This window comes from Streptomyces sp. NPDC052301 (assembly GCF_044593395.1).
Classification (GTDB): Bacteria; Actinomycetota; Actinomycetes; order Streptomycetales; family Streptomycetaceae; genus Streptomyces.
This window is the reverse complement of the sequence record NZ_JBIUBE010000003.1, coordinates 1-230,686: the sequence shown is the minus strand read 5'-3', so window position 1 is coordinate 230,686 and position 230,686 is coordinate 1. Positions and strand designations below refer to the sequence as shown.

Genomic DNA, 230,686 nt, shown 5'->3' with positions numbered 1-230,686 from the left:
TGGTCCTCGGCATCGGCGTGCGTCCGCAGACCGGTCTCGCCAGGGCCGCCGGCCTCCCCCTCGGCGCTCACGGCGGCCTGCTCACCGACCTCGCGATGCGGGTGCGCGGCCACGAGAACATCTGGGCGGGCGGTGACTGCGTGGAGGTGCTGAACCTGGTCTCGGGCCAGGAGCAGTACATCCCGCTCGGCACCCACGCCAACAAGCACGGCCAGGTCATCGGCACCAACGTCGGCGGTGGCTATGCCACTTTCCCGGGCGTCGTCGGCACGGCGGTCAGCAAGGTCTGCGACCTGGAGATCGCCCGCACCGGCCTGCGCGAGAAGGACGCCGACCGGGTGGGCCTGCAGTACGAGACGGTCACCATCGAGTCGACGAGCCGCGCCGGCTACTACCCGGGCGCCTCCCCCATGACGGTCAAGATGCTCGCCGAGCGCCGCACGGGCCGGCTGCTCGGCGTCCAGATCGTCGGAAGGGAGGGCGCGGGCAAGAGGGTCGACATCGCGGCGGTGGCCCTGACCGCGCAGCTGACGGTGGAACAGATGACGGCCCTGGACCTGGGCTACGCCCCGCCGTTCTCCCCGGTGTGGGACCCGGTCCTGGTGGCGGCGAGGAAGGCCACGGCGAAGGTACGCGCCTCCTAGGGGGCGACGATGCGCCTCTGTCCCGCGTAGCGTCCCACAGCCCTAGGCCGACCCGCTGATCCGCGGCAGGGTGGACACGGCCGCCGGCTGCTCTCCGGCGGGCTTCGCGTGCGTGGCGGAGGGGCGGGTGGACCGCAGCCGGTAGCTGACGGCCTCGTCCAGCGTCACGGGCCGCTGCATCTGCCCGGCGAGCCGCCCGGCCTCCTGGCCGAGCCGGGCCACGTCCTCCCAGGGCAGCCGTACCACCAGGGACAGCTCGGCCTCGCCATCGGGCAGAGCATGCATCGGAGGGGTCACTCGTTCGCTCATCGCCTGTCCTCACGTCGGTTGAGAAGAGATACGCACACCCGCGCGGCGGCGTTCACCGATTCGCGCGCCCCGTCGCGGGCACTACTCCTGTGTGGTCATCCCCGTCCATGACGTGAATCCGGTGCGCCGCACCCCCTGGGTGACGTACGCGCTCATCGCCGCCAACGTCCTCGTCTTCCTCACCACGCCCGGCATAGCCGGGTCCGTGGCCGGCGGCAGCGAGCTTGCGCAGTTGTGCCATCTGCATGCCTTCATGGACCACTACGCGGCGGTCCCCCGGGAGCTGATACACCATCAGCTGCCGCGCGTGGTCCCCACGGGCGAGACGGGGTTCGGCCCGCACGGCCCGGGCTGCGTGGTCGGCCCGCCCGGCTATGACAAGTCACCGGCACTGTCGGTCTTCACGGCGATGTTCCTGCACGGCAGCTGGCTGCACCTGCTGGGAAACATGCTCTTCCTGCTGATCTTCGGCAACAACGTCGAGGACCGGATGGGCCACATCCGCTACTTCCTCTTCTACGTCGTCTGCGGCTACGCGGCCGGCTACGGCTTCGCGCTCCTCAACGACTCCTCCGGCGAGCCGCTGATCGGGGCGTCCGGTGCCATCGCCGGCGTGCTCGGGGCCTATCTGGTGCTGTACCCCAGGGCACGGGTGTGGGTCCTCGTGCCGTTCCTGATCTTCCTGCCGCTGCGGCTGCCCGCCTGGCTGGTGCTGGGCTTCTGGTTCGTGCTGCAGGCGGTGTACTCCTCCGGGCACGCCGTCTCCGGCGCCGGAACCGTGGCCTACGCGGCCCATGTGGTCGGCTTCTTGGTGGGCATGCTGCTGGCCTGGCCGCTCAAGCCCGGCACGCCGGCCCCGCCGGAGCCGCCCGGCCTGCTGTTCGGCAGGCGGGCGCGGCCCCACTACAGCTGGTGACTCAGCGCGCGGTGCGGGTGTGGACGTACTCCACGAGCCGGGTCAGCGCGTCCGGGTCGGTGTTCGGCATGACACCGTGGCCGAGGTTGAAGACGTGGCCCTCCAGACCGGCGGCCGCCCGAAGCACCTCGCCGGCCTTGGCCTCGACGGTGTCCTTGTCGGTGAACAGGACGGTCGGGTCGAGGTTGCCCTGGAGCGCCTTGCCGGGGCCGACGCGGCGCACGGCCTCGTCCAGCGGGACACGCCAGTCGACGCCGACGACGTCCGCGCCGGCCTCGCCCATGAGCTTCAGCAGCTCACCGGTGCCGACGCCGAAGTGGATGCGCGGGACGCCGTACCCGGCGACGGCCTCGAAGACCTTCGCCGAGGCGGGCATGACCGAGCGCCGGTAGTCGGCGGGGGCCAGCGCGCCGACCCAGGAGTCGAAGAGCTGGACGGCGCTCGCGCCCGCCTCGATCTGGACCTTCAGGAAGGCGGCCGTGATGTCGGCGAGGCGGTCCAGCAGGTCGGCCCACAGCTCGGGGTCGCCGTACATCATCGCCTTGGCGTTCTCGTACGTGCGGGACGGGCCGCCCTCGACCAGGTAGCTCGCGAGGGTGAATGGCGCTCCCGCGAATCCGATCAGCGGGGTGCCGCCCAGCTCGCGGGTGAGCAGGCCGATGGCCTCCGTGACGTACGGGACGTCCTCGGGGGTGAGGTCGCGCAGCCGGGCCAGGTCGGCGCGGGTGCGGATCGGCTGCTCGACGACCGGGCCGACGCCGGGCTTGATGTCGAGGTCGAGGCCGATGGCCTTGAGCGGGACGACGATGTCGCTGAAGTAGATCGCCGCGTCGACGTCGTGCCGGCGCACCGGCTGCAGCGTGATCTCGGTGACCAGCTCGGGACGCATGCAGGACTCGAGCATCGGAACGCCCTCGCGGACCTTGCGGTACTCGGGCAGGGAGCGGCCGGCCTGGCGCATGAACCACACGGGGGTGTGCGGCACGGCCTCACGCCGGCACGCCTTGAGGAAAGCGCTGTCGTACGTCGCTGTCGGCTGCTTGCCCGAGGGGCTTCCGTTGGCACTCACGACGGCAAGTCTCGCACGGCCCGTAGCGGAGAAGTGCCGCAGCCCTCAGGGGGTGTCTTGCCCTGCGCGAGCGCCCCGTTCCCCTTACTCTTCCCCGCATGGCTGCGGCTCAGGGACGACTGTCGGACGGCGCTGACGGAATGGACGACGCGAAGGACACCGCGCGGGGGCGGGGGGGCAGTGCGCTGCCGCCGGCGTTCCGGTCCGCGGTCGACGCGCTGCGGACCGCGCGGTTGCGGCCGCAGGTGGAGGTGGAGCCGACGCCGGCCCCGCAGCGGCTCGCCCCGCACGCGTACGCCCTGGAGGCCGTGGTGGTCGACGGCGATCAGGAGCTGGCCGACGGGCGGCTGGTGCTGCTGCACGACCCGGCCGGGCACGAGGCCTGGCACGGCACGTTCCGGCTGGTGACGCTGGTGCGCGCGGAGCTGGAGCCGGAGATGGCGGCCGATCCGCTGCTGCCCGAGGTGTGCTGGTCGTGGCTGACCGGGGCGCTGCAGGCGCGCGGGCTCGGCTACGGCGAGCCGAGCGGGACGATCACACGCGCGGGCTCGCACTACTTCGGCGGCCTGGCCGACCGGCCGCCCGCCTCGCAGATCGAGATCAGGGCCTCCTGGACGCCCCGCGAGGGGCTCGGCGGAGTGCCGGACACGGCCGCCCACCTGCTCTCCTGGTGCGATCTGCTGGCCCAGGTCGCGGGGCTGCCGCCGGCCGGCCCGGGGGACCCCTCGGTGGTGACGCTGCCGCAGCGCAGGGATCCGCAGTCCCGGTGACGTGACCACCGGTTCCGCCGGCTTAATCCTTCCGCACGCCTTGTTGACCATCTCTTTGTCGATACGGCCACTTTCCGCACTCGAATCGCATCCGCTCGAACCGGCTCGATCTTCGGATGATCGATCGCGTGTCCGAATTGCACAGATTGTTACTCACTAGATCGTGATCATTCTCTAAAGGCGGACGAGTTTGCTGCCGAAGACGACTGTGACCTTGAAAGCACGGTTCGTCCCGGCTTCATCCCCACAAGCCGGCCCCGTCCCCCCACCCAGGAGGCCTGGTGTCCGTTCTCCTCGAGCAACCCGCAAGCCTGGTCGCCTACCGCCCGAACAAGCCGACCGCCATGGTGGTCGTGGCCGACCCGCGCGTCCGCTCCACCGTCACCCGTCATCTGTGGGCGCTCGGCGTGCGCGATGTCATCGAGGCCTCGTCCATCGCGGAGGCTCGTCCCCGCATCGGCAACCCCCGCGACATCTGCGTCGCCGACGTCCACCTGCCCGACGGCTCCGGCCTGACCCTGCTGTCCGAGACCCGCGCCGCGGGCTGGCCCAACGGCCTCGCCCTCTCCGCCGCCGACGACATCGGCGCGGTCCGCAACGCCCTGGCCGGAGGGGTCAAGGGCTACGTCGTCACCGGCACCCGGACCAACATCGGGCTCCCCACCCGACCCGGCGCCACTCCCCTCGGCGCCGCCGCCCGGATGCACCGCCGCCCCCCGGGTGCCCCGAGCCACCCGGGCGGCTACCGGGAGCTGTCCGGACGCGAGGTCGAGGTGCTGCGACTGGTCGCGGAGGGCCAGTCGAACAAGGCGATCGGCGTCTCGATGGGCCTGTCCGCCCTCACCGTCAAGAGCCACCTCGCCCGCATCGCCCGCAAGCTCGGCACGGGCGACCGGGCCGGCATGGTGGCCGTGGCGCTGCGCACGGGCATCATCCACTGAGCCGACCCGGAGAGACGCAGGTTCACTCATGTGAACCGCACGTTTCACCGGGCTGACTGGTTTACGACCCTCCGGCGCCCGTGGGCGGAACGTTCCGTCGACGGGCGCCGTCCACACACCGATACCCTTGACAGGTGACCGACGCCCAAGACACCGCAGCAGACAGCGCCCTGCGCACCACCGGAGGCACCCCTCCGGACGACGCCGGATCTTCTGTGACGGGGACGCCGGTTCCGCTCCTGGAGCCCCGCGAGGGCATTCCACCCGTGATCGCGGACGAGGCCGCCCTCGCCGAGATGGTCGCCGCCTTCGCCGCGGGCTCCGGCCCGGTCGCCGTGGACGCCGAGCGCGCCTCCGGCTACCGCTACGGCCAGCGCGCCTACCTGGTCCAGCTGCGCCGCGAGGGCGCCGGCACGGCGCTGATCGACCCCGTCGCCTGCCCCGACCTGTCCGGGCTCGGCGAGGCGCTGTCCGGCGTCGAGTGGGTGCTGCACGCGGCCACCCAGGACCTGCCCTGCCTGCGCGAGATAGGCATGATCCCGACGCGCCTGTTCGACACCGAGCTGGCCGGCCGGCTCGCCGGGTTCCCCCGGGTGGGCCTCGGCGCCATGGTCGAGAACGTCCTCGGCTTCGTCCTGGAGAAGGGCCACTCCGCGGTCGACTGGTCCACCCGCCCGCTGCCCGAGCCGTGGCTGCGCTACGCCGCCCTGGACGTCGAGCTCCTCGTCGACCTGCGGGACGCCCTGGAGAAGGAGCTGGACCGGCAGGGCAAGCTGGAGTGGGCCCTGCAGGAGTTCGACGCGATCGCGGCCGCACCGCCCGCCGAACCGCGGAAGGACCCCTGGCGCCGGACGTCCGGGATGCACAAGGTGCGGCGGCGCCGGCAGCTGGCCGTCGTGCGGGAGCTGTGGCAGACGCGGGACCGGATCGCCCAGCGCCGGGACGTGTCACCGGGCAAGGTGCTGAGCGACGCGGCCATCGTCGAGGCCGCGCTCGCGCTTCCGGGCAACGTGCACGCGCTGGCCGCGCTGAACGGCTTCGGCCATCGGGCGGGGCGGCGGCAGCTGGAGCAGTGGCAGGCCGCGGTCGACCGGGCGAAGGCGCTGTCCGAGAGTGCGCTGCCGCAGCCGGGGCAGCCGGTGACCGGGCCTCCGCCGCCGCGCGCCTGGGCCGACAAGGACCCCGCCGCGGCGGCTCGGCTGTCCGCGGCCCGGGCGGGAGTGACGGCTCTCGCCGAGGAGCTCGCCATGCCGCAGGAGAACGTGGTGTCCCCGGACACGGTCCGGCGCATCTGCTGGGAGCCGCCGAAGGTGGTCGACGCCGGGTCCGTGGGGGTCGCGCTCGCGGGGTACGGGGCCCGGCCGTGGCAGGTCGAGCTGGTGACGCCGGTCCTGGTCTCGGCGCTGTCGGCGAAGGGTGCCTAGCCGCCGCAGGGCTTGATCCCGTACGGCGGCGGCGGGTCGTCCCGGGCTGCTCGCGCCCACCCGGGCACGCCGCAGGCCGGTCGCGGCCCCGCTCCCCCGAGGGGCGCTGCCCGCATGTCCGGCCCTCCGGATCAAGCCATACCCCGGGCGGGACGCGGCTCCGCCGGTGTGATGTTCGCCGCTCCCCCGGGCAGGACTGTGCAGCTACGTTACTCATAAGTAGCATGGGCCTGAGCGCGCGCTCAGCGCTTGCGCGTCGCAGCTGTGCCATCCCGCACCCTGGAGGAGAGCCATCGTGCCTCGTACCGTCAGGGACGTCGTCTTCGTCGACGGCGTCCGCACCCCGTTCGGCAAGGCGGGCCCGAAGGGCATCTACCACGAGACCCGCGCCGACGACCTCGTCGTGAAGGCGATCCGGGAGCTGCTGCGCCGCAACCCCGGTCTGGACCCGAAGAAGATCGACGAGGTCGCCATCGCGGCCACCACGCAGATCGGTGACCAGGGTCTGACCCTGGGCCGCACGGCGGGCATCCTCGCGGGCCTGCCGCAGTCCGTCCCCGGCTACTCCATCGACCGCATGTGCGCCGGCGCCCTGACCGCCGTGACGACCACCGCCGGTTCGATCGCCTTCGGTGCCTACGACGCCGTCATCGCCGGTGGCGTCGAGCACATGGGCCGGCACCCGATGGGCGAGGGCGTGGACCCGAACCCGCGTTTCGTCTCCGAGAAGCTGGTCGACGAGTCCGCCCTGTTCATGGGCATGACCGCGGAGAACCTGCACGACCGCTACCCGCAGATCACCAAGCTGCGCGCGGACGAGTACGCGGTGCGCTCGCAGGAGAAGGCCGCCAAGGCGTACGCCGACGGCAAGATCCAGCAGGACCTGGTGCCGATCTCGGTGCGCCGCACCAACCCCGAGGCCGGCGAGACCGGCTGGGGCCTGGTCACGGCCGACGAGCCGATGCGCCCGGGGACCACCCTGGAGAACCTCTCCGGCCTGAAGACGCCGTTCCGTGTGCACGGCCGGGTCACCGCAGGCAACGCGGCCGGTCTGAACGACGGCGCCACCGCGTCGATCATCGCGAGCGAGGACTTCGCCCGCGAGAACGGCCTGCCGGTCAAGATGCGCCTGGTCTCCTACGCCTTCGCGGGCGTCGAGCCGGAGGTCATGGGCTACGGCCCGATCCCGGCGACGGAGAAGGCCCTCGCCAAGGCGGGCCTGTCCATCTCCGACATCGGCCTGTTCGAGATCAACGAGGCCTTCGCCGTCCAGGTCCTCGCCCTCCTCGACCACTACGGCATCGCGGACGACGACGAGCGCGTCAACCAGTACGGCGGCGCCATCGCCTTCGGTCACCCGCTGGCCTCCTCCGGCGTCCGTCTGATGACGCAGCTGGCCCGCCAGTTCGAGGAGCAGCCGCACGTCCGCTACGGCCTGACCACCATGTGCGTCGGCTTCGGCATGGGCGCGACGGTCATCTGGGAGAACCCGCACTTCGAGGGGGACAAGTGAGCACCACCGCAGAGCTTCTGAAGGGCGCGGCCGAGCTGTTCCCGGACGAGGTCGTGACGTCCGCGCACGTACGCCACCTCGACCTGCCGTTCGGCGCCGGGCGCTTCGCGCTCATCACGCTGGACAACGGCTTCGACCACACCAAGCCGACCACCTTCGGTCCGGCCTCGCTGGCGAACCTCAACACCGCGATCGACCAGGTCGAGGCGGAGGCCGCGGCCGGTGACATCGTCGGCGTCGGCATCACCGGCAAGCCGTTCATCTTCGCGGTCGGGGCCGACCTCAAGGGCGTCGAGCTGCTGAAGAAGCACGAGGACGCGCTCGCCATCGGCAAGGGCGGCCACGAGGTCTTCAAGCGCCTCGCGGGCCTCGCGGTCCCGACCTTCGCGTACTACAACGGCGCGGCCATGGGCGGCGGCGTCGAGGTCGGCCTGCACTGCTCCTACCGGACCGTCTCCGAGGCGATCCCGGCGTTCTCCCTCCCCGAGGTCTTCCTGGGCCTGGTCCCGGGCTGGGGTGGCTGCGTGCTGCTGCCGAACCTGATCGGCGCCGACAAGGCCGTCTCGGTCATCATCGAGAACAGCCTCAACCAGAACAAGCAGCTCAAGGGCCGGCAGGTCTTCGACCTCGGCATCGCCGACGCCATCTTCGAGGGCGCCGACTTCCTGGAGCAGTCGCTCGTCTGGACGGCGAACGTCCTCAAGGGCGACATCGAGGTCGAGCGCCCGGTGATCGACCGCGGCGAGGGCTGGGACCAGGCCGTCGCCAAGGGCCGCTTCATCGCGGACTCCAAGGTGCACGGCGCGGCCCCGGCCGCCTACCGCGCCCTCGACATCATCGCCGCCGCCAAGAACGGCGACCTGCAGCAGGGGTACGACGCCGAGGACCAGGCCCTCGCCGACCTGATCATGGGCGGCGAACTGCGCGCCGGCATCTACGCGTTCAACCTGGTGCAGAAGCGCGGCAAGCGCCCGGCCGGCGCCCCGGACAAGAACCTGGCGCGCCCGGTCACCAAGGTCGGCGTCGTCGGCGCCGGTCTGATGGCCAGCCAGCTCGCCCTGCTCTTCCTGCGCCGCCTCGAGGTGCCGGTCGTGCTGACCGACATCGACCAGGAGCGGGTCGACAAGGGTGTGGGTTACGTCCACGCCGAGATCGACAAGCTGCTCGGCAAGGGCCGCATCAACCAGGACAAGGCCAACCGCCTCAAGGCGCTGGTGAGCGGTGTCCTGGACAAGGCCGAGGGCTTCGCGGACGCGGACTTCGTCATCGAGGCCGTCTTCGAGGAGATCGGTGTCAAGCAGCAGGTGTTCGCGGAGGTCGAGGCCGTCGCCCCGGCGCACGCGATCCTCGCGACCAACACCTCCTCGCTGTCGGTGTCGGAGATGGCGTCGAAGCTGAAGCACCCCGAGCGGGTCGTCGGCTTCCACTTCTTCAACCCGGTCGCGATCCTGCCGCTGCTGGAGATCGTCCGCGGTGAGAAGACGGACGACGCCTCGCTGGCCACCGCGTTCGCCGTGGCCAAGAAGCTGAAGAAGACCGCGGTCCTCACCAAGGACGCCCCGGCGTTCGTCGTGAACCGCATCCTGACCCGCTTCATGGGCGAGATCCAGAACGTCATCGACGAGGGCACCCCGGTCGAGGTCGCCGAGAAGGCGATCGAGCCGCTCGGTCTGCCGATGTCCCCGCTGGTGCTGCTGGAGCTGGTCGGCCCGGCGATCGGCCTGCACGTCTCGGAGACCCTCAACCGGGCCTTCCCGGACCGCTTCACGGTCTCCCCGAACCTCGCGGCCGTCGTCAAGGCGGGCAAGCGCGGTTTCTACGTCTACGACAGCGGCAAGCCGGAGCTGGACCCCGAGGTCGCGGCGCTGCTCGAGCAGGGCGACGTCGTCCTGACCGAGGAGCAGGTCCGGACACGTGTCCTCGACGCGGTGGCCCAGGAGATCGGTCTGATGCTCGACGAGGGTGTCGTCGCCGAGGCCCAGGACATCGACCTGTGCCTGATCACGGGCGCCGGCTGGCCCTTCCACCTGGGCGGCATCACGCCGTACCTGGACCGCGAGGGTGTCTCGGAGCGCGTGAACGGCAAGAAGTTCCTGGCTCCTGGCGTGGCGTCGGTTCCGGCGTAACGGTCGTACGGATGTGAGAGAGGGCCTCCGCCTGCGGGCGGAGGCCCTCTGCCGTCTCAGCGCCAGGGCCCCAGCGGGCTGCCCACCGCCGGCGCGAGCTGGCGGCGGACGTGCAGTTGCCCGTCCGTACCGATGACCGCGACGGCCACGGCGCCTGCCGCGTCGTACGCCATCGCCGGGGCGTGGGCGAACATCCCGCCCGACTCGTGCCAGTGGGTGCCGGAGACGTTCTTGTCCCGATCGGGCAGGGAGACGACGAGTCGCCCGCGGCTGCCGCGGTGGGCCAGGAAGGCCTCGCGGGCGCCGCGTTCGGGCGCCCACAGCGCGGCGACCGCGCCCGTGCCGCCGTGGCCGCCGAGCCCGGCGCCGGATCCCGGCCAGCGGCCGTCGGCGTGCTGGCGGTACGCCATGACCTGCTGGGTGCCGGCCTCCCGGAAGTACAGGCAGGTACGGCCGTCACCCGAGTCGACGGCGGTGATCCCGCCGGTCGCCGGTCGGCCCGTCTGCAGCGTCTCGTCCAGGAGGAAGGGCCCGCCGGGTTCGGCCTGGTGCCAGCGCCAGACCGAGTTCTTGCCGGGCACGTACAGCTCCACGGTGCCGTGGGCGGTGGTCAGGGCGGTGCCCGCGTCCTGGACGTAGCGGCCGCCGAGGTTCTCCCAGGGCCCCCAGCTGCCGTCGGTGTCGCGCCGGCGCAGGCTGATGCCCTGGTCGAAGTTGCGGACGAAGACGTACAGCCGGCCGGCCGCGTCGACCGCGGCGGACGGCACACCCGCCTCCCGCTGCCGGCGTCCGTCACCGTGCGCCCAGTCGGGGTTCTCCAGGGACTGCCATCCGCTGAAGCCGTTGCCCCCGAGGTCCTGGACCGTGTGTACGACGTCCACGGTCACCCCGCTGCCGACGATGTTCTGGCGGCGCAGGCCCACGAGTTCGGCCGGACCTCCGGGCAGCCCGGTGACGGCGAGGGTCGGGGCGATCCAGCCGTCGCCGAGGACGAAGGGGCCCTTCCACTCGCCGCCGGCCGGGGCGGTCTCCGTCCAGAACGCGAGCCGGCCGGCCAGTACCCCGAAGGCGTTGAGCCGCCCGCCCGGCCCCAGGCGCAGCCAGTCGGTGGTGGGCGAGTAGCGGTAGGCGACGCTGTTCATGTGGGTGCTGCGGAACGGGTTCGGCCCCAGTTGCCGGTCGCCGCAGGTCTGGCAGGTGCCGTGCGGGCAGACGGCCGGGGCGTCCAGACCGCTGTACGTCGCGAGGTACTCGGCCTTCTCCGTGATCGCCGTCGAGTCGAGGTTGTGGCCCCAGAAGCGGTTGGCGTAGGCGCGGTAGTGCTCGACGACCGGGTTGTGACCGGCCTTCCGGTGCCGGGTGAGGGCGGCCAGCGCGAACTGTGCCGTGGTGGTGTGGTCGACGTGGTCGGAGCAGACGAACTCGCTCTGGCCGCCGTCGTGTTCCGGGTCGGGGTCCAGGGTGCGCACCGCGGTGGGCCGGACATGGCCCAGGAGGGCGGTCAGTGCGGCGATCACCTGTTCGCGGGTGATGTGCTGGACCTCGCCGACGGTGCAGCCGTGCACCGGGAGCGTGGCCTGGGTGCGCAGGGCGCCCTCCCACAGGTCGTGGAGCCGGGTGCGGGTGCCGCGCTCGGTGGGGGCGCCCATGTGCAGCTGCAGGAAGTACAGGCACACGGAGTCCCGCCCGGCCAGGGTGAACCGCTCCGCGGCGAACCCCGGGACCAGGTCCACGGGTTCGCGCTGCCAGGGGTGGTCACGGTTCCCGGTGGCCATCCGGGCGTACGCGGAGCGCAGCCCGCAGCCGCGCTCGGTGCTGTAGCGGGCGAAGTCGGGAGGAGCGGCACGGCGTTGGGGTTCGCCGGTGTCGACGTTGACGCCGTCGCCCTCCCCCGCGGTGAGGATCACGGTCGTGATCCGGTCGCCGTCCTGCAGGGAACGCGCCAGGTCGGGGTTCATGAAGTACAGGTCGTCGTCCTGGTGGGCGACGATGTGCAGGATCGAACGGGTGGACGTGGTCATCGGGCCTCCTCGGGCGTCGCGTCCGCACAGGTCGCCGGGGTGGTGCGCCTCATCGGTCCACCACGTTCATCGCCATGGCGCCCGACGCCGAGCAGTAGGGCCGCACCCACACCGGACGGGCCGGGTGGACCACGGCGTACGGGGAGGCCTCGTCGCCCACCAGCGGGACCGAGGGGTAGACGTAGGCCCCCTTGACGTCGGGGAAGTCCTCCAGCAGATGGCAGACGCGCACCTTGCGGCGGTCGAACGGGTCGGGCTGCAGCCACCAGTCCCAGTCCTCCCAGCGTTCGAGGCGGTGGTCGACGACCTGGCGCAGCGGTGCCTCGGCACGGAACGACTGGCGGCCGAGGATCTGGACGGGCACGGAGAAGTTCCGCCCGTGCCGGCCGCGGCGGCTGACGACGAACAGGGCGCCCGGCTCGATCCGGCGCCCCCCGGACAGCACCCCGCGCAGCGTGATCATGCCGTCGCCCGCCTCGACGCCGGTGCACTCCACGTGTTCCTCGCGCAGCACCGTGCGCAGCATCAGCCGGCCGTTCGGCTGTGCGTAGGGCAGGTTCCAGGCGATCGAGGCGGCCGGGGGGCGGGCGACGAGGCGGGCGCGGGCGTCGATGAGGGCTCGGGTGTCGCGGACGCCGGCCTTCATGTGCACGGGCGAGGACTTGGGGGCGCTCATGGTCACCTGCCAGCGTCCGTCGCCGAGGTCGTCGAGGGCCGTCGGGGTGAGGACGGCGGTGTAGCGGGTTCCGCCGTTGTCCAGGCCGGAACGGGAGGTGCGCAGCGGGACGTCGGGGCGGCGGTCGCCGTCGGCGGGCTGGTGGCGCAGCACGAACTGCCAGCGGCGGCGGCCCTCGGCGGGCCCGTCGGCACAGAAGTGCAGGCAGCCGGCGTCGGCGGCGGTGACGTCCACGGTGGCCGCGCCGAGCGCGGCCGGGGGCACGGTGAGCCGGTCGGCTCCCGCCTTGCGCGGGCCGGCGGGGGCTCGGTAGCCGCGCTCGGCGGCGGCGCGGCGGCGGGCGGCGTCCTCGAACAGCTCGAGGTAGCGGTCGGCCACGGCGGCCGGATCGTAGCGGGCCGCGTTGCGCAGGGCCGCGGCGCCCATGGTGCGACGCAGCGGTTCGTCGGCCATGAGGCGGCGCAGGCCCCAGGCGATCCCCTCGACCTCGCCGTTGGGCACGAGGAAGCCGTCCTCGCCGTCGGTCAGGATCTCCCGGGGGCCGACGGGACAGTCGGTGGAGACCACCGGCAGGCCGCAGCGCATCGCTTCGACCAGCGTCATGCCGAACGACTCGGCGCTGGAGGTGACGGCCGCGACGGAGCCCTTGGCCCACTCGGACTCGATCGGCGAGAAGCCGCCCATGAGCAGGGCCCGCCCGGTCAGGCCGAGTTCGGTGACCAGGCCCCGCAGCTTGCCGGCCTCGCCGCCGTCGCCGTAGATGCGCAGCTGCCAGTCGGGGAACTCCTCGGCCAGCTGGGCGAAGGCGCGGATCAGCAGGTCGTACCGCTTGATGTGGTGCATGCGGCCCGCGCTGACGACGACCTTGCGCGAGCAGTCGGAGGGCTCGACGGACGGCTCGGGCACGCTGTTGGGGATGCCGACCACGGGGATGCCGGGGATCGGGGTGTGCTCCGTGAACGAGCGGGCGTCCGCCCCGGTGACCGTCGTGATCGCGTCGAGCCGCGGGTAGACCCGGGCCATCTCCGCGCGCACCGCCGGTGGGATGGCCAGGTGCGTCATGTGCTCCTGGGCGACGCGCAGGGCGCCGTCGCGGGTGTGGGCGGCGACGAAGAGGTTGAGGCTGGGCCGGGTGCCGACCACCACGTCGGCGGAGGTCCTCTGCAGTTCGCGGATGATGCGCCCGTCGGTGAACCTGCTGTACTGCGCGAAGAACTCCTCCTGGCGCGGCACCACTTCGCTGGGTTCGTCACTGCCCGCGGCGCCGCGGTCGGCGGAGCCGGGGCGCAGGTCGACGAGGGCGCGGACGGTGACGCGCGGGGAGATCTCGAACTTGGTGGCGGTGGTCCGCCGGAAGACCGAGACGATCTCCACGTCGTGCCGGACGCAGAGCGCCTCGGCGAGGTTGATGACGGTGCGGTTGGTGCCGCCGATGCCGTAGATGTTGTTGATCAGGAAGGAGATCTTCACCGGACCTCGCCCTCCTTGCACTCGAAGGGACTCGGCACCGGGTAGTAGCTGCGCAGGAACGTGTTCAGCATCTGTGTCTGCCGCTCGACGTCATGGCCGTCGGACAGGGTGTCGTTGATGCAGAACGCCTGCCGGTCGCGGCGGGCCAGCAGGATGCCGAGCCGGCGCTGGATCTCCGGCTTGGCGAGGTCGAGGTAGGCGAAGGTGATGTTCGAGGGCACGGCGCGGCCGGTGAAGTAGGCGTAGTAGTGGTAGAGCGAGGACGGGATGGAGATGTCGCCGGCGCTGCGGAACCTGCTGCGCGAGGTGTTGCGGTGCTCCTCGGCGAACTCGCGCTCGATCTCGTGCAGCACGCTGCGCCGCAGCGCGTAGGGTGCGTGCCGCAGCTTCTGCACGATGGCGCTGCCGAAGTGCTCCTGGAGCAGGCGCCGGTTGTTCTTGCCGGCCGCGTCGACCGGGCGGTCCACGGGGCTGAGGTCCCACCGGGGCACCTGTGACGGGGAGAAGAAGGTGCGCGTCATGCCGTTGGACAGGAAGAAGTCCTGCGGGGTGACGGGGCTGCCCAGGAACATGTCGTCGTTGAAGTACAGGAAGTGCTCGGACAGGCCTTTGATGTGGTGCAGGCGACTCTCGATGGCGTGCGAGTTGAAGGTGGGCAGCGCGGACGGGTCGTCGAAGATCTCCGAGTGGTCGACCACGGTGAGGCGCGGGTGGCCGTCGTTGAGCCAGGACGGACGCTGATGGTCGGTCACCAGATAGACGTGGCGCACCCAGGGGGCGTTCTGCTCCAGCGCGCGCAGGGAATAGCGCAGCTCGTCACGGCTGATGTAGCGGGCGGGGTTGGCGGACTCGGTGTGGTAACCGCCCTCGCCGTAGCCGCCGCGCCGCCGCTGCCACGCGGGATCGCTGCCGTCGACCCAGGTGTAGACGACGTCCACCGGGAAGCGCACGTCCTCGGGCAGGGCGTCCGCGCAGGGCCGGATGGTGCGCACCGAGCGGGTGCGCCGGGTGTGCAGGGCGGCGAAGCCGGTGAGCCGGCTGACCGGGACGGTCACCCGGGGTTCGTCGAGGGCGACGTCGTCGGTGACGCGGTTGGGGCGGGGCGCGACCAGGCGTCCGTCCTCGTGCTGCCAGAACTCCACGTCGCAGCCGTGCTCCAGGCCCAGGACCAGGGAGCCCGCCGGGTCGCTCCACACCATGCCGACCCGCACGACGCTCGCCTGGCCGGCCAGGCGCCGGCCGCCGCGCGAGCCGGCCAGCACGGTGCCGCCCTGCGCGCTCTCGCCGTGGCAGGCTCGCAGGTAGACGGGGCTGCGCTCGGCGCAGCGGGCCAGCACCCGGCCGACCCGGTCGCGGTCGGCCTCGGCGACGGCCAGACAGGAGCGGAAGTCGGAGGCACCGCGCACCGCGAAGTAGTCGACACCGGCCTCCTCCAGGGCGGTGACGACGAGTTCCAGGTTGGCCTCGCGCAGGCCGAGCGGTGACACGGTCGGCCGGACGAGGGCGATCCGGGCGCCGTGCCCGGCGAGCGCGGCGAGCCCTTCGCCTGCCCGGAACAGGTGCGGCCAGCGGCGGCGGGCCCGGGCGCCGCGGAACAGGCGGGCGCCCAGGGTGACGGTGTGCAGCCGGCGCAGCAGCTGCTTCAGCGCCATGCGCAGCCGCGCCGGGACCCGGCGTGCGATGCGGCGTCTGAGGCCCGCGGGGACCAGGGTGCGGTACGCCCCGACCGCGGCGGATGCCTCGGGGTTGCCCATGCTCACGGCCGGATGCCCGCCTCGTCGTCGTGGTGGTCCCGCTCCAGGGGGCTCGGGACGGGGAAGTATCGGTGCAGGAACCGCACGGCGGCCTTGGTGCCGCCGCGCTCCCGCGCCTCCTCGGTACCGAGACCGAAGAGCTGGATCTGCTGGGTGTCGCGGCGGACCAGAAGGCGTTCCAGGTGGTTGCCGATGCCGGGCAGTGCCGCGTGCAGCGCCACCGAGGCCTCGCCGGAGGGGTCGGCGAGGCCGGCGGTGTGCCCGACGTGGTGGACCACACCGTCCAGCGGATGCGTGCCGGGTACACCGGTCAGCCGCTGGACGTCGTCGAGGGGCAGCGGTGCGCCACCGGACTCCATGAGCCGGGCCAGGGTCTCGGCGCGGTGCGGCTGCGGGCCGTGCGCGTACCCGTGGGCTGCGACGCGACCGGTGGCCGCGTACGCGGTGCGGGTCCACGGCGCGAAGGACTCCTGGGCGTTCCAGGGGCCGCGCCGGGGGCGGGTCGCGCCGTTCGGGGTGAAGTAGTCGAAGGCACGGACCGGCCGGCCGAACAGGGCTCCGGGCCGCAGCAGCAGGAACTGCTCGGCGAGGTCGGGCAGTTGGTGCAGGTACCACTCGGATCCCGGCCGGGCCCGCACCACGGTGAGCCGGTCGTCGGCCGCCAGCCAGGCCGGCGGCTCCGCCTCCGCGACCACATGGACGGCGTCCACCCAGGGGGCGTACTGGTGCAGGGAGCGCAGCCCGGCCCGCAGCAGCTCCTCCCCCCACGCGGTGGGGTGCTGCCACAGCAGGACCGCGTCCACCGGGAAGGTGATCTCCTCGAGCCGGGGTACGTCGAAGCTCTCCAGGGTGATCGTCGGCTCCATGTCGCCGTCGATGTCGCAGTAGCCGGACAGCCGATCGAGTCCGATCTCGACGCCGGGCGCGTCGCTGGGCACCGCGCGCTGGACCCGGTTGGGGCGCGGGCCGATCAGCCGCTCGGCGGGCAGGTCGGTGTTGGCGGTCCAGAACTCGATCTCGATGCCCTGCTCCTCGCCGACCCAGAGGTTCTCGGTGGGCTCGGTGCGCAGCCAGACCAGACGGATGACCCGGGACTTGCCGTAGTGCTTCCACGCCTTCACATGGCTGCCGGGCAGGTCCCCGGTGTCGTTCTTGGCGGGTGAGACGGAGACGACGTAGCCGGTGTGCTCCTCCAGCAGCGCGCGCAGGACCCGGCGGACCGCGCCCTTGTCCTGCTGGTCCACGGCCAGGCAGATCCGGCGGTCGTCGAGACCCGGGACGGCGAACCAGGGGATGTCGGCGGTGTCCAGGGCCTGGGTGACCAGGTCGTGGTCGAGCCGGCGGGCCAGGTCGACGGTGAGGCCGGTGTGCACATGTCCGACCCTGCCGTCGGGCGCGTGGGTGCGGCGCTCGGAGTGACCGAGCTGCGCCCTGCGCACCCGGCGCAGTGCCCTGCGGTGCAGCCGTGCCTCACGGCGGCTCAGGGTCCGGGCGAGCTGCCGCTTGACCTTGCGCCGCACGCCGGCGGGCACCGTGGTCGAGGCGGCGGAGCGCACCGGCTGCGGGACGAGGCGTTTGTAGACGTTGGCCGCGGAGCTCATGGACGTCGGGTCCGGCACGTCATGAACTCCTTTTCATCGCTCGTACGGACTGGGGGTGGGGAAGTAGGACGTGAGGAAGCCGTCCAGCAGCTCCTGTTGCGCCTCGATGTCCTCCGGTGTCGAGAAGGCGTCGTTGAGGCAGAAGGAGTCCTGGTCCCGGCCGTCGAGCAGCCGCTGCAGCCGGTCCGCCAGGTCCGGCACCGCCAGTTGGAGGTAGGTGAAGGGCATCGAGCCCGGTTGGGCCCGGCCGGTCAGCGCCGCGTAGTAGAGCGCGAAGGACGAGGTCGGCGACAGGTCGGTCATCGCCCGGAACCGGCTGGCCGCCGTACGCGCCCAGGCCTGCGGGAAGTCCCGCTCGGCCTCGTCCATCGCCGAGCGGCGCAGCGCGTACGGAATGTGCTCCATCGGCTGGGTGATCACCTTGCCGAAACGTTCCAGCAGCAGGGCGCGGTTGTTCTTGCACGCCGCGTCGACCGGGGTGTCCGTCTCCATGACCGGGCCCTGCGGGATGCGGTTGCGCGAGGGGAAGTAGCGGGCCGTGCCGCTCGGCGTGAAGAAGGCGTGCGGAGCCACCGGCCGGCCGATGAACATGTCGTCGTTGAAGTACAGGAAGTGCTCGGCCAGACCCTCGATGTGGTGCAGCTGCGACTCGATCGCGTGCGAGTTGAACACGGGCAGCACCGACCGGTCGCGGAAGATCTCGCGGTGGGTGGCGATCCGGATGCCGGGCACGTCCTCGCGCAGCCAGGCCGGGACCTGGTCGTCGGTGACGATGTGGATCGTGCGGATCCACGGCGCGAACAGGTGCAGCGAGCGCACCGAGTAGCGCAGTTCGTCACGGCTGATGAAACGGGCGTCGCTCGCGGACTCCGCGTGGTAGACCTCGCCCTTCGCCTGCGCCTTGCGCTGCTGCCAGGCGGGGTCGTTGCCGTCGACCCAGGTGTAGACGGCGTCGACGGGGAAGGCGATGTCGTCCGCGCAGTTCACCAGGAACTCGGGACGCGTGGGCAGCGCGGGCGCGAGGTGCCGCGGGGTCCAGTCCGAGACGAACCGGCTGAACAGCCTGGCGGAGCCGAGGACGTTCCCGCCGTCGGCGGCGACGGCCCAGGTGGCACGGTTGGCGCGGGGCGCGAGCAGGTACGTGCCCTGCCGCTGCCAGAACTCGATGGCGCAGCCGTACTCGTGCCCGAGGAGCAGGTGCCGGTCCGGGTCGGTCCGGTACCAGCTGATCTGCAGGACACGCGCGTCGGCGACGTCACGCCAGGCCCTGGGATCACGGGAGGAGACGGGCTTGGCCGGCCGGGGCGCGTCCGGGTCGATCACGCTGAGGTGGCCGGGGAACTGGCCCATCCCGCGGAACACCACGGCGAGCACACGGTCCCGGTCCTCCTCTGCCACGGCGACGACCGTGCCGTGGTCGGAGGTGCCGCGGACGGCGAAGTGGCCGACGCCCGCCGTGGCGAGCAGCGCGGTGAGCGCGGACCGGTTGGCCTCGCGGGCGGCAAGCGGTGTCAGTGCCGGCTCGACGTAGACGTCGCCGTGCTCGGGGGTCAGCGTCGTGGTGCCGGCCTCGGCGGCTGACTGCCGCACGGCATGTCCCCCTGGAGCGGGGCCCGCTGCACCCGCCGTCCGCCCGAGAGCATGATCGGAGAGAGCCGTCACGTCGCTCGCCCCCCACGGGCCGACGCACGCACCGGCACAGTCACCCCTCCCTCTCCTCACCCGGCCAGGCCAGGGGTGAGCACTCGTGGTCGCCCGCCCTCTCGCCCCCCGGCTCGAATGCGCGACCACGTCAGCGCGACGGCACGAAGCCGCCGCACGTTCACACCGAATATTTAACCTTCACAGGACACGCACATCATCAGCAAGCGATTGCACAGCTGTCAACATCCGTCGAAATGACAGAAACACATACAACCCTTACGCCACCCTGAACGTCTGATGACCGGTGGATGACTGTCCACCGCCGCAGACGGGCCCGGTCTCTCCCCCCACTCGTGCCCTGAGCTCCTGAGGAACCACGGCATCGAGCCGGGACGAGAGAGGAACCGAGGCCATGACGCACGCCCAGACGGAGACGGGCGCCCGGGGATCGCGGCGGGCGCCGGCGAGCCGCCGGGCCAAGCCGCCCCGCAGACGCCGTCGCGTGGGGCGCTGGATCGCGCTGAGTCTCGTCCTGCTCGTCCTGGCAGCGGGCGGGGCCGGCTACTGGCTCTACAGCGATCTCAACGGCAACATCAAGGGCGTCGACCTCGACCGGGCGATCGGCGACGACCGGCCGGAGAAGCTGCCCACCTCGGGGCAGAACCTCCTGGTCCTCGGTTCCGACTCGCGGTCCGGCGCCAACGCCTCGCTCGGCACCGGCAACGTCTCCGGTGCCCGCTCCGACACCGCGCTGGTGATCCACATACCGGAGGGCCGCAGCAAGGCCGTCGCCGTGAGCATCCCGCGCGACACCCTGGTGACCCGGCCCGAGTGCACCACCAAGGACGGCTCTGCCCTTCCCTCCGCGAAGCGTGTGATGTTCAACTCCGTCTACTCGCTCGCCGGTCCGGCCTGTGTGGTCAAGACCGTCGAGCAGATGTCCGGGGTGCGGATGGACCACTTCCTGGAGATCGACTTCGCGGGCTTCAAGGGACTGGTGGACGCCATCGGCGGCGTCACCGTCACCGTCGACCAGGACATCCACGACAGGTCCAGCGGCCTGGACCTGACCGCCGGCACCCACGAGCTCGACGGCACGCAGGCCCTGCAGTTCGTCCGCACCCGGCACGGCATCGGCGACGGCAGCGACCTCGGACGCATCGGGCTGCAGCAGCAGTTCCTGATCGCCCTGCTGAGCGAGATCAAGAAGCAGGACCTGCTCGGCAGCCCCACCAAGGCCTACCGGATCGCCGACAAGCTCACCGCGTCGCTCACCACCGACTCGGGCCTCGCCTCGCTGACCCGACTCGCCGACTTCGGGCGCAGCCTGAACGGCATCGATCCGTCCACCATGGAGACGATCATGCTGCCCGTGCGGTACGACACCCAGGACCCGAACCGTGTCGTCGCCGCCCAGCCCCAGGCCGGCCGGTTGTGGCAGGCGCTGCGCAAGGACCAGCGGATCCCCGCGTCGGCGAAGAAGTCGCCCGCCACGGGGGGTTCGGCGTCCTGACCGCGGGCGCGGATCAGACGCGGACCGACGGGGACAGGGCCAGACCGGGCCCGCCGGCCTGACGGGCGATGTGCAGCGCCCCGTCCGGCGCGATCACGGCGAGGACGATCCGGCCGTACGCGTCCAGGGCGAGCGCCGGGGCGCCGATGCCGTGCTCGCCGGTCGGCGACCACCACAGGCCCGCCTGCTCGTTCTCGGCGCCGCACGCGGCGAGCACGACCTGCCCGTCCATGTCCCGGTGCGCCAGCACCGTGCAGTCGTACCCGTCGAGCCCCGCGCGCAGCAGGGCGACGGGGTCCCCGGCCGGCGCTCCGCCGAGGGGGATCACCCAGCCGCCGGGACGGTGGGCGAGAAGCTGCCCGCTGTCCGGGTCGGCCCAGTAGTAGGTGGCCCGGTCCGGCGCCGTCTCCAGCGCCGCCACCGTGCCCGCGGCCACCCGGACCGGGATGTCGGGCTCCTGCCGGAAGTCGCCGTCGGGTTCGGACTGCCGCCACCACATGACATTCCGCTCGCCGCTCGCCAGCACCTCGATGCGCCCGGAGGCGTGGCCGACGGCCACCAGGCCGTCCTGCACCCGGCTGCCCTTGAGGTCCTGCCAGGGCTCCCACTTTCCGGTGGCCCCCTCCCGGCGCAGCATCACCCCGCGGCCCGCGTTGCGAGCGAAGACGTGCACGCGTCCCGAGGAGCTGACCGCGGCGACCGGGACGCCGAAGCGGGCGGCCTTCTCCCGGTCCTGGTGGGGATTGCCCAGCGAGCGCCACTCGGTCACCGGGCGGCCGGTCTGGTACTGGATGGCGTGCACGACGTCGACGGCGGGCGGGCCGTCGCCCTTGCGGACCTCGCGCCGGCCGAGGAAGTGGACGTAGGAGTCGGCGCCCTGGGTCACCGAGACGTGGGTCAGGTCCGGCACGGGGAAGAAGTCGGGGGCCGTCCAGTGCGGGCCGCCCGGCCGGGTCTCGGTCCAGCGCAGCAGGCCGGCGCGGGTGCGGGCGTAGGCGGTCAGCCTGCCGTCCTTGCCGAGCGTGAGCCAGCGGCCCGCCACGGTCGCCTCGGCCGCCTGCCGCTGCGTCGTCCCCGCGTGTGCGACGACATGGTCGGCCGTTCTGCGCCGGGCGGCGCCGCGCCCGGATCCGGTCCGCATGACGTGACCCGCCCCTTCCCTGCGCCCGGCGCGAGTGAATCCCGAACACCTGTTGCACGGGGAGGCCGAGCGCGCCCCATCATAGGTCGAACGTTCGACGAACACGGTGTGACGACCGTGTGCCCGTCCGGTGCACGGGCCGGGCGGGGGGCGACCCTCAGAGCTGCCGCCACGCCTCCATCGCCAGCCCCGGCTCGTCCTTCCGCCGGGTGAGGAGGAGTTGGCCCGTGGACGGCGACGACGTCGCCGCGACCACCCGGTCGTCCTCGTCCATCGCGAGCGACACCAGCGCGTCCACCGGCAGCCGCGGACCCGACTCCGTCCACCAGGCCCCCGCCGACTCCAGCTCGGTGGGGTACGCGGCGAAGGCCACCCGGCCGCTCGCCGAGCGCTGGGCCAGCAGCGTGCAGTCGTGGCCGTCGAGGTAGCAGCGGACGGCGGAGACCGGGCCGGGGCCCGCAGACGGCAGGAGGGCGGCCGGCTTGCTGCCGGGACGCCAGGCACGCAGCTCGCCCGAGTCGTCGGTGTAGAAGACGGTCGTGCTGTCCGGGGAGGTGGCCAGGGCGCGCAGGGTGCCGGGGCGGACCGCGGTCTCCAGGGTCTCCCGCAGGACCGGCTGGGCGCCGGGCTCCTCCTGGCACCAGTACAGGAGGGCGCCGGGGGCCGCCGCGTACAGCTCGACCGTGCCGGACTCCCCCGTCACCGCCGCGAGTCCGTCCTGGACCTGACTGCCCTTCAGGTCCCGCCAGGGGTCCCAGCCGCCCTTCTCCTTCTGTGCGAGCAGGCTCACTCCGCCGCCGTTGTTGCGGACGAAGACATGGGCGCGGCCGTGCGCGTCCACGGCCACGGCGGGCGTGCCGGTCCGGTCGCCCTTCTTGTTCGGATGGCCGACCGGGTTCCAGTCCAGCGCCGCGAGCCGCGGACGGAAGTGGGTGGAGTGCACCAGGCCCGACTCGCCCTTCGTCGTGGGCCGCCAGGAGACCAGGTGCGCGTAGCTGTCGGCACCCTGGCCGACGGCGAGGACGGGGTGGAGCCTCTGGTCGCCGCCCACGGTGCGCGGGTCGGTCCAGGGGCCGTCCGGCGCGCGCTCCGCCCGGCACAGGACGGCGTCGCCCGACAGCTGGTAGACACTGAGCCGGCCGTCGCGGCCGCGCAGGAGCCAGTCGCCGTTCACCGGTTCACTCTAAGCCGGTGCGCAGGGGCGCCGGAAGCCGCCCCTCATCGTCCCCGTGGGACCCTTGCCCCATGGACGAGCCCCTCGGCACCCCGGACGCGGACGGCCCCCTGCTGGTGATCGTCGACGGCGCGAACGTCGTCGGGTCACGGCCCGACGGCTGGTGGCGGGACCGCAGGGGTGCCGCGGTGCGGCTGCGGGACCGGCTGGCCGCCGAGGGACTGCCGGGGCACGACGGTGAGGTGGAGGTCGTGCTCGTCGTCGAGGGGGCGGCCCGCGGGGTGGGGTCCGTGCCCGGGGTACGGGTGGAGTCGGCACCCGGGAGCGGGGACGACCGGATCGTGGAGCTGACCGCCGAGCACCCCGGCCGGGCCCGCCTGGTGGTCACGGCCGATCGTGAACTGCGGCGCCGGGTGACCGCTCTGGGTGCGGAGGCGGCCGGCCCCCGGACCGTCCTCGGCTAGGGGCCTCGCCTCCCCCTCCCCCTGCTCACGGGCCGGCCTGGTTCCGGCCGTGCGACGCACGGGCATAGAGCACGGCCCCGTCCACCCTCCCCACCTCCTCGTACCGCGCCTGAAGCAGCCGGCGCAGGGCGGGGAGGCGGTCGGGGGCGTACGGCTTGCCGCGGGAGTCGTCGACGACCAGGACCGGGGCATGGGCGTCCAGTTCCCGCCGGAAGACCGGCCAGGCACCGGCGACGGCGTACTTCTCCCCGACCTGCGGGCCGTCCCGGCCGCCGCTGTAGTTGGTGAGCAGGCCCGCCGTGAGGTAGCGGGTGGCGGGGGTGCGGTCGGCCAGCCAGTACGTCTCGGGGTGTATGCCCCAGACGAGGACACGGTCGGCGGGGCCGGTGCGGTCGGCGAGGGCGGCGGCGAGGCGTTGGGCGTGGGCGAGTTCGGGGCGCGGGGCCAACAGGCCCCAGGCGAGGAAGAGGGCGCAGCAGCAGGCCGAGGTGAGCACGGCCGTCAGCGGCCGTTCCCCGGGCAGGACCTGCAGCGCGGCCGTGGCCAGCAGGGCCAGTGACGGGGTGAGTTGCAGGTAGTAGTGGCCGAAGAAGTGGAAGCCGGCGGTCACGGCGGCGGCCGAGGAGACCAGCCACAGCCACAGGTCCGGCGCGCCGGCGCGGGTGAGCCGCAGGGCCCGTACGACCGGTGGCAGCAGCCCCGCCGAGGCGCCGGCGAGGATCGCGGTGTTGGTCAGCGCCCGCACCAGGACGTGGAGTTCGGAGCCGGCGAAGGAGGCGTACGCGCTGGAGCCGGTCACCGTCCAGAAGAGGAATCCGGCCGGGTCCGTCAGCGAAGCCGCCGCGAGCACCGGCAGGACGCATCCGGCGGCGAGCCGGAGCGCGCCCGCGCGGGGGGTGCCCTGCCGGTGCAGCAGCCAGACCACCGGCAGCAGCACGGCGCCGCCGGTCTGCTTGGTGAGGCAGGCGGCGGCGACCGCGGCCCCGGCCGTGCCCCACCGGCCGCGGTCCGCGCACCACACTGCGGCGGCCGTGCAGGGCAGTATGAAGACCTCGAAGGTGGCGGCCTGCGCGTCCTCGGGGTTGAGCCCGACCGAGACCAGCAGATACAGCACCCCGGCCGTGCGGCCCGCCGTGTCGCCCCAGCGGCGCCGGGCGAGCGAGGCCAGCAGGGCCGCGGTGAGCAGCTGGGCGAGGACCGCCAGCACCCGAAGGGGGGTGAGCGAACCGGAGCCGCAGAGCGCGAAGGCGGCCTCGTACAGCCAGGGCAGCAGTGGCGGCTTGCGGTCCACGACGGTCTCGTACAGCTGTCCGCCCTGGGCGAGCAGCCGCGCCTGTACGGCGAGATAGCCCTCGTCGGGGTTCCACAGCGGCCGGCCGAACGACGGGATCCTGGTGGTGCAGGCCAGCAGCGCCAGCAGGGGCAGCAGCCGCGCCCAGTACGCCGTCCGGGTGACGGTCCTGGTGACTACGGTCCGTGCGGGGACGAGGGGGGCGGCGAGCATGGGCAGCACGCTATCCGGCCCCGCCGTTCCGGTCGAAACGGGACATACGAGGCCGGGTGTCGGAGAGAGCGGTTACGGATTGTTGTCCGTGGTCTGCCGGGCGACCTGCCGGCCCGGGGCGAGCCGGCTGTGCGTACGGCCGTAGAGGAAGTAGACGACGAAGCCGATGACCATCCAGACGGCGAACCGGAGCCAGGTCTCGGCGGGCAGGTTGAGCATCAGCCAGAGCGTGGCGCACACGGACACGATCGGGACGAACGGGACCCAGGGGGTGCGGAAGGCACGGGGCAGGTCGGGGCGGGTCCGGCGCAGGATGATCACGCTGATCGCGACGACGACGAACGCGAACAGCGTGCCGATGTTCACCAGCTCGGCGAGTTCGCTCAGGCTGGTGAAACCGGCCACGATCGCGATGACCACGCCGAGCAGGATGGTCGGCCGGTGCGGGGTCTTGAAGCGCGGATGGACGCGGGAGAAGAACCGCGGCAGCAGTCCGTCGCGGCTCATCGCGAAGAACACACGGGTCTGGCCTAGCAGCAGGATCAGGCACACGGTGGTCAGGCCGACGGCGGCGCCGAAGCTGATGATGCCCGCGAACCAGGGGTGCCCCACGGCCTTGAAGGCGTCGGCGAGCGGGGCCTCGATGGACAGCCGGGTGTACTTCTGCATGCCGGTGACGACGACGGAGACGGCGACGTAGAGCACGGTGCAGATGAGGAGCGAGCCGAGGATGCCGCGGGGCATGTCCCGCTGCGGGTTGCGGGTCTCCTCGGCGGCGGTGGCCACGATGTCGAAGCCGATGAACGCGAAGAACACCACCGACGCGGCCGTGAAGATGCCCATCACACCGAAGTCGGCGGGGGCCCAGCCGAACATCAGCTGGATGAGCGGGGCCTTGAGGTTGCCGCCCGCATGGACCGGCTGGGCGTGCGGGATGAACGGCTTGTAGTTGTCGCCCGAGACGAAGAAGGCACCGGCGATGATCACGATGAGGACGACGGCCACCTTGATGGCGACCACGACCTGGGTGATCCGCGCGGACAGCTTCATGCCGAGGACGAGGATGCCGGTGAGGACCAGCACCAGGGCGGCGGCGAGGATGTCGAAGCCGAAGCCGTGGGCGCCGTCCCGGCCGGCCAGATAGCCCGGCAGGTGCCAGCCGGCGTTGTCCAGCAGCGAGCGGATGTAGCCGGACCAGCCGACCGCCACCACCGCCGTACCGAGCGCGAACTCCAGGACCAGGTCCCAGCCGATGATCCAGGCGGGCAGTTCGCCCAGCGAGGCGTAGCTGAAGGTGTACGCCGAACCGGCGACGGGGACCGTCGAGGCGAACTCGGCGTAGCAGAGGGCGGCGAGCGCGCAGACCACGCCGGCCACCACGAACGCCAGCGCCGTGGCCGGGCCCGCGTTGTTCTTCGCCACCTGTCCGGTGAGGACGAAGATGCCCGTGCCGATGATGACGCCCACGCCGAAGACGGTCAGGTCCAGGGCGGAGAGGGACTTCTTGAGCGAATGCTCCGGTTCCTCGGTGTCCTGGATCGACTGCTCGACGTTCTTCGTCCGGAAGAGCGCGCTGCTCACGTGCCTGCCTCCCACGCTTGTGAGACCTCGATATGGCTCAACATGATCGAGAGGGTCGGGATGCGTATGCCCCGGCACAGGCAGGTAAACGCAGACGGGCCGGTTCCGCCACCGCAGAACGTGGCGACACCGGCCCGTGGGGGCGCGTGGCGGGTCAGTCGCGCGCGGCCTCCACCGAGTCCACCTCGGCGGCCGTACGATCGAACCGGCCGTCCAGCCTGGAGACCAGTCCGGTGACCTGACGGGCGATGTCCGGGGCGGTCAGGCCGATCTCGGCCAGAACCTCGCCGCGCGAGGCGTGGTCGAGGAACCGCGGCGGGATGCCGAAGTCGCGCAGCGGCACGTCCACACCCGCGTCCCGCAGGGCCTGCGCGATCGCGGAGCCGACACCGCCGACCCGGCTGTTGTCCTCGACGGTGACGACGACCCGGTGACGCTCCGCCAGCGGTGCCATGGCCTCGTCGACGGGCTTGACCCAGCGCGGGTCGACGACGGTGGTGGAGATGCCCTGCTTCTCGAGCAGGCCGGCGACCTCCAGGCACATCGGGGCGAGGGCGCCCACGGAGACCAGCAGCACGTCCGGCCTGTCGGTGCCCGGCTCGCGCAGCACGTCCATGCCGCCGACGCGGCCCACCGCCGGTACGGCGGGGCCGACGGCGCCCTTGGAGAAGCGCACCACGGTCGGCGCGTCCTCGACGGCGACGGCCTCGCGCAGCTGCGCCCGCACCTGCTCGGCGTCGCGCGGGGCGGCCAGCCGGAGCCCCGGGACGACCTGCAGGATCGACATGTCCCACATGCCGTTGTGCGAGGCGCCGTCCGTTCCGGTGACGCCGGCCCGGTCCAGGACGAAGGTGACGCCGCACTTGTGCAGGGCCACGTCCATCAGGACCTGGTCGAAGGCGCGGTTGAGGAAGGTGGCGTAGACGGCGAAGACCGGGTGCACCCCGGCGTGGGCCAGACCGGCCGCCGAGACGGCGCCGTGCTGCTCGGCGATCCCGACGTCGTAGATCCGGTCCGGGAAGGTCTCCGCGAACTTCTTCAGGCCGACGGGCTGCAGCATCGCCGCCGTGATGGCCACGATGTCCTCGCGCTCCTTGCCGAGCTCGACCATCTCGTCGCCGAAGACGGAGGTCCAGTCGGCACCCGAGGCCTTGACCGGCAGACCCGTGTCGGGGTGGATGGGCCCGATGCCGTGGAAGCGGTCGGCCTCGTCCTGCAGCGCGGGCTGGTAGCCGCGGCCCTTCTCGGTCAGGCAGTGCACGATCACCGGGCCGCCGAACCGCTTGGCCCGGGCCAGCGCCGACTCCAGCGCCTCGATGTCGTGGCCGTCGATCGGGCCGACGTACTTCAGGCCGAGGTCCTCGAACATGCCCTGCGGGGCGATGAAGTCCTTCAGCCCCTTCTTGGCGCCGTGCAGGGTCTCGTACAGCGGCTTGCCGACGACCGGGGTGCGGTCGAGGATGTCCTTGGTCCGGGCGAGGAAGCGCTCGTAGCCGTCGGTCGTGCGCAGGGTGGCCAGGTGGTTGGCGAGGCCGCCGATGGTCGGGGCGTAGGAGCGCTCGTTGTCGTTGACGACGATGACGAGCGGGCGGTCCTTGGCCTCGGCGATGTTGTTCAGCGCCTCCCAGGCCATACCGCCGGTCAGCGCGCCGTCGCCGATGACGGCGACGACGTGGCTGTCCCGCTTCTTCAGCTGGTTGGCCTTGGCGATGCCGTCGGCCCAGCCGAGCACCGTGGAGGCGTGGCTGTTCTCGATGACGTCGTGCTCGGACTCGGCCTGCGAGGGGTAGCCGGACAGGCCGCCCTTCATCTTCAGCCTGGAGAAGTCCTGCCGGCCGGTGAGCAGCTTGTGCACGTAGGACTGGTGGCCGGTGTCCCACAGCACCTTGTCCCTGGGGGACTCGAAGACCCGGTGCAGGGCGATGGTGAGCTCGACGACGCCCAGGTTGGGGCCGAGGTGGCCGCCGGTCTTGGAGACGGCGTCGACGAGGAAGGTCCGGATCTCCTCCGCCAGCTGGTCCAGCTCCTCCGGGGTGAGCCGGTCCAGATCGCGCGGTCCCCTGATGCGGGTCAGCAGCGGCACCCGTGCCTCCTTGCAATAGAGCTGATCGAGCTTTCGCCGGGCTCGCCCGAGTCTAATGTTCATGGTTTGCCGCACACGACAGCGCCCGGCACGTTTCGGGTGCCGGGCGCTGTCGTCCAGTCGTCGGCGCTAGGCGCGACCAGCGCTCTTCTGGGTCTTGCGGGTCACCGCGTCGATGACCACTGTGGCGAGCAGAACACCACCGGTGATCATGTACTGCACCGGCGAGGCGATGCCCTGCAGCGCGAGGCCGTACTGGATCGAGACGATCACCAGCACACCGAGGAGCGCGTTCCAGGTGCGGCCACGGCCGCCGAAGAGGGACGTGCCACCGATCACGGCCGCCGCGATCGCGTTCATCAGCAGGTCACCGCCACCGGCGCCCTGGTTGGCGGACGCGATCTTGGAGGCGATGAACAGACCGCCGATCGCCGCGAACGTGCCGGAGATGGCGAACACCGAGATCCGGACCATGTCCACGTTGATACCGGCACGGCGGGACGCCTCGACGCTGCCGCCGAGCGCGAAGACCTTGCGGCCGTAGGAGGTGCGGCGCAGCGCGAAGTCCGTGATGAACAGCACGGCGACGAAGACCACGACGGCCAGCGGCAGGCCCTTGTACTGGTTGAAGACGGCCGCGGCGGCGAAGGCCACGACGGCCAGCAGCACGGTGCGCAGGATCGTCTCGCTCAGCGGGCGGGACGGCACACCGGCGGCCTCGCGGCGCCTGTTGCCGAAGAAGGAGCTGAGGAAGAACAGCACCGTCACCGCGATGGCGAGGCCGTAGGCGGCGGCCACGTCGGAGAAGTAGTAGCTGGTCAGCTTGGCGACGAGACCGTTGTCGTTCAGGTTGATCGTGCCGTTGTCGCCCAGGATCTTGAGCATGAGGCCGTTCCAGAACAGCAGACCGGCCAGGGTCACCGCGAACGCCGGCACGCCGATCTTCGCGAAGAAGAAGCCCTGCACCGCGCCCGCCACCGTTCCGGTGAGGATCGACAGCACCAGGGCCAGGATCTCGTTCATGCCGTGGGTGACGTTCAGCACCGCGAAGGTGGCGCCCGCGACACCGGAGAGCGAACCGACCGACAGGTCGATCTCGCCGAGCAGCAGGACGAACACGATGCCGACGGCGATCATGCCCGTGCCGACCATGGCGACGGAGATGTCGGAGAGGTTGCCCGCGGTGAGGAAGTTGGAGTTCAGGCTCTGGAAGATGATCCAGATGATCGCCAGGCCGATGACGACCGGGATGGACCCGAGGTCGCCGGCCTTCATCTTGCGCTTGAACTCGGTGACGTAGCCCGCGAGGCCCTGCTCGCGCACCAGCAGACGGGGGTCGACGGCGACGTCGGAGCCGCGTGCCGCCTCGGGGTTCTCCACGGGGATGTCCTCGGGGGGCGTGGAGGTCTTGTCGATGCTCACTTCTTGATCTCCCCATTGCTGCGCGCCGCACGACGGGTCACGGCGTTGTCCGTGGCGCCGGTGATGGCGGAGATGATCTCTTCCTGCGAGGTCGACTTGACCTCGAAGACGCCGTTGTTCTTACCCAGACGCAGCACGGCCACCTTGTCGGCGACGGCCTTGACGTCGGCCATGTTGTGGCTGATGAGGATCACGGCGTGCCCGCGCTCCCGCAGCCGTTCCACCAGGTCGAGGACCTGGGCGGTCTGCTCGACGCCGAGCGCGGCGGTGGGCTCGTCGAGGATGACCAGCTTGGGCTCGCCGAGCATGGAGCGGGCGATGGCCACGACCTGGCGCTGACCGCCGGAGAGCGAGGCGATCGGGATGCGGACGCTGGGGATGCGGATGGAGAGCTGGTCCAGCAGCTCACGCGAGCGCCGCTCCATCTCGACCTCGTCGAGTACACCGCGGCGGCGGATCTCCCGGCCGAGGAAGAGGTTGCCGACGACGTCGATGTTGTCGCACAGCGCGAGGTCCTGGTACACCGTCGCGATGCCCAGGTTCTGGGCGTCGTGCGGCTTGTTGACCTGGACGGCCTTGCCGTCCCATTCGATGACGCCCTCATCGATGGGGTGCACGCCGGCGATCGTCTTGACCAGCGTGGACTTTCCGGCACCGTTGTCGCCCACCAGGGCGACCACCTCACCGGCGTGGACCTCAAGCTCTACGTCGGTGAGCGCCTGAACGGCACCGAACCGCTTGGAGACCCCGCGCAACGCCAGCACGGGCGTAGCGGACACGTGAACCATCTCCTTCGCCGCCTGACCCGGCGGGAGGTTGTGCAGAAGATTTGGGGGGTAGTTCCGTCCGGCACCCCGCGCCGAGCTTGCGGGGCTGTGTGTGCGCGGGGCACCGGAGGAGCTGGGGGGCGCCTTCCTCAGGAGGATCCGAGTACGGATCCCTCTAGTGGGGAAGGTGCGTGCGGGTGCTTACTTGAGGCCGATCTTGTCGCAGGCGGCCTTGTACTGCCCGGTGCAGATCTGGTCGATCGTGTAGACGCCGTCCTTGACGACGGTGTCCTTGATGTTGTCCTTGGTCAGCGCGGTGACGGGCACCAGGACCGAGGGCACCTGCTTGGTGGTGGGGCTGTCGACCTTGTCCTTGGCGACGGAGTCGAGCGACTTGCCCTGGGCGAGGTCCACGGCCATCTCGGCGGCGGCGGCGGCCTCCGGGGCGTACGGCTTGTAGACGCTCATGTACTGCTCACCGGCGACGATGCGCTGGACACCCGCGAGCTCCGCGTCCTGGCCGGTGACCGGGATGTCGGAGATGCCGGCGGCCTTGAGGGCGGTGATGATACCGCCGGCCATGCCGTCGTTGGCGGAGTAGACGCCGATGATCTTCTTCTTGCCCAGAGCGGAAATGGCGCCCTCCATGTTGGAGTTGGCGTTCTCCGGCTTCCACTCCTTGGTGTCGTACTCCTTGCCGACGTTCACCTTGCCGTCGAGCACCTCGTGGGCGCCCTTCTTGAACTGCGCGGCGTTCGGGTCGGTTGAGGAGCCGTTCATCATGACGATCTTGCCGGACTTGGCCTTGGAGCCGAGGGCCTTCAGCAGGGCCTCGCCCTGGGTCTTGCCGACGGTCTCGTTGTCGAACGAGGTGTAGGCGTCGATCGGGCCCTGCGCCAGGCGGTCGTAGGCGACGACCGGGATGCCGGAGTCCTTGGCCTTCTGCACCGAGTTCTTGATGGCCGCGGCGTCCACCGCGTCCACGATCAGCACGTCCACCTTGTTGGTGACCATGGTGTCGACCTGCTGGTTCTGCAGGGTGGCGTCCTGCTTGGCGTTGGCGTAGACAACCTTGCCCTTGCCGCCCGTGAGCTCCTGGACCTTCTTCTCGATCAAGGGCTTGTCGAACTTCTCGTAACGGGCGGTCTGGTTCTCCGGCAGGAGCAGACCGACCGTGATGTCGTCGCCCTTCTTGGGGGCGGACGACTTGCCGGAGCCGCCACCGGACTCCTTGGCGCTGCCACAGGCGGCGAGCGAGACGGCCATGGCACCAGCAGCAACGGCGAAGGCCGCACGACGCATACGCGTGTTCACTTCTAGAAACCTCCCTGACGAGGCCGCGTCGTTGCGGCCGAGGTGGCTGGAAGTCAACTCGGCCACACGTGCGACGTCAAGAAGTAAATCCTTAACGAGATGGCAACGGTGCCATCCGTTCTCTAAGTGAAGGCAGGGGTCGCGGCGGACAGTGCGCCGGCGACAGAACCGTCCAGAAGGGTCGAATCACCCATCTCGCTGAGAGCGAGGGCGAGCGCTCCGAGCACCTCCGCACGGCCCCCAAGTGCCCCCGGGAGAACGGACAGTTGACGCGCCGCGCTGGGGATGGCGTAGCGGCCGACGGACTCCCTGATCGGCCCGAGCACCAGCTCACCGGCCTCGGCGAGATCACCGCCGAGGACCACCCTGCTCGGGTTCAGAAGGTTGCAGAGGTTGGCCACTCCACTGCCGATGTGGCGGCCGACGTCGGCGATCACCCGACGGCAGCCCGGGTCACCGTCCCTGGCCAGCCGCACGACGCCTTCCATGGTCAGATCGGGCCCGTGGCTGGGCTGGAGCAGCGGGAGCACATAGCGTGCCGCCGCGAACGTCTCCAGGCAGCCCCGGTTCCCGCAGCGGCAGACCGGGCCGGATTCGTCGAGTGTAATATGTCCTATTTCTCCAGCCGTGCCGCCCGGGCCGCGGTAGATCTTCCCGTCGATCACCAGACCGGCGCCGACACCGCTCGCGACCTTGATGTAGGCAAGATCACGCACGCCCTTCCCGCTGCCCCAGACCAGCTCGCCGAGGGCGCCGAGGTTGGCGTCGTTGTCCACGTGCACGGGCACGCCGAGCCGTCCGCGCAGCTCCTCGGCGGGCTTGGTGCCGCCCCACCCGGGCAGGATCGCGGTGGACCCCAGCGTCCCCGACTCGACGTCGATCGGACCGGGCACGCCGAGCCCCACGCCGGCCACCTTGGACCGGTCCACCCCCGTTGCTCCGATCAGGCGGTCGACCAGCTCCTCGGCCCGGTCGAAGCCCTGGGCGGCGGAGGCGTCGACGTCCAGCGGCTCGGACTCCTCGGCCAGTACCTGATGGGCGAGGTTCCCGACCGCGACGCGCAGATGGGTGTGCCCGAAGTCGATGCCGACCACGATGCCGGCGTCCCCGCTCAGGCTGACGCTGCGGGCCCGCCGCCCGCCCGCCGACGTCGGCGTGACCTCGACCGTCCCGCCGTCCTTCAGCTCCCGCACGATGTTGGAGACGGTTGCTGCGGACAGCCCGGTCGTCCGCGCGATCTCCGCCTGCGTGAGGGACCCGGCCAGGCGTACGGCCCGGACGACACGCTCCAGGTTGGCTCGGTGCAGCGATGACTGCGACCCTGGAGTCTCCACGACGACCTCCTGAGCGCGGGGCCGCTTCGGCGAGGCCCCGTGTATGTCCAACTAGTGAACTCTAAGCTGAGCCGTTCGGGGTGACTCCCGTCAAGAGGTTGAACCGTATCCGGGTACCACGAAACGTGCACACACCACCCGAAAGTGGCGCGCACGGCACCCCGGAACCCCGGCGCACCGGTCCGGGCACACGGGTGCACGCCGCCCCCGGACCGGGAGCGGCGTGCGTACGGACGGACGCGGGGCGTCACCCCGCCGGGGGCCGCCGGCCTACTTCAGCGCCCCCGCGGTCAGCCCCTGGACGACCTGGCGCTGGAAGACGATGTACGCCCCGAGCACCGGCAGCATGGCCATCACCAGGCCCGCGAAGAGCCCGGACCAGTCGCCCTTGTAGCCCTGGCTCACCGCCAGCTGGACCAGGCCCTGGGTGAGGACGCGCTTGTCGGGGTCGGTGTTGAGCACCGTCGGCAGCATGTACTGGTTCCACTGCCCCAGGAAGTTGAAGATCCCCACGCTGATCAGACCCGGCTTGGCCATCGGGAGCATGATCTGGAAGAACGTACGCGTGTGCGAAGCGCCGTCCACGAAGGCCGCCTCCGCCACCGAGGTGGGCAGGGTGCGGAAGAAGGCCGTCAGGAAGAAGACGGTGAACGGCAGCGAGTACGCGATGTAGACCAGGATCAGGCCGTGGATCGTGTTCAGCAGGCCCATGTTGTTCACCACGTAGAACAGCGGGACCAGCGCGAGCATGATCGGGAAACTCATGCCGCCGATGAACAGGTAGTAGATGAAGCGGTTGCCCGGGAAGTCGAAGCGGGCGAGGACGTAGGCCGCCATGGAGCCGAGCACCAGGGTGCCGACGAGCGAGCCGCCGACCACCAGGACGGTGTTGAGGAAGTAGTCGCTCATGTTGGCGTCGGTCCAGGCCCGCGCCCAGTTGTCGAAGTGCAGCTTGTCCGGCAGGGACCAGGGCGAGCCGAAGATGGAGCTGTCGTCCTTGAAGGACGTCATCACCGCCCACAGCAGCGGCATCACCACCATGATCGCCCAGACGATCAGCACGCCGTGGGAGAAGACGTTGAGGATGCCGCCCTCTCTCCTGGGCCGGGCGGGCTTCGCGGCCGGTACGTCGACCTTGGAGACGGTCGCGCCGGACTCGGCCGGCAGCGGGGCGGGGGTCTCGGTCGTCTTCATCGCTCAGTACTCCAGCCGCTCGCGACGGCCCAGCCGCATCACGACCGCCGCGAAGGCGAGGGTGACGACGAGGAGGGCGACGCCGATGGTGGTGGCGTAGGCGGCCTGACCGTCCCGGAACGCCTTCTGGTACACGTACAGGACCATCACGGTGGTCGAGTAGTCGGGACCGCCCGGCCCGGTCGTCATGATCTGTACGACCGCGAACGACTCGGCGCCGAGCGCGAGGATGCCCATGTACACCCAGCCGGACTGCACGGTGTCCCACAGCAGCGGCAGGGTGATGCGGAAGAAGGTGGTGAAGCGGCTCGCGCCGTCGAGCAGCGCCGCCTCGTACAGCTCGGCCGGGATCGAGGCCATGCCCGCCGAGAACAGGACCACGAAGAAGCCGACCGTGGACCAGACGAGCACCGCCATCACGCACCACAGCGCGAGGCCCGGATCGCCCAGCCACAGCGGCTGGACATGATCGAGGCCGATCCCGCGCAGGACCGAGTTGATCGCGCCGCTGTCCGGGTTGTACGCGAACGCGAACAGCAGTGCGACGATCGCGATGGACAGCACCTGCGGGAAGAAATACACGATCTTGTAGAAAGAGGAGCCCCGGACACCCGAGATCACGGGGCCGCCCCTTCTCCGTCGCCCGCCCACATTGATCATGAAGGCGAAGAACAGCGCCAGACTGATCGTCACCAGCGGCAGGACCAGGGCGAACAGCAGACTGTGCTGCAACGACTTCCAGAAGATGTCGTCGTGGAACATCCTCTCGTAGTTGTCGAAGCCGACCATCTTGAATTCGGGGCTCAGGCCGGTCCAGTCCGTGAACGAGTAGTAGATGGACTGGATGAACGGCCACACCACGAAGAGCGCGTACAGTCCCAGGGGCACTGCCAGAAACCCCACGATGAACCGGTACTTGCCGTGCTGCATCGCCACTCCGGTGCGGTCAGGGGTGCTGTTTACTGGTGCTTGTAGTGCTTGATCGAGGTGTCCTTGGCCGCCTCGTCGGCGAAGCCCTGGATCTTCTTGATGGCCTCCGCCGGGGTCATCCGGCCCGCCATCATCTCGCCGAGGCCGGCCACCCCGATCTTCTCCTTCTGCAGCTGGACGTACCAGTCCTGGAGCCGCGGATTCACCACGTTGGATCCCGCCAGCTTCAGCGCCGCCACGCCCGACTTCAGGCCCGGGGTGAGGCTGATGCCGGAGGTACCGCCGTTGTACGCGGTCAGCGACTTCACCTTGGCGGTGAAGTTCTTCGAGGACGCCTCCGAAAGCATGATGCGCAGCTGCTCCATGCCACCCTCGGGGTTCGCGGCCTTGGCCGGCACGACGAACGGCTCACCGCCGGAGGCCCAGATGGTGCCGAAGGGCAGCTTGTCGGAGCCGTCGATGCCGGAGGGGGCCGACACGGCCAGGTCGAAGTCCTTCGGGATGACGTTGGCCGACTCGTTCTCCACCCAGGAGCCGTTCGGGATGAACAGCGCCTTGCCCTTCGCCCAGGCGGTCTGCGACTGGATGTGGTCCAGGCCCGGGGTGCCCTGGAGGACGTACCCCTTCTTGTACAGCTCGTAGTACGCCTCGAAGCAGGCCTTGACGGCCGGGTGCTTCCAGGCGTTCGGCTCCAGGTTGTCGATGGCGTCGAGCACCTCGCGCCCGCCGACCTTGCCGATCATCGGGTACAGCGAGAAGGGGATGTAGTACGGGTACTTGCCCGCGTACGTCCAGCCCGCGATGCCCTTCTTCTTGGCCTTGGCGCACACCTGGAGCATCTCGTCCCAGGTCTTCGGGTACTCCACGCCGAGCGAGTCGAGCGCCTTCTGGGAGTACCAGACGCCGTACACCGTGTAGGCGTAGTAGAGGATCCAGACCGGGTCGCCGTCGAACTGACCCATCTCCACGATGCCGGGGCGCAGCGTGTCGCGGACCTTCTTGCCCGGGTCGTCGTACGACGGCGCGTCCAGCAGCGGGGTGAGGTCGGCCAGCTGGCTCTTGCCCACGAGCACGCCCATGTCCATCTGCTCGGCGCCCGAGTTGTCGATGAGGTCCGGCGGGTTGCCCTGGTTGAAACGGGGCTGGAGGGTGGACTGGATCTTCTGGGTGGCGGCGAACTTCACCGTGGCCTTGGGGAAGTCCTTCTGGTAGATCTTCACCGCGTCCTCGGCGTACTCCTTGCCGAAACCGCCGTCGAAGAGGACGAACTCCATCTTGGCGGTGTCGTTGACGCCGAGCGGGTTCTTGGCGGACTTCTTCCCCGCCTTGGCCTTCTCCTGTCCGCCGCCCCCGCTGCTCGCGCAGGCGGACAGGAAGCTCATCGTCGGCACACCGACGATGCCGAGCGCGGCTGACCGCTTGATCACATCACGACGGCCGACACCTTCGGCGCTGTTGTTCGAGGTGGATCCCATGCTCAAGTCCTCGCCTTCTCCAGGACTCAGGCGGTGAACCGGATCCTCCCCGGCACCGCAGTCGGGTCGTGCTGGGTCGTGCAGGGTCATGCTGGAAACGCCGACAGGTATAGTCCACTTTCGGTCGGCGGAGCAAGATCGAATGCAGGGTTCGCGATGGGTCTTTTCCGAGTTGAGACCTCGCGGAAATATGAGACCCCCGTGTCCGGCCCGCCGGAAAAACCGTGGCATAAGTCCCTGAATGCCACGCTCAACACCCTTGACATCACGGGCCACTTGACCACCTACTGGTTCCTGCGCCGCGTAGTTGACAACGTTGTCCAGAGTCGGCGCAGGGAGGGAATCCGTAGATGCAGCGGAGAACTCGGCACAGATGGACTCCGGCGGTCGTCCTCACGGCCGCCTTTGTCATGGCCGCCGGCGCACAGGGCGCGGCGGTCGCCCTGCCGGCCAAGGCTCCGGCCGCCGACCGGGAGTTCGCATCCTCGTTCGAGGCGGGCGATCCGGCGCCGGACTGGCTGAACACCGTCGACACCGGTCCGGACGGCACCGAGCGCGCCTCGGGCGTCGACGGCGGCTACAGCACCGGCATCCCGGGCAACGTGACCGACCATGTCACCGAGGTCCGGGCGAGCGGCGAGAACACCGGGGCGGGCGAGGTGAAGGAGAACCTCGTCGACGGCGAGCCCGGTACCAAGTGGCTGACCTTCGAGCCCACCGGCTGGGCGGAGTTCGACCTGGACAAACCCATCAAACTGGTGACGTACGCCCTCACCTCGGCCAACGACTACGACGACCGCGACCCTAGGGACTGGACCCTGGAGGGCTCCGCCGACGGCAAGGACTGGAAGACCGTCGACACCCGGTCGGGCGAGAGTTTCTCCGAGCGGTTCCAGACGAAGTCGTACGACCTCGCCGAGCCGGCCGAGTACCAGCACTTCCGGCTGGAGGTGACGAAGAACAGCGGCGCCTCGATACTCCAGCTCGCCGACGTGCAGTTCTCCACCGGCGGCGGAGGCGGGCCGGTGCCGCAGGACATGCTGACGCTGGTCGACAAGGGCCCGACCGGCTCCCCCACGGCCAAGGCGCGCGCCGGATTCACCGGGAAGAGGGCGCTGCGCTACGCCGGACGGCACACGGCGGGCGGCCGGGCGTACTCGTACAACAAGGTCTTCGACGTGAACGTGAAGGTCGCCCGCGACACCCGGCTGGCCTACCGCATCTTCCCGTCGATGGCCGACGGCGACCGGGACTACGACGCCACGAACGTCTCGGTCGACCTGGCCTTCACCGACGGCACCTACCTCAGCGACCTGGGCGCGCAGGACCAGCACGGGTTCCCGCTCTCCCCGCGCGGGCAGGGCGCGTCGAAGTCGCTGTACGTCAACCAGTGGAACGACGTCGCCTCCCGCATCGGCACGGTGGCGGCCGGCAGGACGGTCGACCGGATCCTGGTGGCGTACGACTCCCCCGACGGCCCGGCGAAGTTCCGCGGCTGGATCGACGACGTCTCCCTGAAGCCGGCCGCGCCCGAGAGACCCAGGGCGCATCTGTCGGACTACGTGCTGACCACCCGGGGCACCAACTCCAGCGGCAGCTTCTCGCGCGGCAACAACTTCCCGGCGACGGCCCTCCCGCACGGCTTCAACTTCTGGACGCCGGTGACCAACGCGTCCTCGCTGAGCTGGCTGTACGAGTACGCGCGCGCGAACAACGACGACAACCTGCCGACCGTCCAGGCGTTCAGCGCGAGCCATGAACCGAGCCCGTGGATGGGCGACCGGCAGACCTTCCAGCTGATGCCGTCGGCCGCGGCCGGCACACCGGACCCCGGCCGGAAAGCGCGCGAGCTGCCCTTCCGGCACGAGAACGAGACCGCCAGGCCGTACTACTACGGGGTCCGCTTCGAGAACGGTCTCAAGGCGGAGATGGCCCCCACCGACCATGCGGCGGCGCTGCGCTTCACCTACCCCGGCGACGACGCGAGCGTGGTGTTCGACAACGTCACCGAGCAGGCGGGCCTGACCCTGGACAAGACCCACGGGACCGTCACCGGCTACTCGGACGTGAAGTCGGGGCTGTCCACGGGCGCCACCCGGCTGTTCGTGTACGGCGAGTTCGACAAGCCGGTCACCGACGGCGCCTCGAGCGGGGTGAAGGGCTACCTGCGCTTCGACGCGGGCGCGGACCGCACGGTCACCCTGCGCCTGGCGACCTCCCTGATCAGCGTGGACCAGGCGAAGGACAACCTGCGCCAGGAGATCCCGGACGGCACCTCCTTCGACGCGGTGAAGGCGCACGCCCGGCAGGTCTGGGACAAGCTGCTCGGCAAGGTCGAGGTGCAGGGCGCCACCGCGGACCAGCTGACCACCCTGTACTCCAGCATGTACCGGCTGTACCTCTACCCGAACTCCGGTTTCGAGAAGGTCGGCGGGAAGAACCGGTACGCCTCGCCGTTCTCGCCGATGCCGAGCCAGGACACCCCGACGCACACCGGCGCGAAGATCGTCGACGGCAAGGTGTACGTCAACAACGGATTCTGGGACACGTACCGCACCACCTGGCCGGCGTACTCCTTCCTGACACCCTCTCAGGCGGGCGAGATGGTCGACGGCTTCATACAGCAGTACAAGGACGGCGGCTGGACCTCCCGCTGGTCCTCCCCCGGCTACGCCGACCTGATGACCGGCACCTCCTCGGACGTGGCCTTCGCCGACGCCTACGTGAAGGGCGTGAAGATCGACGCGAAGGCGGCGTACGACGCGGCCGTGAAGAACGCGACCGTCGTCCCGCCGACGTCGGGCGTGGGCCGCAAGGGCATGAGCACCTCGCCGTTCCTCGGCTACACCAGCACCGGCACCTCCGAGGGCCTTTCCTGGGCGATGGAAGGGTACGTCAACGACTACGGCATCGCCCGGATGGGCCAGGAGCTGTACCGCAAGACCGGTGAGAAGCGGTACCAGGAGGAGTCGCAGTACTTCCTCAACCGGGCCCAGGACTACGTGAAGCTGTTCGACCCCGAGGCCGGCTTCTTCCAGGGCCGGGACGACCGGGGCGCCTGGCGGGTCGACTCCGCGAAGTACGACCCGCGTGTGTGGGGCTACGACTACACGGAGACGAACGGCTGGGGCTACGCCTTCACCGCCCCGCAGGACAGCCGGGGCCTGGCGAACCTGTACGGCGGCCGGCAGGGGCTCGCGGACAAGCTCGACACGTACTTCGCGACGCCGGAGACTGCCTCCCCGGACTTCGTCGGTTCCTACGGCGGTGTCATCCACGAGATGACCGAGGCCCGGGACGTGCGGATGGGCATGTACGGCCACTCCAACCAGGTCGCGCACCACGTCATCTACATGTACGACGCGGCCGGCCAGCCGTGGAAGACGCAGAGTCATGTGCGCGAGGTGCTGTCCCGCCTGTACACGGGCAGCGAGATAGGGCAGGGCTACCACGGCGACGAGGACAACGGCGAGCAGTCCGGCTGGTACCTCTTCTCCGCGCTCGGCTTCTACCCGCTGGTCATGGGCAGCGGCGAGTACTCCATCGGCTCCCCGCTGTTCAGGCAGGTCACCGTGCACCTGGAGAACGGACGTGACCTGGTCGTCAAGGCTCCCGGGAACAGCGCCAAGAACGTCTACGTCCAGGGCGTGACGTTCAACGGCCGCCCCTGGAAGTCGACTTCGCTGCCCCACTCGCTGCTGTCCAAGGGCGGGGTGCTGCAGTTCTTCATGGGTGCCAAGCCGTCGACGTGGGGCACCGGCAGGAACGCGGCCCCGGTCTCCGTCACCGAGGACGACAAGGTGCCGACGCCCCGCGCGGACGTGCTGAAGGGCGACGGCGCGCTGTTCGACGACACCTCGGCGACGGACGCGACGGTGACCTCGGTGGATCTGCCGGTCGACGGCGCCGTGAAGCCCGTCCAGTACACGCTGACCTCCTCGGCGGACCACACCCGGGCACCGACCGGCTGGACCCTGCAGGGCTCCACGGACGGCACGGCCTGGCGGACCCTGGACCACCGCACCGGTGAGACGTTCCGGTGGGACCGTCAGACCCGCGCCTTCACCGTCGCGGCACCGGGCCGGTACACGAAGTACCGGCTGGTCCTGGACGGCGCGTCGACGCTGGCGGAGGTGGAGCTGCTGGCCTGACGCCACAACGGCGGAGCGGAGACGGCGAAGGGAGAGACGGCGAAGGGGGCGGGCCCGTCCGGGTCCGCCCCCTCCGTGTGCCCGGTCTCAGCCGGTGGCCAGCGTGAACACGTGCAGGTCGGCGTCGTCCGGGAGCCGGACGCTGCCGATGGTCTTCCCGTCCGGCGCGGTGAACGGCTTGGTGGCGAAGACGTACGTCGTCACCGGGTCCTTGTCCGCGCCCGCGACGTTGCGGTACGCCGCCTCGGCGACGACCTCGTTGCCGTACTGGACGGTGCCGCCTCCGCCGCCCACCGTCCAGTCGGTGAAGGACAGGTCGACGGTGCCGGTCGTGCCGTCGGTGTAGGTGACGGTCGCCCGGGCTTGCTGGTTGCCGTTGACCGCGCTGCCGACGAACGACAACCTGGCGGCGGGCTCGGTCAGTTCGATGGTCTGGCCGGCGCCGGAGGCGTCGTCGGGGCGGCCGGCGGGCGAGTCGGGCCAGGTGAAGGTGAGTCCGTCGACCGTGCCCCGCCCGCCCGCGCTGAGACCGGCCGCCGCGAGGGCCTGGCGGGAGTAGCTCCAGCCGCCACCGTCGAAGTCGGCCTCGGAGTGGTCGCCCGCGTCGTCGGAGACGCCGGTGGTGTCGTAGGCCGCGAGCAGGGTTCCCGGGGCGGCGACGGTCAGCGCGACCGGCTGCCGGTAGGACGTGTCGCCCGAGGTCACCGTGACCGTGACGTCGGCGAAGCCCTGGGCGGCGTCCTTCGCGGCCATCAGGGTGATCTCCCGCGCGCCGTCGGTGACCGTGCCCTCGGCGGGCGTGGCCGTGACGCCGGCCGGGGTGTCCACCGCGAAGTGCACCGCGGGTCCGGAGCCGCCGGTCAGCGACACCGCGCGGACACCGATCTTCGTGCTGCCGCCGGGAGCGAGGGTGGCGGCGGTCGGGCCGACACCGATCTGGTACGGCTGCTCGCCCTCCCGGAACGAGGGCGGAGGGCTGTCCGCGCCCCAGGAGCGGTCCGGGGTGGCGGAGAGCCTGTAGTCCAGCCGGCCGCCGTCGCGCACGAAGGACGCGGGCAGCCACGGCCGGTCGCTGGCACGGCCGTCGACCTTCAGGGACCGGACGTAGGGGGCGTCGGCCGCCGCTCCGGGCGCGCGGACGGAGATGTCGTTCCCCTGCGGGCGGTGGATCTCCACGCGCTCGAAGAGCGGCGAGGCGAGCACGAGTTCGGCGCGGGACGGCACCTGTGGATACATGCCGAGGGCGGAGAAGACGTACCAGGACGACATGGCGCCGAGGTCGTCGTTGCCGGGGATGCCACCCGGCTCGGTGGTCCACAGCTGCCGCATCGCCGCGCGGACGGTCTCCTGCGTCCTGTAGGGCGCGCCGGCGTAGTCGTACAGGTAGGGGACGTTGATCGAAGGTTCGTTGTCCAGCTCCGACTTGGTGCCGCCGCTGCCGGTGAAGGCCCAGCCGCCGTCGGCGTCGTGGAAGAAGTCGTCCAGCCGGGCGAGGGCCTTGTCCCGGCCGCCCATCGCGGCGAACAGGCCCGCAGGGTCGTGCGGGACCATCCAGGTGTACTGCGCGGCCGTCCCCTCGACGAAACCGGTGCCGGTGCCGGGGGTGAAGCCGGTGACCCAGCTGCCGTCGGCCCTGCGGTCGGCGATGTATCCGCCAGAGGGATCGGCGGCGATGTCGAAGTTGTTCTGCCACCACTGGGCGCGGCGGGCGAAGGCGGTCGCCGTGTCCTTCTCCCCTGCCGCGCGGGCGAGTCGGGAGAGGGAGAAGTCGGCCGTGGACATCTCCAGGGTCTCGGCCGCGCCGCCCCAGGCGTTGGAGACGCTCGGCATGTAGTGCAGTTTCAGATACTTGTCGAGCGAGGGGCGCTGGCCCGCCGACAGCACCGGTTTCCCGGCCGGGGACAGGTCCTGCGCGGTGGGTACGGTCGCCGCCTTCACGAGGGAGCGGAGGGCACCCTCGAGGTCGAAGTCCGTGCCGCCGAAGGCCCGGATGCCGGCGAGTGCGGTCGCCGAGGGGTCGCCGTTCATGACGTGGGTGCCGCTCGCGCCGTGCAGCCAGCGGTCCCAGACCCCGCCGTTCTGCTGGGCGAGTGTGTACAGCGACTGGGCGATGTCGGAGCCGGTGCGGGGGTCGAGGAGGGTGAGGAGCTGGAGTTGGTCGCGGTAAACGTCCCAGCCGGAGAAGGTGCCGTACTGCGCATGCTGCCGACGGTCGGCGGTGTACGGCCCACTGTCTTCACCATGCCGTCGCGCGGCGGCCGTATGCGGTGGACCGTCCGCGGCACGCCGCGACGCGCCGACCGTGTGCACCCGGCCGTCCGCCCCCCGGTACCTGCCATCGGCATCGCTGATGACGTTCGGGTGCAGCAGCGCGTGGTACAGCGCGGTGTAGAAGGTGGTGCGCTCGGTGTCCGTGCCGCCGCCCACCCGGACCGCGCCGAGACGGTCGCGCCAGGCGCGCCGGGCCGCGGCCCTGACCGCGTCGAAGGAGCGGCCCGGCGGGTTCTCGGCGGTGAGGTTGGCCTCGGCCGCCGCCTCGCTGACGTAGGAGATCCCTACCTTGACGTGCACCGGTCCGGTGCCGGGCGCGAACTCGACGTAGCCGCCCGCGCCCTTGCCCGCGACGGGCCGGCCACCGTGCGTGAAGCCGCCCGTGCCACCGGAGGCCTGGCGGGAGCCGGGGTCGAGCCGGTCGTCCTGCCAGGTGCCGGTCGCCTTGAAGGCGCGGTCGATGTGTGCGGTGAAGTACAGGGTGTAGTAGGCGCGTTGGCCTTCGGGGTCGAGGTAGCCGCAGAAGTCGCCGGAGGTGACGGATCCGGAGATCGTACGGTGCTCAGGGTCGATGGTGACCGTCGAACTCTCCGAGCCCACCTCGGAGTTGGCGGTGCGCACCAGCAGGGAGGCGGGTCTGCCGTCCGGGAAGGTGAAGCGGGCCGAGCCGGTGCGGGTGGTGGCGGTGAGGTCGGCGGTGACTCCGGAGGCGAGGCCCACCCGGTAGTGGCCGGGTTCGGCGGTCTCGTCGGTGTGGCGGAAGTCCGAGGCGTAGACGGCGTCCTTGGTGTCGCTCGCCGGGGAGGAGGTGACCTCGCCGGCGTAGGGGAAGAACGGGATGTCGCCGCTGCCGCCCGCACAGCCGGTGCCGGACATGTGGGTGAGGCTGAAGCCCCGGATGCGGGCGGCGTCGTACTGGTAGCCGCCGGGGGCCGCGGTCCTGGTGGCGTCGCCCCGGGTGTTCTCCGGGCTCCAGGAGAGCATGCCGAAGGGCACGACGGCTCCGGGGAAGACGTCGCCGCCGTTCTTGGTGCCGATCAGCGGATCGACGTACGGGGTGGGATCCTTGACGAGGCCGGGGGGTGCGGCGGTCGCCGCGAGGGCGGGTGTGGCGGTGCCGCAGGTCGCGAGGAGCGCGGCGAGCAGCAGGGACGTGGGTCTGAAACGCATGACGCGGCCCTTCCTCCTTACGGACGGGTCGCGCACCACGGGTCGCACAAGCCGCAGGGACAGTAACGTGCGCCACCGGTACCACGGAAGACCGCGTACGCCTCCGCAAGCTCACGGCCGGGTTCACTCGGCCGGGCTACCCCAAGTGGGTTGACATCGTTGTCCGTTGAGGCGGTAGAGTCATGTACAGACCATAGGACAACGTTGTCGCGCACCTCTGGCGACGCCCAAGCCACCTTTTTCCGTCGCCGTACAGACCATGTCCCCCGGGCAGGTTCCCCACCCCCCTCACCTGCCCGGCTCGCGGACCCGGTGCGCATGGCCACCGGGTCCGCCCAGAGCGCGCCCCGACCCGCCCGACAGAGGGGCATCTCGCCCATGGGAGCGCTCCCATGCCATGTCCCGGTGAAGTCGGCGCCGAGAGCGAGGGGAGAACGTCCGCGCGGCGGTCGGGCGCCGGAAACCTATGCTGGTGAGAAGAGGGTCCTTCCTTGGAGGCGAGGAGGGTGAGCGCAGATGGCACGTCCGGTCGGTATCGATCTCGGTACGACGAACTCGGTGGTCTCGGTTCTCGAGGGCGGCGAGCCCACCGTCATCACGAACACGGAAGGGGCGCGGACCACACCGTCGGTCGTGGCCTTCGCCAAGAACGGGGAAGTGCTGGTCGGTGAGGTCGCCAAGCGGCAGGCCGTGACGAACGTGGAGCGCACGGCACGTTCGGTGAAGCGGCATGTGGGCGATCACGGCTGGCGGTTCCCGGAGCAGGGTGACATCGACGGCAAGCGGTACACGGCGCAGGAGATCTCCGCGCGGGTGCTGCAGAAGCTGAAGCGGGACGCGGAGGCGTATCTGGGCGAGGACGTCACCGATGCCGTGATCACCGTGCCGGCCTACTTCGACGACGCCCAGCGGCAGGCGACGAAGGAGGCCGGGGAGATCGCGGGTCTGCAGGTCCTGCGGATCATCAACGAGCCGACGGCGGCGGCGCTGGCGTACGGCCTGGACAAGGAGAACGACCAGACGGTCCTCGTCTTCGACCTGGGCGGCGGAACGTTCGACGTGTCGCTGCTGGAGATGGGCGAGGGCGTCATCGAGGTGAAGGCCACCAACGGTGACACGCTTCTCGGCGGTGACGACTGGGACCAGCGGATCGTGGACCATCTGGTGACGCAGTTCAGGAACGGCTACGGCGTCGACCTGTCCCGGGACAAGATGGCCGTGCAGCGGCTGCGGGAGGCGGCGGAGCGGGCCAAGATCGAGCTGTCGTCGTCGAGCGAGACCTCGTTGAACCTGCCGTACATCACGGCCTCCGCGGAGGGTCCGCTGCACCTGGACGAGAAGCTGACCCGTGCTCAGTTCGAGCAGCTGACGGCGGATCTTCTGGATCGCTGCAAGGGGCCGTTCCACCAGGCGGTGAAGGACGCCGGGATCAAGGTGTCCGACATCGACCATGTGGTGCTCGTGGGCGGCTCGACGCGGATGCCGGCGGTGACGGAGCTGGTGAAGGAGCTGACCGGCAAGGAGCCGCACAAGGGGGTGAACCCCGACGAGGTGGTGGCGGTCGGTGCCAGCCTGCAGGCGGGCGTGCTGAAGGGCGAGGTCAAGGACGTCCTGCTGCTCGACGTCACCCCGCTGTCCCTGGGCATCGAGACCAAGGGCGGCATCATGACCAAGCTGATCGAGCGGAACACGACCATTCCGACGAAGCGGTCGGAGATCTTCACCACGGCCGAGGACAACCAGCCGTCGGTGCAGATCCAGGTCTTCCAGGGCGAGCGGGAGATCGCCGCGTACAACAAGAAGCTCGGCATGTTCGAGCTGACCGGTCTGCCGCCGGCGCCGCGCGGTGTGCCGCAGATCGAGGTGGCCTTCGACATCGACGCCAACGGGATCATGCACGTCTCGGCGAAGGACCTCGGCACCGGCAGGGAGCAGAAGATGACGGTGACCGGTGGTTCGGCGCTGCCGCGCAACGACATCGACCGGATGGTCCGGGAGGCCGAGCAGCACGCGGAGGAGGACCGGCTGCGCCGGGAGGCCGCGGAGACCCGGAACCGGGCGGAGCAGCTCGTCTACTCCACCGAGAAGCTGATCAGGGACAACCCGGACCGGATCCCGGCGGACGCGAAGTCGGAGACGGAGACGGCGCTGGCGGAACTGAAGGAGCAGCTGAAGTCGGAGGACACGGCGGCGATCCAGCGGGCCACGGACGCTGCGGCGCAGGCCGCCCAGAAGATCGGCACGGCGTTGTACGACCGGGCGCGGGCGGAGCAGCCGGCCTCGGACGCCGCGGAGGGCTCCGGTGCCGGCGCGGGAGCCGGGTCCGGCTCGGGTGCCGCACCCGGCGGGGAGGAGGACGTGGTGGACGCCGAGATCGTCGACGACGACAAGCCGGAGGCGGGCTGATCATGGACGCGACCCGGAGGGACGGCGGGGGCGAGGCCGAGCGGCTGCTGGCGGAGCGCACGGCCGATCTGCAACGGGTGAAGGCGGAGTACGACAACTACCGCAAGCAGGTGCGGCGGGACCGGATGGCGGTGCGGGAGATCGCCGTCGCCAACGTGCTGACGGCGCTGGTGCCGGTGCTGGACGCCGTCGACCGGGCGTGCGCGCACGAGCCGCTGACCCCAGGTCTGAAGGACATCGTGGACACCTTGTGGGCCCAGCTGGGCGCGCTGGGGGTGCAGGGGTTCGGGGAGGAGGGAGACCTGTTCGATCCGGCGTGTCACGAGGCGGCCGTCCACCATGCGTCACAGGCCGCCGAGGGGCTGGTCTGCGCGGAGATTCTGCGTTCGGGGTACCGGGTCGGGGACCGGTTGCTGCGCCCCGCGTTCGTGGCGGTCACCGGACCGGTGTGACATGGAACATACGTCCAGCTCGTGGACCTACCGTAGCCACCCGGGAAACGCCGGTGCTACAAAGACCGCATGTCGGCAGTAATCGCCCGATTCAGGCGCCTGTCCTGGCGCTCTGTGATCGGCAGGAGCCCACGGAGCGTCGCCGGGCAGGTGTTCGTCCTGCAGGTGGCTCTGGTGGTGGTGCTCGTGCTGTGCGGCGTCCTGGCTCTGGTCCTGCAGTCGGAGCGGGACACCAGTGCGGAGGCCCGGCGCAGGTCCATCGCCGTCGCCCAGACCTTCGCGCACTCCCCCGGCGTCCAGCAGGCGATGAAGTCCCCCGATCCGTCGAAGATCCTCCAGCCGCTCACCGAGGCGGGCCGCAAGGCCGCGGGGGTCGACTTCATCGTGGTCATGGACACCAAGGGCATCCGCTACACCCACCCGATCCCGAGCAAGATCGGCAAGCGGTTCGTGGGTCAGATCGCTCCCTCGCTGGCCGGGAAGGTCTACACCGAGAGCGTGCACGGCCCGCTCGGCCACGAGGTGCAGGCGACCGTGCCGGTGGACGACCACGGCAAGGTGATCGGGCTGGTCTCCGCGGGGCTGAAGGTCAAGAACGTCACCAGCGAGGTGGACCGGCAGCTGCCGATCATCCTGACCGCCGGGGCCGCGGCGCTCGTGGTGTCGACCGGGGGCACGGCGCTGGTGGGCAGACGGCTGCGGCGGCAGACCCACAGCCTGGCCGCGGACGAGATGACCCGGATGTACGAGCACCACGACACGGTGCTGCACTCGGTGCGGGAAGGGGTGCTCATCGTCGGTGCCGACGGGCGGCTGCTGCTGGTCAACGACGAGGCCAGGCGGCTGCTGGAGCTGCCGGCCACGGCGGAGGGGCGGCATGTGTCGGAGCTGCCGGGCCTGGAGGCGGACGTGGTGGAGCTGCTGTCCTCCGGGCGTGAGGTCACCGACGAGGTGCTGTTCGCCGGGGAGCGGCTGCTGGCGGTCAACCAGCGGCCCACGGACCGGGCGGGATGTTCCGGGGGCACGGTGGTGACCCTCCGCGACTCCACCGAGCTGCAGGCGGTGTCCGGCCGGGCGGAGGTCGCCCGGGAACGGCTCAAGCTGTTGTACGACGCGGGGCTCGAGGTGGGCACCACCCTGGACGTGGCGCGCACGGCGGACGAGCTGGCGCGGGTCGCGGTGCCGCGTTTCGCCGACTTCGTCACCGTGGACCTGGCCGACGCGGTGCTGCAGGGGGAAGAGCCCGGGAACTCCTCGACGGACCTGCGGCGTATCGCCGTACACGGGGTACGGGACGATCATCCGCTGTACGAGAAGGACCGGCTGATCCACTTCCTGCCGTCCACGCCCCAGGCCCGCGGCTACGGCAGCGGTCACTCGGAGCTGGTGACCGACCTGTCCGGCGCGCCGGGCTGGCGGGCGCAGGATCCGCAGCGCACCCGCGACATCCTGCGGTACGGCATCCAGTCGCTCATCGTCGCGCCGATCCGGGCCCGGGGTGTCGTACTGGGGATGGCGAACTTCTACCGGGCCAAGCGGGACCCCTTCGACGAGGAGGACCTGTCGTTGGCGGAGGAGCTGGTGGCCCGCGCGGCGGTCAGCATCGACAACGCCCGCCGGTACACCCGTGAGCACGCCGTGGCGGTCACCCTGCAGCGCAGTCTGCTGCCGCGGGCCCTGCCCGAGCAGAGCGCCCTCGACGTCGGGTACCGCTACATTCCCGCGCAGTCGGGGGTGAGCGGGGACTGGTTCGACGTGATCCCGCTGCCGGGGAGCCGGGTGGCGCTGGTCGTCGGTGACGTGGTCGGTCACGGTCTGCACGCCGCCGCCACGATGGGACGGCTGCGCACCGCGGTGCACAACTTCTCCACGCTCGACCTGCCGCCCGACGAGCTGCTGAGTCACCTGGACGACCTGGTCGGCCGCATCGACCAGGACGAGACGTCCGCGGGGACGGCGGCGGAGATAGCCGGTGCCACCTGCCTGTACGCGATCTACGATCCGGTGACGCGGCGCTGCACCATGGCGCGGGCGGGGCACCTGGCGCCGGCACTGGTGGGTCCGGACGGAAGTGTCACGTTCGCCGATCTGCCGGCCGGGCCGCCCCTCGGCATCGGCGGCATGCCGTTCCAGACGGCGGAGCTGGAGCTCGCCGAGGGCACCCAGCTGGTGCTGTACACCGACGGCCTGATCGAGGACCGCAACCGCGACCTGGACGTCGGCATGGAGCTGCTGCGCCAGTCGCTGGCGGGCCACCCCGAACGGTCGCCGGACGAGAGCTGCCGGGCGGTGCTGGAGGAGCTGCTGCCGGGGCGGCCCAAGGACGATGTCGCGCTGCTCGTGGCGCGTACCCGGGCGCTGGCGTCCGACCGGGTCGCCGAGTGGGACGTGCCACGGGATCCGGCCGCCGTGTCGGGGATGCGGCTCGCCGTGTCCGAGAAGATGGACGAGTGGGGTCTGACGGAGCTGGGCTTCGGCACGGAGCTGGTCCTGAGCGAGCTGATCACCAATGCGATCCGCTACGGCTCCGATCCGATCCGGCTGCGCCTGATCCGTGACCGTGCGCTGATCTGCGAGGTCGCCGACGGCAGCAGCACCTCGCCGCATCTGCGGTACGCCGCGACGACCGACGAGGGCGGCCGGGGCTTGTTCCTGGTGTCGCAGGTCACGGAGCGCTGGGGGGTGCGGTACAACCCGCAGGGAAAGGTGATCTGGGCGGAGCAGCCGCTGCCGTAGGGCGCGGTCAGCAGGGGCTGTGCAGCGGCCGGGACGCGGGGTGCCGGGGCCAGGGGCCCGTCCGGGGGCGACGGTTCGGCGACGGGCGGTTCCGGGGGGAGGCCGGGGCGGCGGGGCCCAGGACGGCGAAGGGCCGCACCCCCGCTGCCGGGGATGCGGCCCTGTACGGCCGTGCCGCGGTGTTTACTTGCGGATCAGGCTGCGCAGCACGTACTGCATGATGCCGCCGTTGCGGTAGTAGTCGGCCTCACCGGGGGTGTCGATGCGGACGACCGCGTCGAACTCGACACCGGTGTCGGTGGTGACCTTGACCGTGCGCGGGGTGGTGCCGTTGTTGAGCTCCACGACGCCGGTGATGGAGAAGGTCTCCTCGCCGGTCAGGCCGAGGGACTCGGCGGTGGCACCCTCCGGGAACTGCAGCGGCAGGACGCCCATGCCGATGAGGTTCGAACGGTGGATGCGCTCGTAGGACTCGGCGATGACGGCCTTGACGCCGAGCAGCGCGGTGCCCTTGGCCGCCCAGTCGCGGGACGAGCCGGAGCCGTACTCCTTGCCGGCCAGGACGACCAGCGGGATGCCGGCGGCCTGGTAGTTCTGCGAGGCGTCGTAGATGAAGGAGACCGGGCCGCCGTCCTGCGTGAAGTCGCGGGTGTAGCCGCCCTCGGTGCCCGGCGCGATCTGGTTGCGCAGGCGGATGTTGGCGAACGTACCGCGGATCATGACCTCGTGGTTGCCGCGGCGCGAGCCGTAGCTGTTGAAGTCACGACGCTCCACACCGTGCTCGGTGAGGTACTGGCCGGCCGGGGTGTCGGCCTTGATGGCACCGGCCGGGGAGATGTGGTCGGTGGTGACCGAGTCGCCCAGCTTGGCGAGGACACGGGCGCCGGAGATGTCCGAGACCGGGGTGGTGTCCATCGTCATGCCCTCGAAGTACGGGGGCTTGCGGACGTAGGTGGACTGCGGGTCCCACTCGAAGGTGTTGCCGGTCGGGATCGGCAGCGCCTGCCACTGGGCGTCGCCCGCGAAGACGTCGCTGTAGGACTTGGCGAACATGTCCTCGCCGATGGCGCTCGCGACGACCTCGTTGACCTCGGCCTCGGAGGGCCAGATGTCCTTCAGGAAGACCGGGTTGCCGTCCTGGTCGGTGCCGAGGGCGTCCCGGGTGATGTCCACCTTCATGGAGCCCGCGAGGGCGTACGCGACGACCAGCGGCGGCGACGCCAGGTAGTTCATCTTGACGTCGGGGTTGATGCGGCCCTCGAAGTTCCGGTTGCCGGAGAGGACCGAGGTGACGGCGAGGTCGTGGTCGTTGACGGCCTTGGAGACCTCCTCCGGCAGCGGGCCGGAGTTGCCGATGCAGGTGGTGCAGCCGTAGCCGACGAGGTTGAAGCCGACCTTGTCGAGGTACGGGGTCAGGCCCGCCTTCTCGAAGTAGTCGGTGACGACCTTGGAACCCGGGGCGAGGGTGGTCTTGACCCACGGCTTGCGGGTCAGGCCCTTCTCGACCGCCTTCTTGGCCACCAGCGCGGCGGCGACCATGACGTACGGGTTGGAGGTGTTGGTGCAGGAGGTGATGGCCGCGACCGTCACCGCACCGTGGTCCAGCTCGTAGGTGGTGCCGTCGGGGGCGGTCACCCGGACCGGGTTGGACGGTACGGCACCGGTGCCCTCGCCGTGCTGCGGGGCGCCCGCACCGTTCTCCTGGTGGCCGTAGGCCGGGGCGTCGGAGGCCGGGAAGGACTCGTCGCTGGCCTCGTCGACCGGGGAGGCGGCCGTGCTCTGCGGCGTGGCGGGCACCTCGACGTAGTTGAGGACGTCCTTGGCGAACTGCCGGGCGGCCTCGGCGAGGACGATGCGGTCCTGCGGGCGCTTCGGGCCGGCGATGGACGGGACGACCGTGGACAGGTCCAGCTCGAGCTTCTCGGAGAAGTCCGGCTCGGCCTGCGGGTCCAGCCAGAGGCCCTGCTGCTTGGCGTAGGCCTCGACGAGCGCGACCTGCTGCTCGGAGCGGCCGGTCAGACGGAGGTACTTCAGGGTCTCGTCGTCGATCGGGAAGATCGCGGCGGTGGAGCCGAACTCCGGCGACATGTTGCCGATGGTGGCGCGGTTGGCGAGCGAGGTGGCGGCGACGCCCTCGCCGTAGAACTCGACGAACTTGCCGACCACACCGTGCTTGCGCAGCATCTCGGTGATGGTGAGCACGAGGTCGGTGGCGGTGGTGCCGGCGGGCAGCTCGCCGGTCAGCTTGAAGCCGACGACGCGCGGGATGAGCATGGAGACCGGCTGGCCGAGCATGGCGGCCTCGGCCTCGATGCCGCCGACGCCCCAGCCGAGGACGCCGAGGCCGTTGACCATGGTGGTGTGCGAGTCGGTGCCGACCAGGGTGTCCGGGTAGGCCTTGCCGTCGCGGACCATGACGACGCGGGCCAGGTGCTCGATGTTCACCTGGTGGACGATGCCGGTGCCGGGCGGGACGACCTTGAACTCGTCGAAGGCGGTCTGGCCCCAGCGCAGGAACTGGTAGCGCTCCTTGTTGCGGCCGTACTCCAGCTCGACGTTCTGCTTGAAGGCGTCGTTGGTGCCGAACTTGTCGGCGATGACGGAGTGGTCGATGACCAGCTCGGCCGGGGCCAGCGGGTTGATCTTGGCGGGGTCGCCGCCGAGCTCCTTCACGGCCTCACGCATGGTCGCGAGGTCCACGACACAGGGCACGCCGGTGAAGTCCTGCATGATCACGCGGGCCGGCGTGAACTGGATCTCCTGGCTGGGCTGGGCCTGGGAGTCCCAGCCGCCGAGGGCGCGGATGTGGTCGGCGGTGATGTTCGCGCCGTCCTCCGTGCGGAGCAGGTTCTCCAGCAGGACCTTGAGGCTGTACGGCAGGCGGGCCGAGCCCTCCACCTTGTCCAGCCGGAAGATCTCGTACGACTCGTCGCCCACCTGCAGCGTGCTGCGGGCGTCGAAGCTGTTCGCCGACACGACAGTCTCCTTCATTGATGTGCGCGTACCACCGTCAATCGTGCCGCCACGCCGGTCTGGCCGATCCGCTGAGGTAAGGCTAAGTTAGGCAACCCTTAGTGGGTGGCGGCTGCGGTGCACCTGGCAGATATCTCGATGTCGAGATAACACTAGTACATGGCCGCTGGATGGTCATGCCCGGACCGGCCGGGGCACGCCGGTCGTCGGTGGCATGCCTCACACGACCCCCTGCGAGGATCGGCGCATGCGTCGCGACACCGCACTGATCGGACACTGGGACAGCGCCCCCTTCGACCACGGCGTCATGGAGTCCTCGATGCTGGAGTTCCGCGGCGACGGACGGGGCGGCGGGACGGTGGCGAACGCGCTCGGCGAGGACGTCACGAGGTTCTCGTGGCACTGCCCCGAGCCCGGGGTGCTCGAGGTCCGCGACGACCACGGCACCGTCGAGCGGGTCCGCTACACCGTCACCCGCGCCACGCCGACGCACGCCGCGGACCCGGTCCCCGCGGTTCGCTTCGAGCCGCCCCTGTTCTTCGCCCGGGAGTACGCGAGGAGTTCGGTGGTTTCCCCGTGATTGCAGCGGAAACCCGGACAGGAGACAGGTATCGGACGAAACACCCTCACCATCGCACAGGTCCCGCGATTCCGCAGGTCACTGACGCCGCGTCACCCGGATGGACCCCCCAACGAGCACCATCTCATATCTGAGATAACCTCAACCTCATGGCAGACGACTACCTCGTACGCATCGGCAAGCTCATCCGTGACGCCCGGCAACACCGAGGCTGGACACAGACGCAGCTCGCGGAGGCGCTCGGCACCAGTCAGAGCGCGGTCAACCGCATCGAGCGCGGGAACCAGAACATCAGCCTTGAGATGATCGCCCGGATCGGTGAGGCCCTGGACAGCGAGATCGTCTCGCTCGGCTACGCGGGCCCGATGCATCTGCGCGTCGTCGGCGGTCGCCGTCTGTCCGGCGCCATCGACGTGAAGACCAGCAAGAACGCCTGCGTGGCCCTGCTGTGCGCCTCGCTGCTCAACAAGGGGCGCACGGTGCTGCGCCGGGTGGCGCGCATCGAGGAGGTGTACCGCCTGCTGGAGGTGCTCAACTCCATCGGCGTGCGCACCCGCTGGATCAACGACGGCGTCGACCTGGAGCTGGTGCCGCCGGCCGAGCTGGAGATGGCGGCCATCGACGCGGAGGCGGCCGTCCGCACCCGTTCGATCATCATGTTCCTCGGTCCGCTGCTGCACCGCATGGACCACTTCAAGCTGCCGTACGCCGGCGGCTGCGACCTCGGCACGCGGACCATCGAACCGCACATGATCGCGCTGCGCCGGTTCGGCCTGGACATCGCGGCCACCGAGGGCCAGTACCACGCACAGGTCGACCGCGCGGTCCGCCCCGACCGTCCGATCGTGCTGACCGAGCGCGGCGACACCGTGACCGAGAACGCGCTGCTGGCCGCCGCCCGCCACGACGGCGTGACGGTCATCCGCAACGCCTCCTCCAACTACATGGTCCAGGACCTGTGCTTCTTCCTGGAGGCGCTCGGCGTCAAGGTCGAGGGCATCGGAACCACCACGCTCACCGTGCACGGCGTGCCGAACATCGACGTCGACGTGGACTACTCCCCCTCCGAGGACCCGGTCGAGGCGATGAGCCTGCTGGCCGCCGCGGTCGTCACGGAGTCGGAGCTGACGGTCCGCCGCGTCCCCATCGAGTTCCTGGAGATCGAGCTGGCGGTCCTGGAGGAGATGGGCCTCGACCACGACCGCAGCCCCGAGTACTTCGCGGACAACGGCCGTACCCGTCTGGTCGACCTCACGGTCCGCCCCTCCAAGCTGGAGGCGCCGATCGACAAGATCCACCCCATGCCCTTCCCGGGCCTGAACATCGACAACGTCCCGTTCTTCGCGGCCATCGCGGCCACCGCGCAGGGCCAGACCCTCATCCACGACTGGGTCTACGACAACCGCGCCATCTACCTCACCGACCTCAACCGCCTCGGCGGCCGGCTCCAGCTCCTCGACCCGCACCGGGTTCTGGTCGAGGGCCCGACCCGCTGGCGCGCGGCCGAGATGATGTGCCCGCCGGCGCTGCGCCCCGCGGTGGTCGTGCTGCTGGCGATGATGGCGGCCGAGGGCACGTCGGTGCTGCGCAACGTGTACGTCATCAACCGGGGTTACGAGGACCTCGCCGAGCGCCTGAACTCGATCGGGGCGCAGATCGAGATCTTCCGGGACATCTGAGAGCCCGCCCTTCACGCTGCCGCCGCACCCCGTCGGACCTGTACGGATGGGTCTCGACGGGGCGCGGGGGCACCTGCGGACGCCACTCGTGGCAGCGGCTCGTACATGTCGCCTCGGTACCGGCAACTGGCCATATGTGCTACTCCTCGGTCATGTGTCGCGCCGTCAATCCCGCGCGGATCACGGCTACTTGACGCTCACCCCGCCGGCATCCGGCCCCGGAGCGGGGCCGGATGCCGGCGATGGCAGGCGCCGACCGCCCGCTGCGCATGCTCCGGGTGTACTCGTCAGGACACGTGACCCGGACCCGGAGCTGCCGGGGGCAGCAGGCCCGCCGCCCAGTGCTCGACCGCCTTGGCCGTCGTGGCCGCGTGGTCCTCCAGCATCGTGAAGTGATCGCCGGTGACCTCCACGGTCTCGTGCGCGAGCGGCCAGGCCGCGATGCGCTCCCCGGTGTCCCCGTAGGGCGCGGCGGCGAGGACCAGCAGGGTCGGTGCCGTGACCGGGGCGGGGGTCCAGGGCCGGAAGAGGGCCGAGTAGGCGCCCATCGCGGTCAGCCGGTGGTCGTCGAGGGTGACGAGCCGGCTGTCGCGTTCCAGCATGCCGCGGACCATCACCGCGTGACCGCGGGGATCGCCGCCGTTCGCCGGGGTGTCGAGGAGCGCGACGCCGACGGGTGCCGTGCCGGCGCGTTCCAGGGCGGCTGCCACCGCGTGTGCCACCCAGCCGCCCGCCGAGCGTCCGACGAGCAGGACGGGCGCGCCGTCCGCCGCCTCCAGGACGGCCCCGGCGTGGAGTTCGGCGAGTGCCTCGACGCTCGCCGGGAGCGGTTGTCCGGGGCGGAAGCCGGGGTGCGGCAGCGCGCCGACCCGCCAGGCGTCGGTGAGACCCGTGGCGAAACGGGCGTACTCGTGGACGCCGGAGACGGCGCTGAACGAGGGCAGGCACAGCGCCACGGGCCGTCCGTCGCCGGGCCCGAACCAGACCGGCGCCGGCGGGGTGCCCGCCTCGGCCGGCACGGCGAACGTGTCCTTCAGCCGCGCGGCGGACTCCAGCAGAGCGGCGCCCTCGTCGAGCCGTCCGGTGCCGGCGGCCTCCCGGTACAGCCGCGTCAGCAAGCCCTCGGCCGCGCCGTCGTCCGTCCCGGCCGGTCCGCCCTCCGGGGCGGCGCCCGTGGTGCCGGTGTCGGGCAGCCGCTCGTCGAGGTGCGCCGCGATCGCCTCCGGGTGCCCATGGTCGAACGCGAGCGTGCCCGGCAGACGGAGACCGAGCGCGCGTCCCAGCCGGGTGCTCAGCTCGATCGCGGTGAGCGAGTCGAAGCCCAGCTCCTGCAGCGAGCGGTCCGCCTCGATCGCGTCGCCGTCTTCGTGCCCGAGCGTCTGTGCGACCGCGTCCCGCACGAGGTCGAGCAACGCCGACCGCCGCTCGGCCCCGGCCGGCCCGAGGACGAGGGGACGGGCGGAGGCGGGGCCGACGGTGTCGGCGAGCGGGGATTCGCCGGCCGCGGGCGATGCGGCGAGAGCGGCGGGGTCGGTGGGCGTCTCCGTACCGCCCCGGGCCTGGCCGGCCGCGGTGCCCTGTCCCGCCGGCACGCTGCGTCCGGCCCGGTCCTGAAGCCAGTAGTGCCCGTACCGGAAGGGGTAGGCGGGCAGGTCGGCCAGGGTGGCGTGCGGGTGGGCGAGGCGGGTCCAGTCGACCGTGCCGCCGTCGACGTGCAACTGGGCCAGTGCCGTGAGGAAGGACTCGGCCTCGGGGCGGCCGGCGCGGAGCGCGGCGGCGAACACCCGCTCCTCGGCGTCGGGCACCACCTTGCGGGCCAGCGCGGTCAGCACCCCGCCGGGGCCCGCCTCCAGCCAGCGCACGACGCCCGCGGCCCGGGCCCGTTCGACGGCGTCCGCGAACCGCACCGGACGGCTGACGTGGCTCACCCAGTACTCGGGGTCGACGACGTCCTCGGGCAGCCCGGCCAGCGTCGGCGGCCGCAGCTCCAGACCCGCCACGACCTCGCGGAACCCGGCCAGCACGGGGTCCATCAGCGGGGAGTGGAAGGCGTGACTGACCTTCAGGCGCGAGGTCCGGACCCCTGCGGCGCGCCACCGCTCCACCAGCTCCGTCACCTCGTCCGTCGCGCCGGACAGCACCACCGAGGACGGCCCGTTGACGGCGGCCAGGGCGACCCGGTCCGTCCGGCCGGCCAGCGCCGCCACCGCCTCCGCCTCGGGGACCTCGACCGCGGCCATGGCGCCGCCCGGCGGCAGCGCGTCCATCAGCCGGCCCCGGGCCTCCACCAGCCGGCAGGCGTCGGCCAGGGACAGCACGCCCGCCACATGGGCGGCGGCCACCTCCCCCACCGAGTGGCCGACCACGGCCCGGACGTCCACACCGAGGCGGCGCACCAGCCGGAACAGCGACACCTCGACCGCGAACAGGGCGGGCTGCGCGTAGCGGGTCCGGTCGAGGCGGCCGTCCTGCGCTCCGGCCGCGAGGACCACCTCCTTCAGCGGTAGCCCGGTCAGCTCGGCGACCGCGTCGAAGGACTCGGCGAACTCGGGGAACGTCTCGTACAACTCCCGTCCCATACCCGATCGTTGACTGCCCTGCCCGGGGAACAGCACGGCGGTTCCGCCGGGTACGGCGACCCCGCTGACCGAGGTGCCGGTCGTGCCGCCCGCCAGCAGCACCGCCCGGTGCCGGAACAGGGCCCGGCGGGCCAGGGTGTGACTCACGTCGGCCGGGTCGGCCGGGGTGTCGCGCAGGTGCGCCCGCAGCCGGGTGATGCCCTGCCGCAGGGCGCGGTCGTCCCGGGCGGAGAGCGGCCAGGGGACGACCGGGAGGGCGGCGGCGGTGACGCCCGTGCCACCGTCGGGCGCCGCCGGGGAAGCAGGGTCGGGCGCGGGGCCGGACCGGGGGTCGGACACGGCGTCGGGCGCGGCCTCCAGGATCACATGGGCGTTCGTGCCGCTGATGCCGAACGACGACACCGCGGCGCGGCGCGGCCGGCCGGTGTCGGGCCACGGGAGCGCCCGGGTGAGCAGCTCGACGGCGCCCGCGGTCCAGTCGACGTGGGGGGTGGGGTCGTCGGCGTGCAGGGTGCGCGGCAGGAGACCGTGCCGCATCGCCTCGACCATCTTGATGATGCCGCCCACACCGGCGGCGGCCTGCGTGTGGCCCATGTTCGACTTCAGGGAGCCGAGGTGCAGCGGCCGTCCCGGGTCGCGTTCGCTGCCGTACGTGGCGAGCAGGGCCTGGGCCTCGATGGGGTCGCCGAGCCGGGTACCGGTGCCGTGGCCCTCCACGACGTCGACGTCCCGGGCGGACAGGCCGGCGTTGGCGAGGGCCTTGCGGATGACGCGCTGCTGCGAGGGCCCGTTGGGCGCCGACAGGCCGTTGGAGGCGCCGTCCTGGTTGACCGCCGAGCCGCGCAGCAGCGCGAGCACCCGGTGGCCGTGCCGGCGGGCGTCGGAGAGCCGCTCCACGAGCAGCATGCCGACGCCCTCGCCCCAGCCGGTGCCGTCGGCGCCCGCGCCGAACGCCCTGCACCGCCCGTCGGGCGACAGACCCCGCTGGCGGCTGAACGACAGGAAGGCGCGGGGTGTCGCCATCACCGTCACCCCGCCGGCCAGGGCCAGCGCGCACTCCCCGGACCGCAGCGCCTGCGCGGCCTGGTGCAGGGCGACCAGGGAGGAGGAGCAGGCGGTGTCCACGGTGACCGCCGGGCCCTCGAAGCCGAGCGTGTACGCGATCCTGCCGGACGCCACGCCACCGGACAGCCCGGTGACGAGGTACGGCTCGAGGGCGTCGGGCACCTGGAGGGTGGCGTAGTCGTGGTGGACCACGCCCGTGAACACGCCGGTGTCGCTGCCGCGCAGGGCGGTCGGGTCGATCCCGGCGTGCTCGAACGCCTCCCAGGCGGTCTCCAGCAGCAGCCGCTGCTGCGGGTCCATCGCCAGGGCCTCGCGGGGGGAGACGCCGAAGAACTCCGCGTCGAACAGCGCCGCGTCGTCGAGGAATCCGCCCTCGCGGGCGTAGCAGGTGCCGGGCCGGTCGGGGTCGGGATCGTAGATGCCCTCGACGTCCCAGCCGCGGTCGGCCGGGAAGGCGGTGATGACGTCGCGCTCCTCCACGACCAGGCGCCACAGGTCCCGCGGGGTGCGCACGCCGCCCGGGAAGCGGCACGCCATCCCGACGACGGCGATGGGTTCACGGCTCGCCGACTCGGCCCGGCGCAGCTGCCGGCGGGTGTCGTGCAGCTCGGCGGTGACCTTCTTCAGGTAGTCGACCAGCTTCTGCTCGGTGCCCGTCACGTCACGGTCCTGCCTTTCCAGCGCGGTCGGAGCGGGTCATGCGGCCCGGGACCCGGGCGTTCGGTGTGCTGCCGGTGCACGTCGGCCCGGCACGTCGCCGGTTCGGTTCGTCCCGCACGCCGCCGGTTCAGCTCGTTTCGGTGTGCTGCCGTTCAGCTCGTTTCGGTGTGCTGCCGGTTCAGCTCGTTTCGGTGTGCTGTCGGTTCAGCTCGTTGTCGATGAGGTCGAACAGTTCGTCGGTGGTCGCCGCGTCGAGCCGTTCGCCGAGGTCGGCGGAGTCGTCGTACCCGGCGGATCCGGGGGCCTCCTCGCCGAGGAGCCGGGCGGTCAGGGTGCGCAGCCGGTCGGCGAGGCGGGCGCGGGCGGCGGCGTCGGGCCGCTCCCGCTCGATGCCTGCCTCCAGGCGGGCCAGTGCGCCGAACACGGTCCGCGGGCCGGTGCCCGCCGACGCGGCCGTGGCACCGCCCATGCCGCCTTCGGCACCGCCGTCGTCGTGGCCGGCGTCGTGGCCGGCGACCTCGGCTTCGGACTCGGCGGAGGCGGGGAGTTCGGTGAGCAGGTGCCGGGCCATCGCGACGGCCGTGGGGTGGTCGAACGCCAGCGAGGTGGGCAGGGTGAGCCCGGTCCGCGCGACGAGGCGGTTGCGCAGCTCCACGGCGGAGACCGAGTCCAGCCCGAGGTCCTTGGCGCTGCGGTACGCCTCGACGTCCTCCGGCCCCTCGAACCCGGCGACCTCGGCGATCTCCGTACGGACCAGGTCGACCAGCGTCTGTTCCCGCTGCTCCTCCGACAGCCCGGCGAGTTCGGCCCGCAGCCGGTGGCCGGCGGGGTCGACGGCGTCCTGGGCGGGGGGCCGTACGGCCGTCTCCCGCGCGGACGCCGTGGTACCGGCGGAGTCCGCCGGAAGCGGTACCGAGCGCAGCCAGTAGCGCCGGTGCTCGAAGGGGTAGACGGGCAGGTCGACCCGACGGGTGGGAAGGCCCGCGAAGTACCGGGCCCAGTCGACCGTGGCGCCGTGGGCGTGTGCCCGCGCGACGGCGTCGAGCAGGGCGCGGACCTCGGACCGGCCGCGGCGCAGCCCGCCGCACAGGGCGAGTTCGCGGTCGGCCACGCAGTCGCGGGCCATGGTGGTGAGCATGGCGTCGGGGCCGAGTTCGAGGAAGCAGGCGATGCCCTGGCAGGGCAGGGCGCGCACGGCGTCCGCGAAGTGCACGGCGTCCCGCGCGTGGCGGGCCCAGTACTCGGGCTCGGCCAGCTCCGCGGGGCCGGCGAGCCGGCCGGTCACCCCGGAGACCAGGGGGATCACCGGCGCCTGGTAGGTCAACCGGGATGCCACCGCGCGCAGTTCGTCCAGTATGGGGTCCATGTGGCGGGAGTGGAAGGCATGGCTGACCCGCAGCCGGGTGACCCGGCGCCCCTGCGCCCGGAAGACCTCGGCGACGGCCTCGACGGCCTGCGCGTCGCCCGAGACGACGACGGAGCGCGGGCCGTTGATCGCGGCGAGGGCGGCGTGCCCGGGGGCGTCGGCGTCCGGCAGGACCGCCCGGACCTCCTCCGCGGTCGCCTCGACCGAGGTCATCGCACCACCGGGCGGCAGCGCCGCCATCAGCCGGCCGCGTGTGGCGACGAGCAGCGCCGCGTCCGGGAGCGGCAGCGCCCCGCAGACGTGGGTCGCCGTCAGGCCGCCGAGGGAGTGGCCGAGCACGGCGTCGGGCGCCACACCCCAGGACTCCAGGAGCCGGAACATCGCCGTCTCCAGCGCGAACAGCCCCGCCTGCGTGAAGTCGGTCCGGCTCAGCAGCGCGGACTCCGGTGTGCCCTCGGGCGCCCAGACGATCTCCTTCAACGGCCGTTCCAGGTACGGGTCGAGGGCGGCGCAGACCGCGTCGAAGGCGCGGGCGAACTCGGGGAAGACGGCGTGCAGTTCGCGCCCCATGCCGGGCAGCTGGGCGCCCTGGCCGGTGAACCCGATCGCCAGTCCGCCCTCGCGGCGGACGCCGTCCGGTCCGGTGCCCGGGTCGGCTCCGGAGGCCACGGCCGTCAGCCGGCGCTCCAGTTCCTCCCGTCCGCCCGCCGTGAAGGCGGCGCGCCACGGGAAGGCGGTCCGGGTGGTGGCGAGCGCGGCGGCCACGTCGGGCACGCGCAGGCCGGGGTCCGCGCGCACGAGGTCGAGCAGCCGCCGGGCCTGGGCGCGCAGGGCGCCCGGGGTGCGGGCCGAGAGGAGGACCGGGACGGGGGACGCGGGTACGGCCGTCGCGGGTGCGGGGGCGGGTGACGCGGGTGCGGCCGTCGCGGGATCCGGCACCGTGGTGTGCGTGTGGGTGCGGGACGCCGGGGAGCCGGCCGGCTCCGTCCGCTCGGTACGGGCGGCGGGTGCCTGTTCCAGGATCACGTGCGCGTTGGTGCCGCTGACGCCGAAGGAGGAGACGGCGGCCCGGCGTTCGCGGCCGGTCTCGGGCCAGGCGGTGTGCTCCAGGAGCAGGCGGACCGAGCCGGCCGTCCAGTCCACCGCCGGGGTCGGCCGGTCGATGTGCAGGGTGCGGGGCAGTTCGCCGCGGCGGATCGCCTCCACGGTCTTGATGACGCCGCCCACGCCCGCGGCGGCCTGGCTGTGGCCGATGTTGGACTTCAGGGAGCCGAGCAGCAGCGGCCGTCGGGGGTCCCGGTCCCGCCCGTACGTGGCGAGCAGGGCCTGCGCCTCGATCGGGTCGCCGAGGACGGTGCCGGTGCCGTGCGCCTCGACGGCGTCCACGTCGGCCGGCGTGAGACCGGCGTCGGCCAACGCCCGCCGCACGACCCGCTGCTGGGCGGGACCGCTCGGGGCGGTCAGGCCGTTGCTGGCGCCGTCCTGGTTGACCGCGCTGCCGCGCAGGACGGCGAGCACCGGGTGGCCGTTGCGGCGCGCGTCGCCGAGCCGTTCCAGGACGACGAGGCCGACGCCCTCGGACCAGCCGGTGCCGTCGGCGGCCTCGGCGAAGGCCTTGCAGCGGCCGTCGGGGGCGAGCCCGTGCTGGCGGCTGAACTCCACGAAGGTGGCGGGGGTGGCCATCACGGCGACGCCCCCGGCGAGCGCGAGCGAGCACTCGCCGCGGCGCAGCGCCTGCGCGGCCAGGTGGAGGGCGACCAGGGAGGAGGAGCAGGCGGTGTCGACCGTGAGGGCGGGGCCGTTCAGGCCGAGGGTGTAGGCGAGGCGGCCGGAGGCGACACTGCCGGCGGTGCCGGTGCCGAGGAGCCGTTCGAGGTCCTCGGGGAGGGCGCCGGGGTGCTTGGCGTAGTCGTGGAACATCAGCCCGACGTAGACGCCGGTGTCCGTGCCGCGCAGCGCGGCCGGGTCGATGCCCGCCCGCTCGAGGGCCTCCCAGCCCACCTCCAGCAGGAGGCGCTGCTGGGGGTCCATGGCGAGCGCCTCGCGCGGGCTGATGCCGAAGAACGGCGCGTCGAAGTCGCCCGGCGCCCGCAGGAAGCCGCCGGAGCCGGTGGCGGTGGTACCGGCCTCGTTGCCGTCGCCGCCCAGCAGGCGGTCCAGGTCCCAGCCGCGGTCGGTGGGGAACTCCCCGATGGCGTCGCGGCCTTCGGCGACCAGACGCCACAGGTCCTCCGGGGAGGCGATCCCGCCGGGGTAGCGGCAGCCCATGCCGACCACGGCCACCGGGTCGTCGTCGCGGCGGGCGGCGGGCTCGGCCGCGCGGGTGCCGGCGGGGCCGCGGTCGAACAGCTCACCGTCGAGCAGTTCCGCCACCGCGGCGGGCGTCGGTCGGTCGAAGGCGAGGGTCACCGGCAGCCGCAGTCCGGTACGGGCGGCCAGCCGGTCGCGCAGCACGACCGCGGTGAGCGAGGTGAGTCCGAGCCGGGTGAAGGCGAGCTCGGCGTCCAGCCGCTCCGGGCTGTCGAGGCCGAGCACCCGGGCGGCCTCGGTGCGCACCAGTGCGGTGAGGGTACGGCGGCGGGCCCGGACGGGCAGGGCGTGCAGCTCGGCGCGCAGTCCGCCGGGGTCGGCGGTGTCGTCGGCGGCGGGGGCGGGCCGGTTCAGCAGCGTCCTGAGCCGGTCGGCGGCGGCCGAGGGGGGCGCCCACAGGTCGGTGCGCAGGGCGAGCACCGGGTAGGGCAGGGTCCGGGCGGCGTCGAAGGCGTCGGCGGTCTGCCGGTCGGTGAGGGGGACCGCGCCGGGCAGCGGCGCAGGGGCGTACCCGAGGTAGTCGGCGTGGTCCGCCGCGTGCGCGAGGGCGGCCGCGTAGGCGCCCGCGGCTGCCGTCGCGGGCGGGCCGGGGTGGCGCAGCGGGCCGCCGTGGGTGCCGCAGAGGGTGAGGCGGGTGCCGGTGGCGCGGGTCAGGGCCAGCAGGTGGTGTGCGGCGGCCGCGTCGCCCGGGCGGGTGACCGGGTGGACAACGGTGTCGAAGGCGCGGTCCGGGCCGGGGGCCGCGAGCAGGGCGGCGGCACCCTCGGTGGTGTCCGCGCGTCCGGTGCGCACGGACACGGTGGCCCCCAGGGCCGTGAGGTCGGCGGCGAGGGGGGCGGCGGCGGTCGTGTCGGGGGCGGCCAGCACGACGGTACGGACGCCGTGCCCGGCCACGAGGTGGGTGGCGAGGACACGGGCGAGGTCCGTGCCGGCGCCGGTGACGAGCGCGCTGCCGCCGGGGGCGGGGGCGGCGAGTGGGGCCGGCGCGGGTACGCGGGCCAGGCGCGGCACGAGCACGTCACCGCCGCGCACGACGAAGTCGGTCTCCTCGTCGGGGGCGCCGAGCACCGCGCCCCACGCCTCGACGGAGCCGCCGGAGCCGTCCGCGCCGAGGTCCACCAGCCGGGTGGGCCCCGTGCGCCGCGCGCGGATCCACGCCGACGCGGCGGCGGCACCGGGCCGCACGGCGTCCCCGTCCCGAGCGGCCACGGCACCCCGGGTGCAGAACACCACCCGCCCCTCCAGCCCGGCCGCACCCAGCAGGTCACGGAGATCGGCAGGGGCGGGCACGTCCGACGGCCCGGCGGTCCGACCGGCACCGGCCGCTGCCTGGACTCCGAACGAGCCGCCCGCGTCCCGCCCCGACACCACTCCGGCCGCGGCAACGCCCGCCGCCCGGCTCGGCCCCGACGCCCCCGCGCCGCCGTCCGTCCGACCACCGGCCACCGGCCACGTGACGGCACCTCCGCCACCCGCCCGCGTCGCATCCACCGCCCCGCTCGGTCCCGAGGTCACCTCATCGCCCGCGCTCCCCGCACCGGCCATGGGCGCCGCGATGACGTAGGCGTCGTAGGGGCCCGTCCGCCGGGCCGTGTGGAGGTCGGGGGCGGGGTGGGTCGTGGCGCCGGTGCGGTGGATCGCCTCGGTGAGAGAGGCGGGGTGGGGGCCGATCAGGGCCCAGCGTCGCGGGGGCGCGGGGTCCGGGGCGGGGGGCTCCCAGGGCACCCACTCCGTGTGCCACAGGTGCTCGTGCCGCCCGGTGGCGACGGCGCGCAGGCGGGCCGGTGTGTCGTGCAGCCGGCGGCGGCTGACCTTGCCCGAGCCGGTCACCGGCAGGGCCGCCGTCTCGTACAGCTCGGCCGGCACCTTGAAGTAGCTGAGCCGTTCCCGGCAGGCCGCCAGTGCCTCGGCGGGCGACCAGCCGTCGGCCTCCGGGACCACGTAGGCGACCGGGACCTCCCCGGCGACCGGGTCGGGGCGGCCGGCCGCCGCCGCGTCCCGGACGCCGGGCACCTCGCGCAGGACCGCCTCGATCTCGCCGGGGTGGATGTTCTCACCGGCGCGGATGATCAGCTCCTTGACGCGTCCGGTGATGGCCAGCCGGCCCTCGGCGTCGCGGCGGGCCAGGTCGCCGGTGCGGTACCAGCCGTCACGCAGCACCTGCGCCGTGACGTCGGGCAGGTTGTGGTAACCCAGCATCAGCGCCGGGCTCTTGACCAGGACCTCGCCCTCCTCGCCCGCCGCCACGTCCCGCCCGGTGCGCGGATCGGCCAGCCGCAGCTCGATGCCGGGCACCGGGGTGCCGCAGGTGCCGGGCGGGCGCGGGGCGTCGGGGCGGCTGATGGTGATGGCCCCGCAGGTCTCGGTGCTGCCGTAGCTGTCCACCAGGGGCGTGCCGAGCATCTCCTCGACGGCGGTGGCCAGTTCGGGCCCGGTCGCCGCTCCGGTGACCAGGCAGACCCGTGGCCGGGGGGCCGTGCCACCGCTGTCGCGCAGGACGTCGAGCAGCTGGGCGTACATGGTGGGCACCCCGAGGAGCATGGTGTACGGCTCCGCGCGCAGCGCCTCCAGCACGTCCCGGGCGCCGAAGCCGGGCAGGATGCGCGCCCCGGCGCCGCTGACGGTCACGCCCAGCACGCACAGGATGTGCGCCAGGCTGTGGAACAGCGGCAGCGGCCACAGCAGCCGGTCGTCCGGGCCGAGCCCCAGCACGCCCTGGTACGCGGTGTGCACGGACCACAGACAGCCGGCCTGGTGGGAGACGACGCCCTTGGCGGCGCCGGTGGTGCCGGAGGTGTAGAGGATCCATGCGGGTTCGTGCAGGCCGAGGTCGTCGCGGGGCCCCTGGTCCGGTTCGGTGCCGGCGAGGTCCTCGAAGGCGAGGGTGCCGGGGCCGGTGCCGTCCGCGAGGACGACGAGGAGGCCGGGGCGCCGCTCTCGCGCCCGCTCGACCTGGGCGAGGTGGGTGCCGTCGGTGACGACGGCGCGGGCCAGGCTGTCGTCGAGCTGGTGGGCGAGTTCGGCGTCGGAGCACTGCGGGTTGACGGGGACGCCGACGGCGGCGGCGCGGGTGACGGCGAGGTAGCTCTCGACGGTGGTGACGCTGTTGCCGAGCAGGATCGCGACCCGGTCGCCGCGTCCGACGCCGTGCGCGGCGAGATGACCGGCCAGCCGTCCGGTGCGTGCGGCGAGCCCGGCATAGGTCACCTGCCGCCGTTCGTCGGCGAACGCGACCTTGTCGGGACGTTCACGTGCGTGCCTGCGCAGCGTTTCGGGAAGTGGCCGGATGTCTTCGACGTGCGTCACTCGTACGCTCCTGCCTGCTGGGGGGTTCCACCGTCGGCGTGGCACCGGGATGATCGAGCGGCGCCGTGTCGCCCGCTCGCCCGGGCCGTTCTCGGCGAGCACACCTGGCGTAACGCTAGAAAGGGCCGGGCGGCGGCTACAACCCCTGTTCCTTCCCTTAATCCAGGCCGCGCCGGGATTTCCCAAGACGGTGTCCAGACGCCGTGCAGAAGGCGTTCAGCCCACGTCGCCGAACCTGACTGGGTCCAGCCAACGCAGTGCCGTACGGGGCCGCCTCAGCGGACGTCGGCACGTTTCGGATCGGGAAGGTCGCGCATGCCGTCCACTCTCACCGGCATACCCAATGAATTCGATGTCATCGTCATCGGTGGCGGGCCGGCGGGTGCCACCACCGCCGGACTCCTCGCCAAGCGTGGGCACAAAGTCGCCGTTCTGGACCGTGAGCGTTTTCCCCGCTATCACGTCGGCGAATCGCTCATCCCGGTCGTCATGGCGCCCATGGAGGAGATGGGCCTGACCGAGCGGATGGAACAGCGCGGTTTCGAGCGCAAGTACGGCGGCACGTTCGTCTGGGGCAACGAGCAGGCGGCGTGGGACTTCTCCTTCGTCGACGGCGGCGACTACCCGTTCGCGTACCACACGCGGCGGGCCGACCTGGACGCGTTGATCCTGGACCGGGCGCGGGAACTCGGGGCGTTCGTCGTGGAGGACGCCACCGTGAAGGAGCCCGTCGAGGAGGACGGCCGGGTCACCGGCGTCCGCTTCTCGGTGCGCGGCGGCAAGGAGACGTACGAGCTCAGGGCCACGATGGTGGTGGACGCCTCGGGTCAGGCCCGGGTGCTCACCCGCCGCTACTCGGAGATCACCTGGCACGACAAGCTGCGCAACGTCGCGGTGTGGACGTACTTCGACAACTGCGAGCGGCTGCCCGGCGACCAGTACACGAACATTCTGATCGAGGGAATCGAGAACGGCTGGTTCTGGGGAATTCCGCTCGACAAGGGGACGGTCAGCGTCGGTTTCGTCACTCCGGCGTCGGTGGCCGGCGAATCCGACCAGAATCTGGAGCAGTTGTTCCGGGACGAGGTGGAGAAGACCACCAAGCTGAAGCACATGCTGCGCGACGCCCGTCAGTCGGCGGGATTCCGCAGCGCCCGCGACTGGTCGTACACGAGCCACACCGTCCACGGAAAGGGCTGGGCGGCCGTCGGTGACGCGGCGGCATTCGTCGACCCGCTGATCTCCACGGGTGTGGCGCTGGCGACGACGGCGGGCAGCATTCTGTCCCGGGTGCTCGACAAGGTGCTGCAGCATCCGGAGATCGAGGAAGCGGCGCTGGACCGTTATGCGACCGCCTACCGGAACTTCTTCGACGAGGTCCGTTCTTTCGTGGAGCAGTTCTACGACCGGTCGTTGAAGAAGGAGGACTACCACAAGATGGCCCAGCGGATCATCGACCCGGAGGGCAAGAACACGCCGGCCAACGATTTCGTCACGCTGCTGGGCGGCCTGCGCGGAAAGCACCTCGCGCTGAACATCACCGTCGACGACCTCGTCGAGGACGCCCTCTCCGTCACCGCCCAGGGCTGAACCGCCCCCGGCCGAGCGTCAAGGGAAGGACAATCTGTGGCAGGCAAGGAAACCGCAACCGGCTCCTCGCGGACGGACCGGTACGACGTGGCGATCCTCGGCAGCGGTATGGCCGGGGGCATGCTGGGCGCGGTGCTGGCCCGCAACGGCGTCAAGGTGCTCATCCTCGACGCGGGCACCCACCCCCGGTTCGCGGTCGGCGAGTCGACCATCCCGTACACCTCGGGCATGGCGCGGCTGATCGCCAAGCGCTACGACGTGCCCGAGTTCAAGGCCCTGTCGAACTACCGGGGGACCATCGACGAGATCTCCCCCAACTGCGGCCAGAAGCAGAACTTCGGCTTCGTCTACCACCGCGAGGGCCGCCCGCAGGACCCGCGGGAGATCAACCAGCTGGTCGTGCCGATCGAACTGCGCACCGAGACGCATCTGTTCCGGCAGGACGTCGACGCCTACCTGTTCCATGTGGCGCTGCGGTACGGCGCCGAGGCGCGCCTGGCGACGCGGGTCACCGACATCGACGTCGACCCGGAGCAGGGCGCGCTGCTGCGCACGGACCAGGGCGAGGAGTTCCGGGCCGAGTACGTCGTGGACGGCAGCGGGTTCCGCTCGCCGCTGGCGGAGAAGTTCTCCCTGCGGGAGACGCCGACCCGGGCCCGGACGCACTCACGCTGTCTGTTCACGCACATGATCGGGGTGCGGCCCTTCGACGACTCGCCGACCGCGCAGCCGCACGACCAGCCCAGCCCCTGGCACCACGGCACGCTGCACCACGTCTTCGACGGCGGCTGGCTGTGGGTGATCCCGTTCGACAACCACGACGCGGCGCGCAACCCGCTGTGCAGCGTCGGGCTCACGCTGGACCCGCGCAAGTACCCCAAGGACGGGACGCCGCCGGAGCGGGAGTTCGCGGAGTTCCTCAAGCGGTTCCCGCAGATCGCCTGGCAGTTCACCGAGGCGAAGTCGGTGCGGCCGTGGGTGTCCACGGGCCGGCTGCAGTACTCGTCGCACACGGTCGTCGGCGACCGGTACTGCCTGACGTCGCACGCGGCCGGCTTCATCGACGCGCTGTACTCGCGCGGCCTCGCCAACACCCTGGAGCTGGTCAACGCGTTGGGGTGGCGGCTGATCGCGGCCTCCCGGGACGGGGACTGGTCCAAGGAGCGGTTCGCGTTCGTGGAGGCGCTGCAGCAGGGGCTGTTCGACTTCCACGACGACCTGGTCTACAGCTCGTTCGTCGGCTTCGGGCACTACGAGCTGTGGAACGCGGTCAACCGGACGTGGATGCTCGGCACGATGAGCGGCAACATGATGGTCGAGGACGCGTACTACCGGTACAGCGAGAGCGGTGACCCGGACGTCTTCCTGGAGGCCGAGCGGTCGGGGTACCCCGGGTCGCCGCTGCCGATCAGCGAGCCGTTCGTCCGGATGGGCACGCTGACCCGGGAGCTGTGCGTGGCCGTGGAGGAGGGCACGCTGGATCCGGGTGAGGCGGCGGCGCGCATCCACGAGTACATCCGCAAGGACGTGGACTTCATCGCCCACGCGGACCGGTTCGGGCTGCCGGAGAACCGGTGCTTCCAGATGACGAAGGAGCGGATGGAGGCGGCCGAGGAGTGGTCCCGCACCCAGGCGCCCCCGGAGATCGGCAAGCGCATGCTGAACGCCAGCCGCGGCATGGAACTGGCCAAGGAGTCGGAATCCGTCTCCGGCGCAGCGGCGAAGTACTGACCGCGCTCCCGGACGCGGGGGGCTGACGGGGCTGCCACCGCTGTCCGTCCCGGCCGGCAGGTGCCGGGCGGGTGGGCCGGAGCGGTACCCCTCGGCGGGGCGGGGGCGCGCTCCTCCGGCCGGCCGGAAGTGCCGGGATCTCCTCCTTCCGGTGCTGACCGGCCGGCTGCGGCGGGGCGCGTCACGCCGGAAGGGTTCGGCGTGGGTCGGCTCCCCGCCGGGTCGGCCGGCTCCCCGTGTCCCCCGCGGGTTCGTTCGTGTTGTCCGTGACCGACGTCAGTGAGGAACCATGTCGCACCAGCGGAACGAAGCCGATGTGCGTCGGCTGATGGCCGGATTTCCCACCGGTGTCTCCATCGTGACGGCCATGGCGCCGGACGGTGTGCCCTGGGGGATGACCTGTACGTCGCTGTGCAGCGTCGCCCTCGACCCGCCGACCCTGCTGGTCTGTCTGCGCCGGGGCAGCCCCACGCTGCGGGCGGTGCTGGACAGCGGGTCGCTCGCCGTCAATCTGCTGCACGAGCACGGCCGGCCCGCCGCCGAGATGTTCGGCTCCGGGGACCCGGACCGGTTCGAGCGGGTCGCGTGGACGCCCGCGCCCGGCGGCGGTCCGCACCTGGTGGAGGCGGCCCACACGATCGCCGACTGCACGGTCACCGACGAACAGCCCGTCGGCGACCACACGGTGGTGCTGACGGAGGTCACCCTCGTCACCGCGCTCCGCTCCCCCGTACCCCTGCTGTACGGCATGCGCCGCTACGGCGCCTGGGCCGAGGACGCGGACAACCGCCTGCTGTCCTACGACTTCATCTCCTGACCCGCCGTTCCGCGTTCCGCCCCGCACGGAAGGAAGAGGAAGCGGAAGGCATGGACATCTCCGCGATCGCCGCGTACCCGATGCCCGGCCCGTGCGCGCCCGTCGAGAACCGGGTCGGCTGGACCCCCGACGCGCAACGGGCCGTTCTGCTCGTCATGACCATGCAGCACTACTTCCTGCGGCCCTACCCGCGCGACGCCTCGCCCCGGGACGGCCTGCTGGCCAACTCGGCGGCGCTGATCCGGACCTGCCGGGAGCTGCGCGTCCCGGTCGTGCACACCGTGCAGCCGGGCACCCAGGCGCCGGGCGAGCGCGGCCTGCTCACGGACTTCTGGGGCAAGGGACTCGACGACGCCCTGGACGACGTGGCGATCGTCGACGAGGTCGCCCCGGACGCGAGCGGCGCGGTGCTGTCCACCTGGCGGTACAGCGCCTTCCACGGCACCGACCTGGAGCGGCGCCTGCGCTCGCTGGGCCGCGACCAGCTCGTCATCTGCGGCGTCTACGCGCACCTGGGCTGCACGACGACCGCGGTGGACGCCTTCAGCCGCAACGTCGAGGCGTTCCTCGCGGCCGACGCGGTCGCCGGTTTCAGCGCGCACCAGCACCGGGCGGCGCTCGACTGGGCGGCGGGCTGCTGCGCCGCCGTACGGCACACCCGGGAGCTGACCGAGGCGCTGCGGGCGTCCGCCGGCCGGCCGCCCACGGGGGACCCGGGAGCGTGACGGCGTCGGCTTCGCGCTCGACACGCGGAACCCGCCGGGGCTACTATTTTTACATGTACAAAAACGCTGCGGGAGAGGAGCGCACCGTCAGCCCTGCCGGTGTGCTCCTGACGGTCTCTGTCGCTCAACTCATGGTCTCGCTCGACGTTTCCGTGGTGAACGTCGCTCTGCCGTCCATCAAGTCGGCGCTCGGATTCGACGATGCGGGACTCTCCTGGGTGGTCAACGCGTACACCCTCACCTTCGGCGGCCTGCTGCTGCTCGGCGGCCGGGCGGCCGACCGGTTCGGCCGCAAGCCCCTGCTGACCATCGGACTGGTGCTGTTCGGTCTCACCTCCCTGCTCGGCGGCCTGGCCCAGACGCCGGGCGAGCTGATCGCCGCGCGCGCCGTCCAGGGCGTCGGCGCGGCCCTGATCGCGCCGGCCGCGCTCGCGGTGCTCACGACCAGCTTCCCCGCCGGCCCCCGACGCGGCCGGGCGCTCGGCGTGTACAGCGCGGTGACGGCGGGCGGCGCCGCCGTGGGCGTCGTGGTGGGCGGCCTGCTCACCGAGTACGTCAACTGGCGCTGGGTCATGCTGGTGAACGTGCCGATGGCGCTGATCGGCGTCTGGCTGGCGAGCCGTCATGTGGCGGCGGCCGGCGCGGGCGACACCGCGCGCAAGCTCGACGTGGTCGGCGCGGTGCTGGCCACCGCGGGCACCTCGCTGCTGGTGTTCGCCCTGGTCAGGACCGACACCGAACCGTGGGGCTCGGCGCAGACCATCGGCTCGCTCATCGCCGCGGCCGTGCTGCTGGTGGCCTTCTTCGGCTACGAGGGCACCGGGGCCAAGGAACCGCTGCTGCGGCTGGGCCTGCTCGCCAACCGGTTCGTGTCGGCGTCCAACATCTACATGATGATGGTCTCCGTCAACATCTTCACGTCGTTCTACTTCGCCTCCCTCTACCTCCAGCAGGTCCTCGGAATGAGCGCGCTCAAGGCCGGTCTGGCGTTCCTGCCGTTCTGCCTGGGCCTGGTGGCGGGGTCCCTGTACGCGGTGCGGCTGATCGCCCGCTTCGGCGCCCGGAACCTGCTGATCGTGGGCGGGATCGTCGGCGCGCTCGGCATGGTGTGGTTCAGCCGGATCAGCGCCGACGGGTCGTTCGCCGTGGACGTCCTCGGCCCCATGCTGGTGACCAGCATCGGCGTCGGCCCGCTGCTCGTGCCGCTCGCCGGTGCCGCGACCGGCGGAGTGGCCCCCAACGAGGCCGGCATGGCGTCGGGCCTGCTCAACTCCGCGCGTCAGCTGGGCGGCAGCATCGGTCTCGCGGCGATGAGCACCGTCGCCGCCACGGCCACGTCGCACGCGTCGTCCACCGACTCGCCGACCGAGCGGCTCGCCTCCGGCTACGGCATGGTGTTCGCGGTCAACAGCGCCCTGCTGCTGGTCGCCGTGCTCGTCGCGGTGTTCGTCCTGCCGCGCGCGGCGGCGGGTCCCGGCCCCGGCCCGGCCCCCGCGGGCGCCCCCGGCCGGCCCCAGGGCCGTACGGCCGCGGCCGCCGGACCCCGGTCCGATCTGCTGAACGAGGAGGGTCCGCGGGCGGAGACCGGAGGACGCGGTTGACCTGTCAGCCCCGCAACGGGCCGGCCGCCACCGGCCCGCAGGGGAACCGGCCCGGAACCCTCGTGCGCACCTGCGGCCCTCGACCCACCTACGACCACGACCGCACCCGCGCCTGCGTCCTGCGGCGCACCTGCCCGAGGAGGTGCCCCGGCCCGGCGGCCGGAGAGAACATATAGCCATTCTTCAGATGATCTCCCCCAGACTGAGGCAGTCACGGACGTCTGGGGGAGTTTCCATGTGCACCGGGCGGCCGAGAGCGCAGGGGCCCGAGGAGGTGCACTCGCATGATGCTGGTGGAACGGGACCGACACCTCGCGCAGTTGTCCGGCCTGCTGGAGGACTGTCTGCGCGGGGCCGGAAGTGTCGTGGTCGTCCGAGGTCCCGTGGCCGTCGGCAAGACGGAGCTGCTGCACACGTTCGCCGAACGGGTGGCCGGCCCCCGGGTGCGGTTCCTGTCCGCCGCCGCTGCGCCGGCCGAGCAGCACCTCCCGCTGGGGCTCGTCGGACAGCTGCTGCACGGCGCCGGCCCCGGGTACGCCGAGCGCGTCGAGACCGCCCTCGGGGCGGGGGCCCGGACGGACGGCCGGGCCGGGCCGCGCGTCCCGCAGGAGGTCGCCCGGGTCCTGCTCGACATGAGCGCCGGCCGGCCGCTGCTGATCGGCGTGGACGACGTGTACCACGCGGACCCCGACTCGCTGCAGTGCCTGCTGTTCCTGGCCCGGCGGCTGCGCCGGTCCCGGATCATGCTGGTCCTCACCGACCAGGACCGCTGCGGCTCGGCCCGCCCCGGCCCGCACACCGAACTGTCCCGCCACCCGTACGGCCACCAGATCCGGCTCGACCCGCTGACCTGCGACGGCGTCGCGGCGCTGCTGGCGCAGGAGTTGGACGCGCACGTGGCGCACAGCCTCGCCCCGGCCGCGGCGGCCGTCACCCGGGGCAACCCGCTGCTCGTACGGGCGCTGGCCGCGGACTGGGAGGCCGCGGCTCGCGCACCGGGCCGGGAACCGCCGCGCGAGCTCGTGGTGCACCACCGCTTCGCCGAGCGCGTGGTCACCTGCCTGCACCGCCTCGAGCCCGACGCGCTGACGGTGGCGCGGGCGGTGGCGGTGCTCGGCGAGCCGTCCGGCGCGGATCCGGTGGCCCGGCTCGGCGGCCTCGGCCGGGTGGAGACCGGCGCGCTGCTGGAACTGCTCGACGAGGCGGGCGTCCTGTCGCGCGGACGGTACCGGCATCCGGTCGCGCGGGCCGCGGTGCTGCGGGACCTGGCCGCCCACGAGCGCGCCGACTGGCACCGGCGCGCCGCCCGGCTGCTGCACGCCGACGGCGGTCGCCCCACCGCGATCGCGGACCACCTCCTGGCCGCCGGGTCGGCCGACGAGCCGTGGGCGTCGGCGGTGCTGCAGGAGTCCGCCGCCAGCGCCACCGCCGGGGGCGAGCTGGACTTCGCACTGGACTGCCTGGAACTGGCCCACACCCTCGCCGACGACGAGCAGGAGCGGGCGATGAGCCGGGCGGTGCTCGCCGAGGCCGAGTGGCGGATCGATCCCGCCCGGGCGGTGCGCCACCTGGGTCAGCTCACGGACGCGGGGCAGCGGGGCCTGCTGCCGGGCCGCCACGCGCTCGCCACGCTCGAGTACCTCCTCTGGCACGGCCGACCGGACGAGGCGGCCACCGCGCTGACCCGCATCAGCGCGGCACGTGACGCCGCCGAGGCACCGGACGGCCGGGAGACGCGGGCCGGTGCCGGTACCGGACTCGGTGCCGACCCGGTGGCGCAGGCGCTCCCCGCCTTCGTCGGCCCCGCCGAACTGGACGACGTGCGCGCCTGTCTGGAGCTGTGCTACCCGGGCCGGCGGAGGACGGCGGACACCGGTACGGGGGCCGGCGGACCCTCACTCGTGCGGGCGGCGCTGGACGCCGTACGCGGGGACGGCGGTGTCGTGGGGGAACACGTCTGGCAGGGCCTGCGCCCGCGGGTGCCGCTGTCCCGGCTGGCTCTGGGGCTGCTGGCCCTCGCCCGGCCCGAGCGGCTGCTGCGGGACGCTCCGTGGTGTCTGCCGCTGCTGGAGGACGCGGCCGGGTCCGACGAGCCGCACTGGCCGGGCCTGCTCACGGCGGCCCGCGCCGACGCGGCGCGCTTGCGCGGTGAGCTGCCGGCCGCCGCCGAACTCGCCTCCGCCGCGCTGCGCGAGCACTCCCGGTCGAGCTGGGGCGTCCTGATCGGGGCGCCGCTGGCCTGTCTGCTCACGGTCGCGGTGGAGACGGGCCGCTTCGAGGAGGCGGCGGCGCAGCTGGCGATGCCGGTGCCGGGCGCGCTGCTTCAGACCCCGTTCGGACTGCGGTATCTGCTCGCCCGAGGCCACTACCACCTGGCGGTCGACCGGCCGTACGCCGCGCTGAGTGACTTCCAGACCTGCGGTCAGCTGCTGCGGGAGTGGTCCGACGACGGCCCCTGGCAGCTGCCGTGGCGCATCGACGCGGCGCAGGCCCTGCTCCGTCTGGGCCGCCGTGCCGAGGCGCACACGCTCCTCGGCGAGCAGCTCGACGGGCCGGCCGCCGACGACCCGGTGACGCTGGGCCGGGCCCTGCGGCAGCTGGCCGCGGCCGTGGAGCCGCACGAGCGGCCGACGCTGCTCGGCGACGCGGTGGAGGCGCTGCAGGCGGGCGGTGACCGGCTCGAACTCGCCCACGCGCTCGCCGACCTGGCCCTCGCCCACCACGCGGTCGGTGACTCCCGGCGGGCCCGGCCCGCCCTGCGCCGGGCCTGGCGGGCGGCCCGGGAGTGCCATGCGGACCGGCTCGTGAAGAGCCTGCTGCCCGGGCTGCCGGACCGGAGCCCGGACGCGGCCGGCGGCGGCCCGGCCGCACTCGACGAGGAGCGCGCGGCGGACCTCAGCGCGGCCGAGTACCGGGTGGGCAGCCTCGCCGCACAGGGACACAGCAACCGGCAGATAGCCGGGCGGCTGTGCATCACGGTCAGCACCGTGGAACAGCATCTGACCCAGGTCTACCGGAAACTCGGGGTGCGCAGCCGCACGGATCTCCCGGTCTTCCTGCAAGTCGACGACACCCGCACAATAATGCTCCCTGATCCGGCGACAACCCCCTGATTTCCACCCCCTATTCCCCCTACCGATTGCGGTGAGCGCACTCACAGCGGTCGGGGATGCCGTCCGCCGCAATTGCTGAACTAGATTGCTGTCACGGCATTTTCCGCCGATCCGGCGGACCGTTTTCTCCCGAACTCCCGTGAACTCCTGTCCATCGGCGTGACATGTCGCCGGAGAGTACCAAGGGGCGGTCAGAGATGATCCTGGACGAAGAGATTGCACGGCCGGACACCGTCGGCCGGACGGCGGACGCGTGGGCCGCCGGCCGGCGCGGGCCGGCCATCCTGGGCGTGGGCACCGCGAACCCGGAGGACTGCTACTCGCAAGCCGACCTCCTCGACATGTACGCGATCGAGGACCGCCGGATCCGGTCGGTGTTCCTCAACAGCGCGATCGACCGCCGGTTCCTGACCGTGCCGCCGCCGGGCGCGGACGGCCGGCCCCGGCCGGAGACGCAGGGCGAGCTGCTCGCCAAGCACAAGGCGCGCGGCACCGAACTGGGCGCCCGTGCGCTGCAGTCGTGCCTGAAGCGGATCGACGCGGCGGTCAGCGACATCGACTACCTGGTGTGCGTGTCGTCGACCGGCCTGCTCACCCCCGGCTTCAGCGCGCTGCTCATCCGTGAGCTGGGCATTCCCACCAGCTGCAGTCGGCTGGACATCGTCGGCATGGGCTGCAACGCGGGCCTGAACGCGCTCAACGCGACCACCGGCTGGGCGACCGCGAACCCGGGCGGGCTGGCGCTGATGGTCTGCGTCGAGGTCTGCTCCGCGGCGTACGTCTTCGACGGGACGATGCGCACCTCCGTCGTGAACAGCCTGTTCGGTGACGGTGCCGCCGCCGTCGCCGTGGCGCACGGCACCGAGCGGCCCGGCCCGCAGGTGCTGAAGTACGCGAGCCGTATCGTGCCGGACGCGGTCGACGCGATGCGCTACGACTGGGACGACGAGCAGGGCAAGTTCAGCTTCTTCCTCGACCGTGACGTGCCCTACGTGGTGGGCGCGCACGCCGAGGACGTGATCGGCAACCTCCTGTCGGGAACGGGCGTGCGGCGCAGCGAGATCGCCCACTGGCTGATCCATTCCGGCGGGAAGAAGGTCATCGACTCGGTGGCGGTCAATCTCGGCCTCACCGGGTACGACGTGCGGCACACGACGAGTGTGCTGCGTGACTTCGGAAATCTCTCCAGCGGCTCCTTCCTCTTCTCCTACGAACGGCTGCTGCAGGAAGGCGTGGTGCGGCCGGGCGATTACGGAGTCCTCATGACGATGGGCCCGGGTTCGACCCTGGAAACAGCGCTCGTGCGCTACTGAGTCACCTCACGTACCGCTCATGGAATACGCACCGAATTCCCCATGTGCCCTCGACGAATCGACGAACAGGACCCGGACATGGCTTCCTCGGACCTCGCGCAGGCCCTCTCCCCCGACACCGCCCTCGACCTGGACTGCACACGCCCGCTCGACGCGGGTCTGGTCGCCGACGTGAACGCGCTCTGCGAACGGCTGGAGGACTCCACGGTCCGGCCGGTGGGCGTGATCCGGCTGCACGGCGCCCACGCGGCCCGCGACTGGCCCGGCCGCGTCGGCATCGACCTGGTGAGCCGCTGGGAGAAGGCCCTGCGCCGGCTGGAGCAGACCCGCGCCCCCCGGATCGTCACGGCCGAAGGTGTGTGCGGCGGCCTGGGTCTGGAGGTGCTCCTCACCGGGGACCACCGCATCGGCACCCCGGACCTGCGCATCGACGTGCCGGTGAACGACGGCGGGGTCTGGGCGGGCATGGCGGTGCACCGGCTCACCAACCAGCTCGGCGGCGTCCACACCCGCCGGCTCGTCCTGTTCGGTGCCGAGGTGACGGCCCGCCGGGCACTGGTGATCGGACTGATCGACCAGGTCGCCGCGGATCCCGGGGCCGCCGCCGCGAAGCTCGCCGAGCGGCTCGACGGGCTGGAGCCCGCGGAGCTCGCCATCCGCAGGCAGCTCGTGCACGACGCCGGGGTGACCGCCTTCGAGGACGCGCTCGGACGTCATCTGGCCGCGTGCGAACGGTCGTTGCGCCGTACTCGCGGCGAGTTCGCGGACGCCGTGTGAGGACGGGCACGACCACCGACTGCGAAGGAGGACCGACGATGACCGTCCGCACGGAGGACGCCGCCCAGCCGTGGCACACCCACACCCCGCTCTTCACCGGCTCGCTGCTCGCCGACGCGGGCGCCTTGATGGCGTACACCACGGGGGCGGAGAAACTGCTCGCGGACCTGCCGGTCAAGCCCGAGCGCGGCCCCGACCAGCAGCAGCTCGCCCAGGAGGTGATCGGTGAGCAGCGGCGGGTGCGCAGCGCGTTCCTGCGGCTGCACGCCGAGCGGGTCTACGAGGAGCTGACCGGCGGGCTGCGCGAGCAACGCGGCCTGTCGGAGCTGGTGTTCGCCGCCGCCGAGGCCTTCCCGGGCCTCACCCCGACCGAGGCGCAGATGGCGGCCGAGCGCGAGCTCGCCCAGGCCGACAAGGACGGCCGGGAGATCGACCAGGGCATCTTCTTCCACGAGCTGCTGCGCGCCCCGCAGGCCGGCCCGCACCTGCTGGAGGCGATGCTGCGGCCCACGTCCCGCGCCCGTTCCCTGGCCGGTGAGTTCGCCCGTACCGGCACCCTGGAGCTGGGCACGGTCCGGTTGGAGCGGACCGGGCAGGTGGCTCATCTGACGCTGTGCAACGGACGGTTCCTGAACGCCGAGGACAACCGGCTCGTCGACGACCTGGAGACGGCCGTCGACCTCGCGCTGCTCGACGGACAGGTGCGCGTCGGGGTGCTGCGCGGCGGCAAGATGACCCACCCGCGCTACCAGGGACGCCGGGTGTTCTGCGCCGGGATCAACCTGGTCGACCTGCACCAGGGCCGGATCTCGTACGTGGACTTCCTGCTGCGCCGCGAACTCGGCTACATCCGCAAGCTGATCCGTGGTGCGCGCGTCGACGACGGATGGCCCCGGCCGGTGGTGGAGAAGCCGTGGGTCGCCGCGGTGGACACGTTCGCCATCGGCGGCGGCATGCAGTTGCTGTTCGCCGTGGACCACGTCGTCGCCGCCGCCGACTCCTACCTCAGCCTGCCGGCCGCCCAGGAGGGCATCGTGCCCGGCATGGCGAACCTGCGGCTGACCAGCCTCGCGGGCGCGCGGCTGTCCCGGCAGGTCATCCTGTCCGGCCGCAAGCTGTGGGCGCACGAGCCCGAGACCCGGCTGATCTGCGACGAGATCGTCGACCCGAACATGATGGACGCCGCCGTCGACGCGGCGGCGACGCGGCTCGCCTCCCCGGCCGTGGTGGCCAACCGCCACATGATCAATCTGGCGGAGGAGCCCCCGGAGCACTTCCGCGCGTACGCCGCCGAGTTCGCGATGGAGCAGGCGCTGCGGCTGTACAGCCCGGACGTCATCGACAAGGTCAGCCGGTTCAGCGCGGGTGCGTCGGTGGCCCGGCGGACGGGGGAGCCGTCGTGAGGCCGGTCGAGGCGATGCTGGAGATCCTGCGCGACGAGGGCGTCACGAAGGTCTTCGGCAACCCCGGCACCACCGAACTGCCCTTCGTGGAGGCGGTCGCCCGGGACCCCGGCATCGAGTACGTGCTCGGGGTGCAGGAGGCGTCGGTGGTGGCGATGGCCGACGGCTACGCGCGCGCCACCGGGCGGCCCGCCTTCGTGAGCCTGCACGTGGCCGCGGGGCTGGCCAACGGTCTGGTCGGCCTGCTCAACGCGAGCCGGTCGCGGACACCGCTGGTGGTCACCGCGGGCCAGCAGGACCGCCGGCACCTGGCGCAGGACCCGATGCTCTCGGGCGACCTCGTCGGGCTGGCGCGGGCGGCGGTCAAGCACACCTTCGACGTCCAGCACGCGCACGATCTGCCGGGCATGCTGCGCCGGGCGTTCGCCCTGGCCGTGCAGCCGCCGGCGGGCCCGGTCTTCCTGTCGATCCCCATGGACCTGCTGGACGAGGAGGCTCCGCTCGGCCCGCCGTCGCCGAAGTCCGTGGTGTACGGCGCGGGCCCGGCGGCCGGCTGGCCGGAGGCCGCCGAGCGGCTGGCCGCGGCGCGCCGGCCGGCGATCGTGGCCGGGGACGGGGTGGGCCGGGAGGGGGCCGTCGCGGAACTGGTCGCGGTCGCGGAGGCGACCGGGGCGACGGTCTTCCACCAGCCGATGCACGACGGCGTCGACTTCCCCACGGTCCATCCGCTGTACGCGGGCATGCTCGACGCCCGCTACTCGGCGATCCGGGCCGCCCTCGACGGGCACGACGTGGTGCTCGTCGCGGGCACCCACGCGTTCATGGCCCACCACTACGAGCCGGGCTCGCCGATCCCCGAGGGCACCGAGGTGATCCAGCTGGACAGCGACCCGGGAGAACCGGGGCGCACGTTCCCCGTGGCCGTGGGGCTGGTCGGCGGGGTGCGGGCCACGCTCGCCGCGCTGGCGACCCAGCTCGCCGGGAAGGTGCCGGAGGCCGGGGACCGGATCGGGGAGGCGGGCCGCCGGCACGAGGCGGCGCGCGCCGCGGTCCGGCAGCGGGCGCTGGCCGCCCACGGCACCGCCCCGCTGGATCCGCTGGCCGCCGTGCACGCCGTGGTGGCCGGGCTGCCCGAGGACGCCGTCGTCGTGGAGGAGGCGATCACCAGCGGGCTGCTGCTGCGCCAGGTGCTGCCGCTGCGGCGGCCCCGCTCCTACGTGCACACCGTGGGCGGCGGGCTCGGCCACGGCATCGGCGCGGCCGTCGGCTCCCGGCTGGGCGACCCGAGCCGCCCGGTGGTCGCCGTACTCGGCGACGGCTGCACGCTGTTCGGGCTGCAGGGGCTGTGGAGCGCGGCGCACTACCGGGTGCCGGTCACGTTCGTCGTGATGAACAACGGTGAGTACCGGACGCTGAAGGAGACGGTCGTACGGCGGCACCGGGAGCGGACCGGCGGCGGGGGCGCGCTGCGCCTCACCCCGCCCCGGATCGACCTCACGCCGGCCGCGGCACTGCTGGGCGTTCCTACCGGGCCCGCCGCGGCGACCGCGGGCGCGCTGGATCTCACCCCGCCCGACCTGGACTTCACCCGGGTCGCCGAGTTCTTCGGCATCACCGCGGTGCGCGCCGCGACGGCCGGCGGGCTGGCCGAGGAGGTCGCCCGGGCGGCGGCGGGCACCGGTCCGGTCCTCATCGACGTGCCCGTGACGGGCCATGCCGACGGCGGCTGACGGGGCACCGGCGGCGCGCACCGGCCCCACCAGGACACGGCAGGACTCGGCAGGGCGACGACAGGGAGGAAGAAGGCATGACCAGTCTGCTCGACCCGGGCACGCTCACCGGAGCACCGCCCGACGGTGAAGGCGACACCGGCGGCCGGACCGTCGACGTCCTCGAACCCGCCACGGGAAAGACGCTCGCCACGGTCGCGGTCGCCGACGCGGCGGCCGTCGCCCGGGCCGTGGCGGGAGCCGCGCGGGCCCAGCCGGGCTGGGCCTGCACGGCCGCCGCCGAACGGGCCGCCGTGCTGCGCCGGGCGGCGGCGGCCCTGCGGGAGCACCGGGCCGAGGTGGCCGAGTGGTTGGTGCGCGAGGGCGGTGCCGTACCGGCGAAGGCCGAGGCTGAGATCGCGGACGCGGTGGAGGAGCTGTTCCAGGCGTCAGCGCTGCCCACCCAGCCGCACGGGCAGGTGCTGCCGGCGGAGCCCGGGCGCTCGAGCGTGGCCCGCCGGCTGCCGCTGGGCGTGGTGGGGGTGATCAGCCCGTGGAACGTGCCGCTGCTGCTGGCGCTGCGGTCGGTGGCGCCCGCGCTGGCGCTCGGCAACGCGGTGGTCCTCAAGCCGGACGTACGGACGCCCGTGTCGGGGGGCCTGGTCGTCGCGCGGGTCTTCGCGGCGGCCGGGCTGCCGCCGGGCGTGCTGCGGGTGGTGCCGGGCGACGCCGAGGCGGGGCGGGCGCTGACCGCCGATCCGGCCGTGGCGATGGTGTCGTTCACCGGATCCACCGCGGTCGGCCGGGAGGTCGGCGAGGTCGCCGGGCGCGGCCTGAAACGGGTGTCGCTGGAGCTGGGCGGCAACAACCCGCTGATCGTGCTCGACGACGCGGACCTGGACTCGGCGGTGGCGGCCGGGGCGTTCGCGTCGTTCCTGCACCAGGGGCAGATCTGCATGGCGGCCGGGCGGCACATCGTGCACGCGTCGGTCGCGCGGGAGTACACGCGTCTCCTGACCGAACGGGCCCGGCGGCTCACCACCGGCAACCCGTGGACGGACCCGGTGGACCTCGGTCCGGTGATCGACGCGGGACAACTGGAGCGGGTCCACCGGATCGTGGCCGACAGCGTCGCCGCGGGTGCCGGGCTGGCGTGCGGCGGTGAGCCGGACGGGCCGTTCTATCCGGCGACCGTGCTGTCCGGGGTGACGCGCACGATGCCCGCGTTCACCGAGGAGATCTTCGGCCCGGTCGCGCCGGTCGTCGTGGTCCGGGACGACGAGGAGGCGGTGGCCGTCGCGAACGACACCTCCTACGGCCTGTCGGCGGCGGTGCGCACCGGGTCGCTGGAGCGGGGGCTGAGGCTGGCCGACCGGCTGGCGGCGGGGATGATCCACGTCAACGACCAGACGGTCAACCACCAGGCGGTCGTGCCGTTCGGCGGCTTCGGCGGCTCGGGCAACGGCAGCCGGCACGGCGCACAGTTCGGGTGGGACTCCTACACCCGGTGGCAGTGGATCACGGCCCGCGGCACCGCGTCGGCAGGACGTCGGGAGTGACGGCGGCACACGGACGGAACCGAGCCCCGCTTCCCGGTGCACGGGGCGGGGCTCGGGTCGTGACGGGCTGGGACGTGCTGTGGGCGAGGAATGCGGGTCCTGGGGGTCAGGACGTGACGAGACGGCCGGGCCGGGCCGGTTCCGCTTCGGTCCGGGGACTGCGGCCCAGGATCTCCAGGAGGCCGTCCGGGCTCCAGCGGCCGCCGTACCCGGAGTGCAGGAAGGGTCCGCCGTGACCGGCCGGCCAGGTGTCGCCGAGGACGTCGAACGGCAGGTTCCGTCCCCGTGCGCACACCTCCCCCACCTCGCGGGGCTGCCGGGCCTCCCCCAGCACGCCCCGCACGCTCAGCCGCACGCCCGGTGCCGGGGCGAGGAGCGTGCCCGGGTCCACGGGCTCGTCCCGGTCGGCCGGGACCGTGCTCACCGCCCACGGCAGCACGCTCCCGGCGGGCGCGAACTCCGCGCGCAGTCCGGTGGCCGGCAGCAGCTCGGTGTGCCGGGTGAGGAGACCGGGCGGGCACGGGGCGCCGACCAGCAGCACCGTGCGGGGCCGGGGTCCCGGGGGTGCCGTCGCGAGGGCGTCGAGGACGTCGGCGTACGCGCCCGTCTCGCACACCAGCACGCCGGGGCCCGGGACGGCGGCCGGGTCCGGCTGGACGTGCAGGGTGCCCGCGGAGCCGAGGACCCACCAGAGCGCGGACAGCGCGGCCGGGCCGGTGGGGCGTTCGACGACCGTGACGAGGGGACCGCAGGGGCCGGTCCGGGTGGAGCGGGCGGCCATCGCGAGGTACCAGGCCCGGTGGTCGACGAGGTGGGCCGCCGGGCGGGTGCCGCCCTCGGGGGCCGGCAGCAGGTAGGCGGGCTCGGTGGGCGCGGAGCGGGGCAGCGAGCGGTCCACGGGCCAGGAGCCGATCTGCCTCCACACCTGCGGGTCGTCCAGCACCAGCCGGCGGGGCCCGCCGTCGCCCGCCCACGCCCGCTGCGTGGCGAGGCCGCACAGCACCACATCGGCGCCGCTGACCGAGGCGACCTCCCGGAGCCGGCCTGCCGGCGCGTCGACGGCCACCGGAACGCAGACGCCTCCGGCCTTCAGGACGCCCAACTGGGCCACCAGTGCCTGCCGGTGGTCGGCGCAGTGCACGAGGACGGGGTCGCCGAGCTGGACACCGCTGCGCAGCAGGGCCGTGCCGAGCTGGGTGGACAGGTCGTCGGCGGTGCCGTACGCGAGGGTGTGCGGGCCTTCCCGGACCACCGTGGCCCGCGGCCGGCGCCGTGCCGCACGGCTGAACAGCCCGTCGAGCGTCCGGGCCGCCTCACTCTCCCGGTCCGGCCGACATCGGAGCGGGGCGGGGCGGCCGGGGTTGCGCAGTTCGACCGGGGACATCGCGGTGCTCCTTGTGAGACGGGGCAGGTGAGGCGCCGGGACCGGAAGGGAGGGGGCGTGTGAGGGGTGCGGGAGGTGTACGGGCCGGAATTCGGGCTGCCGGCGCGTTCCCACGCGGTCGCGGGCCGCGGGCTGCTGCCGCGGCAACTGCCTTCCCTGCACGGGCGGGGCAGGCCGTCTTCGGCGGGGGCACCGGGCCCCGCCCCGGCTACTTCTGCCGGGTGACGGCAGCGACCGGTTCGCGTGGGGCCGGTTCCGGGACGACGACCGGCTTCGCGTACGTGCGGATCAGGAGGGGGCCGGTCATCGCCGTGGTGACCAGGGCCATGACCACCAGCAGGGAGTACAGGTCGCCGTCGAGGAGCCCAGCCTGCAGGCCGACGCCGAGGATGACCAGTTCGGTCAGGCCGCGCGTGTTCATCAGGGCGGCCAGTGCCGCGGACGGGCGGCCCGGCAGTCCGGTGAGCCGCGCGGCGAGGTACGTACCGCCGAACTTGCCCGCCACCGCGACCACCATGACGGCGCCCAGCTCGGCGGTCTGCGCCCAGCCGAACCCGCGCAGGTCCACCTTCAGGCCCGCCACCACGAAGTACACGGGCAGCAGCACCGACGTCACGGTCCGCGTGTGCTGCACCAGATCACCGCGCAGCCGCTCCGCCCTGTCGTTGGGCACGACCACCCCGAACAGGAAGGCGCCGAAGATGTAGTGCATGCCCATGGCCTCGGTCGCCGCGCCGCACAGCAGCGCCCCGATCAGCATCTGCGCCGACCACCACGGCGTGCGCGCGGAACGCCCGTCGTCGCGTCGCAGCCGCCTCTTCAGCCACGGCCGTACGACGAACACGAGCGCCAGAGCGAACGGCACCATCAGCGCCACCCGCCAGGCCCCGCCCCCGGCGCCGAGTGACGCCTGCACGCCGGCCAGCGCCGTCCAGGCGACGATGTCGACGATCGCGGCGGTGGCCAGGGCGAGGCCGCCGAGCGGGGTCTTCGCCAGCTTCCGGTCGGTGAGGATCCGGGCCAGGACGGGAAAGGCCGTGACCGAGACGGCGAGCCCGATGAAGACCACGAACGCGGCCTTCTTGTCGGGGTCGTGCCGGGTCAGCAGGAAGTAGCCGAGCCCGATGCCCAGCAGGAACGGCACCGCCGTGGAGCCCAGTCCGGCCGCCGCCGCGATCCGGCCCCGGCCGCGCAGCACCTGCCGTTCGATCTCCAGCCCGACGCCGAACATGAACAGCGCCACGCCGACGTTCGCCAGCGCGCCCAGCAGGGGCTGGATGTCGGCCGGGAACAGCGTCCTGGAGACCTTGCCGTCCAGCAGGGTCGGCCCGAGGACCACGCCGGCGAGGATCTCGCCCACCACGGGCGGCTGACCGATCTTCGATGCGAGGTGGCCGAGGCCTTGGGCGAGGACGAGGATCAAGGCCAGGTCGAAGAGGAATAGGGCTACCTGATGGCTGGTCATACCTGATCTGCTCCGCTTCCTGTGCGCGGGAGGGGCGGGCGGCACCGCGACGCGGGCGGGCCCGTGCCCGACCACTCTCCAGAACCGGCCTACAGACCGTCTGAACGGTCTCTGGCCGGGTGGCCGAAAGCCCGTGGCAGGCCTCCGCCTGCCGGGGCGGCGCGTGCGCGGGCGTGCCGAAGAGGTCTGTCGCGCGGTGCGTGGCGCACCGCGCGGCAGACCTCGACGGGTGTGCCGCTACGCGATCGAGGCGACGCCGCGCAGGACGCGCGCGACGGCCGCGCTGCGGTCGGTCAGCGGTTCGCGTTCGGCGCACTCGGCCGCGTACAGCCGCATCAGTTCGTGCAGCCGGTAGGCGCCCGCGCCGACCCGGACCAGGAAGTGGTGGTCGGCGAGCAGTTCCAGCCGGCCGACCACGTCCGGCTCGTCCAGACCGGTCAGGTCGGCCGCCGCGGAGACGGTGACCGGCCCGTCGCCGAACAGCCCGAGCAGCCGGAAGGTGCGGGCCGCCTCCTCGGGCAGTGCCTGGTAGGCCGTCTCGAACAGCGTGTGCAGGCTGATCGATCCGTCACCGCCCAGCCCGAGCCGGTCCATCCGGCCGTGTTCGGTGGCGAAGTGCTCGACCAGGGACGACAGCGGTACGTCCCGGTTGGCGGCCAGGGTCTCGGCCATGATGCGCAATTGCAGCGGCAGTCCCCGGGACAGTCCGACGAGCCGCCGGGCGACCGCCTCCTGGTGGCGCAGCCGGTCGCCGCTCAGGCAGCGCAGCAGCCACAGGGCGTCCTGGGTGCCGAGCGGGGGGAGCCGGAGCAGATGGGCGCCGTCGCGGACCGCCAGCCCGCCCAGCCGCTGCCGGCCGGTGCTGAGCAGACAGCAGGTCGGGCCCGGGATCAACGGACGTAACTGGTCGGCGCTGAGCACGTCGTCGAGCATCACGAGCATCCGCTTGCCGTGCAGCAGGCTGCGGTAGAGCGCGGCGCGGCCGGCCAGGTCGGCGGGCACCCGCGAGCTCTCCACGCCCAGGCTGCGCAGCACCTGCAGCAGGGCGTCGGAGGCGCTCAGGGAGCGGCCCTGCATGCTGGTGCCCTGGAGGTCGACGTAGAGCTGGCCGTCCGGGAAGTGCTCGGAGAGCTGGTGGGCCAGCTCCAGGGTGAAGGCGGTCTTGCCGACGCCGGCCGGGCCGTCGACCACCGCGACGGGGGTGGAGGCGCCCTGCCGGCCGTCGCTCAGCAGCCTGCGCAGCTGGGCAAGTTCCCGGGAGCGGCCGACGAAACCGCGTGGTACGGGCGGGAGTTGGGCCGGGCGCGGGGTCTCGGGCAGCACCAGGCCGGCGGCCGGGGCGGGCGGCGCGGGGTCGGCCGGTCGGGCGGGCTCCCGGGCCGGGCCGATGGGGCGCCCGGCGAGGATCTGCTGGTGCAGGGTGCGCAGTTCGGCGCCCGGGTCGATGCCGAGTTCCTGGCGCAGCAGCCGCCGGGTCTGGGCGTACACGTCCAGGGCGTGGGCCTGCCGGCCGCAGCGGTAGAGGGCGGTCATCAGCAGCCACCGCAGCTTCTCCCGCAGCGGCTCCTCGGCCACCGCGCCGAGCAGCACGGTGACCGCCTCCACGGGTCGGTCCGCCGCCAGCATGTCGGCGGCCCACTCCTCGACGGCGGTCAGCCGCAGGTCCTGCAGCCGGGTGCGTTCCATGGCGGCGAAGGGGCCGGGCACGCCGGCGTGCGCCTCGCCGTGCCACAGGGACAGGGCGGACTCCGCGGTGCGCAGCGCCTCGGGCAGGTTCCCCGCTGCCCGCGCCTGCCGTGCCCTGGTGTGCCGGAGTTCGAAGAGAGTGGCGTCCACGGCGCCGGGGTCGGTCTGCAGCACGTAGCCGCCGGCCGCGGAGACCAGCAGGTCGCCGCTCTCGCGCCTGCTGCGCTCCGGCTCCAGGACCCGGCGCAGTCCGGCGACGTAGGTGTGGACGCCGTTGGCCGCGGTCTGCGGGATGTTCCCGCCCCACACGGCGTCGATGATGTGCTCGACGCTCACCACGTCGCCTGCCCGGCTGGCGAGCAGGGCGAAGACGGCGCGCTGCTTGGGCGGTCCGAGTGCGACCTCGCGATCGTGTCGCCAGGCCCTCACCGGTCCGAGCAGCTGTACGTGCAAAGACTCCCCCGTGGTCGGCATCGCCTTGTTCCCTCCCTGGTGTCGTGGTCGTCGTAGGTGTCGGCACGCGCGCCGGCGGTTCACCGGGGCGGCAGGGGTCAGGCGCCGAGGACGGCGTGGTCCGCCGCGGCCCGGGTCCGGGCGACCAGGCAGGCGGCGACGCAGCGGAGCTTCTCCCTGGTCTCCTCCAGCTCCCGTTCGGGGCGGGACTGCTCCACGACGCCGGCGCCGGCCTGCAGCCAGGTCTCGCCGTCGCGGCGGAAGGCGCTGCGCAGGGCCAGCGCGGCGTCCATGGTGCCGTCGTGGGCGACGGTCATCACGGTGCCCGCGTACAGGCCGCGGGCGCGGGGTTCGCAGGCGGCGATGGCGTCGTAGGCGGCGGGCTTGGGCACACCGGAGGCGGTGACGGCGGGGAAGACGGCGGCGAAGGCGTCCCAGGGTCCGGCGTCCGCCGCCAGGCGGCCCTCGACCTTGGAGGCGAGGTGCTGCACCGAGCCGCGTTCCTTGACGACCATGTACTCGGTGACGACGACGGAGTCCGGCGCGCAGGGTCCGGCGAGTTCGTCGACGGCGACCTTGACCGAGATGGCGTGTTCGTGGAGTTCCTTGGGGTCGGAGAGGAGGTGGTCCTTCAGCCGCCGGTTCCGCTCGGCGTCGCCGGTCAGGGCGCGGGTGCCGGCCAGTGGCTGGCTGGCGACGCGGCGGTCGGGTCCGACCTCGACGACGGTCTCGGGGCTGAACCCGAGGGCCTCCAGGCCGCCCATGTCGAGCAGGTAGGACCGTGCGGGGGTGTTGGCGCGGCGCCCGGCGAGGTAGCTGGCGGGGAAGTCGACGTCGTCGGTGACCGGCACGACCCGGGAGACGACGGCCTTCTGCAGGGCGCCGGCGCGGATCCGGTCGACGACGGAGGCGACACAGGCGCGGTAGCGGTCGGCGCCGCTCTCGAGGTCGACACCCGCCGGACCGGCCCCCGTGCCGGGTCCTGGATCCGGTCCGGCCAGGACCTTGCCGACGGCGGTGAGGTCCTCGGCGTCCAGGGCGCGCACCTCGGCGCGCCGCCCGGTTATTCGTACCTCGGTCCGGGGGACGACGAGGTGGAGCAGGACGTCCTGGGCGACCGGGCGGCCGGTGAGGGCGTAGGCGAGCTCGAAGGCGCTCCAGCCGTAGGCGCGCCAGCCCTCGATGTCGAGACCGTCCAGGAAGTCCCGGACCTGGTCGAGCGAGCCGCCGCGCCAGGGCTGCTCGCTGGTGACGCCGCGGCTGGTACATCGCACGACGTCGGGGGTGAGCACGACTTCGGCGGCGACTCCGCCGGCCACCGACAGGGCGTCGGGGCCCTCGTAGACGACATAGGTGGAGAAGAGTCCGGAGGCGGCGAGACCCGCCGCCGCGGCCACGGGTTCCGTCGCGATATTCACGTTCGACGACTGGTACGCGAGCATGCCTATTTCCTCCTGCGCCATGGGACCGGGCTGGGGTACGAGCATGTGGTGTTGCGGCTTGGTCGCGGTGAAACCTGCTCGACAGGCAGGCGAACGCACCACGACGAGCGGACAGGAATACGAAGCTCCCGAATAATTCGATGTACAGAGAATCGAATTGTTGGAGATCGGGACGAGGGACCCTGCGCCAGGTGGGGTTTCGCCGGACATGGCGGCGTCACCTGCTGCGATGACACATAGGTGACCCAGGCACAGGCGTAGGTGAATTACATGTTCCACACGTCGGCGACGCGGCGTGGAATTAGTGGCTCCACATGCCGGCGAAGCGACATGGAGCAGTGCTCAATTCCGCGTTTCAACTAGAAACGGTGAGCCACGGACAAGGCAAGAGATACCCAACAAAAAACCACCCCCGGTTGTCAGCTCACCCGACAGTGATCCCGTTTTCTCAGGGAGTCGGTCGAACCAAGGGTCACATTACCTATCGCATGCAGGTCAAATCAATGAATCACCTTTACGTTCGAGGATTTGACTGTTTCTATACGCGTAGCGTTATGGAGGCCGGCGGCCTTCTCGCAGGCCGGAGCGCCGCTCACCCTGCGGCCATCGCACCCCCGGTACGCCCGGACGACACGCCGGGACGGCGGAGGCACCACTCGTTTTCAGCCACGAGCATCCGGGCCGTCACGCGGGGTGACCGTTCGGACACGACTCCTCCCTACTTTTTATACTCGTAAGTCTTACGCGTACAATAAATGTACTCCAGGCTCCGGCCGTTGTCACCCCCGGGCTCCGAGCAGGAGACGACGCCACGCCCTACGAGGGGAGAAGCACACGATGAAGCCCCGCAACGGCCGCCGCGCAGGACGGCCGGCACCGCTCTCGCAGGAGGCCATCGTCAGCGCCGCTCTGCGCATCCTCGACACCGAGGGCCCCGAGCAGCTGTCGATGCGGCGCCTGGCGAAGGAGTTGTCCATCACGCCGATGGCCCTCTACCACCACGTGCGCGACAAGCACGACCTGCTGCTCCTGCTGCTGGCCTCGCAGTCCCGCGACCGGCCCCGGGCCGCCCTGCCCGAGGAGCCGCGCGAACGCCTCCTGGCCGCGGCCCAGTTGCTGCACGACGTGCTCGCCCAGTACGCGTACCTGGACGAGATCCTGGCCTCCCCCGACCTGCTGGCCGTCTCCTCGGTGTGGATCATGGAGGCGCTCCTCGACGCGGCCGTGCAGTGCGGGCTCACCCTGGAACAGGCCGCCCAGGCGCACCAGGTCATCTGGCACTACACCGTCGGCCTGCTGAAGATCCGCAACACCCGCCGCCGGCACCACGCCGAACTGAACCGCCCCACCCAGCGCGAGCAGGTCTTCGCCACCCTCCCGGCCGCCGAGTTCCCCCGTGTCACCTCGCTCGCCGACCGCTGGTCCGAGCTGACCGTCCGGGACACGCACCGCAAGGGCCTGGAGGACGTCGTGGACGGCCTGCTCGGACAGTACCTGGCCCCTCCGGGAGACCTCACATGACCGACAGCACCGCACCGGTGATCGGCATCCTCGGCGGCTACGGGCGCGTCGGCGCCGCCGCCGCCCGCACACTCGCCGCCGAGGGCGGCCACCGACTGCGTATCGGCGGACGCGACGCGACCGCCGCCTGGTCCCTCGCACGGCGTCTCGGCGGCGACACCGAGGCCGCCGTGGTCGACACCGCCGACAGCCAGAGCGTGACCCACTTCAGCCGTGGCTGCGCCACCGTCCTCGACTGCACCGGCACGGCGTTCGCGCTGCGCGGCCGGGTGCGCCGGGAGGTTGCGGCGACGGGCGGGCACTACGTCGCCATGGCCGACGACGGCGCCCCACGCACCCCGTCCGGCCCCTGCACGGCCGTCCTGTTCACCGGCCCGTCCGCCACGTTCGCCGGCTGGCTGCCGCGCCGGCTCGGCGCCGGCCTCGCCGCCGCCCACCGGTTCACCGGCTGGTACGACGGACCGGGCACCGGCCCGCTGGACGCGGCGGTCACCTGCCTGCTGGGCCTGCGCCGGGCCGGACACGGCCCGCGCGCCGTCGACTGCCCTCCGCCGCCCGCGCCCTGGGGCCCCTCCTGGCCGCTGCCGGCGCGTCCCGGAACCGTCCGCCGCGGCCTGCCCGAGGAGTTACAGGAGCAGACGTACCTGCTGCGACTGGACACCGGCGCCTGGTACGAGGCGTTCCACGGGACCGCGGTCCCCGCCGTGCTGGACGCGTTCGCCGCCCGGAGCGAGTGGGACGACGACGGGACCCTGCTCGCCGCGGCCCAGCAGCTCGTCCGGGCCGGCCGCGGAACGCCCAGGGGCTCCCGGGGGCTGACGGTGTGTGGCACGCTGGACGGGCTCACCGCCGAGGGCACCGCCGTGCGCCGCGGCATGCTGCTGGGCTGCACGGAGCCGACCGCACTGCTCGGGGCACTCGCGGCCGTCGCCGTACGGGAGGTCACCGCGGGCCGGGTGCCGCCCGGGGTCCACTCCCTGGCCGCTACGCTGCCGACCGAGGACACCGACTGGATCAGCCGTCATCTGCCCCGTGCGACGGTACGCATGACGGAGGTCCTGACCGGTGCATCCGAGATGATGCCGTCGGCGCCGACGGCCGCCCCGCAGCCCGGGTGAGGGCCGCCGTCCCCGGCGGCCCGCGCCAGGGGCCCGCCGGGGGACGGTCGCCCGGTCCGTCCGCCTCGTCCTCGGCCGAGACGAGCCCAGCAGGAAGACACAGGAAGACACACGAATGACGCCTCCCACCCGACGCACCGGCAGGACCGGCCGCCCACCCCGTCTGTCCCAGGAGGCGATCCTCATCGCGGCCCAGCGCATCCTGGACGAGGAGGGCCCCGAGCACCTGTCGATGCGCCGGCTCGCACAGGAGCTGTCGAGCACGGCGATGGCCCTGTACCACCATGTGCGGGACAAGGACGAACTGCTGCTGCTGTTGCTGGAGCGGCACGCCCAGCGGTTCCCCCGGCCCGAACTGCCCACCGAGCCGCGGGAACGGCTGATCGCCGCGAGCCAGGTGCTGCACGACATCCTCGCCGAGTGCCCGTGGATCGTGCAGATCCTCGCCTCCGACGACCTGATGGCGGTCTCCGCGCTGTGGATCGTGGAGAACATGATCGACGCGGCGATCGAGTGCGGGCTCAGCCCCGAGGACGCCGTCTACGCCTATCGCGTGATCTGGTACTACACCGCCGGTGAGCTCACCATCCGGCTCAACCGCGAACGGCACCGCGCCGGGCTGGAACGGCCGCCGCACCGCGACAAGGCGTTCGCCGCACTGTCCTCGGAGGAGTTCCCGCAACTGGCGGCCCTGGCCGCCCGATGGGACGAGATCACCACCCGCGACACCCACAGCCAGGGCCTGACGGCCATCGTGGACGGCCTCCTGTCCCGCACCGGGGCAGCACGGGCCACGGACTGAACGGCGCGCGCCGCGAGCGCGGGAGCAGGGCGGGACGGGGCGTGAACGAGCGACGCCCACGGTCACCGGCCGGACGTGAGCATGGGTGAGCTGCGCGCGTGGTCACAGCGCGGCACGGGAGGCGAGCGCGCGCCCCGGCACGCGAGCGTGACGCAGCGACACACGCCGCCGCGCCGGGAACCGGAGCACGGCCGAGCCACGCACGGCACCGACCGGACGCGAACGTGGCCGAGCGGCGCGCACGGTCGTACGCGGCACCGGACGCGGCCGAGCCGCGCCCACGCTCCCCAGCCGCACACGAGCGTGACGCAGCGACACACGCCGCCGCGCCCGACACCGACCGGACGCGAGGGTGGGCTCAGGGCGGTGTGGGCAGGGGGTGGGGCCGGATGAGGCGCGGGTGTGCGGAATCGCCCCTGCCCGTGAGCCGCCTGGGTGTGCGGGTTCAGGCCTCCAGGTCTGCCTTCAGGGTTCGCTTGTCGATCTTGCCGACTCCGGTCAGCGGCATCCGGTCGAGCACCACCAGTTGGTCCGGCAGCTTGTAGCCGGCGAGGCCACGCGCCCGCAGGGCCGCCTGGACGTCGGACAGGGCCGGTGGATGCGCCGGGTCGCGGGGCACCACACAGGCGCAGGTCCGCTCGCCCATCAGCGGATCCGGCAGCCCGATCACCGCTGCGGCCGTCACCGGCAGCGCGGCCAGCAGATGCTCCTCGACCTCCTGCGCCGGCACCTTCTCACCGCCCCGGTTGACGACGTCGTTGATCCGGCCGACCACCTCGAAGTCGCCCCCGGGAGTACGGCGCACCAGGTCGCCGCTGCGGTAGTAGCCGTCCTCCGTGAAACGCGTGGCGTTGCGCTCCTCCGCCCGGTAGTAGCCGCGCAGGGTGTACGGGCCCCGGGTGAACAGCTCACCGGTCTCGCCCGGCCCCGCCTCCGTGCCGTCCTCCCGGATCACCCGGACCTCGTCCGCGGGCGACAGCGGCCGGCCCTGGGTGTGCACGACGACCTCCTCCGGGTCGTCGAGGCGGGTGAAGTTCAGCAGCCCCTCGGCCATGCCGTAGACCTGCTGGAGCGTGCAGCCGAGCGCCTTCGGCACCTCGCGGGCCGTCTGCGGGTCCAGCCGGGCGCCACCGACCTGCAGCACCCGCAGCGACGACAGGTCGTCGTCCGCCCACTCCGCGGCGTCCAGCCACAGCGGCACCAGCGGCGGCACCAGCGAGGTCAGCGTCACCCCTGTCCGCGCGACCAGCGGGAAGCACACGTCCGCGGTCGGCGCCGGGGCGAGCACCACCGTGCCCCCGGCCCGCAGGACGCCCAGCACACCGGGGCAGCCGAGCGCGAAGTTGTGCGCCGTGGGCAGGGCGGCGAGATAGACGTCGTCGGGTCCGACGGCGCACAGCCGCGCGGTCTCGCGCAGTTGGTACGTGTAGTCGGCGTGGGTGCGCGGAATCAGCTTGGGCGGCCCGGACGTACCCCCGGAGAGCAGGAAGAACGCCACGTCCTCGGGGTCCGGGGCGGGCAGTTCCAAGGGCTCGGCGTCGAGGGCGGCGAGCGGGGTGTACGGCCCCGGGTCACCGGCCACGAACACGTGCCGCAGGCTGCCGGTCCGCTCCCGCACCTCCCGGGCGATGTCCCGGTGGTCGCAGTCGAGCACCCGGTCCGGGCAGACGTACGCCACCGCGTCCGAGGCCGACACCAGGTGGGTGATCTCCGCCGAGCGGTGCGCGGGAAGGGCGTACACCGGCAGGACGCCGGTGCGGAAGCAGGCCAGGCTCAGCACCACGAGGTCGGCGTCGTTGGGCAGTTGGACGACGATCCGGTCGCCGGTCGTGAGCCCGGCGCGCAGCAGGCCCGCGGCCGTGCGGGCGGCGGCCCGGTCGAGTGCTTCGTACGTCAGGGTGCCGGACGGCGCCACCAGGGCGGTCCGGGAGCCGCCGTCCGGGCCGGCCGGCGGCCAGGAGCCCAGGACGTCGCCGTTCCACAGCCCCTGCTCCCGGTAGGCGCGGGCCACCGGTTCGGGCCAGGGCACACAGCCCTCGTGCATGGAGGATCCCCCTCGTCGTTCGGTCGCCATCGCTCGGTCGTGGTGGTGGGGCGGTCATGGTTGGTGGGGCGGTCGCGGGTCGTGGGGCGGTCGCGGGTGGTCACGGGGTGGACGGCCAGGCCGCGGCCGTCGCCGGCAGGGCGGCCCGTACGGCCTCGAGCACCCGGGCCAGCACACGGTCGCGCTGCGCCTCCAGGTAGAAGTGACCGCCCGTGAAGACCGCGGCCTCGTACCTCGCCGTGGTGGCCTCGGCCCAGGCCGCGGCCTCCTCGGCGGTCACCTCCGGATCGTCGTCGGCGTACAGCACGGTCACCGGTACCGACGGCGGGCCGCCGGGCAGCGGCCGGTACGTCTCGATCAGCCGGTAGTCGGCGCGGACGGCGGGCAGCAGGGCCTCCAGCAGCGCCGGGTTGGCGAGGACGTCCGCCGCGGTGCCGCCCAGCCGGCCGAGGTCCGCGAGGAGTTCGGCATCGGTCGCCCGGTGCAGGGCGCCGCCCCGGGTCCGGTGCGGGGCCGGCTGCCCGGAGACCACCAGCGCGGCCGGCGGACGGCCCGTCACGGCGAGTCGGCGGACCGTCTCGTACGCCACCGCCGCGCCCATGCTGTGCCCGAACAGCACACAGGTCGTGAGGCCGGCCGGGCCGGTGTCGGCCGTCAGGCCGGCGACGACGTCGTCGACGAGGTCCGCCATCCGTACGGCGGGCCGCTCGCCGAACCGGTCGCCACGGCCCGGGTACTGCACCGCGCACACCTCGACGTCCCAGGGCGCGTCCAGGGCCCAGGAGCGGTAGGCGCCGGCCGCGCCGCCGGCGTGCGGGAAGCAGACCAGGCGGGCGCGGGCGTGGGTGCGCGGGGAATACCTGCGCGGTGCGGCGGGGGTGCGCCGGTCCACCGGGATCACAGCTCGCCCTCCTCGAACTCCCCGTCGGTGTCCGGGACCTGGCCCGTGCCGGCCGCCCTGGCCGCCTCGACCAGTGCGCTCATCCCGGCCACGGTCGGGGCGCGCAGGACGTCCCGCATGGGCAGCTCCACGCCCAGCCGGCCGCGCAGCGCCGCGACCAGGCGAGTGGCGGCCAGGCTGTCACCGCCGAGCGCGAAGAAGTCCGCGCCGCGTGCCGTCACGGGGACGCCCAGCACCCGGGCCCACAGCTGGGCCACCGTCTCCTCCGACGGGCCCCGCGGCGGCTCCGCCTCGCTCTCGGCGGGGGCGACGCCCTGGTCGAGGACCTGTTCGACCGGCCGCCGGTCCACCTTGCCGTTGGCGCTCAGCGGCAGCCGGGTGAGGCCGACGAGGATGCCGGGGACCATGTGGGCGGGCAGCCGCTCGGCGAGCCGGGCCCGGATCGACGCGGGGTCGACGCCGGGTGCGCCGTCCGGGCGGCGCGCGGTGATCAGCACGACGCCGTCCGGCTCGCGGTGCGCGACCCCGGCGGAGGCGAACCCGGCCTGCCGCAGCGCCCGCAGCCACCGTGCCGCGTCCGGCGGGGAGGCGGGCTTCGGCACGGTGGCGGTCGGCAGGGCCAGCGGGGACACCGGCGTCCGGGCGAGCAGCAGGAGCCGGCCGCCGGGCCGCCCCAGCAGGGCGAGGGCGCGTGCGGCGGCGTCCGGTTCGGGTTCGAGGCCGAGTACGTCGTTCACCACGAGCACGTCGAACGCGGCGAGCCGCGCCTCGGGCACCGCGAAGGCGTCCTGTACGGCCGTGCGGATCTCGTGCCCGGACCCGGCGAGCCGGGCCTCGGCGGCGGCGAGCCGGGAGGCGCGGGGGTCGAGCAGGGTGCAGCGGACGGTGCCGGGCTTGAGCCGCTCCAGCAGGGCGGCGGCGCTCCGGCCGCCGTGCGCCGCCCACACGGCGAGGTCCACGGTGGCGTCGCCGGTGGCGGTGCGGGCCTCGACGGCGTGGGCGGCGGCCTCCAGGCAGGGGCCGACACCGGGCAGTCGGCCGGCGAGGCCGTCGGGGGACAGGACGGGGTCGTCGGCGAGGGCCTCCGGGTCGGCCGTACCGGCGAGAACGGCCGAGAGCAGGGGAACGGCGCCCGCCCAGCTGTCGACGACCGGCTGGAGATGCGTACCGGCGACACGCCGGCGCAGCCGCGCGGCCCGCTCCGGTTCCCGAACGCTCCCCCACCGGGGCCCCGGTGATCCCCCGTCGAGGACGCCCCGCGTCTGCAGGAAACCGGCCCAGTCCCCGAGCCGGCCCCGCTGCGCCTCGCCCGAGGAAGGTCCGGTCTCACCCGGTACCGGCGGACCGGACACGGGGAGCGAGGCGGCCCCTGCGGACGATTGCCCGCCGGGCGCGCGGTGTGGGTCGGCCCCGTCGGACGGCCGCGCGCCGGGAGCGACGTTCCCGGCGGTCTCGCCCGGTGGCCGGGTGGTGGGGTCCAGGAGGGGGGCGAGCAGGGCCGCGAGCAGCGTCTCGGTGAGTTCCGCCTCCAGCTCGACGGCCGCCGTCGCGGTGGCGTCGGACGGCTCGGCCGGGGAGTGCGGGTCGAGGCCGCCCACGAGGTCCGGCGGCAGCCCGTCGGCCGGTGCGGCCTCGCTCGGCGAGGCCCCCGCCGCCCCGTCGGCCCGGGGCCGCGCCCCGGCAGGGGACGACGGCGGGGTGAAGGTGGGTACGAAGGCCGCCGCCAGGTCCCGGGTGTGGTCGCCCACGACCGTGGCCAGGGCGTGGGTGACGGCCGGGTGGGACTCCAGCGCCGCCTCGATCTCGCCGAGTTCGATGCGGAAGCCGTTGACCTTGACCTGGTGGTCCATGCGGCCCAGGAACTCGAGCGTGCCGTCGGGCCAGTACCGGCCGAGGTCGCCGGTGCGGTACCAGCGGCCGTCGGCCAGGTACGGGAAGCGTTCCGCCGTCAGGTCCGGGGCGCCCCGGTAGCCCTGGGCCACCCCGGTGCCGCCGATCCACAGCTCGCCCGGCACCCAGTCGGGGCAGTCGCGGCCCTGCGGGTCGACGACCCGGAACCGCTGGTTGGCCAGCGGGCGGCCGTAGGGCACGGACCGCCAGTGCGCGGGCACGGAGCGGACCTCCTGGGCGTTGGACCAGATGGCGGCCTCGGTGGCGCCGCCGAGCGCGACGAGCCGGCACCGGCCCCCGCTCGCCTCGGCCAGCCGCGCGGGCAGGCCGAGCCCGATCCAGTCGCCCGAGAGCAGCGCCAGCCGCAGGGAGACCGGCAGCGGGGTGCCGTCGGCGGCGGTGAGGAGCATGTCCATCAGCGCGGGCACCGAGTTCCACACGGTCACCGCGTGGTCCCGGCACAAGGTGAGCCACCGCCGCGCGTCCCGCCGGTCGGCCTCGTCGACGAGGACCAGGGCGCCGCCGGCGGCGAGCAGACCGAAGACGTCCCACACCGACAGGTCGAAGTCCAGCGCGGAGACGGCGAGGACCCGGTCCTCGGGGCCGATCCCGTACCGCTCGTCGACGTCCTCCACGGTGTTGACCGCGGCCCCGTGACTGACCTCGACGCCCTTGGGGGTTCCGGTGGAGCCGGAGGTGAAGATGACGTACGCGGTGTCCTCGACGGAGCCGTACCGCGGTGCGTCGAGCGGGTCCGCGCGCAGGGCCTCGGCGAGGGGGAGGACGGGGAGCCCGTGGCCCTCGGGGGGCGTGCCGGTGCCGTCGAGGGCGAGGACGGCGCCGCTCAGTCCGTGGATGCGGGCGCGGCGTTCGCGGGGCTGGTCGACGCCTACGGGGACGTAGGTGCCGCCCGCTGCGAGGACGCCGAGGACGGCGGCGATCTGGTCGGGGCCCTTGGGCGCGGTGACGACGACCGGGCTGCCCGGCCGGACGCCGTGGGTGACGAGCGCCCCGGCGACGCGCAGCGCCCGCTCGGCGAGTTCGCCGTGGCCGAGGCGGCCGTCGCTCCCCCACAACAGGGCGGGTGCGTCGGCCCGTTCGGCGGCCCGGGTGAAGAATTCCTGGTGCAGCAGGCGGCCGCTCTCCCGGCGGGTGACGGAGTTCGCCTCCGTACGACATCGGAGTTGGGAGTGCGGCAGGGGTATGTGCGGCGGGCCGCTCCAGTCGTCGGCGGCCAGGGAGCGCAGCAGGGTGGTGTACGCCTGGAACATGGTGTCGAGGACGCCGGCCGGGAAGAGGGCCTCCACCGCGTCCCACGCCAGCAGCAGGCCGCCGTCCCGGGTGCCGTACACCTGGTGGTCCAGCCAGACCTGCGGGGTCTGCGAGATCATCCAGGACAGCTCGCCGAAGCGGGCCGCGCAGTCGTCGGGGACCAGCGGGGCCTCGAGGTTGCAGGCGAAGACGACCGGGGCGGTGCGCGGCGCGGAGGCGTCCGCGCGGACGAAGTCGCGCAGCACGTCCACCCCGGTGTAGGCGGCGTGGCCGACGTCCTCGTGCAGCCGGGCCTGGACGGCGCGGGCCCGGTCGGCGAAGCCGGCGTCGGCGGCCAGGTCGACCTCCAGCAGGAGCAGGCTGGTGAAGTCGGCGATGATGCGCTCGATGTCGGGGTGGACGGACGGATCGCGGTCGAAGAGCGGGATGTTGAGCAGGAACCGCTGCCGGCCGCTCCACCGGGCGAGGATCTCGGAGAAGGCGGTGACCAGCAGCACCGCGGGCGTGATGCCGTGCTCGGCGGCTCGGGCGCGCAGCGACCGCCACTCGTCGGGGGTGAGGGTGTGCCCGCGCCGGACGAAGCGGGGCGGCCCGATCTCGCCGGGGTCGGCGGCCGACGGCAGCGGCGGGCCCCCGGGGAGGTCGGGGAGCCGCCGCTGCCAGTACGCACGGGCCCGCTCGCGTTCGGCCGTGCGGCGGGCGGCGGTGTCGGACAGGTACCGCGGGAAGGTGTACCGCGGTGCGTCGGTCCGCTCGGGGTCGTCGTAGAGGGCGGCCAGCTCCGACAGCAGGAGCCGGATGCTGTGCACGTCCGCGACGAGCAGGTCGGCGTTGACGTGCAGGCGCTGGGCCCCGCCGGGCAGGAGGCTGAGCCGGACGTCGAGGACCTCGCCGGCGGCGACGTCGAGCACGCGGTGGGAGAGCTGTTCGCGCAGCTGCTCCAGGACGTCCGGGACGGCGTCGGCCCGGAGGGCGGTGTGGTCGTGGACGGTGAGTCCCGGCCAGGCGGCGTCGGTGATGCGCTGGGTTCCGTCGTCCTCGAAGGAGGCGCGCAGCATCGGGTGCCGGTCCCGCAGCGCCCGTACGGCCCGCTCCAGCCGCTCGGGTTCGACGTCCCGGGTGTCGATCTCGAGATAGGCGTGGCACCCGACTCCCCCGAGCGGCTGCTCGGGGGCCCGGCCGATCCAGTACGCCTGCTGTACGGCGGTGAGGGGGAAGGGGGCGGACTCGTCGAAGGGGGCGGAGTCGTCCTCGAAGGAGGCGGGCGCGGCCGCCGCGCCCCCCTCGGTCCCCGCCGCGGAGTCCGCCTGCTCGGCCCCTGTGCCCTCCCCCACGCCCTCCCGTACGCCCGCCTCCGAGCCCAGCAGCGCGTACCACGCCACGAGGCGGGGGTCCTGCGCCATCGTGGTGAAGTCGACGGCGGCACCCGCCCGGTTCATCTCGTTGACCAGCTTCATCAACTGCAGTGACTGGAGCCCGCATCGGAAGAGATGGGCGTCGTCGTCGACGGCCTCCGGCGCGGTGCCCAGCAGCGCGGCGACCCGGTCGCGGAGCTGCGCCGGCCGCCATCGCGTGCGCGGCGCGCCGGAGCGGTCCCCCGAGCCTGCCGCCGAGTGCGTGCGTGACATCCCTGACCCCCGTGTTCGGATGGATGTTCGGTTGGAGTGGGCGAGCGTGTGAGGGGCGACGGCCGCGTCACGCCGGTGCGGGCGCGGCGACCTTGCGGAAGGCGGCGTACCGGCCGCCACGACGCATGAGTTCCTCGTGCGTCCCCTGCTCGGCGATCCGGCCGTCCTCGAGGAAGACGATCAGGTCGGCGTCCTCGACCGTGCGCAGGCGGTGGGCGACCATGATGACCGTACGGCCCGTCATGAGCCGTTCGAGCCCTTGCTGGACGACCGCCTCGCTGTGCGGGTCGAGCGCCGAGGTGGCCTCGTCCAGCAGCAGCACGGGGGCGTCCTTGAGCAGCGCCCGGGCGATGGACACCCGTTGGCGCTCACCGCCGGACAGGGCGGTGCCGCCCTCGCCGACCTGGGTCTCCCAGCCGTCGGGCAGGCGGGCCACGACCTCGTCGAGGCAGGCCGCGGCGGCGGCCGCCCGCACCTCCTCGCCGGTGGCGTCGGGGCGGCCGAGGCGGACGTTGTCCTCGATGGTGCCCTCGAAGAGGTAGACGTCCTGGAAGACCATGGACAGCCGGGCCATGAGCACCTCGGGGTCGATGTGCCGCACGTCCACCCCGCCGAGCCGTACGGCACCCTCGTCGACGTCATGGAAGCGGGCGACGAGCTGGAGCAGGGTGGTCTTGCCGGCGCCCGAGGAGCCGATCACGGCGACCCGGCGGCCTTCGCGGACCTCCAGGCTGAGCCCGTCGAGGACGGTGCGGTCGCCGCGCCGGAAGCCGACCGCGTCGAACTGGACGCCGTCGTGGGCGGGGAGCTTGGGGTGCGGGGCGGTGGGCAGCGGGGGCTCGGTCAGCACGGCGTCGATGCGCTCCAGTTCGCCGCGCGAGACGCGCATGATGCCGCCCAGGTCGGCGAGGGAGAGCAGCGGGTCGACGCAGCGGGCCGCCAGCACCATGATCGCCAGCAGTTCGGCGGCGCCGAGGTCGCCGTCGAGGCAGAAGTAGACGCCGAGGGCGAGTACGGCGGTGAAGACGGCCTGCACGGAGAAGGTGAGTCCGAGCATCCCGGGCACCCCGCTGAGCGCGGCGCGCCGGCTGCTCTCCCACTGCGCGCGCAGGGCGTCGTCGAGCAGTCCGAAGCGCTCGCCGGTACGGCCGCCGGCCCGCAGCACGGGCTGGGCGCGGACGTACTCGACGACCCGGCCGGACGCCTCGTCGCTGCGCCGGGCGCGCTCCTCGTCCTGGTGTGCGGTGGCCCGGGACGTCCAGCGCTGCACGCCGGCGATCACCGGGGCCGCGACCAGGCCGGCGAGGGCGAGCCGCCAGTCGAGGAAGAACAGCACGACGACCGTGGAGAGGGGGATGAGGGTGGCGTTGATCAGGGGCCGCAGCCGGTGCGCCGGGACCGTCATGACTTCGAGGACGCTGCGGCTGGTGAGCCCGGAGACGTCGCCCACCCGGCCGGGGGTGAACCAGCCCAGCGGCAGCCCGGCGAGGTGGTCGCCGAGCCGGTGGTGCAGGCCGCGGGAGAGTTCGCCGCCGGTGCGGAACCCGGACTTGTCGCTGAGGTAGCCGAGCACGGAGGTGACGAGCACGGCCACGGCGAAGCCGGTCAGCCACGGCCAGGCGGAACGCGGACGGTCCTCGAGGAGGGCATGCAGCAGAGGGATGAGCAGGGCGTAGGACAGGCCCTCGCAGACCGCGCAGACGGACATCAGCGCGACGGTACGGCGCAGGGGGCCCGAGTGCCGTTCCCCCAGGACGCGCAGCAGCAGCCGGATCATCGGCGGATCTCCCCCTCCAGGCCGGCGCGGGCGTGCCGGGCGTTCCACAGGGCGGCGAACGCCCCTCCCCTGGCCATCAGTTCGGCGTAGGTGCCGCTCTCCTGGATCCGGCCGTCGCCCATGACGACGATCCGGTCGGCCCGGGCGACGGTCTCCAGCCGGTGCGCGATGACCAGTTGGGTGCGGCCGTGCACGAGGGTCTCCAGGGCGGCGCGGATCTCGGCCTCGGTCTTGGCGTCGGCGAAGGACATCGCCTCGTCCAGGACGAGCACGGGTGCGTCGACGAGGAGGGCGCGGGCGACGGACAGCCGTTGGGCCTCGCCGCCGGAGAGTCCGGCGTCCTCACCGATCACGGAGTCGTAACCGCGGGGCATGGCCTGGATGCGGTCGTGGATGCCGGCGGCGCGCGCGGCCCGCTCGACCGCGGCACGGTCGGCGTCCGGGACGGCCAGGGCGATGTTGTCGGCGATGCTGGTGCGCAGGAGGCGTACGTCCTGGAAGACGAAGGACACGCTGCGGTACAGCCGTGCGGCGGGGATGTCGCGCAGGTCGACGCCACCGAGCAGGACGCTGCCCTCGACGGGGTCGAAGAACCGGGGCAGCAGCTGGGCGAGGGTGGACTTGCCGGCGCCGGAGGAGCCGACCAGGGCGGTGGTGGTGCCGGGTTCGAGGGTGAGGTCCACGCCGTGCAGCACGGGGCGGCCGGGGTCGTAGGCGAAGGTGACGCCGCGGAACTCGACGCGGTCGCCGTTCGGTTCGGCCGGCCGGGCCGGCGCGGGCAGCGGCGGTACGGCGAGCAGGTCGCGGATGCGCTCGGCGGAGCGCTCGGCGGCGTGCACGTTGTCCATGCCGTGGCCGAGAGCGGCGATCGGGGCGGTCAGCGCGACGGCGAGCAGCGGGAAGGGCAGCAGGTCGGCGGGTGGCATGGTGCCGGCCGCGATCAGCGCGGTGCCGCCGGCCAGGACGAGCAGGAGCACGAACGGCGGGGACAGCACGAGCGCCGCGAGGGAGGCGAGGCCGGCGGCGCTCGCGACGTAGGTCAGGAAGAAGTCGGCGAAGTCGTCGGCGGCCTTGCGGTAGCGCCGGTGGGCGCGGCCGCCGGCGCCGAAGGTCTTGACGACGGAGATGCCCTCGACGAACTCCACGGACGCGGCGCCGATGCGCCCCATGGCCTCGCCCATCCGGCGGCCCTCGCGCTGGCGGTCCTCGGACATCAACAGCCGGTGCAGGACCAGACCGAGCAGTACCGGGATCAGCGCGACGAGCGTCAGACGCCAGTCCACCCAGGTGAGGTACGCGAACGAGGCGAGCGGGACGACGACGGCGGAGGTCGCCTCCACCGGGGCGTGGGCGATGAGGTGGTGCAGCTGGTCGACGTCGCCCTGCACCACGCCGTTGATCTCGCCGGAGCTGTGCCGGGCGTACCAGCCGAGCGGGACCCGGCCGAGGCGCTGGGCGAGCAGGCGCCGCAGTGAGAACTGCAGCCTGCCGTCGACGAGGTGGGCGATTCCGCCGGAGGCGGCGGCGAGGACGACCCGGACGAAGAGACCGGCGACACCGATCCACACCGCCCGCCAGGCGGCATGGTGGTCGGGCGGTCCGGAGGCGAGCAGTACCCGGCCGAGCTCCACCACCGCGATCAGCGGGGCCAGCCCGGCGAGCGAGCTGACGATCTGGAGGACGAAGACGGCGACGATGCCGGTGCGGTAGGGGCGCAGTAACCGCAGGAGCACCTGCCGGGGCGTCCCGGGCGCACCGTCCGGATCGCGCTCCGGACCGCCGTCACCTGCTGCCTCCGGGCGCTCGGCACGGCTGTGCAGATCTTCTGCCGTGGCCATGGGATTCCTCACCTCTCAGGCGCGGAGCTGGATCATGAATGCAGCACATAACTTTACACGTATAAGAACCCGGCTGGCAACCGCGGCCCGCGGCCCCTGCCCGGGTTTTACGACACCACTCGTGAGGCCCGCGCCGTCGAGAATCCGTCCAGAGGATGCCCAGCGGCGGCCTGAAACGATCCCAGCGCCCCGCTCTGGGGCGGCCATGGCATTCACCACAGGAGAGTGGGACGCGTGCGCTTTCTCCTTCTCAGCGGGCTCGGGCCCGCGAATCTGAATTCTCCCTATCTGGAGGGTTCGCTGTTCACGGCCGAACCCTCCGCGCATGCCCGGGAGATGGTCCGGCGGTCCGGTTTCGCCTCTCTCGCGCTCGAACGGTTCTCGTTCGACCGGTCGGGCCGCTCGTACGCGCTGCTGCGCCCGCGCGCGGACACGACCCCGCACCTGACGACCGTGACCCTGCTGTCCATCCTGGAGAACAGCGGCCACGCGTTCGAGCGGGTCGCCCTGGAGGACGTCTGGGAGGGCAGGGCCAAGGCCCCGGCCGGCGACGTGGACTTCGTGCTGCTGTCGACGACGTACATCTGGAACGGCCCGATCCTGGCGTCGGCCGTGCGCTGGGTCAGGGAGAACCTGCCCGGCACCGGCATCGTGGCCGGCGGGCAGTTCACCAACCTCAAGTTCATGATGGCGCTGCGTGACCACCCGGAGATCGCCGCGGTGGTGCGCGGCGACGGCGAGCGGGCGCTGCCGATGGCGCTGGACGCGCTGGCCGGCCGGGGTGAACTCGGTGCCGTGCCGAACCTCGTCTGGCGCGACGGCGACAACATCCGTATCAATCCCACCGAGTACGTCGATCTGGAGGAATTCCCGTCGCCGACGGTGCTGGGCAGCACGCCGATCGTGCCGTACGAGTCGATGCGCGGGTGCCCCTTCGACTGCAAATTCTGTTCCTTCCCGGCCGCTTCGCCGAAATGGCGTTACAAATCTGCGGAGAAGATCCGGGACGACTGGACGGCCTATGCCGAGCGGAACGGTGCGGACGTCATTTCGGCGATGGACTCGACGTTCACCATTCCGCCGACGCGGCTGCGCCGGCTGCTGGAGATCCTGCCGGACGCGGACATCCCGAGGTGGGAGGGGTTCAGCCGGGCCAACACGCTGAACTCCGCGCAGGTGGTGGAGGGGTTGCGGGCGGCGCACTGCTACCAGTTGCACATCGGTTTCGAGTCGATGAACGACGAGACGTTGAAGCGGATGAGCAAGCGGGTGTCGGTGAAGCAGAACCGGCGCGCGGTCGAACTGCTCAGCGGGAGCGGGCTGTCGTACTACGGCCTGTTCATCGTCGGGTATCCGGGTGAGAACCCGGAGATGTTCCAGGACACCCAGGACTATCTGCTGCACGAGTACTCCGGGCACTTCGCGCTCTCCAAGTTCTCGATCACCGACGAGACGATGCCGCTGTGGCAGGACAAGGAGGAGCTGCAGATCGAGGCCGACGACCCGACCAACCCCGCCTCGCCCTGGTCGCACATCGGGATGAACAGCGAACAGGCCGCCGCCCTGCAGAAGGAGACGCTCGACAAGGTGCGCCTCACCAACGACAAGGCGGTGCTCAGCCTCTGGCAGCACGACTACGAGCACTGGCTGATGCCCCGTCACGACCACGCGACGAACATCGCCGTCGAGAAGTGCCTGGAGCGCATGGCCATGGCGCCGATCGACCACCAGGACCTCGACGAGGGGGCGGCGGTGATCCGCGACAACATCCACCGTCTGAAGGACCACGGCGTCGAACTGGCCCCCGCCGGTCACGCCCTGTCCGTGGGCCCGCTCTGACCCGCCCCCACCGAAACGCCCCCCACCGAAACGCCGCCGCCGCGAGAAGCGGCGGCGGCGTGCGTGGGGGCGGGGGTGGAGGTCGTCACCCCCTCGGGTCCGAGGAGCACGCCCCGGCCGAGGTCGGGCTCGGAGGGGGGCGTGGCGTCGTGCGCGGGTGTCACAGGACGCCGTCCTCCAGCAGGGTCGCCGTCTCGTCGGTGAGCGTGTCCGTGGGGGTCTCGGTCGATGCGCAGACGGTGTCGGGCAGGTGGTGTCGCAGGGCGGCCAGGGCCTGTTGGGGCGCGAGGACGGTCGCGGCCTGGTGGGCGCCCGGGGGGATGCGGTGCCGGGCCACCTCCGCCGCGGCGAGCGCGCCGATCACGCCGGTCATCGCCGAGCCGTCGGTGCCGCGGACGAGCACGGTGCGCCGGACCCCGCCGGCGCCCGGCGACAGCGGTTCCAGGACGCCCCACAGCAGGTGGTAGGGGGTCCGTCCGAACGCGTCCAGCCCGCTCGCCCGCACCACGTCGGCCACCCGGGCCTCCAGTCCGGCCGGCCCGGCGTCGCCCGACCGGTGCCGGTTCAGTGTGTCGAGCAGGTGGTGGCCGTCGAAGGCGTTGTACCAGCGGGCCTCGGCGAGCCCCGACGCGGAGGCGACGTCGGCCAGTTCGCGGGGCAGGTAGGGGTACGCGGTGACGGGGTGCGGGACGCCGGGCACGGTGTGCCGGGCGGCTCCGGGCAGCGCGCTCGGCACCACCCGGCCCCGGCGCCACTCGGCCCGTGGCGTGCCGTACTCCCTCTCCAGGCTGAGCAGGTAGTCCAGGGCGCCCGTGCGGGTGAAGGCGCCGAGCATGACGTGGTGACCGGTGAAGCGGGCGCCCGCGGACAGCGGCCGGCCGTCCGTCAGGAGGCGGGGCAGCAGGCCGGACAGGCCCGGGGACAGCCCGGCCGACAGCACCGCCGTGCACTCGCCCGGTGGGGCGGGGGCGGGGCCCGCGCCGTCCATGACGTCGACGTAGGCGGTCCCCGCGGCGGCGGCCGCCCGGCGGGGCCCGGCGCCCAGTTCGTAGGCGGGTCCGGCGCAGTGCAGCAGGACGTCACAGCCCCGCGCGAACCCTTCGAGCTCCGCTTCGTCGCGGGCGTCGACCCGCCGCGCCTCGGCCGGGCCGCCGAGGCAGGTGGCGCACCGCTCGGCCGCCGCCCGGTCCCGGCCGCCGATGCGCAGCCGGAACCCCTCCGCGGCGAGACAGCGCGCGGCGGCGGCGCCGACCGCCCCGTACCCGCCGAGGACGCCGATCAGCGGTGGGTGGCCGGTCACCGGCCGTCCTCCGGCAGCAGTGCCCGGGCGACGGCGCGGGCGTGCGGAGGCTGGACGCAGTCGAAGTGGTCGCCCGGCACGTCCACGATGCGCAGCCCCTCCCCGCACACCCGACGCCAGTAGTCCGTCATGTCGCGGTGCATGCCGGGGAAGATCTCCGCCTCGCCGGTCTGCCGTACGAAGGTGGCGGGCAGATCACAGGGCGTCGGCTCGTGCGCGGCGACGGACACCAGGCTGTGCTTGACGATGCGGAACAGCCTCGACAGCCGTTCGTCGGAGCGCAGTTCGGCGTCGTCCACCGGCATGGACGCCCCGATGGCGCGCAGCCGCTCCTCCTGGGGCCGCCCGGCGAGGTCCTGGAAGGCGCGCAGTGCCTCCCGGGCGCGCTCGGGCAGCTGCGCCGCGTCCCATGCGACGAGGCCGCCCTGCGGCACCGTCGCGCCGTACCGCTCGGTGGTGGCGGTCACCAGGTCCCGGGTGGCGCCCTCGTCCCGGGGATAGCCGAGGCCCACCAGGTCGGCCCGCATCAGCCGGGCGAAGATGTACTCGGCGAGCAGGTCGTCCTCGACCAGGTAGGGCACCCGGTAGCTGCTGACCACGGTCAGTCCGGTCACCTCGGCGCCGGCCGCGGTCAGCCGCCGGGCCAGCTCGGGGACCAGCAGGCCGCCCATGCAGTAGCCGACCAGGTGCACCCGGCCGAGCCCCTCCGCGAGCAGCGCCTCCGCGTGCCGGTCGGCGAGCTCGGCGACCTGGGTGCGCGGGTCGGCCTTCAGGAACGCCTCGACGTCGTCGACGACCAGGCCGGCCAGCGGCAGCCGCTCGGACAGCTCCTGGATCACCGCCCGGTACGGGATGAGGCTGCCGGTGCCGTCGTGCACCAGGACACGGGTCGGGGTGTCCTCGGCGCCCGCCGGGGCGCTGCTGATCCGTACCAGCGGGGAGGCGGGGCCGCCGCCCGGTCCGGGGCCGCCGTCCCCGGACGCGGTCAGCCGCTGCGCGAGTGCGGCGACGGTGGGCCGGTTCATGACCAGCCGCAGCAGGTCGTCCCACTCAAGGTCGGCCGCCTCGGGCAGTTCTCCGCGCATCCGGGTGACGAGCCGGGCGACGAGGAGCGAGTCGCCGCCCAGATCGAAGAAGTTGGCGTCCCGGCCGACGAAGTCGACCGGCAGGACGTCCGTCCACAGCGCGGCCAGGGTCTGTTCCATGCCCTCGCGCGGCGCGTCGCCGCCCTCGTCGGCGCGACCGGACGCCGAGGAGGCGGTCCACGCGTCGAGGGCGGCCCGGTCGACCTTGCCGTTGCCGGTCAGCGGGATGCGGTCGACGATCTGGAGCTCGGCCGGGACCATGTAGCCGGGCAGCCGGTCGGCGGCGTGCGCGAGCAGCGTCTCCGGACGCAGCGGGGCGCGGTCGGCCTTGAACCGGGACGCGAACACGTGCTGGCCGATCTCGGAGAGCGCGCTGTCCTGCGCGGGCAGGCAGAAGGCGGTCTCGGCGCCCGCCTCGCGCAGCATCCGCAGCCACTGGTCGCGGCCCAGGAAGGTCTGTCCGGTCGCGGCGCGCTCGTCCTCGAAGCCGTGGAGTCCGGCGTTGAACTCCATGGAGGTCATGACGTGGTACGCGTCCCGGGTGGCCTCGATGAAGACCAGCCAGCCGCCGGGCGCGAGCAGTTCGCGCAGCCGGGCCAGGACCTTCTCGGCGTGGACGGAGTTGTGCAGGACGTTGGCGAGCAGGATCACGTCGAAGGAGTTCGGGGCGAGGCCCTGGGCGCGGTAGTCGCGGTTGAGGTCGAACAGCCCGTAGCGGACCCAGGGATGGTCGCGGAAGGTCTCGGCGGCGGCCGTGAGGAAGAAGTGGGACAGGTCCGTGAACAGGTAGTCGACGTTCAGGCCGTCCAGCGCGGGTACCAGGACCGTGCTGGTGCCGCCCACGCCGGCCCCGATCTCCAGCAGCCGCAGCGGCTCGCCGCCGGGGTGCGCGCGGGCGATGTCGCGCAGCGCGGAGACCACGACGGCGTTGTTGTGGCGGCTGATGAGGTTGTCGCGGTAGGCGGCCTCGGCGGTGTCCAGGCGGCCCTCCGGGAAGAGGAGCGTCTTCAGGTCGATCTCGTTGCGCAGCAGCGGGGCGAGGTGCTCCTCGGAGACCCGGTGGTAGCGCACGAGTTCGGCGCCCCAGCGGATCCGGGGTTCGAGCGCGTCGATGCGGCGCAGCACGTCCGCACGCTCCTCGTCCGGCTCGGCGAGCAGGTCGCGGTAGCGGCCGGTGTCCGGGTCCCGGGTCACCCGGCCCTCCTGCTCCAGGGCGGCCAGCCAGCGTCGTACGAGGTAGTGGTTCTCGGGGGCGGCGGCGACGGCCTCGATGACCTGCTCCGCGGTGTGCGCGGCGGCCGGGCCGGCGAACAGGCCGCAGGAGCGGAACAGGGCGGCCATCGCCTGCAGGGCGGACAGGTCGAGCAGGGCGACCATGTCGGCGATCTCCGTGTCGGCGACGTCCCGGGTGGTCGCGAGGCCCGCGGCGGCGGCGCGCTCGCTCAGCGCGGCGGGCACCGGGGGTGCCTCGGCGGGGGCGGGCTCGGCGAACGCGACGAGGGTGCGGGCGCCGCCCTCGCCCTGGACGGTGGCGGCGGCCGCCGCGGCGGCGGGGTGGGAGAGCAGCGTGGCCTCCACCTCGGCGAGTTCGACCCGGTGGCCGTTCAGCTTGACCTGGCGGTCCGCCCGGCCCAGGAACTCGATCTCGCCGTCGGGACGCCGGCGGCCCAGGTCGCCGGTGCGGTAGAGCCGTTCGCCGCTCGCCGGGTGGGTGACGAACCTCTCCGCCGTGCGCTCGGGGTCGCCGAGGTAGCCGAGGGCGAGGCCGTCGCCCGCGATGTACAGCTCGCCGGTGACATGGGTGGGGCACTCGCGCATCAGCGTGTCGAGGACGTGGAACCGCTGGTTGGCGAGCGGCCTGCCGTACGGGATGCTGCCGAGGCCGGGGTCGACGGTGCCGATGCGGTGGTGGATCGACCAGATGGCCGCCTCGGTGGCCCCGCCGAGGCTCACCACGTCGAGCCCGGGGATGCGGCGCCGGATCGCGTCGGGCAGGGTGACCGGGATCCAGTCGCCGGACAGCAGGGCCAGCCGGAGCCGGGAGACGTCCGCCACGGGGTCGGTGCGCAGGTACTCCTCCAGCATCTGCATCTGTGCGGGGACGGAGTTCCACAGGGTGACGTCGTGCCGGACGAGCAGGTCCGCCCAGTGGGCGGGGTCGCCGCGCCGGGCGGGGTCGGGCAGGACCAGGGCGCCGCCGGCCGCGAGGGGGCCGAAGAGGTCGTAGACGGAGAGGTCGAAGCCGAGCTGGGCCAGTCCGAGGACCCGGTCGTCGGCGGTGACGCGGAACCGGGCGTTGATGTCGTCGACGGTGTTGCGGGCGGCGGCGTGGGTGATCATGACGCCCTTGGGGACGCCGGTGGAGCCGGAGGTGTAGATCACGTAGGCGAGGTCGCCGGGCGTGGCCCGGTTCTCGGGACACCGGTCGGTGGGCTCCAGGGTGTCGACGGCGACGGCACGGACGCCGGACGGCAGGTCCATGCCGGGCAGGAGCCGGGACTGGGTGAGGACGAGGCGTGCGCCGGCGTCGGTGAGGACGGTGCCGCGGCGCAGCGCGGGCTGCGTGGTGTCGACGGGCAGGTAGGCGCCGTCGGCGAGGAGCACGCCGAGGGCGGCGACGGCCTGCTCCCAGCCCTTGTCCATGACGATGCCGACGCGGTCGCCCGGCCGGACCCCGGCGGACGCCAGGGCGCCGGCCACCGCCCGGGCACGGCCGAGGAGTTCGCCGTAGCCGAGGGTGCGGGAGGGGGTGATGACGGCGGGACGGTCGGGGGTGCGTTCCGCCCGGGCGACGACGGCGGTGTGCAGAAGCCCGTCGGGCCGTGGTCCGGCCGTGTCGTTGACGGCGGCGAGGACGGCGGCCTGCCCGGTGGGCAGCCCCACGGGGGCGGTCTGCGACCAGGTGGCGGGCTCCTCGACCAGGCGCCGCACCAGGTCGGCGAAGGCGGCGAACATGTCCGCGGCGACGCCGTCGGGCAGGACGCCGTCGCGCACGTCCCAGTGGGCGAGGAGGCCGCCGCCGTCCTCCATCACCTGGCAGTCGATCCACACCTGCGGGGTCTGGGTGATGCCGTGGACGAGTTCGCCGTCCGGCATCAGCGACGGCACGGGATCGGTGCCGGTGCCGGTGCCGGTGCCGGCTCCGCCGAGGGTGCTGGTGAAGGTCACCGGGAGCAGGGCCTCGGTACGGCCCCGGCGGCGGGCCAGCTCGCGCAGGACCTCCACGCCGGAGCACAGCCGGTGGTCCATGTCCTCCCAGAGCCGGGCCTGGACGGTGCGCATGCGCTCGCTCAGGGTCGCGCCCTCGGTGAGGTCGACGGCGAGCAGGCTGGTGGAGCTGAAGTCGCCGATGACGCGGTCGACGTCGGGGTGCAGCGGCAGCCGGTTCTGCACGGTGAGACTGAGGGTGAACCGGGGTGCGCGACTCCACCGGCCGACGGTCTCGGCGAAGGCCTGCAGCAGCACGCCGGAGGCGGTGACGCCGGTCTCGGTCGCGCGCCGGCCGAGGGTGCCGGTCTGCTCGGGGGTGAGCCGCATCCCGTGCCGGGTGAAGCGCGGTGGCGCGGCCAGGGAGTCGGTGCGCAGCGGCAGGTCGGGCGCGGGCGGCAGGCTGTCGATCCGGTCCCACCAGTAGGCGCGGTCACGCTGGTGACGGGTGCCCTCGCGGGTGCGGACGGCCGCGAGGACGTAGTCGCGGAAGGTCGCTCCCGGCGGCTCGGTCCGCCGGGAGTCGGTACACGTCGAGTCGGTACACGTCGAATCGGCGCACGGCGAGTCGGCGCACGTCGAATCGGTGCGCGGCGATTCGGCGCACAGCGCGCCGAGTTCGCCGAGCAGCAGTCGGATGCTGCTGTAGTCGCAGATGAGCAGGTCCACGGCGACGTGCAGCAGCAGCGCCTGGTCGGTGTCGGTGACGCGCACGTCGAACAGCGGCCACTGGTCGGTCTGCCGGACCTGGTGGGACATCTCGCCGCGGGTCGCCGCCACGGCCCGGGTGCGGGTCTCCTCGTCGGCGCCGCACAGGTCCTCGTGGCGGACCCGGTACCGCGGCACCTCGGGCAGGACGCGCTGATGGCCCTCGGCGGAGACGACGGCCCGCAGCATGGGGTGGCGCCGGATCAGCTCGTTCCAGGCCTGCTCGATCCGGTCGGCTCCCCAGTGCGGCAGCGCGATCTCCAGATAGCCGTGACAGGCGACCCCGCCGTAGTCGAAGGCCTCGCTGCGGCCGAGCAGATACGCCGACTGGACGTCCGTGAGCGGGAACGGCTCGTACGCCGACGCCGGGTCGGCGACGACGGCCGGCCCGAACTCCCGCTCCCGCAGCAGGGCGAGGACGGCGTCCCGGTGGGTGCGAAGGGTCTCCAGCCGCTCCGGCGTCAGCGCGCCCTTGGGGGCGCGGTAGCGCAGCCGCCCGTCCTCCTCGTACATCGTCACACCGGCCGCGCTCAGCTCGGCCACGAACTCCCCGACATTCACGATGCGTTGCCCCTTCTCGCCGTGTCGTCCACCCCGAGGCGGCCATGAGACATCCGACAGCCTCACGGATGGGGCCTAGCGAAGTTCTGGATGACGGCAGGGGTGGGGAGCGGGGCGCTCCGAGCAGGCGTACACGGCGTACACATGGGTGGTCGACGGCCTCACGGCCCCCACCCCGTTCGTGTCCGCGTGGTCCCTACGGTCGGCACATGAGTGCGTGGACGAAGAGCCCGGACGCGGCCGGGGTACGGGAGCCGGGGGTGCGCCGGGACTACGACGCCCAGCGGCGGCTGGTACGACGCCACCGGCGGACCGCCTGCCTCGCGGCGAGGCTGCTGCTCCCCCGGCACCTGCTGCCCCACGTGGTGGCGGCGACGGCCCTGATGCACCACGGCGACAACCTGCTGGACACCGGGCCGCGGCGCGAGGCGGCCTGGGCGGCCTGGGAGCGGCAGGTGCGCGAGGCGCTGCGGGCGGGGACGAGCGAGGACCCACTGCTCCGCGCCTGCCTGCACACCCCGTCCGCCCGCCCCCGGCTCCACGGCACGGCGGAGAGGTACCCGTCGACCGCCGCGGCCGAACTGGACTTCGCCGGCTTCGCCACCGAGGCCGACTACCAGGCCTGTCCGGACGCCTCCTGCCTCCCGCCTTCCTGCTGGTCGCCGATCTGCTCGGGCCCGGGCAGGAAGCGGAGGCCCGGGCCCACCGGGCCGCGGCCGGGCCTTCACACACCGGGTCGCCGGAGGTGAGGGAGGCGGGGACGCGCACCGGGTGCCGGCCGTCGCCGTAGGCGTCGTCGCTGTCGCAGGTGGGGCCGGCGACGACCGCCAGGACGTGCTCCTCGTCCCCGGCGTGCCCCGGGAAGACCATGCGGTGCGTCAACTGGTCCATCTCGTGGAGGCCGTTGAACTTGCCGCAGCTGAGGTACAGCCAGTGGGCGTCCGTTCCGTCCGGCTGCCGACGGCGGGTCAGCCGCGAGACGTGGGCGCGGACGGCACCGTGGTCGGCGACCAGATGGCGGCCGGGCTCCATGACGAAGCCGAGCGGGGCGGGGCTGAGGGCGCGCAGGCGGTCCATGCCCTCGCGGAGCACGGTGAAGATCTTGTCCAGGGGCGGGTCGAGGGGGTTGCCGTGCCGGTCAGGCCGCCCGCGGGTGCGGGCGGCCTGAGGGCCCGTCGGTCAGCCGGCGACGACGGCTTCCGCCGCCGCCACGCCGCAGACGCGGGCGGCGCCGTAGGTGGCGATGTGCAGGGCGCCGCGCGGGGCGGCCTGCGGCAGGCCCATCTCCACGACGACGGTGTCGGGGCGGGCGGCGAGCAGGGTGTCGAGGGCGGAGCCCATCCAGGCGTGCCGGTGCTCGTCACGGACCACGGCGACGATCCGGCGGCCGTCGGCGGCGGCGAGCACCTCCGGGGCGGCGCCCTCGCCGGTGAAGGAGCCGGAGGTGGTGCCGGGCAGCAGCCGTTCGAGCTCGGCGGCCGCGCCCCACGGGGTCTGGTCGCCGACGGCGATGTTGCGGGCCGGCTCGAACTGGGCGACGTACACCGGTGCGGTGACCGGTACGGCGGTGCCGGCGCGGGTCACGGTGAGCGCGCGGCGGGCCGCGACCAGGCCGATCTCGGGCTCCGGCGCGGTTCCGGCGGCGGCACCGCGTGCCCCGGCGGTCCAGGCGGCCAGCTCGCGCACCCGGGCGGCGGCGTCGGCCAGCCGCTCCTCGGGCAGTTCCCCGGCGCGTACGGCGGCCACGAGCGCGTCCCGCAGCTTCAGCACGGTGCCCTCGTCGCAGAGCCCGCCGCCGACACAGATGGCGTCGGCGCCGGCCGCGATGGCGAGGACCACGCCGTGCTCCAGGCCGTAGGTGCCGGAGATGGCGCGCATCTCCATGCCGTCGGTGACGATCAGGCCCTGGTAGCCGAGTTCGCCGCGCAGCAGCTCGGTGAGGATGCGGTGGGAGAGGGTGCCGGGGCGGTCGGGGTCGAGGGCGGGCACGAGGATGTGCGCGCTCATGATCGCCCGGGTGCCGGCGGCGATGGCCGCGCGGAACGGCGGCAGTTCGCGGGCGTAGAGGGTGTCGGCGTCGACGTCGATGCGGGGCACGGCGTGGTGGGAGTCGACGTTGGTGTCGCCGTGGCCGGGGAAGTGCTTGGTGCAGGCGGCGACGCCGGTGGACTGCAGGCCCTCGACCCAGGCCGCGGTGTGCCGGGCGACCAGGTCGGTGCCCGCACCGAAGGAGCGGACGCCGATGACCGGGTTGTCGGGGTTGGCGTTGACGTCGGCGGAGGGCGCCCAGTCGAAGGTGACGCCGCAGGCGGCCAGGCGCCGGCCGAGCTCGCGGGAGACGGCCCGGGTGAGGCCGGGGTCGTCGACGGCGCCGAGGGCGTGGTTGCCGGGGAAGGAGGAGCCGGTGCGCACGTCCAGGCGGGTGACGTCGCCGCTCTCCTCGTCGATGGCGACCAGCAGATCGTCCCGCTCGGCGCGCAACTGGGCCGTGAGGGCGGTGACCTGCTCCTCGCTGACGACGTTGCGGCCGAACAGGGCGACGGAGGCGAGGCCCTCGCCGAGGCGGCGGCGCACCCAGTCGGGCGCGGTGGTGCCGTCGAACCCCGGCTGGAGGACGGCGAGGGCGTCACGGGCGAGGGTGTCACCCGCGGCGGAGCCGCTGTCAGACCCAGTGGTGGCGAGTGTGGTCATCGGCGGGGTCATCCCTTCACGGCGCCGTCGGTCAGACCGCTGACAGCCTTGCGTTGCAGGAAGATGAAGAGGATCAGGATGGGCAGCGCGAACAGGGACGAGGCGGCCATCGTGGCGCCCCAGTCGTCGCCGAAGGCGGTCTGGAACTGCGACAGCCACAGCGGCAGGGTCTGCTTCTCGTTGTCCTTGTTGAGGATCAGGACGAGCGGGAACTCGTTCCAGGCGGTGATGAACCCGAACAGCGAGGTGGCCATGAGGCCGGGCGCGAGCAGCGGGAAGATCACCCTGCGGAAGGCCTGGACGCGGGTGCAGCCGTCGACCATCGCGGACTCCTCGAGCTCCTTGGGCACGGCGGCTACGTAGCCGCGCAGCGTCAGGACGGTCAGAGGCAGCACCATCATCGTGTAGAAGACGGTGAGCGGGACCAGGCTGTCGAGCATGTCGTTGTCCCGGACGATCATGTACATGGCGATGATCATGACCTCCCAGGGCGCCATCTGCGCCAGCATGAAGGTCACGATGAGCCCGCGCCGGCCACGGAACCGCATCCGGGCGAGCGCGAAGGCGGCGAACAGGGCGATGACGAGGGACAGCAGCACCGAACAGATCGTCACCGTCACGGAGTTGCCGACCAGCGTCCAGAAGTTGTCCGCGTCGACGGCCTTCTTGAAATGGCTGAAGGTGACGTTCGTCGGGAACCACACCGGGTTCTCGGAGATGATGTCGCCGGTCGGCTTGAAGGCCGTCGCGAACATCCAGTAGACGGGGAACACGAAGCCGGCGAAGAGGACGACGGCGGTCGCGTTGGGCCACACTCGGCCGAAGAGCGAGCGCTTCACAGCTCGTCCTCCTCTTGCTTGAGCACCATGCGCAGGTAGTACGAGGTCATGACGAGCAGCACCAGGATGGTCAGGAACGAGATGGCCGCACCGACGCCGAAGTGCTGGTTGCCGACGCCCTGGACGAAGGCGTAGATCGGCAGCGTCTCGGTGAGGTGGTCGGGGCCGCCCCCGTTGATGGCGAAGATCTGCGGGAACGCCTTGAAGATCCAGATGACCTCGAGGAAGGTCGTGGAGTACAGGAAGGGCCGCAGGATGGGGAAGGTCACCGAGGTGAAGCTCTTCCAGGCGCCGGCGCCGTCCAGGGACGCGGCCTCGTACAGCTCCCTGGGGATCGTGGTGGTGGCGGCGTAGAGGTTGATCGCCACGAAGGGGACCGACCCCCAGACGAGCAGCAGGATGATCACGGTGAACGTGGAGGTCTGGCTGCCGGTCCAGTTGTAGTCGGCCATGGAGTGCCAGCCGAGCTTGTCCAGGACCCAGTTGACGACGCCGAACCGCTGGGCGAACAGCCACTGGTAGACGGTGGTGGCCGCGAGGATCGGCATGGCCCAGGCGAGCACGAGACCGACCATGAGCAGCAGCCGCATCCTCTTGCCGAGGCGGGCCAGGAGCAGCCCGACCAGGGTGCCGATCACCATGATCAGGACGACGTTGATCGCGGTGAAGACCACCGAGCGCTCGACGACGTTCCAGAAGTCCGAACCGGTGAGGACCTCTTTGTAGTTGTCCACCCCGTTCCACTCGGTGAGGTGCTGGATGAGCTGGCGCGGGTTGAGGTTCTGGAACGACAGCATGCCGTTCTTCACCAGGGGCCAGCCGAGCAGGACCAGGGTGGCCAGCAGCGCCGGCAGCAGCAGGAGATAGGGGGCGGCGGCACCGCGCCGGGAGGGGGCCCGGGAGCCGCGGTCCTCACCCGTCGGCGGCCCGGGTGTCCTGGCCTTGCGGACAGCGGGCTGCCCGGCCGTGTCCGTGCCTTCGGTCTGCACTGACATGAGTTGTCATCTCTTCCGTGGCCGTACGAATGCGTGTGCCCTGCGCACGGCGAGGGACGCGCACGGCACATGAGGCCGGGGACGCCTGGACGGGCGCCCCCGGTGCGGGACTAGTTCTGCTGGGCCAGGCGCTTGTTGATCTCGGACTCGACGTCCTTGGCGGCGGCCTCGGGCGCCTTGCCGTTCAGGACCGCGGTCATGTAGGACTTGATCGGGTTCGGCGTGTTCTCCACCGCGGCCCACTCAGGGATCAGCGGGGTGGTACCGCCGCCGGCGGCGGCCGGTGCGGCGGCCTCGGCGGCGCCGTTGCCCCCCAGGTTGGTCTGCAGGGCCGTCTTGTTCGGGATGACGCCGTTGAGCTTGGACAGCTCGCCCTCGTACGTGTCGGACAGGGCGATCTTCAGGAACTCCTTGGCCAGGGACTGCTTCTTGCTGCCCTGGGCGACGGCGAGGTTGGAGCCGCCGAGGAAGACGCCCTCCGGCTTGCCGGCGCTCTCACCGGGGATGGTGAAGTAGCCGAGGTCCTTCTCGATGGCCTTGTTGGCCTGGATGGCGGTGCCGGCCTCCCAGCCCATGCCGATGAACGCGCCCGTCTTGCCCTTGGCGAAGACGGTGGCCTGCTGCGGGGTGGCCTCGTCCTTGTCCTTGGGGGCCTTGGAGAGGGCGGCGTACTTCTTGTAGATCTCCATGGCCGCGGTGACCTTCGGGTCGGCGAGGTTGGAGACGTACTTGTCGCCCTGCTTCTTCACCAGGTCGCCGCCCTGACCGATGATCAGGCCGTCGAAGAAGTACCAGTTCTGGCCCGGCAGGTAGATCGGCTCGGCGTCCGTCTTCTTGCCGATGGTCTGCAGGTCCTCGAGGAACTCGTCGCGGGTCTTGGGGGTGGACTTGATGCCGGCCTTCGCCCAGATCGCCTTGTTGTAGATGACGACACGGTTGGCGAAGTACCAGGGGGCGGCGTACTGCTTGCCCTCGTAGACGGAGGACTGGGAGACCGACGGCGTCCAGTCGGAGCCGATCTCCTTCTTCAGGTCGGCGAGGTCGGCGAGGCCGCCGGTGGCCGCGTACGCGGGGGTCTGGGTGTTGCCGACCTCCAGGACGTCCGGCGGGTTGTCCTCGGAGAGGGCGGTGGTGATCTTCTGCTGGATCCCGTCCCACTTCTGGATCTCGAACTTCAGCTTCGCGCCGGTCTTCTTCTCGAACGCGGCCTGGACGTCCTTGGACCACTGCGGCGGGGCCGAGCCGTCCATGGTCCAGACCGTCAGGGTCTGGCCCTTCCAGCTCTCCGGTCCCGCGTCCTTGCCGCTGTCCTTGCCGTCGTTTCCGCCACACGCCGCAACGGAGACCATCATGCCCGCGATCACGATCGCGGCAGCGAGCTTGCGCTTCACGCCACCCTCCTCAGGGATGCCACTAACCCCCCACGCCCTCGGCGGTGACCTGCGTACGACGCTGTTGCACGTAGGGCTCGGGACCTGGCCACTAATGGTGTAGACCAGTACGGTGGAGCTTGGCCTAGACCTTTCGGGGTGTCAAGGGTGGTCCGGGAAGCCGGTGGAGGCCGTTACGAGAAAGTCACCGGAGCGCGTCCGTCCGCATACGACCCTTTTCGCCCACCGGAGTTCACCGGAAACGAGTTGGACTAGACCATAGGACAGTTGGTCGCTATAACGGGAGCCCACCGACACGGGTTGGGAAGGCAGGCATGACCATCGACGCCGACGGCGCGCGCGTGCCGAAGTACTACCGGATCAAACAGCAACTGCTCGCCATGGCCGACGCGCTGCAGCCCGGCTCGGCCATGCCTGCGGAGCGGCTGCTCGCCGTCCGGTTCGACACCTCACGGACCACCGTCCGGCAGGCGCTCCAGGAGTTGGTCGGGGAGGGCCGGCTCGACCGGATCCAGGGCAAGGGCACGTTCGTCGCCCAGCCCAAGCTGTACCGCACGCTCCAGCTGACCTCGCACACCGAGGACATGCGGGCACAGGGGCTCACGCCCTCCTCGCAGATGCTGGACGTCGGGGAGGTGCCGGCGGACGAGCGGCTGGCGCGGCTGCTCGGCGTCGCCATCGGGGAGCGGGTGCTGCGCGTCGAACGGCTGCGGCTGGCCGGAGGCGATCCCATGGCGATCGAGACGACCCACCTGTCGGTGCGGCGCTTCCCCGGGCTGCGTGAGTCCCTGACCCGGTACCCCTCGCTCTACACCGCGCTCGCCGAGGTGTACGGCGTCCATCTCGCGGAGGCCGACGAGACCATCGAGACCTCCCTGTCCACCCCGCGCGAGGCCCAGCTGCTCGCCACCGACGTGGGACTGCCGATGCTGCTGCTGTCCCGGCACTCCCGGGACGCGGCAGGCTCCCCGGTGGAGTGGGTGCGCTCGGTGTACCGGGGCTCCCGGTACAAGTTCGTGGCCGCCCTGCGCCGGCCGGGCACCCCGGTGGTCCGGCGCGGGAGCGCTCCGCCGGACCGGGAACTCACTGCTGGACGAGGGTGACGTCCTGGTCCATGACCGCGTGGACGGCGGGCAGCACCGCGACACCCGCCGGGCGCATCTCCAGCAGCGTGGCCTGGACATGGGCGGATCCCGCCTGGAGGTTCTCCGACGACACCTTCCCCGAGTTCTGCCAGCGGTGCTCGGCACCGTCGCACTGGGCCATGCTGCCGCCGACACCGTGCAGGACGTGCGGGTCGGACTGGCTGACCGAGGAGCCGACGAACACCGGTCCGGTGCCGGCCGTGCAGCGGTAGCTGCCCGAGAGGGTGACGGTGCCGTCCGACGCGAGCCGGCCGGTGGCGTCGACGCCGATGGTCTCGGAAGGGTCCGCGCCGACCGGACCGACGGCGGCGCACAGCAGGGCGCCGGCGCCGAGGGCCGTGGCGAGGACGGGGCGTACGGGCATGGGGTACCTCCGGGTTCCAGGGGATCGACGGCCTCCACTGGTACCGGCCACCCGCACCACCGGCCGTGACCGTCACCCCATCGGTGGCGCGTCCCGCCGCCGGACCGTCCGGCCGTGTTGCCGGATTCCCTGCTCCGTGAGCGCGGGGCCGGATCAGGACCGAAGGTAGGTGAGGACGGCCAGGCTGCTTAGCGAGACCAGGCCGGCCCTGCTGCGCCGCGAGCGCATCGGCTTCGTGCTCCAGGCGTTCAACCCGCTGCCCTCGCTGACCGCCGAGCAGAACGGGGCCCTGCCGCTGCGTCTGGCCGGTCTCTCCCCGCGTCGCCGGCCGGTGGAGCTGACGGGCGCACGCGAGTGACCCCTGACCGGCGCTCGGGACAGGGCCCCCGACCCGCGTCCCCCACCTGCCGCTTCCACGGCGTACGACGCGTCCGCCCTGCGGGGACGACCGGCAATTGTCCGGGTGTTGTCACGCTTCACGGCGGACGGTTCCGGGGCGTTCACGGCGGGGGCATGGTCTAGGGGTGACCGGGCGGCGAGTAGGCCGCCGGCACCCCTCGCATCCGATGTGGAGGTGCGCCATGTGTTCCCACTCCCCCTCCTGCGCCGGTCCCGGCACCCTCGTCCGGCACCCCGTGGCCGCCCGCCCCGAGCAGGGCTGGACCCTGCTGTGCGACGGCTCGATCGTCTTCGACGACAGCGGGGAGCTGCACCCGGACGGCCGGGTGGTGCCGCCCTGCCGGCTCCCGGCGGACCGGCTCGCCGTGGCGGCCTGACCGGCTACGGCAGCACCGCGAACCCGTCCAGCTCCACCAGGGCCTGCTCGTCCCACAGCCGTACGACCTCGACGACGGCCATCGCGGGATAGTCCCGGCCCGCCGAGTCCCGCCAGATGCGCCCGAGTTCACGGGCGTGATTGCGGTAGGCGGCGACGTCGGTGGCGTAGACGGTGACGCGGGCGAGGTCGGCGGGGGTGCCGCCGGCCGCCCGCAGGGCGGTGAGGAGGTTGCCGAGCGCCCTCTCGAACTGCTCGGGAAGCGTGGCCCCGGTGACCTTGCCGTCGGTGTCGAGTGCGGTCTGCCCGGCGAGGAACACCACGCGGGAGCCGGCCGCGACCACGGCGTGCGAGAAGCCGGTGGGCGGGGACAGCTCGGGCGGATTGACGCGCTCCGTGCTCACTGGTCCTCCTTGGCCGCCGTGGCGTACAACTCCTTGGCGATGATGCCCCGTTGGACCTCGCTCGCCCCTTCGTAGATGCGCGGTGCGCGCACCTCGCGGTAGAGGTGTTCCAGGAGGTGGCCGCGGCGCAGGGCGCGGGCGCCGTGCAGCTGGACGGCGGTGTCGACGACGTACTGCGCCGTCTCGGTGGCGAGCAGCTTGGCCATCGCGGCGCGCTGCGGGACGTCGGCGGCGCCCTCGTCGTACGCCGTCGCCGCCGCGTACACCATCAGCCGGGCCGCCTCCGTGCGCAGCGCCATCTCGGCGACCTGGTGGGACACGGTCTGCAGCTCCCTCAGCGGGCCGCCGAACGCCTCCCTGCGGCGGGTGTGCCGGACGGTGGCGTCCAGGGCGGCCTGGGCCATGCCGACGGCAAAGGCGCCGACGCTGGGCCGGAAGAGGTTGAGGGTGCCCATGGCGACGGCGAAGCCGCGGTCGGCCTCGCCGAGGACGTCGGCGGCGGTGACGGGCACGGCGTCGAAGTCGAGGGCGCCGAGGGGGTGCGGCGAGATCATCTCCAGGGCGGTGCCGGTGAGCCCGGGCCGGTCGGCGGGGACCAGGAAGGCGGTCACGCCCCGGGCTCCGACGCCGGGCGTGGTACGGGCGAAGACCGTGTAGAGGTCGGCCTCGGGCGCGTTGGAGATCCAGCACTTGGCGCCGGTGAGCCGCCAGCCGGTGCCGTCCCGCTCCGCCGCCAGGGCGAGTGCGGCCGCGTCCGAACCGGCCCCCGGCTCGCTCAGCGCGAAGGCGGCGACCGCGCTGCCGTCGGCGACCGGGGGCAGCCAGCGCTCGCGCTGTGCGGGGGTGCCGTGGGTGTGCACCGGGTGGGCGCCGAGGCCCTGGAGGGCGAGGGCGGTCTCGGCCTCGGTGCAGGCCTGGGCGAGGGACTCGCGCATCAGGCACAGCTCGAGCGCTCCCGAGGTGAACAGCTGTGCGAGCAGCCCGAGTCGGCCGAGTTCGGCGAGGAGCGGCCGGTTGACGCGGCCCGGTTCGCCCTTGTCGGCGAGCGGGCGCAGCCGTTCGGCCGCCAGCGCGCGCAGCTCGGCGCACCAGGCGAGCTGCTCCGGTTCGAGTGAGAATGCGGGCACTGCCGTCCTCCCTCCGGTTCGGGCCACCGCGGCCCTCACCGCCACCGTCCGACGTCATGGCGGCCGGCCTCCGACGTTATCGCGGACAGTTGACTGCCGTCACCAACACGATACGCTCGAACCGCGAGCCCGCCAGAAAGCCCGTACGAACGCTTGTCACGGCTAGGCACAGGGGGCGAACCACCGATGCATGTCTCGGCCCATGTCGACACCTTCGCGCGCGACCACCTGCCCCCGCCGGACGCGTGGCCCGAGCTGCGGTTCGACCTGCCGGAGCTGCGCTACCCCGGTCGGCTGAACTGCGCCGCGGAACTGCTGGACCACGCCGACGCGGACCGCCCGGTCTTCCACACCCTGGACGGCCCCGGCTGGACGTACGGCGAGCTGCGCGGCCACGTCGACCGGATCGCGCACCTGCTCACCGGTGAGCTGGGCGTGGTCCCCGGCAACCGGGTGCTGCTGCGCGGCCCCACCACCCCCCATCTCGCCGCCTGCTGGCTGGCCGTGCTGAAGGCGGGCGCGGTCGCGGTCACCGTGCTGGCCCAGCAGCGCCCGCACGAGCTCGCGACCCTGTGCGAGATCGCCCGGGTGCAGTACGCGCTGTGCGACGTCCGGGCGGTGGACGACCTGGCCAAGGCCGAGGTCCCGGGCCTGGGGATCACGACGTACGGCGGCGACGCCCCCGACGACCTGCTGCGCCGCCCGGCACCCGGCACCCCGTTCCCGGCGGTCGACACCGCGGCCGACGACGTGGCCCTGATCGCCTTCACCTCCGGCACCACGGGTCGCCCAAAAGGGTGCATGCACTTCCACCGGGACGTGCTCGCGATCGCCGACACCTTCTCCCGGCACGTCCTTCGCCCCCGGAGCGACGACGTCTTCACCGGCAGTCCCCCGCTCGGCTTCACCTTCGGCCTCGGCGGGCTGGTGGTCTTCCCGATGCGAGCGGGCGCCAGCACCCTGCTCCTCGAACAGGCGGGACCCCGCCATCTGCTCCCCGCGATCGCCGGACACCGCGTCTCGGTGCTGTTCACCGCCCCGACCGCGTACCGCGCCATGCTGGACGAGCTGGACCGGTACGACGTCTCGTCCCTGCGCCGCTGCGTGTCGGCGGGCGAGAACCTGCCCGCGGCCACCTGGCGGGCCTGGCACGAGCGCACCGGTGTCCGCATCATCAACGGCATCGGCGCCACCGAGCTGCTGCACATCTTCGTCTCCGCCGCCGACGAGCACATCAGACCCGGCACCACCGGCGTCCCGGTACCGGGCTGGCAGGCGCGGATCCAGGACGCGGACGGCACGCCGGTGCCCGACGGCGAGCCCGGGCTGCTGGCCGTGCGCGGGCCGGTCGGCTGCCGCTATCTCGCCGACCCGCGGCAGCGCGAGTACGTCAGGGGCGGCTGGAACATCACCGGCGACACCTACGTCCGCGAGACCGACGGCTACTTCCGCTACGTGGCCCGCGCCGACGACATGATCATCTCCGCCGGGTACAACATCGCCGGACCGGAGGTGGAGGACGCCCTGCTGCGCCACCCGGACGTGGTGGAGACGGCGGTCGTGGGCCGACCCGACGAGGCCCGTGGGCAGGTCGTGGTGGCGTACACGGTCCTGCGGGACGGCGCCCGGCGCGACCCCGAGACGCTGCGTGCCTTCCTCACCTCCGAGCTGGCTCCCTACAAGTGTCCCCGCGAGTTCGTCTTCCTCGACGCACTGCCCCGCACGGCCACCGGCAAGCTGCAGCGGTTCCGGCTGCGCACCGAAGGTGACCGGCGGTGACGCCGACGACCTAAAATGATCAACGTGTCCGAGCAGCACGCCCCCCGGTCCCTCATCGTCACGCTCTACGGCGCGTACGGTCGCTTCATGCCCGGCCCGGTGCCGGTCGCCGAGCTGATCCGGCTGCTGGCCGCGGTCGGTGTGGACGCGCCCTCCGTCCGCTCCTCGGTGTCCCGGCTCAAACGCCGCGGTCTGCTGCTGCCGGCCCGCACGGAGTCCGGCGCGGCCGGCTACGAACTCTCCGCCGAGGCACGCCAGTTGCTCCTGGACGGCGACCGCCGCATCTACGCCACGGCGCCGCCGCAGGACGAGGGCTGGGTGCTCGCGGTGTTCTCGGTGCCCGAGTCGGAGCGGCAGAAGCGGCACGTCCTGCGCTCCCGGCTGGCCGGCCTGGGGTTCGGCACCGCGGCGCCCGGCGTGTGGATCGCTCCTGCGCGCCTGTACGAGGAGGCGCGGCACACGCTCGTACGGCTGCACCTGGACCCGTACGTGGACTTCTTCCGCGGGGAGCACCTGGGCTTCGCGGCCACGGCCGAGGCGGTGGCCCGCTGGTGGGACCTCGCCGCCGTGGCCAAGGAGCACGAACGCTTCCTGGACGCGCACGGGCCGGTCCTGCGCGCCTGGCAGCGCCGCGCGGCCACCCCGCCCGAGGACGCCTACCGCGACTACCTCCTCGCCCTGGACTCCTGGCGCCACCTGCCGTACACCGACCCGGGACTGCCCACCGCGCTGCTGCCGGCCGGCTGGCCGGGCGTGCGCTCGGCGGAGGTGTTCCGTGCCCTGCACGAGCGGCTGCGGGACGCGGGCGCCCGGTTCGTGGGAGTGTGAGGCGCGTCAGGCGCAGAACCGGCAGTACACCTGCGCCCCGGCCGTCCTGGCGCGGTGTGCCAGGGCCGCGGCGAGCCCGTCCCGGCCCGGCCCGATCGCCCGCTCCACCGCCGCCTGCCGGTCGGCCGCCCAGAAGCACTCGGAGATCACGCTCACCGTCCGAGTGCAGCAGAGGGCTCCGACACTCAGCCGTCGAGGGTCAGCCTGGGCTTGGGGGCGTCCGTGCGGCCGGTCTGCGGGCGGCGGCTGCCCGCCCGGTACGGCGCGGGCCACCCGGCGCCCGGGCCCTCGTAGCCCTGCTCGGCCGCCGCGTGCAGGGTCCAGTGCGGGTCGTACAGGTGGGGACGGGCCAGCGCGCACAGGTCGGTGCGGCCGGCGAGCACGAGCGAGTTGACGTCGTCCCACGAGGAGATCGCGCCGACCGCGATCACCGGGACACCGGCCTCGTGCCGGATGCGGTCGGCGAACGGCGTCTGGTACGACCGGCCGAACTCCGGCTGCTCCTCGGCCACCACCTGCCCGGTGGAGACGTCGATCGCGTCGGCGCCGTGCGCGGCGAAGGCGCGGGCGATCCCGACGGCGTCCTCGGCGGTGGTGCCGCCCTCGGCCCAGTCGGTGGCGGAGATGCGGACCGTCATGGGCCGTTCGGCCGGCCACACGGTCCGGACGGCGTCGAACACCTCCAGCGGGAACCGCAGCCGCTTCTCCAGTGAGCCACCGTAGGCGTCGGTGCGGCGGTTGGTGAGCGGGGAGAGGAACCCGGAGAGCAGATAGCCGTGGGCGCAGTGCAGTTCCAGCAGGTCGAAGCCGGCCCGGGCGGCCCGCCACGCGGCGGCGGTGAACTGTTCGCGGATGTCGGTGAGCTGGGCCCGGGAGAGCTGGCGCGGGGTCTGGCCGCCGGGCCGGTACGGCAGCGGGGAGGCGGCGACGAGGGGCCAGTTGCCCTCGGGCAGCGGCTCGTCCATGCCCTCCCACATCAGCTTGGTGGAGCCCTTGCGGCCGGAGTGGCCGAGCTGTACGCCGATCGCGGTGCCGGGTGCCTGGGTGTGCACGAACTCGGTGACCCGCCGCCAGGCCTCGGCCTGCCGGCCGGTGTAGAGGCCGGCGCAGCCGGGGGTGATCCGGCCCTCCGCGCTGACGCAGACCATCTCGGTCATCACCAGGCCGGCCCCGCCGAGGGCGCGGGCGCCGAGGTGGACGAGGTGGAAGTCGCCCGGGATGCCGTCGACCGCCGAGTACATGTCCATCGGGGAGACGACGACCCGGTTGCGCAGGGTCAGCCCGCGCAGCCGGAACGGGGTGAACATGGGGGGCGTACCGGGCGGGCAGCCGAACTCGCGCTCCACCGCCTCGGTGAAGCGGGAGTCGCGCAGCCGAAGGTTGTCGTGGGTGACGCGGCGGCTGCGGGTGAGCAGGTTGAAGGCGAACTGGCGGGGCGGCTGGTCGAGGTACAGCGGCAGGTTCTCGAACCACTCCAGGCTCGCCCGGGCGGCCCGCTGGGTGGAGGCGACGACGGGCTTGCGCTCCTCCTCGTACGCGGCCAGCGCCTCCTGGAGGGTGGGCCGCTCGCGCAGACAGGCGGCGAGCGCGAGGGCGTCCTCCACGGCGAGCTTGGTGCCGGAGCCGATGGAGAAGTGGGCGGTGTGGGCGGCGTCCCCGAGGAGGACGACGTTGCCGTGCGACCAGCGCTCGTCGACCACCGTGCGGAAGGTCGTCCAGGTCGAGTTGTTGGAGTGCAGGGGGCGTCCGCCGAGCGCGTCCGCGAAGATCTTGGCGCAGCGCTCGATGGACTCGTGTTCCGCCAGTTCGTCGAAACCGGCCGCCCGCCAGACCTCCTCGCGCATCTCGATGATCACGGTGGAGGCGCCGGCCGAGTAGGGGTAGCCGTGCAGCTGCATCACGCCGTGCTCGGTCTCGGCGATCTCGAAGCGGAAGGCGTCGAAGGCGAAGTCGGCGGCGAGCCAGATGTAGCGGCAGCGGTGCGCGGTCACCCGGGGGCGGAACACGTCGGCGTGGCTCGCGCGGGTGGCGCTGTGCACACCGTCGGCGGCGACGACCAGGTCGTGGGTCGCGGAGAGCTGCTCCAGGGGCGGGGCCTCGGTGCCGAAGTGGATCTCCACCCCGAGGGCGTGGCAGCGCTCGTGCAGGATCTTCAGCAGGGTCCGCCTGCGCACCGCGGCGAAGCCGTGCCCGCCGGAGGTGTACCGGGTGCCCCGGTGGACGATGTCGATGTCGTCCCACCGTACGAAGTGCCGCTCGAGCGCCTCGTACACCACGGGGTCGGCGTGTTCGATGCCGCCCAGGGTCTCGTCGGAGAGGACGACGCCGAAGCCGAAGGTCTCGTCGGGGGCGTTGCGCTCCCAGACGGTGACGTCCCGCGCGGGGTCCAGCCGTTTCAGCAGGGCGGCGGCGTAGAGGCCGCCGGGGCCTCCGCCGATGATCGCCACACGCATGGGACCTCACCTCCCCCGCCACTTCGGCGGGCGCTTCTCCGTGAAGGCCGCGTGGAACTCCGCGTAGTCCTCGCCGTTCATCAGCAGGGCCTGGGTGGAGGCGTCCAGCTCCACCGAGGCCGCGAGCGGCATGTCGAGCTCGGCCGTCAGCAGGGCCTTCGTCTGGGCGTGGGCCAGCGCGGGGCCGTCGGCCAGGCGGCGGGCGAGCTGCCCGGACGCCTCGTCGGCGTGGCCCTCCTCGGTCAGCTCGCTGATCAGACCGATGCGCTCCGCCTCGGGAGCGCGGACCGGCTCGCCCAGCATCAGCAGGCGGGTGGCGTGACCGAGCCCCACCACCCGGGGCAGCAGATAGGCCGCGCCCATGTCGCCGCCGGAGAGGCCGACCCGGGTGAAGAGGAAGGCGAAGCGCGCCGAGGGGTCCGCCACCCGGAAGTCCGCCGCGAGGGCCAGAACGGCTCCCGCGCCCGCCGCGACCCCGTGCACGGCGGCGATCACCGGGAAGGGGCATTCGCGGATCGCCCGGACGACCTGGCCGGTCATCCGGTTGAAGTCGAGCAGCTGGGCGGTGTCCATGGACAGGGTGGCGCCGATGATCTCGTCGACGTCGCCGCCGGAGCAGAAGCCGCGCCCCTCACCGGCCAGCACGAGGGCCCGTACCGCGCGCTCCCGGGACAGCTCGGCGAGCAGGTCGCGCAGGTCGGCGTAGGCGCCGAAGGTGAGCGCGTTGAGTTTGTCGGGCCGGGCGAGGGTGACGGTGGCGACCCCGTCGGCGAGCTGGACCCGCAGGTGCTCCCAGTCGGCGGTGCGGGCGGCGGAGCCGGTGAAGGGACTCATGACGTGCGGCCTCCTAGGGCGGCGGTGCCGTACGTTGCACTACCCCCCGAAGCTATCACTCATTTGTGACTGTCGTCACGGGCACGCGACAGCCGTACGCCGATCGGCCGAAACAGGTCACGTGCGTCACCGGTCGTCGACAGCGCCGTAACAGTGGTCTCGCCGGGGCGAGGTGCGCCGTTCGCCTGGGTAAGCCGCCCGGTACCGGGGCCGACGGTCCCGGGCGAAGCCCGACGACGGTCTGTGGTGGCCGGGCCCGTACCATTCCTACAGTCGAAAGCAGGACAGCCTGCTCCATGAACGGACTCGCCTTGCACGAACGCCCCACCGAACCGGCTTCCTGGCGCATCGCACTGCCGCACACCGCCGCCGCGGTGCCCGTGGCCCGTGCCCTGGTGCGGACGGCCCTCGCCGAGGTGGAGCACACGGCCGACAGCGACACCGCGGAGCTGCTCACGGCCGAGCTGGTGGCCAACGCGGTGGAGCACACCGCGGGGCGCGGTCCGATAGAGCTGGTGGTGGAGCTGATGCCGACCGGCTGCCAGGTCGAGGTGCACGACGCGGACCCGGCGCCGCCGGGCCATCTGACCCGCCCGGTGATCGAGGAACCCGACCTCTGGCAGGAGGGCGGGCGCGGGCTGCTGCTGATCCGCGCCCTCAGCTCCTCCTGCGGTCACCGCCCCACCCCGTCGGGCAAGGCGGTGTGGTTCAGACTGCCTGCAATTCCTGGTCAGCGGCGTCCGGCGTGACCTCGGGGGCCGCCTCGGCCAGCGTGGAGTGCCGGCGGCCGTAGCCGACGTAGACCAGCAGGCCCACCACGAGGAACACGGCGAACTGGACCCAGGTCCGCCAGCCGGTCTCGTACATCAGGTACAGGCAGAAGCCGACACCGAGCACCGGGCCCACGGGGTACAGCGGGACGCGGAAACTGCGGGTGAGGCCCGGCTCGCGGCGGCGCAGCGCGATCACCACGATGTTGACGACGGCCATGATGGCGAGCGTGCCGATGGTGCACAGGTTCATCACGGCGTCGAGGGAGGCGAAGGCCGCCGGGAGCGCGAAGACCAGGGCGACGATCAGCGTGCCGGCCACCGGCGTGGAGGTTTTCGGGGAGACCTTCTCGAAGACGCGCGGGATCAGTCCGTCCCGGGACATCGACATCAGGATGCGGGTCTGGCCGTACATCACGGCGAGGACGACCGAGGCGATGGCGACGACCGCGCCGAAGGCGATGACCCCGCCGCCGATGCTGGAGCCGGTGACCGCGTTGACGACGTAGGAGAGCGCCGCGGGGCGGCCCGCCACCTGCTTGCCGCCGACGGCGCCGATCGCGGCGAGCGCGACCGCGCAGTACAGCAGGGTCACGATGCCCATGCAGACCATGATCGCGACCGGGATGTCCCGGCGCGGGTTCTTGGCCTCCTCGCCGGCCGTGGTGATCGCGTCGAAGCCGATGTAGGAGAAGAACGCGGCCGTGGTGCCCGCGCCGATGCCGCCGAGGCCGGCAGGGGAGAACGGGGTGAGGTTGCCGTGCTTGAAGGCGCTGTAGCCGATGGCGCAGAAGGCCAGCAGGATGACGAGCTTCACGGCGGCCATGGCGGCCGTGGCCCGGGCGCTCTCGCGCACCCCGCGCACCAGCAGCACGGAGGCCATGGCGATGACGATCACGGCGGGCAGGTTCACGATCCCGCCGTCACCGGGGCCCGCGGACAGGACGGCCGGGAGCTGGACGCCGGTGAGGCTGTGCAGCAGCTCGTTGACGTACTGGCTCCAGCCGACCGCGACGGCCGAGATGGAGATGCCGTACTCCAGCAGCAGGCACCAGCCGACCAGGAAGGCGGTGGTCTCGCCGAGACCGGCGTAGGCGAAGGAGTACGAGGAGCCGGAGACCGGGATCGCGCCGCCCAGCTCCGCGAAGGAGAAGGCGGTGAAGACGCAGGTGATCGCGGCGAGGACGAAGGAGACGACGACGGCCGGACCGGCCTGGGCGACGGAGTCGGAGAGACCGACGAAGATGCCGGTGCCGACGATGGCGCCGACGCCGAAGCAGATGAGCTGGAAGAGGCCCATCGTGCGCTGCAGGCCGTGGCCCTCGCGGTCGGCGCCGGATTCGGCGACGAGCAGGTGCGGGGACTTGATGCGGGGAGCGGGCATTGCGGGTGGTGCTCGTTTCTGGTGGTGCGGGCGACCGGGGTGGGGTCGCGGCGACGGCCGGAATGGGTGATTCCGGGCCGTCGGCCAGGATAAGGGCTGGTCGGGGGCGTGGACCAGGGGTTACCGGGCGAGTGTGGCGACCAGCACCGCCTTGATGGTGTGCAGGCGGTTCTCGGCCTCGTCGAAGACGACCGAGTGGGCGGACTCGAACACCTCGTCCGTGACCTCGAGCGAGGTCAGGCCGTAGGTCGCGTGGATCTCCTGCCCCACCTTGGTGCCGAGGTCGTGGAAGGCCGGCAGGCAGTGCAGGAACTTCACGTCCGGGTTGCCGGTGGCGCGCAGGACGTCCATGGTCACGGCGTACGGCGCCAGTGCCTCGATCCGCTCGGCCCAGACCTCCTTGGGCTCCCCCATGGAGACCCAGACGTCGGTGGCGACGAAGCCGGCGCCCGCCACCCCCTCCGCCACGTCCTCGGTGAGGGTGATCCGGGCACCGCTGGACGCGGCCAGTTCCTGGGCGCGGTCGACGATCTCCTGGGCGGGCCAGTAGGACTTCGGGGCGACGATCCGCACGTCCATGCCGAGCAGGGCGCCGGTGACCAGGTAGGAGTTGCCCATGTTGAAGCGGGCGTCGCCGAGGTAGGCGAAGGCGGTCTCCGTCAGCGGCCGGGCGCTGTGCTCGGTCATGGTGAGCACGTCGGCGAGCATCTGGGTGGGGTGCCAGTCGTCGGTGAGGCCGTTGTAGACCGGCACGCCTGCGTATGCGGCCAGCTCCTCGACCTTGGCCTGGCTGTCGCCGCGGTACTCGATGCCGTCGAACATCCGGCCGAGGACGCGGGCGGTGTCCCGCACGGACTCCTTGTGCCCGATCTGCGAGCCGGAAGGGTCGAGGTACGTGGTGGAGGCGCCCTGGTCGGCGGCGGCCACCTCGAACGCGCACCGGGTGCGCGTCGAGGTCTTCTCGAAGATCAGCGCGATGTTACGGCCGCGCAGGTACTGCGTCTCGGTCCCGGCCTTCTTGGCGGCCTTCAGCTCGGCCGCCAGCTCGACCAGGCCGCGCAGCTCCTCCGCGCTGAAGTCCAGCTCCTTGAGGAAGTGGCGGCCGGCGAGGGCGGCGGTCGGGACTGTCGCCATGGGGGGCGCTCCAGAGGTACGGCGGCAAAGGACTCCGTAAGTCTATACGACCCTTCACATTTATATACAGCATCACTGGACGGCGTCCCGCTCCACGGGACAGCTCATGCACCGGGGACCGCCCCTGCCCCGTCCCAGCTCGCTGCCCGGGATCTCGATCACCTCGATGCCCCGCTTGCGCAGATGGGTGTTGGTGGTGGAGTTCCGCTCGTAGGCGACCACCACTCCGGGCTCGACCGCGAGCACGTTGCAGCCGTCGTCCCACTGCTCCCGCTCGGCGGCGTGCACGTCCTGCGTGGCGGTCAGCACGCGGATCTCCCCCAGGCCGAGGGCGGCGGCGATCGCTCGGTGCATGTGCTCCGGCGGATGGTCGGTGACCTTCAGCTCCCGCTCGCCGACGCCGGGCTCAATGGTGTACGAGCGCAGCATGCCGAGCCCGGCGTACTGGGTGAAGGTGTCGCCGTCGACCATGGTCATCACGGTGTCGAGGTGCATGAAGGCGCGCCGTTTGGGCATGTCGAGCGCGACGATCGTGCGCGCCGAGCCGGCCGCGAAGAGCTCGTGCGCGAGCATCTCCACGGCCTGCGGGGTGGTGCGCTCGCTCATCCCGATGAGCACGGCGCCGTTGCCGATCACCAGGACGTCGCCGCCCTCGATGGTGGAGGGGTGGTCGGCCTGCCCCCGGGACCAGACGCGGAACGTTTCGTCACGGAACAGCGGGTGGTGCCGGTAGATCGCCTCGAAGTGGACGCTCTCGCGCTGCCGGGCGGGCAGCCGCATGGCGTTGATCGCGACCCCGTCGTAGACCCAGGCGGAGGTGTCTCGGGTGAAGAGGTGGTTCGGCAGGGGCCCGAGCAGGAAGTCGTCGAGGTCCATCACATGGAAGCGGACGGACGTCGGCTCCGCGTGCGCCTCCAGGAACTCCCGCTTGGTCATGCCGCCCACCAGCGCCTCCGCCAGCTCCCGCGCGGGCAGGGTCTCGAAGGCGGCGCGCAGATGGTCGGTGGCGAGGGGGCCGTACTCCTTCTCGTCGAAGACCCGGTCGAGGACGAGGGTGCGGGCCTCGGGCAGTTCCAGGGTCTCGGCGAGCAGATCGCCGAAGAGGTGCACGGCGACCCCGCGGTCGCGCAGGACGTCGGCGAAGCCGTCGTGCTCGGCGCGCGCCCGGCGCACCCACAGCACGTCGTCGAAGAGCAGGGCGTCCTTGTTGCTGGGGGTGAGCCTTTTGAGCTCCAGGTCGGGCCGGTGCAGGATCACACGGCGCAACCGCCCGGCCTCCGAGTCGACGTGGTAGGTCATGCCTCCATCCTGGCCGTCACCGCCTGCCTTCACGCCCTTCTCGACCGTTTCCGGTGCTTGTATTTTTCGTCCGGACCTCACCGAGTTCCAGGCATGAACCGGCCGAGGCGCCGATCACCGCAGAACAGCCCGCCGCTGTCCCCGCGCAGCCGCATGGATCTCGTGGTCGCCGCCGGGGGCACCGGGGCGGTGGGTCAGCGCTTCGGCGGCGGCTTGATCAGGTAGATCCGGCGGGCCGGCTCCAACGCGGTCAGCAGCACGTCGGCGCCGTTCCAGCGCTACCGGCGCTGCTGCCACACGGAGCCGACGGTGCCGCTCGAATCGACGGTGTGCGCGTTCACGACGAGCGCGGACCGATCGCTCCAGTCATGGATCTCGTACTCGCGGGGGCCTACCGCCCAGGCGTGCCCGCCCCGGAGTCGCTGGGCGATCAGCCCGGGAATCACCTGGAACCGGGCCCCTTCGGCCAGGGCCACGGCCAGCCTCTCGACACCGGCGGGGGACGCGGGTGGGTCGGGTGTCCGTCCTGGACGTGCGCGTGCCGGTTCGAGGCTGCTGGTTGCGCCGTCGTGGCCGACTGCCCTCGGAGGCGAGGGCAGCACCGTTCGCCCGGGCCGCCAGGTGACGGACGGCCGGGCGGCGTCTACAACCGCGGGTCCACCGGCTCCGACTCCAGGGCCAGCACCCCGAAGACGGCCTCGTGCACCCGCCACAGCGGCTCACCGTCCGCGAGCCGGTCCAGGGCCTCCAGGCCGAGGGCGTACTCGCGCAGGGCCAGGGACCGCTTGTGGTTCAGGAACCGCTGCCGCAGCCGGGCGAGGTTGTCCGGGCGGGTGTACTCGGGGCCGTAGATGATCCTCAGGTACTCCCGGCCCCGGCACTTGATGCCGGGCTGCACCAGCCGGCCCTCCTGGTTGCGGACCAGCGCGGCGACCGGCTTGACGACCATGCCCTCGCCGCCCCGGCCGGTCATCTCCAGCCACCAGTCGACGCCGGCGCGCACCGACTCGGGGTCACCCGTGTCGACGCACAGCCGCCGGGTGGTCTGCAGCAGTCCGGTGCCGTCGTGCTCCACCAGCCGGTCGATCAGGGCCAGCTGCTCGTCGTGCGGCAGCGCGGCGAGGCTGCGGCCCTGGGCGGCCAGGATCTGGAACGGGGCCAGCCGGACCCCTTCCAGCCCGTCGGTGGTCCAGCAGTAACGGCGGTAGGCGTCGGTGAACGCGGCGGCGTCGGCGGCGCGTTCCCGCTGCCGGTCGCGCAGGCCGGTGACGTCGACGCCCCGGGCCGAGGCGGCGTCCAGCGCGGCCAGCGCGCCCGGGAACACCGCGCCGGACGCGGCGCCGACGGCCGCGTACTGGCTGCGCAGCAGACCCGAGGCCTTCAGCGACCAGGGCATCAACTCGGCGTCCAGCAGCAGCCAGTCCGTGGCCAGTTCGTCCCAGAGCCCGGCGTCCGTGACCGCCGAGCGCAGCCGGCCGAGGATCTCCTCGGTCACCTGCTCGTCGTCGAAGAACGGCCGGCCGGTACGGGTGTACAGCGACCCGGTGGGGCCTGCCGCACCGAACCGCCCGCGAGCCGCCTCCGCGTCCCGGCACACCAGGGCCACGGCTCGCGACCCCATGTGCTTCTCCTCGCACACGACCCGCGCGACCCCGTCCGCGGCGTACTGCGCGAAGGCCTCCACCGGATGCTCCAGGTAGCCCTCGACCTGCGAGGTCGCCGTGGGCGCCATGGTCGGCGGCAGGTACGGCAGCAGGCGCGGGTCGGTGGCGAAACGGCTCATGACCTCCAGGGCCGCCGCCGCGTTCTCCTCACGGATCGCCACCCGGCCGGCGTGCCGGGTCTCCACGGCCCTGCGGCCGTGCACGTCCGCCAGGTCCAGCGGGCGTCCGTCCTGCCCGCCGGGCGCCTCGGAGCGCAGCGGCTTCGCCGGCTCGTACCAGACCCGCTCGGCCGGTACGTCCACCAGCTCGCGCTCCGGCCAGCGCAGCGCGGTCAGCTTGCCGCCGAAGACGGCCCCGGTGTCCAGGCAGATGGTGTTGTTGAGCCAGCTCGCCTCCGGGACCGGGGTGTGCCCGTAGACCACCGCCGCCCGGCCCCGGTAGTCCTCCGCCCACGGGTAGCGCACCGGCAGCCCGAACTCGTCGGTCTCACCGGTGGTGTCGCCGTACAGGGCGTGGCTGCGGACGCGGCCCGAGGTGCGGCCGTGGTACTTCTCGGGCAGGCCGGCGTGGCAGACGACCAGCCTGCCGCCGTCGAGGACGTAGTGGCTGACGAGCCCGTCGAGGAACTGCCGGACCTCGGCCTTGAACTCCTCGCTCTCCCCCTCCATCTGAGCGATGGTCTCGGCGAGCCCGTGGGTGTGCCGGACGTTGCGGCCCTTGAGGTGGCGCCCGTACTTGTTCTCGTGGTTGCCGGGCACGCACAGGGCGTTGCCCGACTTCACCATCGACATCACGCGGCGCAGCACGCCCGGGCTGTCGGGGCCGCGGTCGACGAGGTCACCGACGAAGACGGCGGTACGGCCCGCCGGGTGCACGCCGTCGGTGTAGCCCAGCTCGCCGAGCAGCGCCTCCAGTTCGGCGGAGCAGCCGTGGACGTCGCCGATGATGTCGAAGGGGCCGGTCAGATGGGTCAGGTCGTTGTACCGTTTCTCGGTGACGACGGTGGCGTGCTCGGCCTCCGCCACCCCACGCAGGACGTGCACCTTGCGGAAGCCCTCGCGCTCCAGGTGCCGCAGCGAGCGGCGCAGTTCACGGATGTGCCGCTGGATGACCCGGCGGGGCATGTCGGCTCGGTCGGTGCGGGCCGCGTTCCGCTCGGCGCACACCTCCTCCGGTACGTCCAGCACGATGGCGATGGGCAGCACGTCGTACTTCTTCGCCAGTTCGACCAGCTGCCGCCGGGCGTCCTGCTGCACGCTGGTGGCGTCGACGACGGTACGCCGGCCGGCGGCCAGCCGCTTGCCGGCGATGTAGTGCAGGACGTCGAACGCGTCCCGGGTGGCGCTCTGGTCGTTCTCGTCGTCGCTGACCAGTCCCCGGCAGAAGTCGGAGGAGATCACCTCGGTGGGCTTGAAGTGCCGGCGGGCGAACGTGGACTTGCCGGAGCCGGAGGCGCCGACGAGGACGACGAGGGAGAGGTCGGTGACGGGGAGGACCCGTCCCGTGCGCGTCTCGGTCATGCTGCCTTCGCCTCCTTCTCGGTCGTGAGCGTGAACACTGCCATCTGGGTGGGCGGACCCACCTCGGGGTCCTCGGGGCCGACGGGCCGGAACTCCACGTCGTACCCGTGCCGTGCGGCGACCGTCGCCGCCCAGGCACGGAACTCCTCGCGGGTCCACTCGAAGCGGTGGTCGCCGTGCCGGACATGGCCGGCCGGGAGGGTCTCCCAGCGGACGTTGTACTCGACGTTCGGCGTGGTCACGAGGACCGCGCGCGGCCGGGCGTGCCCGAACACGGAGTACTCCAGGGCGGGCAGCCGGGGCAGGTCGAGGTGCTCGATCACCTCGCTGAGCACGGCAGCGTCGTAGCCCCCCAGCCGCTTGTCGGTGTAGGCGAGCGAACCCTGGACCAGCTGCACCCGGGCCGCCTGCCGCTCTCCCATGCGGTCGAGCTTCAGCCGCCGGGAGGCGATGGTGAGGGCCCGCACCGACACGTCGACACCGACGATCTCGGTGAACCGCACGTCCTTGAGCAGCGCCTGCACCAACTGCCCCTGGCCGCAGCCCAGGTCGAGGACGCGCGCGGCACCGCAGTCGTGCAGCGCGGCGACGATCGCGTCCCTGCGCAGCACGGCGAGCGGGGTCGGTTTCTCCTCCGCCTCCGTCTCCTCCTCGACCGCGTTGTCGATCTCCTCGACCTCGCTGTCGTCGGCCTCGGCGAGCCGCACCAGCTCCAGCCGCTCCGTCGCCTGCCGGGTCAGCGACCAGCGCCGGGACAGATAGCGGCTGGTGATCAGCTTCTGCTCGGGGTGCCCGGGCAGCCAGCCCTCGCCCGCGCGCAGCAGTTTGTCCACCTCGTCGGGGGCGACCCAGTAGTGCTTGGCGTCGTCGAGCACCGGCAGCAGCACGTACAGGTGGCGCAGCGCCTCGGCGAGGGTCAGCGTCCGCGACTCCAGGACGAGCCGGACGTACCGCGAGTCGCCCCATTCCGGGAACTCGGTGTCGAGGGGGACGGGGTCGGCGGTCACGGACCAGCCGAGCGGCTCGAACAGCCGGCCGACGAGACCGGCGCCGCCGCGGGCGGGCAGCGCGGGCACCTCGATGCGCAGCGGCAGCGGCGCGGCGGCCCGCTCGGGGCGGGCGGTGCACACGCCGCGCATGGCGCTGGAGAACACGGCGCTCAGCGCGACCGCGAGCAGCGAGGAGGCCGCGTAGGGGCGGTCGTTGACGTACTGGGCGAGCGCCGCGTCGGGCGCGCCGCCGCGGCCCTTGCCCTTGCCGCGGCGGACCAGCGCGACCGTATCGATCTCCATGAGCAGCGCGGCCGTGCAGCGCTCGTCCCCCGCCTCGGGGTAGAAGACGTGCGCGGTGCCGTAGGACGTGGAGAACTTCTGCGCCTTGTCGGGGTGCTTGTGCAGCAGGTACCCGAGGTCGGTGGCCGGGTGGGCGGCGTCGCCGCTCGTGGAGATCGTCAGGAACACGCGTCCGAGTCTTCCGGTCCCACGCCCCCGTGACCACCGGTTTTCTCTGTTTTTCTCACCGCTCCCCGGCCGGCCGCCGACGGCCGGTGTCCTTCTTCGACGGTCCGGCGCTCGCGCTCACGACGCCGTGCCGATGATCGTCCGGGCGTTCTCGACGGCTCGCGCGTTCGCGGCGAGCACCTGGTCCAGCTCCGTCCTGTGCTTGCTGATGGCGGCCTTCTGCAGTCGGGTCTCGAGGTCGTGCGCGGTGCGGATGTAGTCGGTGTCGAGCTTGCACTGCGCGTCGGCGGCCGCGGTCCTCTTCTCCCTGTCCGACGGCTTGTCGTCGCGGTACCAGGCGTAGTCCGTGGCCGCCTTGTCCGGGTCGGCGTAGCGGAAGCCCTTCTTCTTCATGCAGGCGGACCAGGCGTGCTCGGTCTTCTTCCAGGCCGGGTCGTTCCGCGCCTGTTTCTGGGACTGGTACCCCAGTTCAAGGGCGAGCGAGTAGTAGCTGGTGACCTTCAGGCCGCCGGCCTTCACCGTCTCGGGCGGCGCGCCGTAGATCTTCCGGGTCGCCTGTCCCAGGCAGCCGCCGTCGGGGATGCGGTTCCCGTGGGCGAGGTGGCTGTCGCCGGACCGGAAGCTGCCGGTGAGGGCGGTGTACTGGTCGGCGGGCCACTCCTGCGGCTGCGCGGAGTCCTCGGGAGCGCGGTTGTGGTACCCGTGTTCCGACGCGGGCTCGGGATCGTCGACGCCGTAGGGGCTGTCGTCGGAACCGACCGTGCTCCTGTCCGCGAGCGTGCCCTGCCGGACGGGGTAGGTCGAGTCGACGGCACCGGGGTCGAGCGCCGCGAAGCCGGCGAAGCCCAGGCGGACCATGCAGCGCTTGGCGAGGATCCACTGGGCCTTGCCGATGGTCCTCCCCTCGTCCGAGGACGGGTCCGGCAGGTAGGCGTGCAGCGGGAACGCCTTCATGGTGTTGAGGCGGTGGGCCTCGTCGGCCTTGTCGTCGCCGTGGCCGGTGAACTGGCAGGCCGAGAGGGCCAGCAGGCCGGTGAGGGCGAGCGGGAGGACTTCGCGGAGGAGTCTGCGGGGGACTGTGCGCACCCGGTCATCCGATCAGGAGCGGATCATGCACGCTGTGGCGGAGCCCACAGTTCCGGCACGGAAAGCTCACGATCCGGACACAGGGAAGGCACATCTTGTGATCTCCGCCATGGCCGACAGGGGTCGGGGCCTGATGGAGTGACTCCTCGTCAACTGACCACTGACAGAAGGGGGAACCATGATGTTCCGCGGAGGAGCCCGAGTGGGCGGACGAGTCGTTGCCACGGCGGTGACCGGCGCGGTCCTGGGCGCGGGAGTGCTCGCGGCCGCCCCGGCCCAGGCGGCGGCCCCGGCCCGGGCCACGGCGGCGAAGGCCGCCGCACCGACGGTGTCGGCCGAGGGCGCGTACGCGATGAACGCGGCCACCGGCAAGCAGCTGTTCGGCAAGGCGCCGGACGGGCGGCTGCGCACCGGTTCCACGACGAAGATCATGACCGCGCTCGTCGTGCTCTCGCAGCGAGGCGTGAAGCTCGACCACAAGGTGAAGATCAAGAAGGAGTACACGGACTACGTCATCGACCCGGTCTCGAAGACCCAGCGCTACTCCAGCGCGAACCTCATCCTGGGCGACTCGATGACGGTGCACGACCTGCTGTACGGGCTGCTGCTGCCCTCGGGCTGCGACGCGGCCTACGCGCTGGCGGACACCTACGGCACCGGGTCGACGACGGCACAGCGCACCAAGTCGTTCATCGCGAAGATGAACGCCGAGGCGCACGCTCTGGGCCTGAAGAACACCCACTTCGATTCCTTCGACGGGGTGTCGAACGGCAACAACTACGCCTCCGCGCGTGACCTGGCCAAGCTGGCCGGGGTCGCGCTGAAGAACAAGACGTTCCGGCAGGTCGCCGGCACCCCGGTGTACGACGACATGAAGTCGTACCGGCCCGCCGGCGGCACGCACGCGATGCCGCCGTGGAAGAACAGCAACAAGCTGCTCGGCTCCTACCGGGGCGCGATCGGTGTGAAGACCGGTTCGGGCCCGGAGGCGAAGTTCTGCCTGGTGTTCGCCGCGACCCGGGGTTCGAGGACGGTCGTGGGCGCCATTCTCGCGGACACCACGGCCGACGAGCGGTTCAAGGACGCCGCGAAGATCCTCGACCACGGCTTCGCCCAGCGAGGCTGACGGTCTCACCGCCCGGCGGGCCGGCGGCCCCTCATGCCCGCCGGCACGCCCGCCGTCCACGCCGACCGGCGCAGCAGATCGCGCTTCCGGCCGGGGCGCCGGGCCGGGCAGGGCCACGGACAGCAGCTCGACGACGACCACGATCCACCCGGACCGGGGCCGCGAACCGGGCTCAGCAGGGCTCGCGGTCGGTCGCCGCTCCCTCCCCCGCCCTGAGGGCGAGCGGGGAGGGACACCCGCCGTACGGGGTTACGACAGCTGCGACTGCACCTGCGAGGAGATCAGCTCCAGGTGGTCCAGGTCGTCGAGGTCCAGCATCTGGAGATAGATCCGCTGCGAGCCGATCCCGGCGTACCGGCCGATCTTGTCGACGACCTCGGCCGGGGACCCGGCCAGGCCGTTCTCCTTCAGCTCCTCGACCTCGCGGCCGATCGCCGCGGCGCGCCGGGCGACCTCCTGGTCGTCCCTGCCGACGCAGGCCACGAGCGCGTTGGAGTACGTCAGGTCACCGGCGGCGCGGCCCGCCTGCTCGGCGGCGGCACGCACCCGGCCGAACTGCCGCTCGCTGTCCTCGATCGAGGCGAACGGGATGTTGAACTCGTCGGCGTACTGGGCGGCCAGCCGCGGCGTACGGGTGGCGCCGTGGCCGCCGATGAGTACCGGGACCTTCCGCTGGGCGGGCTTGGGCAGTGCGGGCGACTCGGTGAGGTCGTAGTACGTGCCGTGGAAGTCGAAGGTCTTGCCGGCCTCGGTCGCCCACAGCCCGGTGACGATCGCGAGCTGTTCCTCCAGCCGCGCGAACTTCTCCTTCGGGAACGGGATGCCGTAGGCCTTGTGCTCCTCCTCGAACCAGCCCGCGCCGAGGCCCAGCTCGACCCGGCCGCCGGACATCTGGTCGACCTGGGCGACCTGGATGGCCAGCACGCCGGGCAGGCGGAAGGTGCCGGCCGTCATCAGGGTGCCGAGGCGGATGCGCTCGGTCTCACGGGCCAGGCCGGCCAGCGTGATCCAGGCGTCCGTCGGGCCGGGCAGGCCGTCCGCGCCGCCCATGTGGAGATAGTGGTCGGAGCGGAAGAACGCGTCGAAGCCGAGGTCCTCGGTGGCCTTCGCCACGGTGAGCAACGTGTCGTAGGTGGCCCCCTGCTGGGGCTCGGTGAAGATTCGAAGGTCCATACACCTATCCTGCACGCCGCGCCGCGCGTCAACCTCGCCGGTACCACCCGGCACGGCCGTCTCCGGTCGGGTGAACCTCATGCACCGCGGGCCCGGGCACCGGTGACACACTCGGGTGATGATCGCTGGGCCGTCGGAGCCGGACCGTCCGGCACCCGCGCCGGGCGGTGGCCGCCGTCGCGCGTCAGCGTGCCGGCCCTGCCGGGCCCGGGGCCGAGGAGGCCGTCATGTCCGAGGAGAGTGGCTCCGCCGGTCAGCCGGAGGGGCTGCTGGAGGAGCTGATGGCCGCGCTGAACGCGGATCTGCCGGCGTGGACGGATCAGCAGGGCGGCCGGGGCCCGGCCGAGGGAGCCGACCTCGGCCGAGGCCACGGCCGTTCAGGCCGGAGCCGGGGTTCCGGTGCGGCAGTCCCCGGGGCTCAGACGCCGGACGGGCTGTTTCTGTTGCCGTTCTCCTGTAATGCCTCCTCGCGTGCGGCGAGCTTGCGCAGCATCTCCAGAACGCGGTCGCGGGACTCGTCGGCCGCGTCGATGCCCTCCATGCACTGCCAGTACGTCGTCTCGTCGGCCGCCGCGCTGGCCATGCCGACCAGGGCCATGCCCACCTCGCCGAGCAGTCCGTCGAGGCAGAGCAGGGTCTCGCGGGCGTCGGCCAGCTCGGTGAGCTGGGCGGCGCGCAGGTCCTTGGGGTCGAGTTCGGGAGGGTCCAGGACTCCGCAGCCCCGGCCCGCCAGCTCCGTCAGCCCCAGCGCCTCGCCGCGCAGCTCCGGCGGACCGGAGACCGCGAGCCGGCTGCCGATCGCCTGGGCCAGGGACTGTGCCTGCCAGACCTCCGCCATCATCTCGGCCATGTCGGCGCCACCCGCCAGGGCGCGCCTGCTGATGAGGATGAGCCGTACCGCGTCCATGCGGTGCCCCCGTCCGTCCGCCGTGCTCGGTGGCACGTGCGCCTGTGAACTCTCTTGTTCACTACCCAGAGTGAGGGCCTGTGGAGCGAAAAGCCAGAGGTAAACGGAAATCTCTGGACAACAATTCGGATTCGACAGGCGTTTTGACTCCGCAGTGTGATAACGGAGTTCAGCAGTCCGGTTGTTGCCCGCCCTCGGGTCGGACCTCCCCTCCCGGGAGGGGAAAGCGCCGCTCGTTGCGGTCGATCTTGGCGGAGAGAGCGGTCAGCGGGTCGATGCCGAGGACCTCACAGAACTGCAGGAGGTAGGCGAGGACATCGGCGACCTCGTCCGTCACCCGGTGCGCGGTGTCCGGGTCGTCCATGACGCGGGCCGACTCCTCCGGCGTCAGCCACTGGAAGATCTCGACGAGTTCGGAGGCCTCCACCGAGAGGGCGGTGACCAGGTTCTTGGGCGTGTGGTAGGGCTGCCAGTTCCGTGCAGCCGCGAATTCGGCGAGCCTGCGCTGGAGTCGGGCCAGGTCGAGAGGTTCCGTCACGCGTCCAGGTGTACCACTGTGACGCCCGCGGCCCCCGCGGCCCATGAGGCGTCGCTCACCGCGCCCACGCAGCGGATGTGACCGCGCTCGCCCATCCGGGCCGCCGTCCGCAGCAGTTCCCGGCGCTGGTCCGGATCGAGAGCGCGGTCGAAGCCGTCGGCGAGGACGGTGAGGGTGCGCAGGGCGTCCGGCACCTCACCCGGGGTGTCCACGTCCAGCACGCCCGGCCCGGTCAGCAGGACCAGGGTCAGCGCGAGGTAGCGCAGTTCGCCGTCGCCGAGCCGGGCCAGTTCGGTGCGGAAGCCGTCGCCGCGGTCGAGCACCGCCCGCAGCGTGCCGTCGGACAGCGGCTCGGCGGCCAGGTCGGTCACCGGGCCGGCGCAGCCCGCGGCCAGTGCCTCGACCAGCAGACCGTGCCGGCGGCCGCACTCCGCGCGGGTGCGCCACAGCACGTCGGCGAGGTTGTCGCAGCCGGGCAGCAACCGGCCGGAGGCCATGGGGACGGGCGTGCGCATGCGGTCCGGGCGGGGGTCGCAGGGGAACACGGACCGCAGCGCGACGACCATCTGCTCGGCCGCGGCAAGCACCTGGCGCTGCCCGTCCGTCTTGCCGGCCACGTGCAGCGGCAACAGGGCGGTGCCCAGGCGGTCGTCGGGCAGCGGGGCGCGGGTCACCGGGGCCGAACCGGCGGTGTGCCAGGCGGCCTGGACGGTGCGCCGCCCCGGGTCGCGCAGCGCGCTCTCCAGCAGCACGAGCCCGCCCGCGGTGAGTCGTTCGCCGACGATCCTGAGCTGCGGCTCGGCCTGTACGGCGACATCGAGCCGGACCGGCCCCTCGGCGCCGTCGGCCGTGCACCCGATGCGGAAACCCCGCCGGCCCTCGGCGTCGGGGCGCGCCCGCTGCGGCACACAGGCGGCCGGGTCCGGGAACACCCGGGCGAGCGGGGCGCCGCTCCCGAGCCGGGCGAGCGCCTCGAAGGCCGTGAGCGCGGTCGTCTTGCCCGCCCCGCTGGCCCCGGCGAACAGGGTCACCGGCCCCAGCGGGAACCCGGCCCGCCGGTGCCCGGCGAAGGCCGAGAGCCGCAACTCGGTGATCCGGGCCCGCACGTCGAGGGGCGCGCGGGACTGCGGGGGGACGGTCGGGGCGGACGCGTCGACCCCCGGGGGCTCAGCGGACACGGAAGGCACGGCCATGACCGGACGGTAGAACTCCGCCGGCCCGCCGAACCGTTTTCCCCGCCGGACCTTCCTACGATCGGGGGACGGCACGGAAACACGGGTTGAAGGACACGTACGGGAGCGGGCGGGAACACCGGTCGGACAACACCGAAGGGCCGGAACGGAAGGCCGGCTGAAGAACCGCGACGGGCGCGCGGGCGGGAACACCCGCAGGAACACCGGTGTACGGAGACCTGGCCGGCCGGGCACGGGACGTGCTCGGCAGCCGCACCGGACGCGAGATCGGCCGCGGTGGCGAACACCCGCTCAGCCACACCGGGGCTCGCAGCTCGGCCACGCCCGGGACCCCCGCCCGGCCGCACACCGGACAGCCGCCCGGCCGCCCGGCCGCCGCACCGGACACCGCCCAGCCGCACACCGGACACCCGGCCGTCGCGCCGGGGGCTCGCCTCGGCCACGCCCCGAGCATCCGTCCAGCCGTGCGCCGGGCATCCCGTCCGCCGCCGTGCCCGATGCCCGCTCAGCCCCCCGAAACCCCCGCCCCCTCCATCAGCCCGCTGACCTCCGTGCCGGGTGGGGTGAGGAGGAAGACGTTGCGGTCGACGCGGTGCATCCCGCTCGCCAGGCCGAAGACCACGCCCGTGCTGAAGTCGAGGACACGCTTGGCGACCTCGCCCTCCGCACCGGACAGGTCGAGCAGGACCGGTACGCCGGCCATCAGGGTCTCGGCGACTTCCCGGGCGTCCGCGAAGACGTTGACCCGCAGGACCACGAAACGGCGCCGGGTCTCTGTCTCGGCGTCCGGCAACGAGCGGTGGTCGACCGCCGAGGGCCAGGAGTCCCGCCCCCGCAGCGGCACGACCTGGGCGAGCCCTTCCCACTGTTCATCGGTGACGTCGTAACGGTTCACCGGCTCCCCCCGACCTGACTCGCACTCCATGCCTGCACCAGCCAATTCTTACGCCAAGTCACCCGTTCGGCCCAACAGCGACACGGTGCGCGACAGATCCGGTGGCTCCCCTCCCCTCACGGTCTGGGGTACATATGCGAATACGCCCGCTTCTTACCGCCCTCATACCGGACTCTTCACCTCCCGCCACGAGCCGCTCACATGCCCCCGATAGCGTCCGGTGCCGTGCACTTGGCAGAAACACAACAGGTGACACCCGGCCGGCGGACGCAGTCGGCGGTGTCCGCCGTCCGGGTATGGCGCGCGGAGGCCCCCGAGGCCCCCGCGCAGTGGCACCGTGTCCTGACGTTGCTCGCCGACGTGAGCCTCTTCATCGGTACGCGCTCGGTGTGGACGCAGGCGGCCACGCACCGTCTGGTGCTCGCCGGGGTCATCTCCGTCTGTTACGCGTCCATCCTGGTGACCGGCGTGCTCGCGCTGACGGTCCGCCGGACGCGCTCACTGGCCCGCCTGGACCTGGTGGTCCTGGTGACCGCGATCGCCCTGACCCTGTGCACCTGGGCGCTCAACCACGCCGGCGGCGACGAGGCGGTCCTCACCACGCAGGCCGCGCGGGAGATGGTCGCCGGGCACCACGTGTACGCCCATCCATGGCCGTGGCTGTTCCGCATCAAGGGCGTCGCCCTGACGGCGCTGACCACCGGCGGTTACGACTTCACGTACGGCTATCCCCCGCTGACGGCGCTGCTCACCGCGCCGTTCCTGGGGCTGGGCCACAACGGCACGCCGGCGACGGCGGCGGTGACGGTCGTGCTGATCGCGGGGGCCGTCCTGCTGTGGCGGCTGCTGCCGGTGCCCTGGCGCCCGGCGGCCACGATGGTCTGTCTGGGCTTCGGTTTCGTGCCGATGTACGCCCGCCAGGGTTACCCGGCGATCGTCGGCCTGGTCCTGCTGGTGCCGGTGGTGGTGCACTGGCCGCGGCTGGGTGCCCGGGGCCGGCTGGGCGCGGCCGGCGTCGCGCGGGCCGCGTGTCTCGGGGCCGCGTGCGCGGCGCAGCAACTTCCGTGGTTCCTCACGCCGTTCCTGCTGGCGGGGATCTACGCCGTGCGCCGGGGCGAGCTGGGCGGGCGGGAGGCCGCCCGGGTGCTGCTGCGGATCACCGGGGTCGCGGCTCTGACCTGGCTGCTGATCAACACCTACTTCATCGTGAGCGAGCCCGGCCCCTGGCTCGAGGGCATCGCGCTGCCGCTGACCCAGGGCGCGGTGCTGCACGGTCAGGGCCTGGTGGACATCTCGCTGTACTTCACCCACGGCAGCGACCGGCTGGACTGGTACGGCCATGCCAGCATGCTGCTCGCCGCTGCCCTGCTGGCGCTGTTCGTGCTGTTCGTCCGGCGGCTCGGTCCGGCCGCGACGGTGCTGCCCTGGTGCGCCTTCTATCTGGCGACCCGCTCGCAGGACGGCTACTACCTGATGATGACGCCGCTGTGGCTCGCGGCGGCGATCACCGTGCCCCTGTCGGAGTTCACGCACGCCTGGCAGCCGCGGCCCCGGTGGATGGCCGGGCCGCGCCGCCGGCCCGCGCTGGTCGCAGCCGTCGTGCTGCTGGTGACGCCGGCGCTGGTGAGCGCCGGTCTGGCGGCGACGGGCGGTCCGCCGCTGCGGATGGACATCACGGCGGCGCGGCGGGCCTCGGCGCACTCGCTGTCCGCACTGACCGTGCGGGTCACCAACACCGGTGGCGACGCGCTCACCCCGCACTACATGCTCACCACGGGCCAGGGCATGAACCGGTACTGGTCGCTGGTGCGCGGCCCGGCCACCATTCCCGCGCACAGCACGGCGACCGTCGAGCTGCGGGCGCCCTCGGGCCGCTACCCGCTGCCCCTGAAGACGTACACGCACCTCCGGCTGCGCGCCTTCACGGCTGCTCCGCAGACCCTCTCGACCCGGGACGTGCGCCGCGCCGAGCTGGGCCTGAAGGGCTGAGCGCTCCGCTCAGTCCGCCGTGCGCGCGAACCGCAGCGCGGCCGTCACCGTGGTCAGGCCGCGCATCATGCCCAGCTGGTTCCAGCCCATGCCGAACTCCGCGCGGTCCACGTCGAACTCCGCCTCCAGGGTGAGCGCTTCCGCGCTCGCGCCGGCCAGGCGCGCGGGGAAGGACAGCGGCCTGCTGACGCCGCGCACGGTCAGCTCACCGGTGACCCGCACGCTGTCGCCGTCGAGGCGGTCGGTGCCGCCGACGGAGAGGGTGATCTCCGGGTGCCGGTCGGCGTCGAAGAAGTCGGCCGAACGCAGGTGGGTGTCCCGCTTGGCGTTCTTCGTGTCCAGGGAGGCCGCCTCCAGGGTGATGGTGCCGGTGGCCGAGCCGTCGGGCCGGACCTCGCCCGCACCGGTGACGGCGGTGAAGGTGCCCTGCACGGTGACCAGACCCCAGAAGGTCTTGTGCCGCAGGCTCACGGTGGACGCGGTCGGGTCGAGCTGCCAGGTGCCTGTCTGCACGGCGACGGTCATGGTCGTACTCCTGAGGTGGGTGACTGTCCGGGTGCTTCAAATTTGGATGACCTAGATGTCTGCACGCTAACCTGTCATCCAATTTTGGACAACTGACTCGTCCAAATTTTGACAATGGGTAGACTCGACGCATGTCCGCATCCGACGCGTCCGCCCCCGACCGGCTCGAATGTCCCGCCGCGGGAAGCGGGCTGCTGCCCGGCGAGCTGCGCGCCTGGATGATCCTGCTGGCCGCGACGGGCGCCGTGGAGCAGCGGCTGCGGTCGCAGGTCAAGGAGACGCTCGACGTCTCCCACGACGAGTTCCTGATCCTGTGCCTGCTGGCCGAACAGCCCCGCCCGGGGCTGCGCATGACCCAGGTCGCCGACCTGCTCGGCCGCCCCAAGACCCGGCTCACCTACCAGATCGCCTGTCTGCAGCGGGCGGGTCTCGTCACCCGCGGATCGGTCTGCGGCGACAAGCGGGGCATCCAGGTCGCCCTCACCGACAAGGCCCGTGAGCTGCTGCGCGAGACCTCCGCCCTGCTCGCCGGAACCGTCCGGCAGGCCCTCGCCGACTCCATGGGCCCCGAGCAGCGCGCGGCCCTGTGCGCGCTCGTCCCCGCCCTGGAGGACGGCCCGTCCGGCTGCTGAGCGGCGCAGGTCACAACCGCAAGGAGGGAAACCTCACAAGCCCTGCGCTGCACTCACTTGAGCATGCTGCCCTAGCATCCGAGCCATGACGGTCCTGCCTGACGACGGGCTCTCACTGGCCGCCGAGTTCCCTGACGCGACACATGAGCAGTGGCAACGCCTGGTCGAGGGCGTGCTGCGCAAGTCGGGCAAGGAAGTCTCGGGCGCGGCAGCTGAGGACGCCCTGTCCACCACGCTCGAGGACGGGCTGCGTACCCGGCCGCTGTACACCGCGCGCGACGGCGCGCCCGACCCCGGCCTGCCGGGCTTCGCCCCGTATCTGCGGGGCGGCCGCCCGGAGGGCGGCACCGCGGGCGGCTGGGACGTACGGCAGCGGCACGCGGCGCTCACCGAGGGCGCCGTGACGGCCGACCTCGAGAACGGCGTCACCTCCCTGTGGCTGGTGCTAGGCGAGGGCGGCATCCCGGTCGACGGGCTGGACCGGGCCCTGGAGGGCGTCTACCTCGACCTCGCGCCGGTCGTCCTGGACGCCGGCCGGGACACCGAGCAGGCAGCCGAGGCGCTGCTGCGGCTGTACGCGGACAAGGGCGTGGCCGCCGAGGCCGCCCGCGGCAACCTGGGCGGCGACCCGCTCGGGTACGAGGCCCGCACGGGCACCCCGCTGGACTTCGCGCCGTACGCCGGCCTGGCCGCGCGCTGCGCCGAGACCCAGCCGGGCGTGCGGGCGCTGACCGTGGACGCGCTGCCGTACCACGAGGCCGGCGGCTCGGCCGCGCAGGAGCTGGGCGCCTCGCTCGCCACCGGTGTGGCCTACCTGCGAGGGCTCACCGAGGCGGGGATGAGCGTCGAACAGGCCGCCGGACAGCTGGAGTTCCGGTACGCGGCCACCGCCGACCAGTTCCTGACCGTCGCCAAGCTGCGCGCCGCGCGCCGGCTGTGGGCCCGGGTCGCCGAGGTCTGCGGAGCCCCCGGGGCGCAGGTGCAGCACGCGGTGACCTCACCGGTGATGATGTCCCGCCGCGACCCGTGGGTGAACATGCTCCGCACGACGGTCGCGACACTCGCGGCCGGGGTCGGCGGCGCCGACTCCGTGACGGTGCTGCCGTTCGACCACGCGCTCGGCCTGCCCGACGCGTTCGCCCGCCGCATCGCCCGCAACACCTCCACCATCCTCATCGAGGAGTCCCACCTGGCCCGGGTCATCGACCCGGCGGGCGGCTCCTGGTACGTCGAGCGGCTGACCGACGAACTCGCCGAGGCGGCCTGGGAGTACTTCCGGTCCGTCGAACGCGACGGCGGCCAGGCGGCCGTGCTGCGCTCCGGCCGGCTGCGCACCGACCTCGCGACGACCTGGGCGGAGCGCTCCAAGAAGCTCGCCAAGCGGCGCGAGCCCATCACCGGCGTCAGCGAGTTCCCGCTGCTGGCGGAGAAGCCGGTGGAGCGCGAGCCCGCGCCCGAGCCGCCGTCCGGCGGGCTGCCGCGGGTGCGCCGCGACGAGGCGTACGAGGAACTGCGCGCCCGTTCCGACGCCCACCTGGCGGCGACCGGCTCCCGGCCCCGCGTCTACCTCGCGACGCTCGGTCCGGCCGCCGCCCACACCGCGCGCGCGACCTTCGCCGCCAACCTCTTCCAGGCCGGCGGCATCGAGCCGGTCACCGAGGGCGCCTTCGAGGACAGCGGCGCCACCGAGGCCGTGCTGTGCTCCAGCGACGCCCTGTACGCCGAACAGGCCGAACAGGCCGCCGAGTCGCTGCGCGCGGCCGGTGCCCGGCACGTGTTCCTCGCGGGCCGCGGCGACTACCGCGGTGTCGACCGTTACGTCTTCGCGGGCTGCGACGCAGTGGACGTGCTGTCCGCGACCCTCGACCGCATGGGAGTGTCCTGATGGGAATCCCCGACTTCTCCGGCATCGAGCTGGGGACCCCGGTCGCCGACGGCACCCTGGAGGAGTGGCGGGCGGCCGTCAAGCAGGCGACCGGCGCCGAGGAACCGCTGTGGGAGACCCCGGAGGGCATCGGCGTCAAGCCGCTGTACACCGGGCGTGACCTGGAGGGCCTGGACTTCCTCGGCACCTACCCGGGCATGGCGCCGTACCTGCGCGGCCCGTACCCGACGATGTACGTCAACCAGCCCTGGACGATCCGCCAGTACGCGGGCTTCTCCACCGCCGAGGAGTCCAACGCGTTCTACCGGCGCAACCTGGCGGCCGGTCAGAAGGGCCTGTCGGTCGCCTTCGACCTGCCCACGCACCGGGGCTACGACAGCGACCACCCGCGCGTGACCGGCGACGTCGGCATGGCGGGCGTGGCGATCGACTCGATCTACGACATGCGGCAGCTGTTCGACGGGATTCCCCTCGACAAGATGACCGTGTCGATGACGATGAACGGCGCCGTGCTTCCGGTGCTGGCTCTGTACATCGTGGCGGCGGAGGAACAGGGCGTACCGCCCGAGAAGCTGGCCGGGACCATTCAGAACGACATTCTGAAGGAGTTCATGGTCCGCAACACCTACATCTATCCGCCGAAGCCGTCGATGCGGATCATCTCCGACATCTTCGCGTACACCTCGCAGCGGATGCCCCGCTACAACTCGATCTCCATCTCGGGCTACCACATCCAGGAGGCCGGTGCCACGGCCGACCTGGAGCTGGCCTACACGCTCGCGGACGGGGTCGAGTACCTCCGCGCCGGACGCGAGGCCGGCCTGGACGTGGACGCGTTCGCGCCCCGGCTGTCGTTCTTCTGGGCGATCGGCATGAACTTCTTCATGGAGGTCGCGAAGCTCAGGGCGGCCCGGCTGCTGTGGGCCAAGCTGGTCTCGCAGTTCGAGCCGAAGAACGCCAAGTCGCTTTCGCTGCGCACCCATTCGCAGACCTCGGGCTGGTCGCTGACCGCGCAGGACGTCTTCAACAACGTCACACGCACGTGCGTCGAGGCGATGGCGGCGACCCAGGGCCACACCCAGTCGCTGCACACCAACGCCCTCGACGAGGCCCTCGCCCTGCCGACGGACTTCTCCGCGCGCATCGCCCGCAACACCCAGCTGCTCATCCAGCAGGAGTCGGGCACCACCCGGGTCATCGACCCGTGGGGCGGCAGCGCGTACGTGGAGAAGCTGACGTACGACCTCGCCCGCAAGGCGTGGGCGCACATCCAGGAGGTCGAGCAGGCGGGCGGCATGGCGCAGGCCATCGACGCCGGCATCCCGAAGCTGCGCGTGGAGGAGGCGGCGGCCCGGACGCAGGCCCGCATCGACTCCGGGCGGCAGCCGGTCATCGGCGTCAACAAGTACCGGGTGGACAGCGACGAGCAGATCGAGGTCCTCAAGGTCGACAACTCCTCCGTACGCGCCCAGCAGATCGAGAAGCTGCGGCGGCTGCGCGCGGAGCGGGACGAGACCGCGTGCCGGGACGCCCTGGACGCGCTGACGCGGGCCGCCGAGGGCAGCGAGAACCTGCTGGAGCTGGCGGTGCGCGCGGCCCGCGCCAAGGCGACCGTGGGCGAGATCTCGGACGCCCTGGAGAAGGTGTACGGCCGGCACGCGAGCCAGATCCGTACGATCTCCGGCGTGTACCGCAACGAAGCAGGCCAGTCGCCGTCCGTGGACCGCACCCGTGCCCTGGTGGACGCCTTCGAGGAGGCCGAGGGGCGCCGGCCGCGCATCCTGGTCGCCAAGATGGGCCAGGACGGCCACGACCGCGGCCAGAAGGTGATCGCCACCGGCTTCGCCGACCTCGGCTTCGACGTCGACGTCGGCCCGCTGTTCCAGACGCCGGAGGAGGTCGCCCGGCAGGCGGTCGAGGCGGACGTGCACGTGGTCGGGGTGTCCTCGCTGGCCGCCGGTCACCTCACGCTCGTACCGGCGCTGCGCGAGAAGCTCGCCGAGGAGGGCCGCGAGGACATCATGATCGTGGTCGGCGGGGTGATCCCGCCGCAGGACGTGCCGACGCTGCTGGAGATGGGCGCCGCGGACGTGTACGGACCCGGGACGGTGATCCCGGACGCCGCCCACGACCTGGTGAAGCGCCTGTCGGCCGACCTCGGCCACGACCTGTAGCCCCCGCATGGCAGCGATCGATCTCGACACGTACGTGAAGGGTGTGCTCGACGGGAAGCGGGCCCTGGTGGCCCGCGCCATCACGCTCGTCGAGTCCACCCGGCCGCAGCACCGGGCGCTGGCGCAGGAGTTGCTCACCGAGCTGCTCCCCCACAGCGGCCGGGCACGGCGGATCGGTATCAGCGGGGTGCCGGGGGTCGGCAAGTCGACGTTCATCGACGCGTTCGGCACCCTGCTGACCTCGCTGGGGCACCGGGTGGCCGTGCTGGCCGTGGACCCGTCCTCGACCCGTACCGGCGGCTCCATCCTGGGCGACAAGACCCGGATGGAGCGCCTGGCGGTCGACCCGCACGCCTTCGTACGGCCCTCCCCGAGCGCGGGCACGCTGGGCGGGGTCGCGAAGGCCACCCGGGAGTCGATGGTCGTGATGGAGGCGGCGGGCTACGACGTGATCCTCGTCGAGACCGTCGGGGTGGGCCAGTCGGAGACCGCGGTCGCGAACATGGTCGACTCCTTCCTGCTGCTCACCCTGGCCCGCACCGGTGACCAGCTGCAGGGCATCAAGAAGGGCGTCCTGGAGCTGGCCGACGTGATCGCCGTCAACAAGGCGGACGGCCCGCACGAGCGGGACGCGCGGGCGGCAGCCCGGGAACTGGCGGGCGCGCTCCGCCTGATGCACGGCAAGGAGGCCTTCTGGACGCCCCCGGTGCTGCACTGCAGCGCCCGGGAGTCCACCGGCCTGGACACGGTGTGGGAGCGGCTGGAGCGGCACCGTACGCTGCTCGACTCCACCGGGCGGCTCACCGCCAAGCGGCGGGACCAGCAGGTCGACTGGACCTGGGCGATGGTCCGCGACGAGCTGTTGGGCCGGCTGCACGCCGACCCGGCGGTGCGCGAGGCCGCGCCGGAGCTCGAACGGCAGGTCAAGGCGGGCGAGTTGACCGCCACGCTGGCGGCGGAAGGCATCCTGGCCGCCTTCGAGGGGCGTACGGCTCCCCCGGCCGGGGACTGAGCCGCCGTACCGGGCCCGCCGCACCGGCGAACGCGGCGGGCCACCCCCTCTCGCACGAAGACTTCCACGGGCCGCCCGTGCCGGACGCCGCCGGCCACGCACGACCCGGCACCCGCGCGAGCCGCGTCGGGAACGCCCGGCGGCCCACCTCGCGGGCTCCGCACAGACGTGCCGTCGGCCACGTCTTTTCCCACCCCGAGAACGTCGCGGTGCGCGGCCTTCGCCCGCCCTCACGCCGGTACATGCCACCGGCACACGCAGGGTCCCGTGGGAGCCCGTGGCAGCGGGGAAGGGTTTGAGCCAAAGGACGGCGACAGGGCGGGCCGGGCTTGTTCCGAGGGGCTGACGGTCGGTTAGCTTTGGGGCGGGCTCTGTCCGCGGGGGGCCGGAAGACCGTGTGACGACGCCGCGCAGAACCACGCGTGGGCGGGCCGCGGACAGCCGGGCGGACCTCGCGGCCGGTCGTCGGCGCCGCCGCTCCTCGTCGTGTCTCCATCTCTGGGCGAAGGAACTCCTCATCGGACGGAGGTCAGGACAGCAAGTGAGGAAGACCGGTGAATACGTCGAGTTGCAGCGCAGGTGCTCGGCCATCCTGCGCGATCTCGGCGTGCGGCGATCGCTCCCCTTCGAGGCGGTGCTCGAGCGGGTGGAGGAGCTCAGGGAACGCCCGCTCGTGCTGCGGGAGCTGCCGGAGCAGATCGCGGAGACGGGGGTCTGCGGGCTGTGGCTGGGCACGGACGATGCCGACTACGTCTTCTACGAAGCCCGGACGGCGCCCCTGCACCGGCAGCACATCATCCTGCACGAGATCGGTCACGTGCTCTGCGACCACCATCGGGGCGTCACCGGCAGGGCCGAGGACCTGACCGTACCGCCGCTCGGCGATCTCCAGCCGTCCGCGATCAAGCGGCTCATGGGCCGGACCAGCTACACGACCAGCGAGGAGCAGGAAGCCGAGATGATCGCCAGTCTGATCCAGAGCGCCGGGAAGGCGGGTCGCGCGGCCGGCCCGCTGGGACGGCTCGGCGCCTTCCTGGGGGTGGCGGCCGATGACGGCGACTGAACTGGCGGACCGGGTCGGGGTGGCGTGCGTCTTCGCCCTGTGGCTCGCCCTCGTCTGGCGGGCGGGGCCCGCGCTGCGCCTTCCGCAACAGCGGGGACTGTGGCTCACCGTCCTCGCCGCGACCGTCGCCATCACCCTGTTCCAGCCAAGGGTGGTGGCGGCCTGCGCGGACCTCGGCGTCGACACGCGCACCGTCGCACTGGGGCGCAATCTGATCGGCGTCCTGAGCGCCGGGCTGGTGCTGCTCTTCATCGTCGACTCCACCCGGGCCCGGCACCAGCGCGTCATGGTGGTCGTGGGCCTGGTGACGGCGCTGGGTTCGCTGCTGGCGCTGGACCTGCTCGGCGTCGACCAGACCGCCGCCCCGGCGGCTCCCCAGGGGCCGGCCACTCCCTCGTCCCTGTACTGGTTGCTCCTCGTCGTCGCCCATCTGGCGGGGGACGCCGTCGCCGTCGTGGTGTGCTGGCCGTACAGTCTGCGGACGCACGACCGCGACCTCGTGTGGTCGCTGCGGGTGTTCGCGATGGGCAGCGTCCTGGCCCTGTTCTTCTGGTTCGGGTATCTCCTCCACCTGTACGCGCCCGGCCTCCCCCTGATGCCCTACCTGTCCATCGTCATCAGCGTGCACGGCCTCTTCCGCGCGGCCTCGCTGCTGGTGCCGACGGCCACCGCCCTCGGCCGGGCCGCGACGGCACTGAGGACCGTCTGGCGGCTGTGGCCACTGTGGCGTGATCTTGTCGAGGCGGTCCCCCAGGTGGCCCTCGCCGGCCCGCAGCGCAGCCGGCTGCGGGCGGTGCTGCGTCCGCGGTCCTCACTGGCACTGCAGGCGCACCGGCAGATCATCGAGACGTACGACGCGCTCCTGGAACTGCAGCAGTACGTCCGGCCGGGCGCGTACGACACGGCACTTCGGCAGGCCGGGGAGGCGGGGCAGCGGGGTGATCGGCTCGCGGCCGCGGCACTCGCCGGGGCACTGGGCGAGGCCCGGCGCGCCAAGCTCACCGGCGCCGCACCGTCCGCTCCGTGCCCGCTGCCCGGTGTCGACCGCGGCAGCCCCGCGACGCTGCTGGCGATCGCCCGCATGTGGCCGCCCGCCGCCGGCCCAGCCGTCATCGCGCCCGGCCCGCTGCGCCTGCGGCGCCCCTGAAGGGGCCGCCGGCGCAGTCCGGCGGCGGAGCGGACGAGGCCCGTGCGGCAGACCGCCCTCGAGCGGGCGGGGGTCAGCGTGCCGAGTCGTCCCGCGGCGCGATGTGGAAGTCGAACGCGACGGTTCCGGGGTCGATCGCCGTGGCCCCGCCGTCCACGGTGAGCACCGCCCCGTTGACGAAGGACGCGGCCGGGGAGATCAGCCAGCTGATCGCCTCCGCGACCTCACGGGGCTCGCCCGGCCGGCCCATGGGCAGCAGCCTGGTCGCCTCCTCGTAGGCGGACTCCCTGCCGCCGTCCCCCAGGCCGGCCTCCTGCGCGAACCGCGTCATGCGCCGGTCGGCCATCTCGGTCCTGATCCAGCTGGGGCACACCACGTTGGCGCGCACTCCCTGACGCCCGTAGTCGACGGCGACGGAACGGCACAGCTGCAGCAGGGCGGCCTTGGACGTGGCGTAGGGGGCGTTGCTCGTGCCGTTGCGCAGCGCGGAGACCGACGCGACGCCGACCACCGCTCCCCGCGCCCGCACCAGATGCGGCATCGCCGCGCGCAGGAGCAGCATCGGACCGGTGAGGTTGGTGCGCATGACGTCGTCCCAGTCCTCGAGCGACAGGTCGCCGGCCGCTCCGCCGCGCCCGATCCCCGCGTTGAGCACCAGCCCGTCGAGCCGCCCGTAGGTGTCCAGCGCCGCGCGGACGAGACCGTCGACGGCTGCGGGGTCGCCCGCGTCGGAGGGGTGCGCCAACGCCCCGGTCTCCTTCTCCAGGCGCCGCAGCGGTTCCTCCCGCCGTCCGGAGACGACCACGTGGTGACCGCTCTCGCCGAGCAGCCGGGCGGTGGCTTCGCCGATGCCCGAGCCCGCGCCCGTCACGATGACAACTCGCTTGTCCGTCACAGTTGTTAGACCCTCTGTCCGAGATCACAGAACGGATTCGATCGTAGACAAGGCTGACGGCCGGGGACTTCGGCACCGACGATGTTGAGACACCGCCGCCCCGCTCGTCGCTCCTACGGCGCCTCTCGACGGAGGATCTGAAGTCACCGTGACATCGCCCCACCCTCTGCTGCTCCGAGCGGCGCCCGCTCACCGGGTCTCGCCGCATGACGGCGGGGCCGCCGCCGTATGGCTGGTGGACGCGGTCCGGCAGGGGCCGGCCGCGCTCCGGCTGGCGCCGGATGTGCTGGACGCGCAGGAGAAGGAGCGCGCCGCGGGCTTCCGCAGGCAGGAGGACCGGCGGTGCTACGTGACGGCGCACGTGGCGTTGCGGGTGGTTCTCGGGGACCGGCTGGGGACGGGGCCCGGCGGCCTGCGGTTCGTGCGGGAGTCCTGCCCGGAGTGCGGCGGCCCGCACGGACGTCCCGCGCTCGCCGACGCTCCGGTGCACTTCTCGCTGTCGCACTGCGGTGACCTCGCGTTGCTCGCCGTCGCCCCGGCCCCGGTCGGTGTCGACATCGAGGCCGTGCCGGCCCCGGAGGTGGCACGGCGGCTCGGCGCACGTCTGCACCCCCGCGAGAGCGCGGAGCTGGAGCGACTGCCGGCGGCGCGTCGGCCGGCGGCCTTCGCCCGGGTCTGGGCCCGCAAGGAGGCCTGCCTCAAGGGACTGGGCGTCGGCCTCGTGCGTGGCGTCGCGCGGGACTACGTGGGAGCCGATCCGGCGCGGGCGGCCGCACCGCCGGGCTGGTCGGTGAGTGACGTGGACGTGCCCGAGGGGTTCGCCGGCGCGGTGGCCGTGGCGTCGTCGACCACCGGCGAGGGCTGAGGGAGCACGGTGCCGACACCGGCGGGGAGCGGGGCGGCGCCGGTGCGACGGCGCCGCCGCGCCGCCTCACCGTGCGCCGAGCACCTCCGTGAGGCTCTCCGCCAGCCGGGCCAGCTGCGGCTCCCTCAGGATGCTGTAGTGGTCGCCCGGAACCACCCGTACCGTCACCGTGCCGGTGGTCCAGGCGGACCAGCCGCGGTCCTGGGCGACCTTCTCCCCCGTCGCGGAGTCGGCGCTGAACAGCGTCACGGGAATGGGCTGTGCGCGGTCCGGCCGGTAGGCGGCCAGCGCCCGCACATGGGCCCGGAACACGTTCATCAGCCGTTCGACGACCGCCACGTCGGTGTCGTCGCCGGCGAGGCCCACGGACACCGCACGGCTGTGCAGCAGCGCGATCTGCTCCGGATAGGACAGGCCCGCCAGCCGCTCGGCCGGCAGCTCCAGGTCGACACCCGAGCTGAGTCCCCAGTCGTCGGCGAACCAGGCCACCAGTCTCGCGTCGTCGAACGTGCCGTGCACGCTCGTCGGGGCATAGCTGTCGAGCATCAGCACCGGCACGGCCCGGCCGGAGTCCTGGTACAGCCGACGGGCCATCTCGAAGGCGATCACCCCGCCCATCGACCAGCCGCCCAGGACCAGTTCCGCCGGGTCGCCCAGCTCCGCCAGCACCTTCAGATAACTCGCGGCGGCCTCCTCCAGCGTCTCCGCCGGGACATGGGTGCCGTCGAGACCGGCGGCCTCCACGCCGTACACCGGCCGGTCCGCGTCGAGTACGTCGGCCAGCCGTGTGTAGCCGAGGAGGTTGCCGCCGAGCGGGTGGACGAGGACCAGCGGCCGTCCGCTGCCGCCCGCGCGCAGCTCGACGAGCTGTGAACGGCTCCCTCCGTCGGCGCCGGTGCGGTCGACGAGCGCCGCGAGCGCGGCGATGGTCGGCGCCTGGAAGACGGATGTCGGAGCGATGGTTCTGCCGAGTTCCTCGGCGATCCGGTCGGTGAGCCGGATCGCCGCGAAGGAATGGCCGCCGAGGTCGAAGAAGTTCTCGTCACGGTCGAAGTCGTCCACGGGCAGCAGTTCGGCCCAGATGTCGGCGATGGTCTGCTCGGTCGCCGTCCACCGTCCCTCGTCGCCCTGATCGCCCTGGTCACCGCGGAACCCGGGGGCAGCCGCCGGGCTGGGCAGTGCCGCACGGTCCACGGCGCCGGTCGCGGTCCGCGGCAGCCGGGGCAGCGGGACGAACAGGTCGGGCACCAGGAAGTCGGCCAGCCGTTGCGTCGCGTACGCCCGCAGCGCCTGCGGATCCGGCGTGCCCTCGGGTCCGGCACCCTCCACGTAGGCGACCAGCGCCTCGCCGCCGGAGGGGTCCTGGTACGGCGCCACCGCGACGGCGTGCACGTCGGCGTGTGCGGCGAGCACCGGCTCGATGACCGCGGGGTCCAGCCGGTAGCCGCGTACGGTCACCTCGCCGGACCTGTCGTGCGGGGGACGCAGACCGCCGGTGAGGGCCGAGACCGGCTGCTCCGGGTCGGCCACCACGGCCTCCAGCAGCGTCACGAAGTCCTGGCAGAGCCGCTCGATCGTGGCCGGGTCGAACAGGTCGGTGCTGTACTGGAACTCGCCCTCGAGCCCGGACGGGTAGTCGCACATCATCAGGCTGAGGTCGAACTTCGCCGTGCTGTTGGGGGCCGGGGCCAGTTCCGCCTCCAGTCCGGGCAGCCGCAGTTCGTCGGCCGAGCTGTTCTGCAGCACGAACATGGCCTGGAAGAGCGGGTTGTGGCTCAGCGACCGGACGGGACGCAGCTCGTCGACCACGCGCTCGAAGGGAAGTTCCTGGTGTTCGTGCGCGTCGAGGCAGGCCTGGCGGGTCCGGCGCAGGAACGCGGAGAAGGAGGAGTCGGCGTCGAGCCGGCCACGGAGCACGACCGTGTTCGCGAAGTAACCGATCAGCGGCTCCAGTTCGCTGCGCCGACGCCCGGCGATCACGGAGCCGACCGGTACGTCGGACTGCCCCGAGCAGTGGCCGAGCAGGATCTGGAAGGAGGCGAGCAGGCCCATGAAGAGGGTGGCGCGCTCGCCGCGGCACAGCCGGCGCAGCCGCTTGCTGAGATCGGCGGAGAGCCGGAACTCGTGGGCGCTGCCACGGAACGACTGCACCGCGGGCCGGGGCCGGTCGGTGGGCAGGTTCAGCAGCGGGGGCAGGCCGGCCAGCTGCCGCCGCCAGTGCTCGGCCTCCGTGCGCAGCACGTCGTCGGTCAGGCGGTGGTACTGCCACTCGGCGAAGTCGCCGTACTGGATGTCGAGTTCCGGCAGGGCGGACGGGGTGTTCTCGACGGCGGACCGGTACAGCTCGCTCAGTTCGTCGAAGAAGACGCCCAGCGACCAGCCGTCGAAGACGGCGTGGTGGAAGTTGAGCACCAGCACGTGTTCGTGCTCGGCGGTCCGGATCAGCGAACCGGCGAGCAGTGGTCCGCGCGCCAGGTCGAACGGGACGCCCGACTCCTCGGCGACGAGCGCCTCCAGCCGTCCGGGACGCTCGGAATCCGCCACGCCTGTGAGGTCGTGCCTGGTCATCGGTATGTCCGTGACCTCGTGGACGACCTGCTGGAGAACTCCGTCGCACGTGGTCAGCACGCTGCGGAGCACCTCGTGCCGGTCCACGATGCCGGCCAGTGCGGTGTCCAGCGCCGGGACGGAGAGTGCTCCGCGGAAGCGGACCACGACCGTCTCGGTGTACGTCGAGTTCCTCCCCGCGCCCTCGAACTGGTCGAGGGCCCAGACACCGTGCTGCAGGTAGGACGCCCTGGCGACACCGCGACGGGGCCTGCGGGGGATCCGGGCCGGCCCGGGGGCCGTCTCGGGAGCCGGTGCCGTGATGTGTTCGGCGCTCATCGCCTGGCGCCTCCTCGCGCGGTGCCCCCGGCCCGCGAGGCGAACTCCTCGGCGAGGCGGCGGCGGTCGATCTTTCCGTTGGCGTTGAGCGGCAGCGCGGGCACGTGATGGAACCGCTGCGGGAGCATGTACATCGGCAGCCGGGTACGGATGATCTTCAGGAACTCGCGCGTCGGCACGTCCTCGCCCGTGTAGACGGCGACCAGTGCGGTCTCGCCGTGCGCGGGGAGCGCGAGGACCACCGCGTCCTCGACCGATCCGTGGCTGCGGACGGCCTCCTCGATCTCACCCAGTTCGATCCGGTAGCCGCGCATCTTGATCTGCTGGTCCAGGCGGCCCACGTGCACGAGTTGCCCGTGCTCGCGGCGCACCCGGTCGCCCGTGCGGTACCAGTGCTCCCCGGTCAGCGGTGCCGAGCCGTCGTACGGGGTGGCCCGGTGCCCGTCGAAGGCGTGGAAGCGTTCGACGTCGTCCTTGGGGTCCAGGTAGCCGCCGAAGCGCTGCGGGCCGCGCAGGCACAGTTCACCCTCTTCGGCGGGGTTCCCCTGCTCGTCCAGCACCAGGTGCTCCAGGTGCGGGTAGGGCGGCCCGATGGGTACGGTGCCGTTGCCCGTGCGGGGCAGCTCCGTGACGTCCCGCGGCAGCCGGTAGGCGGTGCAGGTGATGGTCATCTCGGTCGGCCCGTAGCAGTTCTCGACCGTGGAGGCCGGTGCCGCCGCCGCCCAGATCGCGGCCTTGTCCAGGAGCAGTTGCTCGCCGATGAACAGGCTCCAGCGCAGCTGCGGCATCGCTCCCGGCACGAGCGTGCCGAGCCGGTCGGCGACGGAGATCAACGAGGGCACGGACGACCAGTGGGTGATGCCGCGGCTGGTGATGAAGTCCAGGGGCCGCATCAGTTCCTCGGCCCGCGGCACCACCAGGGTGGCGCCGGATCCCCAGCAGACGAAGAGATCGAGCACCGACGGGTCGAAGGTCAGGTCGAAGGTCTGCGAGAAGCGGCAGTCCGGTCCGGCCTCGTACCGAGCGATGTTGAGGGCCAGGTACGCGTGCAGGTTGCGGTGCCGCAGGGGCACGCCCTTGGGGGTGCCGGTGGAGCCCGAGGTGAACAGCACGTAGGCGAGGCCGTCCGGGTCGTCCGGGGGCGGCGGGAGGTCGGGAACGGCACCGGTCAGCAGCTCGCCGTCCGCGCCGCTCTGCAGACGCAGGGTGGTGACCGGTCCGAGTTCCTCGTGGATCCCGGCGAGCTGGCCGGCCCCCGAGTCGTCCACGATCAGCACGTCGACCTGGCCGAGCGTGCAGATCATGGCATTGCGGGCCGGCGGGTAGACCGGGTTGAGCGGCACCACGGCGGCACCGAGGCGCAGGGCCGCCAGGTATCCCGTGTAGGCGGCCAGGCTCCGGGAGGCCAGCAGGCCGACGCGCTGCGGCCGGCCGCCGTGGGCCGCGAGCACACGGCCTGCCAGCCGGTCGACGGCGTCCCGCAGTTCGGCGTAGCGGAGCCGGTGGCCGGCCACCTCCAGGGCGACGGCCTCCGGCTGACTGCGGGCGCCGGCCGCGAACCAGTCGTACAGCGTCTGTTGTGCCATCTTCGGTCAACTCTCCAGTTCTTCGACGGCGGCCCTGACGGCCGGAGCCGCGGAGCGCAGTCTCGGTGTCAGAACCGCCACGGTGAGCAGGGTTCCGATGCCGGCTCCGATGAAGACGGCGCGTGGACTGCTCAGGTCGATCAGCGCTCCGGCGGCCGCGGAGGACAGGCTGATGGCGGCGAACGTGGCACTGATCAGCACGCCGAAGACCCGGCCGGTCAGTTCCGAGGGCACATAGCGCTGGACGAGGGTGTCGCCTCCGATGTTCTCCAGGCCGTTGCCGAAGCCGGTGACGATCTGGAAGACCACCACCAGGAAGAGGCCGGGGGCGAAGCCGGTGCACATGGTGCCCAGGCCGCCGACCGTCAGGGCGGTGGCGAGCAGAGCCAGCGGGCTGACCTTCGGTTCCCACACGATCAGGACCAGCGAGGGCACGATCATGCCGATGGCGAACACACCTGCGGCGACGCCGTACTCGGCCTCGTTCAGGTGCAGGGTGTCCTCGGTGAGGAACGCCAGGGTCACGGAGTCGACGGCCAGGAACGCGCTGCAGCACAGGATCAGGAGGACCAGCGAGCGGACCACGGGGTCCTTCATCGTGTACGACAGTCCGTCCCAGGTCGCCGCGGCCACACCGCGGTAACGCGTGGAAGCGGGGGCCGAGGGCAGCGCGGGCATCGTCCACAGCAGCAGCGCCGACACGACGAAGCTGGCCGCGTTGGCCGCCAGCGCCCAGCGGACGTCCCCGGCCATCAGCAGCACCGAGCCGATGACCGGGCCCAGGGCGACCTTGAGGTTCACCGAGGTGCCGAGCCAGGCGTTGGCCTGGGTGAGCCGGTCGGAACCCACCAGCGCGGGCAGGGAGGCCCGGCCGGCGGGCATGAAGACGGTCTGCAGCGCCGAGGCCAGGGCGACCACGGCGAGCAGCACGGCGTACGCCGGCTTCACCGCGGCGATCAATCCGAACAGCAGGGCCTGTCCGGCGTCGCAGGCGATCATCAGGTGCCGCTGGTCGTAGCGGTCGGCCAGCGCGCCGGCCATCGGGCCGATCAGTTTGGGCAGGCCGGCGGCGAGCATCAGTCCCGCCACCGACACACCGCTGCCCTCGGTCTGGAGCACGTACAGCACCAGAGCCGCCGTCGCCACGCCGTCGCCGACCACGGAGAGGGTGCGTGCGGCCCAGTAGCGGCGGAAGACGGCGTGAGAGACGATCAGAGAATCCCGGAAGGCTACGGGCACAGGGCCGCACCCTCTCCGACTGCCTGGAGCGCCTCGGTGTCGCGGCCGGCCAGGAACTCCGGCCGGGTCTGGTGGTCCTCGCGGGGTGCGTTGCTGACCGCGTTGTAGGTGACGATGAGCAGCCGGCGGCCGAACGGCGACATGTTGGGCGGCGAGCCGTGCAGCAGTCGGGCGTCGAAGAACAGTACGGTCCCGGCCGGTCCGTGCGGGGCGACGATTCCTCGCGGCCCTATGCAGTCGGCCAGCGCCTGCTCGTCGATCCGGTACTTGAGGGAGGCGCTGAGCGTGGACTCCCAGTCGCTCTCCTGTTCACCGTGGACCAGGAGCTCCTGGTCGTGGGATCCGGGCACCACGTACAGCGGCCCGTTGAACTCGTCGACGGGGTCGAGGAAGACGGCGGCGCTGAGCGCCCGCGGCTCGGGCATGCCGTCCTCGCGCCTCCAGAACGAGTAGTCCTGGTGCCACTCCCAGATGCCGCCGCCCAGCCCGTGCTTGGCGTTGATCTTGAACTGGTGGACGTACACGTCCTCGTCCAGCAGCGCCATGGCCGGTGCCAGCAGTCGGCTGTCGCGGATCAGCCGGCCGAAGAACTCGTTGGTCCGGTGCACTCCGTGCACGGCACGGACCCGGCCGGTGTCCTCCTCCAGGGTGCGCTGCGGGCCCGGGCGGTCGAACTCGCGGTCGGTCTCGTCCCGCAGGGCCGTCAGTTCGGCCTCGGTGAACAGCGGTTCGCTGACCAGGAACCCCTGTTCCGTGAACTGTTTGGCCGCCTCGACATCCACGTTCATCTACTCGTACTCCGTTCTGAGAAGCGGCCGGCACCCGCCGCCCGGAGGGTGCCGGCCCGATGGGCAGATCAGGCTTGCCGCTCGGCGAGCCGCTCGGCCACCGCGGCGTCGTCGAGGCCGTAGACCTCGGCGGCCAGCGCGACCCGGGCGGTGAACTCGGGCACGTCCGCGGCCAGTTCCTCCACGGCGCGGGCGTAGGCCGCGAGCGAGGGGAAGTCGAAGATGCTCCGCACCGCGGGACGGCGCCCGAGCACCTCCTCGATCTGCGAGATCATGCGGATCGCCCGCAGCGAGTTCCCGCCGAGCGCGAAGAAGTCGTCACGGGTGCGGACGGACTCGACGCCCAGCACGTCGCGCCACACCCCGGCGATCCACTGCTCGGTGTCGGTGCCGGGCGCGTCGCCCCGGTCCCGGTCCTCGGCCGTCGCGGCGGCGATCCTGCCGAGCGCCCGCTGGTCGATCTTGCCGCTCGGCAGCAGGGGCAGTTCCGCGGCGGCGACGAACCGGGTGGGCACGTACTCGCCGGGGAGCCGTGCCGCGAGGAAGCCGCGAAGCTCCTCCGCGTCCACGACGGTGTCGGGGCGGGGCACGTACACGGCGACCAGTTCGTGCCCGCCGCCGGCTGCGGCACCGCCCGCGGCGCCACAGCGCTCCACGAGGGCCCGCAGCCGGTGTGCGTCCAGCTCACCGAGAGCGAGTCGGATGTCCTGCCGGGTCATGCCGCCTCCCGCCCGTTGCGCGTCACCGGGTTCTTCTTCGCGGAGACGACCGCCATCGTGTCGTTCCACCAGTACTGGCAGTCCTCCGGCGGCTGCATGCCGCCGACCACCTCGACCTCGAAACGGTCGAAGTACCGCAGCAGACTGCGCTGGTGGGTACGGCTGAGCGAGTCGACCTCGTTGCTGTAGTAGCTGAAGGTCCCGCCGGGCCGCAGATGCGCGGAGGCCTCCGGGAAGAACGACTCCGCGACCGTGCTGTCGCGCAGCACGATCTGGTTGAACTCGGTGTCGCTGATCGGGAAGGCGTCCCAGAGGATGCCGTCGAACGTGCCCAGGGTCGGCAGGACGTCCCGCCAGGAACCTGAGACGATCTCGATGTCGGCGTCGGGACGCCGGGCGCGCCACTCCCGGGCCAACTGTCCCACTTCTTCGTTGAGTTCGACGATCGTGTGGGAACGGACCCCGATCTCCTGCATCATCGTCGCGGAGATCCCCATGCCGAAGCCGATCTCCAGGACGTCGCCGTGCGAGCCGGCGACCCGGTCCGCGATCCGCTGCATCAGCGGCCACTCCCAGTCCTGCATCACCTCCTGGCCCTCGATGAGGAGTTCGTCCTCGGTCCGGGTCGCCCCCGCGGTGCTCCAGGTCCCTTCGACCGAGCCCCGTGAGGTGCCGGTGACCAGTGTCGGCGCCAGCGAGTCCCAGTGGCGCAACTGGTCGACCAGTTCACCGATGGCCCGGTCGACGAACCACTGGCGCTGTTCCGCCCTGGGGGTCTCGATGAACGTGTCGCGGTTCAGCTCGAGTGCGAGCGTGAAGTCCTTGTACCGCCTAAGCAACTGTCTGTCCTCCCGCTCGGTGGTGTGCGGTGCCGTGGTCCGTGGCACCGTCGTCGGGCAGGAACCGTGCCCAGTGCACGATCGCCGCCGCCTGCTCGGGGTCGAGCCCGGACAACGCCTGCGCCGCCCTGGACCGCAGCGCCTCCTCCGTGAGGCCGGAGAGGTCGTCCTGACCGGTGTTCAGCACCACGGCGGCGCCGCCCACTCCCGGGTGGGCGAGCAGCGCGGACTCCACGTCCGCGGGCTCCACCCGAACGCCGCGGACCTTCACCTGCCGGTCCCGGCGGCCGTGCAGCTCCAGCTCCCCGTCGCCCACCCAGCGGGCGAGGTCGCCCGTTCGGTAGATCCGCTCGCCGGGGACGCCGGGGAACGGGTTGACCACGAAGCTGCGCCGGCCGGCCGCGGTGTCGCCCAGGTAGCCCAGTCCGACGCAGTCACCGGTGAGCCAGAGTTCGCCGATCGTGCCGATGGGCACGGGACGCAGCTGGTCGTCGAGGACCAGGGCGCCGGTGTTCGGCATGGGGCGGCCGATCGGCAGCTGCCGGTCGGTCTCGTCGGGGTGCACCTCGTGCAGCACCGAGCTGATCGCGGTCTCCGAGGTTCCGTAGCTCTGGAACAGGGCTGCCCCGGTGCCCAGTTCGAAGAAGGCGGCGGCGGTGTCGTGCCGCAGCGCCTCGCCGCCCACGATCACGGTGTGCACCGAGGCGAGCCGGGCCGCCGCACCGTCCCGCGCGCAGTGGTCGACGAAGTCGGCGAACAGGCTGGGGACGAGGTTGAGGGTGGTGATGGCATGCCGTTCGATCCGGTCGACCAGACGGGCCGGCTCCACCAGGTCGCCGAGCGGGCTGATGACGCAGCGGCCGCCGGTGGTCAGCGGCCACAGGCACTGCCGTACCGCGTGGTCGAAGCTCGGCCGCGCGGTCTGCAGGATGCTCGCCGCGGACCGGGCGCCCAGCCGGGCGGTCAGGCCTTCGAGATGGTTGACGAGGCCGCGGTGGGTGACCACCGCCCCCTTGGGGGTGCCGGTGGAGCCGGAGGTGAACATCACGTACGCGGCGGCGTCCAGGCCGGGCGCCGGCAGGGTGACGGCCGGGTCGGCCACCGCGTCCAGGTCGATCTCGATGGTCTGCGCGGCGCCGGGGACCGGCCCCGCGCCGGGCGCGGACAGGGCCACGGTGGCACCCAGCCGCTGGATCACCTGCTCGATGCGGTGTGCGGGCCAGTCCGGGTCCATCGGGACGAAGGCGGAACCGGAGCCCAGCACGGCGAGCATGGCCACCACGAGTTCGGGGCCGTTGCCGAGCAGGAGCGGGACGTACGCCCCCGCTTGCGCGGAGATCAGGCGCGCGGCGGTGGCGTCGGCCGCGGACTGCAGCGTGCGGTAGCTGAGTTCGCGTGCGCCGTCGACCACGGCGATCGCGTCCGGGCGGTCCGCCGCGACCTCGCGCACCAGCTCGGGCACGGACCGTGTCGAGGGCTCGCCGGGCGTCCGGGCCCAGCCCCCCATGACCGTCTCCCGCTCACCCGCCGGCAGCACGGGGAGGTCCTTGACCGTGCCCTCGGGGTCGTCCAGGACCGCGGACACCAGCGTCCGCAGCCGGTCAGCCATCCGCTCCATGTCCTCGGGGGTGAAGACGCCCGTGCTGAAGCGCAGGATGGCGTCGAGCCGGTCGGGGCGGGCCCGCAGGGTGAGCGACAGGTCCATGGTCGCGGAGCCGGGGTCGATGCGCCATTCCGAGACGCGGGCACCGGCCAGATCGGGTACCGGCGCGCCGCCCTCCTCCAGCTGGAACAGGGTCTGGAACAGCGGGTTGCGGTCGATCACCGCGGGCTGCCCGGACAGGGCGACGATGTGCTCGAACGGCACATGGGCGTGCTGCTCGGCCAGCACGGCCTGATCCGCGATCCGGCGTACCGCCTGGGTGAAGCGCGGATTGTCCGTCAGATCGGCGCGCACCGGCACGGTGTTGACCAGGAAGCCGACGACGTTCTCCAGCTTCTCGTCGTGCCGGTTGCCGACGGGGGTGCCGATCACGCTGTCCCACACGCCGGTGTGCCGGGCCACGAACACGGAGTGGATGCCCAGCAGCAGCTGGAAGAGCGTGACGCCCTCGCGGCGGGCCAGCCGTCGCAGGCGGTCGTACACCGTGTGCTCGAACTCGAAGCGCAGCGACGCTCCGGAGAAGTCCTGCACCGGCCCGCGGACGCCGCTGCCGGGCAGCTCGGCGTTCTCGGCCCCGGCCATCGTGGTGGCCCAGAAGTCGCGGGCCTCCCGGCCGGCGGGGGTCTCGGTCAGCTCGCGCTGCCACCGGGAGAAGTCGGCGTAGTCCACGGGCTGCGGGTCCGCTTCGACGGCCCGCCCCTCCAGGACCGAGGCGTAGAGGCTGCCCAGGTCACGGCAGAGCACCGTGCTGGACCAGGCGTCGACGGCGATGTGGTGGACCACGAGACAGAGCAGGGCGTACTCGTCGTCGCGTCGGAGCAGTCCCGCTCGCAGCACCTGGCCGGACTCGATGTCGAAGGGCCGGCGGACCATCTCGGCCAGCCAGGAGTCGGCTGCCTCCTGCCACGCGGTGGTGGCGTCGGCCCGGGTGACGGTGATCTCCGGCTCGGCCTCGACGACCCGCTGGACCAGCTCACCCTGCTCGGTGCGCACCGCGGTGTGCAGCGCCGGGTGGCGTTCCACCAGCAGCCGCAGCGCGGTCTTCAGGGCGTCGGTGGAGACCGGGCCCTCGATCAGGTAGGTGAAGGGCTCGTGGTACGCGTGGGCGTCCGGTGCCAGCTGTCGCAGGAACCACAGGCGCTCCTGCCCGAAGGAGGCGGGGGTGCTCGGCAGCTCCCGGTGCTCGATCGGGGGCAGCGGCGCGCGGTCCTCCTCGGCCACGGGGTCGCCGACGCGCGCGGCCAGTGCGGCGACGGTGGCGTCCTCGAGGAACGCGCTGAAGGCGACCTTGATGCCGAGACGGCTGTCCAGCCTGGTGAGCAGCTGGGTGGCGAGCAGTGAATTGCCGCCGAGGTCGAAGAAGTTGTCCGCCGGCCGGATGTCCTGGTCGCCCAGGAGTTCACGCCACATCTCGGTGATCGCGAGTTCGGTGGCGGTCCTCGGCGGCTGCTGTCCGGCGGCGGCGACCGCCGGGGCGCCGCGCAGGACGACCTCCGGGCGCATGTACTCCGGCAGCTTCGCCGCCAGTTCGGCGACGACGTCGGCGACCACGCGCGTGGGCTGTACGACGTCGTCGGCCGCGTCGACGGTGGCCCGCAGCCGCCCGTCCGCGCCGGGCGACTGCTCGACGGTCACGCTCGCGACGCCGGGCACGGCGGTGATGATCCGCTCGACCTCCGCGGGCTCGACCGTGTAACCGCGCACCATCACCCGCCGGTCCATCCGGCCGACGTACTGCAGGCTGCCGTCCTTCAGCCGGATCACGGCGTCGCGGGAGGCGTACATGCGGGCGCCGGCGGTGGCGGAGAACGGGTCGGGCAGGAAGCGCTCGGCGGTGAGCGCCGTCTGGCCGAGGTATCCGCGTGCCACGGCGGCGCCGCCGACGTAGAGCTGTCCGACGGTGCCGTCGGGCACCGGGCGCAGACCGTCGTCGAGGACGTAGGCGGTGACGCCCGGGATCGGGGTGCCGATCACACCCGCGCCGACCGGGTCGCCCGCCCCGAGCGGGCCGTGGATCAGCGAGGTGATGGTCTGCTCGGTGGATCCGTAGGCGTTGGCGAAGCCGCATCCGGGAGCCGCCGTCAGCCACCGCCGGACTGCCTCGGTGGGCACCTCGTCGCTGCCGACGGCGGCCACCCGGACGCAGGAGGGCGGCGGCGGTACGTCGCCCTGCTCGACCGCGTCCAGCCAGGCGAGCCAGAACGGCACCGGCAGATCGAGGACGGAGACCTGGTGGGTGTCGAGGAACGTCCCGAAGTCGGCGAAGTTGGTGGCGGTGTCGGGGGCCATCAGCACGGCCGCCGCACCCTGGATCCAGGCGGTGAACAGTTCCTCCAGAACGATGTCCACGCCGAGTTCGCTGAACTGCAGGACGCGGTCGCCGGCACCGACGGCGTACCGTCCGGCGCTGCCGCGGCAGTTGTTGAGCAGGGCGGCGTGTTCGACGCACACACCCTTGGGGCGTCCGGTCGATCCGGAGGTGAAGACGATGTAGGCCAGCTGCCGTGCCACGGGGGCGACGGGAACGGCCGAGGCCTCGACGGTCCCCGTGGTCTCGGCGGGTATGAGCCGTAGTCCCGCCTCGGCGACACGTTCGGCGAACGCGTCGGGTGCGACGACCGCGGCGAGACCGGCGCGTTCGGCCACCTCCGCGATCCGTGCGGCGGGCCACTCGGGATCGAGCGGCACCAGGGCCGCGCCGGCCCGCAGGATGCCCAGGTAGCCGACCGGCAGCGCCATGCCGTGGTCGCCCAGGTAGCCGACCGGGGTCTCGGACGCACCGGTCTCCGCGGCGATCCGCGCGGCGAGCACCGCCGAGCGGTCCATCAGCTGCTGGAAGGTCAGCGTGCCGTAGGAGCCGGTCACGGCCGGTTCGTGGGGCCGCAGTCCGGCCGCCTCCGTCACGGCGGCGACCACGGTCTCGGCGGTGAGCTGGATGTCCGTCATCGGATCAGCGCCCCCCGTCGACGGCCGTGCCCTGCGCCGCGAGGTGCTCCCGCAGGGAGCGGGGGCGCAGGTCGGTCCACAGCGTGTCGATCTCCGCCAGGCACTCCGCCTTGCTGCGGGCCGCGCCACGGGTGGTCCAGCCCGCCGGGAGCACGGCTTCCTCGGGCCAGACGGAGTACTGCTCCTCGTCGTTGACGACGATGTGGTAGAGATCTGCGCGCTCAGTCACGCTCGGCTCCTTCGGGTGCGGGGCCGGCGGTGAGTTCCGCGGGCCAGTTGCGGCGGTCGGAACCGTGCCGGTACAGGACCGCGAGCGCGATCCGTTCCAGGCCGAAGGCGGTGCACGAGGTGTGGGCCTCGCCGCCGCTCATCCGGAACCCGAACTCCTCCGCGAAGTGGTTCTTGTGGCAGTTGCACGACACCACGGCCTGGGAGAGCCCGTCGGCCACCTCGACGACGAGCTCCCACTTCAGTTGCTCGGCGCGTTGCATGGCGCCCATCAGCCGCTCGGCCGAGCCGAAGAACGGATCGCTGGCGGGCTCGATCGACGCCTTGAGGCCGAGCGAGTCGAGCCAGTCACGGGCGCGTTCGGTCCAGGCGTCCCGCCAGGCCACGGTGGCCTCGGGGGTGTCGACACGGATCAGCTCGCGCATCCGGAAGGCGCGCAGCCGGCCCGGCTCCGTGGTGCGCTCGTGGCGGTAGCACTGGCCGGTCAGGTCGAAGACCGCGGGCTCGGCCAGCTCGGCGCCGGCGAGCTGGGGGTAGAGGTGGTAGCAGACCGCGGGCAGCAGGGCCACGTCGCTGAGTTCGTGCCGTTGGGTCCACGGCTCGCCCCGGCGCAGGGCCGGCACGATCTCGCGCCACTGCCGGTCGTCGCCCTCGTAGGAGTAGACCGTCCCGAGCAGTTGCGGGAAGGACTCCACGTAGCCGAGGCGCTCCAGCAGTGCCCGTGAGATGACCTGGGGCACTCCGATGCGGCGGGCCGACTCCGCGGCCGCGAACCGGCCGATGGAGGCGTGCAGGGCGTCGATCAGTGCTTCGTGGGTGTCGTCGAAGAGGGCCAGGCCCGGCACGGCACTGTCGAGGGGCAGGCGCGCGGGGTCGGTTCCGGCAGGGACGGGTACGCGGGAGTCAGCCATAGCGCCTCATCAGCATCGACGTCGCATTGGTTTCCAGCAGACGGCTGTTGGAGATCATCAGCCGGGCCGAGTACAGGTCGCGGAGCATCCGGGACACCGAGTGATCGGTGTGCTCCTGGTAACCGGCCATGCCGCAGATCTCCAGCGCGGTCTCGGTCACCTTCACCGTCTCGGTCGAAGCGGCCAGCTTCAGGTTGTTGACCTCGATGACGAAGTCGGTGGTGGGTTCGCCGTCGGCGGTCCTGGCGAGCCGGTCGTAGCCGTCGACGACCAGCTTCAACAGGCCGTCGAGCAGGCCGAGCCGCTCGCCGATCGCGGCCGCCCGCAGGTCGGGGCCGCGGTCCGGCTGCGCGTTGCGGCGGCTGCGGCGCAGCATCCGGACGGCGCGTCCGGCGGCCTCCTCGGCGATGCCGATCCACACGGCGCTCCACAGGATGTGGGAGAGCGGGACCATGGTCCGGGCCGCGATGTCCGCGAACGGCACGGGGAGCACCTGGGCGGCGGGCACGTCGACGGTGATCCGGCACCCCGGACTGCGGGTGCCGCGCATGCCCATGGTGTTCCACTCGCCGACGTTCTCCAGCGTGGCCTGGTCCTTGGCCGCCAGCACCAGGACCTGCTCGCCGGCGGCCGCGTCGGGGCCACGGCGGGCGGTGATGAGGAAGGCGTCGGCCGTCTGGGCGTAGGAGACGGTGGGCGTCTCCTTGGTGACGGTCACCCGATCGCCGTGCGGGACGCAGGAGGTGCGGCTCTCGCGCAGGTTGCCGCCCACGCCCAGCTCGGTGGTGACGGAGGCGATCAGGCCGCCGCCGGCGGCGAGCGAGGCCAGCAGCTCCTCCGGGACCGCGGAGCCGGCCGAGTGCCGTGCGACGCAGGCCACCTGGACCTGGTGCATGGCCCAGATCATCGCGGTGGAGCCGCAGGCACGGCCGAGGGTGCGGCCGATCTCGGTGAGGGCGGCGGTGTCCAGGCCCGCGCCGCCGAACCGCTCGGGCAGCGCGGCGCCGAGCAGTCCTGTGCGGGCCAGGGCCGCGATCGACTCCGTGGGGAAGACGGCGTTCCTGTCGACGTCGTCCGCGTGCTGGGCGAGGGTGGTCCTGGCCACGTCCGCGGCGGTGGCGAGCATCTCGTCCCGTCCCGCTCGGACGGCCGACGGGCGGGTCATCGGTTTGCTCCTTCGGGAGTTGCGATCTCGTCGGCCGTCCCCGAGAGCACGGCGACGACGGCCCGCTCGATGGCCGACAGCGATTCGAAGGTGGTACGGCTGAGCAGGGACGGGGGGAACTCCAGGCCCAGTTCGTCCTCGATGTCCATCATCATGCGTACGGATTCGAGCGAGGTGAGGCCGGCGGCCCACAGGTCGTCGGTGGACTGCAGCCCCGCTGTCTCGATCTTGGTCTGCCGTTCGAGCACGGAGCGGATCAGTGCGTCGAGACCGTCGGGCACCGCGGTGCCGTCCGTGGACCCGGCACCGGCACCGGCCGCGGGCGCCAGCCCGGCCGCCCGCACCGTCTCGTCGAACTCGTCCAGCATCTGGACCTCCCGGTTCCGCAGCGCGCGCAGGATCTTGGGCATGCGCCGGCCCCCGTCCTCGCCGCTCTCCATGCCGACGGTGTGTGCGAAGTACCAGCGGCGGGCCAGTGAGTCCATGGCGTCGGCCAGCGACCGCAGTTCGGGGCGTTCCGCGGCGGCGGCCGCCACCAGCCGCTGTGCGTAACTGCGTTCCGCGGCCACGTCCGCCACGTCCGGTGCGACCCGGCCGGCCTCGACGTCGAGGACGAACCGGTCGAACTCCTCCAGTCCCGCCTCGCGGTGCGCGGTGGCGTCGGCGTACAGCTCGCCGACCGCTTCCAGCGGCGAGCAGGCGCGGTCCACGCTTCCCCGCGACACGATCAGGTCGTGGCCGGCGACGACGGAACTGGACCGGGAGCGCTGGTACACCTCGAGCGGCAGCCGGGTGGGGGCGGGCTGGTTCATCGGGTCCAGCACGGTGACGCCGTCGGCGTCACGGGCCACCAGGATGAGCGCGTGCATCAGGTGGGTCGTGCCCTGGTACGGGGAGGCGATGTCGTAGGAGTCGACGGCCACCACCGCGGGGACGCCGTCGGCGAGCGCGGCGTGCTCGGCGTCGGCGGCGGCCTGCGCCGAACCGGGCCGCAGCCGGGTGATCACGAGCCCCGACAGCCGGGCCACGGCGGCCGGCCACCGCTCGCCCGCACGCAGCCGTACGTCACCGGAGCGGTAGCCGAAGCCCCAGCTCATGCCGAGCAGATCGGCGGCGCCCCGCAGTCCCTGCGCCTCGAGGACATTGCTGACCGCCTGTTGCACACAGCTGCCGTACAGGGTGGTGCCGGTATGGCTCAGTCCGGCACACAGGCGGGCGACGAGGCCGTCGCCGTCGGGGGTCACACGATCACGCATGTCGCCCCCCGGCGCGTTCCCGCATCGATGCGCCGCAGATCGCGCGCGACGTTGACCCGCTTGAGCCAGCGGTCCGAGCCGTTGAACGCGGCCTGGAAGGGCCTGCGCCCGTGCACGACGTTCCGGTTGTCGACGAACGCGACGTCCCCCTCTTCGAGGGTGACGTCGTACAGGTTGGCGTCGAGATGGCCGATGACCCAGTCGAGCGCCTGCCGGGCTTCCGGGTCCCCGTCGACGGCGCGCACGAAGTCGCGGTCGGCGCGCAGGACGGGTGCGCCCGGGCCGCCGGTGAGGACGGGCACCGGCGCCGGCTCCGGGCGGTCGCCGTCGAACTCGTGGGAGGCGTCGGGCTCGAAGACGAAGCGCGGCTCGGCGAGGATCCGGGCGATGTCCGCGGGGACGTCGGAGTGCTCGACGAAGGAGATCGTGGTGGGCACCGACGCCTGGTTGCGCAGGGCGAACAGGCCGACCCAGTCGGCGCGGTAGGGCGAGTGCGCGTCCTCGGTGTGCCAGGCGAGTTCGAGGCTGCTGGAGGCGCTGATCAGGCTGTACTCCGCGCCCCGGCTCGGCAGGACGTCGGTGACCAGGCGCCCGCTCTGCTGGGTGGCCCAGCCGATCGGATCGCCGAGCAGGGCGCCGTACAGCATCAGGAGCACGCCGTAGGCGCGGCTGGCCGGGGTGTCGGCGACCCGCCACGACTCGGGTGTGGCACCGAGGACGTCCTGGTCGATCTGGTTGCCGCTGAGCATGATCACGTGGCCCAGCGGGTCCAGCCTGGCCTCGTTGACGAAGGTGCGTATCTCCCGCGGCAGCTCGTGCGCCAGGACGGGCAGCTCGTTCAGCAGCCGGTGCTCGTCCAGGTCGGTCGCGCACCACTGGGCGAGTTCCAGGGCCTGTCCTGCCTGGTCCTTGGTCAGTTGGAGTCGTGCGGTGCGGTCGGTCCGCCGGCGCGGGAGTGGGCCCGGCCCGGCGGGCGAGCCTTCGGTGTCGTTGTCGTTCACACCGGGCCCCCTTTCGTGAGTCGTTGGATGTCGGGTTCGCCGCCTGTCCGGCCGGGGGCGTCCGCGCACGGGCGGTCCGGCCTGCGCGGCGGGGCGCACGGGCAGGCGGACACGCGGGGAGCGGGGTCGCGGTGCGGAGGTGACGGCGGTTTTCGGCAGGGGCGGCGGAGTCAGTCGCCGGTTCTCTTCAACTCGACGACCGCGTCGGCGAGTTCACCGACGGTCGACCGTTCGAACAGTTCGCTCAGGGGCAGCTGGACCCCGAAGGTGTCGCTGATGCGGGCGATCAGCCGGGTGGCGAGCAGGGACTGGCCGCCCAGATCGAAGAAGTCGTCGTCGAGGGAGACTTCGTCCAGCTTCAGCACGGTGGCCCAGATCTTCCGCATCTGCTCGTGCACCTCGTCGGGCGCACCCGCGGCGGAGAGGCCGGGGGCACCGGCGGCGGGCTCCGGCTCGCCGCCGGGCAGACCGTTCCCGGCCTGCGCGGCCACGGCGCGTGGGCCGGCGATGGCGACCGCGAGGGGGTCGCCATCGGGGTCCCGGACCGCGGCGGCGGCCAGCAGCCCGTAGTCGTCGATCATGCGGGCGACCGTGTCGTGCTCGAAGAGGTCGGTGGCGTAGACGATGGTGCCCGTGAAGGTGTCGTCCGCCTCCCTCAGGTACCACTCGAGGTCGAGGTGGGTGGTGTCGGGCGCGCCGTCGAACTCCGTGACGGTGACACCGGGCAGCGTGAGGTCGTCGCTGCGGCGTCCGGTGTTCAGCAGCTGGAACATCACCTGGGCCAGCGGGTTGCGGCTCAGGTCACGGGACGGCTGCAGGGCCTCCACCAGCTGCTCGAACGGCAGGTCCTGGTGCTCGTACGCGCCGAGTGCCACGTTCCTGGTCCTGCGCAGCACCTCGCGGAAGGTCGGCCGGTCGGACAGGTCGAGGCGGAGGACCAGGGTGTTGAAGAAGAGGCCGATCATGTCTTCGGTCTCTTTGCGGGTGCGGCCCGCGATCGGGGTGGCGACGGGAAGGTCCTCGCCGGCCCCGTGCCGGCTCAGCATGACCCCGAAGAGCGCGAGCAGCACCATGAAGGGCGTGCACCCCTCGCTGCGTGCCAGTTCCCGCAGGCCTTCGGAGACCTCGGGTTCGAGCCGCAGCGTCAGACCGGCTCCCTGCTGGCTCAGGCGCTTGGGGCGGGGCAGGTCCGTGGGCAGGCTCAGCGCCTCGGGCGCTCCGGCCAGCTGCTTGCGCCAGTAGTCGAGCTGGCCGTCACGGATCTCTCCGTCCATCCAGCCGCGGTGCCAGATCGCGAAGTCGGCGTACTGCACGGGCAGCGGGCGCGGGTCCGGGCCCCGTCCGCTCACGGCGTGGGCGTAGGCCGCCGAGATCTCCCGGAGCAGCAGCTGGACGGACCAGCCGTCGAAGGCGATGTGGTGCACGCAGATCCACAGGACATGTTCCTCGTCACCGAGCTCGACGAGTCCGGCCCGCAGCACGGGGCCTTCGGCGAGGTCGAACGAGCGGCCGAGGCGGGCGGCGACGAGGGCGCGGGCCTCCTGCTCGTCGTGCCGGACGAGGTGTTCCATCGGCACGGAGGCGTCTTCGAGGACCTCCTGGTACGGCTCGCCGTCCTCGCTCGGATAGCGGGTGCGCAGCACCTCGTGCCGGCGGACGACCTCGTCGAGAGCGGTCTGCAGGGCGGTGACGTCGAGCCGACCGGTGAGGCGCACGGTCTCGGCGATGTTGAAGAAGGAGTTGTCGGGCACGAGTTGGTCCATGAACCACATCCGCTGCTGGGCGAACGACAGCGGCAGGCGTGCCGGTCGCTCGCCCCGCCCGATGCCCTCGGCCGCACCGGAGGCGCCGGAGGCGAACGCCTCGACCACCTCGGCGAGGCCTGCGACGGTCGGGGACTCGAACAGGGCCCGCAGCGGAACGTCCGCGTCGAAGCGCTCGCGAACCCTCGCCATCACCTGGGTGGCCAGCAGCGAGTGGCCGCCGAGGCGGAAGAAGTCGTCCTCGACTCCCACCGTCGGGACGCCGAGCACCTCCGCCCAGATGCCGGCCAGCAGCCGCTCGGCGGGGGTACGGGGCGCGACGGGTTCGGTCCGGATCTCCGACCGGGCCGAGGGCACGGGCAGCGCCCGGCGGTCGATCTTGCCGTTCGGGGTGAGCGGCAGGGAGTCGAGGACGACGAAGCTCGCGGGCACCATGTACTCGGGCAGCTTGGCCTTCGCCAGGGCGCGCAGTTCGTCGGCGAGGGCGGCGGTCGCCCCGGCCGCCGTACGGGCGCTGGCGTAGCCCACCAGCCGCTGGTCACCGGCCCGGTCCTCGCGCAGCAGGACGACCGCCTCGGCCACCTCGGGGTGCAGTTCCAGAACCTGCTCGATCTCGCCGAGTTCCACGCGGAAGCCGCGCACCTTGACCTGGAAGTCCGCCCGGCCGAGGAACTCCAGGTCACCGGTCGGCCGCCAGCGCCCGAGGTCTCCGGTGCGGTACATCCGGGCACCGGGCCGGGCCGCGAACGGGTCGGGCAGGAAGCGTTCGGCGGTGATGCCGGGGCGCTTCAGATAGCCACGGGCGACCCCGCTGCCGCCGATGTATATCTCGCCGACCACGCCGTCGGGGACCGGTTCGAGCCGTTCGTCGAGCAGATAGATGCGGCTGTTGGCGATCGGCCGTCCCACCGGCACCGACGTGGGCCAGTCGCCGCTGGCCCGCGGCAGGTCGTAGCAGGTGACCACGTGGGTTTCCGACGGGCCGTACTCGTTGTGGAAGCGCAGGCCCGGGGCGCCGTCGGCGAGGCGCCGCAGGTCCGCGGTCGCCATGAACTGCTCCGAACCGGAGATGACGGTCTTCAGCGTCGCGGGCAGGGCACGCGCCCCGCGGTAGCCGGCCGCGATCTGCTGCAGGGCGGGCGCGGGGGCGAAGAGCCGTTCGATCTTCTGCTGCTCCAGCACTGCGTGCAGCTTGGCCAGTTCGAACCGCTCGTCCTCGGAGATCAGGACCACCTCGCCGCCGGTGATCCAGGTCGAGAACATGTCCTGGAAGGAGACGTCGAAGGCCAGCGACGCGAACTGCAGGGTGCGCGGGGAGCCGTCGCCGAGCGCGTAGTGCTCGGACTGCCAGGCCAGCAGGTTCACCAGGGCGCGGTGCGGCATGACGATGCCCTTGGGGCCGCCGGTCGAACCCGAGGTGTACGTGACGTAGCAGAGGTTCTCGGGTGTCAGGGCGATGCCGAGGTCGGTGTCGTCGTCCGGCCGGTCGGCGCCGAGCCGGGCCAGGCCCTCGGGGCCGTCCAGCGCCCGGACAGGTACGTCGACCGCGGGCAGGCGTGACTTCAGGTGTTCCAGGGTCAGCAGTACCGGCGGCCCGACCTCGGCGAGCACCGCCCGCACCCGGTCCACCGGATTCTTCGGGTCGACGGCCACATAGCCGCCGCCGGCCTTGAGGGTGGCCAGCACGGCGAGCACCATGTCGATGCCGCGCTCCAGGTAGAGCGCCACCAGGACGTCGGGCCCGACACCGGCGGCGCCGAGCCGCCGGGCGAGGCGGTTGGCCCGGGCGTTCAGCTCGGCATAGCTGAGTTCCTCCGTCCCGAACCGCACGGCGACCGCGTCGGGCGTGGCCCTGACCTGGCGCTCGAACAGGTCGACGACCGTGACCTGCTCCCGCTCCGGCTCGGCGCCCCAGCCGCGGCGGACGAGCAGCTCGTCCCGCTCGGCCGCGTCGAGCAGATGCGGCTCGGACAGCCGGGGGTCGCCGTCGGCCGCGAGTTCCTCCAGCAGCCGGACGAGGTGTCCGGCCAACGACCGTACGGTCTGCGGGGCGAAGACGGCCGTGGCGTACTCGAAGGTGAACCGCCAGCCGTCCGCCTCCCGGTCGACCAGCAGGGACAGGGGGTACTTGGCGGTCCCGGTCTCCACGTCGAGCCGCTCGGTGGCGAGACCTCGCAGTTCCAGGGGCCCGGAGTCCTCGTCGCTCAGCGCGAACCACACGTCGAAGACCGAACCGGCCGTGTCCCGGCGGGCCGGGCCGGTGACCCGGACCACTTCGTCGAAGGCCACGTCCTGATGCGCCCAGGCGTCGAGCACCGTGGTGCGCACGCGGGCCACCAGTTCCGAGAACCGCGGGTCGCCGTCGAGGTCCAGCCTCAGGGCCAGCGTGTTCTGCAGGTATCCGACGGCCTGTTCGGCCGGCGCCCAGCCGCGACCGGCCGAGGTGCTGCCGATGACGAGGTCGGTCTGGCGGCTGTACCGGTGCAGCAGCAGGGACCAGGCGGCGAGGAGCACGGTGTAGGTGGTGCCGCCGGCCCGCTGCCGTACGGCGCTGACCACCGGGTCCGGCACCCGCACCGTGTGGGTCGCGCCGGCGGAGAGGTCCCCGTGGGCGGCCCGCTCCAGGCGCGGCAGCTCGATCCCGGCCGGGGCCTCGGTCAGTACCTGCGACCAGTAGTCGAGCTGGCTGTCCGTCAACTTTTGGTAGTCGTCGTCGAGTTCACGCCGAGCTACGTCGATCTGGTGGGCCTGGACCGGCGGCAGCTGCGGCTGTCGCCCGTCGAGGGCGGCCGCGTACAGCTCGGTCAGGTCCCGTGTGAGCAGACCGGCGGACCAGTTGTCGAAGACGATGTGGTGCACGGTCAGGCAGAGGAACTGCTCGGTGTCTGCGGTCCGTACGACGCGGACTCGCAGGACGGGGCCGCGCTCCAGGTCGATCGCGGTCCGCGCCTCCTCCCGCAGCAGCTCCAGCGCCGCGGCCCGGGGGTCCGGGTCGGAGCGGAGGTCCGTCCACACCAGCGGGTCGCCCGGCGGGTCGGTGACCTGCACGGGGGAGCCGGCGGACTCCACGAAGCGGGTGCGCAGCGCGACGTGCCGGGTGACGAGCCCCTCGAGAGCCGCGGCCAGGGCGTCACGGTCCACCGGGCCGGTCAGCTTCCAGGCCAGCACGACGTTGTAGGAGGGGTTGTCGGGTTCGAGCCGGGAGAGGAACCACAGCCCCCGCTGCGCTCCGGTGAGGGGGCCCTCCGCCGTTCCCGCAGGTTCCGCCGCCGTTTCGGGGCGATTGCTGTTCTGGTTGAGCAACGAGGCCAGCAACGCGCGGCGTTGATCGAAGTTCATGCCCAGCTCCCCGTTTCACAACCTCAAGCAGTTGACCAATGCGGATGCTAAGCAGCGTGCCCCATGCACACAACCATTGATGATCTTGATTCCGGCCGGGATTTCGTCGGCTTGGCGGCGTTTTGGGAGTGGGGAACGGGCCCTTTCGGTAACGCGGCCGTTTCCGCAGAGGATGGCTTGAACCACGTGCTTTTCCACGTCGTCGGAACTCGCCGTGGCACCCGGCTCCCGGACGCGAACGCAGCAGGTGAGCTGTGTCTTCACCGCGGCGACGGCACCGCGGGGCGCACCGCCCGTTGTCGGCCGACGAAAAGGCTCCCTGGCCGGATCACGTGGGTGCTCTCGGGGCCGGCCGGCCCCGCAAGAGCGGCCGAGCCGACGTGGCAACTAACTGCCACGAGGGGTGACGAACGAGGAGACAGGCGTGATCCTCGGCTCTGATTGTCTGATGGTGAACAACCGTCCGTACCTGAGGCGTTCAAGGTCGGCACGATGCTGGGGGTTTGTGTTCAATGTGCGGCATAGTCGGCCTGGTCTCCTTCTCGGACGACCTTTCACAGCGGCCGGATCTGGCCGAGGCGATGCGCGGTGCGCTGCAGCTGCGCGGGCCGGACGAGGTGAGCGACTGGTGCTCCCCGCGAGCCCTGTTCGTCCCCCGCAGGCTCGCCGTGGTCGATCTGGAGGGCGGCCACCAGCCCGCCGTCGCCACGGACGACACGGGGCGTGAGACGGTCGTCCTGAGCTACACCGGCGAGGTCTTCAACTTCGCCGAGCTGCGCGAGGAGTTGCGTCGGCGCGGCCACCGCTTCCGGGACCGCAGCGACACCGAGGTGGTGCTCCGCGCCTACCAGGAATGGGGCGCGGCCTGCGCCGAACGCCTGCGGGGCATGTTCGCCTTCGCCGTCTGGGACGTCCAGCGCGAGGAACTCGTCCTGGTCCGGGACCGGTTCGGCATCTACCCGCTGTTCTACGCGGAGACGCCCGAGGGCTTCGCGTTCGGCTCCGAGCCGAAGGCGCTGTTCACCACCGGGCTGATCGAGCCGGTCGTGGACCGGGCCGGGCTCCTGGAGGCCCTGTCGTTCACGCCGACGCCCGGACACGCCGTCTTCAAGCACACCCGCGAGGTGATCCCCGGCGAGGTGGTGCGCTACTCCCGCAACGGCGTGAGCCGCTCCCGGTACTGGACCTTCACCGCCCGGCCGCACACCGACGACCTGGCCACCACCGAGCGGACCGTGCGCGAGATGCTCGAGGACATCATCCGGCGGCAGGTGACGGCCGACGTGCCGATCTCCTCCATGCTCTCCGGCGGTCTGGACTCCAGTGCCGTCTGCGCCCTGGTCAACCGCTCCCTGGGCGGCGAGGAACGGCTGCGGACCTTCTCGATGGAGTTCGCCTACCACCTGGAGAACTTCCGCCCGGACGAGGTGCACGACTCCCCGGACGCCCCCTACGTCGCGACGATGGCCGCCCACCTGGGCAGCGACCACCGCGAACTGCTGATCGACCGGAGCCACCTGACCGATCCGGAGGGGCAGGCCGCCGTCGTGCGGGCCATGGACCGGCCGGCCGCCGGACTGGACATGTACGTGTCGCTGTACCGGCTCTCCCAGGAGGTCCGCCGCTTCTGTACGGTCACCCTCACCGGGGACGGCTCCGACGAGTTGTTCGGCGGCTACGTGTGGTTCCACGACCCGTTCTACGTGAAGTCGCAGACCTTCCCCTGGCTCGGCGCCTCCCACCAGATGGAGTTCCTCTCCGGCCTGCTGGACCGCGGCCTCTACACGGAGCTCGACTTCCCCGGCTACGTCCGCGAGCGCTACGAGGAGGCGATCGCCGAAGTCCCGCTCACCGGCGAGGAATCGGCGCACGAGCGGCGGATGCGGGAGATCACCTACCTCAACATGACCCGCTACCTGCGGGTCATTCTCGACCGCAAGGACCGCCTCGGCATGGCGGCGTCGATCGAGGGCCGGGTGCCGTTCTGCGACCACGAGCTGGTCGAGTACGTCTACAACGTGCCCTGGGAGATGAAGGTCGCCGACGGGCGCGAGAAGAGCCTGCTGCGTGCCGCGGTCCGGGACCTGCTGCCGCAGTCCGTGCTGGAGCGCAAGAAGTCGCCCTATCCCACCGTGCAGGACCCTGCCTACCGCACCGCGCTGCGTGAGCAGCTGCGCACCATCACCGAGGACCGCGGGGCGCAGGTCAACGGGCTGCTGGACACGGCCCGGGTGAAGTCGGTCCTCACCGACCCGACCTTCGGCCTGCGGGCCGGCGTGACCCGGATGAGCATCGAGGCGGCGGTGCAGCTGCACCACTGGTTCGAGTCCGGGGTGAGGGTCGAGCTCTGATGCCGCTCATCGACGCGCTCGTCGCCGCCTGCGAGAAGTACGGCAGCCGGACCGCGGTGACGCACGACGGCACGGACCACAGCTACGCCGAGCTGGCGCAGGCCTCCGCACGCATCGCGAACGGTCTCGTCGAGCGGGGTGTGGCCGCCGGTGACTCGATCGGGCTCCTGGCGCCCCGCGGCTGGTGGCGCTGCGCCGCCGTCCTCGGCATCTGGCGGGCCGGGGCCGCGGTCGTGGCGCTGGACCCGGCACTCCCCGCGCAACGGCTGGCCCGGATCACCGGGGCCGCCGGGACGGCGCTGGTGCTGCGCGACGCCGCCGTGACCCCGGCGGACCGGCCGGACGAACCGGACGGGGCCGGGATCACCGTGCAGGACCTGCACGGGGCGGCGGCCGACGGGCCGGGGCCGTCCCTGACCGGGCCGGTGGCCTACGTCGTCGCCACCTCGGGCTCGACCGGCACGCCCAAGTGCGTGGCCGTCCCGCCCGTGGTGCTGGAGGACCTCGCCGCCTGGCACCGGGACACCTGGCGGTGGACCGAGGCGCCCCGGACGGCGCATGCGGCGTCCGTCGGCTTCGACGTCGGCTTCCAGGAACTGGTGACCACGTGGACGGCGGGCGCCCCGCTGGTCGTGGTCGACGACCGCACCCGCCGGGACCCCTTCCTGCTCGCGGCTCTGCTCACCGAGCAGACGGTGGTGCGTGCCTTCCTCCCGGTGGCCTCGCTGCACGCGCTCGCCGTCGCCGTGCCGGTGACGGGGCAGCGTCCCACGGCGCTGCGGGAGGTCGTCGTCGCCGGGGAGCGGCTGGTGGTCAACGAGGAGGTGCGGGCCCTGTTCGCGGGCCTGGACGCCACCCTCGTCAACCAGTACGGCCCCAGCGAGACCCATGTGGTGACGGAGCACCGGCTGGCGCCCGGCCCGCAGACGTGGCCGGTGCACCCACCGCTCGGCGCCCCCGTCGCCGGAGCGGAACTGCTGCACCTCGCGGACGGCGTGCTGCGGCCCTTCGCCGAGGGCGACGAGGCCGAACTGGTCGTGGCCGGCCCCTGCCTGGCCCTCGGCTACCTGGGGGACGAGGAGCTGACCGGAGAGCGGTTCCGGACGTTCCCCCACGTCTTCGGTGGCAGCCGGCGCGGCTACCTCACCGGTGACCTGGTCCGTCTGCAGGACGGTGTGCTGCACTTCGTGGGCCGCATCGACGACCAGCTGAAGGTCCGTGGCTACCGGGTGGAGCCCGGCGAGATCGAGGCCGTGCTCGGCCGGGTCCCCGGAGTACGGCGGGCCGCCGTGATCGGCCACGGCAAGGACCGGACCCTGGCACTCCACGCGTACGTCGTCACCGACACCGATGCCGCCGGCCCGGTCGACGCCTCGGCCCTGCGGGCGGCCTGCGCCGCGGCGCTGCCGGACTACATGGTGCCGGCCCGGTTCATCGACGTGCCGGAACTCCCGCTGACGGCCAACGGCAAAGTGGCGCGGCGGGAGCTGAAGGAGCTGGGGGCGGCCCGTGGGTGAGCCGAACCGGGCGCCCGGCACCGCATCCGTCCCGGCCCTGGTCCGGCTCTCACCGGCCCAGGAATCCATGTGGCTGGAACAGCAACTGCACCCCTCGGCCATCAACGGCGGCTTCCTCTCGGTGCTGATCCGGGGTGAGGTGTCCGCCGACCAGGTGCGGGACGCCTGTCTGGTCGTGTGCGAGGACAACCCGCAGCTGCGGGGCCTGGTCACCGACGGCCCCGAGACGCGGATGGCGATCCATCCGGCCGCCGCGGTGCTGCAGTTCGAGGAGCTGGCACTGACGGCCCCGCCGGGAGAGGAGTTGGCTGCGGCCCGCCGCTGGTACCGCGAGAACCGCGTCGGCCCCTGGGACCTGACCCGCCGCTCCCCCATCGCCTTCTCCCTGCTGGACCACGGGGAGGAGCGGCGCACGCTGGTGGTGGGCGTGCACCACATCGCCTTCGACGGACGGTCCAAGTTCGTCTTCGCCCGTCAGTTCCTGCGGGCCCTCGACACGCTGCGCACCCTGGGCCGCACGCCGCGGAGCACACGGCAGGACCTGCCCGGCCACCCGGACATCGACGCCGAGCTGGAACAGGTGGTCCAGCACTGGCTGGAGGCCGACCTGCGGACGCTACCCGCCCTGGTGCTCCCCCTGGGCGACGCCGTCACGCCCGGGGAGCAGGTGCGGCCGACGCCCCGCTTCGACCTGCCGGCCGAGGACTGCGCCCGGCTGCGCACGCTCACCAAGGAGGCCGGGGTGAGCTTCTTCACCGGCCTCGTGGCATGCCTCGGCGCGGTCCTGAACACCTACGGCAACGAGCGGTTCGTCGTGGGGGTCCCGGTGGACACCAGCGTCCCCGAGACCCGCGACCAGATCGGCCTCCAGGTCAATGTGGTGCCGTGTCTGATCGCGGTGGACCAGGACGCCGACTTCCGTGACCTGCTGAAGGTCAGCGGGCAGGCACTCGATCTGGTGCACCGTCATCGCCGCGTTCCGTTCGGCTGGGTGCTGCGCGAGCTGCGCCAGAGCCACGGCGTGGACGTCACCCAGGGCGCCTTCGACCGGATCGGGGTGTCCTATCCCACGGTCGTCCGTGACGTCGGCGAGGTGCCCGGACTGGAGTTCGACTGGGACTTCTTCGCGCCGAACTCCACCCGCTCCTTCGACCTGATCCTGCAGCTGCGCCGGGAGGGCGACACCGCCTACGGGCGGCTCGACTTCAGCGCCGGCGTCATGGACCCGTCGGCCGCGGCCCGGCTGACGGCCGACTTCGCCCGGCTGCTGGGACAGCTCACGGAGCGGCCCGACACCCCGGTACGCCTGCTCACGGAGGGGTACGTACGGACGGCCCCGGCGGACGTCACGGCGGACGACCGGGCGAGCGGGAGCGACGGGGACGGCGCACCGGGCGCCTTCCCCGAGCTGGCTTCCGCTGCGGCCGGCCGGGACGTCTCACGCGTGGCCCGCTGCCCCGTCGAGCAGTTCCTGCCGACGCCTGCGGTGTCGGCCTTCTCACGCGCCGGCGGCCGGGTCCTCCTGGACGTCACCGACCCGGTCCTGGGCCGCTTCGGCAGCTGTGCCTGGCATGCCGACGACCCGTACGGCGTCTGGCTCACCCGTCCCGTCCCCGGTCTCCGGCTGCGGGTGACGGACGCGGCCGGGCGGACCCTGCCCCGTGGCGTCCCCGGCCTGCTCGGCCTCGACGGCGACCCGCGGCGCGGCACGTTCCGCGGCTGGATCGACGCGGCCGGCCGCGTACGCCTGCTGGGTCCCGCGTCCCAGGCGCACGACTGGGTCGGCCGGCACCTCTCGCGGACCCGGGCCGAGGCCGCGGTCGCGGCTCTGCCCGGTGTTCACGAGGCGGCCGTGCTGGTGGACACCGGAACGGGAGACGCGGCCCCCCGCGTGTCCACGGTGGTCGTGCCGGTGCCCGGAGCGGAGGCCGATCAGCGGGCCTGGCGCCGTGCGGTCCGCCGCGCCTGGCCGTCCGGGTGGCCGCAGCCCGCGGTGCACCTCCTCGACCGCCTTCCGCGTACCTCTACGGGTGCCGTGGACGATGCCGCGCTCCGCGCGGCGTTCGGCGGCTGAGTGCCGCCGGGGCTCGCCGACGGCGTCAGCGTCAGTCGGCGAGCCCGAGCAGTTGCAGCTGCTCGCGCGCCTCGGGGAAGTCGAAGGCGCCCACGGTCTCGCACAGGGCCAGCGTGTGCCGGCCGGCGTCACGCACGCCGGCCACGAGCATCTCCTCCCGGTAGCAGTCGCGGATCACCTCTTCGGCGCGGTCGGCCGGGACACCGACCGAGAGCAGTGCGGCGCGCACGGGCCCGAGGTCGGGGCGCAGGCAGTCGTTGACGAAATGAGGCATGCTGCACGCCACCTCGGACCGGGTCCGCGGCGGGAGCCCGGCCCACAGCTCCTTGAAGAACCGGCTGAAGTAGGCGTGGTGGTGCACCTCGTCGCGGACGTGGTCGCCGACCACCTCGCGCACCACGCGGAACACCTTCTCGTCGCGTGGTATCTGGGCCAGGAACCGGGTCACCACGGTCTCGAAGGCGACGACCTGGAGGAGATGGCCCAGCGCGCCGTGGTCCGGCAGGAACCGCTCCACGGTCCGGTCCAGCCGCGCCATCCGCGGGCCGAAGTCGTAGGGCAGCACGGGCGTGGCCGTGACCTTCTCCACCTGCTGCACCACATCGAGGCTGAACAGCGCGTGGTACGCCTCGTCACTGTAGATCTTGAAGGCGTCCAGGCGGGCCTCCGGGCCGACCTCGATGTCGACCTCGCCGTGCGCCACCAGCGCCGCGCCCCGGTTGACCACCTTGGTCTCCAGGTGGGAGGTGAACAACATGTACTGGTAGAAGTGCTGGGTGAGCAGCGCCCGCCGGCCCTCCGCCCCCAGGTCGGCGAGCCCCTCGTGCGCCAGGTGGGGGACGAGCCGCTCGGGAAACACCTCCAGCCCGAACTCGCGGTCCTCCTCCAGCATCCGGCGCGGACCGCTGCGCACTCCGGCGCTCTCGTACCAGTCCTTGGCCACCCGGGGTTGCGTCATCAGTGCCGTGTCCCCGCCGTGAAGGCCGCCGCGACCTGTTCGACGGCGGGTGAGGCGAGCACCTGGACGTGTGTTCCGGGCACACTGCGCAGGTCGAGCTCGCCGTACAGGCCCTCCCAGCTCGCCGCGAGTGCCTCCGGGTATCCGGGCGGGTTGTCCGCGCACAGGAACAGCTGGACGCGTGCGGGGAGCCGCGCCGGGCTGCACTCGGCGACCAGGCCGAGGAGCCGCGCCCAGTCCTCCAGCATCCGGGCCGCCTGCTCGGCGGGTGTCTCGCGGAGCGCAGCCAGGTCGACACCGAAGCGGCGCATCAGCAGCTGCTGTTCGGCGGTGACGCCGAGCACGCCGGTGCCCTCCCGGCGCACCGACTCGGCGAGCGTGAACAGTTGGGCGCCGGTGGCGGACATCCGCTCGGCGTCCTCGGGGGTGCGCTGCGCCAGGGAGTCCAGCAGGGCGACCGATGCCACCTCGTGGCCGAGTGCGATGAGTTCGGCGGCGACCGAGTGGGCCAGGACTCCGCCGAGCGACCAGCCGAGCAGCGCGATGCGCCGGCCGGGCAGGGCCGCGGCCAGGGTGCCCGCGTAGCGGCGCACCAGGTCCTGGTAGGAGGCGTCGTCGGGGTGGGCGCCCGCGACCCGTTCCAGGCCGACGACCTCGATGCCCTCGGGAAGCAGGGACACCAGAGTGCCGTAGCACATCAGGGTGCCGCCGACGGGATGGATCAGGGCCACCGCGAGGTCACCGGGGCGGCCGTCGGTCTCCCGCAGCCGGACCAGGCCGTCGGCCCGGACCGACGTGTCGTCGGCGAGCGCCCCGGCCAGCGCGGCGATGGTGGGGTTGTTCATGAACACCCCGACGCCCAGCGGGCGGCCCAGCTCCTCGGCGACGCGTGCGACCAGCCGTACCGCGAGCAGCGAGTGGCCTCCGTAGTCGAAGAAGTTGTCGTACCGGCCGAGGCCCGGGATGCCCAGCAGCTCCTCGAAGATCTCGGCCAGCCGGGTCTCCACGGGGCCTCTCGGCTCCTCGTCGACCGGCTCCCGCGCCGGGCTGTCCGGCTCCGGACCCGCGGTGACCAGAGTGGCGAGCGCCTCCAGGTCGGGCCGTCCGTCCGCACCGGTGGGAATCGCGGCGCAGACCGCGATGCGCTGGGGCAGCAGATGGGCGGGCACCCGTGTCTGCAGGTACGCCATCAGCTCGCGCGGGGTGGGCGGTTCGGCGTCCGCCCGCGGTACGACGCAGCCCACGGTGTCGTCGTCCCCCGCGCCGGGCAGCAGGGCGACGGCGCCCACGGCCGGGTGGGCGGCCAGGGCGGCCTCGGCCGGGTCGCGCCACAGTTCGAAGCGGCCGTCGGGGGCGAACCGGCCCCGCTCGCCGGTCGAGGTGATGTCCCCCGCGGCCGGGTCGCCGGTGTGCACGGTGCCGTAGAAGCCGAGCGGCAGCGGACGCAGCCGCTCGTCCAGGACGTACCGGCCGGCCCGCGCGCCGAGGGCCACCACGCGTTCCAGCTCATCCGGATCCATCAGGTCGGCGTCGCCCACGGGGGCGTCGGGAGCGGCGAGCAGTCCGTCGAGCAGGTGCAGGAACACCGCCACCAGGCGCTCCACGGTGGCCTTCGCGAAGCGCTGCGCGCTGTAGGCGAAGTCGCCCTTCAGCACGCCGAACTCGTGCAGCAGCGTCAGAGTCAGGTCGAAGTGGGAGGTCGCCCAGCGGAACGGCAGCGGCTCCACCTCGAGGCCGGGCAGCGTCCAGTCCTGCTCCACCTTGCGGCGGTTGAAGACGAGGGCCACCTGGAACAACGGGTTACGGGTGGTCTCCCGTGCCGGGCGCACCGCGTCCACGACCGCCTCGAAGGGCGTCTCCTGCCGTTGGAGGCTCTCCAGGACGGTCCGCCGGGCCGTCTTGAGCAGCGCGGCGAAGCTGTCCTGCGGCGTCACCGCGCTGCGCAGCACGACCGTGTTCTGGAAGAAGCCCACCGTCTCGGCGAAACGCTGGTCGATCCGGCCGCTCATCGGGGTGCCGACCGCGATGTCGGCGGCGCCGGTCCAGCGGTGCAGGAGCACCAGCAGGGCGGCGTGGAACACCATGAACTCGGACACACGGTGGCTGCGGCAGACCTCGGACAGGCGGGCGGCGGTCTTCTCCGGCACGGTGAAACCGACCCGGTCGCCGGTGAACAGGCCGTGCTCCTCGGGGATGTGCTCCTCCGGCAGCGGCAGCACGGGCAGACCGGCCAGCCGGTCGCGCCAGAACGCGAGTCCGGCCGGATCGGGGTCGGCCAGCAGTCCGGCGCAGAAGTCCGCGTACTGGTGCTCGGGTCCCGTCGCGGGGAGGGCGCCGGGATCGCCGTAGAGCTGGTGCAGTTCGCCCGCCAGCGCGGTGGCCGCGACCTCGTCGATGACGAGATGGTGGAAGCACAGCACGAGCGCGTGGTCGCCGGGTCCCAGCTCCACCACGTCGACCCGGAGCAGCGGGCCACGGACGATGTCGAAGGGCTCGGCCGCCCTGCGCACCGCCTCCTCGGCGGCCGCCTCCGCGTCCGCCCCCGGCAGCCGGGTCCAGGTCATCTCGACGGGGGCGGCGGCCCCGGCCGGGTGGATCAGCTGCAGGATCTGGCCGTCGCGCTCCTCGACGGTCAGGCGGAGCGCCTGATGCCGGGACTGCAGCACGTCCACGGCCCGGCGCAGCCGCTCACGGTCGAGTCCGCCCCGCACCCGCAGCACGATCGGCACGTTGTAGACCGCGCTGTCCGGGGCCAGACAGTGCAGGAAGTACACGCCTCGCTGCTGTGGCGTCAGGGGCAGCACCAAGGGTGCGCTGGTCACGGCTTCTCCATCGATGTCTCTCGAACTGGTGTGACGGATGTTCTCGGCGGGAGCCCGGCCCGGTCCCGGACCGGGCGGCACACCCCCGTCAGTCGGCTGCGGCGGCCTCGGCCATGCCGGGCGGTACGGTCTCCGGTTCCTCGGTGTCACCGAAGCCGCGTACGCGCACGGCCAGGTAGCTGGCGCTGGCACCGATCAGGACGACCATGACGACGAGCAGCACCCGGTAGTCGACGGTGGCGATCAGCGCGGCACCGGTCGCCACGGACAGCACCTGGGGCGCGGTGGCCAGCATGCTCGCCGCCGCCGCGACCCGGCCCTGCAGCTGCGCGGGAGAGTGCCGCTGCACGGAGGTGTACAGGCCGACGACCGCGCCGGGGGTTCCGAGGCCCATCACGAAGACGCCCACCAGCGCGGCGGCCACGCCGGGCAGCACGGTCACGGCGCAGCCGAGGGCCATCATGCCGAGTCCGAGCACGGTCAGCACCCCTTCGCGGCCGGGCCCCGTCCGCTTGAGCACCCGCATCCCGGCCATGCCGCCGAGCACCGAGCCGATGCCCTTGGCGACGGTGAGCACGCCGACGAACGCCGCGCTGCGGTGCAGGCCCTGGTCGACGACCGCGTAGATCACGGTCTCGATGAAGCCGAACCCCAGCAGGCCGCCCCCCATGGCGATGGAGACCGCCCGGAGCCGCGGGGTGCGCACCAGGTGCCGCATGCCGGCGAGCAGTTCCTGCGGGAGCCTGCCGTCGGGACGCCCGGGCTGCGGTTCGTCCACCCGGACCGCGAGCACACACAGGGCACAGACCAGGAAGGTGACCACTTCCAGCGCGGCCACGGCACGGGGACCGACACTGACGTACAGGGCCGAACCGACCGCGGGGGCGACGAGCATGCCGCCCTCCTGCATCGTACGCAGCAGCGCGTTGGTCCGGCCCAGCTCGTCGGTGGGCACGAGGCGGGTGAGCAGCGCGCTGCCGGCCGCGTTGTGCATGCCGACGCCCAGCCCGATGCCGAACAGCACCACGTAGAGCAGCCAGGCCTGTTGCTCGTCGTGGACGAAGAACGCCAGGCAGACCCAGGCCGCCAGCGCGAAGTTGAGCAGGGCGATCAGCGGCCGGCGACGGAAGCGGTCGACGACCAGGCCGAGGAACGGGGCGCCGAGCCGGGGCATCACGTAGGCGGCGAAGGCCAGTCCGGCCCTGCCGTTGGAGCCGGTCAGGTCCTTCATCCAGACACCGAGCGCGATCCACAGCGCCGCGTCACCGAAGATCGAGACGCTGGTTCCGGTGATCCACAGCCGAACGTCCCGTTTCCCCGGCTTCCGGGTCGGTGGCGCCTCAGGCTCGGTCTGCATGTGCTTGCTCCAGTTCCGCGGCGAGTTCCGCGACCGTGGGGTTGTCGAAGACAGTCAGCAGGGGGACCTCGAAGCCGAGCCGTTCCTCCAGCAGCCCGCTGAGCCGGGCCGCCGTGATGGAGTCCCCGCCCAGCTCGAAGAAGTCGTCGCCGGGGGCGATCCCGTCGATGCCGAGCACCTGTTGCCAGGCCTCGCCGACGATCTGCGTCAGTCCCTGTCGTACCTCAGACATAGTTCTCCTTGCGCCGCCAGTCGGGGGTCGGCAGCGCCGGCCGGTCGACCTTGCCGTTCGCCGTGATGGGCAGCGCGTCGACCACCGCGAACAGGGCCGGGACCATGTACTCGGGGAGCCGCTCGCGCAGGAAGGCCCGCAGCGCCCGGCGGTCGAGCGGGCCGTCGGCCGTCACCCATGCCACCAGCTTGGGGTCGCCGACGTGGTTCTCCCGGACACCGACCGCGGCCTGGCGCACCTGCGGATGCGTGGCCAGCAGGTTCTCGATCTCGCCGGGCTCCACCCGGTGCCCGCGGAGCTTGAACTGGCCGTCGATCCGCCCCAGGAACTCCATCGCGCCGTCGGCGCGCCGACGCGCCAGGTCGCCGGTGCGGTACCACGTGCGGCCCGTGGCGTCGGCGACGAACCGTTCCGCCGTGAGGCCGGGACGGCGCCAGTAGCCGTGCGAGACCCCTGCCCCGGCGATCCACAGTTCACCGGCCTCGCCGTCCGGCACGGCCGCTCCGGTCTCGTCGCGCAGCTCCGCCCGCGCGCCCTGGACCGGCACCCCGATCGGCACCGACTGGCCGAACTCCTCGTCGTCGGAGATCCGGTGGCACAGCGAGAAGGTGGTGGCCTCGGTCGGCCCGTAGCCGTTGACGATCTCGAGGCCGGGCGCGGCCGCACGGAGCTTGCGGACGTGTTCCACGGACAGCACGTCGCCGCCCGCCAGCACCACACGTACGGCGCCCAACGATTCGGGAAACGTGTCGATCTGACGGTGGAACAGCGCGGCGGTCAGCCACAGCACGCTGATCCGCCGGTCGCGCAGCAGGCCGCCCAGGTCCGCCGGGCCGACCGGTGAGGGCGGCGCCAGCTCCAGGCGCGCACCGTTGAGCAGCGCGCCCCAGATCTCGAAGGTCGCCGCGTCGAAGGCGGCGGGCGCGAGCTGGAGCACCCGGTCCCCGGGGGACAGGGTCACGTAGTTGGGCTCCGACACCAGGTTCAGCACGGACCGGTGGGGCACCAGAACGCCCTTGGGCCTGCCGGTGGAGCCGGACGTGTACATCACGCAGGCCACGTCTTCCGCTTCACCCGGAGCCGGGGTGTCACCCGCGGGCGCGACGGAGCCGTCGCCCTCCGGCTCGGCCTGCGCCCCCTCGCGCACCTGGAGCACCGGTACGTCCTGGCCGGACAGCAGCGCCGCGCCGGCCGGGTCGGCGAGGGCCAGGGCGACCTCGGCGTCGGCGAGGACGCCCGCCAGCCGCGCCGGCGGCTCGCCGAGGTCCACCGGCAGGTAGGCGGCGCGCGCCTTCAGCACCGCGAGCAGGCCCACCACGAGAGCGAGAGACCGCTCCAGGCAGACCAGGACGCGGTCGCCGGGGCGCACCCCGGCCGCGGCGAGGTCACGGGCCAAGTCGTCGGATCGGCGGTCGAGTTCGGCGTAGGTGAGCTGCTCGGTCGCCGTGGCGAGGGCGACGGCACCGGGACGCTGGGCCGCCTGCCGCCGGAATGCCTCGGGGATCGTCACCGGCCCGCCCTCGCGCTCGCGGCGGCGTGCTCCCGGAAGAGGCGCAGGCGGTCCTCGCCCACCTGCTCGCGCAGGCCCGGGTCCGTCACGCCCTGGCCCTCGGCGTCGGCCAGGTTGAGCAGGCCCACCTTGCCTTCGTGCGCGTTCAGCTGGACGGAGCGGGTCGCTTCGGCCGCCTCTTCGAGCGTGTAGACCTGGGACAGGGCAGGCATCACCATGCCCAGCCGCATCAGCCGGTTGGCCTCCCACGCCTCGTCGATGTTGGCGCCGTGGCTGCCGATGATCCGCTTGAGTTTCATCCACAGGTAGCGGTTGTCGTAGGCGTGCTGGTAGCCGCTGCTGGAGCCGCAGGTCACCACCGTGCCGCCGCGTCGGACCACGTTGACGGAGGTCTCGAAGGTGGCCTTGCCGACATGCTCGAACACGACGTGCGGGTCCTCGCCGAGTTCCTTGCGGATGATCGACCCCATGGCCTTCCAGACGGTGCCCGAGTCGTCGCCGTCCCGGTCGCCGAGACCCACGCTGTTGCGGTCGATGACCAGGTGACAGCCCAGGCTGTCCATCAGGTCGGCCTTGTCCGCGGAGCTGACGACACCGACGGCGATGCCGCCCGCCTGGCGCACGAGCTGTACGGCGTACGAGCCGAGGCCACCGGCCGCGCCCCAGATCAGGACGATGTCCCCGGCCTTGATGCGGGCGCCGTTCTCGCTGATGAGCATGCGGTAGGCGGTGCCGAGGCACAGGGTGTTGCAGGCGGCCTCCTCCCACGACAGGTGCGGGGGCTTGGGCACCAGCTGGGTTCCCCGTACCACGGCGAAGTCGCCGAAGGCACCGAAGTTGGTCTCGAATCCCCATGCGAGCATGCCGTTGGTCATCATGCCGTCGCGCTGGCTGACCGGGTCCTGCTCATCGATGTAGGGCGGGTTCACCACCACGTGGTCGCCGGGCGTCCAGTGGCGCACCGCGCTGCCGACGCGTACCACCACGCCGGCCGCGTCGGAGCCGACGACCTGGTAGTCGCGGTCGTGGCGGGCGGTCCAGCGGTCCTGGCGGCCGAACTGCTTCAGGAAGCGGAACGTGGAGATCGGCTCGTACATGGCCGACCAGACGGTGTTGTAGTTCACGGCGGAGGCCATGACGGCCACCAGCACCTCGTCCGGCGCGAGTTCGGGCATGGGCACCTCGCCCACGTGCAGGGTGCGGCGTACGTCCTTGTCCTGCCGCGGGGTGTCGCGGAACAGCGGCTCGTCCTCGCGGCGCAGATACACGGCGCGGTAGGACTCCGGAACCTCGCAGGCCATCAGCTCGGACGGGTCGGCGCCGTGCTGGACCGCCTCGATGAGACTCGCCATAACTGGTACTCCGGTTCGGGATCGTGGTGCGTCAGGACAGGGGGGTGGCCGGGCCGCCGTCGGCCGGCCGCATGGCCGCGCAGAGCTGTCCGATGGTGGCTCGCGCCCGGACCGCCTCGATGAGGGCGGGCAGCACGTTGCGTCCGGCCCGGGCGTCCGCCCGCAGCCGGTCGAGCTCCGCGGTGCAGGGCGGGCGTACGACGTCCCGCCGTCCTCCGGTGGTGGTGTGGCGCTCGGCCTGCAACAGGCCGCGCTCCGAGTCCGAGGGAGCGGTGTCGACGACGCCGACGGTCGGTCCGGGGTCCTGGAAGGCGAGTTCCTCGATCTCTCCTTCCAGCCATCCGCTGCGGATGCCCGCCGTGATGCCGCCGTGCTCCTCGATCCTCTGCAGCCAGTCGTCGACCTCTTTGCCCAGCTCCTCCACCAGGCCCTCGACGACGTGCGAGCCGCCGAGCGGGTCGGCGTAACGGGCGATGTCGGTCTCGTGGGCGAGGATCTGCTGCGTGCGCAGCGCGATCCGGGCGCCGAGCGGACCCGGCGTCTGCACCGCTTCGTCGAAGCTGCACACGTGCAGGGACTGGGTGCCGCCGAGCACCGCCGCGATCGCCTGCACGGTGGCCCGGATGACGTTGTTGAGCGGTTCCTGGTAGGCGAGCGCCGACCCGAAGGTGTTGACCTGGCAGCGCAGCTTCATGGCCCGGGCCTCCGTGGCCCCCCAGCGGTGCCGCATCCGTTCGGCGTACCGACGGCGGGCGACCCGGAGTTTGGCGGCCTCCTTGAGCAGTTCCATGTCGGTTCCGAAGATGAAACTGAACCGGGACGCCACCTGGTCCACCGCGTGTCCACGGTCGACCATCCCGCCCAGGTAGGCGTCGACGCTCGCGAGCGCGCACGCCACCTCCAGGGCGGCGTCCGCCCCGGCCTCGCGGGCGTGGCCGCCGGAGATGGAGATCGGGTTCACCCCGGGCAGGGACCGCACGCAGTACTCGACCACGTCGAGCGCGTAGCGGACGCTGGTGTCGATGTCGTAGATGTAGGCCTTGCGGGCGAGGAACTCCTTGAGCATCTCGTTCTGCAGGGTGCCGCGCAGGACGGCGGGGTCGACCCCGGACTCCTCCGCGACCACGATCCACATCGCCAGCAGCATGGGGGCTGTGGCGTTGATGGTGAAGGACACCGACACCTGGTCCAGGGGGATCCCGGCGAAGACGGCCCCCAGGTCGTCGACCGTGGCGATGGACACCCCGGTCCGGCCGACCTCGCCGTCGGCGGCGGGGTCGTCCGGGTCGAGCCCCAGCTGGGTCGGCAGGTCGAAGGCCAGGGACAGCCCCGTCTCGCCCATGTCCAGCAGGTATTTGAAGCGTTCGTTGGTGGACTGGGCGCTCTGCAGTCCCGCCAGTTGCCGCATGGTCCACAGACGCGTGGTGTACCCCGCGGGGTGAAGACCGGCGTCGTACGGAAACTCACCGGGTATGCCCATGGAGGTCAGGCCTGAGCCGCTTCGCGTGCGTCGTCGACGAGGTCGTGCACCGACTCGGCGAAGTCGCTCACCACCGGATTCTCGAAGACGTCGATCAGCGGGATGTCCACGCCGAACCGCGTACGCAGGGCCGCCACGATGCGCGTCGCGACCAGCGAGTCCACGCCGAGTTCCAGCATGTTGTCGTCCGGACGGACCTCCGGCAGCTGGAGGAACTCGGCCGTCGTGCTGAGCACGGCGGCTTCGACATCGGCGAGCGTGGCCGGAGGAGTTGACATCCCTTGATCCATTTCTGCCATGTGCCGTGCCAGCGCACGCATGGCGCGAGGTGCTCGAAGTTCTGTTGCCCGAAGGCCTGTTGACGGCACCTCAGGGCGATGGCCGACTGCCGTCACCGGGTGATCCGTGCGTTCAACCTAGGAGCGCTCACAACAGGCCAGCAAGGACTCTCCGAGAGAAAACTCGGCATCAACCTGCCACCGCGGACCGGGATGCGCCGTCGGAGGTCAGCGCGGGCTCAGCAGCCCGAGTTCGGCCGCCTTGAGTCCCGCCTCGAAGCGCGTGTCGACCCCCATGGTCTTCAGGATCGCCGCGACGTGCCGTCGGTAGGTACGGACGGACACGTTCATCTGCCGTGCGGCGGTGTCGTCCTTCATGCCTGCGCCGAGCATGCGCAGCGCCTGCAACTGCGCCGCGTCGAGCTGTACGGGACGGACGTCCCGCCCGAGCCGCATCAACTCCGAGCCCTGGCCCCACAGTGCCATCTGGAACTGGTGCAGCGCGTTCGCGGCTTCCCTGTGGGCCACCAGGACCTGGGTCTGCCCGTCCTGCCCGACCGTGTAGACGACGGCGAGATCCGTGCCCACCAGGGTCTGGTCGGGCAACGGCCCGGCGGAGAGCCGGATCTGGGCGCCCGCGGCCGCGAGCCGCGCCAGGCGCGTGCGGGCACCCGGCTCCCGTGCGACGGACGCAGCGAGCAGCAGGCGCAGGCCGAGGCCGCACCCGAGCACCGCCGTGCGGACGAACCGCGAGAAGTCCGACGCCGGACGAAGCGCCATCTCGGCGGCGAACCGGCCGGTCAGCTGGACACCGGTCTGCCCGCCGCGCAACGCGACGAGCGCCCGGTTGACCGCCTCGTAGGCCAGGGCCGGATCGCTGAGGGTGACCAGTCGGTCGGCCCACTCGTCACCGTCGGATCCGATCCCGCCACGTACCTCACGACGCCCATCGAGCAACTGCACAACAAACTCCCCCGTACACGCGGACGCCGACTCCGGTAGGAGCCAATGCCTTTGACGACCGGCCGACGGATCGCATGGTGTGCGCCCGGCGAGCCGTCGCGAGAGTAACGGATAGACGAATGCAAGGATGTGACGTAGGACACACCATGAGGGGCGTCAGGAAGCACCGGGGTCCGATCGACGGCACGCGGGCGGAACTCACGGGCGCGCGAAGGAACAAGCATGACCGACCGATGGGTATGTCTTGACCGTTCCGCCGGGCCCCTGCCCGTGGCAGCCGGCACGGTCGGAAGGGACGCAAGACAGCACAGCAACCTGTCAATCGGGATGCCCGGCCAGCGGCAGTACGACGCGGAAGTGTGCGCCCCTGAGCGTCGAAGACGCAGTGTCCGAAGGCAACGCACTGATGTCGGCGAAGTCCGGTCTGACCAGCCGCAGGATCTTCATGACACGGGACAGGCCGGCGCCCCGGCCCGCGCCGCGCGTGGAGTACCCCTCGCGGAACACCATGCGTTCCCGGCCGCGTACATCGGTGGCGAAGCCCGGGCCGCTGTCCCGGACGTCGACGACGGCGTCGTACGCCTGCAGGCTGACGTCCATCCTGATCGTGCCGCCCTTCTGCGAGGACAGCGCCTCGGCCGCGTTGTCCAGGAGTTCGTGGAACACCACCCGCAGGGCGTCGTCGGCGACCGCGACCCGGGTGTCCTCGGGACAGCGCACGTCGACATGCACCTTGGAGAAGGCGGAGCGCAGTTCCGCGGTCAGGGACGTCAGCACCGTGTCCAGCGCGGCCGTGCCGACAGGGACGACGGGATCGGACGAGGCCGTCTCGGCGAGCACGGTACGGGCGCGGTCGAGGAGTTCCCCGGGTTCCGTGCCCTCCGCCTCGGCCAGCTCCCGGAAGACCGCGTAGGACGGCGTCAGCAGGTGGCGGTGGGCGGCCCATCCCGTGAGCAGTGCGAACTCCGGGGCGACGGCGGATTCGGCGGCAGGGGCGGCGTCCGTCGCGGGAAGCCGTTCGACGGCCGCGGCCAGTTCCGCGTCGGCCCGCTGCCGCAGCCGTCGTTCCAGACCGGAGTTCCGCAGCGTCAGCTCCCCCTCAGCGGTCTGTCCGAGGGTTCCGTTGGCCAGCAGGACCTTGGTGCCGGCGGCGATCGCGGCGTCGACGTCGCGGCCGCCCGCGACCGCCTCCGCGATGACGCGCATGTCCTCCTCCGTCAGCCTGCCGTCCGGCCCCGCGACGACCAGCGCGGCCCAGAACGCCGCCTCGGACTGCGGATCCGTACAGCGGCCGAGCAGTTCACCCTCCAGGGCCCCGACGAGCTGGGGGTGGTCCTCCCAGGGTTCGACCCGGTGGGACCGGGAGACCGGGCCGGGCCATCCGGAGTCCGGTTTCACCGCCGCACGCAGCATGACGAGCAGCAGTCCGGGGTCCATCCCCGTGCAGCCGGCCATGGCGTCGGCCGCGACCGCGTCGCCGGCCCCCGTCAGGTCCAGGATCCAGCGAAGCGTCTGCCAGGCGGTGTCCCGGTCGGTGGCCAGCACTCGCCGGAAGTCCTGGACCGTCGGGCCCGTCAGCGCATGGAGGGGCCATTGCCGGGCGATGAGTCGCAGCAGCAGTACGGCACGCCGCTCCCGCACGGTGGCCAGCCGCAGCAGATCCCGCAGCGTGACCACCGCCACATGGGTGCGGCCCAGATAGCCGGAGGGTTCGAGGTCCGGGCCCAACGCGACGCAGGGCCTGCGGTCGGCGGAGTGGCCGGGGTCCGCGAGATCCGCGGGGATCTCCCGTACGTCGGGGCGCGCGATGAAGAAGTCGATCCGCCCGGAGGTGTGGAAGCGGCGCAGCGGCTCCTCCGCGAAGAGCCCGTCCAGCGAGGTGACGAAACCGTCGCCGTCCGGACGGCGGTCGGCCTGGGGCTCCGTGGCGCCGGCACCGAGGGCCCTGGCCAGCGCGGCGGCGAGACGCGCCGCGGAGCTTTCGTGGTTGTGTTCGAGTCCGGCGTAGGCGTCGAGCAGTTCCCGGCCGTGCCGATCGGCCGGTTTCCAGCGGGCGAACCCCGCCTCCCGTTGCGCAGTCTCGTCGCGGATCAGGTCCAGGACCCGTTGCGGGGTGAGTTTGCGCCAGTCCCCCGGCCACAACGGGGGCACGGCCTCGGGGAACAGAGCGGTGGGGGGCTCGTGGGCGAGACGGGAGCGCACGATCCGCAACTGGCCCGCCTGAAGCAGGGCTTCGAGGTCGGCGGCCGTCCCGTGGGGTTCCTGCGCGTCGATCTCCCCGTCGGCCGATCTGGCGGCGATTCGGGTACGCAGTATCCCGGCCTCGTCGTCGATGATCCGGTCGATGCGCTCGGTCCGGTCCTTCAGCAGCAGAGCGGCTTCCGGTTGCCGTCGGCGGGCGGCGGCGGCGAACTCGTCCACCTCGTCGGGCCCCATCTCCAGACCCGCCGCCTCCGCCCGGCGCATCAGCTCCCCGCCCTCGAGCCGGGCGGCGTCGTCGGCCCGGTCACGGGCGGCCACCAGTGTGGCCCACCGCTCCCCGGACGGGTCGTCCAGCTCCGCGCACTCCAGGAGCATCGCCTCGGCTGCGGTGAACTCGCCTTCGTGCAGCAGGCGTTCGTACACCTCGACGGGCTCGCGGCCGCCGAACCCGTCCAGGATGTCGTTACCCAGCGCCTCGCGGCCCGGGTCGGCGGTTTCGTCTGCCAGCGCGAGCAGCACGGCCCGGTGGCGGAAGCGGCCCGGCCAGGTGGCCAGCAGGTCACGCAGCGGGGTGGTCATGAGGCTCCTTCCGGGACCTGCTCAGCGGCCGCAGCTGCTTGAGCAGGGCCAGGGCCGGCATACGGTACGGGTCGCCGAGGGCGTCCGCCTCGCTGAAGAGCTGGTTCCACTGCTTCGCGACGAAGGCGGCGAGGGGAAGGTGATCCGCTGAAACGGGCCCCTTGGCACTGTCCCGGTCCTCGAATTCGGCCGTGTCCCGGATCAGCCGGCGGGCGTGGTCCACCATGGTCGCGAGCCGCTCGGCGTAGTTGAGGTGCCGACTCCACTGGATCTGTTGCCGTTTGCGCGGGCCCGGGAGCCTCGGCATTTCGGCGACGATCTTGTCGATGTACTCCCTGATGTCGCGGTCCGGCAGCAGGGCGGCCAGCTCCTCGCGTCCGCTCTCCGTGTCCCCGCCCGCGAGCCCCACGGTGATGATCTTGTGCAGGAAACCGCCCGACTCGCACAGTGACTCGTGGACGTACCGTCCCGAGGCGAAGCCGAAGCTCTGACGGGAGGACATGAAGTTCTGGGCGCGCTCCGCGAGTTCCTGCCACTGCGTGGCGATCCGGTCGGCCTGCGAGGACTGCTCCACCTCACCCGCGAGCAGGTGCAGGGGGAGCGCCGTCAGAGCGGTCTGGTGGTAGGCCACGGTGAGTTCGGCGAGCTCCGACCAGGTCGGCGGGATTCCGTCCAGGCCGCGCGCGTCGGCACTCGTCAGTTCGGTGTACGCGAGGACGCCGGTCTCGCCGCCGCGCAGCAGCAGCTCGGCGATCGTGCCGACCAGGGCGACGGTGCGTTCCTGCGGTGCACCGGTGAGCAGTTCGGCGACCGCGTAGAAGAGCAGCTCGCCGGTGGGTCCGTGTTCCACGGGTACCGCGGCGGCGGTCAGCGCCGGGGACAGGACGGCCGCTGGTCCGATCCGGGGTGCGAGCAGGCTCGCCTCAAGGAAGGCGTTCCGGCGCCAGGCGTCCTCGAGCAGCCAGTTCGCCCAGGTGTCCCAGTCGGGGCCAGGGGCGGGGTGCTCGTGCAGAGTTCTGGCGATCTCGGCGCGCAGGGTTCCACGTGGGCACGACGGATCTTCGGCACGTGCTTCGAGGATCTTCCAGGGGAGGCGCGTCGCGGTGCTGGTGTCCGTGGATGCGGCCCGTTCCTCGGGACGAGGGGCTTCGACCGGTTGGGTGGGAGGGGGGAGGGCGTCCCAGCCGGCGATGCCGAGGGTGCGGGTGAAGGCGACGGCGAAGTCGGCACCGAGGACGTGCAGGCCGACGTGTCCGCTGTGCGGGGTCCCCGCCGAGCGGGCCGTCGGCCGGCCGAGCGGGGAGTAGCTGCCGGTCAGAACCTCGTGGTCGCTGACGATCGCACGAACCTGCGCGCGCCCTTCGCGGTAGGTCCGTCGCCGACGGAGGTCCGCGAGGAGGTCGTCGTACTTCCCGGGCTCGGACACCGGAGCCGGCAGTGCGGGATGGTGGAGGTGGAGCACCGCGCCGGCGTCGAGCCGCAGGCGCAGACGGCGGGCGAAAAAGTCTCCGCAGACGATGCGGTCGGCGCGGTCGTCGGTGATGGCGAGCCGGTTCATCGTTCCGCCGAGGGCCTGGTGGACCGCGTCCCGGTAGTCGGCGTCGTCGGTCATCCGGACGACAGGGTCGCCGTCCTGGAGGGCGGCGACCGCACCGACGAGCCGGGCGTGGATGTCCTCCCACTGGGCGGCCCACATGACGCGCGCGGCGACCTGGTCATCCTGCCAGCCGTCGGCCAGCGTGGGGAGCCGGCCCGGCGGTACGAGGCCAGGGGCGGGGGCGGAAGTGGTCTCCCGCGTCCGGCCGAAGTCCTCGTGCCGGAAGGCGATGCGCCGGCTGTCCGAGCGGTACGGGTAGACCCGGCGGGCCCACAGCAACAGGTCGACGACGCAGCGGGCCGGCCCCGACGCGTCCGGGGCGGCCTGGACGAGGACGCTGCCGCCCGGGTCGAAATCGAGGACGCTGCGGGTGCCGACGAAGGCCCGCTCATCGTCCTGGATCAAGACGCAGGCACGGGTACGGGAGCTGCGGTTGGCGAGCAAGACCTGTTCCGGGTGCCGCGCCTGCAGGTCGTAGAGGGCGGTGGAAACCTTGGCGGGCAGGGTGGCCGTCGGGTCGGTGCCCCAGAGGAAGACCAGGGTGACACCGCGTGCCAGCGCGGCTTCCAGCGCGGGAAACACGTCGTTCAGCGCCGAGTAGTCGATGGTGGGGACGGACAGGACCAGTTGCTGCCGGGCCCTGCGAATGAGCTCGCCCCGCCACCAGATCACGTCCTCCCCCGCCGCGACGGGGGTGGCCGCGGCCCGGAAGTCGGCGAGCTGGTCGACGCGTTCGGCGAGCCGTCCGGCGGCCTGCGTCAGCTCGTCGTTGTACGCCTCCATCGTGGTCGGGTCCGCGGTGCGGGTCTGCGCCACCAGGGCGGTGAGCCGGTCGGCGAGATGCCCGAGGTCGGTGCGTTCGGGGTCCGCGGGCTCCGCCTTGTTCCGCAGGGAGGTGACGAAGGGGTCGTTCGGACTCTGCTCGGCGAGTGCCGCGATCTGACTGCGGAACCGATCCCTGGCCTGGCGGTTCCAGCCGGAGGTGTCCGAGAGGCTCACGGCGAGCCGCCCGGTCTCGGGGTCGCTCTGGACGGTGCCGCTCACGGAGAGCCAGCGGACCCCGCCGTCGGTGCTGATCAGCGGATTGCCGAAGGAGACGTCGAGGATGTTGCTGCGCAGTCCCCTGGTGCGCTGCTCGTGCCGGATGGTGGCGCGCACGGCGCGCAGCAGTTCACCGCGCGGCAGGTCGTCCGCACCGACACCCTGGCTGATCGGGACCTCCACGCTGTCCGCGGGTGCCTTGAGCTGGGACCGTTCGAAGACGAACACGCTCCCGGTCATCGGCTCGAAGACGAACTGGCGCTGCTCCGTCTGCGTCGAGGCGTCTTCCAGGCCGTCACCCGCCGCGATGAGGTCCTTGGCGGTCTCGGTGAGTTCGAGGAAGCCGTCGGAGAAGTCGATGGACACGTAGCCCTTGGTCCACAGGCCGTGGATCACGTCCAGCATGACACGGTGGGGCAGCGAGAACAGGTGGGCCAGCTCTTGGACGGTGCGCCGGCCGGCGACGACGCCGCGTGCGACGAGTCCTTCCAGAGTGGTCGTCCCGGCTTCGGGACCGAGCACCAGGTTGAGGGTCACGACCTGGCAGGGCACCGCGAGGTCAATGGTCTGGGCCATCAGTCGCCTCCTCCTGTGTCCCGAGGTACGCGGGTGCGGGCTCGATCGCGTCATGGCTCCGGAACACGTCGATGACGGTCCGCCAGTTCTCCCCTCCGTACTTCTCGAAGTGCCGCAGGTCCCCGACCACGACGAGGAGTTGTCTGGCTCGCGAGAGCAGGACGTTGATCAGCTCCGCCTGGGCGACGTGACCCACGTTCTGCCGCCAGTGGGGGCCCTGTTCGACGGAGCGCACCAGGGAGACGACGACGAGGTCGGCCTCCTGCCCCTGGAAGGAGTGCACCGTGTGCACCTTGTCCTCGATCCCTCGTTCGGCGAGGCGCTTGCGCAGCAGCTTCTGCTGCTGGGTGTAGGGGGTGAGCAGGGCGAGGTCACCGGGGTCGGGCCGCTGTTCGCGCAGGGTGACGACCAGGTCTCGGACCAGTGCGGCCTCTCCCCCGTTGCTCCAGTGCGGCTGGTCCCGGCAGTCGTCCCGCTGGGAGGTGTCGAGCCAGACGAGCGGCGCGTGCCGGAGGAACGACGGCCGACTGAGGCCGTGGAGCATGGTGGCCTCGGTCGACGGGGATTCGAGGAAGCTGACGGGCAGACCCGTCTCGTCCCGTACGATGCCGCCGTCCTCTTTCCTCTGCTGGTAGAAGGTCCGCCCGACCGCTTCGGCGATCGCCGGGTGCATGCGGAACTGGCTCACGAGCCGATTGAGGGGCCGGGGTTCGGCCGTGCGCGAGGACCGGGCATCGCCGGCGCCGCCCTTCCGTGCCCCTGCGTCGGTGCCGTCCTCGTCCTCCTCGTCGGCGCTGTTCCCCGTCAGGTCCTTGAACAGCGAGCCGAACAGCTCCAGATGCCGGAGGTAGCGGTCCGTGGCCTTCACATGGCGCACGATCTCGTCGCTCCTGTTCGACGTCAGTCGCTCCAGGAAGCCGGCGAGATCCCTCGCGCGGTGCGGGCCGAGCTGCCGGTGGTCGCCGATCAGGGTCCAGCGAACGCCGAGGGCGAGCGGCATGATGATCTCGGTGGGCCACGCCTTGGCCGCCTCCTCGATGATCACCCAGTCGAAGACGTCGGTCGCGTCACGGATGTCGTCGTTCAGGGTGCCCGCGATCGAGCAGGTCGCGAGAACGATGTTGGCGCCGGCCTTGATCCGGTCCGAGACCTCCACGTCGTTGCCTTCCACGACCCGTGCCCACTCGTCCCTCAGGTGCTGCTCCGCCGGACTGAGGACGGTGCCGCCCTCCTCGGGGTCGGTGGTGTCGTGCGCCGCCTCGATGATCTTCTCTCGCAGCCGCTGCGTGAGGGTGGTCAGGGTGTGATCCTGCAGGACGGGCGGGAGTCCGCTGTCGCTGCGGCTGTCCGGGAGTTCCCGGAGCAGCAGCACCTTCCCTTCCTCGATCTCCTTCTTCAGCCGCTTGGCCAGCCGGACACCGAGGCTGTCGAGGGCGTGGTTGGACTGGGCACTCACCAGCACCCGTCCTCCCGGCTCGGCCTCCAGGTACTCCTGCACCGCGTGGGTGGTGACCGTGGTCTTGCCGGTGCCGGGTGGTCCCTGCAGGGCGTAGAAGGGGTGGTAGTCCAGCATCTCACCGATGATCTGTGGGGCGTTGCCCTTGAGGTGCTTTATCCGTTCCTCGCCCTCGTGGCTCCACTGGCCGCGGCTGAGCCGGATCGAGGACGGACTGTGCAACGCGCGCATCAGCCCGTGCCGCTGCCGCAGCGCCTCGATCCCCCGTGCCATGCGGCGCAACTGGATGTCGGTGCCGCGGTCGCCCGACGGGCGGATCCACCCTCGCTCGGGGAGCAACTGACCGCTCGGCGCCGTGACCGTGACGGAGTCCTCGTCCGCCTTGCGCTCGATCCTGACCTCGACGGAGTCGCGGCCGAAATGGGGTTTGCCGCCGTCGTCGCGTACGACGGTGAGCGTGCCCCCGCCCTCTTCGTGGAGCAGCGCGGCGGCGAAGTCCCCGAGGGACGGCCGACGCACGCGATCCCCGGCGTACGCGGTGAGAAGCGGCGACTCGTTGATGCGTTTGCGGTCGCGCTTGAGATCGTGCTCCAGCACGTAGGTCCTACCGGTGCGGCCGTCCTCCGGCAGCCGGTAGGCGTACTGGCGGGCGCGGTAGATGACTCCCTGATACTCCATCATGAACCGCATGGACTGGAGAAGTTCCTTGTTCTCCGGGTCCGTGGGCGCGCTCGCGGCCTTGACCGCTTCGGTGATCGGCACCCAGAGGGGCCGGTCGGCGTGCACGTCGTCGCCCAGGTCCTGTCCGATCTTGTACGGCACGAGGTCGAGACGCCCGACACGGCGGCGCGGCCGGGCGGCGAGGACCTCCGGGGCGAACCTCCGGTCCACGAGGTACTTGATGACCAGGGTGTCCTCGTGGGTCTTCTTGATCTCTCCGGTGAGCTTCTCGTCGTAGAGGAAGGCGCAGAACCAGACGGCCCGTTCTCCGATCAGCACCCACTCGGCCTGGGCGAGCCGCTCCTCCCGGCCGGTGTATACGTATCCCTTGGCGCCGCCGGGCACCCAGACCAGCTCGGCCTGCCGCAACTCCCTTTCCAGGAAGGCTTGGAGTTCCTCTCGGCCGGCCGCCTCGATGGGGCTGCGCGAGATCCAGCGGCGCTGGCGGTAGATGGTGTCGACGGACTGCTCGGGCATGAAGGCGACGAGGTAGGGCCGTTCGGTCTCCTTGTGCCGGGACCACACCGAGCTGATGGGCTCCCAGTTCTCCTCCAGCGCCCGGGCCGCCTCGAACGAGGAGCACCGGCCGCGGGGGTCGGGTTCGAGCATCTCGAGCAGCACCTGTCGCAGTTCGCGAGGCACCCGGGCGGCGGTGTGCACGTTCAGGTACTGGCGCATGCGAGCGTGCAGTTCCCGCAACGCATCCGGCAGCTCCGGCGGGGCGGCCGCGGCCACCGCGGCGTACGCCTCCGGAAGGGTCGTGGCCAGGGGGCCGCAGAACAGCTCCCAGCCGAACACACCGAGCCCGAAGACATCGGTACTGGCCCAGTCCCGACGCGGCGGCGCGTTGTCGGAGAACAGCGACGGCCATGTCTCGGGCGCGAGGTAGGCGAGGTGGTGGGCGGGCTCGATGCCGTCGTGCGCCTCCAGGTACAGGTCGGTGACAAGGCTGCGGTAGTCGCTGTCCCGGGCCGGCGCGTACATCGACTGGACGAGGTTGCCGAGCAGGGCGCTCATCTCGAAGCGGCCCAGTGCGAAGGAGTAGCGGTCCTCCTGTTCGGTGCGGCGGCGGATCGTGATCGCGGCGAGAGTCACATTGCGGTGCATGATGCGAGCGCCGTGCAGCTGGCTGAGGGCGTCGACGAGCAGGGTGTACTCGTCGAACACCACGTCCCGGTTCCCGGCCACCCAGCCGGGGAAGTCGCCCTCGTGCCACTCCTCGCTGACCCGGCTGCCCTCCTGGCGGGTGAGGGTGAAGGCCGCGCCGAGGCCTTCGTCGTACCTCCCGTCGACGAATTCGGGCAGCGCGGGGTGTCCGAGCGCCTGAAGGCGCAGCAGGCTGCGCACCTCGTGCTCCCACAGCTCACCGACGATGCTCGTGACCTTCCGGAACACGCACACCTCGAAGCGTTCCGGGTCGTCGGGCCGGCTGAGGGTGGCCCGGATCATGCGGCCGCCCGCGACGACGACCGCGGCGCCGTGACGGACGTAGGGACCGAAGGGGGCGCCGTCACCGGTGAAGAGCGAGTCGAGGACTTCCTCGGGGGTCTCGTCGTCGAGTTCCGTCATCGTGACTCCGTCTCCCCTTGTCCGGCCGGGCGTCGGCAGAGGGCCTCCACCACGATCACCCCGTCATCCAGCGCCAGCGCGGTGCGCCGGCGGTCGAGCACGGCCCAGTCCCGCAACCGGGCACCCAGCTTGTCCGGCAGTGCGGGCGGCGTCCCGGTCAGCGGCGCCGGCCTGTCGCTCCCGGCGGGCCGGTCGGCGCCGTCGGCCGCGGAGCACACCTGCCGGGTGCCGTCACGCAGGCCGAGCAGGAGGAGCTCTTCGCCGTCGGGCCCCAGCGCGCGGTCGACGCTCGTCACTCCGGCGAGCGCCCGTCCCGCCGGGTCGCCGGGAGCCGCCCGGCCGCCGGGATCCGGCGTTACGTCCACGTCGTCCGCATCGCCCGGACCCGCCGCTCCCGCCGGGGTGCCGGACTCGTGCGGGCTCCAGAGCCGTACGGCGCTGTCGCGTCTCGCGGCAGTGGCGGGCAGCGGCACCCGGGTGGGCCCGGTGAAGGGCAGTATCCGGACCGTCGGCGCCGGCGCCCCGTCGCGGAGCACCCCGGTGCGGGTGCGGGTGCGGGGGTTCCACAGGTACAGCGAGCCGTCCCGGGCCGCCGTCACCAGCCGCGTGCCGCCCCTCGGCACGGTGATCGCACCGATCGCGGTCAGGGCGCTCTCGCCGGTGTGCAGTGGTTCGCCGTCCTGTGCGAGACCGTCGTCGGTGAGGGTCCAGAAGGTCACTTCCGCCGCGGCCTTCGCGTCGCCCGCCGCGTCCTCGGTGTGCGCGGAGGCGAACCGTACGACGCCGGGCGCACCGGGCAGCACGGCGAGGGCGGTCGGAGGCGTGGCGGGGCGGTCGGAGACGAGGCTCTGCGGCGCTTCTCCCGAGGCGTCCCAGACCTTGACGTAGCCGCCCTCGTCGACGGTGACCAGCCGTCGCTGTGCCACGGAGACGACGCTGTGCACGCGTCCGCCCGGCTGGGCGCCGGAGCGGGGCCTGTCAGCCGGCCGGGTGAGGTCCCACAGGGCGACGTAGCCCTTCGTGCCGACCAGCGCGAGACGTGGCCGTGGCCCGGGCACGGCGGCCATGCCGGTGAGGATGGTGGGCACATCGGTCTCCGCGTGGACGGCGGGGGTGTCACCCAGATCCCAGATCCGCACCCGCCGGTCGTTGTGGGCCACTGCGAGCCGGGGGCCGTGGCCGCCGCCGGACGGGAGAGCGGCCATGGCCAGGAGGCTGCTCCGCAGCGGTCCGGGCAGGGCCGCCACCGGCGCGTGCCCGGCCCACGGCTCCCACAGCAGGACGGTGCCGTCCTCCGCGCCGCTCGCGAGCACGGTGGTCTCCGCTTCCCAGGTCACCAGCTCCTTCACGGGCCGGACATGGCCGTCGAGGGGCAGGTGCGGGAAGTGCCGCGCCATCCGGCTCCAGCACACCCGCCATGCGGCGTCCGGTCCGGCCTCGGTGTGCTCGCCGGTGGTGCGGGCGGCGCCGAGCTGGCGGAGGCCCGGTCGGTCACCGGGCCGGGCCGCGCGGATGAGGTGGGCCGAGGCCACGGTGCCGAGCACACCGCCGGGCAGTCGTCCGGCGTTCGGGGCCTCGGAGGTCAGCGACAACCCGGCGGAGAGTACGTCCCCGGCCAGGGCAGGCACGTCGATCCGGTCCAGGACTCGGGGGCGCCCGGCCAGCTCCCGCCAGCCGTCGGGGCCGGCCTCGGCCGCGTACGCCGACAGGTGCCGGGCGAGGTGGCCGGGCAGCGGGACGTCCGGGGCGGCCGCGACCCGGTGTTCTGCCAGGGCCACGAGCGCGCGCAGGACGGCCGCCCGCTCGTGCGGGCCCGACCGCTCCAGGAACTTGTCCGCGAAGGTGCGGTGCGCGAGCCGGTGGACGGTGTGGCCGTCCTCGCCGTCCAGGAGCACGTACGCGGCGGCGCGGTGCAGCAGGCGGGCGATGTCGGCGTCGGTGGGAGCGACCCCGCCGGGATCGAGGGCTCCGGCGACAGTGGCCCACACCTGGCCGGCGCGCGGCAGGCCGCGGCCCTGGGCGTGGGCGAGCGCGGCCAGCAGTGGCGTGGCCTGCGGGAAACCTTCGGCGATCCTTCCCACGGCGGAATTGAACAGGCCCCGTTGGTCGTGGGCGAGCAGTCGGTTGAGGTCGGCCAGTCGCTCCGGTCGGAGCAGCTCCGGGCTCTGCTGGATCTCCTGGACGACGAGTGAGGCCTGGAGGAACTCCCAGTCTCCGTTCTCGACCCGCTCCCGCACGATGTCGGCGACCCCGTCGACGGCCTCGCTACCGCGCTCTGCGGCCAACGGTCCTCCGGGCGTGCCGCGCAGACTGCGGGTCACGTAGCGGTGCACGGCCTCGGCGTCGCGCTCCAGGGTGTGCACCTGGGCATGGCCGGTGTCGCGCCCGAGCGCGTCGAGCAGTTCCTCCGAGGTCGCGCGGGTGCCGCGTCCGGGAGGTGGGACCGGGTCCGCGCCGGGCGTCCGCCCCTCCGGGGCGCGGCTCATGTCGCCGGGTCGCCTGTGCCCGACGACGGGGGCGGGTGCGGTGGGGCGGGTGCCGACGACCAGGCGTACGCCGGTCAGCGGAGCCAGTTCTCTCAACAGGCCCGCGACGAGCAGGGGTTCGCGGGCCTCGTCGAGTGCATCGGCCATGATCACGGTACTGGCCCGGCCCTCCACTGCCTTGCGCAGGGCGGTGATCCGTTCCTGCAGGGCGAGCCCCGGCTCCGTGGGGGCGATGCCGAGCAGCGTCGTCAGCCTGCCGACCACGTCGTCCAGGGTGGAGCCGGCGAGATGGACAACGGCGTCGACGGCGGGAAGCACAAGGTCCGGATCGAGCCGGTCCGCGAACCCCGCCGCGTGGAGCTCCTGGCCGACGGCGGGGTACGCGTGCAGCATCAGATTGCCGAGCAGCGCCGACTTGCCCGCTCCGGAGGCGCCAGTGACGATCAGCATCCCCGGCGTGTGTGGGTCGGCGGCCCAGCGGGCGACACTGCGGCGGTCGGCCGCCCGGCCCGTGAACCCCCAGGTTAGTTCGGTGAATCCGCTGCAGACGCCGCTGCGCAGGAAGTGCGCCAGCGCATTGTCCGTCTGAGTGTCGAGGAGCCGGTGGAGCCGGTCGTAGTCCTCCACGGTGGCGGTCACCGGCAGCGGGTGTGCTGTCCTCGGCCGCAAAGGGAGTTGTCTGCTGCACCCGATGGCACGGGCGTACACCCCGTCGTGCGCGTTGAGGCGGTGAGCGAGTTCTCCGGGCTCGATGTCCTTGTCGTGGTCCGTGAAACCGTCGAGGACCTCGGCCATCTTCTCGCGGAAGGTGCCGAGGTGTCCCGGGCCGAGATGCTGGCCGGATCCGACCAGCAGCAGGGCCAGTTCCTTCTCCGCGGTGGCACCGACCGCGGAGAGTTCCTCGGCAACCCGGTCGACGAAGCCCCAGGATCCGCATGCCTCGACGACCACGAAGGCCCAGTGCGGTGCCACGCGCCGGCTCGCCTCGTCGTGGAGGTGCCACGCGAGGGTCTGGGGGACGACACGGGCCGCTCGGGTGTTCTCCCGGTTCCCTGGTACGAGCAGGCGGGCCTGTCTGTTCTTCCCCTTCCCGTGCCCGATCCACAGCAGGACCGAGGTGCGTTCACCTCCCGAGGCCGCCCAGTGGGCGAGCCGCTCCTCGACCGTGTTCAGGTCCCACGTCACGGCCTGTGGGGCGCCTGGCTCAGGGACCGCCCCCAGGCGGCTGAGGAGCGCCAGGATCGCGGCGGCTTCCTTGGTGGCGTCGACGTGCGTCTGGTCGTGCACGTCGTCGAAGGCCAGCACGTGGACGGGTAACGCGTCCACGTACTCGGCTCCGTAGAGCTCCGTCTCCCCTGCGTTCATGTGCTCAGTGGTCGTCGGCGACCGCCATGACAAGGTGCGACACGGGTTCGAGTCCGCCGGTGACCTCGATGCGGTAGAGCCCGGGGCGGGGTAGAGCGCACTGTCCCGTCATGGTCTCCGGGTCGCCGCGGTCGGGCTTCAGGGTGGTGGGGGCCGAGACGTCCGCGCCAGTGACCTCCTCCACGGTGCAGTGCACCTCGGACGGATCGTCGGCGCCGGTGAGGCGGATGGTGAACGGCTCTCCCGGCCGGGCGGCTTCGGGGGCGTCGAGGCCGAACTCCCCGCCGCCGAGAACGGCACCGCGCTCGCCCGGATCGCGCAAACCGCTCAGTGCGGAGACCGCCATCGTCCGGACCTGCTTGGAGGACATCAGGGACCCGTGCTTGCGGGCGACGGGAATCTCCGTCGCGTCTCCGGTCGCGGCCGCCTCGCGGAAGACCGTGCCGTCACCCATGCCGTCCTCGGTGACCGCCCGGCCCCGGCCGTCGCGGCGGAGCGCACCGTCCGGTCGTCGACCGGGCAGAAGGCGGGCGGTGACGGCCCGTCCGTTCTCGATCCGCAGGCTCAGGGGGGTGGGCTGCGCGACCCCCACGACCATGCTGTGCCCGCGCAGCGCGGTGTCGGCGGTAGCGGCCTGCCATGCCTGGGTGTCCCGGACGAGGTCGGCGTCGCCGCCGAGTGCCGTGATGTCGGAGACCGTCAGACGCCGGGTGTCGTCCCCGTCCCAGACACAGCGGTAGGAGGGGAGGAGGTCGTACAGGCCGGGCATCGTACGGCCGGCTTCCCGCAGCGCCTTCTTCGGCAGCCAGGGAGCACCCGCCTGGCCGCTGGCGAGCACGACGGCGGACTTGACGGAGCCGTGGAAGGGGGTGCCTGCCGTCAGCACGGCCCGTACGTCGTCGGCGGCGCCGGGGATCCTGAACAGTTCGCGGACCAGCAGTCCGCCCATGGAGTGGGCGACGAACAGGAGTTGGGCCGGCCGGTCCTCACCCGTGTTCCTCATGTGCTCGCCGTGGGCCCGATGGGAGCGCCAGCGCTCCAGGTGGCGATGGGCGGCGACCGCGAGGAGGTTGGCGTTGTGCCGTACGGACAGGCGCCAGTCGTAGGGGAACGGGACGACGGCGTGCGGATGGACGGCGTACTTGCGGAGGTCGCCGACCATCTGGCTGTAGGGTTCGAGGCCACCGAGATCGGGCAGCCACTCGTGGACCGAGAGCAGCCCTCCTGGCTTGATCCGCCCGGTCCGCCCGGCGCGTTCGTCCTCGGTCACCGCCAGCGAGCGGAGCCGGTCGGCGTGCATCCGCGCGGTGTACTTGAACAGATGGGGCGCGCCCCAAAGGACCTTTCGGCTCGCCGAGTCGATCAACTCGCTGCCCATGATCCCGGGTACGACCACCACTGCGTCGTGCAGACGTCGTCTCGGGGCCATACGCGTCATTCGATCCACAAAGCCGGTCACCCGTTCATTATGTCGACGGCTCGGCGGATGCGAACTGTGCTTCCCCGAAAAGGGGCTCCGTCCTCAGAGCCGGACGGCGAGACCGGGTGCACCGGGCGCGTACCAGCGACGCGACTCACCGGTTCGTCGTCGGTTCGGGGCGAATCGTCGTGGTCCGAGGATCCCGCCGTTGTCGCTGACGGATGCCCGACCCGCTGTGGGCGACCAGGCGTGACGAGGGTTCAGCACGAGCGTCATCCGAGCGTCGAAGATGCGAGAACGGCGCCGAGGCCAGGCAGACTCCCTCAAGGGGTCCCCCGTCAACGGTCAGCTGGAGAGTTTCACCACGCGGGAGACCCCGATGACCCTGCCCTTCGCATCCAGTGCCCTGACCGTGAAGTACGGTCCCGGGTTGGGCGTGGTGACGGCGGTCTCGAATCCGGACCGTGGGGCGTGTCTGGCGACGACCGACAGGGAGTCGGGATCGGATCCGGCGAGTACCTGCCATGCTCTGGTCTGCGTCGAGCCGTTCCAGGAGGCGTAGACGACGCTGTGCCCGCCGTCGGACCGTGCCGCCGCACTCGGTGGGTGGTAGGGCGTGCCGATCCATTTGTTCCGGACGGCTCGGTACGAGATGTTGGAGCCCGGCAGCTTCGCGTCGTAGAGCAGGTTCTGCAAGCCGTTGCCATCGGTGTTCTTTTTGGACCGGCCGCCCGAAGGAGCCGGGCCGACACAGACTCCGCCACAGGCCGTTCCTGCACAAGGCGAGAGCGTGCGCGGTTGTGCTACTGACCGCGCTCCTCATCGGTGGGTTCATCGCTCCCACAGGAGGCCCGGGCGGTCCCGGCGCAGCGGGCAACGGGAAGCCGCCGTACGGCTCTGTGCTTGCGTCCGGGATCCATGTTCCTGGTCCTCAACAACGGTGCTACCAAGTCGAGTTGGGCGCTGAAGTGGTCGAACGCCGGCAACCAGCGGATCACCAACGGCTGGAACGCCAGGATCGCCCAGAGCGGTGCCGCGGTCACGGTGGCCAATGAGACCTACAACGGCGGTCTGACCAACGGCGGTTCGGTCAGCTTCGGCTTCAACGGCTCCTACAGCGGTGCCAACGCCGTCCCGGCCGCCTTCACCCTCGCCGGCGTCACCTGCAATGTGGACGACGGGGGTGGCACGGGTGGCGGCACCGACGGCCGGGTCGACAACCCCTATGCAGGCGCCAAGGTGTACGTGAACCCCGAATGGTCGGCCAAGGCCGCCGCCGAACCGGGCGGCAGCCGCATCGCCAACCAGCCCACCGCCGTCTGGCTCGACCGGATCGCCGCGATCAACGGCGTCGACGGCGGCATGGGCCTGCGCGACCACCTCGACGAGGCGCTGAAGCAGAAGGGCTCCGGCGACCTCGTCGTCCAGCTGGTCATCTACGACCTGCCCGGCCGCGACTGCGCCGCCCTCGCCTCCAACGGCGAACTCGGACCGGACGACATCGACAAGTACAAGGCCCAGTACATCGACCCCATCGCCTCGATCCTCTCCGACCCGAAGTACGCGGGTCTGCCGATCTCCACCGTCATCGAGCCCGACTCGCCGCCCAATCTGGTCACCAACGCCGGCGGCACCCCCACCACGACCGACGCCTGTGTGGCCATGAAGAGCAACGGCAACTACGAGAAGGGCGTCTCCTACGCCCTGGACAGGCTCGCGCCATCCCCAACGTGTACAACTACATCGACGCCGGTCACCACGGCTGGCTCGGCTGGGACAGCAACCTCGGGCCGGCCGTGCAGGAGTTCGCCAAGGTCGCCACGACCAATGGCGCGAGTCTGAACGACGTGGCCGGCTTCATCGTCGACACCGCCAACTACAGCCCTGTCAAGGAGCCGAACTTCAAGGTCACCGACACGGTGAACGGCCAGACCGTACGCCAGTCGAAGTGGGTCGACTGGAACCAATACGTGGACGAGCAGTCGTTCGCGCTCGGACAGCGCGACAAGCTCGTGGCGGCCGGGTTCAACTCCGGCCTCGGCATGCTGATCGACACCTCCCGCGACGGCTGGGGCGGCACCGCCCGGCCCACCGGCCCCGGCTCGCTGACCTCCGTCGACGACTACGTCAACGGCAGCCGCACCGACCGGCGCATCCACGCCGGCAACTGGTGCAACCAGAGCGGCGCGGGCCTCGGCGAGCGGCCCACCGCGGCTCCCGCCGCCGGCATCGACGCCTACGTCTGGGTCAAGCCCCCGGGCGAGTCCGACGGCTCCAGCTCCGCGGTCTCCAAGGACGAGGGCAAGGGCTTCGACCGCATGTGTGACCCCACCTACGGCGGCAACGCCCGCAACGGCAACAACCCCACGGGCGCCCTGCCGAACGCGCCGCTGGCCGGGCACTGGTTCTCCGCCCAGTTCCAGCAGCTCATGCAGAACGCCTACCCGCCCCTGCCGTAGCCCTCCGAGACGGTGAGTGCGCGCCGGGGCCGGTCCCTGAAGGACCGGCCCCGGCGGAGGCGTCGGGACCGACCCGGTGGCCGCCGACGAGCGAACCCGACTGACTGGTGGAAGCCGATCCAAGGCAGTCCGGCGGGAACGGTTCCCGGGGCTGGTGGGCTGGTGGACCGCGGACCTTCTTCCTCGGCCTTCCGAGGCAGGCGCCGCCGCCCGGGCCGGGCGGGGTCCTGGTCACCAGGGCGACGGCAGCCGGACAAGGTGGCGAGCGCGGTTCCCACGCCTTGGGGAGCATGCGGGGGGAGATGACAGAGCAGTAGGGTGAGGGAGGAGCGAGGGAGGAGTAGTGAGAGCGCCGCGCGTACTGCCGACCCTGGACGAGATCGACACCGGCGATCATGTCTGCCACCTGTGGGATCGTACTGATGACGTCATCGACCGCAGCCGGGCTTTCGTCGCGGACGGTGCGTTGCACGGCGACAAGGTCGTGATCGTCGGCCCCGCCCCGCGGGCGGAAAGCGAGTTCGCATCGCATGTACTGGACCCTGCGCGGTTGCAGGGTTCGCTTCTCTCCGCGGTGCGTCGGGAGGCGGCCGCTGCCCACCGGGAGGGGTTCCGCTCCCTTCGCGTGCTGCACCATGTCGTGCCGGGCCCTCGCGCGGACCGGAACGGGGAGTGGCTGCGCAGCGAGCTCGACCTTGAGGAGTTCGCCGCCGACACCGGGGCGATGGTGGTCTGCGCCTACAGCGGCGCTGACTGGGACCTGCCGGCTCTGCAGCAGATCAGTTGTGTGCATCCGCATCATCTGGGCAGCCGTCCGGTCTCCCCCGCGTTCCGGGTGTACCGAACCGAGCAGGAATGCTGGACGGTGAGCGGGACCGTCGACAGCGACGGCGCGGTGGCCTTCGGCACCATCCTGTGCACTCTCGTCGCTCACACGCCGACGGTGCGTCTGCTCTGCCAGACCCTGGAGTTCTTCGATGCCGCCGGGATGAGCGCGCTGGCCGATGCCGCCAGGCACCTTCCGGATCGCAAGGTCATCCTGGAAGGCACCAACGAGACCGTGCGGCTCGCCTGGGAGCTGTCCGGATTCGCGGTCCCCGACGTTCCGGTGGTGATGGCGCCGTGACCTCCTCTTCGTCCGCTCCCCTCGAGGGCACTGGATACCGGCATGAGCTCTATCCGTACTCGGGCAGCGATGAATTCGTCGCGGGCGCTTTGGGTTTCATCCAGGAAGCGCTTGACGGTGACGAGGCCGTCGTGGTGGCGGTGCCGCAGGAAAAGGCGTCTTTGCTGCGTGCGGAGATCCGTGAGAACGACACCGTGCGCTATGTCGACACCAGCCGAGTGGCGCGTCATCCCGGGCGGCTCATCGCTGCCTGGCAAGAATGGATCAAGGAACACGTCTCGGAGGGGCGGCCCGTCCGCGGGATCGGCGAATCCCCCTGGGACCAGGTCCGCAGTGCTGCCGAGGCCGAGGAACTGCGCTACCACGAGTGGCTGCTCAACAGGGCCTTCGCCCAGGGCCCTGCCTGGTGGCTGCTGTGCCCCTACGACGTCGCACGCGACAAGGCCGCCCTGACCCCGATGGCACGCTGCCACCCCCAGATCCGCAGGGACGGCCGGACGGTGCCGTGCGCGGATTACGACGCGCGCGCACCGTATGCGTTCGTTGCCCTCAGCGACCCCTGTGACCCGTACGACGAGTTCCGCTACACCAGCGGCGACCTGCCCGCTCTCCGAGAGAAGATCGCTGCCTGCGCCGAACAGCACGGACTGACCGGTCGGCGCCTGCGCGAACTGCACCTGGCCGCGACAGAGGTGGCCACCAACAGCATCCGCCACGGTGGCGGCCAAGGCGTGCTGCGCACGTGGAGCGAGGAACGACGGCTCATCTGTGAGTTCCGCGACGCCGGCTACCTGGACGACCCACTGGCCGGCCGTACCATGCCGACCGCGAGGCAGGTGGGTGGACGCGGGCTGTGGCTCGTCCACCAGCTTTGCGATCTTGTCGAGATCCGGTCCACACCGGACGAAGGGACCACGATCCGCCTGCACACCGAGCTGCCCGGCTAAGCCCGCTGGTGACAACGGTCTGCTCACCGGCCCAGCGCGTGAAGACACGCGTGATCGATGCCGCCCCAGGGTAGGCGCGGTGGTGTCGCCGGGCGGCGACAGACAGAAAGGCGCCGGTGGGATGGGAGTCGGTTCTCGATGCTGAGGGTGCGTGTACGGCACGCGGACACGACGGTTGTGCGGCTGCCGACCGAGGTGGACTACGGCAACGCTGCCGACATCGGCGCCCAGTGCGAAAGCCTGATCAAGGAGGGCTGCGCCACCCTCATAGTCGACGCCTCCGAAGTGCAGTACCTCGACTCCTCGGGCGTCAGCATGATCATCACGCTGTCCTGCGCGCTCGACAAACATGCCGGCACTCTCCGCCTCGCCGCCCTCAGCGACCACTATCAGCAGGTGTGGCGCCTCCTCGGCCTCGACACGCTGCTCCCCGTCTTCCCCACGGTGCACGCTGCGCTCGACGGGCGCCTCACAGGCGCCCGTGCTGACACCTCGGAGTCACTCGACCACGCCTGAAACCAAGACCCGGACCGACCTGTCTGACACACCGTCGGAACAAGCGTCGAGACCGCACACCTCAGCCCCGGGCGAACCGGCACTCCCCGCCCGCCGCTCCCCCTCACTGCCCCACGAACTCGCAGGTCAGGCGGGCATTCCCGAGGTAGCAAGCTCTTGACGTCATGCACCCACGGAAACATGTCGGCACGACCCGCCCACAACCTGGAAATCCAGAGAAGCAGCAGGTCAGACGCCCTTTGCAGCGGGTTCCGGAATCGCCACGCACTCCACGTGATGCGTCATCGGAAACACGTCACAAGGTGTGTGGACGGGAGAATCTGCAGGTCACATGGGGTTTTCCTGCCTTGCGCACGGGCTGTGAGGCGGCCGGAGCGTCAAATGAGCGTCATGGCGGACGGACTTTCTCTCCTCCCCCGGCCGGTACACCGGGCTGTCCGCGTTTCTGATCCCCGTGGCCGTCATGTTGCTGCTCGGGCGGCAGGTCAGCTGCTGGAGGGGCTGCGGGATGCCCGGCGCAGCGCTCCCGCCACCGGGCCGCCCTGGAAGCGTCCGGGTGAAACCCGGGCGCGATTCGTACGGGCCGACCCGGTGGGCCGGTGACGAGGCTGGACATCGGTAAAGACTCGTCGCCGGGTTTCACCTCGTGCACATCAGCGTCCGACCCCGGGCGCCTGCCGGGGTGTGGCTCAGGCGTCGATGATGACGGGGATGATGAGGGGCTTGCGGCGGTGGGTGCGGAACGCCCAGTTCGCCACGGCGCGGGCGAGGAGTTGTTCGAGTTGGTGCGCGTCCCCGACGCCTTCCTCGGCGGCGGTGGCCAGGGTCTTCTCGATGACGGGGATGACCGGCTCGAAGGTGGTGTCGTCGTGGACGAAGCCCCGGGCCAGGAAGTCGGGGGCCTCGGCGAGGGCGCCGGTGTCCGCGTCGACGATCGCCACCACCGTGACCACGCCTTCGGCGGCGAGGGTGAGGCGGTCCTTGAGGGACGCTTCGGTGGCGCCGCCGACTTCCATGCCGTCCACGTAGACGTTGCCGGCGGGGACCTTGCCGGTGATGGACGCGCGCCCGTCGACCAGGTCGACGACGACGCCGTCCTCGGCGATGACGACCCGTTCGGGGTCGACACCGGTACGGATGGCGAGGTCGGCGTTGGCCCGCAGGTGACGCCATTCGCCGTGGACGGGCATGACGTTGCGGGGTTTGACGATGTTGTAGCAGTAGACGAGTTCGCCGGCGCTGGCGTGCCCGGAGACGTGGACCTTGGCGTTGCCCTTGTGGACCACGTGGGCGCCCCACCGGGTGAGTCCGTTGATCACCCGGTAGATGGCGTTCTCGTTGCCGGGGATGAGGGAGCTGGCGAGCAGGACGGTGTCGCCCTTGCCGATGCGGATCATGTGGTCGCGGTTGGCCATCCGTGACAGCGCGGCCATGGGTTCGCCCTGGGAGCCGGTGCACACCAGCGTGACCTTGTGGTCCGGGAGCTTCTCCAGCTCCTTCGTGCTCACGACCAGACCGGAGGGGACCTTCAGATAGCCCAGGTCACGGGCGATGCCCATGTTGCGGACCATCGACCGGCCGACGAAGGCGACCTTGCGGCCGTGCTGGTGGGCGGCGTCCAGGACCTGCTGGATGCGGTGCACGTGGCTGGCGAAGCTGGAGACGATGACCCGGCGTGGAGCGGTGCGCATCACCTGCTCGATCGCCGGGTTCAGCTCACGCTCGGAGGTGGTGAAGCCGGGTACTTCGGCGTTGGTGGAGTCGGTGAGGAACAGGTCCACGCCCTCCTCGCCGAGGCGGGCGAAGGCGCGCAGATCGGTGATGCGGTCGTCGAGAGGGAACTGGTCCATCTTGAAGTCGCCGGTGTGCAGCACCATCCCGGCCCGGGTGCGGATCGCGACCGCGAGGCTGTCGGGGATGGAGTGGTTGACCGCCACGAACTCGCAGTCGAAGGGCCCGAAGCCACGCCGGTCGCCCTCCCGCACCCGCACCGTGCGCGGCCGGATTCCGTGTTCCTTGAGCTTGGCCTCCAGGAACGCCAGCGTCAGCTTGGAGCCGACGACGGGAATGTCGGACCGCTCGCGCAGCAGGTACGGCACGCCGCCGATGTGGTCCTCGTGGCCGTGGGTGAGGACCACGGCCACGATGTCGTCCAGCCGGTCCCGGATCGAGGTGAAGTCCGGCAGGATCACGTCCACGCCGGGCTGGGTCTCCTCGGGGAACAGTACGCCGCAGTCGACGATGAGCAGCTTGCCCGCGTGCTCGAAGACGGTCATGTTGCGGCCGATCTCACCCAGGCCGCCCAGGCCGATGACCCGCAGCCCTCCTTCGGGTAGGGGTGGCGCGGCTTTCAGCTCGGGGTGCGGATGACTCATACCCTGACGGTACCCGGAGAGCGGGACAGGGTGACCCATTACCTGTGCGATCTCTTCCGCCCGACAGGGTCGGGGCACCACAACGGGTGTCCGGCGACGACCCGATGACGCCGGCGGCCGGACAGGGAGGGGTCAAGACGGTACCGTCTTCGGTGGGTCAGCCGTGAGCCCGGTGGTGCCGGCGGGGATCTCCTGTCTTTTGTCGTGGTGGCCGGCCTCCGCGGCCTCCCGGTGCGCCTCGTCGATGGGCCACTTGGTGTACAGCAGTGCCCGCTCGGGTGTCCGAGTGCCGTCGGCGCTGTGCCGGAAGTGCGCCCGGCCTTGCACCGGGTGCCCGCCGTCCCTCGGCTGGGCGGCGATCACGGCGTCCGTGAAGGCGCGCTGCCACTCGACTCCATGACGTCGAAGGGCGCGGTGACCAGGCAACCGGGCGTGTGAGTCTCGTCGGCTACGGCGAGACCGAGGTACCGGAGGTGTCGAGACGGCCCCGCGAGGGCGGCTGTCAAGCCGCTGCCCCGCAGGTACGGATCGTAGGAGGGGCGCCGGCCGCCTGTGCGCAGGTCGGCACAGCGTCGCCGTCGGTGCTCAGGAACCAGGACAGTGCGGCGAGCCCGTGCGCCCAGGGGCCGCAGCCGTGCCATTGCGAACCCGCCAATCAACGACTGGGGCCGTGCGGGGGGATGCCTGGAGGGGAGGCGGCGCCCGGGTGGGGGGCGTACCAGCCGCCTCACCCGTTGTGGCGGCGCCGCGAGCGGGGCCGGAGGTGAGCGACATGCCGGTGGAGCCGTTGGGACACGAGCACCATCTCTGCGCGCCACAGCCCGGCCACGCGCGGGGTGTGACAGCCCGCCGATACCGGCGGGCCCGCTCACCTCAGGCTGCGGCCGATGGACTGGACGATCCGCCGGTGCGGCGGTATTCGCCGTTGATGCGCTGGGCTTCTTCGAGCTGGTCTTCGAGGATGATGATCCGGCATGCGGCCTCGATCGGGGTGCCCTGGTCGACGAGCTCACGCGCGCGGGCCGCGATGCGCAGTTGGTAACGGGAGTAGCGGCGGTGACCGCCCTCGGAGCGCAGTGGTGTGATCAGTCGCGCTTCGCCGATGGCGCGGAGAAAGCCGGGAGTGGTACCGAGCAACTCGGCGGCCCGGCCCATCGTGTAGGCGGGGTAGTCGTCGTCGTCGAGACGGCTCAGCGACTCGTCTGCTGTCATCTCACCTCTCTGTGGAACGCGTGGAGGGGCCTTGGTGCCGTTTGGCACCAAGGCCCCGAAGGAACTGCAACACCATATGCCGACCCTAGTGCTGCGCCGGCCTTCTGTTTCCGCCCAGCCGCCTGATACGCCGACGGGGATGCGGGGATCGCGGATGCGTGACCGGAGACCACCTACCTATCGATGTCCTGCGGTACGCGGGCTCGCGTCCTCCGCCCGGGCGATCCTGATGGTGCTCGACTCCTCCGTTCTTCCCTCGGAACCAATCACTTGCAAACAGGGACTTCTGCGTACTGCTGGTACTGCAACCGCGTCAACTGCGGCCCTGCTCACGGCGGCCCCTCGTCACTTCGGGCCACCCGGTCCGGTCGTCAGTCCCGTCGCCGTCGTACAACAACCTGGCTTCGAAACTCCACCACCGCACCGTCATACGTGGAGTGCTGCCCGGCAGTTCGTGTCTGCCGGGCCTTGCTCGATCTCGGCTACGAAAGAAATCGTAATCACGACGACATCGAATGTCTACTCCGGCGAGCATAGATTTGCTGCGGCTCGACGATGAGGTCTCCCGCTGAGCCGATCTGCGAATGCCTGGGGCCGTCCGCAGCGCAGGTCCGACGCACGGATGAGACCCAGAGCCGCCCGCGGAGCTTCCCGTGGCACCGCCGACTGGCGCGGCGCGTCGACCACGATTCTCGGCCCCCTCCTGCGAGCACGGCGGCTCCGGTGAGTTGGCGGGCGGGGCACAGGGACGGGTGGGTGAGGGCCGGGCATGAACGATCCGCAGACGAGGGTGACCCTGATGAACACGATGTCCGTCAACGCCACCGCTGCCCCGTTCCACGCGGCCGTTGCCGACGCACGCGATACCGCACAAGCGTTCAACAGACCTGCGGCAGCCGAACGGCAGCCGACCAATGCCTCGAAGCACGCCCCTGGCTCGCAGCGGCCGCACATGCGCACCCCCTGACCTGTAGTGCGGCACCAGGGGAGCCGTATGCGCCCGGCTCGCCCGGTTGCGCCACCGCTGCACCCGCCCGGGCAGGCCGGTGCATAGAATCCCGTCCCATGCCGAAGCCTGACGAGTTGCTCGTTGCGATAGCCGCCCTCGTGGAGTCCGGGCAGAGCAATCAGATGTCCCTGACCGTGGTTACCAGTGGTGCTGTCATCACCGGTCGGCTGGCTCCGGAAGCCATGTGGAGGCAGAGGGTGTCCGAGGTGCTGACGGACTCCGCCGACCTGGGCGCGTTCTCCGCCGTCTTCGACACCCCCGCGAGGATGGACGGGCCGCCCACGCATCTGCATTTCCACGTCGCCCGGATCCTGCAGGGTACGGTGGGGATCCCGGAGACAGGCGGGATGTACCGCGTTGCGATCGAGGCCGTCAGTGCCTGGACCGTGGGCGACTTCAGCTACTCCGACCACTGACCCACCGACCCATGGCACACGGTGAGGCCCCACCGGCACGCCGGTGGGGCCTCACTGCTCTGTTCGGCTCACACCTGTCCGTAAGTGAGGCGGAGAGGGGGAGTGCCGAGCGTTGCGGAGGCCGGCTCGTACGGGCCGGCCAGGGGCGCAGATGCGGCTGTAGGGCGGGTGCGGCAGGTGAAGCCGAGTTGGGTCATGGCCCTGAGGACTTCACCGGCGCTGAAATCGCGCCGGTCTTGGCGGGTGATCACCTGGCCGACCTGCTTGGCGGGGTAGTGGCGTCGTCCGATGATGACGAACTCACCGGTGACGGTCTCAGGTGTGACGCCCTTCATCGATTCCACCACGCCGCTCTTGGTCAGGTCGAACGGGAAGCGGGCGATGACACAGCGCATGATGCCTCCAGGGAGACGAGAAGACGAAGCCGGGTGGGGTGATGGCGGTTCAGCGGAAGAGGGCCACGGCGCTCAGAGTGTTGCCGTGTTCGTCGGCCACGGGCGCGGCCCCGAGCCGGCGGCAGTGCATCGCACGTTCGGCTTCGGCCCCAGTGGTCAGCGGTGGGGCGAAGGGCCCGATGACGTCGGCGATGTCTCGCAGGCGGATCCGGTCCGTGTATCCGGAGCCGTCACGAACGGCCGTGAGCCCGGCCCGGGTGATCAGGCCGGTGCGCAGACCGTCCTCGTCGCAGACCGCCAGATGACCTGTACGGGCGGCGGTCATCACGGACAGTGCCACCTCCACGGTCATGTCCTCCCAGACCTGCGGTCCGGCCGTGTCCATGGTGTCGGCCACCGCGCCGTGCGCGGGGTGGGCGCTCGCCGGGCGGAACTGCGTCTGGTCCAGCGTCAAAGGGTGCCTCCTGCGGAGTTGGGCCGGCTTCCTGATCAAGAAGGTTCTATGCAGCCGCACCCGCGGTGGACTGCCTTACGGGCGCACGGCGGGCCGTCGAGACGGGGCGGCGTCGCCCGCGTGAAGTGGCGCCGCGCTTCTTGGGGCGTTCGACCACCGGTGCGGTGATGACGACCGGGATGCCGGAGGGGGCCTGGGCGCCGGTGATGCGGTGCAGGGCCTCTTCGCCGGTGCGGACCTGGGTGGTCTGCGGGACGATGCCGGCCGCTGCCATGAGGCGAGTCATGCCGCGGCGCTGGTTGGGGGTGACCAGGGTGACGACACTGCCGGACTCTCCTGCGCGGGCGGTACGGCCGCCGCGGTGGAGGTAGTCCTTGTGGTCGGTCGGCGGGTCGACGTTGACGACGAGGTCGAGGCTGTCGACATGGATGCCGCGCGCCGCGACATTGGTCGCCACCAGCACGTTGACGTGCCCGCTCTTGAACTGCGCCAGCGTGCGGGTGCGCTGCGGCTGCGACTTCCCGCCGTGCAGGGCGGCGGCCCGTACCCCGCTGTTCAGAAGGTGCTCGGTGAGGCTGTCGACGGCGTGCTTGGTGTCGAGGAACATGATCACACGGCCGTCGCGTGCGGCGATCTGGGTGGTGGCCATGTGCTTGTCAGCGCCGTGAACGTGGAGCACGTGGTGCTCCATCGTCGTGACCGCGCCGGCCGAGGGGTCGACGGAGTGCACGACGGGGTCGCTGAGGTAGCGGCGCACGAGCAGGTCGACGTTGCGGTCGAGAGTGGCGGAGAACAGCATGCGCTGGCCTTCGGGGCGGACCTGGTCGAGAAGGGCGGTGACCTGCGGCATGAAGCCCATGTCGGCCATCTGGTCGGCCTCGTCGAGGACGGTGATGGAAACCTGGTTCAGTTGGCAGTCGCCGCGGTCGATGAGGTCTTTGAGGCGTCCCGGCGTGGCGACGACGACCTCGGCGCCACCGCGCAGCGCGCTCGCCTGCCTGCCGATCGGCATTCCGCCCACCACCGTGGCCAGCCGCAGCCTCACGGAGCGGGCGTACGGGGCGAGCGCGTCGGTGACCTGCTGCGCCAGCTCGCGCGTGGGTACGAGGATCAGCCCCAGCGGCTGCCTGGCCTCGGCACGCTGCCCGGCCGTACGGGCCAGCAGCGCCAGCCCGAAAGCGAGGGTCTTGCCGGAGCCGGTGCGCCCACGGCCCAGTACGTCCCGGCCGGCGAGGGAGTTCGGCAGGGTCGCGGCCTGGATCGGGAAGGGCACGGTCACGCCTTGCGAGCCGAGCGCGCCCAGCAGTGCCCCCGGCATGTCGAGATCGGCGAAGCCCTCTACGGCGGGAAGCGCGGGAGTGATCGTCCTGGGCAGCGCGAACTCCCCCTGGACCGCGGCGGGCCGGCGGCCGTAACCACCGGGACGGCTCGGCCCGCCGGAGCGGCTCCTGGCCGACGAGCCGAATCGGCTGCCGCCCCTTCCGGAGTCGGCACTGCCGTTACGGGTGCGGGCGAAGCGGTCGTTCGTGCGTGTGCGGTTCATGCGGAACCTTCCTCGATGCGGCACATATCAAGGAATTCCCGCAGCGATGATCAGCACAGAGAATTGCAAGAATGGACCTGGTGGAATGCGAAAGCGGATCTGACCGACGGAAAATCCGTGCGGGCACAGGCGCTGGAATGAGTGGCGCGGAGCGGATGCAATGTTCGGGCGTCCGCCGCGATGAAGCCATGGAGGGATGCGTGCACCCCTGAAGGATGCTCCGTATGCGGTGAGCCTACGGGTTTCCTGGTTGTCGTCCGCAGGCGAAACCACTGCGGGAAAATGCGAGCAGCTGGGGCCCGCACCCCGAAGGACGCGGGCCCCAGCTACAAGTACGCGACAGTCGGCGTCAGGCGAGAACGATGTTCTCGGCCGTCGGGCCCTTCTGGCCCTGCGCGATGTCGAAGGTCACCTTCTGGCCCTCCAGCAGCTCGCGGAAGCCCTGGGCGGCAATGTTCGAGTAGTGGGCGAACACATCAGCGCCGCCACCGTCCTGCTCGATGAAGCCGAAGCCCTTTTCCGCGTTGAACCACTTCACGGTACCAGCAGCCATGTCATTTCTCCTTTGGGGCAGTGCATCGGGATCCGCACTGCGCGGACCCCCGTGTCGCCGCGATGATCACCCCGTCCGGAAAAAGACCGGATAACAAAAGCGCTTCCAGCGGAACAGGCGCCGCCCGGAGGACTTGAAGTTTTGGGAACCACAACTGCAACTGAGATCGACAGTAGCACGCCGCAGCGGCCTGTGTACGGTGAAGAATCCCACTCCACTTAATGCGGCAGAGAATCTGTCTGCCTGTTCCGTTGAAATCTCAGCTCGCGGGCACAGATATTGACCCAGCCGAAGCGTAACGTTTCGGGAAGCATTGGAGGCGCGCCCAGCATAAGGGCTGCTCACCCCAGGGATGGTGCGGGCGGGCGTGGAGATCAGGGTGACGCCGGCAGGCGTGACGGCCCGTCTCCGGCGCACGCGTCCTGAAGCAGGTGGTGCAGCCGGTCTTCAGCCATGCGGCGGACATCGAACGCCTTCCCGCCGGCGATCCCGGGCGGGGGGGAAAGGGTGCAGCGGGCCTTCGCGCTGATACGGCGCGACATCAGGGACGAGGAAAACCTCCTCCCCTCTCGGCTGCAGAACACGACGGACACCGACCGGCTACGCACACTCGGCACACTCGGCACCACCTGGGCGGCGGTACGACAGACCACCCCGACGCATCCGCACCCCGTCATCCCCCGGCGGCCTCCCGGGAGCGCCCTGCTGGGTGTGCCGCTGACCGCCGCTCTGGGCATCGGCGACCCGCCTCACGACGCAGAAGGTGATCGTGGCCTGGTCGGGATGCTCGGTACCGCTTTCGTGGCCGTCGCGGCACAGCGCCCCAAGCGGAACTGAGCGCCCGGAACCGTGTTCCTTGCCGGAGCCGCGTCGATCACCGCCGGAGTGCCGCTCTCGACGCGCCTGGCCGCCATCACCATCGCGCAGGTTCCGTCAGTACGCCTGGGCAGCGGGGCAAGCGGTGAAAAGGGCCTCGTCAGCGCTCTGACCGGAGAGCACCACCTCGGCGATGCCGCACTCGGAGGCCCGGAGTCTCTCATCAGCGTGGCCGGCCCTGGTCCGGTCGCCGCCCGACTCGACGCACGAACCGCACCAGTCCACTCCCTCATTCACAACCTGACGCGCATCAGAGCGAGCGTCACATGAGCGTCAGAACTGCCTGGCGCGGACCCTGCGAAGACCGGGAGCACCACGCGCACCCCTTCCCCGTCACTGATGGGAAGCCGCAGGTCAGGGACGTACGTCCGGCACGCGACCTGCTCCACGTCATGCTCCCGCCGAAACATGTCGAGCGACCGGCCCGGCTCCTGGGAAATCAGGAAAACAGCAGGTCAGAGCCCCTTTGCAGCAGGCTCCAGAATCGCCACGCACTCCACATGATGCGTCATGGGAAACAGATCGAACGCCCGGAGCGTCCGCACCCGGTACCCGCCCTCGCGGAAGTACCCCAGGTCCCGGGCCAGCGCGGCGGGATCGCAGGCGACGTACGCGATGCGGCGGGCGCCCAGGGAGGCGAGGTGGGCGACCGTCTGCCGGCCGGCGCCGGACCTCGGGGGGTCCAGGACGATCAGGTCGACCTCCGTGATCCCCGTGCGCGGCAGGACCGACTCGACCTTGCCCTGCTCGATGCGGACACGGGGGAAGTCGGCGAGGTTGTGCCGTGCGTCCTCGACCGCCCGCTTCCCGGACTCGATGCCGAGCACCGCGCCCTTCTCGCCGAGGCGGTCGGCGAGGGCGCCCGCGAAGAGGCCGACGCCGCAGTAGAGGTCCAGGGCCATCTCGCCCTTGCGGGGCAGCAGCCCCTGCATGACGGCCTTGACCAGAGTGTCGGCCGCCTTCGGGTGGACCTGCCAGAAGCCGCCGCTGCCGACGCGGTAGGTGTGGTCGTCGGCGCGCTCGCGGACGAACGCGCGGCCGTGGACGCGGTGGATTCCGCCGTCCTTCTCGTCGACGCGCATGACGGAGACGGGCCGGTCGAGCTCGACGAGCGGCAGCCGGGCGCCGGGCCGCGGCTCGAGGATCACCATGCGGTCCTGGGAACCCGTCGCGGCGATCGCCTCGACGGAGGCCATGCCGGCCCAGTCCCGGTCCTCGATGCCGAGTTCGCTGACGCCGGCTGCGGCGATCATGCAGTGGTCGATCGGTTCGACCTCGTGCGAGCGGTGACGGCGCAGTCCGGCGTTGCCGTCGGCGTCCACGGCGTACTGCACGCGCGTGCGCCACTGCGGGACCTGCCCGGCGGGCAGCTTGTCACCCTCGGCCGGTACCACCGTGCCGTCCCAGCCGGCCTCCTCGGGCGTGAGCCCGGCGAGCCGCTGCAACTGCTCGGCGATCACGTCGGCCTTCAGCCGGCGCTGGGCGCCCGGCTTGGCGTGCTGCCAGTCGCAGCCGCCGCAGCGGCCGGGGCCGGCGAAGGGGCAGGGGGCTTCGATGCGGTCCTTGGAGGCCTCCAGGATCTGGACCGCGTCCGCGCGCAGGAAGCGTGCGCCCTCCTCGCCCTCGGTCACCCGCGCCACCACCCGCTCACCGGGCAGCGTGTGCCGGACGAACAGCACCTGGCCCTCGGCGGTACGGGCGATGCAGTGGCCGCCGTGGGCGACGGGGCCGATCTCGACCTCGTACTCCTCGCCCACCAGAGACTTGGTCGGTTCTGCCTGCATGGTGGGGTGACTCCAGATCGGGACGACGGAAGGCGGGGACAGCGGACGGCGACCGGGACGGAAGAGGCCGTGGACCGGTGAGGCTGGACAACAGCCCACCAGTCTACGGCCTCCCCCGCGTGCCTCAGTCCTTGGTCGCCGACGGCTGCTTGGGGCGTTCCACCGCGGGGCCGCGGCGGACCGCGCCCGGCGCGCTCCACTCCTGCCGCTTGCGGGCCCGCTGCTTGGCCAGCTCGGAGGACTCCAGCTGGTAGGGCACCGAGGTCACCATGACGCCCGGCGTGAACAGCAGGCGGCCCTTCAGGCGCAGGGCGCTCTGGTTGTGCAGCAGGTGCTCGTACCAGCGGCCGACCACGTACTCGGGGATGATCACGGAGACCGCGTCGCGCGGGGACTCCTTGCGCAGACCCTTGACGTACTCGATCACCGGGCGGGTGATCTCGCGGTACGGCGAGTCGAGGACCTTGAGCGGTACGTCGATGCCGCGCCGCTCCCACTCCTCGCGCAGCGCCTTGGTCTCGGCCGGGTCGACGTTGACGGTCAGCGCCTCCAGGGTGTCCGAGCGCATCAGCTTGGCGTAGGCCAGGGCGCGCAGCGTCGGGCGGTGGATCTTGGAGATGAGCACGACCGAGTGCACGCGGGACGGGCGGACCATGTCGTCGTCCGGCTGCTCGGGGGCGGCGATCTCCTCGGCGACACGGTCGTAGTGCTTCCGGATCGCGGTCATCGTCGCGTAGAAGATGCACATGCCGAGCAGGGCCACCCAGGCGCCGTGCGTGAACTTGGTGACCAGCACGACGACGAGCACCAGGCCGGTGAAGAAGGCGCCGAACGCGTTGATCGCGCGGGAGCGGATCATGTGGCTGCGCTTGGCCGGGTCCTTCTCGACCGCCAGGTGGCGGTTCCAGTGCCGGACCATGCCGGTCTGGCTGAGCGTGAAGGACACGAACACGCCGACGATGTACAGCTGGATCAGGCGGGTGGAGTCGGCGCCGTAGATGACGGTCAGCAGGGCCGCGGCGCCCGCGAGCAGCACGATGCCGTTGGAGAAGGCGAGACGGTCGCCGCGGGTGTGCAGCTGGCGCGGGAGGTAGCGGTCCTGGGCCAGGATCGAGCCGAGCAGCGGGAAGCCGTTGTACGCCGTGTTCGCCGCCAGGAACAGCACCAGCGCGGTGGCGGCAGCCAGGACGACGAACAGGAAGCTGCCCTTGCCGAAGACCGCCTCGGCGACCTGGGAGATCACCGGGTTCTGGACGTAGCCGGAGCCGAGCGGGTGGCCGTTGTGGATCAGGTCGGTGGCCGGGTTCTCGGCCATGCGGACCTTGGTGGACATGGCCAGGGCGATGATGCCGCAGAACATGGTGACGGCCAGCAGGCCCATCATCGCGAGCGTGGTGGCCGCGTTCTTCGACTTGGGCTTGCGGAAGGCCGGGACGCCGTTGGAGATCGCCTCGACACCGGTGAGCGCGGCACAGCCGGAGGAGAAGGCGCGCAGCAGCAGGAAGACCAGGGCGAAGCCGGCGAGGCCCTGGTGTTCGGCCCTGACGTGGTAGTCGGCGGTCGGGGCGTGCATGGTGTCGCCGAGGATCAGGCCCCGGACGGCACCCCACACGATCATGATGAAGACGCCGCCGACGAACACGTACGTCGGGATCGCGAAGAGCTTGCCGGACTCCTTCACGCCCCGCAGGTTCATCAGCGTCAGCAGCAGGATCACGGCGACCGCGCACAGCACCTTGTGCTGGACGACGAACGGGACGGCGGAGCCGAGGTTCTCGATGCCGGAGGCGATGGAGACGGCGACGGTGAGGACGTAGTCGACGAGCAGGGCGCTGGCGACCGTCAGACCGGCCTTGGGGCCGAGGTTGGTCGTGGCGACCTCGTAGTCACCGCCGCCGCTCGGGTACGCATGGACGTTCTGCCGGTAGGAGGCGACCACGGTGAACATCAGCACGACGACCGCGACGGCGATCCAGGGGCTGAAGTGGTACGCCGACACGCCCGCGATGGACAGGACCAGCAGGACCTCCCCCGGCGCGTAGGCAACGGAGGACAGCGGGTCGGAGGCGAAGACGGGGAGTGCGATGCGCTTCGGCAGGAGCGTTTCGCCCAGCCGGTCACTGCGCAGTGCGCGCCCGATCAGGATCCGTTTGGGCACGTCGGTCAGTTTGGACACGACAGAGGATGGTAGGCCTTCGAACAGGCAACCGCCCACCCGGTGTCCTGGTTCTGCCTCACGAGTGAATTCAGCGGCGCCCTGAACTGCGGATTCCGTGGTCCGCGCGCTCCCCGTGCCTAGATGGCACACCCCGCCTGTCGTCGCACTTCGGAGGTGCCATGCCCCCGCCCGCGGAGCTGATCGGGGCGACCCTCGCCCTGGTCGGCCTCGGAATCCTGACCCTGTGCAGCGTGCGCAGCATCACTCGCCGGCGCCGGCCCGCGGTGATCAGTGACGCGGAGCGCTGACGCTGCTCACGCCCATGATCGCGGAACCTGATCGAGCCGACCCCGGCACGGGGGTGCCCGCCCCGCGGCGCCCGTGTGTAGCTTTGGGCGTCGGTCTGAGACCCTGAGGCTGAGCAGTAACTTTTGGACACCGGAAGGACGGTCGTGCACATCGTCATCATGGGCTGCGGACGAGTGGGTTCCGCTCTTGCCCAGACCCTGGAGCAACAGGGACACACGGTCGCCGTGATCGACCAGGATCCCACCGCCTTCCGCCGACTGGGCCCGGGATTCGGCGGCCGCCGGGTCACCGGCGTCGGCTTCGACCAGGACACCCTGCGCGAGGCGGGCATCGAGGAGGCCGGCGCCTTCGCCGCCGTCTCCAGCGGTGACAACTCCAACATCATCTCCGCGCGCGTGGCCCGCGAGATGTTCGGCGTGGAGAACGTGGCCGCCCGCATCTACGACCCCCGCCGCGCCGAGGTCTACCAGCGCCTGGGCATCCCCACCGTGGCGACCGTCCGCTGGACGGCCGACCAGATGCTGCGCCGTCTGCTGCCCTCCGGTGCCGAGCCGCTGTGGCGCGACCCCACCGGCGGGGTCCAGCTCGCAGAGGTGCACGCCTCCGCGAAGTGGGTCGGCCACAAGATCAGCAAGCTGCAGGAGGAAACGGGCGTCCGGGTGGCGTTCCTGACCCGTCTCGGCGAGGCGATCCTCCCCACCTCGCAGACCGTGCTGCAGGAGGGCGACCTCGTGCACGTGATGATGCGGACGGACGACGTCGAGAAGGTCGAGGCGGCGTTCGCCCAGGGCCCGGAAGAGGAGAGCGGTCACTGATGAGGGTCGCCATTGCCGGAGCCGGCGCCGTCGGCCGCTCGATCGCCGGCGAGCTGCTGGAGAACGGCCACGAGGTCCTGCTGATCGACAAGGCCCCGACCGCCATCTCGGTGGAGCGGGTGCCCCAGGCGGAGTGGCTGCTGGCCGACGCCTGCGAGATCACGTCCCTGGACGAGGCGGCGCTGCAGCGCTGCAACGTGGTCATCGCCGCGACCGGTGACGACAAGGTCAACCTGGTCGTCTCGCTGCTCGCCAAGACGGAGTACGGCGTCCCGCGCGTCGTCGCCCGGGTGAACAACCCGAAGAACGAGTGGCTGTTCAACGAGTCCTGGGGCGTGGACGTGGCCGTCTCCACCCCGCGCCTGATGTCCGCCCTGGTGGAGGAGGCGGTGAGCGTCGGCGACCTGGTCCGGCTGCTCCGCTTCAGCCACGGCGACGCCAACCTCGTCGAGCTGACCCTGCCCGAGGAGTCGGCCCTGGCCGGCACCCAGGTCGGCGACGTGGAGTGGCCGGAGGACACCTCCCTGGTCACGATCATCCGCGGCACCCGCGTCCTGACGCCTTCCAAGGAGGACTCCCTGGAGCCGGGCGACGAGCTGCTCTTCGTGGCCGCGCAGGCCCGCGAGGAACAGCTGGAGGAGCTGCTGTCGGTGCGGCGGGAAGAGGCCTGAGCAGAACACCGAGAAGGGGGGGGGGGGGGGGGGGGGGGGGGCGGGGGGGGGGGGGCGGCCGGCCGCCCCCCCCCCCCCGCCCCGGCGCCCCCCCCCCCGCGCCCCCGCCCCCCCCCCCGCCCCCCCCCCCCCCGCC

Annotated in this window: 152 protein-coding genes and 3 pseudogenes (1 of these 155 cut by a window edge); 59 read left to right on the top strand and 96 right to left on the bottom strand. The window is 72.2% G+C overall.

Going from position 1 to position 230,686, the window contains the following annotated elements:
* Positions 1–644, top strand: partial view of an FAD-dependent oxidoreductase gene (locus ACIHEJ_RS08300; protein ID WP_400133175.1) — the 3' end only. It extends 760 nt beyond the left edge of the window; only the last 644 of its 1,404 coding nucleotides appear in the window; its start codon lies off the left edge, out of view; its stop codon occupies positions 642–644.
* Positions 645–686: 42 nt separating this feature from the next.
* On the opposite strand, the gene ACIHEJ_RS08295 is transcribed toward ACIHEJ_RS08300, so the two are convergent.
* Complete coding sequence (locus tag ACIHEJ_RS08295; protein ID WP_400133173.1) at positions 687–953, bottom strand: hypothetical protein; 267 nt, start codon at positions 951–953, stop codon at positions 687–689.
* Between the two features lie 91 nt (positions 954–1,044).
* On the opposite strand from ACIHEJ_RS08295, the gene ACIHEJ_RS08290 reads away from it, so the two are divergent.
* Positions 1,045–1,869 (top strand): rhomboid family intramembrane serine protease, encoded by an 825-nt coding sequence (locus ACIHEJ_RS08290; protein ID WP_400133171.1) that lies wholly within the window; start codon positions 1,045–1,047, stop codon positions 1,867–1,869.
* A 1-nt stretch (position 1,870) separates the two neighbouring features.
* Here the strand turns inward: ACIHEJ_RS08290 and hemE are convergent, their stop codons facing one another.
* Positions 1,871–2,938 carry a uroporphyrinogen decarboxylase gene (hemE, locus tag ACIHEJ_RS08285; protein ID WP_400133169.1) on the bottom strand — a complete coding sequence of 356 codons (1,068 nt, stop codon included), beginning with the start codon at positions 2,936–2,938 and terminating at the stop codon, positions 1,871–1,873.
* Between the two features lie 98 nt (positions 2,939–3,036).
* Here hemE and ACIHEJ_RS08280 point away from each other — a divergent pair, with 98 nt between their 5' ends.
* The 5 genes from ACIHEJ_RS08280 (at position 3,037) to ACIHEJ_RS08260 (ending at position 9,712) form a co-directional block, all read left to right on the top strand.
* The gene (locus ACIHEJ_RS08280; protein ID WP_400133168.1) at positions 3,037–3,708 is read left to right on the top strand and encodes a DUF3000 domain-containing protein; all 672 of its coding nucleotides are present in this window, start codon (positions 3,037–3,039) and stop codon (positions 3,706–3,708) included.
* 281 nt (positions 3,709–3,989) lie between these two features.
* The gene (locus ACIHEJ_RS08275) at positions 3,990–4,649 is read left to right on the top strand and encodes a LuxR C-terminal-related transcriptional regulator (RefSeq protein WP_387512466.1); all 660 of its coding nucleotides are present in this window, start codon (positions 3,990–3,992) and stop codon (positions 4,647–4,649) included.
* Positions 4,650–4,783: 134 nt separating this feature from the next.
* Positions 4,784–6,073 carry a ribonuclease D gene (locus ACIHEJ_RS08270; RefSeq protein WP_400133166.1) on the top strand — a complete coding sequence of 430 codons (1,290 nt, stop codon included), beginning with the start codon at positions 4,784–4,786 and terminating at the stop codon, positions 6,071–6,073.
* 295 nt (positions 6,074–6,368) lie between these two features.
* Complete coding sequence (locus ACIHEJ_RS08265) at positions 6,369–7,586, top strand: thiolase family protein (protein ID WP_400133164.1); 1,218 nt, start codon at positions 6,369–6,371, stop codon at positions 7,584–7,586.
* Positions 7,583–9,712, top strand: coding sequence for a 3-hydroxyacyl-CoA dehydrogenase NAD-binding domain-containing protein (locus ACIHEJ_RS08260; RefSeq protein ID WP_400133162.1), 2,130 nt, complete (start codon positions 7,583–7,585; stop codon positions 9,710–9,712). Before ACIHEJ_RS08265 ends, ACIHEJ_RS08260 begins: the two co-directional genes overlap by 4 nt.
* A 56-nt stretch (positions 9,713–9,768) precedes the next feature.
* On the opposite strand, the gene ACIHEJ_RS08255 is transcribed toward ACIHEJ_RS08260, so the two are convergent.
* Genes ACIHEJ_RS08255 through ACIHEJ_RS08235 form a run of 5 tightly spaced genes read right to left on the bottom strand, consistent with a single transcriptional unit; the run spans position 9,769 to position 18,824 of the window.
* Complete coding sequence (locus tag ACIHEJ_RS08255) at positions 9,769–11,733, bottom strand: hypothetical protein (protein ID WP_400133160.1); 1,965 nt, start codon at positions 11,731–11,733, stop codon at positions 9,769–9,771.
* A 49-nt stretch (positions 11,734–11,782) separates the two neighbouring features.
* On the bottom strand, positions 11,783–13,879 hold the full coding sequence (locus tag ACIHEJ_RS08250; protein WP_400133159.1) for a glycosyltransferase family 4 protein: 2,097 nt from the start codon (positions 13,877–13,879) through the stop codon (positions 11,783–11,785).
* The gene (locus tag ACIHEJ_RS08245; protein WP_400133157.1) at positions 13,876–15,639 is read right to left on the bottom strand and encodes a stealth conserved region 3 domain-containing protein; all 1,764 of its coding nucleotides are present in this window, start codon (positions 15,637–15,639) and stop codon (positions 13,876–13,878) included. The genes ACIHEJ_RS08250 and ACIHEJ_RS08245 overlap by 4 nt, the downstream gene beginning before the upstream one ends.
* A complete protein-coding gene (locus ACIHEJ_RS08240) occupies positions 15,636–17,252 on the bottom strand; it encodes a sugar phosphotransferase (protein WP_400133155.1) in 1,617 nt (538 codons plus the stop codon). The genes ACIHEJ_RS08245 and ACIHEJ_RS08240 overlap by 4 nt, the downstream gene beginning before the upstream one ends.
* A 15-nt stretch (positions 17,253–17,267) precedes the next feature.
* Complete coding sequence (locus ACIHEJ_RS08235) at positions 17,268–18,824, bottom strand: stealth family protein (protein ID WP_400133153.1); 1,557 nt, start codon at positions 18,822–18,824, stop codon at positions 17,268–17,270.
* A 466-nt stretch (positions 18,825–19,290) separates the two neighbouring features.
* Between ACIHEJ_RS08235 and ACIHEJ_RS08230 the strand changes: the two genes are divergently transcribed.
* Positions 19,291–20,391 (top strand): LCP family protein, encoded by a 1,101-nt coding sequence (locus ACIHEJ_RS08230; RefSeq protein ID WP_400133151.1) that lies wholly within the window; start codon positions 19,291–19,293, stop codon positions 20,389–20,391.
* Between the two features lie 13 nt (positions 20,392–20,404).
* On the opposite strand, the gene ACIHEJ_RS08225 is transcribed toward ACIHEJ_RS08230, so the two are convergent.
* Together ACIHEJ_RS08225 and ACIHEJ_RS08220 are read right to left on the bottom strand one after the other, a co-directional pair.
* Positions 20,405–21,532 (bottom strand): hypothetical protein, encoded by a 1,128-nt coding sequence (locus tag ACIHEJ_RS08225; RefSeq protein ID WP_400133149.1) that lies wholly within the window; start codon positions 21,530–21,532, stop codon positions 20,405–20,407.
* Between the two features lie 157 nt (positions 21,533–21,689).
* Positions 21,690–22,706, bottom strand: coding sequence for a hypothetical protein (locus ACIHEJ_RS08220; protein WP_400133147.1), 1,017 nt, complete (start codon positions 22,704–22,706; stop codon positions 21,690–21,692).
* Positions 22,707–22,777: 71 nt separating this feature from the next.
* Here ACIHEJ_RS08220 and ACIHEJ_RS08215 point away from each other — a divergent pair, with 71 nt between their 5' ends.
* Positions 22,778–23,170 carry an NTP pyrophosphohydrolase gene (locus tag ACIHEJ_RS08215; RefSeq protein WP_400133145.1) on the top strand — a complete coding sequence of 131 codons (393 nt, stop codon included), beginning with the start codon at positions 22,778–22,780 and terminating at the stop codon, positions 23,168–23,170.
* 25 nt (positions 23,171–23,195) lie between these two features.
* On the opposite strand, the gene ACIHEJ_RS08210 is transcribed toward ACIHEJ_RS08215, so the two are convergent.
* From ACIHEJ_RS08210 to ngcE, 10 genes are all read right to left on the bottom strand, one after another.
* A complete protein-coding gene (locus tag ACIHEJ_RS08210; protein WP_400133143.1) occupies positions 23,196–24,674 on the bottom strand; it encodes a glycosyltransferase family 39 protein in 1,479 nt (492 codons plus the stop codon).
* Positions 24,675–24,746: 72 nt separating this feature from the next.
* Positions 24,747–26,255: an amino acid permease gene (locus ACIHEJ_RS08205; RefSeq protein WP_400133141.1), complete on the bottom strand. Its 1,509-nt coding sequence runs from the start codon at positions 26,253–26,255 to the stop codon at positions 24,747–24,749.
* A gap of 154 nt (positions 26,256–26,409) precedes the next feature.
* Entirely contained in the window at positions 26,410–28,338 is a 1,929-nt protein-coding gene (gene dxs / locus ACIHEJ_RS08200) for a 1-deoxy-D-xylulose-5-phosphate synthase (RefSeq protein WP_400133140.1), read from the bottom strand.
* 129 nt (positions 28,339–28,467) lie between these two features.
* Entirely contained in the window at positions 28,468–29,760 is a 1,293-nt protein-coding gene (locus ACIHEJ_RS08195; RefSeq protein WP_400133138.1) for a sugar ABC transporter permease, read from the bottom strand.
* Positions 29,757–30,548 (bottom strand): ATP-binding cassette domain-containing protein, encoded by a 792-nt coding sequence (locus tag ACIHEJ_RS08190; protein ID WP_055706661.1) that lies wholly within the window; start codon positions 30,546–30,548, stop codon positions 29,757–29,759. The genes ACIHEJ_RS08195 and ACIHEJ_RS08190 overlap by 4 nt, the downstream gene beginning before the upstream one ends.
* Positions 30,549–30,728: 180 nt before the next feature.
* Complete coding sequence (locus ACIHEJ_RS08185) at positions 30,729–31,829, bottom strand: sugar ABC transporter substrate-binding protein (protein ID WP_400133993.1); 1,101 nt, start codon at positions 31,827–31,829, stop codon at positions 30,729–30,731.
* A gap of 134 nt (positions 31,830–31,963) precedes the next feature.
* Complete coding sequence (locus tag ACIHEJ_RS08180; protein ID WP_400133136.1) at positions 31,964–33,175, bottom strand: ROK family protein; 1,212 nt, start codon at positions 33,173–33,175, stop codon at positions 31,964–31,966.
* Positions 33,176–33,445: 270 nt separating this feature from the next.
* Positions 33,446–34,369: a carbohydrate ABC transporter permease gene (locus tag ACIHEJ_RS08175; protein ID WP_400133134.1), complete on the bottom strand. Its 924-nt coding sequence runs from the start codon at positions 34,367–34,369 to the stop codon at positions 33,446–33,448.
* Between the two features lie 3 nt (positions 34,370–34,372).
* Entirely contained in the window at positions 34,373–35,299 is a 927-nt protein-coding gene (locus tag ACIHEJ_RS08170) for a carbohydrate ABC transporter permease (RefSeq protein ID WP_400133132.1), read from the bottom strand.
* A gap of 29 nt (positions 35,300–35,328) precedes the next feature.
* Positions 35,329–36,774 (bottom strand): N-acetylglucosamine/diacetylchitobiose ABC transporter substrate-binding protein, encoded by a 1,446-nt coding sequence (gene ngcE / locus ACIHEJ_RS08165; RefSeq protein ID WP_400133131.1) that lies wholly within the window; start codon positions 36,772–36,774, stop codon positions 35,329–35,331.
* A 350-nt stretch (positions 36,775–37,124) separates the two neighbouring features.
* Here ngcE and ACIHEJ_RS08160 point away from each other — a divergent pair, with 350 nt between their 5' ends.
* Positions 37,125–40,925, top strand: coding sequence for a GH92 family glycosyl hydrolase (locus ACIHEJ_RS08160; protein WP_400133129.1), 3,801 nt, complete (start codon positions 37,125–37,127; stop codon positions 40,923–40,925).
* A gap of 87 nt (positions 40,926–41,012) precedes the next feature.
* Here ACIHEJ_RS08160 and ACIHEJ_RS08155 read toward each other — a convergent pair whose 3' ends face one another.
* Positions 41,013–44,366 (bottom strand): GH92 family glycosyl hydrolase, encoded by a 3,354-nt coding sequence (locus ACIHEJ_RS08155; RefSeq protein ID WP_400133127.1) that lies wholly within the window; start codon positions 44,364–44,366, stop codon positions 41,013–41,015.
* Between the two features lie 516 nt (positions 44,367–44,882).
* On the opposite strand from ACIHEJ_RS08155, the gene dnaK reads away from it, so the two are divergent.
* From dnaK to ACIHEJ_RS08140, 3 genes are all read left to right on the top strand, one after another.
* Positions 44,883–46,772, top strand: a complete 1,890-nt coding sequence (gene dnaK, locus ACIHEJ_RS08150; protein WP_400133125.1) for a molecular chaperone DnaK — start codon at positions 44,883–44,885, stop codon at positions 46,770–46,772.
* Positions 46,773–46,774: 2 nt separating this feature from the next.
* Positions 46,775–47,224, top strand: a complete 450-nt coding sequence (gene grpE, locus ACIHEJ_RS08145) for a nucleotide exchange factor GrpE (RefSeq protein ID WP_400133123.1) — start codon at positions 46,775–46,777, stop codon at positions 47,222–47,224.
* 69 nt (positions 47,225–47,293) lie between these two features.
* Positions 47,294–49,960: a SpoIIE family protein phosphatase gene (locus ACIHEJ_RS08140; protein WP_400133121.1), complete on the top strand. Its 2,667-nt coding sequence runs from the start codon at positions 47,294–47,296 to the stop codon at positions 49,958–49,960.
* 183 nt (positions 49,961–50,143) lie between these two features.
* Here the strand turns inward: ACIHEJ_RS08140 and ACIHEJ_RS08135 are convergent, their stop codons facing one another.
* Complete coding sequence (locus tag ACIHEJ_RS08135; protein ID WP_400133120.1) at positions 50,144–52,936, bottom strand: aconitate hydratase; 2,793 nt, start codon at positions 52,934–52,936, stop codon at positions 50,144–50,146.
* 244 nt (positions 52,937–53,180) lie between these two features.
* Between ACIHEJ_RS08135 and ACIHEJ_RS08130 the strand changes: the two genes are divergently transcribed.
* Positions 53,181–53,513 (top strand): hypothetical protein, encoded by a 333-nt coding sequence (locus ACIHEJ_RS08130; protein WP_400133118.1) that lies wholly within the window; start codon positions 53,181–53,183, stop codon positions 53,511–53,513.
* Positions 53,514–53,662: 149 nt separating this feature from the next.
* Positions 53,663–55,192: a helix-turn-helix domain-containing protein gene (locus ACIHEJ_RS08125; protein WP_400133116.1), complete on the top strand. Its 1,530-nt coding sequence runs from the start codon at positions 53,663–53,665 to the stop codon at positions 55,190–55,192.
* A gap of 287 nt (positions 55,193–55,479) precedes the next feature.
* Here the strand turns inward: ACIHEJ_RS08125 and ACIHEJ_RS08120 are convergent, their stop codons facing one another.
* A complete protein-coding gene (locus ACIHEJ_RS08120) occupies positions 55,480–59,496 on the bottom strand; it encodes a type I polyketide synthase (protein ID WP_400133115.1) in 4,017 nt (1,338 codons plus the stop codon).
* 178 nt (positions 59,497–59,674) lie between these two features.
* Positions 59,675–66,478, bottom strand: coding sequence for a beta-ketoacyl synthase N-terminal-like domain-containing protein (locus ACIHEJ_RS08115; RefSeq protein WP_400133113.1), 6,804 nt, complete (start codon positions 66,476–66,478; stop codon positions 59,675–59,677).
* Between the two features lie 315 nt (positions 66,479–66,793).
* Between ACIHEJ_RS08115 and ACIHEJ_RS08110 the strand changes: the two genes are divergently transcribed.
* The 11 genes from ACIHEJ_RS08110 (at position 66,794) to ACIHEJ_RS08060 (ending at position 82,816) form a co-directional block, all read left to right on the top strand.
* Entirely contained in the window at positions 66,794–68,068 is a 1,275-nt protein-coding gene (locus ACIHEJ_RS08110; RefSeq protein ID WP_400133111.1) for an NAD(P)/FAD-dependent oxidoreductase, read from the top strand.
* Between the two features lie 36 nt (positions 68,069–68,104).
* A complete protein-coding gene (locus ACIHEJ_RS08105) occupies positions 68,105–69,799 on the top strand; it encodes an NAD(P)/FAD-dependent oxidoreductase (RefSeq protein WP_400133109.1) in 1,695 nt (564 codons plus the stop codon).
* A gap of 289 nt (positions 69,800–70,088) precedes the next feature.
* Positions 70,089–70,616, top strand: coding sequence for a flavin reductase family protein (locus tag ACIHEJ_RS08100; protein ID WP_400133107.1), 528 nt, complete (start codon positions 70,089–70,091; stop codon positions 70,614–70,616).
* 50 nt (positions 70,617–70,666) lie between these two features.
* Entirely contained in the window at positions 70,667–71,341 is a 675-nt protein-coding gene (locus ACIHEJ_RS08095; RefSeq protein ID WP_400133105.1) for an isochorismatase family protein, read from the top strand.
* A 53-nt stretch (positions 71,342–71,394) separates the two neighbouring features.
* A complete protein-coding gene (locus ACIHEJ_RS08090) occupies positions 71,395–72,942 on the top strand; it encodes an MFS transporter (protein ID WP_400133103.1) in 1,548 nt (515 codons plus the stop codon).
* Between the two features lie 284 nt (positions 72,943–73,226).
* Positions 73,227–76,055, top strand: coding sequence for an AAA family ATPase (locus ACIHEJ_RS08085; protein WP_400133101.1), 2,829 nt, complete (start codon positions 73,227–73,229; stop codon positions 76,053–76,055).
* A 197-nt stretch (positions 76,056–76,252) separates the two neighbouring features.
* Complete coding sequence (gene dpgA, locus ACIHEJ_RS08080; protein ID WP_400133099.1) at positions 76,253–77,368, top strand: 3,5-dihydroxyphenylacetyl-CoA synthase DpgA; 1,116 nt, start codon at positions 76,253–76,255, stop codon at positions 77,366–77,368.
* Positions 77,369–77,446: 78 nt separating this feature from the next.
* The gene (gene dpgB, locus ACIHEJ_RS08075; RefSeq protein WP_400133097.1) at positions 77,447–78,145 is read left to right on the top strand and encodes an enoyl-CoA-hydratase DpgB; all 699 of its coding nucleotides are present in this window, start codon (positions 77,447–77,449) and stop codon (positions 78,143–78,145) included.
* 38 nt (positions 78,146–78,183) lie between these two features.
* The gene (gene dpgC, locus ACIHEJ_RS08070) at positions 78,184–79,548 is read left to right on the top strand and encodes a (3,5-dihydroxyphenyl)acetyl-CoA 1,2-dioxygenase DpgC (protein WP_400133095.1); all 1,365 of its coding nucleotides are present in this window, start codon (positions 78,184–78,186) and stop codon (positions 79,546–79,548) included.
* The gene (locus ACIHEJ_RS08065; protein ID WP_400133093.1) at positions 79,545–81,278 is read left to right on the top strand and encodes a thiamine pyrophosphate-binding protein; all 1,734 of its coding nucleotides are present in this window, start codon (positions 79,545–79,547) and stop codon (positions 81,276–81,278) included. The genes dpgC and ACIHEJ_RS08065 overlap by 4 nt, the downstream gene beginning before the upstream one ends.
* Positions 81,279–81,355: 77 nt before the next feature.
* Entirely contained in the window at positions 81,356–82,816 is a 1,461-nt protein-coding gene (locus ACIHEJ_RS08060; RefSeq protein WP_400133091.1) for an aldehyde dehydrogenase family protein, read from the top strand.
* 106 nt (positions 82,817–82,922) lie between these two features.
* Here ACIHEJ_RS08060 and ACIHEJ_RS08055 read toward each other — a convergent pair whose 3' ends face one another.
* The 4 genes from ACIHEJ_RS08055 to ACIHEJ_RS08040 form a co-directional block, all read right to left on the bottom strand.
* A complete protein-coding gene (locus tag ACIHEJ_RS08055; RefSeq protein ID WP_400133089.1) occupies positions 82,923–84,200 on the bottom strand; it encodes an AMP-binding protein in 1,278 nt (425 codons plus the stop codon).
* Positions 84,201–84,408: 208 nt separating this feature from the next.
* Entirely contained in the window at positions 84,409–85,665 is a 1,257-nt protein-coding gene (locus ACIHEJ_RS08050) for a cation:proton antiporter (protein WP_400133088.1), read from the bottom strand.
* 237 nt (positions 85,666–85,902) lie between these two features.
* Positions 85,903–87,825 (bottom strand): BTAD domain-containing putative transcriptional regulator, encoded by a 1,923-nt coding sequence (locus ACIHEJ_RS08045; RefSeq protein ID WP_400133086.1) that lies wholly within the window; start codon positions 87,823–87,825, stop codon positions 85,903–85,905.
* A gap of 77 nt (positions 87,826–87,902) precedes the next feature.
* Positions 87,903–89,246: a salicylate synthase gene (locus ACIHEJ_RS08040; RefSeq protein ID WP_400133084.1), complete on the bottom strand. Its 1,344-nt coding sequence runs from the start codon at positions 89,244–89,246 to the stop codon at positions 87,903–87,905.
* An 837-nt stretch (positions 89,247–90,083) separates the two neighbouring features.
* Between ACIHEJ_RS08040 and ACIHEJ_RS08035 the strand changes: the two genes are divergently transcribed.
* The 3 genes from ACIHEJ_RS08035 (at position 90,084) to ACIHEJ_RS08025 (ending at position 92,687) form a co-directional block, all read left to right on the top strand.
* Positions 90,084–90,767 carry a TetR/AcrR family transcriptional regulator gene (locus tag ACIHEJ_RS08035; RefSeq protein WP_400133082.1) on the top strand — a complete coding sequence of 228 codons (684 nt, stop codon included), beginning with the start codon at positions 90,084–90,086 and terminating at the stop codon, positions 90,765–90,767.
* Positions 90,764–91,885 carry a hypothetical protein gene (locus ACIHEJ_RS08030; protein WP_400133080.1) on the top strand — a complete coding sequence of 374 codons (1,122 nt, stop codon included), beginning with the start codon at positions 90,764–90,766 and terminating at the stop codon, positions 91,883–91,885. The genes ACIHEJ_RS08035 and ACIHEJ_RS08030 overlap by 4 nt, the downstream gene beginning before the upstream one ends.
* A 115-nt stretch (positions 91,886–92,000) precedes the next feature.
* Positions 92,001–92,687, top strand: coding sequence for a TetR/AcrR family transcriptional regulator (locus ACIHEJ_RS08025; protein WP_400133078.1), 687 nt, complete (start codon positions 92,001–92,003; stop codon positions 92,685–92,687).
* Positions 92,688–93,132: 445 nt separating this feature from the next.
* Here ACIHEJ_RS08025 and ACIHEJ_RS08020 read toward each other — a convergent pair whose 3' ends face one another.
* From ACIHEJ_RS08020 to ACIHEJ_RS08000, 5 genes are all read right to left on the bottom strand, one after another.
* The gene (locus ACIHEJ_RS08020; RefSeq protein ID WP_400133077.1) at positions 93,133–94,761 is read right to left on the bottom strand and encodes a (2,3-dihydroxybenzoyl)adenylate synthase; all 1,629 of its coding nucleotides are present in this window, start codon (positions 94,759–94,761) and stop codon (positions 93,133–93,135) included.
* A 70-nt stretch (positions 94,762–94,831) separates the two neighbouring features.
* Positions 94,832–95,632 carry a thioesterase II family protein gene (locus tag ACIHEJ_RS08015; RefSeq protein WP_400133075.1) on the bottom strand — a complete coding sequence of 267 codons (801 nt, stop codon included), beginning with the start codon at positions 95,630–95,632 and terminating at the stop codon, positions 94,832–94,834.
* Positions 95,629–100,422 (bottom strand): amino acid adenylation domain-containing protein, encoded by a 4,794-nt coding sequence (locus tag ACIHEJ_RS08010; RefSeq protein WP_400133073.1) that lies wholly within the window; start codon positions 100,420–100,422, stop codon positions 95,629–95,631. Before ACIHEJ_RS08010 ends, ACIHEJ_RS08015 begins: the two co-directional genes overlap by 4 nt.
* Before the next feature lie 67 nt (positions 100,423–100,489).
* A complete protein-coding gene (locus ACIHEJ_RS08005; protein ID WP_400133072.1) occupies positions 100,490–102,199 on the bottom strand; it encodes an ABC transporter ATP-binding protein in 1,710 nt (569 codons plus the stop codon).
* Positions 102,196–104,037, bottom strand: coding sequence for an ABC transporter ATP-binding protein (locus tag ACIHEJ_RS08000; protein ID WP_400133070.1), 1,842 nt, complete (start codon positions 104,035–104,037; stop codon positions 102,196–102,198). Before ACIHEJ_RS08000 ends, ACIHEJ_RS08005 begins: the two co-directional genes overlap by 4 nt.
* A 234-nt stretch (positions 104,038–104,271) precedes the next feature.
* Between ACIHEJ_RS08000 and ACIHEJ_RS07995 the strand changes: the two genes are divergently transcribed.
* Complete coding sequence (locus ACIHEJ_RS07995; protein WP_400133068.1) at positions 104,272–105,876, top strand: B12-binding domain-containing radical SAM protein; 1,605 nt, start codon at positions 104,272–104,274, stop codon at positions 105,874–105,876.
* A gap of 160 nt (positions 105,877–106,036) precedes the next feature.
* Here ACIHEJ_RS07995 and ACIHEJ_RS07990 read toward each other — a convergent pair whose 3' ends face one another.
* A complete protein-coding gene (locus ACIHEJ_RS07990; RefSeq protein WP_400133067.1) occupies positions 106,037–107,176 on the bottom strand; it encodes a saccharopine dehydrogenase NADP-binding domain-containing protein in 1,140 nt (379 codons plus the stop codon).
* The gene (locus ACIHEJ_RS07985) at positions 107,173–112,737 is read right to left on the bottom strand and encodes an amino acid adenylation domain-containing protein (protein WP_400133066.1); all 5,565 of its coding nucleotides are present in this window, start codon (positions 112,735–112,737) and stop codon (positions 107,173–107,175) included. Before ACIHEJ_RS07985 ends, ACIHEJ_RS07990 begins: the two co-directional genes overlap by 4 nt.
* A gap of 209 nt (positions 112,738–112,946) precedes the next feature.
* On the opposite strand from ACIHEJ_RS07985, the gene ACIHEJ_RS07980 reads away from it, so the two are divergent.
* Complete coding sequence (locus ACIHEJ_RS07980; RefSeq protein WP_400133064.1) at positions 112,947–113,486, top strand: hypothetical protein; 540 nt, start codon at positions 112,947–112,949, stop codon at positions 113,484–113,486.
* Here the strand turns inward: ACIHEJ_RS07980 and ACIHEJ_RS07975 are convergent.
* The 5 genes and pseudogenes from ACIHEJ_RS07975 to ACIHEJ_RS07955 all read right to left on the bottom strand — a co-directional run.
* A pseudogene (locus ACIHEJ_RS07975) lies at positions 113,467–113,886 on the bottom strand (type III PLP-dependent enzyme); the annotation flags it as partial. The gene ACIHEJ_RS07980 and the pseudogene ACIHEJ_RS07975 sit on opposite strands and share 20 nt — an antisense overlap.
* A gap of 30 nt (positions 113,887–113,916) precedes the next feature.
* Entirely contained in the window at positions 113,917–115,428 is a 1,512-nt protein-coding gene (locus ACIHEJ_RS07970; RefSeq protein WP_400133062.1) for a glycoside hydrolase family 3 protein, read from the bottom strand.
* 8 nt (positions 115,429–115,436) lie between these two features.
* Positions 115,437–116,267: a carbohydrate ABC transporter permease gene (locus ACIHEJ_RS07965; protein WP_400133060.1), complete on the bottom strand. Its 831-nt coding sequence runs from the start codon at positions 116,265–116,267 to the stop codon at positions 115,437–115,439.
* Complete coding sequence (locus ACIHEJ_RS07960) at positions 116,264–117,262, bottom strand: carbohydrate ABC transporter permease (RefSeq protein ID WP_400133058.1); 999 nt, start codon at positions 117,260–117,262, stop codon at positions 116,264–116,266. Before ACIHEJ_RS07960 ends, ACIHEJ_RS07965 begins: the two co-directional genes overlap by 4 nt.
* Before the next feature lie 110 nt (positions 117,263–117,372).
* Entirely contained in the window at positions 117,373–118,653 is a 1,281-nt protein-coding gene (locus tag ACIHEJ_RS07955) for an extracellular solute-binding protein (RefSeq protein WP_400133056.1), read from the bottom strand.
* A gap of 314 nt (positions 118,654–118,967) precedes the next feature.
* On the opposite strand from ACIHEJ_RS07955, the gene ACIHEJ_RS07950 reads away from it, so the two are divergent.
* Complete coding sequence (locus tag ACIHEJ_RS07950) at positions 118,968–119,756, top strand: GntR family transcriptional regulator (RefSeq protein WP_400133054.1); 789 nt, start codon at positions 118,968–118,970, stop codon at positions 119,754–119,756.
* On the opposite strand, the gene ACIHEJ_RS07945 is transcribed toward ACIHEJ_RS07950, so the two are convergent.
* Positions 119,737–120,162, bottom strand: coding sequence for a DUF6299 family protein (locus ACIHEJ_RS07945; RefSeq protein WP_400133052.1), 426 nt, complete (start codon positions 120,160–120,162; stop codon positions 119,737–119,739). The two genes, ACIHEJ_RS07950 and ACIHEJ_RS07945, sit on opposite strands and share 20 nt — an antisense overlap.
* 187 nt (positions 120,163–120,349) lie before the next feature.
* Here ACIHEJ_RS07945 and ACIHEJ_RS07940 point away from each other — a divergent pair.
* Positions 120,350–120,496: pseudogene (locus ACIHEJ_RS07940) on the top strand (ABC transporter ATP-binding protein); the annotation flags it as partial.
* Between the two features lie 247 nt (positions 120,497–120,743).
* Positions 120,744–120,938, top strand: coding sequence for a DUF5999 family protein (locus tag ACIHEJ_RS07935; protein WP_400133050.1), 195 nt, complete (start codon positions 120,744–120,746; stop codon positions 120,936–120,938).
* Between the two features lie 4 nt (positions 120,939–120,942).
* Here the strand turns inward: ACIHEJ_RS07935 and ACIHEJ_RS07930 are convergent, their stop codons facing one another.
* Positions 120,943–121,341 carry a RidA family protein gene (locus ACIHEJ_RS07930; protein WP_400133048.1) on the bottom strand — a complete coding sequence of 133 codons (399 nt, stop codon included), beginning with the start codon at positions 121,339–121,341 and terminating at the stop codon, positions 120,943–120,945.
* Entirely contained in the window at positions 121,338–122,468 is a 1,131-nt protein-coding gene (locus ACIHEJ_RS07925; RefSeq protein ID WP_400133046.1) for an acyl-CoA dehydrogenase family protein, read from the bottom strand. The genes ACIHEJ_RS07930 and ACIHEJ_RS07925 overlap by 4 nt, the downstream gene beginning before the upstream one ends.
* 186 nt (positions 122,469–122,654) lie before the next feature.
* Here ACIHEJ_RS07925 and ACIHEJ_RS07920 point away from each other — a divergent pair, with 186 nt between their 5' ends.
* A complete protein-coding gene (locus ACIHEJ_RS07920; RefSeq protein ID WP_400133044.1) occupies positions 122,655–124,247 on the top strand; it encodes an AMP-binding protein in 1,593 nt (530 codons plus the stop codon).
* Between the two features lie 15 nt (positions 124,248–124,262).
* Entirely contained in the window at positions 124,263–125,075 is an 813-nt protein-coding gene (locus ACIHEJ_RS07915; protein ID WP_400133042.1) for a PaaX family transcriptional regulator C-terminal domain-containing protein, read from the top strand.
* Between the two features lie 6 nt (positions 125,076–125,081).
* Here ACIHEJ_RS07915 and ACIHEJ_RS07910 read toward each other — a convergent pair whose 3' ends face one another.
* Genes ACIHEJ_RS07910 through ACIHEJ_RS07900 form a run of 3 tightly spaced genes read right to left on the bottom strand, consistent with a single transcriptional unit; the run spans position 125,082 to position 128,362 of the window.
* A complete protein-coding gene (locus ACIHEJ_RS07910; RefSeq protein ID WP_400133040.1) occupies positions 125,082–125,231 on the bottom strand; it encodes a hypothetical protein in 150 nt (49 codons plus the stop codon).
* Between the two features lie 29 nt (positions 125,232–125,260).
* Positions 125,261–127,528, bottom strand: a complete 2,268-nt coding sequence (locus tag ACIHEJ_RS07905) for a bifunctional salicylyl-CoA 5-hydroxylase/oxidoreductase (protein ID WP_400133038.1) — start codon at positions 127,526–127,528, stop codon at positions 125,261–125,263.
* A gap of 6 nt (positions 127,529–127,534) precedes the next feature.
* On the bottom strand, positions 127,535–128,362 hold the full coding sequence (locus tag ACIHEJ_RS07900; protein WP_400133036.1) for an enoyl-CoA hydratase family protein: 828 nt from the start codon (positions 128,360–128,362) through the stop codon (positions 127,535–127,537).
* Positions 128,363–128,658: 296 nt separating this feature from the next.
* On the opposite strand from ACIHEJ_RS07900, the gene ACIHEJ_RS07895 reads away from it, so the two are divergent.
* The gene (locus ACIHEJ_RS07895) at positions 128,659–129,111 is read left to right on the top strand and encodes an ATP-binding protein (protein ID WP_400133034.1); all 453 of its coding nucleotides are present in this window, start codon (positions 128,659–128,661) and stop codon (positions 129,109–129,111) included.
* Here the strand turns inward: ACIHEJ_RS07895 and ACIHEJ_RS07890 are convergent.
* The 7 genes from ACIHEJ_RS07890 to ACIHEJ_RS07860 all read right to left on the bottom strand — a co-directional run bounded on the left by ACIHEJ_RS07890 (position 129,071) and on the right by ACIHEJ_RS07860 (position 138,679).
* Positions 129,071–130,516, bottom strand: coding sequence for an amino acid permease (locus tag ACIHEJ_RS07890; protein ID WP_400133032.1), 1,446 nt, complete (start codon positions 130,514–130,516; stop codon positions 129,071–129,073). The two genes, ACIHEJ_RS07895 and ACIHEJ_RS07890, sit on opposite strands and share 41 nt — an antisense overlap.
* Before the next feature lie 120 nt (positions 130,517–130,636).
* Entirely contained in the window at positions 130,637–131,650 is a 1,014-nt protein-coding gene (gene argF, locus ACIHEJ_RS07885) for an ornithine carbamoyltransferase (RefSeq protein WP_400133029.1), read from the bottom strand.
* Positions 131,651–131,722: 72 nt separating this feature from the next.
* Positions 131,723–132,949 (bottom strand): arginine deiminase, encoded by a 1,227-nt coding sequence (locus ACIHEJ_RS07880; RefSeq protein ID WP_400133027.1) that lies wholly within the window; start codon positions 132,947–132,949, stop codon positions 131,723–131,725.
* A 278-nt stretch (positions 132,950–133,227) separates the two neighbouring features.
* Positions 133,228–133,425, bottom strand: a complete 198-nt coding sequence (locus ACIHEJ_RS07875) for a hypothetical protein (RefSeq protein WP_400133025.1) — start codon at positions 133,423–133,425, stop codon at positions 133,228–133,230.
* Between the two features lie 167 nt (positions 133,426–133,592).
* Positions 133,593–136,133 (bottom strand): polynucleotide kinase-phosphatase, encoded by a 2,541-nt coding sequence (locus ACIHEJ_RS07870; RefSeq protein ID WP_400133023.1) that lies wholly within the window; start codon positions 136,131–136,133, stop codon positions 133,593–133,595.
* The gene (locus ACIHEJ_RS07865; RefSeq protein ID WP_400133021.1) at positions 136,130–137,593 is read right to left on the bottom strand and encodes a 3' terminal RNA ribose 2'-O-methyltransferase Hen1; all 1,464 of its coding nucleotides are present in this window, start codon (positions 137,591–137,593) and stop codon (positions 136,130–136,132) included. Before ACIHEJ_RS07865 ends, ACIHEJ_RS07870 begins: the two co-directional genes overlap by 4 nt.
* A 117-nt stretch (positions 137,594–137,710) precedes the next feature.
* Complete coding sequence (locus ACIHEJ_RS07860; RefSeq protein WP_400133019.1) at positions 137,711–138,679, bottom strand: hypothetical protein; 969 nt, start codon at positions 138,677–138,679, stop codon at positions 137,711–137,713.
* Positions 138,680–138,860: 181 nt separating this feature from the next.
* Here ACIHEJ_RS07860 and ACIHEJ_RS07855 point away from each other — a divergent pair, with 181 nt between their 5' ends.
* Positions 138,861–139,805, top strand: a complete 945-nt coding sequence (locus tag ACIHEJ_RS07855; RefSeq protein ID WP_400133992.1) for a D-alanyl-D-alanine carboxypeptidase family protein — start codon at positions 138,861–138,863, stop codon at positions 139,803–139,805.
* Positions 139,806–140,054: 249 nt separating this feature from the next.
* On the opposite strand, the gene ACIHEJ_RS07850 is transcribed toward ACIHEJ_RS07855, so the two are convergent.
* The 5 genes from ACIHEJ_RS07850 to ACIHEJ_RS07830 all read right to left on the bottom strand — a co-directional run bounded on the left by ACIHEJ_RS07850 (position 140,055) and on the right by ACIHEJ_RS07830 (position 144,541).
* Positions 140,055–140,978 carry an LLM class F420-dependent oxidoreductase gene (locus tag ACIHEJ_RS07850; RefSeq protein WP_400133017.1) on the bottom strand — a complete coding sequence of 308 codons (924 nt, stop codon included), beginning with the start codon at positions 140,976–140,978 and terminating at the stop codon, positions 140,055–140,057.
* Positions 140,979–141,396: 418 nt separating this feature from the next.
* On the bottom strand, positions 141,397–141,885 hold the full coding sequence (locus ACIHEJ_RS07845; RefSeq protein ID WP_400133015.1) for a DUF6099 family protein: 489 nt from the start codon (positions 141,883–141,885) through the stop codon (positions 141,397–141,399).
* A gap of 169 nt (positions 141,886–142,054) precedes the next feature.
* Entirely contained in the window at positions 142,055–142,423 is a 369-nt protein-coding gene (locus ACIHEJ_RS07840; RefSeq protein WP_400133013.1) for a nucleotide pyrophosphohydrolase, read from the bottom strand.
* Positions 142,420–143,616: an AAA family ATPase gene (locus tag ACIHEJ_RS07835; RefSeq protein WP_400133010.1), complete on the bottom strand. Its 1,197-nt coding sequence runs from the start codon at positions 143,614–143,616 to the stop codon at positions 142,420–142,422. The genes ACIHEJ_RS07840 and ACIHEJ_RS07835 overlap by 4 nt, the downstream gene beginning before the upstream one ends.
* 505 nt (positions 143,617–144,121) lie before the next feature.
* Positions 144,122–144,541: a cell division protein SepF gene (locus tag ACIHEJ_RS07830; protein WP_400133008.1), complete on the bottom strand. Its 420-nt coding sequence runs from the start codon at positions 144,539–144,541 to the stop codon at positions 144,122–144,124.
* Between the two features lie 249 nt (positions 144,542–144,790).
* Between ACIHEJ_RS07830 and ACIHEJ_RS07825 the strand changes: the two genes are divergently transcribed.
* Complete coding sequence (locus ACIHEJ_RS07825) at positions 144,791–146,500, top strand: hypothetical protein (RefSeq protein ID WP_400133991.1); 1,710 nt, start codon at positions 144,791–144,793, stop codon at positions 146,498–146,500.
* 9 nt (positions 146,501–146,509) lie between these two features.
* On the opposite strand, the gene ACIHEJ_RS07820 is transcribed toward ACIHEJ_RS07825, so the two are convergent.
* A complete protein-coding gene (locus ACIHEJ_RS07820; protein WP_400133006.1) occupies positions 146,510–147,025 on the bottom strand; it encodes a YceI family protein in 516 nt (171 codons plus the stop codon).
* 131 nt (positions 147,026–147,156) lie between these two features.
* Between ACIHEJ_RS07820 and ACIHEJ_RS07815 the strand changes: the two genes are divergently transcribed.
* The 6 genes from ACIHEJ_RS07815 (at position 147,157) to ACIHEJ_RS07790 (ending at position 154,938) form a co-directional block, all read left to right on the top strand.
* Positions 147,157–147,657 (top strand): MarR family winged helix-turn-helix transcriptional regulator, encoded by a 501-nt coding sequence (locus ACIHEJ_RS07815; protein WP_400133004.1) that lies wholly within the window; start codon positions 147,157–147,159, stop codon positions 147,655–147,657.
* Between the two features lie 85 nt (positions 147,658–147,742).
* Positions 147,743–149,542 carry a methylmalonyl-CoA mutase family protein gene (locus ACIHEJ_RS07810; protein ID WP_400133002.1) on the top strand — a complete coding sequence of 600 codons (1,800 nt, stop codon included), beginning with the start codon at positions 147,743–147,745 and terminating at the stop codon, positions 149,540–149,542.
* On the top strand, positions 149,542–151,716 hold the full coding sequence (scpA, locus tag ACIHEJ_RS07805) for a methylmalonyl-CoA mutase (RefSeq protein ID WP_400133000.1): 2,175 nt from the start codon (positions 149,542–149,544) through the stop codon (positions 151,714–151,716). Before ACIHEJ_RS07810 ends, scpA begins: the two co-directional genes overlap by 1 nt.
* Positions 151,717–151,723: 7 nt before the next feature.
* Positions 151,724–152,728: a methylmalonyl Co-A mutase-associated GTPase MeaB gene (gene meaB / locus ACIHEJ_RS07800; RefSeq protein ID WP_400132998.1), complete on the top strand. Its 1,005-nt coding sequence runs from the start codon at positions 151,724–151,726 to the stop codon at positions 152,726–152,728.
* Positions 152,729–153,269: 541 nt separating this feature from the next.
* A complete protein-coding gene (locus ACIHEJ_RS07795) occupies positions 153,270–153,791 on the top strand; it encodes a regulator component (protein ID WP_400132996.1) in 522 nt (173 codons plus the stop codon).
* Positions 153,778–154,938 (top strand): MAB_1171c family putative transporter, encoded by a 1,161-nt coding sequence (locus tag ACIHEJ_RS07790; RefSeq protein ID WP_400132994.1) that lies wholly within the window; start codon positions 153,778–153,780, stop codon positions 154,936–154,938. Before ACIHEJ_RS07795 ends, ACIHEJ_RS07790 begins: the two co-directional genes overlap by 14 nt.
* Before the next feature lie 73 nt (positions 154,939–155,011).
* Here ACIHEJ_RS07790 and ACIHEJ_RS07785 read toward each other — a convergent pair whose 3' ends face one another.
* Positions 155,012–155,833: an SDR family NAD(P)-dependent oxidoreductase gene (locus ACIHEJ_RS07785; protein WP_400132992.1), complete on the bottom strand. Its 822-nt coding sequence runs from the start codon at positions 155,831–155,833 to the stop codon at positions 155,012–155,014.
* A 148-nt stretch (positions 155,834–155,981) separates the two neighbouring features.
* On the opposite strand from ACIHEJ_RS07785, the gene ACIHEJ_RS07780 reads away from it, so the two are divergent.
* Positions 155,982–156,698 carry a 4'-phosphopantetheinyl transferase family protein gene (locus ACIHEJ_RS07780; protein ID WP_400132990.1) on the top strand — a complete coding sequence of 239 codons (717 nt, stop codon included), beginning with the start codon at positions 155,982–155,984 and terminating at the stop codon, positions 156,696–156,698.
* A 66-nt stretch (positions 156,699–156,764) separates the two neighbouring features.
* Here the strand turns inward: ACIHEJ_RS07780 and ACIHEJ_RS07775 are convergent, their stop codons facing one another.
* From ACIHEJ_RS07775 to ACIHEJ_RS07715, 13 genes are all read right to left on the bottom strand, one after another.
* The gene (locus ACIHEJ_RS07775; protein ID WP_400132988.1) at positions 156,765–159,584 is read right to left on the bottom strand and encodes an alpha/beta fold hydrolase; all 2,820 of its coding nucleotides are present in this window, start codon (positions 159,582–159,584) and stop codon (positions 156,765–156,767) included.
* Complete coding sequence (locus tag ACIHEJ_RS07770) at positions 159,581–161,170, bottom strand: amino acid adenylation domain-containing protein (RefSeq protein WP_400132986.1); 1,590 nt, start codon at positions 161,168–161,170, stop codon at positions 159,581–159,583. Before ACIHEJ_RS07770 ends, ACIHEJ_RS07775 begins: the two co-directional genes overlap by 4 nt.
* Before the next feature lie 6 nt (positions 161,171–161,176).
* Positions 161,177–162,409, bottom strand: coding sequence for an MFS transporter (locus tag ACIHEJ_RS07765; protein ID WP_400132984.1), 1,233 nt, complete (start codon positions 162,407–162,409; stop codon positions 161,177–161,179).
* Positions 162,400–163,197: a phytanoyl-CoA dioxygenase family protein gene (locus ACIHEJ_RS07760; RefSeq protein WP_400132983.1), complete on the bottom strand. Its 798-nt coding sequence runs from the start codon at positions 163,195–163,197 to the stop codon at positions 162,400–162,402. The genes ACIHEJ_RS07765 and ACIHEJ_RS07760 overlap by 10 nt, the downstream gene beginning before the upstream one ends.
* 68 nt (positions 163,198–163,265) lie before the next feature.
* A complete protein-coding gene (locus tag ACIHEJ_RS07755) occupies positions 163,266–163,916 on the bottom strand; it encodes a phosphopantetheine-binding protein (RefSeq protein WP_400132981.1) in 651 nt (216 codons plus the stop codon).
* Positions 163,913–164,755, bottom strand: coding sequence for a class I SAM-dependent methyltransferase (locus ACIHEJ_RS07750; protein ID WP_400132979.1), 843 nt, complete (start codon positions 164,753–164,755; stop codon positions 163,913–163,915). Before ACIHEJ_RS07750 ends, ACIHEJ_RS07755 begins: the two co-directional genes overlap by 4 nt.
* Entirely contained in the window at positions 164,748–169,364 is a 4,617-nt protein-coding gene (locus tag ACIHEJ_RS07745; RefSeq protein WP_400132977.1) for an amino acid adenylation domain-containing protein, read from the bottom strand. Before ACIHEJ_RS07745 ends, ACIHEJ_RS07750 begins: the two co-directional genes overlap by 8 nt.
* 4 nt (positions 169,365–169,368) lie before the next feature.
* On the bottom strand, positions 169,369–169,593 hold the full coding sequence (locus tag ACIHEJ_RS07740; RefSeq protein ID WP_400132975.1) for an MbtH family protein: 225 nt from the start codon (positions 169,591–169,593) through the stop codon (positions 169,369–169,371).
* Entirely contained in the window at positions 169,586–170,503 is a 918-nt protein-coding gene (locus ACIHEJ_RS07735; RefSeq protein WP_400132973.1) for a hypothetical protein, read from the bottom strand. The genes ACIHEJ_RS07740 and ACIHEJ_RS07735 overlap by 8 nt, the downstream gene beginning before the upstream one ends.
* The gene (locus ACIHEJ_RS07730) at positions 170,496–171,668 is read right to left on the bottom strand and encodes an acyl-CoA dehydrogenase family protein (protein ID WP_400132971.1); all 1,173 of its coding nucleotides are present in this window, start codon (positions 171,666–171,668) and stop codon (positions 170,496–170,498) included. Before ACIHEJ_RS07730 ends, ACIHEJ_RS07735 begins: the two co-directional genes overlap by 8 nt.
* Positions 171,665–172,924 carry a phosphopantetheine-binding protein gene (locus ACIHEJ_RS07725; RefSeq protein ID WP_400132970.1) on the bottom strand — a complete coding sequence of 420 codons (1,260 nt, stop codon included), beginning with the start codon at positions 172,922–172,924 and terminating at the stop codon, positions 171,665–171,667. Before ACIHEJ_RS07725 ends, ACIHEJ_RS07730 begins: the two co-directional genes overlap by 4 nt.
* The gene (locus tag ACIHEJ_RS07720; protein ID WP_400132968.1) at positions 172,909–173,925 is read right to left on the bottom strand and encodes a TauD/TfdA family dioxygenase; all 1,017 of its coding nucleotides are present in this window, start codon (positions 173,923–173,925) and stop codon (positions 172,909–172,911) included. Before ACIHEJ_RS07720 ends, ACIHEJ_RS07725 begins: the two co-directional genes overlap by 16 nt.
* A 170-nt stretch (positions 173,926–174,095) precedes the next feature.
* On the bottom strand, positions 174,096–179,027 hold the full coding sequence (locus ACIHEJ_RS07715; RefSeq protein ID WP_400132966.1) for an amino acid adenylation domain-containing protein: 4,932 nt from the start codon (positions 179,025–179,027) through the stop codon (positions 174,096–174,098).
* Between the two features lie 512 nt (positions 179,028–179,539).
* Between ACIHEJ_RS07715 and asnB the strand changes: the two genes are divergently transcribed.
* Genes asnB through ACIHEJ_RS07700 form a run of 3 tightly spaced genes read left to right on the top strand, consistent with a single transcriptional unit; the run spans position 179,540 to position 184,969 of the window.
* Positions 179,540–181,378: an asparagine synthase (glutamine-hydrolyzing) gene (gene asnB, locus ACIHEJ_RS07710; protein WP_400132965.1), complete on the top strand. Its 1,839-nt coding sequence runs from the start codon at positions 179,540–179,542 to the stop codon at positions 181,376–181,378.
* Positions 181,378–182,895, top strand: coding sequence for an AMP-binding protein (locus tag ACIHEJ_RS07705; RefSeq protein WP_400132963.1), 1,518 nt, complete (start codon positions 181,378–181,380; stop codon positions 182,893–182,895). Before asnB ends, ACIHEJ_RS07705 begins: the two co-directional genes overlap by 1 nt.
* Entirely contained in the window at positions 182,888–184,969 is a 2,082-nt protein-coding gene (locus ACIHEJ_RS07700) for a condensation domain-containing protein (RefSeq protein WP_400132961.1), read from the top strand. The genes ACIHEJ_RS07705 and ACIHEJ_RS07700 overlap by 8 nt, the downstream gene beginning before the upstream one ends.
* Before the next feature lie 31 nt (positions 184,970–185,000).
* Here ACIHEJ_RS07700 and ACIHEJ_RS07695 read toward each other — a convergent pair whose 3' ends face one another.
* From ACIHEJ_RS07695 to ACIHEJ_RS07625, 15 genes are all read right to left on the bottom strand, one after another.
* The gene (locus ACIHEJ_RS07695; protein WP_400132959.1) at positions 185,001–185,927 is read right to left on the bottom strand and encodes a diiron oxygenase; all 927 of its coding nucleotides are present in this window, start codon (positions 185,925–185,927) and stop codon (positions 185,001–185,003) included.
* Entirely contained in the window at positions 185,927–188,749 is a 2,823-nt protein-coding gene (locus ACIHEJ_RS07690; RefSeq protein ID WP_400132957.1) for a condensation domain-containing protein, read from the bottom strand. The genes ACIHEJ_RS07695 and ACIHEJ_RS07690 overlap by 1 nt, the downstream gene beginning before the upstream one ends.
* A gap of 88 nt (positions 188,750–188,837) precedes the next feature.
* Positions 188,838–190,106 carry an MFS transporter gene (locus tag ACIHEJ_RS07685; RefSeq protein ID WP_400132955.1) on the bottom strand — a complete coding sequence of 423 codons (1,269 nt, stop codon included), beginning with the start codon at positions 190,104–190,106 and terminating at the stop codon, positions 188,838–188,840.
* Positions 190,090–190,338 carry an acyl carrier protein gene (locus ACIHEJ_RS07680; RefSeq protein WP_400132953.1) on the bottom strand — a complete coding sequence of 83 codons (249 nt, stop codon included), beginning with the start codon at positions 190,336–190,338 and terminating at the stop codon, positions 190,090–190,092. The genes ACIHEJ_RS07685 and ACIHEJ_RS07680 overlap by 17 nt, the downstream gene beginning before the upstream one ends.
* A complete protein-coding gene (locus ACIHEJ_RS07675; protein ID WP_400132951.1) occupies positions 190,331–191,848 on the bottom strand; it encodes an amino acid adenylation domain-containing protein in 1,518 nt (505 codons plus the stop codon). The genes ACIHEJ_RS07680 and ACIHEJ_RS07675 overlap by 8 nt, the downstream gene beginning before the upstream one ends.
* The gene (ccrA, locus tag ACIHEJ_RS07670; RefSeq protein WP_400132949.1) at positions 191,845–193,200 is read right to left on the bottom strand and encodes a crotonyl-CoA carboxylase/reductase; all 1,356 of its coding nucleotides are present in this window, start codon (positions 193,198–193,200) and stop codon (positions 191,845–191,847) included. The genes ACIHEJ_RS07675 and ccrA overlap by 4 nt, the downstream gene beginning before the upstream one ends.
* 31 nt (positions 193,201–193,231) lie before the next feature.
* Positions 193,232–194,680 carry a methylmalonyl-CoA mutase family protein gene (locus ACIHEJ_RS07665; protein ID WP_400132947.1) on the bottom strand — a complete coding sequence of 483 codons (1,449 nt, stop codon included), beginning with the start codon at positions 194,678–194,680 and terminating at the stop codon, positions 193,232–193,234.
* A 5-nt stretch (positions 194,681–194,685) separates the two neighbouring features.
* Positions 194,686–194,958: a phosphopantetheine-binding protein gene (locus ACIHEJ_RS07660; protein ID WP_400132945.1), complete on the bottom strand. Its 273-nt coding sequence runs from the start codon at positions 194,956–194,958 to the stop codon at positions 194,686–194,688.
* A gap of 228 nt (positions 194,959–195,186) precedes the next feature.
* On the bottom strand, positions 195,187–195,921 hold the full coding sequence (locus ACIHEJ_RS07655) for a response regulator transcription factor (protein ID WP_400132944.1): 735 nt from the start codon (positions 195,919–195,921) through the stop codon (positions 195,187–195,189).
* Positions 195,922–196,239: 318 nt separating this feature from the next.
* Positions 196,240–198,702, bottom strand: coding sequence for an ATP-binding protein (locus tag ACIHEJ_RS07650; RefSeq protein ID WP_400132942.1), 2,463 nt, complete (start codon positions 198,700–198,702; stop codon positions 196,240–196,242).
* Positions 198,683–201,916, bottom strand: a complete 3,234-nt coding sequence (locus tag ACIHEJ_RS07645; protein WP_400132940.1) for a hypothetical protein — start codon at positions 201,914–201,916, stop codon at positions 198,683–198,685. The genes ACIHEJ_RS07650 and ACIHEJ_RS07645 overlap by 20 nt, the downstream gene beginning before the upstream one ends.
* Positions 201,900–205,661 (bottom strand): AAA domain-containing protein, encoded by a 3,762-nt coding sequence (locus ACIHEJ_RS07640; protein WP_400132938.1) that lies wholly within the window; start codon positions 205,659–205,661, stop codon positions 201,900–201,902. The genes ACIHEJ_RS07645 and ACIHEJ_RS07640 overlap by 17 nt, the downstream gene beginning before the upstream one ends.
* Complete coding sequence (locus ACIHEJ_RS07635) at positions 205,658–209,512, bottom strand: hypothetical protein (protein ID WP_400132937.1); 3,855 nt, start codon at positions 209,510–209,512, stop codon at positions 205,658–205,660. Before ACIHEJ_RS07635 ends, ACIHEJ_RS07640 begins: the two co-directional genes overlap by 4 nt.
* 4 nt (positions 209,513–209,516) lie before the next feature.
* Positions 209,517–210,941 carry a hypothetical protein gene (locus ACIHEJ_RS07630; RefSeq protein ID WP_400132935.1) on the bottom strand — a complete coding sequence of 475 codons (1,425 nt, stop codon included), beginning with the start codon at positions 210,939–210,941 and terminating at the stop codon, positions 209,517–209,519.
* A gap of 336 nt (positions 210,942–211,277) precedes the next feature.
* The gene (locus ACIHEJ_RS07625) at positions 211,278–211,628 is read right to left on the bottom strand and encodes a hypothetical protein (protein ID WP_400132933.1); all 351 of its coding nucleotides are present in this window, start codon (positions 211,626–211,628) and stop codon (positions 211,278–211,280) included.
* 231 nt (positions 211,629–211,859) lie between these two features.
* Between ACIHEJ_RS07625 and ACIHEJ_RS07620 the strand changes: the two are divergent.
* From ACIHEJ_RS07620 to ACIHEJ_RS07605, 4 genes and pseudogenes are all read left to right on the top strand, one after another.
* A pseudogene (locus tag ACIHEJ_RS07620) lies at positions 211,860–213,391 on the top strand (glycoside hydrolase family 6 protein); the annotation flags it as partial.
* 343 nt (positions 213,392–213,734) lie between these two features.
* On the top strand, positions 213,735–214,517 hold the full coding sequence (locus tag ACIHEJ_RS07615) for an MEDS domain-containing protein (RefSeq protein WP_400132932.1): 783 nt from the start codon (positions 213,735–213,737) through the stop codon (positions 214,515–214,517).
* On the top strand, positions 214,514–215,464 hold the full coding sequence (locus ACIHEJ_RS07610; protein ID WP_400132930.1) for an anti-sigma factor RsbA family regulatory protein: 951 nt from the start codon (positions 214,514–214,516) through the stop codon (positions 215,462–215,464). Before ACIHEJ_RS07615 ends, ACIHEJ_RS07610 begins: the two co-directional genes overlap by 4 nt.
* A gap of 138 nt (positions 215,465–215,602) precedes the next feature.
* Positions 215,603–215,980, top strand: coding sequence for an STAS domain-containing protein (locus ACIHEJ_RS07605; RefSeq protein WP_400132928.1), 378 nt, complete (start codon positions 215,603–215,605; stop codon positions 215,978–215,980).
* 689 nt (positions 215,981–216,669) lie between these two features.
* On the opposite strand, the gene ACIHEJ_RS07600 is transcribed toward ACIHEJ_RS07605, so the two are convergent.
* The 3 genes from ACIHEJ_RS07600 to ACIHEJ_RS07590 all read right to left on the bottom strand — a co-directional run bounded on the left by ACIHEJ_RS07600 (position 216,670) and on the right by ACIHEJ_RS07590 (position 219,567).
* On the bottom strand, positions 216,670–218,355 hold the full coding sequence (locus ACIHEJ_RS07600) for a ribonuclease J (protein ID WP_400132926.1): 1,686 nt from the start codon (positions 218,353–218,355) through the stop codon (positions 216,670–216,672).
* A gap of 132 nt (positions 218,356–218,487) precedes the next feature.
* Positions 218,488–218,718, bottom strand: coding sequence for a hypothetical protein (locus ACIHEJ_RS07595; RefSeq protein WP_400132924.1), 231 nt, complete (start codon positions 218,716–218,718; stop codon positions 218,488–218,490).
* A gap of 510 nt (positions 218,719–219,228) precedes the next feature.
* On the bottom strand, positions 219,229–219,567 hold the full coding sequence (locus ACIHEJ_RS07590) for a MerR family transcriptional regulator (RefSeq protein ID WP_400132922.1): 339 nt from the start codon (positions 219,565–219,567) through the stop codon (positions 219,229–219,231).
* Positions 219,568–220,336: 769 nt separating this feature from the next.
* On the opposite strand from ACIHEJ_RS07590, the gene ACIHEJ_RS07585 reads away from it, so the two are divergent.
* Both ACIHEJ_RS07585 and ACIHEJ_RS07580 read left to right on the top strand, forming a co-directional pair.
* Positions 220,337–220,534: a hypothetical protein gene (locus ACIHEJ_RS07585; RefSeq protein WP_400132920.1), complete on the top strand. Its 198-nt coding sequence runs from the start codon at positions 220,337–220,339 to the stop codon at positions 220,532–220,534.
* Between the two features lie 98 nt (positions 220,535–220,632).
* Positions 220,633–220,992: a hypothetical protein gene (locus ACIHEJ_RS07580; protein WP_400132918.1), complete on the top strand. Its 360-nt coding sequence runs from the start codon at positions 220,633–220,635 to the stop codon at positions 220,990–220,992.
* A 68-nt stretch (positions 220,993–221,060) separates the two neighbouring features.
* Here ACIHEJ_RS07580 and ACIHEJ_RS07575 read toward each other — a convergent pair whose 3' ends face one another.
* From ACIHEJ_RS07575 to ACIHEJ_RS07560, 4 genes are all read right to left on the bottom strand, one after another.
* Entirely contained in the window at positions 221,061–221,387 is a 327-nt protein-coding gene (locus tag ACIHEJ_RS07575) for an SCO5918 family protein (RefSeq protein WP_400132917.1), read from the bottom strand.
* A gap of 49 nt (positions 221,388–221,436) precedes the next feature.
* Entirely contained in the window at positions 221,437–221,841 is a 405-nt protein-coding gene (locus tag ACIHEJ_RS07570; protein ID WP_400132916.1) for a CBS domain-containing protein, read from the bottom strand.
* A gap of 46 nt (positions 221,842–221,887) precedes the next feature.
* Positions 221,888–223,384, bottom strand: a complete 1,497-nt coding sequence (locus tag ACIHEJ_RS07565; RefSeq protein ID WP_400132914.1) for a DEAD/DEAH box helicase — start codon at positions 223,382–223,384, stop codon at positions 221,888–221,890.
* Between the two features lie 349 nt (positions 223,385–223,733).
* The gene (locus ACIHEJ_RS07560; protein WP_014145516.1) at positions 223,734–223,937 is read right to left on the bottom strand and encodes a cold-shock protein; all 204 of its coding nucleotides are present in this window, start codon (positions 223,935–223,937) and stop codon (positions 223,734–223,736) included.
* Positions 223,938–224,444: 507 nt separating this feature from the next.
* Between ACIHEJ_RS07560 and ACIHEJ_RS07555 the strand changes: the two genes are divergently transcribed.
* Positions 224,445–224,774, top strand: coding sequence for a hypothetical protein (locus ACIHEJ_RS07555; protein WP_400132912.1), 330 nt, complete (start codon positions 224,445–224,447; stop codon positions 224,772–224,774).
* 494 nt (positions 224,775–225,268) lie between these two features.
* Here the strand turns inward: ACIHEJ_RS07555 and ACIHEJ_RS07550 are convergent, their stop codons facing one another.
* Together ACIHEJ_RS07550 and ACIHEJ_RS07545 are read right to left on the bottom strand one after the other, a co-directional pair.
* Entirely contained in the window at positions 225,269–226,597 is a 1,329-nt protein-coding gene (locus ACIHEJ_RS07550) for a class I SAM-dependent RNA methyltransferase (protein WP_400132910.1), read from the bottom strand.
* 124 nt (positions 226,598–226,721) lie between these two features.
* Positions 226,722–228,773 carry an APC family permease gene (locus ACIHEJ_RS07545; protein ID WP_400132908.1) on the bottom strand — a complete coding sequence of 684 codons (2,052 nt, stop codon included), beginning with the start codon at positions 228,771–228,773 and terminating at the stop codon, positions 226,722–226,724.
* Positions 228,774–228,934: 161 nt separating this feature from the next.
* Here ACIHEJ_RS07545 and ACIHEJ_RS07540 point away from each other — a divergent pair, with 161 nt between their 5' ends.
* From ACIHEJ_RS07540 to ACIHEJ_RS07530, 3 genes are all read left to right on the top strand, one after another.
* Positions 228,935–229,063, top strand: a complete 129-nt coding sequence (locus tag ACIHEJ_RS07540; protein ID WP_400132906.1) for a hypothetical protein — start codon at positions 228,935–228,937, stop codon at positions 229,061–229,063.
* A 144-nt stretch (positions 229,064–229,207) separates the two neighbouring features.
* Positions 229,208–229,879 (top strand): NAD-binding protein, encoded by a 672-nt coding sequence (locus ACIHEJ_RS07535; protein ID WP_400132904.1) that lies wholly within the window; start codon positions 229,208–229,210, stop codon positions 229,877–229,879.
* The gene (locus tag ACIHEJ_RS07530; protein WP_400132902.1) at positions 229,879–230,550 is read left to right on the top strand and encodes a potassium channel family protein; all 672 of its coding nucleotides are present in this window, start codon (positions 229,879–229,881) and stop codon (positions 230,548–230,550) included. Before ACIHEJ_RS07535 ends, ACIHEJ_RS07530 begins: the two co-directional genes overlap by 1 nt.
* The last annotated feature ends 136 nt before the right edge of the window (positions 230,551–230,686 follow it).

Coding starts and splice junctions, on each gene's coding strand:
- ACIHEJ_RS08295 (WP_400133173.1), bottom strand. CDS start 953: ATGAGCGAACGAGTGACCCCTCCGATGCATGCTCTGCCCGATGGCGAG.
- ACIHEJ_RS08280 (WP_400133168.1), top strand. CDS start 3,037: ATGGCTGCGGCTCAGGGACGACTGTCGGACGGCGCTGACGGAATGGAC.
- ACIHEJ_RS08255 (WP_400133160.1), bottom strand. CDS start 11,733: ATGACCACGTCCACCCGTTCGATCCTGCACATCGTCGCCCACCAGGAC.
- ACIHEJ_RS08230 (WP_400133151.1), top strand. CDS start 19,291: ATGACGCACGCCCAGACGGAGACGGGCGCCCGGGGATCGCGGCGGGCG.
- ACIHEJ_RS08225 (WP_400133149.1), bottom strand. CDS start 21,532: ATGCGGACCGGATCCGGGCGCGGCGCCGCCCGGCGCAGAACGGCCGAC.
- ACIHEJ_RS08215 (WP_400133145.1), top strand. CDS start 22,778: ATGGACGAGCCCCTCGGCACCCCGGACGCGGACGGCCCCCTGCTGGTG.
- ACIHEJ_RS08210 (WP_400133143.1), bottom strand. CDS start 24,674: ATGCTCGCCGCCCCCCTCGTCCCCGCACGGACCGTAGTCACCAGGACC.
- ACIHEJ_RS08190 (WP_055706661.1), bottom strand. CDS start 30,548: ATGGTTCACGTGTCCGCTACGCCCGTGCTGGCGTTGCGCGGGGTCTCC.
- ACIHEJ_RS08185 (WP_400133993.1), bottom strand. CDS start 31,829: ATGCGTCGTGCGGCCTTCGCCGTTGCTGCTGGTGCCATGGCCGTCTCG.
- ACIHEJ_RS08175 (WP_400133134.1), bottom strand. CDS start 34,369: ATGAAGACGACCGAGACCCCCGCCCCGCTGCCGGCCGAGTCCGGCGCG.
- ACIHEJ_RS08170 (WP_400133132.1), bottom strand. CDS start 35,299: ATGCAGCACGGCAAGTACCGGTTCATCGTGGGGTTTCTGGCAGTGCCC.
- ngcE (WP_400133131.1), bottom strand. CDS start 36,774: ATGGGATCCACCTCGAACAACAGCGCCGAAGGTGTCGGCCGTCGTGAT.
- ACIHEJ_RS08160 (WP_400133129.1), top strand. CDS start 37,125: ATGCAGCGGAGAACTCGGCACAGATGGACTCCGGCGGTCGTCCTCACG.
- ACIHEJ_RS08155 (WP_400133127.1), bottom strand. CDS start 44,366: ATGCGTTTCAGACCCACGTCCCTGCTGCTCGCCGCGCTCCTCGCGACC.
- dnaK (WP_400133125.1), top strand. CDS start 44,883: ATGGCACGTCCGGTCGGTATCGATCTCGGTACGACGAACTCGGTGGTC.
- grpE (WP_400133123.1), top strand. CDS start 46,775: ATGGACGCGACCCGGAGGGACGGCGGGGGCGAGGCCGAGCGGCTGCTG.
- ACIHEJ_RS08140 (WP_400133121.1), top strand. CDS start 47,294: ATGTCGGCAGTAATCGCCCGATTCAGGCGCCTGTCCTGGCGCTCTGTG.
- ACIHEJ_RS08130 (WP_400133118.1), top strand. CDS start 53,181: ATGCGTCGCGACACCGCACTGATCGGACACTGGGACAGCGCCCCCTTC.
- ACIHEJ_RS08125 (WP_400133116.1), top strand. CDS start 53,663: ATGGCAGACGACTACCTCGTACGCATCGGCAAGCTCATCCGTGACGCC.
- ACIHEJ_RS08110 (WP_400133111.1), top strand. CDS start 66,794: ATGCCGTCCACTCTCACCGGCATACCCAATGAATTCGATGTCATCGTC.
- ACIHEJ_RS08100 (WP_400133107.1), top strand. CDS start 70,089: ATGTCGCACCAGCGGAACGAAGCCGATGTGCGTCGGCTGATGGCCGGA.
- ACIHEJ_RS08095 (WP_400133105.1), top strand. CDS start 70,667: ATGGACATCTCCGCGATCGCCGCGTACCCGATGCCCGGCCCGTGCGCG.
- ACIHEJ_RS08090 (WP_400133103.1), top strand. CDS start 71,395: ATGTACAAAAACGCTGCGGGAGAGGAGCGCACCGTCAGCCCTGCCGGT.
- ACIHEJ_RS08085 (WP_400133101.1), top strand. CDS start 73,227: ATGATGCTGGTGGAACGGGACCGACACCTCGCGCAGTTGTCCGGCCTG.
- dpgA (WP_400133099.1), top strand. CDS start 76,253: ATGATCCTGGACGAAGAGATTGCACGGCCGGACACCGTCGGCCGGACG.
- dpgB (WP_400133097.1), top strand. CDS start 77,447: ATGGCTTCCTCGGACCTCGCGCAGGCCCTCTCCCCCGACACCGCCCTC.
- dpgC (WP_400133095.1), top strand. CDS start 78,184: ATGACCGTCCGCACGGAGGACGCCGCCCAGCCGTGGCACACCCACACC.
- ACIHEJ_RS08060 (WP_400133091.1), top strand. CDS start 81,356: ATGACCAGTCTGCTCGACCCGGGCACGCTCACCGGAGCACCGCCCGAC.
- ACIHEJ_RS08055 (WP_400133089.1), bottom strand. CDS start 84,200: ATGTCCCCGGTCGAACTGCGCAACCCCGGCCGCCCCGCCCCGCTCCGA.
- ACIHEJ_RS08050 (WP_400133088.1), bottom strand. CDS start 85,665: ATGACCAGCCATCAGGTAGCCCTATTCCTCTTCGACCTGGCCTTGATC.
- ACIHEJ_RS08045 (WP_400133086.1), bottom strand. CDS start 87,825: ATGCCGACCACGGGGGAGTCTTTGCACGTACAGCTGCTCGGACCGGTG.
- ACIHEJ_RS08040 (WP_400133084.1), bottom strand. CDS start 89,246: ATGCTCGCGTACCAGTCGTCGAACGTGAATATCGCGACGGAACCCGTG.
- ACIHEJ_RS08035 (WP_400133082.1), top strand. CDS start 90,084: ATGAAGCCCCGCAACGGCCGCCGCGCAGGACGGCCGGCACCGCTCTCG.
- ACIHEJ_RS08030 (WP_400133080.1), top strand. CDS start 90,764: ATGACCGACAGCACCGCACCGGTGATCGGCATCCTCGGCGGCTACGGG.
- ACIHEJ_RS08025 (WP_400133078.1), top strand. CDS start 92,001: ATGACGCCTCCCACCCGACGCACCGGCAGGACCGGCCGCCCACCCCGT.
- ACIHEJ_RS08020 (WP_400133077.1), bottom strand. CDS start 94,761: ATGGCGACCGAACGACGAGGGGGATCCTCCATGCACGAGGGCTGTGTG.
- ACIHEJ_RS08010 (WP_400133073.1), bottom strand. CDS start 100,422: ATGTCACGCACGCACTCGGCGGCAGGCTCGGGGGACCGCTCCGGCGCG.
- ACIHEJ_RS08005 (WP_400133072.1), bottom strand. CDS start 102,199: ATGATCCGGCTGCTGCTGCGCGTCCTGGGGGAACGGCACTCGGGCCCC.
- ACIHEJ_RS08000 (WP_400133070.1), bottom strand. CDS start 104,037: ATGGCCACGGCAGAAGATCTGCACAGCCGTGCCGAGCGCCCGGAGGCA.
- ACIHEJ_RS07980 (WP_400133064.1), top strand. CDS start 112,947: ATGAGTGCGTGGACGAAGAGCCCGGACGCGGCCGGGGTACGGGAGCCG.
- ACIHEJ_RS07970 (WP_400133062.1), bottom strand. CDS start 115,428: ATGACCACACTCGCCACCACTGGGTCTGACAGCGGCTCCGCCGCGGGT.
- ACIHEJ_RS07960 (WP_400133058.1), bottom strand. CDS start 117,262: ATGTCAGTGCAGACCGAAGGCACGGACACGGCCGGGCAGCCCGCTGTC.
- ACIHEJ_RS07950 (WP_400133054.1), top strand. CDS start 118,968: ATGACCATCGACGCCGACGGCGCGCGCGTGCCGAAGTACTACCGGATC.
- ACIHEJ_RS07945 (WP_400133052.1), bottom strand. CDS start 120,162: ATGCCCGTACGCCCCGTCCTCGCCACGGCCCTCGGCGCCGGCGCCCTG.
- ACIHEJ_RS07935 (WP_400133050.1), top strand. CDS start 120,744: ATGTGTTCCCACTCCCCCTCCTGCGCCGGTCCCGGCACCCTCGTCCGG.
- ACIHEJ_RS07920 (WP_400133044.1), top strand. CDS start 122,655: ATGCATGTCTCGGCCCATGTCGACACCTTCGCGCGCGACCACCTGCCC.
- ACIHEJ_RS07915 (WP_400133042.1), top strand. CDS start 124,263: ATGATCAACGTGTCCGAGCAGCACGCCCCCCGGTCCCTCATCGTCACG.
- ACIHEJ_RS07905 (WP_400133038.1), bottom strand. CDS start 127,528: ATGCGTGTGGCGATCATCGGCGGAGGCCCCGGCGGCCTCTACGCCGCC.
- ACIHEJ_RS07900 (WP_400133036.1), bottom strand. CDS start 128,362: ATGAGTCCCTTCACCGGCTCCGCCGCCCGCACCGCCGACTGGGAGCAC.
- ACIHEJ_RS07895 (WP_400133034.1), top strand. CDS start 128,659: ATGAACGGACTCGCCTTGCACGAACGCCCCACCGAACCGGCTTCCTGG.
- ACIHEJ_RS07890 (WP_400133032.1), bottom strand. CDS start 130,516: ATGCCCGCTCCCCGCATCAAGTCCCCGCACCTGCTCGTCGCCGAATCC.
- argF (WP_400133029.1), bottom strand. CDS start 131,650: ATGGCGACAGTCCCGACCGCCGCCCTCGCCGGCCGCCACTTCCTCAAG.
- ACIHEJ_RS07880 (WP_400133027.1), bottom strand. CDS start 132,949: ATGACCTACCACGTCGACTCGGAGGCCGGGCGGTTGCGCCGTGTGATC.
- ACIHEJ_RS07870 (WP_400133023.1), bottom strand. CDS start 136,133: ATGACCGAGACGCGCACGGGACGGGTCCTCCCCGTCACCGACCTCTCC.
- ACIHEJ_RS07855 (WP_400133992.1), top strand. CDS start 138,861: ATGTTCCGCGGAGGAGCCCGAGTGGGCGGACGAGTCGTTGCCACGGCG.
- ACIHEJ_RS07850 (WP_400133017.1), bottom strand. CDS start 140,978: ATGGACCTTCGAATCTTCACCGAGCCCCAGCAGGGGGCCACCTACGAC.
- ACIHEJ_RS07845 (WP_400133015.1), bottom strand. CDS start 141,885: ATGGACGCGGTACGGCTCATCCTCATCAGCAGGCGCGCCCTGGCGGGT.
- ACIHEJ_RS07835 (WP_400133010.1), bottom strand. CDS start 143,616: ATGGCCGTGCCTTCCGTGTCCGCTGAGCCCCCGGGGGTCGACGCGTCC.
- ACIHEJ_RS07830 (WP_400133008.1), bottom strand. CDS start 144,541: ATGGAGTGCGAGTCAGGTCGGGGGGAGCCGGTGAACCGTTACGACGTC.
- ACIHEJ_RS07820 (WP_400133006.1), bottom strand. CDS start 147,025: ATGACCGTCGCCGTGCAGACAGGCACCTGGCAGCTCGACCCGACCGCG.
- ACIHEJ_RS07815 (WP_400133004.1), top strand. CDS start 147,157: ATGTCCGCATCCGACGCGTCCGCCCCCGACCGGCTCGAATGTCCCGCC.
- ACIHEJ_RS07810 (WP_400133002.1), top strand. CDS start 147,743: ATGACGGTCCTGCCTGACGACGGGCTCTCACTGGCCGCCGAGTTCCCT.
- scpA (WP_400133000.1), top strand. CDS start 149,542: ATGGGAATCCCCGACTTCTCCGGCATCGAGCTGGGGACCCCGGTCGCC.
- meaB (WP_400132998.1), top strand. CDS start 151,724: ATGGCAGCGATCGATCTCGACACGTACGTGAAGGGTGTGCTCGACGGG.
- ACIHEJ_RS07790 (WP_400132994.1), top strand. CDS start 153,778: ATGACGGCGACTGAACTGGCGGACCGGGTCGGGGTGGCGTGCGTCTTC.
- ACIHEJ_RS07775 (WP_400132988.1), bottom strand. CDS start 159,584: ATGAGCGCCGAACACATCACGGCACCGGCTCCCGAGACGGCCCCCGGG.
- ACIHEJ_RS07770 (WP_400132986.1), bottom strand. CDS start 161,170: ATGGCACAACAGACGCTGTACGACTGGTTCGCGGCCGGCGCCCGCAGT.
- ACIHEJ_RS07760 (WP_400132983.1), bottom strand. CDS start 163,197: ATGAACGTGGATGTCGAGGCGGCCAAACAGTTCACGGAACAGGGGTTC.
- ACIHEJ_RS07755 (WP_400132981.1), bottom strand. CDS start 163,916: ATGACCCGGCAGGACATCCGACTCGCTCTCGGTGAGCTGGACGCACAC.
- ACIHEJ_RS07745 (WP_400132977.1), bottom strand. CDS start 169,364: ATGACGGACATCCAGCTCACCGCCGAGACCGTGGTCGCCGCCGTGACG.
- ACIHEJ_RS07735 (WP_400132973.1), bottom strand. CDS start 170,503: ATGGCTGACTCCCGCGTACCCGTCCCTGCCGGAACCGACCCCGCGCGC.
- ACIHEJ_RS07730 (WP_400132971.1), bottom strand. CDS start 171,668: ATGACCCGCCCGTCGGCCGTCCGAGCGGGACGGGACGAGATGCTCGCC.
- ACIHEJ_RS07725 (WP_400132970.1), bottom strand. CDS start 172,924: ATGCGTGATCGTGTGACCCCCGACGGCGACGGCCTCGTCGCCCGCCTG.
- ACIHEJ_RS07715 (WP_400132966.1), bottom strand. CDS start 179,027: ATGAACTTCGATCAACGCCGCGCGTTGCTGGCCTCGTTGCTCAACCAG.
- asnB (WP_400132965.1), top strand. CDS start 179,540: ATGTGCGGCATAGTCGGCCTGGTCTCCTTCTCGGACGACCTTTCACAG.
- ACIHEJ_RS07705 (WP_400132963.1), top strand. CDS start 181,378: ATGCCGCTCATCGACGCGCTCGTCGCCGCCTGCGAGAAGTACGGCAGC.
- ACIHEJ_RS07695 (WP_400132959.1), bottom strand. CDS start 185,927: ATGACGCAACCCCGGGTGGCCAAGGACTGGTACGAGAGCGCCGGAGTG.
- ACIHEJ_RS07685 (WP_400132955.1), bottom strand. CDS start 190,106: ATGCAGACCGAGCCTGAGGCGCCACCGACCCGGAAGCCGGGGAAACGG.
- ACIHEJ_RS07680 (WP_400132953.1), bottom strand. CDS start 190,338: ATGTCTGAGGTACGACAGGGACTGACGCAGATCGTCGGCGAGGCCTGG.
- ccrA (WP_400132949.1), bottom strand. CDS start 193,200: ATGGCGAGTCTCATCGAGGCGGTCCAGCACGGCGCCGACCCGTCCGAG.
- ACIHEJ_RS07665 (WP_400132947.1), bottom strand. CDS start 194,680: ATGGGCATACCCGGTGAGTTTCCGTACGACGCCGGTCTTCACCCCGCG.
- ACIHEJ_RS07660 (WP_400132945.1), bottom strand. CDS start 194,958: ATGTCAACTCCTCCGGCCACGCTCGCCGATGTCGAAGCCGCCGTGCTC.
- ACIHEJ_RS07650 (WP_400132942.1), bottom strand. CDS start 198,702: ATGACCACCCCGCTGCGTGACCTGCTGGCCACCTGGCCGGGCCGCTTC.
- ACIHEJ_RS07645 (WP_400132940.1), bottom strand. CDS start 201,916: ATGGCCCAGACCATTGACCTCGCGGTGCCCTGCCAGGTCGTGACCCTC.
- ACIHEJ_RS07640 (WP_400132938.1), bottom strand. CDS start 205,661: ATGACGGAACTCGACGACGAGACCCCCGAGGAAGTCCTCGACTCGCTC.
- ACIHEJ_RS07635 (WP_400132937.1), bottom strand. CDS start 209,512: ATGAACGCAGGGGAGACGGAGCTCTACGGAGCCGAGTACGTGGACGCG.
- ACIHEJ_RS07630 (WP_400132935.1), bottom strand. CDS start 210,941: ATGGCCCCGAGACGACGTCTGCACGACGCAGTGGTGGTCGTACCCGGG.
- ACIHEJ_RS07605 (WP_400132928.1), top strand. CDS start 215,603: ATGCTGAGGGTGCGTGTACGGCACGCGGACACGACGGTTGTGCGGCTG.
- ACIHEJ_RS07600 (WP_400132926.1), bottom strand. CDS start 218,355: ATGAGTCATCCGCACCCCGAGCTGAAAGCCGCGCCACCCCTACCCGAA.
- ACIHEJ_RS07590 (WP_400132922.1), bottom strand. CDS start 219,567: ATGACAGCAGACGAGTCGCTGAGCCGTCTCGACGACGACGACTACCCC.
- ACIHEJ_RS07585 (WP_400132920.1), top strand. CDS start 220,337: ATGAACGATCCGCAGACGAGGGTGACCCTGATGAACACGATGTCCGTC.
- ACIHEJ_RS07580 (WP_400132918.1), top strand. CDS start 220,633: ATGCCGAAGCCTGACGAGTTGCTCGTTGCGATAGCCGCCCTCGTGGAG.
- ACIHEJ_RS07575 (WP_400132917.1), bottom strand. CDS start 221,387: ATGCGCTGTGTCATCGCCCGCTTCCCGTTCGACCTGACCAAGAGCGGC.
- ACIHEJ_RS07565 (WP_400132914.1), bottom strand. CDS start 223,384: ATGAACCGCACACGCACGAACGACCGCTTCGCCCGCACCCGTAACGGC.
- ACIHEJ_RS07560 (WP_014145516.1), bottom strand. CDS start 223,937: ATGGCTGCTGGTACCGTGAAGTGGTTCAACGCGGAAAAGGGCTTCGGC.
- ACIHEJ_RS07550 (WP_400132910.1), bottom strand. CDS start 226,597: ATGCAGGCAGAACCGACCAAGTCTCTGGTGGGCGAGGAGTACGAGGTC.
- ACIHEJ_RS07540 (WP_400132906.1), top strand. CDS start 228,935: ATGCCCCCGCCCGCGGAGCTGATCGGGGCGACCCTCGCCCTGGTCGGC.
- ACIHEJ_RS07530 (WP_400132902.1), top strand. CDS start 229,879: ATGAGGGTCGCCATTGCCGGAGCCGGCGCCGTCGGCCGCTCGATCGCC.